Source organism: Neoroseomonas lacus, assembly GCF_014644535.1.
Classification (GTDB): Bacteria; Pseudomonadota; Alphaproteobacteria; order Acetobacterales; family Acetobacteraceae; genus Neoroseomonas; species Neoroseomonas lacus.
The window spans coordinates 1-164,440 of record NZ_BMKW01000015.1; the positions used below are offsets into that span (position 1 = coordinate 1).

The 164,440-nt window shown below is 69.2% G+C and carries 142 protein-coding genes, 1 other RNA gene and 1 pseudogene; 65 read left to right on the forward strand and 79 right to left on the reverse strand.

Going from position 1 to position 164,440, the window contains the following annotated elements; translation table 11 throughout:
* The 3 genes from IEY36_RS24960 to rpsA form a co-directional block, all read right to left on the reverse strand.
* Positions 1 to 5,884, reverse strand: a 5,884-nt coding sequence (locus tag IEY36_RS24960) for a S8 family serine peptidase (protein WP_188972039.1), incomplete at its 3' end; no start/stop codon positions are given.
* A gap of 503 nt (positions 5,885 to 6,387) precedes the next feature.
* Complete coding sequence (locus IEY36_RS24965; RefSeq protein ID WP_188972041.1) at positions 6,388 to 10,896, reverse strand: S8 family serine peptidase; 4,509 nt, start codon at positions 10,894 to 10,896, stop codon at positions 6,388 to 6,390.
* Between the two features lie 371 nt (positions 10,897 to 11,267).
* The gene (gene rpsA, locus IEY36_RS24970; protein ID WP_188972044.1) at positions 11,268 to 12,980 is read right to left on the reverse strand and encodes a 30S ribosomal protein S1; all 1,713 of its coding nucleotides are present in this window, start codon (positions 12,978 to 12,980) and stop codon (positions 11,268 to 11,270) included.
* Positions 12,981 to 13,305: 325 nt separating this feature from the next.
* On the opposite strand from rpsA, the gene IEY36_RS24975 reads away from it, so the two are divergent.
* The 4 genes from IEY36_RS24975 to IEY36_RS24990 all read left to right on the forward strand — a co-directional run bounded on the left by IEY36_RS24975 (position 13,306) and on the right by IEY36_RS24990 (position 15,925).
* On the forward strand, positions 13,306 to 14,268 hold the full coding sequence (locus tag IEY36_RS24975) for a Bug family tripartite tricarboxylate transporter substrate binding protein (RefSeq protein WP_188972046.1): 963 nt from the start codon (positions 13,306 to 13,308) through the stop codon (positions 14,266 to 14,268).
* 31 nt (positions 14,269 to 14,299) lie between these two features.
* Complete coding sequence (locus tag IEY36_RS24980; RefSeq protein ID WP_188972048.1) at positions 14,300 to 14,530, forward strand: hypothetical protein; 231 nt, start codon at positions 14,300 to 14,302, stop codon at positions 14,528 to 14,530.
* 191 nt (positions 14,531 to 14,721) lie between these two features.
* Positions 14,722 to 15,087: a hypothetical protein gene (locus IEY36_RS24985; RefSeq protein ID WP_188972050.1), complete on the forward strand. Its 366-nt coding sequence runs from the start codon at positions 14,722 to 14,724 to the stop codon at positions 15,085 to 15,087.
* 409 nt (positions 15,088 to 15,496) lie between these two features.
* On the forward strand, positions 15,497 to 15,925 hold the full coding sequence (locus tag IEY36_RS24990; protein WP_188972051.1) for a hypothetical protein: 429 nt from the start codon (positions 15,497 to 15,499) through the stop codon (positions 15,923 to 15,925).
* A gap of 3 nt (positions 15,926 to 15,928) precedes the next feature.
* Here the strand turns inward: IEY36_RS24990 and IEY36_RS24995 are convergent, their stop codons facing one another.
* From IEY36_RS24995 to IEY36_RS25010, 4 genes are all read right to left on the reverse strand, one after another.
* A complete protein-coding gene (locus IEY36_RS24995) occupies positions 15,929 to 16,366 on the reverse strand; it encodes a DUF488 domain-containing protein (protein WP_188972053.1) in 438 nt (145 codons plus the stop codon).
* Entirely contained in the window at positions 16,363 to 18,663 is a 2,301-nt protein-coding gene (locus IEY36_RS25000; protein WP_188972055.1) for an NADP-dependent malic enzyme, read from the reverse strand. Before IEY36_RS25000 ends, IEY36_RS24995 begins: the two co-directional genes overlap by 4 nt.
* Before the next feature lie 182 nt (positions 18,664 to 18,845).
* Positions 18,846 to 20,555: a stimulus-sensing domain-containing protein gene (locus IEY36_RS25005; RefSeq protein WP_188972057.1), complete on the reverse strand. Its 1,710-nt coding sequence runs from the start codon at positions 20,553 to 20,555 to the stop codon at positions 18,846 to 18,848.
* Between the two features lie 31 nt (positions 20,556 to 20,586).
* Positions 20,587 to 21,288: a response regulator transcription factor gene (locus IEY36_RS25010; protein WP_188972059.1), complete on the reverse strand. Its 702-nt coding sequence runs from the start codon at positions 21,286 to 21,288 to the stop codon at positions 20,587 to 20,589.
* Between the two features lie 103 nt (positions 21,289 to 21,391).
* Between IEY36_RS25010 and IEY36_RS25015 the strand changes: the two genes are divergently transcribed.
* The gene (locus IEY36_RS25015; protein WP_188972061.1) at positions 21,392 to 22,120 is read left to right on the forward strand and encodes a HugZ family pyridoxamine 5'-phosphate oxidase; all 729 of its coding nucleotides are present in this window, start codon (positions 21,392 to 21,394) and stop codon (positions 22,118 to 22,120) included.
* 95 nt (positions 22,121 to 22,215) lie between these two features.
* Positions 22,216 to 23,811 (forward strand): phosphoenolpyruvate carboxykinase, encoded by a 1,596-nt coding sequence (locus tag IEY36_RS25020; protein ID WP_188972063.1) that lies wholly within the window; start codon positions 22,216 to 22,218, stop codon positions 23,809 to 23,811.
* 751 nt (positions 23,812 to 24,562) lie between these two features.
* Here the strand turns inward: IEY36_RS25020 and IEY36_RS25025 are convergent.
* Entirely contained in the window at positions 24,563 to 25,756 is a 1,194-nt protein-coding gene (locus tag IEY36_RS25025; protein WP_188972065.1) for an MFS transporter, read from the reverse strand.
* A 110-nt stretch (positions 25,757 to 25,866) separates the two neighbouring features.
* On the opposite strand from IEY36_RS25025, the gene IEY36_RS25030 reads away from it, so the two are divergent.
* The gene (locus tag IEY36_RS25030; RefSeq protein WP_229681562.1) at positions 25,867 to 27,366 is read left to right on the forward strand and encodes a flavin-containing monooxygenase; all 1,500 of its coding nucleotides are present in this window, start codon (positions 25,867 to 25,869) and stop codon (positions 27,364 to 27,366) included.
* Positions 27,367 to 27,641: 275 nt separating this feature from the next.
* Here the strand turns inward: IEY36_RS25030 and IEY36_RS25035 are convergent, their stop codons facing one another.
* The 7 genes from IEY36_RS25035 to IEY36_RS25065 form a co-directional block, all read right to left on the reverse strand.
* Positions 27,642 to 28,766 (reverse strand): linear amide C-N hydrolase, encoded by a 1,125-nt coding sequence (locus IEY36_RS25035; protein WP_188972067.1) that lies wholly within the window; start codon positions 28,764 to 28,766, stop codon positions 27,642 to 27,644.
* A gap of 161 nt (positions 28,767 to 28,927) precedes the next feature.
* The gene (locus IEY36_RS25040; RefSeq protein WP_188972069.1) at positions 28,928 to 29,290 is read right to left on the reverse strand and encodes a hypothetical protein; all 363 of its coding nucleotides are present in this window, start codon (positions 29,288 to 29,290) and stop codon (positions 28,928 to 28,930) included.
* Positions 29,290 to 31,221 (reverse strand): acetate--CoA ligase, encoded by a 1,932-nt coding sequence (acs, locus tag IEY36_RS25045; RefSeq protein ID WP_188972071.1) that lies wholly within the window; start codon positions 31,219 to 31,221, stop codon positions 29,290 to 29,292. Before acs ends, IEY36_RS25040 begins: the two co-directional genes overlap by 1 nt.
* Positions 31,222 to 31,383: 162 nt before the next feature.
* A complete protein-coding gene (locus IEY36_RS25050) occupies positions 31,384 to 31,719 on the reverse strand; it encodes a hypothetical protein (RefSeq protein WP_188972073.1) in 336 nt (111 codons plus the stop codon).
* A gap of 146 nt (positions 31,720 to 31,865) precedes the next feature.
* Positions 31,866 to 32,222, reverse strand: coding sequence for a Rieske (2Fe-2S) protein (locus IEY36_RS25055; RefSeq protein WP_188972075.1), 357 nt, complete (start codon positions 32,220 to 32,222; stop codon positions 31,866 to 31,868).
* Positions 32,219 to 32,638, reverse strand: coding sequence for an EVE domain-containing protein (locus IEY36_RS25060; RefSeq protein WP_188972077.1), 420 nt, complete (start codon positions 32,636 to 32,638; stop codon positions 32,219 to 32,221). Before IEY36_RS25060 ends, IEY36_RS25055 begins: the two co-directional genes overlap by 4 nt.
* Before the next feature lie 168 nt (positions 32,639 to 32,806).
* Positions 32,807 to 33,088, reverse strand: a complete 282-nt coding sequence (locus IEY36_RS25065) for a YciI family protein (RefSeq protein WP_229681563.1) — start codon at positions 33,086 to 33,088, stop codon at positions 32,807 to 32,809.
* A 175-nt stretch (positions 33,089 to 33,263) separates the two neighbouring features.
* Between IEY36_RS25065 and IEY36_RS25070 the strand changes: the two genes are divergently transcribed.
* From IEY36_RS25070 to ccmI, 7 genes are all read left to right on the forward strand, one after another.
* A complete protein-coding gene (locus tag IEY36_RS25070) occupies positions 33,264 to 34,064 on the forward strand; it encodes a heme ABC transporter permease (protein WP_373290350.1) in 801 nt (266 codons plus the stop codon).
* A complete protein-coding gene (locus IEY36_RS25075) occupies positions 34,061 to 34,204 on the forward strand; it encodes a hypothetical protein (RefSeq protein WP_188972080.1) in 144 nt (47 codons plus the stop codon). The genes IEY36_RS25070 and IEY36_RS25075 overlap by 4 nt, the downstream gene beginning before the upstream one ends.
* Before the next feature lie 84 nt (positions 34,205 to 34,288).
* Positions 34,289 to 34,798, forward strand: a complete 510-nt coding sequence (ccmE, locus tag IEY36_RS25080; RefSeq protein WP_188972082.1) for a cytochrome c maturation protein CcmE — start codon at positions 34,289 to 34,291, stop codon at positions 34,796 to 34,798.
* 316 nt (positions 34,799 to 35,114) lie between these two features.
* Complete coding sequence (locus IEY36_RS25085; protein WP_188972084.1) at positions 35,115 to 37,073, forward strand: heme lyase CcmF/NrfE family subunit; 1,959 nt, start codon at positions 35,115 to 35,117, stop codon at positions 37,071 to 37,073.
* Positions 37,070 to 37,654, forward strand: a complete 585-nt coding sequence (locus tag IEY36_RS25090; RefSeq protein ID WP_188972086.1) for a DsbE family thiol:disulfide interchange protein — start codon at positions 37,070 to 37,072, stop codon at positions 37,652 to 37,654. Before IEY36_RS25085 ends, IEY36_RS25090 begins: the two co-directional genes overlap by 4 nt.
* A gap of 98 nt (positions 37,655 to 37,752) precedes the next feature.
* The gene (locus IEY36_RS31265; RefSeq protein ID WP_308423200.1) at positions 37,753 to 38,463 is read left to right on the forward strand and encodes a cytochrome c-type biogenesis protein; all 711 of its coding nucleotides are present in this window, start codon (positions 37,753 to 37,755) and stop codon (positions 38,461 to 38,463) included.
* Entirely contained in the window at positions 38,460 to 39,260 is an 801-nt protein-coding gene (gene ccmI, locus IEY36_RS25100; RefSeq protein ID WP_188972088.1) for a c-type cytochrome biogenesis protein CcmI, read from the forward strand. The genes IEY36_RS31265 and ccmI overlap by 4 nt, the downstream gene beginning before the upstream one ends.
* Here the strand turns inward: ccmI and IEY36_RS25105 are convergent.
* The 4 genes from IEY36_RS25105 to IEY36_RS25120 form a co-directional block, all read right to left on the reverse strand.
* Positions 39,244 to 39,957, reverse strand: coding sequence for a hypothetical protein (locus IEY36_RS25105; RefSeq protein ID WP_188972090.1), 714 nt, complete (start codon positions 39,955 to 39,957; stop codon positions 39,244 to 39,246). The genes ccmI and IEY36_RS25105 overlap by 17 nt on opposite strands.
* A 68-nt stretch (positions 39,958 to 40,025) precedes the next feature.
* Positions 40,026 to 40,610 carry a protein-S-isoprenylcysteine O-methyltransferase gene (locus IEY36_RS25110; protein ID WP_188972092.1) on the reverse strand — a complete coding sequence of 195 codons (585 nt, stop codon included), beginning with the start codon at positions 40,608 to 40,610 and terminating at the stop codon, positions 40,026 to 40,028.
* A complete protein-coding gene (locus IEY36_RS25115) occupies positions 40,607 to 41,746 on the reverse strand; it encodes a hypothetical protein (protein WP_229681564.1) in 1,140 nt (379 codons plus the stop codon). Before IEY36_RS25115 ends, IEY36_RS25110 begins: the two co-directional genes overlap by 4 nt.
* A gap of 104 nt (positions 41,747 to 41,850) precedes the next feature.
* Complete coding sequence (locus IEY36_RS25120; protein WP_229681565.1) at positions 41,851 to 42,444, reverse strand: TlpA disulfide reductase family protein; 594 nt, start codon at positions 42,442 to 42,444, stop codon at positions 41,851 to 41,853.
* Between IEY36_RS25120 and argH the strand changes: the two genes are divergently transcribed.
* The 3 genes from argH (at position 42,419) to IEY36_RS25135 (ending at position 44,630) form a co-directional block, all read left to right on the forward strand.
* A complete protein-coding gene (gene argH, locus IEY36_RS25125) occupies positions 42,419 to 43,849 on the forward strand; it encodes an argininosuccinate lyase (protein WP_188972096.1) in 1,431 nt (476 codons plus the stop codon). The two genes, IEY36_RS25120 and argH, sit on opposite strands and share 26 nt — an antisense overlap.
* The gene (locus IEY36_RS25130) at positions 43,846 to 44,037 is read left to right on the forward strand and encodes a hypothetical protein (protein WP_188972317.1); all 192 of its coding nucleotides are present in this window, start codon (positions 43,846 to 43,848) and stop codon (positions 44,035 to 44,037) included. The genes argH and IEY36_RS25130 overlap by 4 nt, the downstream gene beginning before the upstream one ends.
* Positions 44,038 to 44,120: 83 nt before the next feature.
* Complete coding sequence (locus tag IEY36_RS25135) at positions 44,121 to 44,630, forward strand: CYTH domain-containing protein (protein WP_188972098.1); 510 nt, start codon at positions 44,121 to 44,123, stop codon at positions 44,628 to 44,630.
* Between the two features lie 216 nt (positions 44,631 to 44,846).
* On the opposite strand, the gene addB is transcribed toward IEY36_RS25135, so the two are convergent.
* The 4 genes from addB to tsaE all read right to left on the reverse strand — a co-directional run bounded on the left by addB (position 44,847) and on the right by tsaE (position 50,356).
* Positions 44,847 to 47,900, reverse strand: a complete 3,054-nt coding sequence (gene addB / locus IEY36_RS25140) for a double-strand break repair protein AddB (protein WP_188972100.1) — start codon at positions 47,898 to 47,900, stop codon at positions 44,847 to 44,849.
* Positions 47,901 to 48,186: 286 nt separating this feature from the next.
* Entirely contained in the window at positions 48,187 to 48,915 is a 729-nt protein-coding gene (locus IEY36_RS25145; RefSeq protein WP_188972103.1) for a nucleotidyltransferase family protein, read from the reverse strand.
* Complete coding sequence (locus tag IEY36_RS25150) at positions 48,912 to 49,901, reverse strand: aminoglycoside phosphotransferase family protein (RefSeq protein ID WP_188972105.1); 990 nt, start codon at positions 49,899 to 49,901, stop codon at positions 48,912 to 48,914. The genes IEY36_RS25145 and IEY36_RS25150 overlap by 4 nt, the downstream gene beginning before the upstream one ends.
* The gene (gene tsaE, locus IEY36_RS25155) at positions 49,898 to 50,356 is read right to left on the reverse strand and encodes a tRNA (adenosine(37)-N6)-threonylcarbamoyltransferase complex ATPase subunit type 1 TsaE (RefSeq protein ID WP_188972107.1); all 459 of its coding nucleotides are present in this window, start codon (positions 50,354 to 50,356) and stop codon (positions 49,898 to 49,900) included. Before tsaE ends, IEY36_RS25150 begins: the two co-directional genes overlap by 4 nt.
* Positions 50,357 to 50,437: 81 nt before the next feature.
* Here tsaE and IEY36_RS25160 point away from each other — a divergent pair, with 81 nt between their 5' ends.
* Complete coding sequence (locus tag IEY36_RS25160) at positions 50,438 to 51,454, forward strand: NAD(P)/FAD-dependent oxidoreductase (protein WP_188972109.1); 1,017 nt, start codon at positions 50,438 to 50,440, stop codon at positions 51,452 to 51,454.
* 97 nt (positions 51,455 to 51,551) lie between these two features.
* Here IEY36_RS25160 and IEY36_RS25165 read toward each other — a convergent pair whose 3' ends face one another.
* From IEY36_RS25165 to mutS, 4 genes are all read right to left on the reverse strand, one after another.
* Positions 51,552 to 51,968 (reverse strand): VOC family protein, encoded by a 417-nt coding sequence (locus tag IEY36_RS25165; RefSeq protein ID WP_188972111.1) that lies wholly within the window; start codon positions 51,966 to 51,968, stop codon positions 51,552 to 51,554.
* A gap of 42 nt (positions 51,969 to 52,010) precedes the next feature.
* The gene (locus IEY36_RS25170) at positions 52,011 to 53,375 is read right to left on the reverse strand and encodes a M20/M25/M40 family metallo-hydrolase (RefSeq protein WP_188972113.1); all 1,365 of its coding nucleotides are present in this window, start codon (positions 53,373 to 53,375) and stop codon (positions 52,011 to 52,013) included.
* A gap of 180 nt (positions 53,376 to 53,555) precedes the next feature.
* Positions 53,556 to 56,375, reverse strand: coding sequence for a [protein-PII] uridylyltransferase (locus tag IEY36_RS25175; protein WP_373290352.1), 2,820 nt, complete (start codon positions 56,373 to 56,375; stop codon positions 53,556 to 53,558).
* A 15-nt stretch (positions 56,376 to 56,390) separates the two neighbouring features.
* Positions 56,391 to 59,063 (reverse strand): DNA mismatch repair protein MutS, encoded by a 2,673-nt coding sequence (mutS, locus tag IEY36_RS25180; RefSeq protein WP_188972115.1) that lies wholly within the window; start codon positions 59,061 to 59,063, stop codon positions 56,391 to 56,393.
* A gap of 43 nt (positions 59,064 to 59,106) precedes the next feature.
* Here mutS and IEY36_RS25185 point away from each other — a divergent pair, with 43 nt between their 5' ends.
* Positions 59,107 to 59,511 (forward strand): VOC family protein, encoded by a 405-nt coding sequence (locus IEY36_RS25185; protein ID WP_188972117.1) that lies wholly within the window; start codon positions 59,107 to 59,109, stop codon positions 59,509 to 59,511.
* A 4-nt stretch (positions 59,512 to 59,515) separates the two neighbouring features.
* Here IEY36_RS25185 and IEY36_RS25190 read toward each other — a convergent pair whose 3' ends face one another.
* Positions 59,516 to 60,163, reverse strand: coding sequence for a glutathione S-transferase family protein (locus IEY36_RS25190; RefSeq protein ID WP_188972119.1), 648 nt, complete (start codon positions 60,161 to 60,163; stop codon positions 59,516 to 59,518).
* Positions 60,164 to 60,272: 109 nt separating this feature from the next.
* Between IEY36_RS25190 and IEY36_RS25195 the strand changes: the two genes are divergently transcribed.
* Positions 60,273 to 61,859, forward strand: a complete 1,587-nt coding sequence (locus IEY36_RS25195; protein WP_188972121.1) for an ABC transporter substrate-binding protein — start codon at positions 60,273 to 60,275, stop codon at positions 61,857 to 61,859.
* Positions 61,860 to 62,071: 212 nt separating this feature from the next.
* Here IEY36_RS25195 and IEY36_RS25200 read toward each other — a convergent pair whose 3' ends face one another.
* From IEY36_RS25200 to ffs, 7 genes are all read right to left on the reverse strand, one after another.
* Positions 62,072 to 62,995, reverse strand: coding sequence for a protein-L-isoaspartate O-methyltransferase family protein (locus IEY36_RS25200; protein ID WP_188972123.1), 924 nt, complete (start codon positions 62,993 to 62,995; stop codon positions 62,072 to 62,074).
* Positions 62,992 to 65,367 (reverse strand): hypothetical protein, encoded by a 2,376-nt coding sequence (locus IEY36_RS25205; protein ID WP_188972124.1) that lies wholly within the window; start codon positions 65,365 to 65,367, stop codon positions 62,992 to 62,994. The genes IEY36_RS25200 and IEY36_RS25205 overlap by 4 nt, the downstream gene beginning before the upstream one ends.
* On the reverse strand, positions 65,367 to 66,173 hold the full coding sequence (locus IEY36_RS25210; RefSeq protein ID WP_188972126.1) for an alpha/beta fold hydrolase: 807 nt from the start codon (positions 66,171 to 66,173) through the stop codon (positions 65,367 to 65,369). Before IEY36_RS25210 ends, IEY36_RS25205 begins: the two co-directional genes overlap by 1 nt.
* Before the next feature lie 400 nt (positions 66,174 to 66,573).
* The gene (gene recR, locus IEY36_RS25215) at positions 66,574 to 67,170 is read right to left on the reverse strand and encodes a recombination mediator RecR (protein ID WP_188972128.1); all 597 of its coding nucleotides are present in this window, start codon (positions 67,168 to 67,170) and stop codon (positions 66,574 to 66,576) included.
* 96 nt (positions 67,171 to 67,266) lie between these two features.
* Positions 67,267 to 67,590 (reverse strand): YbaB/EbfC family nucleoid-associated protein, encoded by a 324-nt coding sequence (locus tag IEY36_RS25220; protein WP_188972130.1) that lies wholly within the window; start codon positions 67,588 to 67,590, stop codon positions 67,267 to 67,269.
* An 18-nt stretch (positions 67,591 to 67,608) separates the two neighbouring features.
* Positions 67,609 to 69,522 carry a DNA polymerase III subunit gamma/tau gene (locus tag IEY36_RS25225; RefSeq protein WP_188972132.1) on the reverse strand — a complete coding sequence of 638 codons (1,914 nt, stop codon included), beginning with the start codon at positions 69,520 to 69,522 and terminating at the stop codon, positions 67,609 to 67,611.
* A gap of 48 nt (positions 69,523 to 69,570) precedes the next feature.
* An RNA gene (ffs, locus tag IEY36_RS25230) (signal recognition particle sRNA small type) lies at positions 69,571 to 69,668 on the reverse strand.
* Positions 69,669 to 69,764: 96 nt separating this feature from the next.
* Between ffs and IEY36_RS25235 the strand changes: the two genes are divergently transcribed.
* From IEY36_RS25235 to IEY36_RS25250, 4 genes are all read left to right on the forward strand, one after another.
* Positions 69,765 to 70,235 (forward strand): YHS domain-containing (seleno)protein, encoded by a 471-nt coding sequence (locus IEY36_RS25235; RefSeq protein ID WP_188972134.1) that lies wholly within the window; start codon positions 69,765 to 69,767, stop codon positions 70,233 to 70,235.
* A gap of 233 nt (positions 70,236 to 70,468) precedes the next feature.
* Positions 70,469 to 71,065, forward strand: a complete 597-nt coding sequence (locus IEY36_RS25240) for a hypothetical protein (protein ID WP_188972136.1) — start codon at positions 70,469 to 70,471, stop codon at positions 71,063 to 71,065.
* Positions 71,066 to 71,506: 441 nt separating this feature from the next.
* Positions 71,507 to 72,430, forward strand: coding sequence for an NAD(+) diphosphatase (nudC, locus tag IEY36_RS25245; protein ID WP_188972138.1), 924 nt, complete (start codon positions 71,507 to 71,509; stop codon positions 72,428 to 72,430).
* Complete coding sequence (locus tag IEY36_RS25250) at positions 72,427 to 72,735, forward strand: hypothetical protein (protein ID WP_188972140.1); 309 nt, start codon at positions 72,427 to 72,429, stop codon at positions 72,733 to 72,735. Before nudC ends, IEY36_RS25250 begins: the two co-directional genes overlap by 4 nt.
* Before the next feature lie 81 nt (positions 72,736 to 72,816).
* Here the strand turns inward: IEY36_RS25250 and IEY36_RS25255 are convergent, their stop codons facing one another.
* On the reverse strand, positions 72,817 to 73,320 hold the full coding sequence (locus tag IEY36_RS25255; RefSeq protein ID WP_188972142.1) for a DUF2244 domain-containing protein: 504 nt from the start codon (positions 73,318 to 73,320) through the stop codon (positions 72,817 to 72,819).
* A gap of 114 nt (positions 73,321 to 73,434) precedes the next feature.
* On the opposite strand from IEY36_RS25255, the gene nth reads away from it, so the two are divergent.
* From nth to IEY36_RS25270, 3 genes are all read left to right on the forward strand, one after another.
* Entirely contained in the window at positions 73,435 to 74,079 is a 645-nt protein-coding gene (gene nth, locus IEY36_RS25260; protein ID WP_188972301.1) for an endonuclease III, read from the forward strand.
* Between the two features lie 246 nt (positions 74,080 to 74,325).
* On the forward strand, positions 74,326 to 74,547 hold the full coding sequence (locus IEY36_RS25265) for a hypothetical protein (protein ID WP_188972144.1): 222 nt from the start codon (positions 74,326 to 74,328) through the stop codon (positions 74,545 to 74,547).
* Between the two features lie 50 nt (positions 74,548 to 74,597).
* The gene (locus IEY36_RS25270; RefSeq protein WP_188972145.1) at positions 74,598 to 74,906 is read left to right on the forward strand and encodes a hypothetical protein; all 309 of its coding nucleotides are present in this window, start codon (positions 74,598 to 74,600) and stop codon (positions 74,904 to 74,906) included.
* A 43-nt stretch (positions 74,907 to 74,949) separates the two neighbouring features.
* Here IEY36_RS25270 and IEY36_RS25275 read toward each other — a convergent pair whose 3' ends face one another.
* Positions 74,950 to 75,384 carry an RES family NAD+ phosphorylase gene (locus tag IEY36_RS25275; RefSeq protein ID WP_308423201.1) on the reverse strand — a complete coding sequence of 145 codons (435 nt, stop codon included), beginning with the start codon at positions 75,382 to 75,384 and terminating at the stop codon, positions 74,950 to 74,952.
* Complete coding sequence (parS, locus tag IEY36_RS25280) at positions 75,381 to 75,770, reverse strand: type II RES/Xre toxin-antitoxin system antitoxin (protein ID WP_188972147.1); 390 nt, start codon at positions 75,768 to 75,770, stop codon at positions 75,381 to 75,383. Before parS ends, IEY36_RS25275 begins: the two co-directional genes overlap by 4 nt.
* A 238-nt stretch (positions 75,771 to 76,008) precedes the next feature.
* Between parS and IEY36_RS25285 the strand changes: the two genes are divergently transcribed.
* Positions 76,009 to 76,836, forward strand: coding sequence for a calcium-binding protein (locus IEY36_RS25285; protein ID WP_188972149.1), 828 nt, complete (start codon positions 76,009 to 76,011; stop codon positions 76,834 to 76,836).
* Positions 76,837 to 76,935: 99 nt separating this feature from the next.
* On the opposite strand, the gene typA is transcribed toward IEY36_RS25285, so the two are convergent.
* From typA to IEY36_RS25325, 8 genes are all read right to left on the reverse strand, one after another.
* Positions 76,936 to 78,774, reverse strand: a complete 1,839-nt coding sequence (gene typA, locus IEY36_RS25290) for a translational GTPase TypA (RefSeq protein WP_188972151.1) — start codon at positions 78,772 to 78,774, stop codon at positions 76,936 to 76,938.
* A 249-nt stretch (positions 78,775 to 79,023) separates the two neighbouring features.
* Entirely contained in the window at positions 79,024 to 79,785 is a 762-nt protein-coding gene (locus IEY36_RS25295; RefSeq protein ID WP_188972153.1) for a hypothetical protein, read from the reverse strand.
* Positions 79,786 to 80,125: 340 nt separating this feature from the next.
* Positions 80,126 to 81,004, reverse strand: a complete 879-nt coding sequence (locus IEY36_RS25300; protein WP_188972155.1) for a DUF6683 family protein — start codon at positions 81,002 to 81,004, stop codon at positions 80,126 to 80,128.
* Positions 81,005 to 81,129: 125 nt separating this feature from the next.
* A complete protein-coding gene (locus IEY36_RS25305; protein WP_188972157.1) occupies positions 81,130 to 81,726 on the reverse strand; it encodes a malonic semialdehyde reductase in 597 nt (198 codons plus the stop codon).
* A gap of 396 nt (positions 81,727 to 82,122) precedes the next feature.
* Entirely contained in the window at positions 82,123 to 82,692 is a 570-nt protein-coding gene (locus IEY36_RS25310) for a NifU family protein (protein ID WP_188972159.1), read from the reverse strand.
* A 285-nt stretch (positions 82,693 to 82,977) separates the two neighbouring features.
* Complete coding sequence (locus IEY36_RS25315; protein WP_188972161.1) at positions 82,978 to 83,484, reverse strand: universal stress protein; 507 nt, start codon at positions 83,482 to 83,484, stop codon at positions 82,978 to 82,980.
* An 8-nt stretch (positions 83,485 to 83,492) separates the two neighbouring features.
* Entirely contained in the window at positions 83,493 to 84,278 is a 786-nt protein-coding gene (locus tag IEY36_RS25320) for a TIGR02186 family protein (protein WP_188972163.1), read from the reverse strand.
* Entirely contained in the window at positions 84,275 to 85,189 is a 915-nt protein-coding gene (locus IEY36_RS25325) for a sulfite exporter TauE/SafE family protein (protein WP_188972165.1), read from the reverse strand. The genes IEY36_RS25320 and IEY36_RS25325 overlap by 4 nt, the downstream gene beginning before the upstream one ends.
* Positions 85,190 to 85,415: 226 nt before the next feature.
* On the opposite strand from IEY36_RS25325, the gene IEY36_RS25330 reads away from it, so the two are divergent.
* Both IEY36_RS25330 and aqpZ read left to right on the forward strand, forming a co-directional pair.
* Entirely contained in the window at positions 85,416 to 87,002 is a 1,587-nt protein-coding gene (locus IEY36_RS25330) for a bifunctional metallophosphatase/5'-nucleotidase (RefSeq protein ID WP_188972167.1), read from the forward strand.
* A gap of 77 nt (positions 87,003 to 87,079) precedes the next feature.
* A complete protein-coding gene (gene aqpZ, locus IEY36_RS25335; RefSeq protein WP_188972169.1) occupies positions 87,080 to 87,787 on the forward strand; it encodes an aquaporin Z in 708 nt (235 codons plus the stop codon).
* A 446-nt stretch (positions 87,788 to 88,233) separates the two neighbouring features.
* Here the strand turns inward: aqpZ and IEY36_RS25340 are convergent, their stop codons facing one another.
* Positions 88,234 to 88,773 (reverse strand): Yip1 family protein, encoded by a 540-nt coding sequence (locus IEY36_RS25340; RefSeq protein WP_188972171.1) that lies wholly within the window; start codon positions 88,771 to 88,773, stop codon positions 88,234 to 88,236.
* Positions 88,774 to 88,879: 106 nt separating this feature from the next.
* On the opposite strand from IEY36_RS25340, the gene IEY36_RS25345 reads away from it, so the two are divergent.
* The 4 genes from IEY36_RS25345 to ald all read left to right on the forward strand — a co-directional run bounded on the left by IEY36_RS25345 (position 88,880) and on the right by ald (position 94,179).
* The gene (locus IEY36_RS25345) at positions 88,880 to 90,163 is read left to right on the forward strand and encodes an AmpG family muropeptide MFS transporter (RefSeq protein WP_188972173.1); all 1,284 of its coding nucleotides are present in this window, start codon (positions 88,880 to 88,882) and stop codon (positions 90,161 to 90,163) included.
* Between the two features lie 386 nt (positions 90,164 to 90,549).
* Complete coding sequence (locus IEY36_RS25350) at positions 90,550 to 92,652, forward strand: FUSC family protein (RefSeq protein ID WP_188972175.1); 2,103 nt, start codon at positions 90,550 to 90,552, stop codon at positions 92,650 to 92,652.
* A gap of 56 nt (positions 92,653 to 92,708) precedes the next feature.
* Positions 92,709 to 93,053 carry a DMT family protein gene (locus tag IEY36_RS25355; protein WP_188972178.1) on the forward strand — a complete coding sequence of 115 codons (345 nt, stop codon included), beginning with the start codon at positions 92,709 to 92,711 and terminating at the stop codon, positions 93,051 to 93,053.
* A 16-nt stretch (positions 93,054 to 93,069) separates the two neighbouring features.
* Complete coding sequence (gene ald / locus IEY36_RS25360) at positions 93,070 to 94,179, forward strand: alanine dehydrogenase (protein WP_188972180.1); 1,110 nt, start codon at positions 93,070 to 93,072, stop codon at positions 94,177 to 94,179.
* A 4-nt stretch (positions 94,180 to 94,183) separates the two neighbouring features.
* Here ald and IEY36_RS25365 read toward each other — a convergent pair whose 3' ends face one another.
* Positions 94,184 to 94,582 carry a nuclear transport factor 2 family protein gene (locus tag IEY36_RS25365; protein WP_188972182.1) on the reverse strand — a complete coding sequence of 133 codons (399 nt, stop codon included), beginning with the start codon at positions 94,580 to 94,582 and terminating at the stop codon, positions 94,184 to 94,186.
* A 70-nt stretch (positions 94,583 to 94,652) separates the two neighbouring features.
* On the opposite strand from IEY36_RS25365, the gene IEY36_RS25370 reads away from it, so the two are divergent.
* Positions 94,653 to 95,105 (forward strand): MarR family winged helix-turn-helix transcriptional regulator, encoded by a 453-nt coding sequence (locus IEY36_RS25370; protein ID WP_188972184.1) that lies wholly within the window; start codon positions 94,653 to 94,655, stop codon positions 95,103 to 95,105.
* A 4-nt stretch (positions 95,106 to 95,109) separates the two neighbouring features.
* On the opposite strand, the gene IEY36_RS25375 is transcribed toward IEY36_RS25370, so the two are convergent.
* Complete coding sequence (locus IEY36_RS25375) at positions 95,110 to 96,078, reverse strand: Bug family tripartite tricarboxylate transporter substrate binding protein (RefSeq protein ID WP_188972186.1); 969 nt, start codon at positions 96,076 to 96,078, stop codon at positions 95,110 to 95,112.
* A 369-nt stretch (positions 96,079 to 96,447) separates the two neighbouring features.
* Positions 96,448 to 97,044 carry a helix-turn-helix domain-containing protein gene (locus tag IEY36_RS25380; protein ID WP_188972188.1) on the reverse strand — a complete coding sequence of 199 codons (597 nt, stop codon included), beginning with the start codon at positions 97,042 to 97,044 and terminating at the stop codon, positions 96,448 to 96,450.
* A 28-nt stretch (positions 97,045 to 97,072) separates the two neighbouring features.
* Between IEY36_RS25380 and IEY36_RS25385 the strand changes: the two genes are divergently transcribed.
* Together IEY36_RS25385 and IEY36_RS25390 are read left to right on the forward strand one after the other, a co-directional pair.
* Positions 97,073 to 97,297, forward strand: a complete 225-nt coding sequence (locus IEY36_RS25385) for a hypothetical protein (protein WP_188972190.1) — start codon at positions 97,073 to 97,075, stop codon at positions 97,295 to 97,297.
* Positions 97,294 to 97,758 (forward strand): GNAT family N-acetyltransferase, encoded by a 465-nt coding sequence (locus IEY36_RS25390; RefSeq protein ID WP_229681566.1) that lies wholly within the window; start codon positions 97,294 to 97,296, stop codon positions 97,756 to 97,758. The genes IEY36_RS25385 and IEY36_RS25390 overlap by 4 nt, the downstream gene beginning before the upstream one ends.
* Positions 97,759 to 97,765: 7 nt before the next feature.
* Here the strand turns inward: IEY36_RS25390 and IEY36_RS25395 are convergent, their stop codons facing one another.
* Positions 97,766 to 98,473, reverse strand: coding sequence for a ribonuclease activity regulator RraA (locus IEY36_RS25395; protein WP_188972192.1), 708 nt, complete (start codon positions 98,471 to 98,473; stop codon positions 97,766 to 97,768).
* Positions 98,474 to 98,480: 7 nt separating this feature from the next.
* The gene (locus IEY36_RS25400; RefSeq protein ID WP_188972193.1) at positions 98,481 to 100,058 is read right to left on the reverse strand and encodes an ABC transporter substrate-binding protein; all 1,578 of its coding nucleotides are present in this window, start codon (positions 100,056 to 100,058) and stop codon (positions 98,481 to 98,483) included.
* Between the two features lie 113 nt (positions 100,059 to 100,171).
* Here IEY36_RS25400 and IEY36_RS25405 point away from each other — a divergent pair, with 113 nt between their 5' ends.
* Both IEY36_RS25405 and IEY36_RS25410 read left to right on the forward strand, forming a co-directional pair.
* Positions 100,172 to 101,065, forward strand: coding sequence for an LOG family protein (locus IEY36_RS25405; RefSeq protein ID WP_188972195.1), 894 nt, complete (start codon positions 100,172 to 100,174; stop codon positions 101,063 to 101,065).
* 243 nt (positions 101,066 to 101,308) lie between these two features.
* Positions 101,309 to 101,650, forward strand: a complete 342-nt coding sequence (locus IEY36_RS25410; protein ID WP_188972197.1) for a hypothetical protein — start codon at positions 101,309 to 101,311, stop codon at positions 101,648 to 101,650.
* Between the two features lie 57 nt (positions 101,651 to 101,707).
* Here the strand turns inward: IEY36_RS25410 and rdgB are convergent, their stop codons facing one another.
* Positions 101,708 to 102,331, reverse strand: coding sequence for an RdgB/HAM1 family non-canonical purine NTP pyrophosphatase (rdgB, locus tag IEY36_RS25415; protein WP_188972200.1), 624 nt, complete (start codon positions 102,329 to 102,331; stop codon positions 101,708 to 101,710).
* A gap of 145 nt (positions 102,332 to 102,476) precedes the next feature.
* Positions 102,477 to 103,193, reverse strand: coding sequence for a ribonuclease PH (gene rph, locus IEY36_RS25420; protein WP_188972202.1), 717 nt, complete (start codon positions 103,191 to 103,193; stop codon positions 102,477 to 102,479).
* A gap of 224 nt (positions 103,194 to 103,417) precedes the next feature.
* Between rph and hrcA the strand changes: the two genes are divergently transcribed.
* Complete coding sequence (gene hrcA, locus IEY36_RS25425) at positions 103,418 to 104,497, forward strand: heat-inducible transcriptional repressor HrcA (protein ID WP_229681567.1); 1,080 nt, start codon at positions 103,418 to 103,420, stop codon at positions 104,495 to 104,497.
* 250 nt (positions 104,498 to 104,747) lie between these two features.
* Here hrcA and IEY36_RS25430 read toward each other — a convergent pair whose 3' ends face one another.
* The 3 genes from IEY36_RS25430 to IEY36_RS25440 all read right to left on the reverse strand — a co-directional run bounded on the left by IEY36_RS25430 (position 104,748) and on the right by IEY36_RS25440 (position 108,337).
* The gene (locus tag IEY36_RS25430; RefSeq protein WP_188972204.1) at positions 104,748 to 106,202 is read right to left on the reverse strand and encodes a GntP family permease; all 1,455 of its coding nucleotides are present in this window, start codon (positions 106,200 to 106,202) and stop codon (positions 104,748 to 104,750) included.
* 4 nt (positions 106,203 to 106,206) lie between these two features.
* Positions 106,207 to 107,211 carry a patatin-like phospholipase family protein gene (locus IEY36_RS25435; protein WP_229681568.1) on the reverse strand — a complete coding sequence of 335 codons (1,005 nt, stop codon included), beginning with the start codon at positions 107,209 to 107,211 and terminating at the stop codon, positions 106,207 to 106,209.
* A 172-nt stretch (positions 107,212 to 107,383) separates the two neighbouring features.
* Positions 107,384 to 108,337 carry a tripartite tricarboxylate transporter substrate binding protein gene (locus IEY36_RS25440; RefSeq protein ID WP_188972206.1) on the reverse strand — a complete coding sequence of 318 codons (954 nt, stop codon included), beginning with the start codon at positions 108,335 to 108,337 and terminating at the stop codon, positions 107,384 to 107,386.
* 561 nt (positions 108,338 to 108,898) lie between these two features.
* On the opposite strand from IEY36_RS25440, the gene IEY36_RS25445 reads away from it, so the two are divergent.
* Positions 108,899 to 110,419 (forward strand): ABC-F family ATP-binding cassette domain-containing protein, encoded by a 1,521-nt coding sequence (locus tag IEY36_RS25445; protein WP_188972208.1) that lies wholly within the window; start codon positions 108,899 to 108,901, stop codon positions 110,417 to 110,419.
* Positions 110,420 to 110,445: 26 nt separating this feature from the next.
* Here the strand turns inward: IEY36_RS25445 and IEY36_RS25450 are convergent, their stop codons facing one another.
* Positions 110,446 to 111,255 (reverse strand): IclR family transcriptional regulator, encoded by an 810-nt coding sequence (locus tag IEY36_RS25450; RefSeq protein WP_229681569.1) that lies wholly within the window; start codon positions 111,253 to 111,255, stop codon positions 110,446 to 110,448.
* 159 nt (positions 111,256 to 111,414) lie between these two features.
* Here IEY36_RS25450 and IEY36_RS25455 point away from each other — a divergent pair, with 159 nt between their 5' ends.
* From IEY36_RS25455 to IEY36_RS25500, 10 genes are read left to right on the forward strand one after another with little or no spacing between them, the layout of a single operon-like run.
* Complete coding sequence (locus IEY36_RS25455; protein ID WP_188972212.1) at positions 111,415 to 113,484, forward strand: hydantoinase/oxoprolinase family protein; 2,070 nt, start codon at positions 111,415 to 111,417, stop codon at positions 113,482 to 113,484.
* Positions 113,481 to 115,130, forward strand: a complete 1,650-nt coding sequence (locus IEY36_RS25460; protein WP_188972214.1) for a hydantoinase B/oxoprolinase family protein — start codon at positions 113,481 to 113,483, stop codon at positions 115,128 to 115,130. Before IEY36_RS25455 ends, IEY36_RS25460 begins: the two co-directional genes overlap by 4 nt.
* A gap of 42 nt (positions 115,131 to 115,172) precedes the next feature.
* Complete coding sequence (locus IEY36_RS25465) at positions 115,173 to 116,693, forward strand: ABC transporter substrate-binding protein (RefSeq protein ID WP_188972216.1); 1,521 nt, start codon at positions 115,173 to 115,175, stop codon at positions 116,691 to 116,693.
* 4 nt (positions 116,694 to 116,697) lie between these two features.
* Positions 116,698 to 117,651: an ABC transporter permease gene (locus IEY36_RS25470; RefSeq protein WP_229681570.1), complete on the forward strand. Its 954-nt coding sequence runs from the start codon at positions 116,698 to 116,700 to the stop codon at positions 117,649 to 117,651.
* Positions 117,651 to 119,501, forward strand: coding sequence for a dipeptide/oligopeptide/nickel ABC transporter permease/ATP-binding protein (locus tag IEY36_RS25475; protein WP_188972218.1), 1,851 nt, complete (start codon positions 117,651 to 117,653; stop codon positions 119,499 to 119,501). The genes IEY36_RS25470 and IEY36_RS25475 overlap by 1 nt, the downstream gene beginning before the upstream one ends.
* Positions 119,498 to 120,478, forward strand: coding sequence for an ABC transporter ATP-binding protein (locus IEY36_RS25480; protein ID WP_188972220.1), 981 nt, complete (start codon positions 119,498 to 119,500; stop codon positions 120,476 to 120,478). The genes IEY36_RS25475 and IEY36_RS25480 overlap by 4 nt, the downstream gene beginning before the upstream one ends.
* Entirely contained in the window at positions 120,475 to 121,170 is a 696-nt protein-coding gene (locus IEY36_RS25485) for an SDR family oxidoreductase (RefSeq protein ID WP_188972222.1), read from the forward strand. Before IEY36_RS25480 ends, IEY36_RS25485 begins: the two co-directional genes overlap by 4 nt.
* Positions 121,167 to 121,442: a (2Fe-2S)-binding protein gene (locus IEY36_RS25490; RefSeq protein WP_188972223.1), complete on the forward strand. Its 276-nt coding sequence runs from the start codon at positions 121,167 to 121,169 to the stop codon at positions 121,440 to 121,442. Before IEY36_RS25485 ends, IEY36_RS25490 begins: the two co-directional genes overlap by 4 nt.
* A complete protein-coding gene (locus tag IEY36_RS25495; RefSeq protein ID WP_188972225.1) occupies positions 121,439 to 122,818 on the forward strand; it encodes an FAD-dependent oxidoreductase in 1,380 nt (459 codons plus the stop codon). Before IEY36_RS25490 ends, IEY36_RS25495 begins: the two co-directional genes overlap by 4 nt.
* Complete coding sequence (locus tag IEY36_RS25500) at positions 122,815 to 123,918, forward strand: NAD(P)/FAD-dependent oxidoreductase (protein WP_188972227.1); 1,104 nt, start codon at positions 122,815 to 122,817, stop codon at positions 123,916 to 123,918. The genes IEY36_RS25495 and IEY36_RS25500 overlap by 4 nt, the downstream gene beginning before the upstream one ends.
* Before the next feature lie 6 nt (positions 123,919 to 123,924).
* Here IEY36_RS25500 and IEY36_RS25505 read toward each other — a convergent pair whose 3' ends face one another.
* A complete protein-coding gene (locus IEY36_RS25505) occupies positions 123,925 to 124,785 on the reverse strand; it encodes an isocitrate lyase/PEP mutase family protein (protein ID WP_188972229.1) in 861 nt (286 codons plus the stop codon).
* Between the two features lie 136 nt (positions 124,786 to 124,921).
* Between IEY36_RS25505 and IEY36_RS25510 the strand changes: the two genes are divergently transcribed.
* Together IEY36_RS25510 and IEY36_RS25515 are read left to right on the forward strand one after the other, a co-directional pair.
* Positions 124,922 to 125,791 carry an FkbM family methyltransferase gene (locus IEY36_RS25510; protein WP_188972231.1) on the forward strand — a complete coding sequence of 290 codons (870 nt, stop codon included), beginning with the start codon at positions 124,922 to 124,924 and terminating at the stop codon, positions 125,789 to 125,791.
* A gap of 12 nt (positions 125,792 to 125,803) precedes the next feature.
* Positions 125,804 to 126,412 carry a class I SAM-dependent methyltransferase gene (locus IEY36_RS25515; RefSeq protein ID WP_188972233.1) on the forward strand — a complete coding sequence of 203 codons (609 nt, stop codon included), beginning with the start codon at positions 125,804 to 125,806 and terminating at the stop codon, positions 126,410 to 126,412.
* Positions 126,413 to 126,473: 61 nt separating this feature from the next.
* Here IEY36_RS25515 and IEY36_RS25520 read toward each other — a convergent pair whose 3' ends face one another.
* From IEY36_RS25520 to IEY36_RS25540, 5 genes are all read right to left on the reverse strand, one after another.
* Entirely contained in the window at positions 126,474 to 128,240 is a 1,767-nt protein-coding gene (locus IEY36_RS25520; RefSeq protein WP_188972235.1) for an O-linked N-acetylglucosamine transferase, SPINDLY family protein, read from the reverse strand.
* A 2-nt stretch (positions 128,241 to 128,242) separates the two neighbouring features.
* Positions 128,243 to 130,213: an O-linked N-acetylglucosamine transferase, SPINDLY family protein gene (locus IEY36_RS25525; RefSeq protein ID WP_229681571.1), complete on the reverse strand. Its 1,971-nt coding sequence runs from the start codon at positions 130,211 to 130,213 to the stop codon at positions 128,243 to 128,245.
* A 49-nt stretch (positions 130,214 to 130,262) separates the two neighbouring features.
* Positions 130,263 to 134,612 (reverse strand): beta strand repeat-containing protein, encoded by a 4,350-nt coding sequence (locus IEY36_RS25530; RefSeq protein ID WP_188972237.1) that lies wholly within the window; start codon positions 134,610 to 134,612, stop codon positions 130,263 to 130,265.
* 174 nt (positions 134,613 to 134,786) lie between these two features.
* Positions 134,787 to 136,151: an HlyD family type I secretion periplasmic adaptor subunit gene (locus IEY36_RS25535; RefSeq protein WP_188972238.1), complete on the reverse strand. Its 1,365-nt coding sequence runs from the start codon at positions 136,149 to 136,151 to the stop codon at positions 134,787 to 134,789.
* Positions 136,148 to 138,289 carry a peptidase domain-containing ABC transporter gene (locus tag IEY36_RS25540; protein WP_188972239.1) on the reverse strand — a complete coding sequence of 714 codons (2,142 nt, stop codon included), beginning with the start codon at positions 138,287 to 138,289 and terminating at the stop codon, positions 136,148 to 136,150. Before IEY36_RS25540 ends, IEY36_RS25535 begins: the two co-directional genes overlap by 4 nt.
* A 121-nt stretch (positions 138,290 to 138,410) precedes the next feature.
* On the opposite strand from IEY36_RS25540, the gene IEY36_RS25545 reads away from it, so the two are divergent.
* The 3 genes and pseudogenes from IEY36_RS25545 to IEY36_RS30825 all read left to right on the forward strand — a co-directional run.
* Positions 138,411 to 139,751 (forward strand): MFS transporter, encoded by a 1,341-nt coding sequence (locus tag IEY36_RS25545; protein ID WP_188972240.1) that lies wholly within the window; start codon positions 138,411 to 138,413, stop codon positions 139,749 to 139,751.
* Between the two features lie 53 nt (positions 139,752 to 139,804).
* Complete coding sequence (locus IEY36_RS25550; protein WP_188972242.1) at positions 139,805 to 140,827, forward strand: alpha/beta fold hydrolase; 1,023 nt, start codon at positions 139,805 to 139,807, stop codon at positions 140,825 to 140,827.
* A 75-nt stretch (positions 140,828 to 140,902) separates the two neighbouring features.
* Positions 140,903 to 141,015 (forward strand): annotated as a pseudogene (locus IEY36_RS30825) (IS630 family transposase); the annotation flags it as partial.
* Positions 141,016 to 141,039: 24 nt separating this feature from the next.
* Here IEY36_RS30825 and IEY36_RS25555 read toward each other — a convergent pair.
* The 3 genes from IEY36_RS25555 to IEY36_RS25565 form a co-directional block, all read right to left on the reverse strand.
* Positions 141,040 to 141,393: a hypothetical protein gene (locus tag IEY36_RS25555; RefSeq protein ID WP_188972244.1), complete on the reverse strand. Its 354-nt coding sequence runs from the start codon at positions 141,391 to 141,393 to the stop codon at positions 141,040 to 141,042.
* Between the two features lie 38 nt (positions 141,394 to 141,431).
* Positions 141,432 to 141,692, reverse strand: a complete 261-nt coding sequence (locus tag IEY36_RS25560) for a transposase (protein ID WP_188972246.1) — start codon at positions 141,690 to 141,692, stop codon at positions 141,432 to 141,434.
* A 180-nt stretch (positions 141,693 to 141,872) separates the two neighbouring features.
* Positions 141,873 to 142,385 carry a MarR family winged helix-turn-helix transcriptional regulator gene (locus IEY36_RS25565; RefSeq protein ID WP_229681572.1) on the reverse strand — a complete coding sequence of 171 codons (513 nt, stop codon included), beginning with the start codon at positions 142,383 to 142,385 and terminating at the stop codon, positions 141,873 to 141,875.
* A 137-nt stretch (positions 142,386 to 142,522) separates the two neighbouring features.
* On the opposite strand from IEY36_RS25565, the gene hmgA reads away from it, so the two are divergent.
* Together hmgA and IEY36_RS31160 are read left to right on the forward strand one after the other, a co-directional pair.
* Positions 142,523 to 143,857: a homogentisate 1,2-dioxygenase gene (hmgA, locus tag IEY36_RS25570; protein WP_188972248.1), complete on the forward strand. Its 1,335-nt coding sequence runs from the start codon at positions 142,523 to 142,525 to the stop codon at positions 143,855 to 143,857.
* A 359-nt stretch (positions 143,858 to 144,216) separates the two neighbouring features.
* On the forward strand, positions 144,217 to 144,357 hold the full coding sequence (locus IEY36_RS31160) for a transposase domain-containing protein (protein WP_188972250.1): 141 nt from the start codon (positions 144,217 to 144,219) through the stop codon (positions 144,355 to 144,357).
* A gap of 159 nt (positions 144,358 to 144,516) precedes the next feature.
* Here IEY36_RS31160 and IEY36_RS25580 read toward each other — a convergent pair whose 3' ends face one another.
* The 5 genes from IEY36_RS25580 to IEY36_RS25600 all read right to left on the reverse strand — a co-directional run bounded on the left by IEY36_RS25580 (position 144,517) and on the right by IEY36_RS25600 (position 150,343).
* The gene (locus IEY36_RS25580; protein WP_188972252.1) at positions 144,517 to 145,233 is read right to left on the reverse strand and encodes an ABC transporter ATP-binding protein; all 717 of its coding nucleotides are present in this window, start codon (positions 145,231 to 145,233) and stop codon (positions 144,517 to 144,519) included.
* Between the two features lies 1 nt (position 145,234).
* Entirely contained in the window at positions 145,235 to 147,001 is a 1,767-nt protein-coding gene (locus IEY36_RS25585; RefSeq protein ID WP_188972254.1) for a branched-chain amino acid ABC transporter ATP-binding protein/permease, read from the reverse strand.
* The gene (locus IEY36_RS25590; RefSeq protein ID WP_188972256.1) at positions 146,998 to 147,858 is read right to left on the reverse strand and encodes a branched-chain amino acid ABC transporter permease; all 861 of its coding nucleotides are present in this window, start codon (positions 147,856 to 147,858) and stop codon (positions 146,998 to 147,000) included. The genes IEY36_RS25585 and IEY36_RS25590 overlap by 4 nt, the downstream gene beginning before the upstream one ends.
* A 24-nt stretch (positions 147,859 to 147,882) precedes the next feature.
* Positions 147,883 to 149,076, reverse strand: coding sequence for an ABC transporter substrate-binding protein (locus IEY36_RS25595; protein ID WP_188972258.1), 1,194 nt, complete (start codon positions 149,074 to 149,076; stop codon positions 147,883 to 147,885).
* A 142-nt stretch (positions 149,077 to 149,218) separates the two neighbouring features.
* Entirely contained in the window at positions 149,219 to 150,343 is a 1,125-nt protein-coding gene (locus tag IEY36_RS25600) for a mandelate racemase/muconate lactonizing enzyme family protein (RefSeq protein WP_188972260.1), read from the reverse strand.
* 123 nt (positions 150,344 to 150,466) lie between these two features.
* On the opposite strand from IEY36_RS25600, the gene IEY36_RS25605 reads away from it, so the two are divergent.
* On the forward strand, positions 150,467 to 151,378 hold the full coding sequence (locus IEY36_RS25605) for a LysR family transcriptional regulator (RefSeq protein WP_188972262.1): 912 nt from the start codon (positions 150,467 to 150,469) through the stop codon (positions 151,376 to 151,378).
* Between the two features lie 309 nt (positions 151,379 to 151,687).
* Here the strand turns inward: IEY36_RS25605 and IEY36_RS25610 are convergent, their stop codons facing one another.
* Positions 151,688 to 151,975: a hypothetical protein gene (locus IEY36_RS25610; RefSeq protein ID WP_188972264.1), complete on the reverse strand. Its 288-nt coding sequence runs from the start codon at positions 151,973 to 151,975 to the stop codon at positions 151,688 to 151,690.
* Here IEY36_RS25610 and IEY36_RS25615 point away from each other — a divergent pair.
* Genes IEY36_RS25615 through hpxZ form a run of 6 tightly spaced genes read left to right on the forward strand, consistent with a single transcriptional unit; the run spans position 151,965 to position 158,580 of the window.
* Positions 151,965 to 153,581, forward strand: coding sequence for an ABC transporter substrate-binding protein (locus IEY36_RS25615; protein ID WP_188972266.1), 1,617 nt, complete (start codon positions 151,965 to 151,967; stop codon positions 153,579 to 153,581). The genes IEY36_RS25610 and IEY36_RS25615 overlap by 11 nt on opposite strands.
* Before the next feature lie 3 nt (positions 153,582 to 153,584).
* Positions 153,585 to 154,556 carry an ABC transporter permease gene (locus IEY36_RS25620; RefSeq protein ID WP_188972268.1) on the forward strand — a complete coding sequence of 324 codons (972 nt, stop codon included), beginning with the start codon at positions 153,585 to 153,587 and terminating at the stop codon, positions 154,554 to 154,556.
* On the forward strand, positions 154,556 to 155,383 hold the full coding sequence (locus tag IEY36_RS25625; protein ID WP_188972270.1) for an ABC transporter permease: 828 nt from the start codon (positions 154,556 to 154,558) through the stop codon (positions 155,381 to 155,383). The genes IEY36_RS25620 and IEY36_RS25625 overlap by 1 nt, the downstream gene beginning before the upstream one ends.
* The gene (locus IEY36_RS25630) at positions 155,380 to 157,014 is read left to right on the forward strand and encodes an ABC transporter ATP-binding protein (protein WP_188972272.1); all 1,635 of its coding nucleotides are present in this window, start codon (positions 155,380 to 155,382) and stop codon (positions 157,012 to 157,014) included. Before IEY36_RS25625 ends, IEY36_RS25630 begins: the two co-directional genes overlap by 4 nt.
* A 4-nt stretch (positions 157,015 to 157,018) precedes the next feature.
* Positions 157,019 to 158,197, forward strand: a complete 1,179-nt coding sequence (locus IEY36_RS25635; RefSeq protein WP_188972274.1) for an amidase — start codon at positions 157,019 to 157,021, stop codon at positions 158,195 to 158,197.
* Complete coding sequence (gene hpxZ / locus IEY36_RS25640) at positions 158,194 to 158,580, forward strand: oxalurate catabolism protein HpxZ (protein ID WP_188972276.1); 387 nt, start codon at positions 158,194 to 158,196, stop codon at positions 158,578 to 158,580. The genes IEY36_RS25635 and hpxZ overlap by 4 nt, the downstream gene beginning before the upstream one ends.
* Positions 158,581 to 158,735: 155 nt before the next feature.
* On the opposite strand, the gene IEY36_RS25645 is transcribed toward hpxZ, so the two are convergent.
* The 6 genes from IEY36_RS25645 to IEY36_RS25670 all read right to left on the reverse strand — a co-directional run.
* Positions 158,736 to 159,404, reverse strand: a complete 669-nt coding sequence (locus tag IEY36_RS25645) for a DUF4198 domain-containing protein (RefSeq protein WP_188972278.1) — start codon at positions 159,402 to 159,404, stop codon at positions 158,736 to 158,738.
* A gap of 18 nt (positions 159,405 to 159,422) precedes the next feature.
* Positions 159,423 to 159,749, reverse strand: a complete 327-nt coding sequence (locus IEY36_RS25650; RefSeq protein ID WP_188972280.1) for a DUF3325 domain-containing protein — start codon at positions 159,747 to 159,749, stop codon at positions 159,423 to 159,425.
* On the reverse strand, positions 159,746 to 161,293 hold the full coding sequence (locus tag IEY36_RS25655; RefSeq protein ID WP_188972282.1) for a PepSY-associated TM helix domain-containing protein: 1,548 nt from the start codon (positions 161,291 to 161,293) through the stop codon (positions 159,746 to 159,748). Before IEY36_RS25655 ends, IEY36_RS25650 begins: the two co-directional genes overlap by 4 nt.
* A complete protein-coding gene (locus IEY36_RS25660; RefSeq protein ID WP_229681573.1) occupies positions 161,290 to 161,559 on the reverse strand; it encodes a DUF3649 domain-containing protein in 270 nt (89 codons plus the stop codon). Before IEY36_RS25660 ends, IEY36_RS25655 begins: the two co-directional genes overlap by 4 nt.
* Positions 161,560 to 161,581: 22 nt before the next feature.
* A complete protein-coding gene (locus IEY36_RS25665; RefSeq protein ID WP_188972286.1) occupies positions 161,582 to 163,669 on the reverse strand; it encodes a TonB-dependent siderophore receptor in 2,088 nt (695 codons plus the stop codon).
* Between the two features lie 390 nt (positions 163,670 to 164,059).
* The coding region (locus tag IEY36_RS25670; RefSeq protein WP_188972288.1) for an energy transducer TonB at positions 164,060 to 164,440 on the reverse strand (381 nt) is incomplete at its 5' end.

Sequence of the window (164,440 nt, forward strand, 5' to 3'; positions counted from 1 at the left end):
CACCGCCGACGATGGTGTCGTTGCCCTGGTAGCCGATGATCGAGGCAACATTGACGACCGAGGTGAAGGTCGAGAAGTTCAGGAAGTCAGCTGAAGACGTGCCCTGGACGTTCTGTCCGCTGCCGTTGAAGACCTCGAAGCCGGTGACGTTCGCCAGCGTGGTGAGCGTCAGCGCGCCGGTGCCCGCACGGATCTGCAGCGTGTCGAGCGTGCCGGTGCCGCCGTCGAGCGTGTCGCCCAGGGCTTCCGTGCCGGCGACCGACACCAAGTCGTCGCCGCCGCCGGCGAGGATGCTGTCATTGCCGCCCCGGCCGTCGATGCTGTCGCTGCCACCCCGGCCGTCGATGGTGTCGCCGCCGCCGCCGCCGATGACGGTGTCGTTGCCATCGAAGGTGATGATGGACGCCAGGTTGATGACAGAGTTGAAGGTTGAGAAGTTCAGGAAGTCGCCAGCCGTGGTGCCCCAGACGATCTGCCCGGAGCCGTCGAACACCTCGATCCCGGTGAAGTTCGCCAGCGTGGTCAGCGTCAGCGGGCCGCTGCCCGCGCGGATCTGCAGGGTGTCGAGCGCGCCGGCGCCGCCGTCGATGGTGTCGCCCCTGGCGTCGGTGATGCTGACCAGGAAGCGGTCGTTGCCGTCGCCGCCGAGGATGCTGTCATTGCCGTTGCGGCCGTCGATGGTGTCGGCGTTGCTGGTGCCGATCACGGTATCATTGCCGCTCCCGGCGCCGATCGACGCCAGGTTGATCACCGAGGCGAAGGTCGAGAAGTTCAGGAAATCACTGCCCGCGGTGCCGAGCACGGATTGTCCGGAGGCGTCGAAGACTTCGAAGCCGGTGAAACGTGCCAGCGTGGTCAGCGTCAGCCCGCCGGTGCCCGCGCGGATGCGCAACGTGTCCAGCGCGCCGGCGCCGCCGTCGATCGTGTCGCCCTGCGCCTCCGTGCCGGCGATCAACACCAGGTCGTTGTCGCCGCCGGCAAGGATGCTGTCATTGCCGCCGCGACCGTCGATGGTATCGGCGCCGTTGCTGCCGAGGACGGTGTCGTTGCCCCCGTAGGTGACGATCGACCCCAAATTGACCACGGAACCGAAGGTCGAGAAGTTCAGGAAGTCGGCGTTGGCGGTGCCCAGGATGGCTTGCCCGGCACCATCGAAGGCTTCGAAGCCGGCGAAATTCTGCGTGGTCTGCAGCGTCAATGCGCCGCTACCCGTGCGGACCCGCAGCGTATCGAGCGCGCCGGCGCCGCCGTTGATCGTGTCGCCCTGCGCTTCCGTGCCGGCGATCAGCACCAGGTCGCTGTCGCCGCCGGCAAGAATGCTGTCATTGCCCTTGCCGCCGTCGATGGTGTCGGCGTTGTTGCTGCCGATGATCGTGTCATTGCCGGTGAGGCCGTTGATGGCGGCCACGTTGACGACCGACGTGAAGGTCGAGAAGTCGAGCAGATTGGAGCCCGAGTCGGCCTGGATGATCTCGCCGGAACCGTCGAGTGTCTCGACCCCGCTGATCCTGTTCAGCGTCGTCAGGGTCAGCGGCCCGCTGCCCGCGATCACCTGCAGGAGGTCATTGCCGCTGCCGCCCCTGAAGGTCTCGCTGGCCGCCTCGGCGCCGCCGATCAGCAGCAGGTCATTGTCGTCGCCGCCATCCAGCGTGTCGATGCCGGTGCCGCCCAACAGCGTGTCGTTGCCTGCCTGGCCGAGCAGGCTGTCACCGCCAGCCTGCCCATCGAGGCGGTTCGCCCCGGCATCGCCGGCGATGGTATCGCCGAGCTGCCCGCCGACGACGTTCTCGATGGAGGTCAGCAGCGCGAATGTCGTGGCGCCGATCTTCGCGGTACCGGCGGCGAGGTCGATCGCCCAATTGTCGCTTACGCTGTAGGACCAGTCGCCGGTGTCGTTGTCGGCGCCGCCGTCCATCACCTCGTTGGGGCCGCCGAAATTCTGGCTGAGCGTATCGTTGCCGGCGCCACCATAGAGCGAGTCCGTCCCCGAGCCGCCATCCAGGCTGTCGTTGCCGATATGTCCGTCGAGCCGGTTCGCGCCGCCGGTGCCGATGATCGTGTCGTTGTTCTGGGTGCCGATGGCGTTCTCGATCGAGACGAGCTGCGCCCAGGTCGTGCCGTCGGATACCGCCGTACCGGCGGCGAGGTCGATCGTCCAGGCGAAGCCGAAATTGTTGTAGGACCAGTCGCCGGTGTCGTTGTCGGCGCCGCCGTCCATGATCTCGTTCGGGCCGCCGGTGTTCTGGCTGAGCGTGTCATTGCCGGCACCGCCATAGAGCGAGTCCGTCCCCGAGCCGCCATCCAGGCTGTCGTTGCCGATATGTCCGTCGAGCCGGTTCGCGCCGCCGGTGCCGATGATGGTGTCGTTGTTCTGGGTGCCGACGGCGTTCTCGATCGAGACGAGCTGCGCCCAGGTCGTGCCGTCGGATACCGCCGTACCGGCGGCGAGGTCGATCGTCCAGGCGAAGCCGAAATTGTTGTAGGACCAGTCGCCGGTGTCGTTGTCGGCGCCGCCGTCCATGATCTCGTTCGGGCCGCCGGTGTTCTGGCTGAGCGTGTCGTTGCCGGCGCCACCATAGAGCGAGTCTGTCCCGCCCCCGCCGTCCAGGCTGTCGTCGCCGATATGTCCGTCGAGCCGGTTCGCGCCACCGGCGCCGATGATGGTGTCGTTGTTCTGGGTGCCGACGGCGTTCTCGATCGAGACGAGCTGCGCCCAGGTCGTGCCGTCGGATACCGCCGTACCGGCGGCGAGGTCGATCGTCCAGGCGAAGCCGAAATTGTTGTAGGACCAGTCGCCGGTGTCGTTGTCGGCGCCGCCGTCCATGATCTCGTTCGGGCCGCCGGTGTTCTGGCTGAGCGTGTCGTTGCCGGCGCCACCATAGAGCGAGTCTGTCCCGCCCCCGCCGTCCAGGCTGTCGTCGCCGATATGTCCGTCGAGCCGGTTCGCGCCACCGGCGCCGATGATGGTGTCGTTGTTCTGGGTGCCGACGGCGTTCTCGATCGAGACGAGCTGCGCCCAGGTCGTGCCGTCGGATACCGCCGTACCGGCGGCGAGGTCGATCGTCCAGGCGAAGCCGAAATTGTTGTAGGACCAGTCGCCGGTGTCGTTGTCGGCGCCGCCGTCCATGATCTCGTTCGGGCCGCCGGTGTTCTGGCTGAGCGTGTCATTGCCGGCACCGCCATAGAGCGAGTCCGTCCCCGAGCCGCCATCCAGGCTGTCGTTGCCGATATGTCCGTCGAGCCGGTTCGCGCCGCCGGTGCCGATGATGGTGTCGTTGTTCTGGGTGCCGACGGCGTTCTCGATCGAGACGAGCTGCGCCCAGGTCGTGCCGCCGGCTACCGCGGTGCCGGCGGCGAGGTCGATCGTCCAGGCGAAGCCGAAATTGTTGTAGGACCAGTCGCCGGTGTCGTTGTCGGCGCCGCCGTCCATGATCTCGTTCGGGCCGCCGGTGTTCTGGCTGAGCGTGTCATTGCCGGCACCGCCATAGAGCGAGTCCGTGCCGCCCCCGCCGTCCAGGCTGTCATTGCCTGCCTGCCCATCGAGGCGGTTTGGCCCCGAATTTCCAATGATTGTATCAGCGGCTTGCCCGCCGACCACGTTCTCGATCGAGGTCAGCTGCGCGTAGACCGTGCCGCCGATCTGCGCGGTGCCGGCGACGAGGTCGATCGTCCAGTTGTCGAACAGGTTGTAGGACCAGTCGCCGGTGTCGTTGTCGGCGCCGCCGTCCATGATCTCGTTCGGGCCGCCGAAATTCTGGCTGAGCGTGTCGTCGCCGTCGCCGCCGTAGAGCGAATCCGTCCCGCTCCCACCGTCCAGGCTGTCATTGCCGCGCCCGCCAAGCAGCCGATTGCCGACGCTGTTGCCGATCAGCGTGTCGTTGCCGTCACCGCCATAGGCATTCTCGATTACCGTCCCGGCGGCAATCGACAGCGCGACGCCGTCGATGACGCTGGCGCCGCCGGCGTTCAGGTTGATTATCGAGCCCGAGCTGACCGCCGAGGCGTTGAACGCATCAGTGCCGCCATTGGCGTCGGCAATCGTCGTGGTGTGGCCGAACGTGCCGGCGTAGTCCGAATACTCGTTGGTGAAGACGTAGCGGTCGTCGGCGCTGAAGCGGCCCCAGGTCCGCAGCACGACGTCGCTGACCGACAGGGTGTCGCCGCCCGCATCGTCCACGATCCGCACGGTCCAGGTCCCCGCGGCACGCTCGCCGCGGAAGGCCTGCGTCTCGAAGGTCCAGGTGCCGTTGAAGTCTGCATCGCCAGCGACATCATCGATCAGCTCGCTGACCGTACCGTCGGGCGAGATCACGTAGAGTTCCAGGTCGGCGAGCCAAGTCGTCGAGAAGGTGATGGTGACGGTGACGCGATCGACCTCGTCGTCGAAGCCGGCGCTGCCCGTGAAGCTCGTGCCGGTGAGGTTTCCGTCCGGGATCACCACCGTCGCGTTGAGCATGTCGACGGTGTTGGTGAATTGGTTGCCGTTTGTCTGGGCAGGCGTGGTGTCGAGCCACGTTTCGGCCAGCCGCACCGCCGCCAGGGCGTCCACCAGGCCATAGCCGTAGTCGTTGCTGAAATGCAGCCCGCCGCCATTCCAGGTGCTCGCGGCGTTGAACTGCCAGAGGTAGCGCTCGGACCCGGCGGTTCCGGCGCCGACTTCGCTGCCGACCTGGCGCGCGGTGAGGGCGAGGATGCTCTGCACGTCGCGCCAGCCAAGACCCGGGTTGGCGTCATAGATCAGCGACACGACGCCCGTCACCATCGGGGCGGCGGCGGAGGTGCCGTTGAAGCCGGAGGTGAAGTCGGTGCTGTTGTAGCCTGCCGCGCCGGTGCGGTCGGTGGTGACGACCTGGCCCGGCGTGCCGAAGGCCGAGACCAGCAGCGCCGCGCCATAGCTCGAATAGCTGGAGACGAAGCCATCCTGGTTCACCGCCGCGACGACGACTTGGCGGGTATCGTTGGTCCAGTCGTCGGCGTTGACGTCGTAGTTGTCCGAACGGGAATTGCCGGCCGACTTCACGATGGTCATGCCGAGGCCGCCGCGGCCCTGGCCAACCGCATCGCCGATCGAGGTCTCGATCTCATCGAAACGGGCCGCGTCGTAGCCGGCGCCGAACTCGCTGGCCGCGTCGTTGGCGATGCCCTGGCTGATGTTGGCGACGTCGCCCTGGGCGGAGACCGCGGCGTGGTGGATCGCGTCGCGGATGTTCTGTAGCCACTGGTCGGTAATGAAGCCGAAGGTACGATAGCCGACGAGGCTCGAGTCGAACGCCACCCCGACGGCGCCGGTGCCGTTGTTGTCGGCGCCGATGATGCCGGTGACGGCGGTGCCGTGCGCATCGCTCGAGGTGCCGAACGGGTCGAGGTCCACGTCGGCGAAGTCGAAGTCGAGCCCCTGGTCGTAGTTGGCCGCGAGGTCCTGGTGGTTGTAGTCGAACCCGTCATCGATCACGACGACGCGGATGCCCGCCCCGGTATAGGCGGCGCCCGAAGCCGGATTCCAGACGCCCTGGACCCGGAGGTCGAACAGGCCGCCGGTATTGCCGAGATGCCATTGCGAGGCCAGCAACGGGTCGGTCGGCAGCGCGGTGGCCGCCCGGATGCCGCCGGACGCGGAGGAATGCGCCAGTGACGCGACCGGCAGTCCGTCGGGCGCCTGCTCGTCGATCGCAGTGGCCGCCTGGATGCCGGCCGGCGCGGGGGATTGAACGAGCGACGCGACCTGCCGGGCTTCGGGCGCCTTGTCGTCCATCGCGGGGCCGGACGAAGCGGCCATGGCTGCGGCGCGGAAGACGAGAACATCGTCCTGCCCGTGTTGCTGGAAGTCCTCGTCGGACAAGGCGACATAGAGGCCGTTTTCATCGTCGCGAAGCGAGCGGATCATGACAGCGGACCTCACGTCGGCGGTTGTTGGGCGATTCGAGGCCGAAACAATAACAATGTCGCGAGGGAGAGGAACACCAACCTTTGGTTGCATGTAATAAGATTCTCAAAAACCATGCAATTTTTCGTACATGGAGCATTGGCGTCGCCCAGCGCGCAGGACCAATGATGTTGAGCATCCGAATCGGTTCGGGGCGCCATGGCGGGCACAGCAAAATTTACGACATGTCTCTCCAGATGGTGCCTGTCGCTTTGCCCGCCGTGCGTGGGTCAGGACGTCGGGGCGAGGCAACGCGGGTGGTGTCAGGTTGCTGCGCCTTGCGCTCTCCTGAGGGGCGTCATCCGTTGAATGTTCACCCTGCGCTGGAGTAGCTGTTGCGCGACCTCCCATCCCCCCGGCCCGCGCGGACGCCATGCACCCGCCCAACCACACCCACCTGACCGGGCGCGGCGCCGCCGTTCGGTGCCTTCGCCGGATCTCCGGCGAAGGGTGCGGGCAGGCCGCTAGGCGATGATGGTCAAGTCGCTGGCGCTGAGGTTCTGGCCCGCGGTGCCGAGCAGGTCCGCCACCGCGACGCGGCCCGTCGCACCCGTGCCGTCGACGTCCCACCACAGCCTGCCGACATCCGTCTCCTGGATGAACTGTCCGAAGGCCGCCGTGGCGAGGCCCGTGGTGTTGGAGACGAAGCGCCCCAGCGCCGCGAGGTCGGCACCGGCGAACAGCCCGCCACCGAAGCCGGACGCAGCAATCACGATGTCGTCGACCAGCACGGCGAAGTCGGTGATCGTGTCGGTGCCCTGGCTGGACGAGGTGAACACGAACTGGTCCGCCTCGGTGCCCCCGGTCAGCCAGTCATTGCCCGCACCGCCGGTGATGCTGTCGCTGCCGCCGCGGCCGTCGATGGTGTCGGCCGCGGCACCGCCGACGATGGTGTCGTTGCCCTGGTAGCCGATGATCGAGGCCACGTTGATGACCGAGGTGAAGGTCGAGAAATTCAGGAAGTCGCCGGCCGCGGTGCCCTGGACGTTCTGACCGTTGCCGTCGAGGACCTCGACGCCGGTGATGTTCGCCAGCGTGGTCATCGTCAGCGCGCCGCTGCCGGCGCGGATCTGCAGGGTGTCGAGCGCACCGCTGCCGCCATTGATGGTGTCGCCCAGGGCTTCGGAGCCGCTGACCAGGAAGAGGTCGTTGGCGCCGCCGCCGAGCAGGCTGTCATTGCCGCCGCCGCCGTCGATGGTGTCGGCCGCCACACCGCCGACGATGGTGTCGTTGCCCTGGTAGCCGATGATCGAGGCAACATTGACGACCGAGGTGAAGGTCGAGAAGTTCAGGAAGTCAGCTGAAGACGTGCCCTGGACGTTCTGTCCGCTGCCGTTGAAGACCTCGAAGCCGGTGACGTTCGCCAGCGTGGTGAGCGTCAGCGCGCCGGTGCCCGCACGGATCTGCAGCGTGTCGAGCGTGCCGGTGCCGCCGTCGAGCGTGTCGCCCAGGGCTTCCGTGCCGGCGACCGACACCAAGTCGTCGCCGCCGCCGGCGAGGATGCTGTCATTGCCGCCCCGGCCATCGATGGTGTCGGCGTTGCCGCTGCCGATGACGGTGTCATTGCCCTCGTAGGCGATGATGGACGCCAGGTTGACCACGGAAGTGAAGGTCGAGAAGTCCAGGACGTCGCCGCCGCTGGTGCCCTGCACAATCTGCGCGGAGCCGTCGAACACCTCGATCCCGGTGAAGTTCGCCAGCGTGCTCAGCGTCAGCGGGCCGCTTCCGGCGCGGATCTGCAGGCGGTCGCCGGTGCCGCCGCCCCCATCGATCGTATCGGACAACACCTCGCTGCCACCGATCAGCAGCAGGTCGTCGCCATTCCCCGCGCGGATGCTGTCGCTGCCCACGCCGCCGTCGATGGTGTCGGCGCTGTCGCTGCCGATGATGGTGTCATTGCCGCCGAGCGCATTGACCGACGCCACGCCGACCACCGTGGTGAAGATCGTGAAGTCGAGGAGATTCGCCTTTCCGTCGCCCCGAATGACCTCGCCAGCGCCGTCGAGCGTCTCGACGCCGCTGATCCTGCTCAACGTCGTTAGCGTCAGCGGGCCGCTGCCGGCGATAATCAGCAGGCGGTCATTGCCGCTGCCGCCCGTCAGGACGTCGCTGATGGCGTTGACGCCGCCGACCAGCAGCACGTCGTTGTCGTTGCCGCCATCCAGTGTGTCGATCCCGTCGCCGCCGGACAGCGTGTCGTTGCCGGCCTGGCCGCGCAGGCTGTCATTGTCCTCGCCGCCGGTGAGCCGGTTGGCGCCCGCATTGCCCACCAGCGTATCGGCGCCGGCGGAACCCAACAGGTCCTCGATGCGGATCAGCACGTCGCCGGCCGCGTCACCGGTGAAGCTGACGCTGCCGTCGAGCGCCACGCGCACGCCGCTGCTGCCTTCATAGGAAGCGACGTCGCGAATGCCGGTGCCGCCGTCCAGGCTGTCGCCATTGCTGCCGCCGAGCAGCGTGTCGTCGCCGGTGCCGCCATCGAGGATGTCGTCCATGCCGCCGATGACGCCCGTCCCGCCGCCGATCAGCAGGTCGTTGCCATCGCCGCCACGGAGGTCGTCGCCGGATTCGCCGCCATCCAGCGTGTCGTTGCCGCCAAGGCCGTTGAGGGTGTCGTGGCCGGCAAGGCCCCACAGCAGGTTGCCGCCGCCATTGCCGGTGACCGTCTGGTCGAACTCATTGCCGGCGAGGTCGATCGCCGCGACGCCGATGGCATCCGTGGTCTCCAGCAGCTCGATCTCGCTGCCCACGCTCAGCGCGAAGCTGGCGCTCGAGCGCACCGTGTCGGCGCCGGCGCCCACGGCTTCGGCCACCACGTCGCCGGCGGCGTCCACGACATAGAGGTCGTTGCCCGTACCGCCGCGCATGGTGTCGATGCCGCGCATGCCGCGCAGTTCATTGTTCGCGCTGTTGCCCAGCAGCAGGTCGTTGCCGTCGCCGCCGATCGCGTTCTCGATCAGGTTGTCGCCGACGATCCTCACGAAGGAGCCGGCGATGGAGGAATAGGTGTTCGGGTTGAGGTTGATCACGCTCGCGGTCGAGACCGCCGCGGCGTTGATCCAATCGATCCCACCATCGGTGTCGGAAATGGTGCGCCGGCCATTCTGCCCGGCCAACGCGGCGAGGGTGTCGAATTCATCGGTGAAGTGGAAGACGTCGTTCACGGGCACGGCGTGGCCAAAGGCGGTCACCGCCACCGAGGTGAGCACGCCGCTGTTGCCGCCCACCACGTCGTCGAAGACGACTGTCCAGGTCCCGGCCGAGAGTTCACCGCGCAGCGTGTCGATGCCGAAGGTCCAGGTCAGTGAGCCAGCGGAGGCGCCGGTGGTCCCGGCCGAGCCGTCCAGCAACCGCACCACGGTGCCTTCCGCGGAGATGAGGTAGAGGTCGATGTCGATGAAATTGGCGTGGGTGAAGGTTACCGTGAGCGAGACGTGCTCGATCTCGATGGCGCTGGCGATGGAGACAGGAACGTTCAGGGTCGCGAGGTCGGCGATGATCGCGCCGCTCAGCACCGTGCCGCTGCTCGCCGACTGCTCGTTGGCCGAGGTCTGCGCCGGGGCGAACAGCGTCCAGACCTCCGCCATCCGCACCGCGTTGTAGGCGTTCAGTGCGCCATAGCCGTAGTTGGCGTGGGCGTGCATGCCGCCGCCGTTCCAGCTGTCGGCTTTGTTGAAGTACCAGAACCCGTTCTCGAAAGTACCGGTCAGCGAGCTGGCGCCGTAGGCGCCGCCGGTGTGCGTGGCCGAGGCTGCCAGGATGTTCTGCACGTCCCGCCAGCCGAGGCCCGGGTTGGCGTCGAGCATCAGCGCCGCCACCGCGGCGACGATGGGCCCCGCCGCGGAGGTGCCGCCGAAATCGTCGGTGTAGTCGCTGTTCGCCCCGCCATTGGCGCGCAGATTGTAACCTTCCGTGCCAAGCAGGTCGGTGGTGACGATGCCGAGCCCGCCATTCTCGGGGAACTCGCTGCCCGGCGCGCCGACCAGGATCGAAGCGCCATGGTTGGAATAGGAGGCGGCATAGCCGCTGTCGCCGATCGCCGAGACGGTGATCGTGAAGCGGCTGGCATTCAGCCCGTCGCCCTGTGATTCGCGGTAGTCGTTGCCCGCGGACTTAACCACGATGGTGCCGAGCCCGTCGCGCCCGGTGGCCGAGGCGCCGGCCCAGCCGGCGAGGGTCTGTGCCGCGAAGCTGCCGGCAATGTCGAGGTTCTGGAACTGTGCGAAGCTCGGTTCCGAGCCCCAGGAATTGTTCACCACGTCGTAGCGGCTGGATTGCGCGATGGCGTTGTAGAAATTCGTCGGCACAGCGGCGTTGATGTACAGCGAACTCGCCGGGTCGAAGATGTTGACCCCGGTGATGCCCGCGCCGAAGGCGATGCCGACGGTGCCGACGCCGTCATTCTCGGCGGCGATCAGCCCCGCCACCGCGGTGCCATGGCCATCGGCACCGCTGACATTGACGCCGTCAAAGGTGGTCGGCCCGATCACCACGTGGCGCGACGCATCGTAGTTCCCGTTCAGGTCGTGGTGGGTGTACTGCACGCCGTCGTCATAGATGCCGACATGGATGCCGGCGCCGGTGTACTCGTCCCAGATGCGCGCCAGGTTGCCGAGCCGGAACAGGTGCCATTGGTCGAGCAGCAGCTCATCCGGCGGAAGGAAGTCCGACGGGCTGGCCGGGCTTGGCGCGGGGGTCGGGTCGAGCGGCGGGACCCGCCAGTCAGTGGGCGGCAGTTCGCCCGCCGCCGTGTCCCGCCAGTCATCGGGCGCCGGTTCGACCGCCGCCGCGTCTCGCCAGTCATCGGGCGCCAGTTCACCCGCCGATGCGTCCCGCGCCGTCGCGCCGGGCGGGACGGTGGTCATGGCGATCGTCCCGGGGACCAGCACGTCCGCCGGCCTGCTCAGAGGCAGGTCGTCATCGGCCAGAGGGACATGGAGACTGCCGTCGGAGTCATGCAGGGTCCGGATCATGGTCGCGCTCCCGATAGCCGCGGGAGGCGCGGCATATGTATGCAAATTGATAACGGTGCCGTGAATCTTTTGGTAGGTGTAACGAACAACACCGACCTTCATTTGTTTTCAGGAACAATCACCCGGGCGCGGCATCGTTGCGGCCTATGCCGAGCCTCCTGCGTGGCACGCGGAGGCCGGTCATGGCGCCGCGCCGTTATTGCCCCGCGCGCTGTCCTGCTGCCGTGGTTCGGCCGGCGATGCTGCGGTGACCTGTCGGGGACGATACGCTTGGCCGACCGCGGCTGGTGCCGATTTCGCGGGCAAAAGAAAACCCCCGGCGCCTTGCGGCCCGGGGGTTCCCAGTCTCGCCCGCGGATGCGGGGTCGGTCTTACTCTTCGCCGGCCATCTCGCGGCGGCGGCGGATCGCCGCGCCGAGGATGTCGCCGAGGGAGGCGCCGCTGTCGGCGGAGCCGTATTCCTTCATCGCCTCGCGCTCCTCCTCGATCTCCTTGCCCTTGATGGTCAGGGCCAGGCGACGGGCAGCACGGTCCACGGCGGTGACGCGCGCATCGACCTTCTCGCCGATGGCGAACTTCTCGGGCTTCTGGTCGCCACGATCGCGAGCGAGCTCGGCGCGACGGATGAAGCCGGTCAGCACGTCATCGACCTTCACTTCGATGCCGTTCGCCTCGACCTTCGTCACGACGCAGGTGACGATGTCGCCCTTGCGGACGCGGTCCAGCACTTCAGCGGCCGGGTCGGCTTCAAGCTGCTTGATGCCGAGGGAGATGCGTTCCTTCTCCACATCGACGTCGAGCACCTTCGCCTTGATGACCTGGCCCTTGGTGTAGGCCTGCATCGCGGCTTCGCCGGCCTCGTCCCAGGACAGGTCGGACATGTGGACCATGCCGTCGACATCCGGGCCCACGCCGATGAACAGGCCGAACTCGGTGATGTTGCGGATCTCGCCCTCGATGATCGAGCCCGGCGGATGGGCTTCGAGGAACAGCTCCCAGGGGTTGCCCTGGGCCTGCTTGAGGCCGAGCGAGATACGGCGCTTCGGCTCGTCCACATCGAGGATCATCACGTCCACCTGCTCGGAGGTGGCGACGATCTTGCCCGGATGGACGTTCTTCTTCGTCCAGGACATCTCGCTGACATGCACGAGGCCCTCGACGCCCGGCTCCAGCTCCACGAAGGCGCCGTAGTCGGTGATATTGGTGACGCGGCCGGCGAACTTCGCGTTGACCGGGTACTTCAGCGCCACGCCGTCCCACGGGTCCGACATCAGCTGCTTCATGCCGAGCGAGATGCGCTGCGTCTCGGAGTTGAAGCGGATGACCTGCACCTTCACCGGCTGGCCGATGGTCAGGGCCTCGCTCGGATGGTTGATGCGGCGCCAGGCGATGTCGGTGACATGCAGCAGGCCGTCGACGCCGCCGAGGTCAACGAACGCACCGTAGTCGGTGATGTTCTTCACCACGCCGTCGAGGATCATGCCTTCCTTGAGGCCCTGGATCAGCTCGCTGCGCTGCTCCGCACGGGTCTCCTCGAGCACTGCGCGACGCGACACCACGATGTTGCCGCGGGCGCGGTCCATCTTCAGGATCTGGAAGGGCTGCGGCGAACCCATCAGCGGGCCGACGTCGCGCACCGGGCGGATATCGACCTGCGAACCGGGCAGGAAGGCGACCGCGCCGCCGAGGTCGACGGTGAAGCCACCCTTCACGCGGCCGAAGATCACGCCGTTCACGCGCTGATTGGCGGTGAAGGACTTCTCCAGGTTGGTCCAGGCCTCCTCGCGGCGGGCCTTCTCACGGGACAGGACGATGGTGCCGTCCCGGTCCTCGTAGCGCTCGACGAACAGCTCGATCAGGTCGCCGGGCTTCACCTCGGGCTTCATGCCCGGGGCGGCAAATTCCTTCAGGGGCACGCGCCCCTCGCTCTTCAGGCCGACATCGACGACCGCGACATCGTCATCCACGCGGATGACCTTGCCGGTGACGACCGAGCCGGCAAAGCCGGTGTCGGCACCAAGGGTCTCGTCGAGAAGGGCGGCGAAATCTTCGCTACCCACGCGGTCGGCGGTAATGGTGGCCATGCAGATCTGTGCTTTCCGGTATCGGCCCGCCACGCTGCGGCGGGGGATGCGGCTTGCGCGCCCGCCAGCAGCGGGAACGACGTGACCCGGCGCGCCTGTTGCGGCTGCGAACACGGGTCCAATGAATGGGCGCGTAACGGTCCGCCCAGGTTCCGGCCCCGCAAGCGAGGCAATGCCTTCCAGAACTTGAAAGACAGGGGCGCTTAGTCTTGGGCAGGAAAAGAGTCAAGAAGAAGCGGCCGCCGGCCCTGCAACCGGCGCCTCTTGGCGTCGCTCCGGCCTGGCGCCAGATTGCGGCCATCGGCAGACAAAGGAAGATGCGCAGATGATCGGACGGCGTGGTGCGATCGCGACCGGCCTCGCCCTGGCAGCGACCCAGGCGCAGGCCCAGGCGAGCTGGCCCGATCGCCCGTTGCGGCTGGTCGTCGGCTACCCGGCCGGCGGGCCGTCCGACGTGTTTGCCCGGTTGTTGGCTGCGCAGATGGGCGGGCGCCTCGGTCAGAATGTGGTGGTCGAGAACCGCCCCGGCGGCGGCGCCGTGCTGGCCAGCGAGATTGCCGCGCGCGCCGCGCCGGATGGCTATACCTGGATGCATGTCGACAACGGCATCCTGGTCTACAACCCGGCGCTTTATGCGCGGCTGCCCTATGACCCAGATCGCGACTTCGCCGGGGTCGGCTTCATCGGCCGTTTTCCGCTGTATATTGTCTGCCGGGCGGATGCGCCCTGGGCCGATTTCCCGGCGCTGCTGGCGGCCAGCCGGACGCGCGCGCCAACTTATGGCAGCCCCGCCGTCGCCTCGCCGCATCACCTGGCGATGGAACTGGTCAAGCGCCGCTCGGGCCTGGCGGCGGAACACGTGCCGTATCGCGGCGGCCAGGCGGCGATGCAGGACCTGCTCGCCGGCAATGTCGAGCTGGTGATGATCGACACCGCCTCCGGCCTGCCCTTCATCCGCGACGGGCGAGTGCGCGCGCTGGCGGTCCTCAGCGAGGCCCGCACCGCCGAGGCGCCGACCGTGCCCACCATGCGCGAGCTGGGCTACGACGCCGTCGCCTTCGGCTGGCAGGGCATCAGCGTGCCCAAGGCGGTGCCGGCGGAGATCGTCGCCCGGTTGAATGCCGAGGTGGTCCGGGCCATGGCCGCCGACGAGGTGCAGGCGCGCACCAGGGCGCTCGGCATCCAGACCACCGGCTGGTCGGCGGGCGAGTTCGATGCCTTCGTCGCCGCCGAGATCGCACTGTGGCGGCCGCTGATCCGTGAGCTCGGCATCCGTCTGGATACTTGACCGGGCGGCGTGGCGGGCCAAGATTCCAGTCATGAAACGGCGCGCCCTGATCCTGGCCCTGATGGCCTCCGTCACCGCCCTGCCGGCCGCGGCCAGCGAAGGCGCGGTGCAGCGTACCGGCCGTGCGGTCGAACGCGGCGCGCAACGCACTGGGGAGGCGGTGGAACGCGGTGCGCGACGCACCGGTTCGGCCCTCGAACGCGCCGCGAACTGGACCGGCGAGAAGCTGCGCCGCGCGGGGCGCTGGGCCTTCGGCAGTTGACGGCGCTGCCCCGTTGTCGCCACGGGGCCGTATCATCATCTCGTGGTAACTTCGGTCGGTTAGGGATGGTTCCGCGCGCCCGGTCTGTGCTGTCGCAGGCATCGTCACCTGGTCAGGCGCCGCGCCATGACGGGCATGCACCCGCCCGACGTGGTGACACATCAACGATACCTCGACCCCAGGAGGCACCGATGCGACTTGTTGCCGCCACTGCCCTTCTCGCCCTCGTTGCCACCCCGGTGCTGGCCCAGCAGGCGGGCAGCCTGCCGCCACCGGTGCCGCGCCCGGTTGCCCCCGCCCCCGCGCCGACCCCAGCGCCGGCCGCGACGCCGGCCCCGGACGGCACGCGCCAGCCTGGCGTTGCCGAACGCAGTGGCGCCGCGATCGACCGTGCCGCGGAATCGACCGGCCAGGCGCTCGAACGCGCGGCGGATGACACGGGCTCGGCGCTCGGCCGCGCCATGCGTTGGACCGGCCAGCAGATGCAGGGCGCCGGCGAATGGACCGCGCGCCAGGGCGAACGGCTGCACGGCCAGCCCGCCGCGCCGCGCGAATAGTACCGGCGGCGCTTAATCCTGACCGGAGGGACCGAGAGGAGCGTTGCCCCTCTCGGGCTCTCCCCACCAAAGGCCTAAGGGCCTTTGGAAACCTCCCCTTGGCGCTCGGCGCCACGGTCAGGATGAGCGCCGAAACCCGCCATTGCGCACGCAGTGCGCGCCTCGGATACAGCAGCGTTTCGTGCTCAACGCCACGAGACGGCATCCAAAATGCCCATGGCATATGGGAACCCGGGCTGCGTAGCTTGGAGGGACGGCGCCTCGTCAATCCTCTCCTTGCGGTCATCGGATCGGGCCGTTGGCAAAAAGGCATCGGCCGGCCACGGCGCCGTTGCCGAACGCAACCTTCGCGACATGCGCCGGCAACACGGAGAGGCCTAGGGTGGGGCATCACTGCGCGGATGCCGTCATGCCTCGCCCTCGCCGCCGCCTTGTCCTGCTGGCGGGGTCATTCGCCTTCATGTCGCAGCATGCTCAAGCGTGGGAACGCCCCGATCCCTACCGCCTCATGGCGCCGCAGGGTGTCAGACCGCCCGGCGCCCCGCCGCATCACGTCAGGCCGAATTTCGTGCCGCCGCCGCCCGCACAGGCCGTCCCGGCAGGCGTCGCCCCACCCGCGCCGCGCCCGGCCGGGGCCAACCGCCCGGCGGGCCCACCCCCCGGGCAGGCACACCAGGCCCCGGATCGCGCCACCGGCATCTTCGCACCCCGCGGCGCCCAAGGCGCGCGGGTCAGCCCGCCCGTCGCCCAGGACCCACCGCCCGGCGGCAAGCCATCCGCCGCCCCCGCCACCAAGGGACCGGCGGCAGGGCCGGACAGCGACGCCCCGACCGGCTGACCCTCACGCCCCCGGCGAGAGGTGGATGATTGGGAGCCCGACCGCCTCGGCCACCAGCGTACGGTGGCATTGCCGCGGATCGGCCTCCAGGCACAGCAGGCAGACGCGTTGCTGGCGCGCTAGGTCGGACAGGTTGGCCAGCGCGGCCTGTGCCTCGGTGCCGGCGAGATGCGCCGCGAAGATCCGGCGCATCTCGGCCGGCCGTCCCGACCGCGCGGCAACCCGCCCTTCGGCGGGCGTGCCGAGCGCGCGCAGATGCAGATAGCCGATCCCGGCCGCCTCCAACGACGCCGTCAGCGCGGTCTTGGCGAAGCCCGGCCGGCGGCTGCTGGCCAGCGCCCGGACATCGACCAGCACGCGCACCCCGGCCTCCTTGAGGGCGCCGATCAGCCGGTCTGGCGTCGCGCCCTCATAGCCGATGGTGAGAACCTCCGGCGTCACTTCAGCGCGGCGGCATGGGCCGCGAGGCAGGCGACGTCGAGCATCTGGTTCACCCCCGCCTGCATCGGCACGATCTGCGCCGAATGCGACAGGCCGGTCAGCAGCGGGCCGATCACGGTCGAACTGGTCAGCCGCGGCACCGATCGCGTCAGGATGTGCGCCGCGTGCAGCCCCGGCATGATCAGCACATTGGCCGGCCCGGTCAGCCGGCAGAACGGATAGAGCGACGTGCGCAGGCCGGGGTCGAGCGCGACATCGGCCGACATCTCGCCGTCGAACTCGAAATCGGCGCCGCGTTCGATCAGCAGCTTCACCGCGTCGCGGATGCTGCCCGGAATGGTCCCGCGCGGGTCACCGAAGGTCGAGAAGGACAGGAACGCCACGCGCGGTTCCAGCCCGAGCCGCCGCGCCGCCGCCGCCGAACCACGCGCGATGCCGGCGAGCGTCTCGGCATCGGGCCGTTCATGGATGGCGGTATCGGCCACCAGCACCGTGCCGGCGCGGCGCGAGACAATGATGGACACCCCGAAGACGACGCGCCCCGGGATCGGGTCGATCGCCATGTTGATGCCTTCCAGCGCGACCGAATAGGAACGGGTGGAACCGGTGACGATGGCATCCGCGTCGCCCATCGCGACCATGCAGGCGCCGAAGACGTTGCGATCCTGGTTCACCAGGCGCTGGCAGTCGCGCAGCAGGAAGCCTTCGCGCTGACGCTTTGCATAGAGGAATTCGGCATAGCGGCGGTTGGAATCCGACAACCTTGCATTGTGGATTTCGATGCCGTCCGGCATCGGGATTCCGAGCGCGGCGGCGACCGCGTTGATGCGGTCCTCGCGCCCGACGAGGACCGGCGTGCCATAGCCCGCATTGCGGAAGGCGATGGCGGCGCGGATCACCTTCTCCTCCTCGCCCTCGGCGAAGACGACGCGCTTGGGGTTCTGGCGGACGGCTTCGGCAATCGCCTCCAGCGCGCCGACCGTCGCGTCCAGCCGGTTCGCCAGGTCGCGCGCATAGCGCTGCAGGTCCAACAGCGGCTTGCGGGCGACCCCGCTGTCCATCGCCGCCTTGGCGACGGCCGGCGAGACGCGCGAGATCAGTCGCGGGTCGAAGGCGTTGGGGATGATGTACTCGGGCCCGAAGCGCAGCGACATGCCCGCCCCGGCGCCTGCCACTTCCTCGGGCACATCCTCGCGAGCCAGCATCGCCAGCGCCTCGGCGGCGGCGATCTTCATCGCGTCGTTGATGGTGCTGGCGCGGACATCCAGTGCGCCACGGAAGATGAACGGGAAGCCGAGCACGTTGTTGACCTGGTTCGGATAGTCCGAGCGGCCGGTGGCGATGATGCAGTCCGGCCGCGCGGCACGCGCTTCATCAGGCGTGATCTCGGGGTCCGGATTGGCCATGGCGAACAGGATCGGGCTCGGTGCCATGGCGCGCAGCATCTCGGGCGTCAGCGCGCCCTTCACCGACAGGCCGAAGAACACGTCGGCGCCGTCCAGCGCCTGGGTCAGCGTGCGCGCATCCGTGGTCGTCGCATGGGCGGACTTCCACTGGTTCATGCCTTCCTGGCGGCCGCGATAGATGACGCCCTTGGTGTCGCACAGGATGACGTTTTCGGGTCGCATGCCCATCGCCTTGACCAGCTCGGCGCAGGCGATCGAGGCCGCCCCGGCGCCGTTGATGACGAGCCGCGTCGTCTTGATGTCGCGCCCGGTCAAATGGATGGCGTTGATCAGTCCGGCGGCCGCGACGATCGCGGTGCCGTGCTGGTCGTCATGGAACACGGGAATGTCCATCAGCTCGCGCAGGCGCTGCTCGATGACGAAGCATTCCGGCGCCTTGATGTCCTCGAGGTTGATGCCGCCGAAGGACGGGCCGAGGTAGCGCACAGAATTGACGAAGGCGTCCACATCCTCGGTGTCGACGCACAGGTCGATCCCGTCCACATCGGCGAAGCGCTTGAACAGCGCGACCTTGCCTTCCATCACCGGTTTCGACGCCAGCGCGCCGAGATTGCCCAGGCCCAGCACCGCCGTGCCGTTCGAGACGACGGCGACGAAATTGCCCTTCGCCGTGTAGTCATAGGCAAGCTTCGGGTCGCGATGGATGTGCAGGCAGGGTTCCGCCACGCCGGGCGAATAGGCGAGCGAGAGATCGCGCGCGGTGATCAGCGGCTTGGTCAGGCGGATCTCGAGCTTGCCCGGCCGGCCTTCGGCGTGCATCGCGAGCGCCTCCTCCCCGGTCACTCGGGCGGTGCGCGTGTCACTGGCAGGTAGCTGCTTCGCGTCGTCCATGGAATCGTTCCCGTCACCGGTTTCGTTGCTTGGTCTCGCACCATTGTGCAACCAGGCGAGCCGCACCGCGACCCCCTGGCTTCGCAGTCGCGGTAGGGTAGTGCCGGCGCCCGCATGCGCGACACATGCGCGGCCATGAACAGCCACGGTGATGCGGCGGGCCGTGGGCGGCGGAGGTGTGGCTACGCCGCCGGCAGCCGCACGACGAACCGCGCCCCGATGACTGTCCCTGCCGCATCGCGGCGGTTCTCCGCCGAGATCTGCCCGCGCAGCCCCTCGACGATCTGCTTGCTGATCGACAGCCCGAGCCCGGAATGCTGCCCGAAGCGTTCCCCGCTCGGGCGTTCCGAATAGAAGCGCTCGAAGATGCTCTCGAGCTTCTGCTCCGGAATGCCTGGGCCCTCATCCTCGATCGCCACTTCCACCACTGCGCCGGCCGGCCGTGCCTTGACCAGCACGCGGCCGCCGGGTGGGCTGAAGGACAGCGCATTGCCGAGCAGGTTGCGGAACACCTGCACGATACGGCCCTCGACGCCACGCACCACCAGCGGGCCGGGCGTGGCCTCCAGCGTGACAGATGGGGCATCCGGCTCGGCCCGCGTCGCCTCGTGCAATTCGGCCAGGGCGGAGAGGATCGGCGCGATGTCCACCGGGGCGGAGATGGTGCGCGACAGCTCGGCATCGACGCGCGAGGAATCGGAGATGTCGGCGATCAGCCGATCCATGCGCACCGCGTCGTCGGCGATGATCGCCAGCAGGCGGTTGCGGTTCTCCGGGTTCTCGATGCGGCGCAGGGTCTCCAGCGCGCTGCGCACCGAGGTCAACGGGTTGCGCAGCTCATGCGCCACATCGGCGGCGAAGCGTTCATTGGCGTCGATGCGCGCCCACAGCGCGCGGGCGGAATTCTGCAGGTCGCGCGCCAGCGTGCCGATCTCGTCATTGCGGGCGAGCAGCGGTTCGGGCACCGATTCCTCGCGCCCCTCGCCTTCACGGATGCGCTGGGTGGCGCGCGCCAGGTCGAGCATCGGCGTGGCGATGGTGCGCGACAGGTAGAAGGAGAGCATCACCGTCAGCACCAGCGCCGTGCCGAACAGCAGCAGCACCGAGGCGCGGATCTGGAACAGCCGTTCATCGACCTCGCGGGCCTCGCGCGTCAGCAGCACGATGCCGACGCTCTGCCCGCTGCGGCGGGCGGGTTCGGCGACGGAGACCAGCAGGCGGCCATCCCCGGTGCGGCGGATATACGGGCGCACGCCGCCTTCGAGGGCGAGGCGCAGTTCTTCCCGCCGGTCGGGGCCGAGATTGGGCTGCCAGTCGAAATCCGGCGCTTCCGGCCCGATATCGACCGCCACCCCGCCGCTGCTGGTGCCGCCGCGCAGCGTGCCGGGCAGCACCGAGACCAGCCGGTCATAGACGCCGGCGACGGTCGAGGTCAGCGCGCCGCGCGGTTCGGGCGGCGGCAGCGGCTCGGTGGTCACCGCGCCACCGGGCCCCTCGCGCACGCGGCTGTCGGCGACCATCAGCCCGGTATTGTCGAACAGCCGCGCCTGGGTGTTGGGCGATGGTTCAACGAGGCGACGCAACAGCGGGCGGGCGGCTTCCGGCACCAGGATGGCGCGGTCGCCATCGATGCGCACGGCGGCCTCGGCGATGGCGCCGGCATAGATGCGCGCCTGGGTGCGCAGCGCCTCGACCTCGGCAGCGATCAGGCCGTTCTGGTACTGGTCGAGATACAGCAGCGATGCCGCCAGCAGCGCCGGCGGCACGGCGTTGACCAGCAGGATACGGCGCAGCAGGGGGGAGAAGCGGCGCCGTGGCGCACGCGGGGCCGCCACCGCCGAACTCCCGGCGGCCTTGCCCTGCGGCCGCGTGGCGGCGCCATCGTCAGGCATTGCTCGCCCCTTTCACCGGCTCGCCGGCCGCTCAGGCTTCCTTGTAGCGATACCCGATGCCGTACAGCGTCTCGATCTGGTCGAACTCGCCATCCACCTGCCGGAACTTCTTACGGATGCGCTTTACGTGGCTGTCGATCGTGCGGTCATCGACATAGATGTTCTCGCCATAGGCGGCATCGATCAGCTGGTCGCGGTTCTTCACCATGCCGGGGCGCACCGCGAGCGCCTTGACCAGCAGGAATTCGGTGACGGTGAGCTGCACCTGGCCGCCCTTCCACACGCAGGTGTGCTTGGTCTCGTCCAGCACCAGATCGCCGCGGGCGATGACGCCGCCCGGCGGCGCCCCCGAGCCTTCCGCGCGCGACGCCTCATTGCGCCGCAGCAGGGCGCGGATGCGTTCGAGCAGCAGGCGCTGGCTGAACGGCTTGGTTATGTAGTCATCCGCGCCGAGGCGCAGGCCCATCAGCTCGTCGACTTCCTCATCCTTCGAGGTGAGGAACACCACCGGCATGTTCGAGCGCTGGCGCAGCCGTTGCAGCAGCTCCATCCCGTCCATGCGCGGCATCTTGATGTCGAGCACGGCGAGGTCCGCCGGCTTCGAGAGCAGCCCCTGCAGCGCGCTCTCCCCATCGGTGAAGGTGCGGACGGCATAGCCTTCCGCCTCCAGCGTCATCTGCACGCTGGTGAGGATGTTGCGGTCGTCGTCCACGAGGGCGATGGTCTGGGCCATGTGTCTTTCCGGTATTCGGGCATTCAGGCGTCGCGATTGCGCGGCGGCGGCACTGAAGCCAGTTTCACGCGGGATTGTGGCACGAGACGGGCCGGAGGAAGACATGGCATCGCAGGACGGCATTCGCGAGGCCATCGGCCTGATCAGGGGGGCGAATGCCGCGACACTGGCCTCCTCGGCCGAGGGCCAGCCCTTCGCCAGCCTGGTCACGCCGGCGCCGGCACCCGACCTCTCGCCGCTGCTGTGGCTGTCCACCCTGTCCGCCCATACCCGCCAACTGGCCGCTGAGCCGCGTTGCGCCCTGCTGTTCACCGGCACCGCAGAAGGCCCCAACCCGCAGACTGCGCCGCGGGTGACCGTCACCGGCCTGGCCGAGCGGGTGCCTGAGGCCGAGGTCCCGGCCCTCAAGGCACGCTGGCTGGCGCGCCACCCCTATGCCGCGCTCTACGCTGACTTCGCCGATTTCAGCCTGTGGCGGGTGCGCATCGGCGGCGCGTTGCAGGTCGGCGGCTTCGCCCGCGCCGAACGGATCAAGGCCAGCGAGTTGGCGCCGGACCCCGAAGCGGTCGCCGCCATCCTCGCCGCGGAAGCCGGGATCATCGACCACATGAACGCCGACCACGCCGACGCGGTGGCGGCGATCGCCCAGGGGCTGCTTGGCGGCGCGGCAGGGGACTGGCGGATAGTCGCCGTGGATGTCGATGGCTGTGACCTGTCTGACGGTAACCAGACGGTTCGACTTGCGTTCTTAGCGCGGTTAAGCGATTCCGATGCGGTACGCGCGGCCCTCATCCGCGCGACGCGGGAGGGACGGGCGCGCCTGAACGGCTGATATGTGGCGATTTTCTGCCGCAATTCTGCCGTCCGGGTCGCTGAAACGGCACTGTCACCCAACCGCGACGTGACCCCCCAGGAGAGTGGCCCCGCATGTCTTCCCCGAACCCCGCCGTTGCCGGCACTGGCGTTTCCCCGAACGGCGAGGTCCATCCGAACCTGACCGCCCCCGCCCTGGTGGCACATGCCCTGCGGCGCGGCGAAGGCCGGCTTTCGGCTGATGGCGCCTTCATCGCCGTGACCGGCCAGCACACCGGCCGTTCCGTGCAGGACAAGTTCGTGGTGGACGAGCCCGAGACGCGCGAAGCCGTCTGGTGGGGCAAGATCAACCAGGCGCTGCCGGCCGACAAGTTCGCCGCGCTGGCTACCAAGGTGCGCACCTATCTCGGCCAGAAGGCGGAGCTGTTCACCCAGGATCTGCACGCCGGCGCCGACACCGCGCACCAGATCCGCGTGCGGCTCGTCACCACCAATGCCTGGCACGCAATGTTCGCGCGCAACATGTTCATCCGCCCGGAACGTGATGCGCTGGACGGCTTCGCGCCGGACTGGACCATCCTCCACGCGCCGGAATACGAGGCCGACCCGGCCGTCGATGGCTGCCGCACCAGCACCGTCATCGCCCTGTCACTGGCGACGCGCACCATCCTGATCGCCGGTACTTCCTATGCCGGCGAGGTGAAGAAGAGTATCTTCACCGTGATGAACTGGCTGCTGCCGGCGCGTGACGTGCTGCCGATGCATTGCTCGGCCAATGTCGGCAAGGATGGCGACGTCGCGCTGTTCTTCGGCCTGTCAGGCACCGGCAAGACCACGCTGTCCTCCGACCCCGAGCGCGCGCTGATCGGCGATGACGAACACGGCTGGTCGGATACCGGCGTCTTCAACTTCGAAGGTGGCTGCTACGCCAAGGTCATCAAGCTGTCGCAGGAGGCCGAGCCGCAGATCTGGGCGGCGACGCACCGCTTCGGCACCGTGCTCGAGAACGTCGTCGCCGATGCCGATGGCGTGGTCGACCTCGATGACGGGTCGCTGACCGAGAACACGCGATCCTGCTACCCGATCCACTACATCCCCAACACCGCGCCGGGCGGCACTGCCGGCCTGCCGAAGAACGTGGTGATGCTGACGGCGGATGCCTTCGGCGTGCTGCCGCCGATCTCCAAGCTGTCGGCCGCGCAGGCGATGTACCACTTCCTGTCGGGCTACACCGCGCGCGTCGCCGGCACGGAAAAGGGGCTGGGCAAGGAGCCGCAGGCGACCTTCTCCACCTGCTTCGGCGCGCCGTTCCTGCCGCGCCACCCGGAAGTCTATGGCCGCATGCTGCAGGAGCTGATCGGCAAGCACGGCGCCGATTGCTGGCTGGTGAACACCGGCTGGTCGGGCGGCGCCTATGGCACCGGGTCGCGCATGTCGATCAAGGTGACGCGCGCCCTGCTACGCGCGGCGCTGGATGGCTCGCTCGCCAAGGTGGACTTCGTCCGCGACCCGTTCTTCGGGCTGATGATGCCCAAAGCCGTCCCCGGCATCCCGGCCGAGGTGCTGAACCCGCGCGACGCCTGGGCCGACAAGGCGGCCTATGACCGCACGGCGGCGAACCTGGTCGGGCTGTTCGAGAAGAACTTCGCGACCTTCGCCGGGGCGGTCAGCGAGGATGTGAAGGCGGCGGCGATCCGCGCGGCGGCTTAGGACGGGGAGGGCCCCGCCCTCCCCGCACCCCACCCGCCAAGGGCTTAAGGCCCTCGGATCCCTCATTGTTGGACGGTGGTCGCCAGAGGGATGGGTAGTCTGCGATTGGCGTCGTCGCGGCCTGGGCACACCGCTCAGGCGATGAAGATGCCGGCGCTCAGAGGGTGAGTTGGGACCGAGGGGTCTTTGCCGACCTCGGGCCCACCTCACCACAGGTCGCCGTTGACGTTGCGCGCCAAGGCCAAAGGGAGCCCCTCGGTCTGACCGGGATCCCGTTCACTCCGACTGACCCGCCCTCTCCGAGCCAGTGTATCGGCGAGCATCCTCGCCCGATCGGGAATTGCTCCAGGCGCCGCCGGACCTCTCGATTTGATGCAAGGGTCCAGCGCCGAGCGAGCCCCGCCCTCGCACGCGGCGCGCGTGTCATCGAAGCAGCCGCCCATCGCTGCCCGGCGCCCAACGATGGCTTTCCAAATGATACTGTCATTTGGTGGGGTGGTTTGGAGGTGCAAAGCCCTTCCATGTCCGTCGCGTGTCTGCCCCGCCGCGACTCGGGTGCCCACCGCGCACGGACCGCGAACACGCTTGTGCCGACCCCGGACCGACACCCACAAGTGCTTGATTTAAGCCGGCTTTGCGACTCGGGCCGACTCCGTCAGCGATTCGTTCCTACGACTCGGACCAAGTGTCTGATTCGGAATGGGTGCACCGGCGCGACTCGGTCGCCGTGAATCACCTTCTGTTCCAGCGCTCAGGCGGGCCGGCGCGCGAGGGACCAGGCGAGCACCATCAGCAACGCCGCCGCGATGCCGAGCGAAGGCGCCAGCCCGATCGTCGTCGCCCCCAGCCCGAAGGCGATCGGGCCGAGCGACTGCCCAGTAAAGAAGGAAAAGGCGTGCAGCGAGACGGCGCTGCCACGGAATTGCTGGGACAGCTCGGTGGCGCGCGTCTGGATGGCGTTGTGGATCATGTAGAACGCCATCCCGAGCAGAAAGCCGGCCAGCGCCGCGACCCACAGCGCCGGCGCGACAGCCAACCCCATCAGCGCCAGGAAGCCGATCCCACCGCCCAGCCGTACGGCCCCGGCCTGACCGAAGCGCGTCAGCAGCCAGCGGGCGAGCGCCGCATAGCCCAGCCCGCCCAGCCCGAAGGCGCCGATCGTGAAGCCGGCTTCCGTCGTGCCGCCGATGCCGCGATTGATCATCAGCGTCGCGAAAAAGGGGAAGGAGCCGAACACCAGCGCCCCCTCGGCGGCCACGGTGGCATAGAGCGGGATGGCGCTCGGGTTGGACAGGATGGTCCGGTAGCGCTTGGTCGCCACCACGGGGTCGTAGCGCGTGATGGGTTCCTTCGCGGCGCCCCGCGAAGCCATCACCAGGGCGACCAGGCCGACCACCGCGGCGATGGCGCAGAACACCAGCATGCCGCGCCAGCCGGCGATGGCGGCGATCGGCCCGGCGATCGCCCCGCCGGCGATCTGCCCCGAAATGCCGAAGATGAGCATGCGCGACAGCGCCACCTGGCGGTCCCGCATCGGCACCGCATCGGCCATGATGGCGAGCGTCAACGGCATCATGCCGCCGGCTGCCGCACCCGACAACGCGCGGAAGGTCATCAGCCACCCGAGGGATGCGGCGGCCGCCGAGAGCGCCAGCAGCGTGACCAGCAGGCCGATGCACAGTGTCACCACCCGGCGCTTGCCGACCGAATCCGCGATCGGTCCCAGGATCGGCTGCACCAGCGCGAAGGGCAGGGTGTAGGCGGTGCCAAGAAGGGCGACCTGCGCCGCGGTGCTGGCCAGGTCGTGGGCGATGTCAACCACCAGCGGGTCTGTCGCGCGGGTGGCCAGCGCGCCAGCGAAGACCGCCGGCCCAAACATGACAAGCACGCGGTTCATCGCCGTTCGGCTGGTTGGTTCGTTCTCGCTGCCGCCGGACCCGCTCATGACGCTATGCTGCGCCGCAGCGCGGCTGGCTACAACCCGCGCCCGGCGCAATGCTTTACCGCCCTGGGCGCGGCCCGATAGGCTGGTGCCAGGAAGCGGAGAAATGATCCATGGCCGAGACAATGGCCGCCTTGGCGCCCGAGGCGGCGCCGGTGGAACACGTCGATGTGCTGATCGTCGGCGCCGGCATTTCCGGGGTCGGCGGTGCCTATCACCTGCAGGAACAATGCCCGGGGCGCAGCTTCCTGGTGCTCGAGGCGCAGGACGGCTTCGGCGGCACCTGGCGGACGCATCGCTACCCGGGCATCCGCTCGGACAGTGATCTCTACACCTTCGGCTATCGCTTCAAGCCATGGGTCGGCGCGCCCATCGCGACGGCGGAGGAAATCCGCAAATACATGGGCGAGGTGATCGAGGAGAACGGCCTCGGCCGCTTCATCCGTTACGGCCATCGGATCCGCTCGGCGCGGTGGGATTCGTCCGCCAACCGCTGGACCATCGAGGCCGCGCGCGGTGACGGCAGCATCGCGCGTTTCACCGCGAATTTCCTCTGGATGTGCCAGGGCTATTACCGCCACGAGGAAGGCTATACCCCCGAATGGCCGGGCATGGCGCGCTTCGGTGGCCGTATCGTCCATCCGCAGACCTGGCCGGAGGACCTCGACTATCGAGGCAAGCGCGTGGTCGTGATCGGCTCGGGTGCGACCGCCGCGACCATCGTGCCGGCGATGGCGGATGAGGCCGCGCATGTGACGATGCTGCAGCGGTCGCCGACCTTCTTCCGCACCGGGCGCAACGGCATCGAGATCGCCGACGAGTTGCGCACCCTCGGCATCAACGAGGAATGGATCCACGAGATCGTGCGGCGGAAGATCCTGTACGAGCAGGCCCGCTTCATCCAGCGCACCCAGACCGAACCCGAGATGGTGAAGGGTGAATTGCTCGGCCAGATCCGCGCGCTGCTCGGCGACGACTACGACATCGACAAGCACTTCACCCCGCGCTACCGGCCTTGGCAGCAGCGCTTGGCCTTTGTGCCGGATGCCGATCTGTTCAAAGGCATTGCCGCTGGGCGCGCTTCGGTCGTCACCGACGAGATCGAGACCTTCACCGAAACCGGCCTGCTGCTGAAATCCGGCGCGATGCTGGACGCTGACATCATCGTCACCGCCACCGGCTTTCATCTGAGCGCGCTGGGCGACATCGACTTCGCGATCGACGGCGAGCCGTTGGTGTTCGGCGACACCGTCACCTATCGCGGCATGATGTTCACCGGCGTGCCGAATATGGCCTGGGTGTTCGGCTATCTGCGCGCCTCCTGGACGCTGCGCGCGGACATGGTGGCAGATGTGGTGTGCCGCCTGCTCAACCACATGGAGCAGACCGGGGCGACGCGCGTCGAGGTCGCGTTGCGGCCCGAGGACCACAACATGCCGCTGGGGCCGTGGATCGACCCGGAGGAATTCAGCTCCGGCTATGTCGCGCGCGGCAACCACCTGCTGCCCAAGCGTGGCGACAAGCCGGAATGGCAGCACATGCATGACTACTGGTCGGAGAAGGACGCCCTTCCGGCGATCGACCTGACGGACCCGGCCTTCGTCTACCGGTGAAGGTTCGGTGCCGGCGCGGGGGGCGATGGCTGACGCCCTGAGCGCGCAGTGGAGACTGGAGGGGCGTCGCCCCTCCAAACCACCCCACCAAATGACAGTGTCATTTGGAATGCCGTCTTTTGGCACCGGGCGGGTCGGGTAGGTCGCTTCGGCATCCCGCGCGCCGTGCGCAAGATCCGTTCTCGCCGCAGGTAACGGTGTCCAGAGGCCCTTTGGCCCTTGTTGGGGAGGGCCCGGGAGGGGCAAAGCCCCTCTCGGTTCCGTCCCGTGCCGCCTCAGCCCCGCGGTGTCACATCGCGGATCGTCTCCGCTCGCGTCTCGTCGAGCGGTCGCGACGGGACCTGCCCATTCAGCGGCGCGAAATCGATCGACCCGAGCACCACCCGGCGGATCGTCCGGTCGAACTGCGTATGGTAATAGAGCGTGCGGGTCTTGAGATCGACCACGGTCGTCCACTGCGTCGCACTCAGCATCACCTGCGGTACGCCCGGCGCGCCGCGGTCGTCCTTCACCGCATCGACCGGCACGTTGAAGTTGTCGAGGATGCGGAAAGCCTCCTGCACCGTGTCGAAGCCGCCGGTCGTCGGCCGCGCGGTGGCCGCGAAGGCGGCGGCGCGGATGAAGCGGCTGGGCGGGGTGAAGTCGCCCGGCAGGCCCAGCATGCCGCTGCCTTCGCCGAGTGGTGCCAGGGTCACGCCATCGACCTCGCGCGGCGCGGTCCCGCGGCCCGACAGGTTCACGTAGTTGCGCAGATTGGTCATGTGCCAGTCATAGGTCGGCGCATTAGTGATGACGCCGATCGGCGTGTCGAAGAGACGGAGCGCGCCTTCATGCGCCTCGATCACGATGGCGCGGCCGGAAGCCTCGGTGACGATCAGATGCACCGGCGCCGGGAAGCCGAGCGCCGGCTCCACCACCGGCGCGACACGAATGCGCGCGAGCGCGGCGCGCACCTCGTCGAGCGACGCGCATTGCGTCAGCAGGAAGCCGGCAAGGTCCGTCATCGCCATGGAATTCGCCGCCTGGGCGGGGTCATAGGGCGCATAGACCGCGAAGCCCGGGTGATAGAACATCCCGACCGACAGGCCGGCAGTGTTCAGCCCGTCGACCACGACGGGCTTGCCGAGCGCGATGATGGCGACCGCGTTGTGGCGCGCGGTCCAGGCGATGCCTGGCTTGCCGTCCGGCATGGCCTGCGCCTTGAGCGCCGCGCCGCCGGGTACCGCGGCGATGCGCGGCAGCATGTCGAAGGTGCCCCATTCCAACGTGCGGCCGAAGATCACCGAGCCATCGGCACCACGCAGCGTGATGCCGGTGCAGGCTTCGGCGGCGCCTGGCAGTGCGGCGCAGGTGGCCGCGGCCGCGAGGCCCAGCATGAAGTGGCGACGATCTGGTTGCATGATCTGGTTCCTGGTTGGCGGAGTACCACCACGGCATGGCGGTGACGCAAGGGTCGCGGCCGATTCCAGCACCGTTGCGGCGCGAGAGCGAGCCCCAGTGTCCGCCGGAAAGATCACCAGATCATTTGCCGCCGACGATTCCGTCGACGGATCGTGGCGCGTCAGATCGTCGCCGCCACCAGGGCGAAAGTGCAGTCATGCGGCAGCACCGCGACGAAACGCCGCAGCGCCTGCACAGGTGGCGGGTCTTGCCCCGGCGCGCCGTAGAGGTCGTTCAGAAGCTCGGCGATCTCACGCGGGCCGACCAGCGCGCACCAGCAGGCTGCGGCGGTCTGCCGGCCCTGAAGCAGCCCGCCGCGGATGCGTTCAACGACTTCGGCGAAGACATCGGTCGGGTCGGTGGGCGGGAAGAAGGGGCTGATGCGGTACGGCGCCCCCTCGATCGCCGGGGCGTGGCCGCGCAGCACCGGTGCGACCAGGTCGGGGCCGCTGATGTAGACATCCCTGTACCGCGCAGCCGACATTACCCCACCTTGTTGTCGATCAGTTCCTGCACCACGCCCGGATCTGCGAGCGTGGACGTATCACCGAGCCCTTCGGTTTCATTCGCGGCGATCTTGCGCAGGATACGGCGCATGATCTTACCCGAGCGCGTCTTGGGCAGCCCCGGCGCCCACTGGATCGCATCGGGCGTCGCGATCGGCCCGATCTCCTTGCGCACCCAGGCAACGAGTTCCTTGCGCAGCGCTTCGGTGGAATCGACGCCGGCCTTGAGCGTGACATAGGCGTAGATGCCCTGGCCCTTGATCTCATGCGGCATGCCGACGACGGCCGCTTCCGCCACGGCCGGGTGCGCGACGAGGGCGGATTCAACCTCCGCCGTGCCCATGCGGTGGCCGGCGACGTTGATCACGTCATCGACGCGCCCGGTGATCCAGTAATAGCCATCGGCGTCGCGCCGCGCGCCGTCGCCGGTGAAATACATGCCCTTGAAGGTCGAGAAGTAAGTCTGCCCGAAGCGCGCATGGTCGCCATAGATGGTGCGCATCATGCCGGGCCAAGCGTCCAGCATGACGAGGTTGCCTTCGGTCGCGCCCTCCAGCAGGTTGCCGTCATTGTCGACCAGCGCGGGCTTCACGCCCGGCAGCGGCAGCGTGGCCGACCCCGGCTTCTGCGCGACGGCACCGGGCAGCGGGGAGATCAGGATGCCGCCCGTCTCGGTCTGCCACCAGGTATCGACGATCGGGCAACGCTCGTCGCCCACCACGCGATAGTACCACAGCCAGGCTTCCGGATTGATCGGCTCGCCGACGGAACCGAGGATGCGCAGCGACGACCGGTCGTGCTTGCGCACCGGCGCCTCGCCGTCGCGCATCAGCGCGCGGATGGCGGTCGGCGCGGTGTAGAAGATGTTCACCTTGTGCTTGGCGCAGACCTGCCAGAAGCGGCCATTGTCGGGCCAGGAGGGCACGCCCTCGAACATCAGCGTGGTCGCGCCATTCGCGAGCGGGCCGTAGACGATGTAGGTGTGCCCGGTGACCCAGCCGACATCGGCGGTGCACCAGTAGATCTCGCCATCGCGGTAGTCGAACACGTTCTCATGCGTGAAGGACGCCCACACCATGTAGCCGCCGGTGGTGTGCAGCACGCCCTTCGGCTTGCCGGTCGAACCGCTGGTGTAGAGGATGAACAGCGGATCTTCCGAGCTCATCGGCTCCGGCTCGCAGGTCTCGCCTTCGCCTGACGTGATCGCGTCCCACCAATGGTCGCGCCCGGCCATCATCTCGACGGCGCCGCCGGTGTTCTTCGCGACGACGACGTGGCGGATCGACGGGCAGGTCAGCAGCGCTTCATCGGCATTGGCCTTCAGCGGCACCTTGCGGCCACCGCGGCGGCCTTCATCGGCGGTGATCAGCAGCGTGCATTCGCTGTCCTGGATGCGCGACGAAAGACTGTCGGGCGAGAAGCCGCCGAAGACGATGGAATGGATCGCGCCGACGCGCGCGCAGGCCAGCATCGCGACCGCGGCCTCGACGATCATCGGCAGGTAGATGCAGACGCGGTCGCCCTTCTTCACGCCCAACCGGCGCATCGCATTGGCCAGCTTGCAGACGCGCTTGTGCAACTCGCGATACGTCACCTTCGCGTCGCTGTTGGGGTCGTCGCCTTCCCAGATGATCGCCACCTGGTCGCCGCGTCTCGCGAGATGCCGGTCAAGGCAGGAGACCGAGGCATTCAGCACGCCATCCTCGAACCACTTGATCGAGACGTCGCCGGTGAAGTCCACCGACTTGATCTTCGTGGGTTCCTTCATCCAGGCGACACGGCCCATCTCGGTGCGCCAGAACGCCTCCGCATCGCGCGCTTCCGCCGCGACCATCGCCGCGAGCTTTGCCGCATCGATATGCGCCGTCGCCGCGATTTCGGGTTTCACTTCGATGATGTCGTCCGCCATGGGCTGGCCTCCCTGACCGTGGGTTATTCTCTGCGGCGGGATTTGGTGCCCCGATTTGATTCAGGTCAACATTCGCGAACACGCGCGTTTTCGGGCCCAAAAGAAACCGCCCGCCCGGTGGTGCCGGGCGGGCGGGGCAGGCAGGGTTGGGAGAAGAATGCGTCAGTTCGTCCTGACCGGGGCGGGCGCCGCCGGGGTGGCCGTGGCGTGTGGCGCGGGCAGCGCCGTCGGGCGCGGCGTGGCGCTTCCGGTCGCGCCAGCCTGGGCGCCGGCGGTGGCACTGCCGCCCGGATTGGGCGGGGTGGCGGGACGCGCCGCCTGGGTGGCGGGGGTTGCGGGGCGCGCGGGCTGGGCCTGCGTCTGAGTCTGGGTCCGGGCGGGCGCGGCCTGGGTCGGCGTCGTGCCGGTGGCGGCAGGGCTGCCGCCCTGAGCGAAGCCGGGAACGGCGGCGAGAACGAGGCCGGTGGCGAGAAGGCTCGTGGTGATCGTCTTGCGCATGGTGACCGTCCTTTGATCGAGTGGCGCACCGCTGATCGGGTGGCGCAGGACGGAGTTGACCCCCCGGCCGCGTCCGCGCCGGGGCGGCGGCAAGGTGCTTTCAGGGCGATCGCGGCGGCGCCGGGGCAGGCGTGGCGGAACGGTGGCTACAGCCCTGCATCCTCCGGCACCATCACCTGGTCATGCTCATTCACATGCGCGCGCACCGCTTCCAGGTACTCGCCATAGCAGGGGCCGGAGGTGCAGAATCCGTCCTCCACCCGGAACCGCGCGCCGTGCGTGGAACACAGGATGTTCTGCTTCTTCGTGTCGAGGAACCGGTCCGGCACCGGGTCGAGCGGCACGCCGATATGCGGGCAGGAATTCACATAGACCCAGACCTGCCGCCCGCGCCGCACCGCGAACAGCCCGGTGAAGGCGCCGGGTACCGGCGGGAAGCCCTTGGAATTGCCGTCGGGGATGTCCTCGAGCGCGCAGAGCACGCGCTTCGGCTTGTCCGTCACTTGCCTTTCCACCCGCCCATCGTCGCCAGGATCTTCCAGTGCTCGGGCGAGATCGGCATGACCGACAGGCGCGACATGCGCACCAGCGCGATCCCTTCCAGCGAGGGCTCCGCCTTGATCGTCGCCAGCGTCACCGGCCTGGGCACGGGACCGACCGCCTTGAGGTCCACGCAGACCCAGGGGCTGCCCTCCTCGGCGGTGGGGTCGGGGTACGATTCGCGCACCACCTCGACCACGCCGACAATTTCCTTGCCGACATTGGAATGGTAGAAGAAGGCGCGGTCGCCCTTCTTCATCGCGATCAGATTGGCCTTGGCCATGTGGTTGCGCACGCCAGTCCAGGGCTCAACGCCATGGGCGACCTGCTGGTCCCAGGAAAACGCGTCCGGCTCGGACTTCACCAGCCAGTGGTTCATGAGTCTCTCTGATCCCTCAAACGGCAGGCGCCGGCCATCCGGCCGGCTTGCCTTCGCGCCATGCACTGTCCGTGTTGGCGGCGGCGGGCGGGCTGAGCGCGGTCGCGCCGTGCCCTCCGGGCCCGCTTGCCGCGGGACTTCGGGCGCATTGTGGCGCGCGGCGCGCCATCATTCCGCCAGCGCCCCATCCTTGAAGACGATGCGGTACGGGTTGATCGAAACCCGGGCGAAACAGCCGGCCTTGGCGAAGGGGTCGCCATCGGTCAGCGCCTGCACCGCCGCGCGATCCGGCGCCTCGACTACCCGTACCGAGCCGATCGACAGCCCCTCGGCATCCATGATCGGCCCGGCGATGACCAGCATCGCCCGATGCCGTTCCAGCCAGTCGAGATGCGCCGCGCGCAGGGCGCGCCGGGTCTCCCCCATGCCGGGCTTGTCCTCGATGGTCACGGCAAACAGCATCCCCAACCCCCCGGGCGCGCCGGTCGAGGCCGCGCCTGACCGCAGGTAACCTCGCCCGCGCCCGACAGCAAGACAACAGCGGCCACCCGTCGTAACAGGGCGTTACGCGCCGGCGCGCACTGTCCCGCTTCAAAGAATGGCCAGCATCACCTAGTTTGACCCCGTGGATCACCCCCTGGCCGCCGCCACCGGAGCCACGCCCACCCGGCCCGCGGTCGGTGGGCGCAACCTCCATCGCTTCGCCAATCCCGGCCGCTTCCTGCGGGCGACCGGGAAAGTGCTGCCCGTGCTTTGGGCCGCGGCCCTGCTCGTGCTCGGCATCGGGCTCGCCTGGGCACTCGTCTTCTCGCCGCCCGACTGGCAGCAGGGCGAGACCGTCCGCATCATGTACGTCCATGTGCCGATGGCTTGGCTCGCCATGGGCGGGTACACCGGCCTCGCCATCCTGTCGGTGATGTCGCTGATCTGGCGGCATCCGCTGGCCGACCTCACCGCCCGCGAGCTGTCCCCCGTCGGCGCCGCCGCCACCGCGCTGTGCCTGGCCACCGGCAGCCTCTGGGGCAAGCCGATGTGGGGCACTTGGTGGGTCTGGGATGCCCGGCTGACCTCGGTGCTGGTGCTGTTCTTCCTGTGGCTCGGCCATGCCGCCCTGGTGCGCGCCTTCGACGACCCCGAACGCGGTGCGCGGGTCGGCGCCATCCTCGCGCTGGTCGGCTTCGTCAACGTGCCGATCGTGAAGTTCAGCGTCGATTGGTGGAACACGCTGCACCAGCCGGCCTCCGTCGCCCGGCTGGCCGCGCCGGGGATGCATGTGGACATGCTCTACCCGCTGTTGATCTGCACCATCGGCTTCAGCCTGCTGTTCGCCGCGGTGGTGCTGGCGCGCACCCGCGCCGCCGTGATGGAACGCCGCGTGCGCGCCCTGCAACTCGCCCGTGCCCGGCGGGAGGACGCGCCGGCATGACCCTGCACTGGTGGCATGTCGCCATCTCCTACCTGTTGACGGCGGCGGTGTTCGGCGCGCTCGCCTATGGCGCCGCCGCACGGCACCGCGCGGCGAAGCGGATGCTGGCGGCGCTCGACCCGCGGGCCGGGCGGCCATGACTTGCGCTGCGTCAAGGTCACAAGCAGGAACACACCATATTCCCTGGGCGCCGCGCGTCGCGACGGCCTCCGAGGCATAGATCCATGACCCGCAAGAAGCGCCGCCTGATGATCCTGCTGCTCGCAGGACTCGGCCTTGCCACCGCTACCGCGCTGACCCTCGCCGCCTTCCAGGACAACTTGGTGTTCTTCCTCTCGCCATCCGATGTCGCGACGCGCCACCCCCCCGGCGACCGCGCCTTCCGCCTCGGCGGGCTGGTCGAGACCGGTTCGGTCGAACGCCACACCGGCAGCGACGGACGGCCCAGCGCGACATTCCGCGTCACCGACGGGCCCAACGCGGTCACCGTCACGTATGCCGGCGTGCTGCCCGACCTGTTCCGCGAAGGGCAGGGCGTCGTCACCCTGGGCAAGCTGCAGCCGGATGGCAGCTTCCGCGCCACCGAAGTTCTGGCCCGCCACGACGAGACCTACATGCCGCCCGAAGTCGCCGACGCGCTGCGGCGGTCGGGGCATTGGAACCCGAGCCAGGGCGCCGCACCGCCGGCGGCGACGTGGAACACCGCGCCGCGCGAGGGGCGGAGCGGGGGATGAGGCGGGCGTCGAGGAAGGTTGGATGGGCGTCGCCCCTCCAAGCCACCCCACCAGGGAGCCCATTGACGTTGCGAGGCAACGCCAGTGGGGACCTACCGGGCATTGCCCTTTGGAATGCCATCTGTTGGAACCGTGCGCGGCTGTCGGGATCGGTGCCAAGATCCGCTCTTGTGCCCGGCGGGCGCTTCGCGGGTCGCGTCGTGCCCGTCTGCCCAACGCCAAGTATTGGTGTCCAGAGGCCCTTAGGCCTTTGGCGGGGTGAGGTCCGGAGAGGGGCGGCGCCCCTCTCCGTCGCCCCTTTCCGGAGCCGCCCCGCATGATCCCCGAACTCGGTCATTTCGCGCTGGCCCTGGCCTGCATCATCGCCATCGTCCAATCCGTGCTGCCCGTGGTCGGTGCGGCGCGGCGCGATGCGCGCTGGATGGCGACCGCGGCGCCATTGGCGCTGGGTCTGCTGGTCGCGGTCGGCACGGCGTTCGGCAGCCTGCTCTGGGCTTATGCGGTGAACGACACGACGGTGGCGAATGTCGTCGCCAACAGCCATTCGGCCAAGCCGCTGATCTACAAGCTGTCCGGCACTTGGGGGAACCATGAAGGGTCCATGGTGCTCTGGGTGCTGATCCTCGCGCTGTGCGGCGCGGCGGTGGCGCTGTTCGGGCGCGACCTGCCGACGGCGCTGAAGGCGCGGGTGATCGGCGTGCTGGGCTGGATCGCGGTGGGCTTCCTCCTGTTCATCATCTTCACCTCCAACCCGTTCGACCGCGTCTGGCCGCCGCCGGCCGATGGAAGGGGCCTCAACCCTGTGCTGCAGGACCCCGGCCTCGCCTTCCATCCGCCGACGCTCTACTTCGGCTATGTCGGCTATGCCGTGACGTTTGCCTTCGCCATTGCGGCGCTGCTGGAAGGCCGTGTTGATGCCGCCTGGGGGCGCTGGGTGCGGCCCTGGGCGCTGGGTGCGTGGTGCTTCCTGACGGTCGGCATCACCATGGGGTCCTGGTGGGCCTATTACGAGCTCGGCTGGGGCGGATACTGGTTCTGGGACCCGGTGGAGAACGCCTCGCTGCTGCCCTGGCTCGCCGGCACCGCGCTGCTGCATTCCTCGATCGTGGTGGAAAAGCGCGACACGCTGAAAGTGTGGTCGGTGCTGCTGGCGATCCTCGCCTTCGCGATGAGCCTGCTCGGCACCTTCCTGGTGCGCTCGGGCGTGCTGAATTCCGTGCATGCCTTTGCCAATGACCCGGCGCGCGGCGTCTTCATCCTCGCTTTGCTGATGATCTACGTCGCCGGCGCCTTCGCGCTGTTTGCCTGGCGCGCGCCGAAGCTGACGCCTACCGGCATCTTCGCGCCGATCTCGCGGGAGGGCGCGCTGGTGCTGAACAACCTGCTGCTGTGCTCGATCGCGGCGGTGGTGCTGGCCGGCACGCTGTGGCCGATGTTCGCCGACATCCTGACCGGGGCGAAAATCTCGGTTGGCCCGCCCTTCTTCAATTCGGCAACGGCGCCGCTCGCCATTCCGCTGGTCATCGCCATGCCGATCGGCGCGATGATGCCCTGGAAGCGCGGCGACGTCTGGGCCGCGCTGCAACGGCTGTGGTGGGCGGCCTGCGCGGCGCTGATCGTCGGCTTCCTAGCGCTGGCGGTGGCCGGATATCCGGTGTGGCCAGCGCTCGGCATGGCGATGGCGGCTTGGCTGGTGTTCGGCGCCATGGTCGATGTCGCCGAGCGCATCGGCCTGTTCCGCCGCCCCGCACAGGCCTTCCGCCGCGCGCTCGCCTTGCCGCGCGCGGCCTGGGGGGCGGCCATCGCGCATGGCGCGCTGGGCATCAGCATCGCCGGCATCGCCGGGATGGGCGTGGCGACCGACACGCTGGTGCAGCTCAACCCCGGGCAGAGCACGCAGCTCGCCGGCTATGAATGGCGCATGGAGGGGCTGTCGGACGTGCAGGGCGCGAATTACCGCGCCCGCCGCGCCACGGTGACGGTGCTGCGCGACGGCGCCGTGGTCACCGTGCTGCACCCCGAACGCCGAACCTTCATCGTCGACAACCAGACCACCGGCGAGGCCGCCATCCACACCAACGCCCTGCGCGACCTCTACGCCGTACTCGGCGAGGAACGCGCCGGCGCCGCCGTGCTGCGCCTGCACCACAACCCCTTCGCGCCCTGGATCTGGTTCGGCGGGCTGGCGATGGCCTTCGGCGGGATGCTCTCCTTGTCCGACCGCCGGCTGCGCGTCGCCGCACCGGCGCCGAAGGGCGCGACGGTGCCGGCATGAGCGACACACCGGTCCCGCCGCCGCGCCGTCGGCGCTGGATGCTGTATGCGCCGCTCGGCCTGGCGGGTGCCGCCGGTGCGGGCTTCTGGGTGATGCTGCGCGGCCTGCAGTCGGGCGACTACAACCCGCGCGGCGTGCCGTCCGTGCTGATCGGCCGCGCGCCGCCCGCCTTCAGCCTGCCGGCGCTCGAGGCCAGCGGGTTGCCGGCGCTCTCCTCCACCGATCTGAGCGGGCCGTTCCCGGGCCCGGTGCTGGTGAATTTCTGGGCGTCCTGGTGCGTGCCCTGCATCGTCGAGCACCCGCAGCTGATGCGCCTGAAGCGCGACGGCATCCCGGTGTTCGGCATCAACTACAAGGACAAGCTGGCCGACGCCGCCGCCTTCCTGACGCGGCACGGCAATCCCTTCACCCGGCTGGGCTGCGACGAGCCGGGGCGCGTCGCCATCGACTGGGGCGTCTATGGCGTGCCGGAGACCTATCTGATCGACCGGCAGGGGATCATCCGCTGGCGCTATGCCGGGCCGCTGGTGCCGGAAGTGGTGGACAACGATTTGCGGCCTCTGCTGCGGCGGTATGCGTGATGGGGCGCGACGGTTGGCGCGGGGAGGGCTCTGCCCTCCCCGGAACCCCACCGGCCAAAGGCCTAAGGTCCTCTGGACACCTTGAGTTGGTGCCGGGCGTGGCTGGAATCCTGCGCCATTGTGGCCATTCTCGCGCACGGAGGCATCCGGCGGCGGACTTTGCCGATGAGGGCCATGCCAGGGGCCTGAGGCCTCTAACCGAGACCTGGCACGCCGCACTGCCCGAGGCGACGCGCATCGACGCCGCGATCCCCCCCCGCCCAACACCGAGTATTGGTGTCCAGAGGCCCTTAGGCCTCTGGTGGGGGAGGTTCGGAGGGGGCAAAGCCCTCTCCGACGTCACTGCTGCCGCCGTCGTTCTCCTCGTCCTCCTCCTCGCCGCCCTCCCCGCCCTCGCCGCCGTCGGCCGACCCGAGGACCGCCTCCAAGACCCCGCCCTCGAGGCCCGCGCCGAGGCGATCGGCCGCGACCTGCGCTGCATGGTCTGTCAGAACCAGTCCATCGAGGACAGCGACGCGGAGCTCGCCCGCGACCTGCGCCGCCTGGTGCGCGAGCGCGTCTCGGCCGGCGACAGCGATGCCAAGGTGGTCGACTTCATCCATGACCGGTACGGCGACTTCGTCCTGCTGCGCCCGCCCTTCAACCCGGTGACCGCGCTGTTGTGGGCCATGCCGCTGATCGCCTTTGGCGGGGGCGCGCTGGTCATCCTGGCGCGGCGGCGCCGCACCGCGGCGGGCATCGAGCCGGCGCCGCTGACCGAGGCCGAACGCAAGCGCCTCGGCGAATTGGAGCGCGGCAACGGCGCATGACGATCTGGATCCTGCTGGCGTTCTTCGCGCTTGTCGCGCTGCTGCCGCTCGGCGTCGCCGTGCTGCGCCCGAAGGCGGCGCGCGGGCGGCGCGAGGCCGATATCGCGCTGTACCGCGCCCAATTGCTGGAACTCGACCGTGACCGCGAGGCCGGTCGCCTGGACGAGGCCGGCCACCGCGCCGCGACGATCGAGGTGCAGCGCCGCCTGATCGCCGCCGCCGACCAGGCGGAAGCCGAGGCGACCACGGCGCGCGGCCCGGGCATGCTGCTGGTCGTCGTGCCGCTGATCGCGGCGGCGGGGCTGGGGCTGTACCTGCTGCGCGGCACGCCAGGCATGCCCTCCGCCCCCTATACGCTGCGCGCCGAGGCGATGGCGCGCGACGAACAGATATTGGCGACGATCCGCGCGCGGATCGAGGCGCTCGACCCGCAGAACCCGCAGGCGCGGCAGGGCTGGGTGCTGCTCGGCAATGCCGAACGCGCGCGCGGCCGGCCGCAGGCGGCGATCGAGGCCTGGCAACGGGCGATCGCGCTGCGCTTCGACCCCTCGCTCGCCGGCGACATCGCTGAGTTGCAGATCGAACGCGGCGCCCCTGCCGAGGCGGCGCCCTGGATCACCCGCGCGCTGGCGGAAGCGCCGGCGGACCCGCGGCTGCGCTTCCTCGCCGGGATGGTGGCGGCGGAAGCCGGCCGGCCGGCCGAAGCGCGGGAACGGTGGCAGGCGCTGCTCGCCGATACGCCGGCGGATGCGCCCTGGCGCGCGATGCTGGAAAGCCGGCTCAGCGCCCTGCCCTGACCTGGCGCGGCGGCACGGGCATCGGCGGCGCGGCCAACACTGGCTCGGCCAGCATCGGCGCCGCCGCCACCGGCCGCGTGGCGCGCGCCTGCCGCTCGGTGGCGAGGGATTGCAGCAGCGCTACCACCTCGGCATGCAGGCGTTCCTGCTTGTCGATCGAGATATGGGATTCACCCGGCACCAGGCGGTTCTCCAGCGTGCCCGTGAAGCCCGGACCACTCTCCAGGGTGCGGTCCACCGCGTCGCGGTCCTGGTAGAAATTCAGCACGCGCACCACGCCGGCGCCGACCGGGTCGCCCGAAGTCGGGTCGAAGGTCACCAGCAGGTCGGTCCCGATGCCCTGCCCGCCGAGATGGTTGGCCATCACGACGGCATCGTCGGCGCCGTAGGAATGGCCGATGATGGCGAAGGGCCGCACCAGCGTGCCGTCACGCGCATCCTTCGCGATGCCTTCCGCCAGGGCAGGCCATTCGACGTAGTTGCGCACCCTGGCGTCGAAATCGACCTGGCGCAGATCCGCCGTCAGGAAGTTCAGCCCGGTCGAGAACACATTCAGCAGCCCGCGCAGCAGCACGACACGCCCGTGCGGCGGCCCGGTCAGCGGCGCGAGGCTGGTCGGCCCACAGGCGGCGAGGGAAGCAAGGCCCGCCAGCGCGGCGCGGCGGGAAAGGCGGGTCGGCAAATTCGCAGGCGGCATCGTCACATCAAAGCAGGAGAAGTGGGGAAAGTTGTGCCGATACGCCGGCAGTGGCGTGGCACGGCAGATCAGGACAGGAAGGGAATGACCCTTGGCGTGCGGGCGGCGTAATCGTCCCAGGCGGTGCCGAAGGTCTCACGCATCAAGGCTTCCTCCCGCCCGACCCGCAACAGGTACAGCAGTCCGAAGCCGATGATCCCGGCTGGCCCCGCGACCCAGTTCTGCAGCGTGAGCGCCTGGGCGATCGCCCACATCCAGAACGCCGTGTACATCGGGTGGCGGACGAAGCGGTAGACACCGCCGGTCACCAGCGAATGTTCCGCCCGCACCGCCAGCGTGACCGACCAGTTGCGCCCGAGCGCCTTATGCGTCGCGTAGAACAGCACCAGCGACGCGACGAACACCAGAAGCCCCGCCACCGCCCGCAGCGGCGAGAAACCCTGGTCCAGCGCCTTGGGGAAGCCGGTCGCGATATAGGCCAGCGGGATCACCCCGAGGCCGGTCAGTGAGATGAGCAGCAGCGTCTTCTCGCGCACATCCATGGCGTCGCGCAGCAGCACGTTGCGCTTGGATTTGCGCTCGAAGGGCCGGCGAATCACCCACCAGGCGATCATGCACAGGCCATACAACAGCTTGGCGACCAGTGGTGTCACGCGGCTTGCTCCTGCGTTGCGGCGGCCAGGGCGCCGCCGGGCCCGATCAGTTGGTCCGGGAATGGGTCGCGCCCGACCGCTCCGGGGCCGCAGGCGAGCAGCCCCCAATCGTAGAAATACCGCCTGCCGCAGCCGGTCACGTAGATGCGGTGGGCGCGCAGCATCGACCGCCGCACCCGGCACCAGGCGGCATGCGGGAGCATGGCGCGCGGATGAATGCGCTCGAGGCGCGGCCCCTGCCCGGCCAGGCCGAGCACCGCCACCGGGTCGGCACGATGGAAGCACACCAGGTCACGGCGGGAGGTGAATTCCATCCAGGCCAGCCCCGGTGTGGCGGCAATCCGCGCCATGGCCTCGCGCAGCCGCCGCGCCTGCGGCATCAGCGCGATCTTCAGCACCGAGGAACCGAGCCCGACCAGCGCGAGGCGCGGCCCCGGCACCTGTGGGTCCCGCGCCAGTGCGGTGGCGAGCGCCTCGCAGAGCAGGACCATGCCGAGGCTGTGGCCGACCAGGGCCACCTCATCGACATCCTGCCGATGGCGGGCGGCGACGATCTCCTGCGCGAAACGCTCGATTCGGGTGTCGAGCTCGGGCCGCGCGCCGCGGGCAAGGTCGCGGGCGAACACCCAATCGGCCAGCAGGTGCCGCAGATGCATCCAGCGATCCCCGGCCAGCACCACGCCCACGGCCAGCGCCGACCCGACCAGCACCCCCACCCAGCCGCCGGCGAGTAGCCCGCCGACCAGCCCGGCCACCACCGCAGCGGCGAGGATGGTCACCGGCAGCGCAACGAACAACAGGTAGCGCCAATGCGCCGCGCGGTATCGCCCCAGCGTGCCGTCCCGCAGCAGCGCCGCCAGCGCCGCGCCGCCGCGCAGGATCAGCCGCGGCAGCGGGGCGGCCAGGTCGCGGGCGATCATGTCGTCCCAGGCGAGGATGCGGATCTCGGCTTCGGTGGCCCAATCCGGCCCAGCCAAACCGGCGCGGAAGCTGAGCACCGCGCCATCCGCCGGGATGTCCGGCGGGCCGCTGGTCACGCGCAGGCCCCAAGTCGCGGCGCTGCACGCGAGCGTGCGGGTGAGCCGCCGCCGCTGGGCCTCGGCCGTCAGCGGCTCATAGCCCGGCACATGCAACACGAGGCGCCGCCGGACGGGAGGCGACGGAGGGTCGGACGTCGAACGCATGGTGCCGGCACTCCCTCGGGCCAACAACGCATCCGGACAGCCGGGGTTCCGACGGATCAAGCGCCGCGCAGCGTCTCGGCCGGCCGGCCGACGGGGCCAACCAGACGGCGGATGGTCGCGAGGAATTCCGGCGCATCCCAGGCAGCATCACCTTCCACCCGTGCCCGTTCGCGACCCTGCCGGTCGACGATAACGGTGGTCGGCAGGCCGCGCGCGCCCAGCGCCCGGGCCGCCGCGCCACGCGGGTCCAGCCAGATGCGCAGGGTGCGAATCTGCGTGCGTTCGTAGAAACCCTGCACCGTGTTCAGCCCGCCGCGGTCGGAAGAGATCGGCAGCACCAGGATGTCGTCGCCCGCCAGTGCCGCCGCGGTGCGGTCCAGCGCCGGCATTTCCGCCACGCAGGGCGGGCACCAAGTGGCCCAGAGGTTGATCACCAGCCCCTTGCCGCCAAAGTCGGCAGGCGCGTGGTCCTTGCCCTCGGCATCGGTGAAGGTGATGGCCGGCAGGGCTTCGGTGCTCTCGCGCAGGCGGGACAGGCCGTTCGGCGACGCCGCCAAGCCTTGCCGGGGCCGAAGCGCGGCGAGTAGGGTCCCGCCCGTCGCCACTGCCGGGGCGGCCTTCAGAATGCTACGGCGCGTCGGAACCAGCACGAAAGACACTCCTCAGGTGAGCAGCAACGCCAATCGGCAATGGGGCGGACGCTTCGCGGAAGGCCCCTCCGCCATCATGGAAGCGATCAATGCCTCGATCGGCTTCGACCGCAAGATGTGGCGCCAGGACATCCGCGGCTCGCTCGCCCATGCCGCGATGCTCAAACATGTAGGGATAATCTCGGCCGATGACGAGGCCGCCATCCGCGGCGGGCTGACGACGATCGGCGAGCGCATCGAGAGGGGCGACTTCCCCTTCGACGAGGCGCTCGAAGACATCCACATGAACATCGAGGCGCGGCTTTCCGCGACCATCGGCGATGCCGGCAAGCGCCTGCACACCGGTCGGTCGCGCAACGACCAGGTGGCGCTGGATGTCCGGCTGTGGGTGCGCGACGCCATCGACGGCCTGTCGGACCAGCTGCGCGACGTGATGCGTGCCCTGGTGGCGCGGGCCGAGGAACATGCCGGCACGGTGATGCCCGGCTTCACCCACCTCCAGCCGGCCCAGCCGGTCACGCTGGGGCATCATTTCCTCGCCTATGTCGAGATGCTGTCGCGCGACCTGTCGCGGCTGGCCGATTGCCGGGCGCGGCTGAACGAATGCCCGCTGGGCGCGGCCGCGCTCGCCGGCACCAGCTTCCCGATCGACCGGCACATGACGGCCAAGGCCCTCGGCTTCGACGGCCCCACCCGCAACAGTCTCGATTCGGTGGCCTCGCGCGACTTCGCCGCCGAATTCCTGTTCTGCTGTTCGATGTGCGCGACGCATCTCTCGCGCTTCGCCGAGGAGATCGTGATCTGGACGAACCCCTATTTCGGGTTCGTGAAGCTGTCGGACGCCTTCACCACCGGCAGCTCCATCATGCCGCAGAAGCGCAACCCGGACGCCGCCGAGCTGGTGCGTGGCAAGACCGGGCGCGTGGTCGGCGCGCTGGTCGGGCTGCTGACGGTGATGAAGGGCCTCACCATGGCCTATTGCAAGGACATGCAGGAGGACAAGGAAGGCGTGTTCGACGCCGCCGAGACCATGACCCTGGTGCTTGCCGCCACCGCCGGCATGGTGCGCGACCTCAAGCCTGATGTCGGCCGGCTCTCCGCCGCCGCCGGGGCCAGCTTCTCGACCGCGACGGACCTCGCCGACTGGCTGGTGCGCGAGCTGAAGATGCCATTCCGCGACGCCCACCACGTCACCGGCGCGTTGGTCGCCAAGGCCGAGGGCCTCGGCGTCGACCTCGCCGGCCTGACCATCGAGGAAATGCGCGAGGTCGAACCGCGCATCACCGACGGGGTCTATGGTGTGCTGTCGGTCTCCGCCTCGGTGCGCTCGCGCACCTCCTATGGCGGCACGGCGCCCGCCAATGTCGCGGCGATGGCGGCGGAATGGCAGGCGAGGCTCGCATGACGCGGGCCGCGCTCGCCGCCCTGGCGGTGCTGCTGCTGGCCGCCGCCTGCGGCAAGGTCGGGCCGGTGCGCGCGCCCGGGCCACCGTCCGCGATCACCTATCCGCGGCAATACCCGGCGCCTGAACCGCCACCGCGCCCGGCGACTGAACCGACGACGCGTCCAGCGGTTGAATCGACGCCGCAGTAAAATGTCATGGAATGGATGACTTAACGATTTGATCGGTCCTATGGCAGTATCGGGTGGCAGACAGCCATGGCCGCCCCCCGCGCATGAATCGAGAGATCGAACGCAAATTCCTGGTGGCTGACGATGGCTGGAAGCCGCATGTCATCGAGACGCTGTTCCTGCGCGACGGCCTGGTCGCCACCTTCGGCGGCGGCAAGGTGCGCGTGCGGGTGGCATCAAGACCGGTCGGCCCGCCGATCGCCTGGGTCGCACTGAAAGGCGAACGCCACGGCATCATCCGCTCCGAGTACGAATACGAGGTTCCAGTGGCCGAGGCGGAAGCCATGCTCGCCGAATTCTGCGGCGACGGCATCCTTGAGAAAGCCCGCCACCTGGTGCCGCATGACGGGTGCATCTGGGCTGTCGACGTCTATGGCGGCATGCTCGCCGGCGTCGTCCATGCCGAGGTCGAATTGGACGAGTCCACCCAGCAGGTCAGCCTGCCACCCTGGGTCGGGCCGGAGGTGACCGGGCAGCCACAGCACAGCAAGCGCACTCTGGTCGCCGCCAGCACGGCGGCGCGGCGGGAGGCACGACGGCGGTCAGCGGCCTGAGCGGTTCGGGGGAGGAAGACCGAGGGGCGCCGCCCCTCGCGCACCCCGCCAGGAAACTCACTTTCCTGGACCTTCGGGCGATTTCTGCGAAATCGATCAGGCGGAGAGCGCGTTAGAGCAGATCCAGATCCGGTGGAACCATCTGATCGGGTGAAGATGCTCGCAAGAACAATGGTCTAGGCCGCATTCCGTGAGCCGGGGCGAACGGAATCCGGTCTAGCCACCACCCGTCTCCGGCGTGCCGGCCGACCATTCCTCGATCCGCGCCAGATGGTCGAAATCTCCCCCGGCCGCGCTGCGCGCCGGATGCGGGCGGGACGCGAATGGTGCCGCCCCCAGCAGCCATCGCTCGGCCAGTTCCACCAGCCGGTCGCGCGCCAGCGCCGCGAAGGGGGTGCCATCCTCCGCGGCGGCCCCCAGGGCCTTCACCTCACCCGCCTGTTCCCCACCCGTCAGCCGCCAATACAACAGGTCCGTGACCGTGCCGCCCTCGCTGCCGGGGAAGGCGCCTTCCTCCAGCAACCAGGCCTCGATCGGCAGCTGCGGCGCGCCACCGGCGGCGAGGTCCTTTGCCCGCGGCACCGTGCCGGTCTTGTAGTCCACCACCCGCCAGCCGCCATCGGGCAACTGGTCGAGCCGGTCGGCCCGCGCCTCGATCTCGATATCCCCGCCCCGCAGGCACAACTGCGCGCTGCCCTTCATCTCCACCAGGCAGGCGCGCAGCGCGCCGGCGGACCGCAGCGCGGCCTCCTCCTCCAGCACGAAGGCGCCGATATTGGCCAGCCGCGGCGTCCAGAAGGCGAGGATGCCCGGCCGGTCCCGATAGGCATCGAGCGCCGCCTCGCTCGCCCGCGCCCAGGCCTCCTGGGCCGCGACGGGACCGGGCCAGCCAGTGCCAATGGCGCGCAGGAAGCCGGCCATTGCCGCATGCACCAGCATGCCATAGTCGATGGCGCCGACCTCCTCCTCAAGGTCCTTCAGCGGGTTCAACCGCAGCACGCGCTTGGCGTAGAAGGCATAGGGGTCGGCGATCAGCAGCGCGGCATCCGACACGGTCAGCCGGCGCGGGCGCAGCGCCGGTGGCGGCGCTGGCGCGGGGCGCAGGCAGGGGGCCACGACATCCGGCGCATCCAGCGCGGCGGCCCAGGCGGCGGCGGGCGAGGCCGGCAGCGCCAGCTTCTCCTGTCCCGCCAGGAAGGTATCCAGCCGCACCAGCCAGCGCGCCGGCACGGTGGGCGATCCGCCCCGCCGCGCCGCCGATGAGAACACCGCCTGCGGTGCCGACGCCGCGGCGAACAGGAAATCCGCCGCCACGCGCCCGATCCGCGCCTCTGGTTCCGGCAGGCCGAAGGCGGCGCGCATGGGGCGGGACATCCAGGGACCGGGGTCGGTCGCCTGCGGCCAGGCGGTCTCCTCCAGCGCGCCGAGCACCACCCGGTCAAAGGATTGCAGCCGCGCTTCCAGCAGGCCGAGGATGGCGATGCGCGGATGCGCCGCATCCCCCCGCCCGCGCGTCGCGCGCAGGGAGGGCGCGACCGGCCCGGCCAGCGCCGCCTCGAACAGGTCGGGCCAATCGGCCGGCGCGATCGGCGGCAGGTTGGGCAGTGCCTCGGTCAGGTCATGCAGGTGGCGGGCGAGCGGTTCGCCTTCCTCCCCGGCATAAAGCCGCAGCCCGCCGGGCATCTCCGGCGTGGCAGCGAGCGCCTCGGCCGTTTCCGTATGGGCGCGCAGCAGGTCGGCCGGCGGGCGGGCCGGCGCGTCGGGCAACTCGGCGAAGCCGTCCAGCGCCAATTCCAGCGCGTCGAGCAGCGCCGCCACCTGGGCCAGCGCATCCCCCTTTACCGCCGCCACCGAGGCGCGCAGCCCGGCGAGCCCCGCCGCCGGCCGCGGCCCGCGCAGCGCCGCGCGTTCCAGCCGCCGCGCCGCCACTACCCACTCGGTGCGCTCCATGCCACCGGCGCAGAGCGGGTGCTTCAGCACCGCCAGCAGCGGCACCGGCGCGAAGCCTTCCGCCACCATCCGCCCGACCAGGCGCAGGAAGGCGGCCGCCGGCGTCTCGGCCAGCGGTTCGCCAGCCGAATCATCGGCGGTGATGCCGTGCCGCGCCAATTCGGCCGAGACGCGCCGCGCCAGGTCGCGGTCCGGCGTGATCAGCGCGGCGCGTTCGCCGGGGGTCTCGATGCTCTCGCGCAGCAGCAGGGCGATGGCGGCAGCTTCCTGCTGCGCATCGGCGGCGACCAGCCGCGTCACGCCGGCCAGCGCCGCCTCCCAGCGCGGGCGGTCGCGGTCGGTCCAGCTCGGCAGACCCTCGGCCGGGTGCAGCGCGCGGCCGAGCAGCACCGAGCGATCCGCCGGTGCCCCTGCTGGTGCCGGGTCGTGCCAGGGGCGCAAATCCCCCGGCACCGCGCCCATCGCCGCCAGCAGCCGTGCCTGGCCGGCCAAGGGATGCGTCGGCGCTTGGCGCACCGCGTCCCAAAGCGCCGCAACCATCGGTTCCGGCAGCCCCTGCAGCACCACCGCTCCCTTGGGCGCGCTGGCCAGCACGCGCAGCAATTCCGCCGCCGCCGGGATGGTGCCGCCGGCGCCGATGCCCGCCGCGATGGTCAGGTGTTCCGGTGGCGCATCCCGCCAGGCCGCCGCCTGCGCCGCCAGCGCCTTCACGCGTCGCACGCCGATGTCCAGCAGCCCGCGCTCGGTCAGCCAACGCGTCCAGTCCTGTGCCGCCGCGCGCAGCACCGCGGTGGTGATCTGCCAATGCGCGGCGTGGCGGTCCGGCACCAGCCCATCGAGCCGCGCCAGCCAAGCCTCGGCAAACTCCTCCGCCGCCGCATGTTCCAGCATCTCAAGGTCGCGTTCCTCGAGGGCGATCTCGTCGAACAGCCGCGCCAGTTCGCCGGCCAGCAGCCAAGCTTGTTCCGGCGTGGCCGGCCCGCCATGGCGGCGCGGAATGCGCTGCGCCATAGAGGCGAGCACCGCCTGGCGCGTCAGCGGCGCCACCGCCGGCGGCAGGTCGAGTAGGTCGGGCAGGGCGAGTTCGTCGGCCTCCTCGGTGGACAGGCCGGCGAGCGCGCGCATGCGCGGCAGCAGCAGGGCCCGGCCCTCGGCGGCGCGCAGGAAGGCCTCGCGCAGGCCCCGAGCCGCACGGCGCGTGGGCAGCAAGAGCGTGGCGCGGGCGAGGGATTCGGGGTCGCCGGAGGGCAGGCGGGCGAGCAGGCCGGCCGCGAGGGTGTCAAGGAAGGGCGCGGATGGGGGGATGGCGTAGAGATTCATCGCGCCGCCATGGAGAGGGGCTCTGCCTCTCTCCAAACCTCACCCCGCCAAAGGCCCGAGGCCTTTGGAAACCGATAGTTGGCGCCGGCCGGCGGGGGCCGGCGAAAAATAGCCAAGGCCAGCGACATGACCCCGTTCGATTTCGCAGAAATCGGGCGAAGGTGCAGGAAACTGAGTTTCCTGCCGGGGTGCTCGAGGGGCAGCGCCCCTCGACGTCCCGATGCGCGCAAACTGAGTTTCCTGCCGGGGTGCTCGAGGGGCGGCGCCCCTCGACCTTCTCCCCCCATCAGAACAGCGCCCGAGCCAACCCCGCCCGCAGCGTTGCCTCGGCCTGGTCCAGATCGTCGGGTGTCGAGAGGTGAAACCACACCCCATCATGCACCAACCCATACAACCGGCCATGCCCGATCGCCTGGTCATACAGCCGGTTCAGGCTGAAGGCCCCTGACGGGGCGTTCTTGAACAGCCGCGGCGAAAGGATCTGCACCCCGGCGTAGATATAAGGCGCGATCTCGCGCTCCTTGGGCCGGCGCATCCGTCCGATCGGGTCGAGCAGGAAATCGCCCTTGCCGACGATGCCTTCCACTTGGGTGGTGCGCACCATCAGCAGCAGCGCGTCCATCTCATTGTCGTCGAAGGCGGCGGCGAGCCGGCGCAAGGCGGGGGTCGGCCCGTCGAGCCAGAAGGCGTCGCCATTGACCACGGCGAAGGGGCTGTCACCGAGTGTCGGCAGGGCCATCGCCACGCTGCCGCCGGTCTCCAGCAGCGTGTCTTCCTTCTGCACGATGATGCGCGGGTCGGCGCGCCGTGCCATGGCGGCCTCGACCTGTTCGCCCCGCCAATGGGCGTTGACCACCGCCTGGATGACGCCGGCGGCCTGCAGCCGGTCGAGCGCGTGGTCGAGCAGCGAGCGGCCGTCCAGTTCCAGCAGCGGCTTCGGCCGGTCGTCGGTCAGCGGGCGCATGCGCGTGCCCAATCCGGCGGCGAGCACCATGGCGTGGGTCAGGGCGATCATGCGGGCTCCGTCACGGCCATGGGGTTGCGACGCAGTGCCGGCGGCACGCGCGCATCGAGGAAATCGCGCAAGGGGCGCGTCGCGGGGTGGGCCAGTGCCTGGCTGAGCAATCGCCAGCAGCGAGGCCCGTGAGCGAGGTAATGCGGCTTGCGGTCGCGCCGGTCCAGCCTCACCCACAGCGCGGCGACGCGCAGATGGCGCTGGGCGGCGCAGACGGCCATGGCGGCGGTGAACTCGTCGCGGCCCACATCCGGGCGGGCATCGAGGTAGCGGGTGATGGCCGCGGCGCGGACCTCCGGCGCTACGTCGCGCCGCGCATCCTCGACCAGCGAGACGAGGTCATAGGCTGGGTGGCCGATGGCGGCGTCCTGGAAATCCAGCAGCCCGGTGCGCCTCGGGCCGGTGCGATCGGGCAGGCGCATCAGATTGGCCGGAAAGAAGTCCCGATGCACGAAGCCACCCGCCTGGGCGAAGGGCGCCAGCATCGCCTGGATGGCGGCATCGCAGGCGGCACGCGTCTCGGCATCGGGCGCGGCGCCCATCGCGGCGGGCCACCACCACTCCATGAAGGTCGCGGCGGTGGCGCGCGCCATGGTGGGCGGGTTCCAGGCCGGCAGGGTCGCCGGCGGCGGGGCGGCATGCAGCGCGGCCAGCGCCTCGGCGGCTTCCAGATACAGCGGCAGCGGCTCGGCCCCGGCATCGAGCAGCGCGGCATGGGAGGCCTCGCCGAAATCCTCGATGACCAGGAAGCCCTGCGCCTCGTCGGCGGCAAAAATCTCGGGCACCGACAGGCCAAGCCCGGCAATGTGGCGCGCGACGGCAAGGAAGGGGCGGACATCCTCCGGCGGCGGGGCGTCCATCAGCAAGGCCGGGCGCGGGCCCCCGCGCAGCCTGGTGTAATGCCGCAGCGACGCATCGGCCGGCAGTCGCGCCGCCGCCGCCTCGCCATAGCCAGCCTGGCGCAGAAAGGCGGCCGCGTCCCTCATGCCGCCAGCCGCCCCAGCCGCTCGTCCCAGCCGGCCAGATGCGCGATGCGGGCGTCCTCCTCGGCACCGGGTTCGAAGGTGATGCGTAGCGCCTCGGCAGGCGCGTAGGGCCCCAGCCGATCAGGCCATTCCACCAGCACGATGCCCTCCAGCGCCTCATCCCAGCCGAGCTCGTCGAGCCCCGCCGGCCCATCCAGCCGATAGAGGTCGAAATGATGCACGGTGCCGGCGGGCAGGTCGTAGGACTGGACCAGGGTGAAGGTCGGGCTCGGCACTTCGAGGCCAGGGTCGCCGGCCGCCGCCCGCAGCACGGCGCGGGCGAATTCGCTCTTCCCCGCGCCCAGCGGCCCCTCCAGCAGCACAGCATCACCCGCCCGCAGCAGCCCGGCGAGGCGCGCGGCAAGGGCGTGGGTGGCGGAGAGGTCCTTGAGGTCCAGCGTCACGATCCGGGGCATGTCAGGCGCGCCAGGCACGGCGCGACTATGATCCTTGAGCTGGTCCGTCTATCACGCGGGCCGGGATTCGGGGGAGTGGCCATGACGGCCGTCATCGATACGGATGTGGCGATCATCGGCGCGGGGCCCGTCGGGCTGTTCGCGGTGTTCGAATGCGGCATGCTGCGCATGAAAAGCGTGGTCATCGACGCGTTGGAGGATGTGGGCGGGCAATGCACCGCGCTGTATCCGGAAAAACCGATCTACGACATCCCCGCCCATCCGGCGATCGGCGCGGCCGAGCTGATCGCGCAACTCGAAACGCAGATCGAGCCCTTTGCGCCGGTGAAGCTGCTCGGCCGCCGGGTCGAGACGCTGATGCACGACGGCGAGGTCATCACCCTCGGCACCTCGCGCGGCGAGACGATCCGCTGCAAGGCGGTGATCATCGCCGCCGGGGCCGGCGCCTTCGGGCCGAACCGGCCGCCGCTCGATGGGCTGGAGGGCTACGAGGCGTCCGGCGCCGTCCGCTACATGGTGGCGCGGCGCGAGGAGATGCGCGGCAAGCGCGTGGTGATCGCCGGCGGCGGCGATTCCGCGGTGGATTGGGCGCTGTCGTTGAAGGATGTCGCGGCGAAGGTGACGGTGGTGCATCGCCGCCCGAAATTCCGCGCCGCCCCCGAGACGGCGGCGCAACTCGACGCGGCGGCGGCGAAGGGGGAGATCGAGATGGTCATCCCCTACCAGCTGCACGGGCTGAAGGGCGACGGCGCGACGCTGTACGCGGTGACGGTGGCCACGCTGAAGGGCGAGGAACGCGACATTCCGGCCGACCACCTGCTGGCGTTCTTCGGGCTGTCGATGGAACTCGGGCCGATCGCGGATTGGGGGCTGGGGCTGGAACGCAACCACATCGCGGTGGAGCCGGCGACCTGCGCGACGAATGTGGATGGGGTGTTCGCGATCGGCGACATCGCGACCTATCCGGGCAAGCTGAAGCTGATCCTGCAGGGGTTCAGCGAGGCGGCGATGGCGGCGCATGCGATCCATCCGCGGGTGTTCCCGGGGGAGGCGCTGCATTTCGAGTATTCGACGACGAAGGGGGTGCCGGCGGGGTAAGACCGTCGGGCGGGCGCCGGGTCGGACAGTCACCCGGGGTGATTGAGCGAGCCGTGCGGCGGGGACGCCGAAGGCGTGCCCATCATGCTCCCTGACGTTACCCGCCGCGCCTGCCCTCGGCCCGGTTCGCGCAGAAGATCGCGACCTTGTTGCCCAGAGGGTCGCGCAGATACGCGACGTAGAAATGGTCGCTGTAGTCGGCCCGGAAACCGGGGGCGCCCTCGTCCGACCCTCCTGCCGCCAGTCCGGCGGCGTGGACGGAACGGACCATCGCCTGCGTCGCGACCTCGAATGCCGTCATCGAGCCGTTGCCAACCGTTGCCGGTTGTCCGTCGAACGGCTTCTTCACATAGACTGCGCCCGGGCCGTTGCCCCAGCCCGGCATGCCCGGCGCGGTGAATGCGAACCCGTCCGCACCTTCCTCCAGCGTGTAGCCGAGAGGGATCAGGATGGCCGCGTAGAAGCGCCCCGAGCGCGCCACGTCATTCGCACCGACCGTGATGTAGCCAGGCATTCGGTCACTCCTGTCGATGGGGTCGCGCAGTCCCGCTCCGTGTCACGCCCCCAGCTCGTGCAGCACCGCGGCACCGGTGCGGATGCCACTGTAGAAGCAGTCCAGCACCAGGTTCTCGTTCGGCGCGTGGTTCGCTTCGTCGGGATTGGCATAGGGCGTGCCGAAGGCCGGGATGCCGAGGATCTTGGTAAACACGTAGTTCGGCAGGCTGCCGAAACCAGCCGGCACTAGCAGCGGTTCCACGCCCTGCGCGGCGACGAAGGCACGCACCAGCGGCGCGGTGAAGGGCGAGGCGATCGGCGTCTTGGACGGCTGCATGCCCATCTTGGTCGCGACGAACTCGACCTCGGGCGCGTGCTGCGCCACATGCGCGGCAACCTTACGCAGGATGTCAGCCGGGTCCTGGTCATGCACCAAGCGGATGTCACACTTCACGAAGGCTTCGTTGGGCAGGACGGTCTTGGTGCCAGGCCCGCCATAGCCGCCATGGAAGCCGTTGATCGTCAGCGTTGGCTGGAAGCACAGGCGGTCGTAGAAGGGCCGGTCTGCCGGCGCATCCAGCCGCGTGAGGCCGAGGCTCACCTTCACCGCCTCGACATCGAGCGGCAGTCGTTCGATCGCGGCCAATTCCTCGGGCGCGGGCGGTTCCACTCCGTCATGGAAGCCCTCGATGGTGATCTCGCCTGCCGCGTTCTTCATGGTGCCGAGCAGATGCACCAGGGTCCAGATCGGGTTGGGCACGACGCCGCCGAAATTGCCCGAATGCACGTCCCGGCTGGCGTGCCGGCAGCGCAGTTCGAAGGAGACGACGCCGCGCGAGCCGAATTTCAACGCCGCTGCACCGCTCGCATGGCGTGGCCCATCGGCGGTGACGGACAAATCCGCCTGCAACAGGTCGCGATTGGCGCGCACGAAATCGGCGATATGCGGGCTGCCGATCTCCTCCTCGCCTTCCAGCAGCAGGATGACGTTGCAGGGCAGCGTGCCATGCACCTTCAGATGGGATTCGATCGCCAGGATCTGCGCGAAATGCTGGCCCTTGTTGTCGCCGACGCCGCGCGCATAGAGGCGCCCGTCGCGGATAGTCGGCTCGAAGGGGGGCGAGATCCATTTGTCGAGCGGCTCGGGCGGCTGCACGTCGTAATGGCCGTAGAGGATGACGGTCGGCTTGCCCGGCGCCTTCTGCCAGCGCCCGACCACCATCGGGTGGCCCTTGGTTGGCATCAGGCTGGTCTCCAGCCCGATCCCGGTCAGCATGCCCACCAGCAACTGGCCAACCTCAGTGATGCCGATGTTCTGGGCGCTGATGCTCGGGTGGCGGAGATAGTCGATCAGGCGGTCGAGGAAGGCGGAGCGGTTGCGCTCGATATGGTCGAAGACAGACGTCAAATCCGGGGATGCGGTCATGAATCCTAAACCAGCCTGAAGAAGGGGAATGCCGGGCTCACTCCATCTCCCTGTGTGCGCGCCGCTCGGTCAAGCCTCAGCGCAGTCCGCACGTCTCCCCTGCCCGACGGCAAGTATTGGTGCCCAGAGGCCTTTGGGCCTTTGGCAGGGTGGCTTGGAGGGGCGGCGCCCCTCCAACCTTCACGCCATCCCCGCCGCCGCCCGCGTCGCCACCCCGCCGCCGCCCGGCCGTTCCGCCGTCTCCAGCGCATCCTCCAGCGCCCGCCGCAGCACCACCAGCTTGCGTTCGTTCTCCACCTTCAGCCCGAACACGTCCTTCACGTAGAAGACGTCCACCGCCCGCACGCCGTAGGTCGTGATGTGCGCCGAGGCGATCTGCAGCCCCTGGTCGCTGATCGCCGCCGTCACGTCGTGCAGCAGGCCCGGCCGGTCGCGCCCGTTCACCTCGATCACCGTGTAGGTGTTGGACGCATGGTTATCGATCACCACCCGCGGCGGCACCGTCACCGCGCGCAGGCGGGCCGGCTCGCGCTTTAGCTTGCGGATTTCCTCGCGCAGCCGCAGCCGCCCTGACAGCGACTGTTCGACCAGCACCGCCAGGCGCGCGAGGCGGTGCGGCGCCTCGAAGGCCCCGCCCTGGGCGTCCTGCACCCAGAAGGTATCGAGCGCCATGCCGTCGGTCATGGTGTGGATGCGCGCATCGACGATGGTGGCGCCGGCCACCGCCAGCGCGCCGGCAATGCGGCTGAACAGACCGGGATGGTCGGCGCAATAGACCGTCACCTCGGTCACCGCGCGGGATTCCAGCACGCGGGTCCGCACCGTCAGTGGCGCCTTGGCCTCCTTCGCCTCTTGGATCATGGCGGCGTGGCGCGCATGGGTTTCGGGGTCGAAGGACAGCCAGTAGCCGGGGTAGCCGAGTTCCAGGAAGGCCGCGATCTCAGGCTTCGGCCGGTCGGCCAGCAGCATGGTGGCGGCTTCCTTGGCGCGGGCCACGCGCACGTCGCGCTCGGGCACCGACAGCCCGCCGGCGAGCACTTCCGCCACGCGCCAATACAACTCGCGCAGCAGCGTCGCCTTCCAGCCGTTCCACACCTTGGGGCTGACGGCGCGCATGTCGGCCACGGTCAGCACCAGCAGCAGACGCAGCCGCTCGGGGGACTGCACCACCTCGGCGATGTCGAGGATGGTCTTGGGGTCCTCGATGTCGCGCTTGAAGGCGGTCTGGCTGATCATCAGGTGATGCAGCACCAGCCAGGAGACGGTCTCGGTCTCCTCAGGCGTCAGGCCGAGCATCGGGCAGATGGTCTGCGCCAGCTCCGCGCCGAGTTCCGAATGGTCGCCGCCGCGCCCCTTGGCGATGTCGTGCAGCAGCACCGCGACATAAAGCGCGCGGCGCGACTGCAATTGCCCGATCAGCTCCGAGGCGACCGGCGTGATCTCGTTCAACGCGCCGCGTTCGAGGGCCGCAAGCACGCCGATCGCCTCGATCGTGTGCTCATCGACGGTGAACACATGGTAGGTGTCGAACTGCATCAGTCCGACGATGCGTTGCCAGTCCGGCACCAGGCGGGAGATCAGCCCCGCCTCGTTCAGCAGCCGCAGCCAGATGGCCGGGTCGCGGCCGGTCAGGATGTCGAGGAATTCGGCGCTCGCCGCCGCCTCCCCGCGCAGTCGGGAGAGGTGGCGCGCATGGCGGACGATGGCGCGGAAGGCGAGGGGATGGACCTCGAGCCCCCGGTCGCGCGCCATGCGGAAGATGCGCAGCATCAGCACGGGGTTGAGGGTGAAGTCGTGCCCGGGTGCCGCGATCACCTTGCCATCGGCCAGCGCGAAGCCGGCTTCGGTCAGCGCCTTGTCCGAGGCCGGCACCACGGCGGGTGGCCCGAGCGAGGCGCGTTCGATCGCCGGTTCCAGGATGCGGGTGAAGCGGGCGACGTCACGCACCATCAGGAAGAAGTGCTTCATGAAGCGCTCGACGCCGTCCTGCAGGCCGTGGCGCGTATAGCCCATGCGGGCACCCACCACGGGTTGCAGGTCGAAGGTCAGGCGTTCCTCGGCACGGCCGGTGACGATGTGCAGGTGGAAGCGGACGGTCCAGAAAAAATCCCAGGCGCGGCGGATGGCGCGGGCTTCCTCGCCGGTCAGCAGCCCGCCGCCGGGGGTCGCGGGGCCGACCAGTTCAGGCATGCGCTGCACGTTGAAGGCATAGCGGGCGAGCCAGTACAGCGTCTGCAGGTCGCGCAACCCGCCGCGGCCTTCCTTCACATGCGGTTCGACCAGGAAGGGGCTTTCGCCGTAGCGCGCGTGGCGCTGCTGCCGTTCCGCCCGCTTGGCGACCAGGAAGGGACGCAGGCCCCATTCCTCGCGCACCTCGCGGAAGGCCTTGGCGAAGCGCTGGAACACCGCCTCGTCGCCGGCGACGTGCCTGGCATCGAGCAGCGCCGTCAGCACCGTGGCATCGCCCTTGGCATCGACGATGCAGTCCGCGCGGGACCGCGTCGCGTGGCCGACCTTCAGCCCGAGGTCCCACAGCAGGTAGAGCATGAACTCCACCGCCTGCTTGCCGCGCGCGCCCATGCCGGTGTCGGTGAGGAACAGCAGGTCGATATCGGAAGACGGCGCCAGCACGCCGCGCCCGTAGCCGCCGGTGGCGACCAGCGCCCAGGGTTTCTCCACCGGCGCGGGCGGCAGCGTCGCCTCGGTATAGGCACGGATGCCGACCATCACCGTGTCGGTCAGGGAGGCCAGCCAGCGCGCCGCCGGCAGGCCGGTGATCTCATGCGCCTCGAAGGCCTGCTGCACGCGGTTCTGGATGCGGCCGAGCGACCGCCGCAGCAGCGTCACCGCCTCGTCGCGCGGCAGCGGCCTGCCGTCGGGGATCAGCTCCGCGAGCAGGCTTGAGAGCAGCACAGGGGGTTCGCCCGCCACCGGACCCTGGCGCCGCGCCGGGCCCATGGCGGGTCCGGTGTCGGTTCCGGCGTCGTCCAGGGATGTCATCGCCATGAACACTAGCTATTCTGTGTCCTTCGCGACAGGCCCCAGCAACGATTTCAGTCGGTAGATCAGGGCGTGCGCTTCTCGCGGGGAAAGCGAGTCGGCGTCGAGTTCCGCCAGTGCCTCCAGCGCCGGATGGGTCTCGGCGGGTGGCGGTGGGGCGGCGCGGGCAAACAGCGGCAATTCATCCGACAGGGGATCGAGGCCGCGGGCGCGGGCTTCGAGGGCTTTCAGCACCTCCTGCGCCCGCGTCAGCACGGGCTTCGGCACACCGGCCAGGCGGGCGACATGCACCCCCCAGGATTTTTCGGCCGCCCCCGGCCCGACGCGGTGTTCGAACACCACCTCGCCGCGCCATTCGCGCACCTGCATGGTGGCGGGCGTGAGCTCCGGCAATTTGCCGGCCAGAGCCGTCAACTCATGGAAATGAGTGGCGAAGATCGTGCGGCAGCGGATGCGGTCATGCAGCGCCTCCAGCACCGCCCAGGCGATCGCCAACCCATCCCAGGTCGCTGTGCCGCGCCCGACCTCATCCAGCACCACCAGGGAGCGCGCCGTGGCCTGGTTCAGGATGGCGGCGGTCTCCGCCATCTCGACCATGAAGGTGGATCGCCCGCCGGCGATGTCGTCCGCCGCGCCGACGCGGGAGAACAGCCGGTCCACCAGCCCCAGCCGCGCGGCCTCGGCGGGGACGAACAGCCCGGCCTGGGCGAGGATCACCAGCAGCGCGTTCTGCCGCAGGAAGGTCGATTTGCCGGCCATGTTCGGCCCGGTCAGCAGGCACAGCCGGCGGCCTGCGGACAGGTCGCCGTCATTCGGCACGAAGGCCGGCCCTCGCGCGCGGGCCAGCGCCGCCTCAACCACGGGATGACGCGCCGCGACCACGGCGAAATCGGCGCGCTCGGTCATCTCCGGCCGGCACCAGCGGCCATCGGCGGCGAGTTCCGCCCCCGCCGCATGCACGTCGAGTTCCGCCATCGCCGCCGCCGTCGCCGCGATGCCACCGGCGACCGACAGGCACAGCCGGCGCAGATGCTGCGCGACCAACCGCTCGCGCTTGCTCGCCTGCTCGCCGGCCTCGGCCACGCGACGGTCGAGATCGGCCAGCGCGGCGCAGGTGAAGCGCATGGCATTGGCCATGGTCTGCCGATGCACCGGCGCCTGCGGCCCCTGCTTCGGGGCCTCGCGCAGCAGCTTCTCCCCGGCGGCGGAGGGCACTTCGGCGAGGAAGCCGAATTGTTGGTGGTGGCGGATCTTCAGGCTGGCCACGCCCCAGGCCTGGGCGAGGTCCATCTGCAAGGCCGCGATCGCCTCCCGCGCGCCGTCACGCAGGGTGCGCAGCGCATCGAGCTCGCCGTCATAGCCGGCGGCGACCAGGCCGCCATCCTCCAGGCGCGCCGGCAGCGGGTCGGCCAGCGCACGCTGCAATTCGGCGCGCGGGCTCTCGGCCGGGCGCAGCGCGGCGCGGGCGGCGGCGACCAGCGCCGGAATCGGCGGCACGCCGGCGGCGTCGTCGAGTGCGGCCTGCATCGCCTCGGCGCGCGCGAGCCCCTCGCGGATGGCGCCAAGGTCGCGCGGCGCGAACCGATCCAGCGACAGCCGCGCCAACGCCCGCGCCATGTCCGGCGCCCCCTTCAGCGCCGCGCGCAGGCCGCCGCGGACTGTCTCGGCGGCGAGCAGGAACGCCACCGCGTCGTGTCGCGCGGCGATCGGCGCCGCCTCGGCCAGCGGCGAGGCCAGCCGTGCCGCCAATTCGCGCGCCCCGGCCGGCGTCACGGTCCGGTCCACCGCGCTGAGCAGCGCATGGCGCGGGTCGCCGCGCTCACTGCGCAAAATCTCCAGACTGCGCCGCGTCGCGCCATCCATCTGCAACACGCCATGCCCGCCCGAAGGCACCGGCGGGGACAGGCGTGGCAGGCCGCCGGCCTGGGTCAGCTTCACGTAGTCCACCGCCATGGCGGCGGCGGAGACCTCCTCCGCGCTGAAACTGCCGAAGCCGTCCAGCGTGGCGACGGCGAAGGCCTCGGCCAGGCGGCGCGCGCCGTCGCGCGGGATGGCGACATGGGCGACGCGATCGGCCAGCGGCCGCAATTCCGGGCTCCGGGCGAACTCCTCCGGGGCGAGGATCTCGGCCGGCTCCAGCCGTGCCAACAGCGCCGGCAGCTCGGCGACCGCCAGCCGTTCGGTGGCGAAGGCGCCGGTCGTCACATCGAGCCAGGCCGCGCCCAGCACAGTCGCCTGCGGCGCCAAGGCGAGCAGCCAGGCCGGGCGCGAGGCTTCGAGCAGCGCTTCCTCGGTCACCGTGCCGGGGGTCACCACGCGCGTGACCTCGCGGCGAATGGTCGGTGCCTTGCGGCGCTTCTGCTCCTCGGGCGTCTCGGTCTGGTCGCAGATGGCGACGCGGAAGCCCTGGCGGATCAGGCGGGCGAGATAGACCTCATGCGCATGCGCCGGCACGCCGCACAGCGCGACCTTCTCGCCCTGGTGCTCGCCCCGGCTGGACAGCGCGATGTCGAGCGCGCCGGCGGCGACCTCGGCATCCTCGAACAGCATTTCGAAGAAGTCGCCCATGCGGAAGAACAACAACGCATCCGGATGCGCGGCCTTGGCGGCGAACCATTGCGCAATGGCGGGAGTCGCCCCCTCGGCGGAACGAAGGGGCTTGCGGTTCTGCGTCGGCGCGCCTGTCATACCCCCGGCTCTAGACCGGAAACCGGCACAAGGGGAGGGAGTGATGCAACCCGAAGGACTCGACCACGCCAATCTGCGCCTGCGGCCACAGGACCTGCCGGCCGCACTCGCCTTCTACCGTGACCTGCTGGGCCTCGAAGAAGGTCCGCGACCCAATTTCAACTTCCCCGGCGCTTGGCTCTATGCCGGCGGCCGGCCCATCGTCCATCTCGCCTGCCGCGACACGGTGGAACCGCCCGCCGGCCCCTCGCCCAGCGTCTCCTTCGAACACATCGCCTTCCGCGTGCGCGGCCTGCCCGAGGTGCGCGCCAAGCTCGCCGCCGAGGGCGTGCCCTATGCCGAGGCGCCGCTGCCCGGCTTCCCCCTGCATCAACTGTTCTTGACCGACCCCTTCGGCCTGCGGGTGGAACTCACCTTCGACATGAACGACGCATCCAACAGCGGCTGACCGGTCACTCCGCGAAGCAGCGCATCCGCTGGCCGGGCAGCAGTTCATAGGGCGCCTGCCAGCCCGGCAGCGCGGCAACGCGGCCGAGCCAGGCGCCGATTGCCGGATGGCTCGCCGGCAGGTCATAGCCGGCCTCATGCTTCGGAAACATCAGGTAGCCGACCATCGAGATGTCGGCGACCGTCGGCGCATCCCCCGCCACGAAGGCGCGGTCGCGCAGATGCGCCTCGAGGATGCCGAGGAAGTCGTCGATGCGCCGCCGCAGCCAGGCCAGCACCGCGGGTTCGGCATCCGGCGTGAAGGCGCGCAGGAAGCGATAGGTCGCCATGTATCCGGTGAGCTTGTGATTGTCCCAAAACAGCCACCGCAGCACCTCAAACCGCCCGGCCTCGTCGGCGGGCTGGAAGCGGCCGAAACGCTCTGCCAGGCGCAGCAGGATGGGCGCCGTCTGCGTCATCGCCAGGCCGTCCTCGACCAGCACCGGGATCTCGCCCATCTCGTTTACCGTGCGGCGCCATTCCGTCGTGCGCGTCACGCCGCCGGCGAAGTCGGTCCAGGTCGGTTCGAAGGACTGGCCGCACAGCGCCAGCATGAGCGCGAGCTTGTAGCTGTTCCCGGATTCCGGGAAGTAATGCAGGCGGTAGGCGGGCATGCGCGGCATCTCCGTCGGGCGGGCCAGCGGCCTGCCGTGGTTTGAACATCGAGCGACTTGATCTACCCTGCCGGCCGGCGCGCCAAGACGCCACTGGAGGACGAACCGCATGATCACCCGACGTCACCTGATGGCCGCCGGCGCGGCTGGCACCGTTGGCCTGCTCGCCGCACCCGCCGTGGCGCAGAACACCCGCGCCGAGACGCTACGTTTCGTCCCGCAGGCCAACCTCACCGTGCTGGACCCGGTCTTCACCACCGCGACCGTCACCGGCAATCACGGCTTCCACGTCTATGACACGCTCTACGGCGTCGACGCGCAGCTTCGGCCGCAGCCGCAGATGGTCGAGGCCCACGAGACCTCGTCCGATGGCCTGACCTGGAAGTTCCGCCTGCGCGAGGGCCTGCTGTTCCACGACAACACGCCGGTGCGCTCGGCGGACTGCATCGCCTCGATCAAGCGCTGGTGCGCGCGTGAGCCCTTCGGCCAGCTGCTCGCCCGCCTGGCCGATGAATGGAGCGCGACCGACGACCGCAATTTCCAGGTGCGGCTGAAGCGGCCCTTCCCGCTCATCCTCGATGCGCTCGCCAAGCCCGACAGTTCGGTGCTGTTCGTGATGCCCGAACGAATCGCTTCCAGCGACCCGATGCGCGCCGTCACCGACATGGTCGGCTCCGGCCCCTACCGCTTCATCGCCAGCGAATACAATTCGGGCGTGCGCGTGGCGTATGAGAAGTTCGACGGCTACAAGCCGCGCTCCGAGGCGCCGTCCTGGACCTCCGGCGGCAAGGTCGCCTACTTCAAGCGCATCGAGTGGCACGTCCTGCCCGACCCGGCGACCGCCGCGGCCGCGCTGCAGAATGGCGAGGTCGACTGGTGGGAACGCCCGCATCCCGACCTCGGCGCGCTGCTCGACCGCGCCCGCGACGTGAAGCGGGAAGTGACCGACCCGAATGGGCGGCTCGCCGTGATGCGCATGAACTGCCTGCACGCGCCCTTCGACGATGTGAAGATCCGCCGTGCCGTGCGGCTTTCCGTCGCGCAGGAGGAATACATGGCCGCCGCGCGCGGCGATGAGCGCAGCGACTGGGAGATCTGCCGCAGCCTGTGGCCGCGCGGCACGCCCTATTACCACGACGAAGGCGAGGCGATGATGCCCGGCAACATCGACCGCGCGCGCGCCGCGCTGCGCGAGGCCGGCTATGCCAACCAGCGCACCGTCATCATCAACCCGACCGACTTCCCCGATATCGGCCCGCTCGGCCAGGTCTCGGCCGACCGGCTCAAGCGCATGGGCATGAATGTCGAGCTCGCCGAGAGCGACTGGGGCACCGTGGTGCAACGCCGCTCATCGCGCGAGCCGGTCGACAAGGGCGGCTGGTCGATGTTCCACACCACCGGCGGCGCCACCGCCTGGGCCAACCCGGCGGTGTCATTCCTGGTGCGCGGGCAGGGCGACGCCGGCTGGTATGGCTGGTGGAACAATCCGCGCGCCGAGGAGCTGGCCGAGGCGTGGCTTTTCGCGCCCGACCCGGCGCGGCAGGCGGCGCTCGCCGGTGAACTCGGCAAGCTGGCGCTGGAGGATGCCGCCTTCGTGCCGCTGGGGCAGTTCAAGATCCGCACGGCGTTTCGGCGCGACATCACCAACATCCTGCACGGGTCGTCACCGTATCCGTGGCATGTGCGGCGGGGGTGAGCCGGCTGACGGCGTGTGCGGCCCCTTGGAGAGGGGCTCTGCTCCTCTCCAAACCTCGCCCCGCCAGAGGCCCTTAGGCCCTTGGTGGGGGATGTCCGGAGGGGGCAAAGCCCTCTCCGGTTGCCCTCTTCGCGCACAGGGCAAGGTCGCCTCGATTGCCAGCCTGAAACCGCGCCAGTGGCGGCATCAGCCCAAAACGAACCCCGCAGCCCTCAACCGGCCGGCTGTGCCGGTGTCGCGGGGGCAGCCGGCGCTGCCGGTTCCACCGCCGGCGTCCCCGCCGGGCGAGGCCGGTTCATCATCGTCCCGGTCATCGGGATGAAGTACACGCCCACATCCTTGCGGCTGCGCACGCGCCCGTCCTCGTCCTTCGTGTAGATATAAAGGAACTGCCCACGCCGGAACGGCTGCCCGATCGGGATCACCAGCCGCCCGCCCGGCTTGATCTGCTGCAGCAGCGCCGGCGGCACGTACTGCGCCGCGCAGGTGACGATGATGGTGTCGAAGCCGCCCTGCACTTCCGGCCAGCCGAAGAAGCCGTCTCCTACGCGGGATTCCACGTTGCTGTAGCCGAGTGGGGCGAAGATGTGCCGCACCGCGGAACCGAGCGGATTGATGATCTCGATCGAATACTGCTTGGCGACGATGCGCGACAGCAGCGAGGACTGGAACCCCGACCCGGTGCCGATCTCGAGCACCACATGCTCGGGCTTCGGCGCGCAGACCTGCGTCATATAGGCCTGGCCGAGATAATCCGACAGCGCCGACCCATAGCCGAGCCCCCAGGGCTTCGGTTCCGATTCATAGGCGTTGACCGCGCCGTTCGACCGGCCTTCGTAGTTCCAGTGGAAATACTCGCGCGGCAGGGCTTCGAAGGCGCGCATCACCGCAGGGTCGGCCTCGCCGTTGAAGCGGGCCTTGAGGTAGCTCTCGATCCGCCGCATCGCCGCCGGCTTGCGCGCCTGGATGGCGTTGAAGGTCTGCTCGTTGATGGTGGTCTCGCGCCCGGAGGCGCGCATCGCGGTCAGGTAGGCCTCGCGCGTCCAGGCCGTGCTGCTGGTCTGGGCGCGCAGCAGAGGCGGCGCGGCCAGCACCCCAAGGGCGCCGAGCAGCAGGGGACGGCGGGAGAAGGTCATTGGCGTTTCCTTGGCCAGGACAGCAGAGCGCCAGTGTAACAAATCATGCCCGCAACCAGAAGCCATGACAGGCCCATGCCATGGCCGAGGAGGTTCGCCAGTGGCGTTGCTACAACAGAGAACGCGCCGTTCAGCGCCCAGGCCCAGGGCAGCAGCGCCGGCCCTTCCTGCTGGAAGCGATCGAGCCCGAGCGGGAAGGGAAAGCCGAGCGCCAGCGAGATCGGCGCCAGCGCCAGCACCAGCACCACCACCCGCGCCGCCCAGGGCAGGTCCAGCGCCGCCAGCACCGCCGGGCGGATGCCGAGCAGGGCGAGCCCGGCGCAACCCAGCGCCACCAGCACCGCGAGCCGCAGCGCCCGCACCGGCGCGGCCACTCGCCCCGCCCACATGGCGCCGATACCCGAGAACACCAGCATCGTCGTCAGCACCAGCGCGAAGCCGGAGGTGCGGTCCCCCAGCAGCAGCGCCGCGTGTTCGATGAAGGCAATCTCGATCATCAGGAAGCCGAGGCCGAGGGCCGGGAAATACACCAGCGCCCGGCCCAGCACCGGCAGGGGCACGCGCAACGCCCCGCGCGCCAGCAGCGGCAACAGGGACACCAGCAACGCCAGCACCACCGCCTGCGCCAGCACCGCGACATTCACCAGCAGGCCGATCTCCTGCTGCGGCAGGATCTCGATGCGCGCCAGGGCCGCGCCGAGCGCCGGCAGCCGCACCAGCGGCGACAGCCAGGGCCGGTCCGCCGTCACCGCCGAGCGGTCGAAGGCGTCTTCCGGCGGCGTGCCGGCCAGCACCTGCTCGGCCTCGCGCGCCACGGCATCCTGCGCGCCGCCGCTCTGGTCCACCGTGCTGCTCTCCAGCGAGATCGGCGGCAGATCGTTCCAGATCTCGCGCCCCTCGACCGCCAGGCCCGGCGCGTAGGAGAGGTCGAAGGACCGTTCATCCGCGAAGGCTGCAAGACGTTGCACGCGCGCCTCGTCGAAGGGCTGCCGCGCGATCAGCACGCGCAGGTTCCAAGCCGAGCGGATCACCGCGACATGGCGCGTCGGTTCGGCGACGCCCGCCAGGCGCAGCGCCTCGCGCGCCGTCGCCAGCACGCGCACCGCATAGACCGGCAATTCACGAATGCCGATCGGCACCGAGATGATGCCATCCGGCGCCAGCCGTGCGAGGAAGCCGGCCAGCGCCTCGGCCGTATAGACGTTGCGGTTCTGGTCATCGGCGGCGAGGAAATCCCCGGCGATGTCCACCAGATCGTAGGCCCCCGCCGCGGTCAGCGGATGCGCGGCCGAGACCACCACACGCGGGTCCGCCGCCGGCGCCGGCGAAGGCCCTATGCCGTTCAGCAGCGCGTCGCGCAGCACGGGTTCCGGCTCGATGACGGTGACATGCGACGCCCCGAGCGCCAGCGCCTCCGCTGCCCGGAACCCGCCCGCGCCGCCGAGCACGAGCACGCGCGGCGCCTCCAGCAGTGCATAGGGTGCGCCATCGAGCGAGGCTGGCGCATGGGCGGCTTCCGGCTGGCCATTCGGCAGGGCGGCGATGCGCGACCCATCGCGATACAGGCCGAAGCTGCGCGGCGGCGCAGGCACGCCGAGCACGCCGGCATTATTCGACACATCGGTGTCCAGCCGCTCGGTGAAGTTGTCGAGCAACTGGTACACGCCGCGCGGCGAGAGCAGCTCCGCCACTACGCGGCTGTCGGGTACGTTGAGCGGCGCGTAGATCGCCTTGAACTCGTTCACCTTCGGCGCGGCGAGGCCGAACACCGCCGCCTCGGTCGCCGCCAGCACCAACAGCGCGGCGATGCGCCAGCGCATCCCGCCCGAGATCATCGTCGCCACCGCCAGCAACGGCAGCAGGCCGGGCACCAGCATGAAGGGGTGCAGCACGAACATCAGCACCAGCGCCAGCACCGCCCCGGTGCCCGCGCCGAGCAGGTCATAACCATAGACTCGCCCGACTTCGCCCGCATGCACGACGAAGTTCAGCGACACCGCGAGCCCGGCGAGGAAAAAGAAGGGAAACAACGCCGCATAGTACAGCGCGATGTTCACCAACTGCCCTTCCGCCGTCGCGGGATTCTGCAATTCGAGCGGATTGAACGCATTCAGCGTGGCGGCGATCCAGCCCGCGCCGCCCACTGCCAGCATCGCGATCGGCAACAGCGGCAGCAGCCAGCGCGCATGGCGCAGGAACACCTGCCGCCCCAGCACCATCACCACGCCCGAGACGGCGAAGCCCGTCATGGCGATGGAGATCACCCAATATCCGTACTCGGACCAGCTCGCGACGGCGAAGAAGCGCGTCAGCGCGATCTCCACCCCGACCGCCGCACCGGCGATCAGGAACAGCGGTATCAGTGACTGCATCAGTTCCAGGCCGCCCTGCGCGAGAGGAATTCTTCCATCGACGCATTGAAGCGCGCTGATTCATCGACGAACAGGGCATGCCCGGCGCCGTCGAACACCTCGACCATCGGCTGCGGATGGTGTTGGGCCACCAATTCCGCCTGGCTGCGCAGCCGTGGTGTCACCGCGTAATAAACTGGCCGTCGCACAGCATAGAGCGACTGCTTCCAGAATTCCCGCGGCCGCGGATAGGACAGCAGTCGGATCGAAGCCTCCACCGGCATGCGCTGCGCCTGCCGCGCGATGGCATCGAGATACGCCGCGTCCTGCGGCGTGCGGTACATGCTGCCGACGAAGCCGCGCACCGTCGCATCGCGCCGCTGCCGCAGGTTGATGAAGAATCGCGACGGCACGGAGCGCGGCGGCGGCGCCTGCCCCTCGCCCACCGAATTGTCGATCAGTACCAGCCCCGCGAGCCGCCCATCGCCGGCCATGTCGACATAGGACAGCGCATCCAGCACGCCGAGCGACCACCCCGCCAGCACCACCCGCCCCCCACCGAGATGCGCCAGCAGGTCGCGGATATCCTGGCCGCGCCGCGCCGGGTCATAGCCACCGCGCGGCACCTCGCTTTCCCCCTGGCCGCGCGGGTCGAGCGACACCACGCGCCAGCGCCGCGACAGGGCGTCAATCTGCGGCTGGAAGATGCTGGCCGGCATGCACCAGCCGGGCACGAACACCACCATCCGTCCCGAGCCGGAATCCAGGTAGCGCAACCGCACGCCATCGCTGGTGCGGAACCACTGGGCGGTGGTCGCAGCGCGCAAGGCGGGGGCGGCGAGGGCGGCGAAGGCGGCAGCCAGGAGGGTTCGGCGGGCGGTTTGGCCTCCTACGCGCGAAGATTGGAGGGGCTTTGCCCCTCCAAGCCACCCCACCAAAGGCCCGAGGCCTTTGGAATCCGACACCTGGCACATGGCATTACTGGCGGGATGGCTATCAGATGGCAGTCCTGTGCCCAGCGCGGCTTCGGACGCCGATACTTGGCACATGCCATCGCTGGCAGGAGGATTGCCTGAAATCATCCCTGTGCCCAATGCCGCTCGTGTTCCCGGCGCCAACCCTCCGGGCCCTGCACCAAGTATTGGTGCCCAGAGGCCCTTAGGCCTTTGGTGGGGGAGGTCCGGAGGGGGCAAAGCCCTCTCCGGTCGCAACCGCGACACCCCGCCCTCACAACGGCCGCCTCGCCTTGAACGCCGCCGCCAGCGTGCCGTCATCCAGCACGTCGAGCGCCCCGCCGATCGGCACGCCCTGCGCCAGCCGCGTCACCACGCAGCCGGTCGGCTTCAGCCGGTCGATCAGGTAATGGTTGGTGGTGGCGCCATCGACGGTGGCGGGCAGGGCGAGGATCACCTCCTCGATGCCGTCGGTCTCAATCCGCCGCAGCAGCGGCGTGATGGACAGGTCCTCCGGCCCGGTGCCGCCCAGCGCCGAGAGCAACCCGCCCAGCACATGATACGTCCCCCGATGCGCATGCGCGCGTTCCAACGCCCAGAGATCGGCGACGCCCTCGACGACGCAGACCAGCCGCCGGTCGCGATGGCGGTCGGCGCAGATGTGGCAGGGTGATTCCGCATCGAGATTGCCGCACACCTCGCAGGGTCGCACGGCATCCGCCGCCGCGCGCAGCGCATCGGCCAGCGGCAGCATCTTGTCCCGCGGGTCCATCAGCATCCTGAGCACGGCCCGCCGCGCGCTGCGCCGCCCGAGGCCGGGCAGCCGCGACAACAAGGTGATCAGATGCTCGATGGGGTCGTTGGCTATCATCCCGCCCTTGCCATGTCGGCGCCAAATCGAGGTGTCCAGAGGCCCTTAGGCCTTTGGCGGGGAGGTTTGGAGGGGCGGCGCCCCTCCAATCCCCGATCAGAACGGCAGCTTCATCCCCGGCGGCAGCGACATCCCGGCTGTCGCCTTCTGCATTTCCTCCGCCATGGTGGCTTCCACCTTCTGCTTGGCGTCGGCATGCGCGGCGACCAGCAGGTCCTCCAGCACCTCGCGCTCGTTCGCGTTCATCAGCGAGGGGTCGATGGTGACGCGGCGCAGATCGCCCTTGCCGGTGAGCCGCACCTTGACCATGCCGCCGCCGGCCGCGCCTTCGACCTCGGTCGCTTCCAGCTTCGCCTGCATTTCCTGCATGCGCGACTGCATCTGCTGCGCCTGCTTCAGCATGTTGCCGAGGTTCTTCATCGGGGGGCGTGCCTCATCTCAATCGTCGTGGGGAGTGTCGTCGTCGTCGGACCAGGCCGTCTCGGCCTCGGGCGGGGCGAAGTCGCGCCCGTCCATGTCGTCGTCGGGCTCGGCGGTGCGGGCGGCCGGGGTCGCCACCAGCCCATAATCATCGGCGGCGGCATCGCGCACCGTCTCGATGGTCGCCCCCGGAAAGGTGGCGAGGATCGCCTGCACCAGCGGATGGTTGCGCGCCGCTTCCAGCCGGTCGCTCTCGGCGCTGCGGCCCTGCTCGGCGAGGGTCGCCTCGCCTTCCTCATTGGTGATCGAAACGGTCCAGCGCGCCCCGGTGCGCTCGGCCAGCAGCGCGGTGAGCTGCGCGGCGAGGTCGCGCGGCGCCGAAGGCCGCGTGCGGATCTCGACGCGCCCTGGCGCCAGCCGCACCGGATGCACGTCATGCAGCAGATGCGCGTGCAGCAACGGCTTCACGCCGGAGGCCAGCGCCACCACCTCGCGCCATTCGCGCGGCTGCGGCGGGGCGGGCGCAGCGACGGGTGCCAGCGCCGCGACGGCACCGCCACCGCCCATCGCCCGCATCCCGCCCGACCCGCCACCGGGGCTCGGGCGCGGCGCCGCATCGCCACCGGCATTCTCGGTCAGCCGCTTCACGATCTCGCCCGGCGTCGGCAGGTCGGCGACATGGGCGAGGCGGATCAGCACCATCTCGGCCGCCGCGCGCCGGTCCACGCCTTCCTGCTGCACCTCGGCGATGCCCTTCAGCAGCATCTGCCAGGCCCGCGCCAGCGTCGGCACCGACAGCCGCAGCGCCAGCGCCGAGCCGCGCGTGCGCTCGGCCTCGGGCAGCGCCACATCGTCCTTCAGCGCCGGCGCGGCACGGAACCGCGTCAGCAAGTGGGTCAGGTCCGCGAGGTCCTGCAACACCGCCAGCGGATCGGCGCCCACCTCATGCGTGCGGTCGAGGATGGCTAGCGCCGCGGCGACATCGCCGCCCATCACCGCCTCCATCAGGTCGAACACCATGAAGCGGTCGGCCAGGCCGAGCATGTCGCGCACGCTCTCCCCGGTCACCGCCCCGCCGCCGGCGAGGCCAATCGCCTGGTCGAGCAACGACAACCCATCGCGCACCGAACCATCCGCCGCGCGGGCGACCATGCCGAGCGCCTCGGGATCGACCTCGACGGCCTCCTTGCCGGCGATGCGCCCGAAATGGTCGCGCAGCACATCGACCGGCACGCGACGCAGCGAGAAGGTCTGGCAGCGGCTGCGGATGGTCACCGGCACCTTGCGGAGCTCGGTCGTCGCCAGGATGAAGGTGACCGAGGGCGGCGGCTCCTCCAGCGTCTTCAACAGCGCATTGAAGGCCGCGCCCGAGAGCATGTGGCACTCGTCGAGGATGAACACCTTCTGCCGCGCCTGGGCCGGGCGGAAGCGCAGCGCCTCGCGCAGTTCGCGCACATCGTCGACGCTGTTGTTGGACGCCGCGTCCATCTCCGTCACATCCGGGTGACGGTCGGCGAGGATCGCGCGGCATTCGGCACAGACCCCGCAGGGTTCGGCGGTCGGCCCGCCGGTGCCGTCGACGCCCACGCAATTCAGCGCGCGGGCGATGATGCGCGCGGTGGTGGTCTTGCCGACGCCGCGCACGCCGGTCAGCAGGAAGGCGTGATGCACCCGCCCCTGGGCGAAGGCGCTGCGCAGCGTGCGCACCAGGGCTTCCTGGCCGATCAAATCGTCGAAAGTGGTCGGGCGGTATTTGCGCGCCAGCACGCGATAGGGGCCGGTGGCAGCCGCAGCGGGCGGCGCTGGTGCGGGGCGCGGGACGGGTGCCGGCTCGCCGAACAGGCCGGGACCCTCCGGGGCCGGCGGCTCGGGCAGACCCTCCGCGGCGTCGTCATCCGGTGCCGATGGGGAGCCGAGGAGGTCGGATGCCATGCTTTCCCTGGTGCGGCACGGCCGCGCCGGGCCGAAGTGACGTGAAGGGTGGAAGGCCGGCTAAACGACCCGGGCGAGAACCCGTTACGGCTGCTTCCTTCCGGACCTGACCGGGTTGGCGGGGAGCCCGTCCGCCGCCGACCTTCCGAGGGCACCATATCATGCCGAAGGGCCTCTGCGCCAATGGGGGGCGTAACCGTCGCGGCAAAGAGGGCGAATGGCTGGTGGAAGGAGACCCGACCATGGCCTTTTCCCGTCGCTCGATGCTCTGGATCATTCCTGGCGCGACCATCGCGGTGCCGCTCGGCACGCTGCTGCTGCCCGAAGGCGCGCGCGCCGCGCCGGTGAATGCCGAGAACGGCGTCGCCGTGCGCGGGACGGATGTCGTCGCCTATTTCACCGATGGGCGCCCGACCGCCGGGCGCGCCGAATTCGCCCATCAATGGCAGGGCGCGACCTGGCTGTTCGCCTCCGCCGCCCATCGCGACCTGTTCGCCGCCGACCCAGAGCGCTACGCCCCGGCCTATGGCGGCTTCTGCGCCTTCGCGGTCAGCGAGGGCTACACCGCGCCGATCGACCCCAATGCCTGGCGGATCGTCGATGGCCGGCTCTACCTGAATTACGACCTCTCGGTGGGGCGGCGCTGGGCGGAAGATATTCCGGGGCGCATCGCGCGCGCGAATGAGAACTGGCCGCGCCTTTCGGCGCAGTAGGGCGCTGCCCGGCCGATCTGGCACCGGCCCATGCAGGATGCTGCCGCCGCGGCAGGCGGGGCGGTGCGGGCCGGTGCCGTCGGGCGGGAAAGCGCTCCAGCCGTGACCGCACGGCATTATGCACGACGCCGAATCGCAACATGCAGGATCCGGCCTCACGCTTCGTGATCGTTCTGGGCTTTCTTCCGGCTGCGGATCGGCATGGCGCCTAGTCCCGGATGGATTCCCGAGTGATGCAAAATGCATTCGCCGTCGCGCCCGAGGCGCCGAATGGCCCCGCCCCGACGCCCGAGGACGAGGACTGGCTGACCATGCCCGAGGACGACCTCGCGGCGATGCATGCCGAAGCGCTGGCGCTGTTCCGCCACCCCGCGACGACGGTGATGGCCGGGCGCATCGGCGCCAGCCTGGCCCTGCTGCATCAGCTGCTGGTGGCGCGCGGCGTGGTCCGCGCCCTGGGCCTGCCGGCGGCCGAGGCCCGCGCGGCCATGCGGTCCGACCATGCGCTCGGCTACTATTTCGGCCTCGCCATGGGCGCCGACCGGTCCGCGCCCCCGCGCCCGGAACAGCAGGTCGCCGGCATCCTGGTGATGCTGCATGACATCGTCCATGGCCGGCGCTTCGCCGAACAACTCACGGCGTCGCTGCTCGATGGCGGCACCATGGCGGTCGGTGCCGGCTTCGGCGAGGGGATGCTCTCCGCCGTCGAGGATCTCGCGGCGCTCGAACGCTGGCGTCGCGGCAAGCGCGGCGGGATGCCGGGCGGCCTGCTCGACGGCCTGCCCTGGGCCGGCTGGGCGCCCGACCGCCACGGCGACCGCCGCCACTGACCCCAACGGCCCTGTTTGATGGTCGGAGAAAGGCACGGTTGGAGGGGCGCCGCCCCTCCAAGCCACCCCGCCAAGGTGCAGTGCCCTTTGGAATGCCACCTTTTGGCATCGGGCGTGGAACGCGTGCTGTGGCCGCGGCGCGCGCTTCGTGCGCAAGGGCGGGTATCAGTATAGCTGCTGACGGCGGCGCAGAGCACCAAGTCGAGACTTCCAAGGGCCCTTGGAGCAGATCCCGCCTGACTCGAATCAGTCAGGCGCGCGACGATGCTCGATCAAACACAAGGTCAGAGCGATTTGCCTGAGCGCAGTCGAACGCAAACTGATCCGGGCCTTTGGTGGGGAGAACGCGAGAGGCGCGATGCCCCTCTCGATCCCACCGGCCAAGATCAAGGGCCGCTGGCGGATGGACGGGCGGCGGGCCGCGTGGCAGGGTCGGGCCGCATGCTCTCCATTCCCGCCAGCCGCCCCAATGCCTATACTGGCAGCCCGCTCGACCGCGCCGGTGAGAAGCGCGACGATGCCGACTTCGTTGCCGCCGCGCTGACCCATCCGGACACGCTGTTCGCCCCCGTATGGCGGGCGCGCAGCCTGATGAAGGGGGTCGCCGACGGTCACCCCGAAGCCGTGCTGCTGACCGGCGGCGCGGCCGAGGCGGTGCGCATGGCCGATGGTCCCTGGGCGTTCCTCGGCCTGTGGGAAGGGCGGCCGGTCTTCGCGGTGGATTGTTCCCACGCCGACGACCCGCTGCCGCTGCTGCCCGATGGGATGGGCGCGTTCACCGACCTGCGACAGGTCGCCGGGCTGCTGCCGCCGGGCGAGGCAAGCGTGCTCGCCCACGCCCGCGGCATGATGCATTGGCGCACCAAGCACCGCTTCTGCGGCATCTGCGGCAGCCGCTGCGAACCGCGCAGCGCCGGCAATGTCATGGTCTGCCAGGGCTGCGGGGCGCAGCATTTCCCGCGCACCGACCCGGCCGTGATCATGCTGGTGATCCGCGGGGATTCCTGCCTGCTCGGCCATTCCCACCGCTTCCCGAATGTGACGATGTATTCGACGCTCGCCGGCTTCGTCGAACCGGGCGAAAGCCTAGAGGAAGCGGTGCGGCGCGAAGTGAAGGAGGAAGCCGGCATCGATGTCGGCCGCGTGCTCTATCATTCCTCGCAGCCCTGGCCCTTCCCATCCTCCATCATGCTCGGCTTCCATGCCGAGGGACTGAGCGAGGAGATCCATATCCAGCCGGAGGAATTGAAGGACGCGCGATGGTTCTCCAAGGATCAGATCCGCAATCACCAGACCCTCGGCTTCTCCTTGCCGCGTGCCGATTCCATCGCCCGGCGACTGATCGAGGATTGGCTCGCGTCGTGATGCCGGATCGGGCCGCCGTCGCGCTGGTTGTGGCGATGCTCGGGCTGGGTGCCTGCCAGCAGGGCGGCGTCTGGGCCAATGTGCCGGTGAACAACACGCCCGATGGCCAGGCCTGCCGGGTGGAAGCCGAGAACGACCCCGAGGCGAAGCGCGTCGCCGCGACCGCCACCTCCGGCAATCTCGGCTATGACGAACAGGTGCGTCAGGAACTGCTGGTGCTGCTGCCGCGGCTGTGGCGCGCCTGCATGAACCGCCGTGGCGCGATTCGTGGGGGCGTGGAGCCGGTGCGGCGCACGACCTTCTGACGCGCGACGGCGCCGATGCCCACGTCACGGAACGGCGTCGCCGGGCCGTGGCATGAAGGCGTCACTTCCCGCCGGCGCCGTTCATCGCAGCTGCGGGTTGTCGAAATCCGGCCGCCTCGCGCGGGCCAGCGCGCCCGCCAGGGCGTCGTGCAGCGATGCCTTCTCCGCCGCCCCAAGGTGCCGGCCGACCTCGGCGCTGCGCCCGCGGCTTTCGAGGCGCAGCACCCCGGCATGCGCCGGGTCGGGCCGGTAGACCGTGCGCGCCCAATAGGGGTCGAGCACCACTTCCTCGTGCCGGCCGCGCGCGTCGGTGCGGGAGATCACCAGCCTTTCGGGCGTCAGCATCACCACTTCCACCATGCGCGCCGCGCCGCGGGCATGGATCGCGACCAGGGCCACGGCGAAGCCGACCTCCACCCCCAGGAAGGGCAGGATCGGCCAGGCGCCGATGATGAGGAACATCGTCGCCTGCATGGCGGTGAACAGCCCCAGCAGCCCGGCCAGCACCCGGAAGCCGCGCGGCGAGAAGGAGCGCGGCGGGGTGCAGACGGCCTGGAACAGCACGGGTTCGGCAGGGGGTGCCATGTCAGGTGAAGATAGGCCAGGATCGGGCCAGTACCAGCCATGCCCGCGAAACCCGCCCGCCCGAAACGCCCCGACCACGGCACCGTCGCCGCGCCACGCCGCGCGGCGCGACTGATGCCGGCCGCCCAGGCGGAGGCGTTCATCCGGGCGCTCGCCACCACCAACCCGGCGCCGCAGAGTGAGCTGCTGTACCACGACACTTTCACCCTGCTGGTCGCGGTGGTGCTCTCGGCGCAAACCACCGATGCGGCGGTCAACCGCTGCACGCCGGCGCTGTTCGCCGCGGCACCCACGCCGGCGGCGATGGCCGCGCTGGGGGCGGAGGGGATCGGGCCGTATATCCGCACCATCGGGTTGTGGCAGGGCAAGGCGAAGAACGTCGCCGCCCTGGCGCGCGACCTGGTGGACAAACATGGCGGCCAGGTGCCGGGTGACCGGGAGGCGCTGGAGGCGCTGCCCGGCGTCGGGCGCAAGACGGCCAATGTCGTGCTCAACATCGCCTTCGGGCAGAACACCATGGCGGTGGACACGCACATCTTCCGCCTGGGCAATCGCTGCGGCCTCGCCCCCGGCAAGACGCCGCGCGAGGTCGAGGAACGGCTGGTCAAGCGTTGCCCGCCCGACCTGTTGCGCGACGCGCATCACTGGCTGATCCTGCATGGGCGCTACATTTGCAAGGCGCGGGCGCCGGAATGCTGGCGCTGCGTGGCCCGCGCCTTCTGCAACTACCGCGACAAGGTGCTGGCGCCGCCGCTGTAGTGTTGGTTCGGCCGGTCCGCCCCTGGTCCATGCTGCCACCCGGCCGCAGTCGGTCGTCGGCTTGCGATGGGTGGCTGAGCCCCGGACTGGCCGCGCAGGCACACGGCGCCGGAGGGGTGCGCGCGCATCGGCAAGGGCCGACCACCGTCCTCCCGGCCGGTGATTGATGATGCACGCTGCCGCTGCCAGACCTTGTCGCCATGCTGCTGCGGCTGTCCGCGCTCTTCGCCTGGGTTGACCATCGCGATGTTGACTAGCAGCCCCACTGCCGGCTGCCGGACAGTGGCGCTGCCCGCCTCGCTGCTGTTCGCTGGCGCGCCACATGTCGATCTCAACGACTTGCGCGGGCCGCGCCTCGCCGCTGGCGTTGATGCCATCCTGCGGGTGGGCGATCCTGCGCCGGCCTTGGTGCCGCTCGGCAGGCCGGTGCCGCACATCTCGAACGGAATGTTCTCAGCGCGGTCGTGACAAGATGCGAGCGTGGCCCCATGACGGCGCCGGGAATCGAGGAGACCCCCATGACGAATCGTCATATCGCTTGGCCTTTGCTCGGCCTGCTGGCCTTGGCCACGACCGGCTGCGGTGGCGGAGTCTGGGCCAATGTGCCGCAGGATCCCGGCCCCGCCGCGGCCGCCTGCCGGCGCGAGGCGGCCAACAGCCCCGAATACCGGCGCCTCGGCCAGGAAGCCGGGGGCAATGCGGCGAATGACGAGGAACAGCGCCAGCGGCTTCTGGTGCTGCTGCCGCAGCTCTATGAACAATGCATGATCCGCAGCGGCGCCCGCCCACCCGGCTCGGTGGCGCCGCCGGACCGGGTGACGTTCTGAAGCTCCGTGTCAGAACGGTGGCGCCGGCCCGAATGCCGGCGCCTTACCGGGCGCCAAGCCACAGCCGGGGGTCGAAGGCAAACGGGTCGATCGCCTCGATCCGCGCTGCGGCCGCGCCGGGATGCGCCGGATTGAGCAACAGGTTCGCCGCGGCAGGAACCAACACCGAAGGCACCCGCAGCACCGGGCATGGCGCTCCGGCCAACCAGGCGTCGCCGGCGGCGCGTGGGTCCTCGGGCAGGGTGGGCAATGTGTGCGCGTCCTCCGGCAAGGCCAGGCGCATCAGCACGTAATCGGCCGGCAGCAGCTCGGGCGGCAAGTCCAGATGGACTCGCACTTCCAGCACTGCCAGCGCCGGATGGTCGGCGGCATAGACCATGCCCCGGCCGGGGCTGTTCCAGCGGCCGCCGAAGCGGCGCGCGCCCTCTCCCGACAGATCCGCGAAGGGACCCCGGCACAGCCGCCAAGCGGTGATCAGGCGGCGATCCCGTGGGCGATGCGGCCGAGCAGAGTCTCCACTTGGCGGGCGCCGATCTCGGTATCGAGCAGGTCGAGCGGGGCCTCACCACCCAGCGTCGTGGTCGGACGGCGCAGCCAGATCCCGGCGCGGACACGGTCGGCGAAGGCGGTCTCGGCCTCGGTGACGATACGCAGGACACGCAGCAGGCGGTCGGACTGGTCGGGCGTCAGCCGCCCCTTGGCGCGGCGATGCGCGAGCGTCTTGCGCGGGATGGCTAGGCGGTCGAGCTCGGCGGCGGTGACGCGGCCGGAGGCCAGCGCGTCATCGACAGCCGTGACCGGCAGCCCGGCACGTACGGCGGCGATCAGGTCGGGGGCGAGGGTGTCGAGGATGAAGGCGGACATGGCAATATGCACGTAGCACAGGGGCGTATCGCCAGGCGAGAGAAAGTGTCGTCCATCCGCCGGATCATGCCGCTATCGATATTAAAGACTGTGGATGCATGCCGCTCACGGGCATAGCATCCGCTTGCCACCGCCCGCCGCGCAGGCTGCTTCGTCCGGGCGGATGAGAGCGTATCCGACAGTGCCCAGGGCCGGGCGCCCCCGTGCTCGGCCACGAAATACAGGGAGGAGTGGAACCATGGCGCGCTTCGTGCTGACCAACCGCGACGACGTATTCGATTCCCGTGACGAACCGGGCTTCCATGGTGGCAGCCAGATATATGGCGGCAACGGCGATGACGAGATTCGCGTCTTTGGCAACGCCAACGCCCTGTTGGGGGGCAATGGCAAGGATGTGCTGGTGGCCTTTGGTGACCACAACATCCTCGATGGCGGCAACGGCAAGGACGTCCTCCGGGTGATCGGGGACGGCAACCGGCTGTTTGGCGGCAATGGCGTGGACATCCTGGTGGCCGTCGGCGAGGGCAACCGGATGGATGGCGGCAATGGCGTCGATGCCCTGACCAGCGTCAGTTTCGGGCGCCTCGGGCAGGTCGGCGAGGGCAATGTCCTGACCGGTGGCCATGGCTTCGACCTCTTCACGCTGAACAACCGCAGCGACCTGCGGGTGGTCAATGACCTGCATGGCGAACCGTATGTGCTGCCCGGGCCGGGACCCGGCCCCGGCATCGGGGTGGTGAGCCAGGGCGACATCATCGTCGGCGTCATGGACGAGATCACCGACTACACGGCCGGTGAACGTCTGCGGATCGGCGCTCACCATGAAGCGAGCGGGCCCGTCGAGATCAACGGCCCCGGCCTGGGCGCAACACGCCTCGACCTGGCGGATGGCGAATATGCCTTCATCCGCGGCGACCAATTCATGAATGGCCGCTTCGAGGTGGACGGCACCGGTGATGACCTGCTGCTGGTCTACGACGCCAGCGGCGGCGGCGATGCGCTGTTCCTGCAGGGCGCGGTCGTGCTGCAGGGCGTGACCGACCCGGATTCAGTCTTCATAGCCTGATCACGGGGCGGATGCTGCCGGCCAGGGTCACCGAAGCGCCTGGCCCCGCGCATCCGGGGCAACAGAAAAGGGCGGGAGGCAAGCCCCCCGCCCAGTGCATCACGCCGCTTCGGATTCCGACCGGCGCGCGTGCTTCTTGCGCTCATGCGGGTCGAGATACCGCTTGCGCAGGCGAACGGCCGACGGCGTGACCTCCACGAGTTCATCATCCTCGATGTAGGCGATCGCCTGTTCGAGGCTCATGCGCCGGGGCGGGATCAGCAGCAGCGCCTCATCCTTGCCGGCGGCACGGATGTTGGTGAGCTTCTTTTCCTTGATCGGATTCACGTCGAGGTCGTTGTCGCGCGAATTCTCGCCGAGGATCAGGCCGACATAGACCTTGTCGCCCGGGTTCACGAACAGCGTGCCGCGTTCCTGCAGGTAGAACAGCGCGTACTGGATCGCCTCGCCATCGGAATTGGAGATCAGCGAGCCGTTGCGGCGACCCTCGATCACGCCGGCCCAGGGCTGATAGCCGAGGAACAGCCGGTTCATGATCCCGGTGCCGCGCGTGTCGGTCAGGAATTCGCCGTGGTAGCCGATCAGCCCGCGCGAGGGGATGTGGAAGGTCAGGCGCACCTTGCCGCCACCCGAGGGCCGCATATCCTGCATCATGCCCTTGCGGATCGACATCTTTTCGACGACGACGCCCGAATAGGTCTCGTCCACGTCGATCAGGCATTCCTCGAAGGGCTCTTCCTTCTCGCCCGTCTCGGGGTTGTCGCGCGTCAGCACGCGCGGACGACCGATGGTGAGCTCGAAGCCCTCGCGGCGCATCTGCTCGATCAGCACGCCGAGCTGGAGTTCACCGCGGCCGGCCACCTCGAAGGCATCGACTTCCTCGGACACCTTCACCTTGATGGCGACGTTGCCCTCGGTTTCCTTCATCAGGCGGTCGCGGATCTGGCGCGACGTCACCTTCTTGCCCTCGCGGCCGCCGAGCGGGCCGTCATTGATGCGGAAGGTCATCGCCAGCGTCGGCGGGTCGACCGGGATCGCATGCAGCGGCTCGGTCACTTCCGGGGAAGCGATGGTGTCCGGGATGGTCGCCTCGGACAGGCCGGCGATGGCGATGATGTCGCCCGCGCGCACCTCCTCGACCGGCACGCGATCGAGGCCCGAGAAGGTCATCAGCTTGGTCAGGCGGCCGGATTCAACCACCGTGCCGTCCTGGCGCAGCACGCGCACCGGCATGTTCAGCCTGGCGACGCCCTGCGCCACGCGGCCGGTCAGGATGCGGCCGAGGAAGTTGTCGGCTTCGAGGATCGCCGCGTTCATCGCGAAGGGGGCGTCGAAATCGACGACCGGCGCGGGGACATGCGACAGGATCAGGTCGAACATCGCCGAGAGGTCCTTGCGCGGACCTTCCATCGAATCATCGGCCCAGCCCTGACGGCCCGAGGCGAAGAGGGTGTGGAAGTCGAGCTGTTCGTCGGTCGCGCCGAGCGCGGCGAACAGGTCGAACACCTCGTCATGCACTTCATGCGCACGGGCGTCCTGGCGGTCGACCTTGTTGATGACGACGATCGGCTTGATGCCGCGTGCCAGCGCCTTGGTCAGCACGAACTTGGTCTGCGGCAGCGGGCCTTCAGCCGCGTCGCACAGCACGATGGCGCCATCCACCATGGACAGGATGCGCTCGACCTCACCGCCGAAATCGGCGTGGCCAGGCGTGTCCACGATATTGATCTTGACGCCCTTCCATTCGACCGCGGTCGACTTGGCGAGGATGGTGATCCCGCGCTCGCGCTCGAGGTCATTGCGGTCGAGCGCGCGCTCGGCCACGTGCTGGTTGGCGCGGAAGGCGCCAGCCTGCTTGAGAAGCTGGTCCACGAGCGTGGTCTTGCCGTGGTCGACGTGGGCGATGATGGCCACGTTGCGGATATGGGCAGCGCTCATCGCGGCCTCCTGTGTCGGTCGCCACACGGCAAAACGCGCCCCAACCCCGGTCTGAGGTGGGTGGCGCGGGCTTCCGTCAGGCGGATTGTGCAGTGCACAGATAGGGGGGCTGCCGCAGGAAAGCGAGGAAAAAAGCCGAGGGCCTCCGTTGACGGAGGCGCATGGCGGCCTGCGGCAGGGGGAGCGCCGCAGGCCGCCATGGCGGGGCCGCGAGAGTGCCCGGGGGGAGGCGCCCGTCGCGGCGCGCCGTCACATGCCGCGGGCCATGCTGGCCGCCTCGGCCATCAACGCCGTGGCGGTGTTGACGTCGCTCCGGCCCAGGGCGACCCGGGCCTGGGCCATCCGGGCCACGGCACCGTCACGGACCGGAACCGTTTCCGTCCCCGCGATGGTGGAGCGGGTCAGCAGCAGGCTTTCCGCCCGTTCCACCAACTCGCTGGCGAGCGCCAGTTTACCCTGGCGCGCGGCCTGTTCGGCCTGGCCGAGCAGCGCGGACGGAGAACCCGAAGGCGCCACCGCATCCGCCACCACCGAGGTACGGTCACCGCCATTCAGAACCTCGCCCTGCAGGGGCAGGGCCGGATTCGGAGCGGCGCCCCGGATCGGCGGCGAGGCCACCACCGGCCCGGCATAGGCGGGCGCCACCGGCGTGGGTGCCGGATTGATCTGGAGCGCCTCACCCACGCCGGGGGCGTTGTGGATGACGGAAGCGGAGCCGGTGGGCGCCGTGGGCGGCACGAAGGCCGGCGCCGTCGAGACGGTGGGGCTGTACGGGGTGCCGGGCGCAACGCCGACGCCCGGCGCCGGCGTCACCTGCGCTGCTGAGCCTGTCGGCGGCACCGTGGGCGACGTGTAGACGGGGGAGCCGGGCAGCGGCGTGGTCTGCACCTGCGCCAGAACCGGCGTTGAAGCCAAACCCAGGCTGAGGATAGCAAGGCGAATCCCGGTGAAACGCATGATGTGCTCCTCTTTTGGTTGGATAATCGAAGAAAACAAGGCGAATAGGGTCATTCGATGACCCCTGGAATGAGCGGGAATTACTTGTTTTGACTTGCGCAAGGCGGGTCATGGGCATGGTTTTTGGCCCAAAGTGCGCCGGTGCGCCGATCCGGGATGCTTCCTGCTCCGGTTGGTCGGTCGCAGGTTCAACGCCATGACATCGGAAAGGTTGCGCGCGGAGGACGAGAAAGCGTTGTCCATGGGGCGCTCACGCGCCGTTGGGCGCCATCACGCGGGCGGATGCAGGTGCCTGCTCAAACGGACGGGAGCGATTCGACCCTCGGTCGAACCGCTCCCGATCTTGGCAAAGTTTGGACGGGCCTCTCCCCTCCGGACGGTACGCGGAGGCGTTCTACCGTTCCTGGAACCCGGTCTGGGTCAGGGCGAAGCGCCGCAGGTCGATCCCTTGCCACTGCGCGACCGCGTTGGCGACTTCGGCCCGGTAGGCGATGATCTGCGGGCCGGCGCCGGCGTTGCGCAGGTCCTGGTGGCGGGCGGCGATCGCCATGGCGTGGAAGGCGAGTGTCTCCGCCGTGGCCTGGCGTTCGGCGGCGGTCATGCGGGTCATGGCCGGGTTGGCGGCGAGCATGGCGCGCGCTTGGCCGCGCACCGCGGCGATGCCGGCCGGCTGCGCCAGGGCGTCGCCGCCGGTCGCGACCTCCCAGGCGATCAGGTAGAAGGCGGCGACCACGTCGGCGAGGTCGTGCGGGTCGTAGTTGTGCTGGCGGAGCAGCCGGTCGAATTCCTGCCAGGGCCCGCCCGAGGCGATGGCGGTGCGGAGCGCGTCCGGGTTGGGGCTGGTGGGCAGGGCGGCGGCCAGCGCCTGTTCGCGCACGCGGGCGGTGATGGCCGGGTCGATGGTGAAGGCGGTCGGGCTGGCCGCCGGGGCGGCGGCGGCGCCACCGGTCGGCGGCAGGGCCGCTGGCTTCCCGCCGGGCAGGGTCGGACCGGTCGCGCCTGCGGGTTTCACGACGGCCGGCGGTCTGGGCGCCGCGATCGAGGGTGCCGGGACGGCGGCCGCGGTGGGGGCCGGTGGGGCGATGGCGGTCGCCCCCGGGGTGGGGAAAAGTCGCAACCCGGCGCCGATCGCGGCCGCGCCCTCCGCACCGACCGCGCCGAAGGGCATGACGGCGGGTCGGCTGTCGGCGGCGCCCTTTTGGGCGGAGGCCAGGCCAGGAGCCGCGACCAGCGCGATCAGCGCGGCGGCGGTGGTCAGAAGACGTCGAGACATGCGGGTCGTCCCTGCCGTGAAATCGGTCCGGTCAAGGATCGGCCTTGGCGGCGCCAAGTTCAAGCGTGGCGCCGAACGAGACCTGAAGCATTTCGGGCCGGCCAGGGCGGCCGGCCCGGCGCGATTTACTCGAAACGAGCGGCCTCGTCGAAGTCGAGGCGCGGGTTGCGCGGGAACAGGCCTTCCGGATCGCCATAGCCGAGATTGACCAGGAAGTTCGACTTCCAGCGCGTGCCGGCGAAGAACAGCTCATCCACCTTGGCGTTGTTAAAGCCGCTCATCGGGCCGGCATCGAGGCCGACCGCGCGGGCCGCCAGGATCAGATAGGCGCCCTGCAGCGAGCCGTTGCGGAAGGCGGTCTGCTCGGCGAAGGACGGGCTCGAAGTGAACCAGTTCTTGGCGTCCGGGGCGTGCGGGAAGAGCACCGGGAGCTTGTCGTAGAAGTCGAGGTCATAGGCGACGATCACGGTGACCGGCGCGTTCATGGTCTTTTCCATATTGCCGGCCGAGAGCGCTTCCTTGAGCTTCGCCTTGCCTTCCGGCGTGCGCACGAAGACGAAGCGGCCGGGCGAGGCATTGGCGCTGGTGGGGGCCAGCTTCAGCAGCTCGTAGAGCTCGTGCAGCTTGGCGTCGGGCACCGGGGTGTCCTGCCACTTGTTCTGCGTGCGCGCCTCGCGAAAGAGCTGGTCGAGGGCGGCGGCGTCGATGGTTTCATGAGCCATGGGGATGTCCTGGGTCGGGAGATGTCTATGGCACCGCATACGACCGAAGGTCGCAACCCTGCCATGGCGCGCGGCCAATGGCGGTGATCAGCGATGCGAATGAGGGACTGAGACAGGCCGGTCCGATGCCCTGCGCCGGGCCGCCCGTTGGCATCAACGCGCCAGTACAGGGCGCGAAAACCACGTGGCCCGGATGGGCCAGGCCCGGCATCTGACTGCTTCGGACCAATGCGGGCATTGGGCCGCGAGCGCACAGCGCGACCGTGCCCAGACCGCCCGTTGGCCTCAGCGGGCCCATGCAGGGCGCGAGCGCAAGCCGGCCGGATGGCCGGCGCCCGCCGTCTGAGGGCAGATAAGGCCTCATGGCCTGGCCGCCTGCCGCGGCCAAGCCATGGATCAGGCCTCGACCTGCTCCACCGCGACCACTTCCGGGACGTAGTGGCGCAGCATGTTCTCGACACCGTGCTTGAGGGTGGCGCGCGAGGAGGGGCAGCCCGAGCAGGCGCCCTGCATGCGCAGCCGCACCACACCCTCGCGGAAGCCGCGGAAGACGATGTCGCCGCCATCGCCAGCGACCGCCGGGCGGACGCGGGTGTCGAGCAGTTCCTTGATCTGGGCGACGATTTCCTGGTCCACGGGGTCGAAATCCTCCCCATGCTCGCCATCGGCCTCGCCTTCCTCCATCACGGGCATGCCGGAGAGGAAGTGTTCCATCACCGCGCCGAGGATGCGCGGGCGGAGCATGGTCCAGTCGGCTTCGTCGGTCTTGGTCACGGTGACGAAGTCGGCGCCGAGGAAGACGCGGGCGACATCACCCACCAGGAAAACGCGCTCGGCGAGGGGGGAACGGCCGGCGGCGTCGGCGGGCGCGGTGAAGTCCGCCGTGCCGCGGCTGCCGAGGACATCGCGCCCGGGCAGGAACTTCAGCGTGGCGGGGTTGGGGGTCGCTTCGGTCTCGATGAACATGGCGAGGTTCCGGAATTGGGCGTCGATACCCGACCTATGTGGTCCGGAATGGCGATGTGTGCAACCGGGGCCTTGGCGCGACGGATGATGGCCCGGTGTAGAAGATCGGGCGGCCAATAGCCGCCTGCCACCTGACGAACAAAAAACAGACCGAGGCGCATGCCCCGGCCCAGGAGCGCAAAGCGCAACCGCTCCTAGACTATCCGCCGCCGCCCGAGCGGCAGTGCATGGCGCGAAGGCAAGCCGGCCGGATGGCCGGCGCCCGCCGTCTGAGGGACGACTAAACTACGTGATCCGCTCGAGTTCCTTCTCGTCCAGCGTGCCGGGCACCAGCGTCATCGGCACCGTCAGCCGGCTGGCGTAGCGCCCGGTCAGCGCCGTAATCAGCGGCCCCGGCCCGCCGCCATCCCGCGCCATGGCCAACACCAGGATGGAGATGCGCGGGTCTTCTTCGAGCAGCTTCAGCAGTTCGTCCCGCGCCTCGCCTTCGCGGATGATCAGGATGGGGAAGCCGCCGGTGATCTCGTTCACCTCGGCGGCGAGGCCCGAGAGCATGCGCTCCGCCTCCTCCCGCCGTTCCTCCTGCATCATCACGCCGACGCCGGCCCATTCGACCAGGCCCACAGGTTCGACCACCCGCAGCAGCGCGACCCGGCCGCCACCCTTGCGGGCGCGTAGGCAGGCATAGCGCAGGGCGATCGCCCGCTCCGGGCTGTCATCCACCACCACCAGGAAGATGCGGTCCCGCTTGGCGGCGGTGGTGGCGGCGGCGGCTTCCTCGCTTCCGGGCATCGCGAACCTCAGTTTCGGCGGAACATGACGCTGCCGAGCCACCCGGCCAGGGCGGCGAGCAGGATGCAGGCCACACCGTAGAGCAGCGGCGTGCTGCGCGCGACAGTGGCGATCGAGGCGGCGGAACCGACCCGGTCGACATGAAGAAACAGCTCCTGCCGGGCGATAATGCGCCGCTCACGCACCAGCATCACCTCGATGCGATAGGGGCCGGTCTGCACCGTGTCGGGGAAGGAGACGCGGGCGCTGAACAGCCGCCCGCCGGCCACGGCCACGGGGGCGGCATATTCCTGCCAGCGGCCGTCCTGCTGCTTCAGGTCGAGCAAGGCAGCGCGGAACGCCGGCGACTGGCTGCCTTCCGCGCGCAGCGACAGCGCCTCGAGGCCGAGCCGTGCGGTGCGGCGCACATCCTCGGGCAGGATCTCCCAGACCGGCCGCGTCGCGGCGATGGCGTAGAAGCCGGGTATTTCAGGGAACACCGCCGAGGGGCCGTTGATCCAGAAACCCAGCACGTTGATCTTGCGCCGCACCACCGTGGCCTGCGGCGGGCCCCAGGCGACGACGACGACATCCTCCCCGGTTTCCGGCCCGATCAGATGTTCGGTGGCGCCGAACACCATGACGGAGGAACCGGTGAAGCCGGTGGTGATCTCGACCCGGTCGGTCGCCAGATCCGCGGTGAGCTGCGGCGTATTGGTCGCGGCCGGGGTCGCTGCCGGGGCCGGCGCCTGCGCCAGGACCGGACCGGCGAGGACGAGCAACAGCGCCAGCCCGCGCGCCGCAGCGCGGATCATGGCACGGGCCCGATGGTGAACAGACTGTCGGGCGTGCGCACCAGGTCGTACAGCAGCCCCAGCGCCACCGAGAGCACCAGCAGGCCAAGCAGCGCGCGGGTTTCCTCGCCACGCAGCTTCGCCCCCATCGAGGCGCCGAACTGCGCGCCCACCACGCCGCCGGCCAGGAGCAGCATGGTCAGCACGATGTCCACGCTGCCGACCTGCAGCGCCTGCAGCAGCGTGACGTTGGCCGAGACGAACACCACCTGGAACAGCGAGGTGCCGATCACCACCGAGGTCGGCATGCCCAGCAGGTAGATCATCGCCGGCACCAGCATGAAGCCGCCGCCGACGCCCATCACGGCGGAGAGTACGCCGATGCCCATGCCCACCAGCAGCGGCGGCACCACCGAGATGTACAGGCGCGACTTGCGGAAGCGCATCTTGAACGGCAGGCCATGCAGCCAGGTGTGTTCATGCGCGCGGGCGGCGGCGACGCCGGTGCGGCGACGGCGCAGGATCGCCCGCACGCTCTCGCGCACCATCAGCGCGCCCACCGTGCCCAGGATGACGACATAGAAGATGGCCACGGCGAGGTCGACCTGCCCGGCCCTTCGCAACAGGGCGAAAAGCTGCACGCCGAGCCCCGAGCCGATGATGCCGCCGGCGAGCAGCACCGTGCCCATCCGCGCATCGACATTGCCGCGCCGCCACTGCGCCATCAGCCCGGAGACCGAGGCGCCGATGGTCTGGTTCGCCCCCGAGGCAACCGCGACGGGGGATGGAATGCCGATGAGGATGAGTATCGGCGTCAGCAGGAAACCGCCGCCGACGCCAAACAGACCCGAAAGCCAGCCCACGCCGAAGCCGATGCCCAGCAGCAGCAAGCCATCCACACTCATCTCGGCGATCGGCAGGTAGACCTGCATCGCGTCAGGGCCTCGATTGCAACAGGGATCGAACCGGGCGGGTTTGAACCCGGCCGGTCGAAGGGACAAGGCACAATCGTCACTTCCCGCGGCAGGATTGCGGCAGTGCGGCACCGAGACGCTTTTTGTCATCCCCGGCTTCTGCGCATGCTGCGGGCCGGCGCCGAACGGCTGGGGACAGGCCCGGTGCCGGACATCTCACACGGGTTCCGACGAGGCACCGCCCATGATGCTTTCCCGCCGTCTCCTGCTGGGTGCCGTATTGTCGGCGCCGGCCCTGCGCCTCAGCCTGGCGCAGCCCGCCCATCGGCTGCGCCTCGTGCATGTGAACGACTTCCACAGCCGGCATGAGCCGGTGGTCCGCGCCACCGGCGCGGCGTGCCGGGCCGATGAACCATGCCTCGGCGGCTCGGCGCGGCTCGCCGGGGCGATCGGCATGGCCAAGGCCCAGGCGGCGACGGCGGGGCGCGGCGTCGTCGCAGTCGATGCCGGCGACGAATTCATGGGCAGCCTGTTCTACACGCAGTATCGCGGCGCCGCCGAACTCGCGGTGATGAAGGCCTGGGGCTGCGAGGCGATGACGCTCGGCAACCACGAATTCGACAACGGGCCGGAGAACCTCGCGACCTTCATCAAGGACGCGAATTTCCCGATCCTCGCGGCCAATATCGACACGCGCGCCGAACCGCTGCTCGACGGCTGGACGCAGCCCTGGTGGGAGACGCGGCGCGGCGGTGCGCGCATCGCCTTCATCGGCGTGACGACGCCCGAGACGCCGCTGCTCTCCTCGCCGGGCCATAGGCTGCGCTTCACCGACCCGGCCGAGGCGGCGACGCGTGCCATCGCCGAGATCCGCGCGACCGGCCCGGCGACCATCGTGCTGTTGTCGCATCTCGGCTACGGCGTGGACCGGCGCATGGCGGCCGAGGTGGCCGGGCTCGACATCATCGTCGGGGGACATACGCACACGCTGCTGGCCAATGAACCCGATGCGGACGGGCCCGTCCCCGTGCTGGTGGACGGGCCGGACCGCCAGGTGCGCATTGTGCAGACCGGCGCCTATGGGCGGTTCCTCGGCATGCTCGACCTCGATGTCGCGGCGGATGGGCGGATTGCCGCCTTCGGCGGCGCCTGCGCGCCGATCGGCGCCGCCTTCCCCGAGGATGCCCGAGTCGCTGCCATGGTCACGGAACTGGCCCGGCCGCTGGCCGAGACGCGCCGTCGCCCGGTTGGCATGCTGCCGGCGGCAATGGGCAATGCTGACTGCCGGCGGGGTGAATGCGCGCTGGGCAATCTGGTCGCCGAGGCGATGCTCGCCCGGGCGACCGGGGCCGAGATTGCCATCACCAATGGCGGCGGCCTGCGCGCCGGGCTGCCGGGCGGGCAGGTGACCTATGGCGACGTGCTGACCACGCTGCCCTTCGGCAACACCGTCGCCACCATGGGGCTGCGCGGGGCGGACCTGGTGGCGGCACTGGAGCACGGCCTGTCGCAGGGGGCCGGCACGGCGGGGCGCTTCCCGCAGGTCGCCGGCATCCGCTTCGTCTGGGACCCGGCGGCGCCGGCGGGCAGCCGGGTGCGTTCGGTCGACGTCGCGCAGGGTGGCGCCTTCATGCCGCTCGATCCCGGCCGGGTCTATCGCGTCGCCACCAACGACTTCATGCGCCGTGGCGGCGATGGCTACGTCATGTTCCGCGACCGCGCGCTCGACCCCTATGACGGCGGCGTGCTGATCGAGGAGGCTGTGGCCGAGGTCATTGCGGCCGGCGGCGGTGCTGCTGCCCGTCCCGATGGGCGGATAACCGCACGATAACGAAGCCATGGCTTGCCCGCCCGTCCGTGTCGGTTACCGTATCACTTGCGAACCGAAAACAAGAGGGAGTGGATCGCATGTCACGTAAACTGACAGCCGAGTTCCTCGGCACGCTGTGGCTGGTACTTGGCGGGTGCGGGTCGGCGGTGCTGGCGGGGGCCTTTCCGGATTACGGTATCGGTCTGCTTGGCATTTCCTTCGCATTCGGCCTGACGGTGCTGACCATGGCGTATGCCATCGGCCATGTGTCGGGATGCCACCTCAACCCGGCCGTCACGATCGGCCTTGTGGCGGGCGGGCGCTTCCCGGCCGGAGAGGCGGTGCCCTACATCATCGTGCAGGTCCTCGGCGCCATTGCCGCGGCGGGCATCCTCTATGTCATCGCCAGCGGCAAGCCAGGCTTCGAGCTCGGGGGCTTCGCGGCAAACGGGTATGGCGACCACTCCCTCGGCAAGTTCTCGCTGCAGTCAGGCCTCGTCTGCGAAGTGGTGATGACCTTCTTCTTCCTGCTGATCATCCTCGGTTCGACCCATGGCAAGGCGCCGGCGGGCTTCGCGCCGATCGCCATCGGGCTGGCGCTGACGCTGATCCACCTGATCAGCATCCCGGTCACCCAGACCTCGGTGAATCCGGCGCGCAGCACCGGTCCGGCTCTGTTCGTCGGTGGCTGGGCGCTGCAGCAGCTCTGGCTGTTCTGGGTGGCGCCGATCGTCGGTGCCGTGGTCGCCGGCATCCTTTCCCGCACCCTCTGGCCGGACGACACCGCACAGATCGAGGGGCGGTGAGCCGTAGGGGGCCGACCGGCCCCGCGCCAGCCTCGCCCATCGTCCGCTGATGGGCGTGGTCGTGCCGGTGAACAATGTGACGCCCGAGGCGGAGATGGACGACCTCCGCCCGCGTGGCGTGGTGAATGCCACGGCCCGCATCGCCAACCCCGACCGTGCCGTGGCCGGCGATGCCGATGCGGCGGTGGTCCGCGCCGCGGTGGCCGGCGGGCCGATGGGCGCGCTGGATATGCTGGCGCCCGCGCGGCCGGGCGGTGTCGCGATCGGCGTCATGGTCGAGAATGTCGCCGGCGGCGGTGCCGCGGGCGAGGCGCTCCTGGCCATTGGTACGCAGAATTCGAGACGACCAAAGCCCCTCTCGGTTCCGCCCCGAGGGCCAATGGCCACCAGTGTCCTAGCCGCCCCGTTCGCTGGAATTCCCGCGAACGGAGCGGACAGGCAGGCCGCTAGAGAAAGATCCCTGTCAACAGCCGCACCGCGATCTGCACCACGATCGCCACGCCAATCACCGCGAGGGTGAAGGTCAGCGCCTTTTCCTGCGGCACACGCATGACGATCGGAACGCCGAGATACAGGATATAGAGCGAGTAGAACGCCCCGATCAGCGCCACCAGGCTGCCCAGGATCGGCACGATGATCGCGCCCCCGGCCACCCAGGCGACGGTTGGCGCGAAGGCCGCCAGCTTCAGCGCCGCATCCGCATCGGTTGGGCCGCCGAATTTCGGCGCCAGGATCTCGACGATCTTGGCGGTCACGACCACGGCCACCAGCGACAGGATGTAGCTGACGATCGCCGTGCTGATCGCCGTGAAGAACAGGCCGAAGGCCATCAGCAGCAGCATGCTCGCGATAGCGGGGATGGCCGCCAGGATCATGACGTAGCGGGTGAACACCGGCACCAGCTCGATAGGTTCGCGCTGGATGGCGCGCCATTCCTGCGCCGGTGCCAGGACCATGCCCTTCACGCGCGCGATAAGTTCGTTCATCGGGCCCCCTGCCGAAACATTGCCTGCGCAATACTGCGCGGCGCGGACGCCTCGCGGCAAGCCTGCCGCGCTGGCCGTGTGACCTGGGTTCTGCCAGCCTGCGGCGATGCCCGATTCGGCCCTCCCCAACTGGCGTGACCGGCGCTTCCTGGTCCTGCTCGCCCTCGGCTTCTCGGCCGGGGTGCCGCTCCCCTTGACCGCCTTCACGCTGCGGCAATGGATGTCGGAATCGAACATCTCGCTGACCGCGATCGGCTTGACGGCGCTGATCGGCCTTGCCTATTCGCTCAAATTCCTGTGGGCGCCGCTGCTCGACCATGTCGCGCCGCCGGCCTTTCGCGGCCTTGGCCAGCGGCGTGGGTGGCTGGCGGTCATCCAGCCGACACTGGCGCTGGCCATCATCGCCCTCGGCCTGACCAACCCGGCGGTGGACCCGACGCTGACGGTCGCAGTAGCGGTGGTGGTCGCCTTCCTCTCGGCCAGCCAGGACATCGCGATCGACGCCTATCGCATCGAATCCCTGCCCGAGCGCGAACAGGGCTACGGCCTCGCCTGCTATGTCTGGGGCTATCGCGCGGCGCTGCTCGCTTCGGGCGCCGGGGCCTTCGGCATGGCGGAGCTCGGCGGCTGGTCCTTCGCCTTCGTGATGTGCGCGGCGATGATCGGCGTCGGCCTTGCCGCGGTGATGGCCGCGCCTGAACGCGCCCGCCAAACCTCCGCGGCGGTGCATGGCTGGGCCGCCCGGCTGCGCATCGCGGTCGTCGAGCCCTTCGCCGATTTCCTCAAGCGGCGCTACTGGTTCGCCATCCTTGCCTTCGTCGCGCTGTTCAAGCTGGGCGAGGCGCTGGCCGGCATCATGACGGTGCCGTTCTATCGCGAGCTCGGCTTCAGCCGGCTCGAGGTCGCCTCGGTCTCCTCGGTGTTCGGGCTGTTCGCGACGCTGCTGGGCGCGCTGACCGGCGGCTGGCTGGTGGCGAAGATCGGCACCGGCCGGGCGCTGATCCTGACCGGCACGACGCAGATGCTGTCGAACCTGATGTATGTGGCGCTCGCCTTCGCCGGGCATGACCTGCGCATGCTGTTCGCCCAGGTAGGGGTGGAGAACTTCACCGACGGGCTCGCCGACGCCGCCTTCATCACCTATCTCAGCGCACTGACCAGCCGGTCCTTCACGGCGACGCAATATGCGCTGCTCTCGTCCCTGGCGGCGGTACCGCTGCGCACGCTCGGGGCCAGTTCGGGCTGGCTCGCCGAGATGATGGGCTGGCCGGCCTTCTTCCTGATGACGACGGCCGCGGCATTGCCGGCCATGGGCATCATGCTGTTCCTGCTGCGCCGCCTGCCGCCGCGGGAACCGGCGGCCGACTCGGCCATCGCCGAGGCGCGCTGAACCGCCGAGCGTGGATTCCGTCCGCGGCGGCTCGCTGAACACTCTCCCGGCATGGCTTGACGACCATCGTCACGCCTTCGGCTGATACCAGCGGTCCTTCTTGATGACTGGAGAAGGAAGGTTGGAGGGGCGCCGCCCCTCCAAGCCACCCCGCCAAAGTGCAGTGCACTTTGGAATGCCATCTGTTGGCGCCGAGCGTGGAACGCGTGCCGTGGCCGTGGCCGCGGAGCGCGCTTCGTGCGCAAGGGCGGGTTTCGTCACCGCTGCTGACCGCGGCGCAAGGTGCCAAGTCGAGGTTTCCAAAGGCCCTTAGGCCTTTGGTGGGGAGAGCTCGAGAGGGGCGACGCCCCTCTCGGCCCCACCCGTCAAGCTCAAGAGCCACCGGTATGATTCCATCGGACCGGGAACTGCTCTATCTGGCGGCGGTGACGGGCATGACGGAACCTTCGCGCCCCCGTGCCGCGCCCGGCGATGGCCTGCCGCGCACCTTCATCTTCGACCTGCGGCTGCTGAACCCGGCCGAGGGGCTGCGCAGCGGCCTGGCGATCGCCTCCGTCCTCATCCTCGCCGAATGGGTGCATCTGCCGGGGCTGGTCTGGGCGGCGCTGGCGGCGTGGCTTGCCTGCCTGGTCGACCCGGGCGGGCCGCTGCGCGGCAGGCTGGTCGCGCAGGGGGTGTTCGCGGCGGCCGGGGCGGTCATCACCGCCCTGGTGGGGTTGCTGGTGGCGGCGCTGCCGATACCCGTGACGGTACTGCTCGGCGCCGCCGGCATCTTCGCCTTCGCCATGCTGCGGGCGCTGGGGGCGGGCGGCATGCAGCTCGGCATCATGCTGTCGCTCGTGCTGGTGCTGGCGCTGCGCCAGCCGGTGACGGAACTGCGCGAGGCGGCGATCGCCGGGGCCCAGTTCCTCGCCGGCGCCTCCTGGGCGGCGTTGCTCACCGCGCTGCTGTGGCGCATCCATCCGTTCCAGACGGCGCGCGGTGCGGTGGCCGGCTGCTGGCGCGCCATGGGGCGGCTCACTGACGATCTGCGCGAGCTGTTGCGGACGCCCGGCTGCGGCCCCGATGACTGGATCCGCCATGCGCGCGAGCATCGCCGCGATGTGCGCCTGGCGCTCGAGGATGCGCGCAGCCGTGTGCTGGCCTATGCCGCCGCGCTGCGCGACGCGGCGTGGCGGCTCGACCCCACCTGGCAACGCCTCGGCGCGGCCGAGCAGGTGTTCGACGCCTTGGTCGCCCTGGGCGATTTGCTGGAACAGGATGACGCGCCGCCGACGCGCGTGGCGGCGATGCGGTTGCTCGATGCGCTGGCGCCGCTGCTGGCCGGGATGGCGGCGGGCACGGCGGCGAACCGCGCGGTCGGCCCCGTGCCGCGCGGCGAGCTGATGGCCCTAACCGCGGCCGCACCCGATTGCGCGGCGCTGCGCCCGATCGTCGCGCGGCTGCTCGACGGGCTGGACGCCGCGGCGGCGCCGGGCGCCGACACGGACTGGCGCGACCGCACCGCAGGCACGACCGCCGGCGGCTGGCGGGCGATCCGCGCGCAGATGCATCGCGGTGCCCCAATCCTGCGCCACGCATCGCGGTTGGCGGCCGCTGCGGCCGCGGCCTTCACCCTGACGCTCGGCTGGCCGGTCGCGCATGACTATTGGCTGACCATCGCGCTGCTGATGACGTTGCAGCCGGATGTCGCCACCACCCTGGCACGCGCGGCCGAGCGGATCGGCGGGACCATGGTCGGCGCCACAGTGGGCGCGGTGGTCGCGCTGCTGCTGCCCAGCGCGATGTCGATGGCGTTCGCCGTCCTTGTCCTGGCGGTGCCGACCGCGGCGATGCGGCGGGTGAGCTTCGGCATCTTCGTCGCCGGCGTCTCCGCCGTGGTGGTGGTGCTGTTGCAGATCGACATGCCGGGCCAGGCCGAGGCGTTGCACATCGCCTTGCAGCGCGCGCTCTACACCCTGGTCGGCGGCGGCTTCGCGCTGGTCTGCGCGGTGGCGTTGTGGCCGGATTGGGCGGCAGCACGGCTGGACGCCACGCTGCGCATCGCGCTGATGGCCTATCTGCGCTATGCCCGGCTCGCCGTGGCGCAGATGCTGGGTGAGACGAGCGAGGCGGTGATGCTCGAGGCCCGCCGCACGGTCGGCCAGACAAGCGCCGAGGCCGAGGAGGTGTTGCAGCGCGCCCTGCTCGAACACGCTCGCAGCCGCACCGTCGGGCTTGGTGCGGCGCTTGGTGTCGATGACTGGATGCGGCGCGCCGGCGGGCGCATCGCGTCATTGCGGCTGGGGGTGACGCTGACCGACCGCGTGGCCGCTCAGGCGTGGCGCGACTGGTTCGACGCGGCGGCGCTGGCGCTGAATGGCGGGGCGGGCGAGCTGCCGCCGCGGCCCGGGGTCGAGGCCGAGCCGGCGCTGGCGGAGATCGGCCGGCAATTGGACTTGGCCGCCCAGGGGCTGGCGCGGTTGCGCGAGGTGGGCGCCAGGCTGTGATGGTGTGACGGCTGGCGCGGCGCCAGACTGTACGATCGATTCCCGAAGGAGTGCCGATGTCGCCCTGGCTGCTGACCCCCCTGCTGCTCGTCGCGTCGAATGTGGTCATGACCTACGCCTGGTATGGGCACCTCAAGCATCCATCCTGGCCGATGTGGCTGGCGGTGGTGATCTCCTGGGGCATCGCCTTCTTCGAGTACTGCCTGGCGGTGCCGGCCAACCGCATCGGCTACGGCACCTTCACCGGGCAACAGCTCAAGGTGATGCAGGAGGTGATCACGCTCGCGGTCTTTGCGGTGTTCAGCGTTGCCTTCCTGGGGGAGACGCTGCGGTGGAATTTTATCGCCGCGGGCGCGTGCCTTGTCGCCGCCGTCGTGTTCATCTTCCTGCCGGTCGACTGACAAACCGGAGGAAACAATGCGCATCGGCGTCCCCAAGGAAGTTAAGATCCACGAATACCGCGTGGGCTTGGTGCCCGGATCGGTGCGCGAGCTGGTGCTGCACGGGCATGAGGTGGTGGTCGAGACGCAGGCCGGTGCGGCGATCGGCTTCTCCGATGACGCCTATCGCGCCGCCGGGGCGCGCATCGCCACCGATGCGGCGGCAGTCTTTGCCGCGGCCGAGTTGATCGTGAAGGTGAAGGAGCCACAGCCCGCCGAATGGGCGCGGCTGCGGCCGGATCAGGTGCTGTTCACCTATCTGCATCTCGCCCCCGACCTCGCGCAGACCCAGGGGCTGATGGCTTCCGGCTGCACCGCCATCGCCTATGAGACGGTGACGGATGCGCAGGGCGGCCTGCCGCTGCTGGCGCCGATGAGCGAGGTCGCCGGCCGAATGGCCGTGCAGGTCGGTGCGCGCTGCCTGGAGAAGGAAGCCGGCGGGGCGGGCATCCTGCTTTCCGGCGTGCCGGGGGTGGCGTCCGGGCGCGTCGCGATCATCGGCGGCGGCGTGGTGGGGTCGAATGCGGCGCGTATCGCCAATGGCATGCGCGCCCATGTCACGGTGCTCGACCGCAATCCGCGCGTGCTGAATGCGCTCGACGTCGAGTTCAACGGCATGGTCGATACACTGTTCGCCACGCGCGATGCGGTCGAGCAGACGGTGCTGGAGGCCGACCTGGTGATCGGTGCCGTGCTGGTGCCCGGTGCGGCGGCGCCGAGGCTGGTCAGCCGCGAGACCGTCTCGCGCATGCGACCGGGCAGCGTGATGGTCGATGTCGCGATCGACCAGGGCGGTTGCTTCGAGACATCACGGCCCACCACCCATGCCGAGCCGACCTATGTGGTCGATGGCGTGGTGCATTACTGCGTGACGAACATGCCCGGCGCCGTGGCGCGCACCAGCGCGGTCGCGCTGAACAATGCGACGCTGCCCTTCACCCTGCAGATCGCCGACAAGGGCTGGCGCCGCGCGGCGGCGGAGAACCCGCATCTCGCGGCCGGGGTGAATGTGCGGGGCGGCGCGGTGACGCACGCGGCGGTGGCGCAGGCGCTGGGCCTGCCGCTGGTGCCGCTCGGCCTGGGTTGACGCGTCAGCCGATCCGGCGCCAGCCTTCATAGACCGTCTCGCGCGCGATGCGCCCGTCACGCATCGCGAATAGGTGCATCAGGCGCAGTTCTACCAGGCTGCCGACCGGCAGGGGCGCGTTCACCACGCCCTCGCCGGTCAGGCGGAAGCGCGCGGTGCAGTCATCCACTACATGGTCCGCCGTCGCGAAGCGTGTGCCGGGGACGATCTCGACCTCGGCCATGGAACCGAACATCGCGCGGTAATTCGCCTCGATCGCGGCGCGGCCTGCCAGCGTCAGGTCGCGGGTCGGCATCTCGAGCACGATGTCGTCGGTATAGAGGTCCATCACCGCCGCCGGGTCGCGGGCTTCGTCACGGATATGGGCCTCGACCACGGCGAGGTTGCGGGCGATTGGGTCCATGGGAACGACCTTTCGTCAGTTTATCTGACGATATATAGACAGATAGACTGACGACATGTCAAGCTGGCGCATGGATGATCGTCCCGTCACCGAACAGAACCGTACGCTCGGCGCCCTGCTGCGCCTGACCTATGAGGCAATGCAGCGGGAGGTCTATGGCGCCCTCGCCGCGCGCGGCTTTCCCGAAATCCGCCCTGCGCATTCCGCTGTCTTCCGCCATATCGGCCCGGGTGGGTCGCGGCTGACCACGCTGGCCGAACGGGCGGGTATGACCAAGCAATCCATGGCTTATCTGGTTGAGGGGCTGCAGGCGGCGGGGCATCTGCGCAGCGTCCCGGACCCGTCGGACGGGCGGGCGCGCATCGTGCGGCTGACCGCGCGCGGGGAGGCGGTGCTCGCCGCGCTCCTCGCCCTCAGCGGCGAGGCCGAGGCGCGGGTGGCCGAGCGCATCGGCGAACGCCGCGCCGGCCGGTTGCGCCGCGCCCTCGAACACTGGGTCGCGGAGCTTGACGAGGCCGGGTGAGCGGTCAGTTGAGCTGGATGTCGAGCCGCCGCAGCAGCGGGCCCCAGCGCTGCGCCTCGCGCGTCAGGAAGGCCTGGAAGTCGGCCGGCGTGCCCCCAGCCGCGACGATGCCTTCATTCAGCAGGCGTTCGCGCACGGTGGCATCGGCCGATGCCGCGGCGCCGGCGGCATTGAGCCGCGCGATGGCCGCCGGCGGCGTCCGGGCCGGCGCCAGCAGCCCGAACCAGGTGACGGCGACCAGGCCGGGGTAGAATTCCGCAAAGGTCGGCTGGTCGGGCAGGTTCGGCAGCCGCGTTTCGCCCGTCCAGCCAAGGATCTTGGCGCGGCCGGAGCGCGCGGCGGCGAGGCCTGTTGCGCCACCCACGAGAATCGAATCGAGCGTGCCGGCCAGCAGGTCGTTCAGTTGCGGCGCGTCGCCGCGATAGCCGACATCCTGCCAGTCCAGCCCGAGCCGTTCCTGGATCAGCGCGCCGGCGATGTGGTTGAACGACCCGCGGCCATTGTGTCCCCATGTCACCTTGCCCGGATTGGCGCGGACATGGGCGACGAATTCCGGAATGGTGTCGGGAATGCCGGGCCGCACGGCGATGCAGAAGGGCAGCGTCGCGACATGCACGACCGGGGCGAAATCCTCCGGCTTGTAAGGCAGGTTGCGGCCAATCAGCGGGTTGATCGTCAGCGTCGTGCCGGACGACATCAGCAAGGTGTGGCCGTCAGGCGCGGCACGGGCGACGATCTCCGCGCCGATCACCGTCTGCGCGCCTGGCTTGTTGTCGACGAGGACATTCTGGCCGAGCAGCGGCGTCATCCGCTCGGCCACCAGCCGCGCGGTGACATCGGTTGAACCGCCGGGCGGGAAAGGCACGACGATGGTGACGGGCCGCGTCGGTGACCAGGCGTCCTGCGCCCGCGCCTTGCCGGCGGCGGCGAGGCAGAGTGCGGGCAAGGCGCGGCGGCCGATGGTTATTGGCATTGGTTTCCTCCCACGGATATTGGGAGGAAGCCTGCCATCATCGTCAGCCAGGCGCCACGATGCCGAGCGCTGATATCGACGGGCTTGGCGTTTGGACGGAATCGAGAGGGGCTTTGTCCCTCCCGGACCCACCCCACCAAAGGCCCGAGGCCTTTGAAAACCGATACCTGGCACCGCCCATCACGGGCATCGAAACACGCCTTTGCGCTCGGCGTGCGTGCCGACGAAGCAGCCCACCATGACCGCCTGGCGCCAACAGATGGCTTTCCAAATGACACTGTCATTTGGTGGGGTGGTCTGGAGGGGCGATGCCCCTCCAACGCGAAAGCGCTGGATTAGAAAATGGGGTCGCTGTTGTGCCCGCATCACTCAGCGGCGATGCAACGCCACGAGGTAGCGACACGGCCGTGTGCCGGATGGGTTGCGAAAGGCGTGGCCCTTCGGCGCCACCAGGTCGAAGGCGAGGCAGTCGCCCGGGCCGAGCACCGCTTCCTCGGCACCTTCCTCGATGACGAGGCGGCCGGCGAGCACCCAGGCGACCTGCCCGCGCAGGAACGCGAAGGAGGAGGCGGTGTACTCGACCCGCGCACCGGGCGGCAGCTCGACCTCGATCAGTTCCGGCTCGGCGCCGGACGGCGAGATGGCGCGGCGGTGATAGCCGGTGCCGGGGTCGGTCCACATCGGCTGCTCCGCGGCGCGGGCGATGCGCGACGGTCCGGCATCGGCTTCCGCCCGCGCCAGCAGCGTCGAGACGGTCAGGTGGAAAGCACCCGACAACCGGCCGAGCAGCGCGGCGGTGGGACTGGCTTCGGCGCGCTCGACCTTGCTGATCATGGCGCGGGAGACGCCCGAGGCCGTGGCGAGTTCGGCGATCGACCAGCCGCGCGCCTCGCGCTCGCGGCGGATGCGCGCGGCGATCAGCGCGTCGAGGCCGGGGGGCGCCGTAGCATCCAGTATAGTGGACATGACATCATGATAGTGGATAATGCGCCGCATGACCACGCCGCTCTCGCCGCGCCACAATGGCGGCCCGCCGCTCGATGACGATGACGACAAGACCGCCAGCTGGCGCTCATGGAACTGGCGCCGGGCGCACAAGAAGGCCTGGAAGACGCCGCCACGGGAGATCGCGCTGCGTCGCCTCGCCCGCGCGGAGGAACTCGGCATGACCTATCGAGAGTACACGCTCGAGATCATGGAACGGGGCAAGTATCTGTGACGCCGGTGATCACGGAGGGCGGGCTCGACGACCCGCGCGTGCAGGCGCTGCTGACCACGCATCTGACCAGGGCGCGGGCGGCGACGGCGGAAGGCTTCGCCTTCGCACTCGACCTGTCGGGGCTGCGCGTGCCGGAGATCCGCTTCTTCAGCGCCTGGGATGGCGAGAGCCTGCTCGGCGTCGGCGCGCTGAAGCGCCTGGCCCCCGACCACGGCGAGGTGAAGTCGATGCACACCGCCGAGGCGGCGCGACGGCATGGCGTTGGCGGCATGATGCTGCGCCACATCATGGCGGTGGCGCGCTCGGCGGGCATCGCGCGGGTCAGCCTCGAGACCGGGACCAGCGCCTACTTCCGGCCCGCCGTGGCGATGTACCTCCGCCACGGCTTCATCGATTGCGGCCCTTTCTCGGATTACGCCGCGAGTGGGGAGAACCGCTTCCTCACCCGCGCGCTGGACTGACCTGGCGTCAGCGTCCGTTCGCCTTGCGCCAGGCCTCGAAGATCGGCCGGTTCGCCGCATCGGTCATCGGATACAGCCCACGGATCGTGTGGCCTTCGCCGACGCGTTCCTGCACGAAATCCTCATAGACGGTCTGTTCGAAGGCTTCCTCGGCCACCTCGTCGGCGATGGCGGCGGGAATGCAGACGATGCCCTCGCCATCGCCCACCATGATGTCGCCGGGATGCACGCCGACGCCGGCACAGGCGATCGGCACGTTGAGGTCAACGCAATGGTGGTGGATCAGGTTGGTCGGCGCCGAGGGCGTCGCGTGATAGGCCGGCCAGCCCATCGCGCCGATCTCGGGGCTGTCGCGGAAGCCGCCATCGGTCACCGCGCCCGCGACGCCGCGCATGCGCAGTCGCGTGATCAGGATGCCACCCGCGCTCGCCGCTCGCGCATCGCCTCGGCTGTCGATGACAAACACGGCGCCGGGCGGGCATTCCTCGACACCCTTGCGCTGCGGATGAGCCGGGTCCTTGAAGACGTCGAGCGTGTCGAGGTCCTCGCGCGCCGGGATGGTGCGCATCGTATAGGCCGGGCCGACCATGCGTGGCGCATCCGGCCCGACGGGGCTGAGCGAGAGGAAGACATTGCGGAAGCCGCGCTTGAACAGCACCGTCGTCAGGGTGGCGGTCGAGACTTCGGCGAGCTTCGCCCGTGTTGCTTCGTTCATGACATTCTCACTGCGCGGATTTCGAGATGTTCCAGTACACCGGAACCGGTGAGTCGAGGATCCCCTGCAGCCGCGCCGAGTACCCCCGCACCAGCGCGAACTGGCCGAGCGGCACATAGGGCACCGTCTCGGTGGCGCGCTGGTGGTAGGCCTGCGCCGCTTCCGCGCGCTGCGCGTCGTTGGTGGCGGCGATGAAGGCGTCGCGGATGCGCTCCATCTCCGCATCGCAGGGCCAGCCGGGCAGGGCTGTGCGTTCGCAGGCCGAGCGCATGGCGTTGTGGCCGGACGGGTCCATGCCGTCGAGACCCGTGGGCGCCGAGACGAACAGCCCCCAGCCGTTCTGCGCGCCCGGATTGCGCGACAAGCGCCGCTGGATCAGCGTTGCCCAATCCATCGCCTGTACATCCACATTCAGCCCGGCGCGGCGCATCAGATCGGCCGAGACCAGCGCGAAGGTGTGGCTGATGGTCGAATCCTGCGCATCCAACACCACCACCGGCGTGCCGTCGTATCCGCTCGCTGCCACCGCGCGGCGTGCGGCCTCGAAATCCGGCGTGACCCAGCCCGCCTCGGTGCGATACGGCGAGGTGCAGGTGTAGAAGGACCGGCAATCCCGCCAAAGGCTTGGTTCGGTCATGTAGGCCGGCATGGCATGCGCCGGGTCCACCAGCAGCCGCATCGCCTGCCGCAGGCGGGGATTATCGAAGGGCGGTACGGCCTGGTTCATGCGGAAGATCGCCTGCACGCCGACGCTGTCCTGCTGGCCGATGCGCAGGGCCTGGTTGCGCCGCACGACGGGGAACAGGTCCGGCGGCAGTTCCTCGAAGATGTCGATCTCACCGGTGGTCAGCGCGTTCAGCGCGGTCTGCGCATCGGGCAGATAGACCCATTCGATGCGGTCGATGCCTGCGCGCTTCCCGCCGGCGAGGCCATCGGGCGGCTCGGCGCGTGGCACATAGGCGGCATTGCGGCGATACGTCACGCGGTCGCCGACGCGCCAGTCCTCGCGCCGCAGGCTGAAGGGGCCTGAGCCCATCGGGTCGGTGATCGGCGTCGTCGCCGGCGTGGCCGCGACGCGCGCCGGCATGATGAAGGGCGGCTGGCCCGATGGCTTGGAGAGCGCCTGCAGCATCAGCCCGAAGGGTTCGCGCAGCACGATGCGGAAGGTCCGCGCATCGACTGGTTCCATCGCGGTGGCCAGAGCGACGATCTGCTGGCCGAGCCCGTCGCGCACCGCCCATCGACGCAGCGAGGCGATGACATCCTCGGTGGTGACGGGGGTGCCGTCGTGGAAATTCAGCCCGTCGCGCAGGGTGAAGGTCCAGGTCCTGCCATCCTCGCTGGTAGTCCAGCGTTCCACCATCTGCGGCTGTACGGCCAGGCGGGAATCGAGCGCGAACAGCGTGTCGTAGACCATGTATCCATGGTTGCGCGCCATGTATTCGGGGCTGATGAAGGGGTCGATCGACCGCAAATCGCCGAACAGCTTCACGCGCAGCGCGGTGGGGTCGCCGCGACCCTGGGCCTGCGCCGCGGGCGCAGCCAACAGCAACGCGGCGCCGAGCACCGCAGCGAGACGCTTCATGGATGGTTCCTTCCCTTGGCCATTCGGCGTAGCGACGGCCTTTAAGGTAGGATGGAACATGGGTCGGCAGCGCGACAAGACGGATTCGACCCATCGCGGAAACGAGAAACACCATGCCTGACAATGGCGCCCAGAAGCGTTCCCACTCCTACCTGCTGGCCATCGAGGACCAGGAATTCCTGCTGCGGGACGAGATGCGCCCCTTCCGCTTCGGCATGGAATACGCCAAGGCGGAATACGCGCTGCGCGACTGGGGTGTGCGCTCGACCGTCGTCGTCTTCGGTTCCGCCCGCGTCCCCAGCCCCGAACAGGCCGCCGCCATGGCGGAAGCCGCGACGTCGCCGGCCGACAAGCGCGCCGCCAAACGCGCCATGGAACGATCCCGCGTGTACGAGGATGCACGTGCCTTCGCGCGCATCGTCTCGCTACGCGGCGGGGCGCTGGCGGTCACCGGCGCGCCGCGGGACAATGTGATCGCGACCGGTGGCGGTCCCGGCATCATGGAAGCCGCGAACCGTGGCGCCGCCGAGGCCGGCGCGCCGTCGATCGGCTTCAACATCACCCTGCCGCACGAACAGAACCCCAATGCCTGGTCCACCCCGGCGCTGACCTTCCGCTTCCACTACTTCGCGATGCGCAAGATGCACCTGGCGATGCGCGCCAATGCGCTGGCCGTCTTCCCCGGTGGTTTTGGCACTTTCGACGAACTGTTCGAATTGTTGACCCTGGTGCAGACCGGCAAGGCGACGCCGCGCCCGATCGTGCTGTTCGACCGTTCCTTCTGGGAGAAGGCGGTGAACCTACCGCTGCTGGTCGAACGCGGCATGGTCGACGAGAAGGATCTCGCCCTGGTCGACATCGTCGATACGCCGGAGGAAGCATGGGCGAGCCTGGTGCGGCGCGGGCTGGAAGCGACCGCGTTGCCCTCCGCGCCAGCCGAGCTGCTGGTCCCGCCACGGCGCCGCCGCAAGCCGGAGGAGGAGCGCATGAAGCCGCCGCGCCGGTAGCATCGGGTCGATCCGAGAGTCCATTTGGCAGCGCGCCATTCGGCACCTTTCCAAATCCGGCACCGGGCCGCGCCCCATCCGGGCCTCCACATCGGCAGGCTGGAACGGCTGGGTAGGCGTGCCGCCCGGTGCCGGACCTTGCCGACAGACTCTGCGATCCTTCATCGCCCCTCAACCTGATTGGCGATAAATGTGCTGACGCCCGACCCGCATGATGCGCCAGGGCACACCCAGGAGAGTTTGATGTTTCGTCGCGCCTTGCTGACCTGCGCCTTCCTCGCCGCTGCCCCCGTGCTGCCCGCCTTCGCGCAGGGCTGCGACACGACCTTTGCCCTGGCCAACCGGTCGGGCCGCCAGGTCAACGAGATCTATTTCAGCTCCTCGCGCAACAACAACTGGGGCAATGACCGGCTTGGCCAGAACGTGCTGCCGAATGGTGCGTCGCGTCAGTACCGCCCGAACCCGGGCGGCAGCTACGACTTCCGGATCGTTTTCGACAATGGCCAGGCTGTCGAGCGCCGCGGTGTCGACCTCTGTGCGGTCAGCACCGTGACCGTCACGGCGCGCGGCATATCCGCCGAGTAATCCGTGTCCGGCCATGGGAAGGATCGCGCAAGCCGCGGTCCTTCGCTTGGGGCGTCGTCAGTCCTCGACCGGCGGCAGGCAGGCGGCCGCGAGCAGGCGGAACGCCGCGGCGCGATGGCTGATGCGGTGTTTCTCCGCCGGGTCCATCTCACCGAAGGTTGCCTCGCGCCGGTCGGGCAGGAACATCGGGTCGTAGCCGAAGCCGTGCTCGCCGCGCGGCGGCCAGATCCATTGGCCCAACGCGCGACCCTCGAAGCATTCGAGATGGCCGTCCGGCCAGGCCAGCACGAGTGCGCAGCTGAACCAGGCGGTGCGGTCCTCGAATTCCTGCGCCGCGTCCATCACCTTACGCATCGCATCGGCGTAGTTGCGCGACCCATCGGGCTGCATTGCCCAATCCGCCGTGCGCACGCCCGGCGCGCCGGCCAGGGCGGCGACCGAGAATCCCGAATCATCGGCCAGGGCCGGCAGTCCGGCGGCCATCGCGGCCGCGCGCGCCTTGATGGCGGCGTTGCCGATGAAGCTCTCCTCGGTTTCCTCCGGTTCCGGAAGGCCGAGTTCACCGGCGGAGACCGTCTCGATGCCATGGGGGGCGAGCAGGGCGCCGACTTCGCGCAGCTTGCCCGCGTTGTGGGTAGCGATGACGATGCGATCGCCCCGCAGAAGACGCCGGTGGGTCATGGCAGAAAGGTCGGGGGAGAGAACTCCCCCGATCCCCCTCCTTTTTTTGTCGGTTGGGGACTGACAGCGGCGGCCGGCGCCAATTGGTAGAATAAGGGTGGGGGTTTGGGGGAGGTTCTCCTCCCCCAACCTTTCTCTCCGTCCGTCACAGCCCGACTGCCTCCCGCTGCTTGGCGAACAGTTCCGTCGTCCCGCTGCGCGCCAGCCCGAGCAGCGCCATCAGCTCGGCGTCGGAGAAGGGCGCGCCCTCGGCCGTGCCCTGCACCTCGACGATGCCACCCGCGCCGGTCAGTACGAAATTCGCGTCCGCGTCGGCCTTGCTGTCCTCGGCGTAGTCGAGGTCCAGCACGGGCGTGCCCTGCCACACGCCGCAGGATACGGCGGCGACCTGGTCCTTCAGCGGGTTGCGGGTCATGATGTTCATCTTGCGGCAATGCTCGAAGGCCAGGTGCAGCGCGACCCAGGCACCGGTGATCGAGGCGCAGCGCGTGCCGCCATCGGCGGTCAGCACGTCGCAATCGATTAGCACGGACATCTCGCCCATCGCCTTCATGTCGGTGACGGCGCGCAGCGACCGGCCGATCAGGCGCTGGATTTCCTGGGTGCGGCCGGACTGCTTGCCGCGGGCGGCCTCGCGGTCGCCTCGGGTGTGGGTGGCGCGGGGCAGCATGCCGTATTCGGCGGTGACCCAGCCCTGGCCCTGGCCGCGCAGGAAGGGAGGCACCTTGCCCTCGACCGACGCGGTGCAGAGCACCTCGGTCTGGCCCATGCGGATCAGGCAGGACCCTTCGGCGTGGCGGGCGAAGCCGGGTTCGAGGCTGACGGTACGAAGGACGGAGGCGTCGCGGCCGGAGGGGCGCATGGGGCAGGGTTTCCCGAAAATCTGGTCAGGCGCGGCTTCTACAATGGCCGGCGCGGCCTTGCACCCTGGTCATGCGTGGGGCTGGGTGCACCTGGCCCCCTGGCACACCATATGCGTATCGAGGGTGGTACCCTGGCACACCATGTGCCAACGAAGAGCGAATTCACGCGTTCCGGCCGTTGACCGGAGGCGAGCCCTGTCCATAGGCTCGCGCGGATGGACAAATGAAGATGGGACCGACAGGCATTCCGAGGGCGGCAGCGACAGGCGCCAGCCTTGCGGGTCTCGACAGCCGCAGCGCGATTATTCTGCGCGAGCTGGTCGAAACCTACGTCGAGACGGGGGAGCCCGTCGGGTCGCGCACCTTGTCGCGCCGGCTGCCGCTTGGCCTGTCGCCGGCAACGATCCGCAACGCCATGGCGGATCTGGAAGATGCCGGGCTGCTTTATGCGCCGCATACCTCGGCCGGGCGGCTGCCGACCGAACGCGGGCTGCGGCTGTTCGTCGACGGGTTGCTCGAATTCGGCGCGCTGGGGGAGGAGGAACGCGGGGCGATCACCGCCCGCTGTGCAGCCTCCGGCCGTTCATTGCAGGAAACGCTGGGGGAGGCCGGGCAGATGCTCTCGGGCCTCGCTGGCGCGGCGGGGCTGGTCGTCGCCCCCACCACCGAAGGCATGGTCCGGCACATCGAATTCGTCGCCCTCGGCGCGGGGCGCGCACTGGTCGTGCTGGTGCATGAAGACGGCCAGGTCGAGAACCGCGTCATCGAGGTGCCGGCCGGATTGCCGCCCTCGGCGATGCAGCAGGCGTCCAACTACCTGAACGCCCGGCTGGCCGGCCGCACGCTGGAGGATGCGCGCGGCGTCATCGCCAGCGAAGTGGCCGACAACCGCACGGCGCTGGACGCGCTGACGCAGCAGGTGATCGAGGCAGGGCTGGGCACCTGGACCGGCGGGCAGGGCGGGTCGCTGATCATCCGCGGCCAGGCGAGGCTGCTGGAGACCATCGACCAGGCCGCGCGGGTGTCCGAGATCAAGCGCCTGTTCGAACGGCTGGAGCAGCAGGAGACGATGCTGCGGCTGCTCGACCTCGCCCAGCGCGGGGAGGGCGTGCAGATCTTCATCGGGGCGGAGAGCGGGCTGTTCGACAGCGCCGGGCTGTCGATGGTGGTGGCGCCGTTCCGCAACGGGCAGGAGAAGATCGTCGGCGCGATCGGGGTCATCGGGCCGACGCGGATCAATTATGGGCGGGTGATCCCAGTGGTGGATTACACGGCGCGGGTGATCGGGCGGTTGTTGGGGTAGGGCGTCTCGGAAAGGGGCTTTGCCTCTCTCCGAACCTCACCCCACCAAAGGCCTCTCGACACCTTGAATTGGCGCCGAACGTGGCCTCACAACGAGCGCAGGGAAGAAGCTTGAGTTTCAGCGGTCATGCTGGCTGCCGCGCCCATTGCCAATAGACGGCATTCCAAAGGGCACCGCCCTTTGGCGGGGTGGTTCGGAGAGGCGGCGCCCCTCCAACCTTCACGTCGGGCGGGAGCGCCGCCCGCTACGATCAGAACGACCCCACCACGCTCCCCAGCACGATCACCACCACCAGCGCCAGCAGAGCGCTGACGATCGTCGTCATGACGATGTCGAGGTAGCTTTCCTTGTGCGTGGACCCGCACACGGCGAACAGCGTCACCACCGCGCCATTATGCGGCAGCGCGTCCAGCGTGCCGGCGCTGATTACCGAGACGCGGTGCATCAGCCCCGGATCCAGCCCGATCTGCGCCGCCAGCGCCATGTAGGTCGGCCCGAGCGCGTCCAGCGCGATAGTCAGCCCGCCCGAGGCGGAACCGGTCAGCGCTGCCAGGATCGTCACCGCCGAGGCGAGGGAGACGAGCGGCCCGCCGCCGATCCCGAGCACCCAGTCGCGCACCGCCTCGAAGGCCGGCATGGCCGCCACCACGGCGCCGAAGCCCACCAGGGACGCCACCGAGAAGATCGGCAGCACCGAGGCGTTGGCGCCGGCATCCATCGTCGCGCGCAGCGAGGGCAGGCGCCAGAAGCTGACTGCCAGCAGCACGCAGATGGCGACGAACAGCGCCACCGCCACCGACCACACGCCGGCCACGGCGCCAAGCGACGTGCCGCCCCAGCGCGGCTCGGCCAGGAAGGCGGCATCCATGTTGGGCAGCACCAGCATCGACATCAGCAGGTTGACGCCGACCACAACAACCAGCGGCAGGGCGGCGAGCAGGACCGGCATCTCCGTCTCGGTCGCCTGGCTGCGATGCATCTCGGCGGGGTCGAATTCGCGCGCGACGGAGGCGCGCTCGCGGATCAGCGGGTCGTCCGCGGCGGCATCGACGGGGGCCGGCGCGTCATCGCCGAATCCCTCGCCGGCGGCCCGCGCGAGAGCCTCGGCACGCTGCATCCACCACAACCCAAAGCCGAGCATGATGGTCGAGGCGATGATGCCGAGCCCCGGCGCCGCGAAGGGGGTGGTGCCGAAGAAGGGCATCGGGATGGCGTTGGGGATGGCCGGCGTGCCGGGCATGGCCGACATGGTGAAGGTGAAGGCGCCGACGGCGATGGCCCCGGGCATCAACCGGCGCGGGATGCCGGCCTCGCGGAACAGCGCGGTCGCCATCGGGGCCAGCACGAAGATCGCGACGAAGAGCGAAACGCCGCCATAGGTGACCGCGGCACCGGCCAACGCGACGGAGAGGATTGCGCGCTTCGGGCCGAGGGTGCGCGTCATCCAGCGGGCGATGGTACTGACCGCGCCGGAATCCTCCATCAGCTTGCCGAACAGGGCGCCGAGCAGGAACAGCGGGAAGAACTGCGCGACGAAGCGCGCCGCGCTGTTCATGAAGGTCTCGGTCCAATGGGCGAGCAGCGGTTCGCCCGCGAAGCCCGCCGCCACCAGCGCCGCGATCGGGGCGAGCAGCAGCACCGACCAGCCGCGATAGGCGAACCAGACGAGCAGCGCGAGGCCGGCGAGGATTCCGATCAGGCCCATCGGCTCAATCCGTCTTCAGCAGGTATTCGATCGGCAGCGTGGAGCGCGTGCCGAGGGCGGGGCCGTTCTCGGCCATGAAGGCGTCAGCGGCGCGGCGGCCCTCGTCGCGCAGCATGGTCAGGAACTCCCATTCCGCATTCAGCTTGGAGGACGCGCCGAGTTCGGTCAGCAGCGCGCTGCGCACCAGATGCACGCGCATCCTCGCCCAATGCGCGGTCTTCTCGTTGCCGGGGTCGGAGACTTCCCGCAGCAGCGCCATCATCTGCAGTTCCTTGAGCAGGACAGCGTTGAAGGCGACCTCGTTCAACCGGTTGAGGATGTCGCGCGCGGTCTTCGGAATGCCGGGGCGCTCGACCGGGTTGATGCCGACGATGATGGTGTCGTCCGACACGCATTCATTGATCAGCGGCGTCATGGTCGGGTTGCCGGAATAGCCGCCATCCCAATAGGCCTGGCCGTCGATCTCGACCGCCTGGAACATCGAGGGCAGGCAGGCCGAGGCCATCAGCGCGGCGGGCGTCACATCGGCATTGCGGAACACGCGCGGGCGGCCGGTGTGGACGTTGGTCGCGGTGATGAACAGCTTGATGGGTGCGGCGGCCAGCGCGTCGAAATCCACCGTCTCGGCCAGCACGGCGGCGAGCGGGTTCGGCAGGCCGAAGTCGAGGTCGTAGGGCGAGAACATCCGCGTCGCGATGTCCATCGCGAGATAGGCTGGCGAAGAGTCGAGCGACCAGCGCCCGAGCAGCACATCGAGCGGCCCGCGCCTGAGCGGGCTGTGCGCGGCCGATTTGGAGACGCGCTTCCAGAAGGTCTCGAGCGCGGCGCGCGCGCCCTCGGCGCCGCCCTGCATGTGGCCATAGGCCATGACCGCGGCATTCATCGCGCCGGCCGAGGTACCCGAGATCGCCTCGACCTTCAGGCCATTTTCCTCAAGTAGGCGGTCGAGCACGCCCCAGGTGAAGGCGCCGTGGCTGCCGCCGCCCTGCAGCGCCAGGTCGATGAGCAATGGTTCACGCGATGTGGCGGCCGCCGCTGGGCGCGGCGTCCGCGGCTGGGGCGATCTGGTGTTGGCCACAGGCGGTTCCCGTCAGGTTTGTGCGCCGCACAATAACCCGACCGTCGCCGAAATGGCACCCATTGCGTTCCGGGCGGCCTGTGCCCGCCGTCCCAAACGCCGTTCAGGCCGGCGGCCGGTGCACCGTGGCGCGCAGGGCGTCGAGCACCGCATCCATCGCGGCCTGGAAACCCGGGCCGTCCAGGTAGCCATCCATCGCGCCGGTACGGTCGAGGAAGGTCTTCCAGGCCGGCTCCTGCATGCCGCGATGGAAGCGGACATGCAGCGTGGCGGTGACATCATCCGGCAGGCCCGCCGGTCCGCTGAGGCCCTTCATGTTCTCCACCACCACGTCCCAGCCCAGTTCGCGCAGCGTCGGCACATCGGGATAGACCGGGATGCGCTCGGCCGAGGCGACGGCGAGCGGCCGTACCTCGCCCGCCTGGGCGAGCCCGGCCATTTCCTCCGGCGCGAGCACGGCGAGTTCCACCGTGCCGGACATCAGCGCCTGCAAAGATGGCGCGCCGCCGGTATAGGGGATGTGCAGCAGCTCAATCCCGGCGGATTGCGACAGCAACACGAACACCGCGTGGTAGATCGACCCGATGCCGGAGGAGGCATGCGGGATGCTCCCCGGTGCGCGCTTCGCCGCCTCGACCACCGCGGGCAGGTCGGCATAGCGGCCGCCCTTCTTTGCGACGATCACCAGGGGCTGGCGCGTCAGCCGGATGATGGCGCGAAATGAGGTCTTGGGGTCATAGGGCAGGTCGCGGAAGGCGGGCAGCGAGGTGCTCTCGCTGCCGCCGGCGACCAGCAGGTTCAACCCGTCCGGCGTCATCCCCGCCATCTGTTGGGCGGCGATCGCGCCGCCGGCGCCGGGACGGTTGATGATCACGAGCGGCGCCGGAAAGAAGCGGGAGGAGGCCTCGGCGATCGCGCGCGCGGCGAGGTCCGCCCCACCGCCGGGCGCGAAGCCGACGATGAGCTGGATCGGGCGGGACGGCTCCCAGGCTGCGCGGGCGAGGCGCGGGGCGGCGAGCAGGCCGGCGGCGGCGAGCAATGTGCGACGGTTGGTCATGGCGTTTCTCTCCCGGACTGTTTGAGGGCAGCCTAGGCGGGGCGGGGAGGCGGGGAAAGATTGTTGCCGTCTTGCGCCGGCTCGCCGGCGGGATGGAGGGCCGGCGAGGGCTTTGCCCTTTCAATTGACGTCGCGCCGCAACGCCAATGAGAGCCCGTGGCCGAAGGGCCTCTGGAAACCGATAACTCGTATTGGGCGATGGGGACTCTCGCGGAACCAAAGCCGTGTTGGGCCCGAGCACAACTTGCGGCGCTCCTCCCGCCCGCAATGTCAGGCTCCAGGTATTGGTGTCCGGGGCCTCTCCATTCCAAGCGCCATCGCGCGACTTGTTCGCGTCGCGTCGCCTCGCTAAGTTCCGCCCAGCCATTGGCACAACCATGAGGGCCGCGTGACCTTCTTCCGGCATTATCGCCAGCGTGGCCCTGTCGTCGCCCTGCAGATGCGTTTGCAGGGCTGATCAGGGTACGGACCCCAGCGTCCTTCTTCCCGGTCGGCTCATAGCCGGAACACCCGTTCCGCGCACGCAACTCGCGTGCGGGCGGGACCGAGGAAGACAACACCATGTCCTTGATCTCCATCCGATCGCTCGGCATCACGCTCGGCGTCCCGCTGTTTTCCAATCTCGACCTCACCGTGCATCCGGGCGACCGGATTGGCCTTGTCGCCGCCAATGGCCGCGGCAAATCGACGCTGCTGCGCTGCCTGGCCGGCCTCGTGGAGCCAACCGACGGCAGCCTTCGATATGCGCGCAATGCTCGGGTCACGCTGATGCTGCAGGACCCGGGCGCCGACCTCCTGGCGCTGCCGATCCGCGATGTCGTGCTGGAGGAATTACCGGTCGACACCCGCGCCTGGGAGGCTTGGCGCGCCGATGTCGCGCTGGAAGCGATGGATACTCCCGCCGAACTCTGGGACCGCCCGCTCGGCGAGCTCAGCGGCGGCTGGCAACGGATGGTCCTGCTTGCCCGCGCCTGGTTGACCGAACCTGACATCCTGCTGATGGACGAGCCGACCAACCATCTCGACCTCCAGCGGATCGGGCAGTTGCAGCGCTGGATGGCCGCCCGGCCGAAGGACACGGCCATCATCATCGCCAGCCATGACCGCGCCTTCCTCGATGCCGTCACCAACCGGACACTGTTCCTGCGCGGCGAGGCCTCGGTGGATTTCGCGCTGCCCTATTCGCCGGCCCGCGCCAGCCTCGACGAGGCGGACGCCGCGACGGCCCGTCGCCATGAGACCGATCTGCGCCAGGCCGACCAGCTGCGGCGCCAGGCCGCCAAGCTCCACAATATCGGCGTGAATTCGGGGTCCGACTTGCTGACGGTGAAGACCCGGCAGCTGAAGGACCGCGCCGAGCGCATCGAAACCGCCGCACGCCCGGCGCATCGCGAGGCATCGGCCGGCAGGATCCGGTTGGCGGAAAGCGGCACCGACGCCAAGGTCCTGCTGGCCATGAACGAGTTGCGCGTGACGACGCCGGCCGGGCAGCGCCTGTTCGCCACCGGCAAGTTGTGGGTGCATCCCGGCGACCGCGTGGTGCTGCTCGGCCGGAACGGCGCCGGCAAGTCATGCCTGCTCGACCTCGTCACGCGCGCGATGCGCGGCGAGGCCTGCGAGGGCCTGCGCTGCAACCCGTCGGTCATTCCCGGCATCTGCGACCAGACGCTGAGCCACCTGCGCCCGGAGGAGAAGCTGCACCGGGTGATCGCGGACCGCTTCGAGGTGGGCGAACAACGCATCCGGGCGCTGCTGGCCGGGGCCGGGTTTCCGGTCGAGCAGCAATCCCGCACCGTCGCCGTGCTGTCCGGTGGCCAGCGGGCGCGGCTTGCCATGCTGGTGCTGCGGCTGGAACAGCCGAATTTCTACCTCCTCGACGAGCCGACCAACCACTTGGACATCGACGGGCAGGAGGCGCTGGAGTGGGAACTCAACCGCGGCGAGGCGGCCTGCCTATTGGTGTCCCACGACCGCCGCTTCGTCACGAATGTCGGCAACCGCTTCTGGCTGATCGAGCGCGGGCGTCTGGTCGAGGTCGATGCCCCCGATGCGTTCTTCGAGGCTGCGATGAACGAGCGGTAGCGGCGGCGCTACCCTGCCGCCAGTCCTTACATCGCGGCGCCGGCCCGGCGCAGCGATGGGTCGAACGGATTGATCCCGCGCCCGATCCCGGCCGCTTCGCGCTTCAGCATCTCGGCCATCACCGCGCGGCGGTCGGGCGTCAGCCGGTCGGTGGTGGTGCCGATGCTGATCGCGGCGACGGCGCGGCCATCCTGGTCGAAGATCGGCGCGCCGAGGCCGGCCATGCCGGGGATCAGCCCCGCCGCCCCGCCGCAATAGCCATCCCGCCGCACCGCAGCGAGTTCGGCACGCAGCGTCGCCTCGTCCGGTCCGCCGATGTCGCTGATGCGCGGCAGGTTGTGGCGGATCACCTCATCCTGCTCGGCCGGGGGCAGGAAGGCGAGAATGGCGGTCGAACCCTGGCCGATGCCAAGCGGCACGCGCCCGCCGATATCCCCGGTGAAGGAACGGATCGGCAGCGAGCCCGCGCTGCGCTCGATGCAGATGGCGTCGTAGCCATTGTGCACCAGCAGGAACAGCGTCTCGCCCAGGGAGGCGGTCAGGCGCAGCAGCGTCGGCCGCGCCAGGTCGCGCAGGCCGAGCGTGTCGCCCGCCCGCGCCGCCAGCACGAACAGTCCAAGGCCGAGCGTGTAGCGCTTGGACCGCGCATCGAAGGCCACGGCGCCCTCGGCGGCCAGCGCCCGCAGCATGCGATGGACGGACGGGCGTGGCAGGCCGGCGCGGTTCGCGATCTCGGTGAGCCTGGCCCCGCCCGGACCGCTGTCGCCGAGCAGGCGGAGCAGGCCGAAGGCGCGGGCCAGCCCGCCGGTTGAGGTATCCTGCGACAATTCCGACACGCGACTCATTTCCTTGACTCTATCGATAAAAATTCCGTTGAGAGAAAATATAACGGAAAACATCTCGTCCTGAGGAAATAAATGCTTGCCGGCAGGGGAATTGCAACAGGATAGTCATACCGCGCAAGGCGCGATCATCCGCGATAGGGAAGCAGCTTCATGGCCCGTTGGCGTGTTGGCGTGGATTCGGGCGGTACCTTCACCGATGTCTGCCTCTTCGATGAGGAGGACGGGCGGGTCGAGGTGTGGAAGGTCTCTTCCACCCCCGATGACCCATCCCGCGGCATCGCCCAGGGGGTCGAGGAAGGCATGCGTCGCGTCGCCCCCGAGGCCGCGCAGCCGGGCGCGCCGGTGACGTATTTCGGCCATGGCACCACGGTTGCGACCAATGCGCTGATCCAGCATCGCGGCGTGAAGACGGGCTTGGTGACGACCGACGGCTTCCGCGACCTGCTCGAGATCGGCCGGCAGAAGCGCCCCGACCTCTACGACATGCAGGCGGACAAGCCGCCGACGCTGGTGTCGCGTGACCTGCGCCAGGAAGTGCCGGAACGCGTGTGCCACGATGGCCGCATCGACCTACCGCTGGATGAGGCGCGCATGCGCGTCGCCGCGAAGGCGTTGAAGGAAGCGGGGGTGAAGGCGATTGCTGTCTCCTTCCTCTACGGCTTCATCCGGCCGGAGCATGAACAGCGCGCCGTTGCCATCCTGCGCGAGGAAATGCCCGACGTCTTCATTAGCGCCGGCCACGAGATCGCCCCGGAATTCCGCGAATTCGAACGGCTCTCGACCGTGGTGCTGAACGCCTACCTCGGGCCGGTCATGCGCAATTACATCGAGCGCCTGACGCCGCGACTGCGCGACCTCGGCATGACAGCGACGCCGCATCTGACGCAATCCAATGGCGGCGTCATCGGCTTCGGCACGGCGGCCGAGATGCCGGTGCGCGCGGTGTTGTCCGGCCCGTCCACCGGCGTCGTCGGCGCCCAGGCGATCGGCCGCGTCGCGGGCTTCGAGGATCTGATCACCTTCGACATGGGCGGCACCTCCACCGATGTCGCGCTGCTCAATGGCGGACATTGCAAGCTGACCTCGGAGGCCATGGTGCATGGCTATCCGATCAAGGCGCCGATGCTCGACATCCACACGGTCGGCGCCGGCGGCGGGTCGATCGCCTATATCGATGGCGGCGGGCTGCTGAAGGTCGGGCCGCGCAGCTGCGGCGCCGATCCGGGGCCGGTCTGCTACGACCGCGGCAACACGGAACCGGCGACGACCGACGCCAATGTCGTGCTGCAGACGCTGAACCCCGAATACCTGCTCGCCGGCCGCATGAAGGTGGACCAGGCGCTGGCCAAGGCGTCCATCGCCAGGCTGGCGGAAAGGCTCGGCCTCGGCGTGATGGAGACGGCGCAGGGCATCATCTCCGTCGTCACCGCCAACATGGCGCGCGCGATCCGGGTGATCTCGGTGCAGCGCGGCTATGACCCGCGCGACTACACGATGATGGCCTTCGGCGGCGCCGGGCCGCTGCATGCGGCGCGGCTGGCGCGCGAACTCGACATGAAGCGCGTGCTGGTGCCGCCTTATCCTGGCATCCTCTGCGCCATGGGGCTGCTGCTGACCGACCTGCGCGCCGATTTCGCCGCGACGAAACTGCTGCCGGCGACGGCGGAGTCAGTTGGTGATGTCGCCGCCGCCTTCGATGGGTTGGTGACGCGTGCCGAGGAATGGTTCCGCCATGAGGAGATCGCCGCCGGCGACCGCCACATGACCCGCACGGCCGATATGCGCTATGCAGGGCAGAACTACGAACTCGCCGTGCCGCTGCCCGATGGGCCGGTGACGGCGGCGACCATCGCGACTCTCGCCGAAGGTTTCGCCGAGGCCCACAAGCAGCGCTACGGCTTCATCGCCGAGGGCGAACCGGTGCAGCTGGTCACGCTGCGCCTGGAAGCCACGGGCAGCGTGAAGAAGGCGGAACTGAAATCGTATCCCGATGCCGGTCCGGATGCCTCCGGCGCTATCATCGGCGAACGCGATGTCTGGTTCCCCGAGGCCGGCGCCTTCGTCCACACGCCGATCTACAGCCGCGAGAAGCTCGCACCCGGCAACCTCTTCACCGGCCCGGCGATCGTCGAGCAGATGGACACCACCACCGTCGTGCTGCCCGGCATGCACGCCCGCGTGGATGCTTACCTGAACCTGATCCTGGAGGTGACGGCATGAACGACGCGCCCGCGACCCACGCGCCCGTGCTGGACCCGATCACCGTCGAGGTGATCGGCGCCGCGCTCTCCTCCATCGTCGAGGAGACCGGGGAGGCGCTGATCCGCGCCTCCTACTCCACCAACATCAAGGAACGGCGGGACTGCTCGACGGCGCTGTTCGACACCGCCGGCAACACGCTCTGCCAGGCCGAGCACATTCCGATCCACCTCGGCAGCTTCATCGGCATCGTGCCGCACATCATGAAGAAGCACCGGGTTGAGGAGATGCAGCCTGGCGACGTGTTTGTCGGCAATGACGCCTATGAAGGCGGCGGCACGCACCTGCCCGACATCGTGCTGGCCGAGCCGATCTTCGTCGATGGCGCGATCGTCGCCTGGACGGTGAACCTCGCCCACCATTCCGACTTCGCCGATCGGGGGCACGCCCATATCTATCAGGAAGGCCTGCGTATTCCGCCGGTGCGGCTGTATCGCGCCGGGGAACTGCAGAAGGATGTGCTCGACCTCATCCTGCTGAACTGCCAGGTGCCGCGCGAACGCCTCTCGGACCTGCGTGCGCAGATGGCGGCGAACCGCGTCGGCGTGCAGCGCTTCCAGGCGCTGTGCACGAAGTACGGCACAGCGGTGGTGCTGGCCGCGGGTGCCGCGTTGCTCGACTATGCCGAGCGCAAGATGCGCGCCGGCATCGCCGCCATGCCCGACGGAACCTGGACCTTCGAGGATGTCTTCGAAAGCACCGAGGTCACCGAGCATCTGCCGCTGAAGGTCCGCGTCACCATCCAGGGCGATGCGATGGCGCTGCATTTCGACAGCCCGAAGCAGTTGCGCGCCGGGCTGAACATGACCTGGACCGCGCTCGCCGCGACCGCCTACTACGTCGTGAAATCGGTGGTCGATCCGACCATCCTGCCCAATGCCGGCCTCGCGCGGCCGCTGACGGTCACCGCGCCCAATGGAACCGTGCTGAACTGCGCGCATCCGGCCGCGGTGAATGGCCGCGTGCAAACCTGCCAGCGCGTGTCGGACCTCATCATCGGTGCGCTGGCGCAGGCGGTGCCGGAACGCGTAACGGCCTGTTCCAACTCCGTCTGTACCGTGGCGACCTTCATCGGGCAGCGGCCGGATGATGGCGCGATCTGGGTGTATCTGGAGACGATGGGCGGTGGTGCCGGCGCGCGCGCGACGAAGGACGGGCTCGACGGCGTGCATGTGCATGTCACCAACACTTCCAACCTGCCTGTCGAGGCGCTGGAGATTGAGTACCCGCTGACGCTGCTGCGCTATGAACTGGTGGATGATTCGGGTGGCGTCGGTCAGTTCCGCGGCGGGATGGGGCTGCGCCGCGTTTATCGTGCCGACCAGGATTGCCGCGTACGCGTCGATGTATCGCGACTGACCTCGAGCTCCTGGGGGCTGCTCGGTGGTGGTGCCGGCGGGCATGGCGCCATCGAATGCGGCCCCGGCGTGGTGTTCGACAAGGACAATGCGGTGCTGAAGGCGGGCCAGTGGTTCGCCGTGGTCAGCCCCGGCGCCGGCGGCTACGGCCCGCCGAACAAGCGCGACAGCGCCGCCGTGGCGCGCGACCTGGCCGAAGGCGCGATCGGGCAGAAGACGGCACGCGATATCTACCGCTACGCTGGGTGAACCAAGGCTTCGTCTGGGCAACAAGAAACAGGAGTGCTGAGCATGGGTCCGACCGTTTCCCGCCGCGCCGTCATGGCCGGCGCCGCAAGTCTGCCGTTCCTGCGTGCCCCCGGCGCCCGCGCCGGCACGCCTGGCGAGCTGACCTTCGGCTTGTCATCCTTCCCGCCCAGCATCCAGCCCTGGCAGAACACCGGCACCGCTGCCGCGACGATCAAGCTGATGATCTATCGCGGCCTGACCTCTTACGCGCCGGATGGGTCGCTGCGCGGGGAACTCGCCGAATCCTGGCAACCGATCGGCACCCAAGGCTGGGAATTCAAGCTGCGCGACGCGCGCTTCCAGAACGGCGAGAAGGTGACTTCAGCCGATGTGAAGTGGACCATCGAACAGATCGCCGCGGAACGCTCCACCGCCTATTTCCGTTCTGAGATGCAGGGCGTCGAGCGGGTGGAGACGCCGGATGACCGCACCGTGCGCATCATCCTGAAAAGCCCGGTGGCGACGCTGCCGATCATGATGGCGTCCTACCACCTGCCGATCATCTCGCGGAACTCGCCGCGCGGGACTTCCGTCGGCGCCGGACCATTCATGATCAAGGCGCAGGAACGCGGCGTCTCGCTGGAACTGGAGCCCTTCACCGGCTTCCACCGCGCCGGCCTGCCCAAGCTGAAGCGCATCCGCGCCATCGCCTATGCCGACGAGAATCTGCGCGTCGCAGCGCTTCGTTCGGGCGACGTGGACCTCATCGAATACGTGCCCTGGCAGTCGATGGACGCGATCGCGGCCGATCCGGCGCTGAGCCTGGACACCGTCGATGGCGCCTTCATGTTCCTGGTGTTCAACGGCTCGCGCCCGCCCTTCAACGACCCGCGCGTGCGCAAGGCCGTCGCCCACGCCATCAAGCGTGACGAGCTGGTGCGCGCCGCCTTCTTCGGTCGCGGTTCGCCGCTCCAGCAGCTGCCCGTCGCCGAATCGAGCCCCTTCTACAATGCCGAATTCAAGGATGGCTGGAAGTACGACCCAGACCTGTCGAAGCGCCTTCTGGCGGAGGCCGGGCATGCCGGCGGCATATCCTGCTCGCTGCTGTCCACTGCGCAATACGGCATGCACAAGGACACGGCGGAGGTGGTGCAGCAGCACCTCGCGGCCGTGGGCATCCGCGCCGAGTTGAACATGCCCGATTGGGCGACGCGCGTGGCCATCGGCAATCGCGGCCAGTACGACGTTGCCGTGATGGGTACCGCCGCCGACAGCAACGACCCCGACGGCATCGCCAACTTCATCGACGGGTCGCTCTCGCCCTCCTATGTCCGCAGCTTCAACCTGAAGATCGACCGGATCACCGAGTTGCTCGCCGCCGGGCGTGCCGAGTTCGACCAGGCGAAGCGCCGGGACATCTATCGCGAGGTCGAGCGCATCGCCATCGAGCAGGCGCCGATGGTCGGGCTGACTTGGCGCAGCCAGGGCTACGCCATGCGCAAGCAGGTGACGGGCTTCAAGAATTTGCCGGGGGCACTGACCTTCTATTCGGGCCTGACCTTCGAAACCACCGACGTGGCCTGACGCCTTGCTGGCCTTCGCGGCACGTCGCCTGATCGTCTCGGTCGGCCTGGTCTGGGCCGTGGCCTCGCTGGTCTTCCTGGTGATCCACCTGATCCCGGGCGACCCGGCGGAGCTGCTGCTCTCCCAGGGCGGCATCGCGCCGGACCCGGCGGCGGTGGAGGAATTGCGCGATCGGCTCGGGCTCAACCTGCCGCTGTGGACGCAGTACCTCGACTACATGGGCGGCCTGTTGCGTGGGGACTTCGGCCTGGCGCTGCAGGATGAACACCCGATCGTCGATGAGATCGCGCTGCGCCTGCCGCGCACGCTGGAACTGGTCGGCGCGGCGGGGCTGATTGCGCTGGTCTTCGGCGTGCCACTCGGCGTCGCGGCGGCGTTGCGCGCGGGTGGCATGCTCGACCGCCTGCTGACTGCCGGTGCGGGCCTTGCGCTGTCCGTGCCGGTCTTCGTCCTCGGCACACTGACGGTGCTGGTGCTGGCCCAGCATCTGCGCCTCGTGCCGGCAGGCGGCTACGTGCCCTTCGCGCGCGACCCGGGTCGACACATCCTGCTGCTGCTGATGCCGGCCGGCACCATCGCCGTCGGCCTTGGCGCCGTGGTGTTCCGCGTCATGCGCGCCTCAGTGCTCGAGGTGCTGGAACGCGACCATGTGCGTGCCGCCCAGGCGCGCGGCGTATCACCCGCCGGGATCATACGGCGCCATGTGCTGCGCAATGCGCTGACGCCGGTGGTCACCGTGGTGGCACTGCATCTGGGCTCGCTGCTCGGCGGCACGGTGCTGGTGGAATTCGTGTTCAACTGGCCCGGCCTGTCCGGCTACCTCGTGCGCTCGGTGGAATCACGCGACTATCCGGAAGTGATGGGCATCGTCCTCGTCATCTCCGCGCTGTTCGTGCTGCTGAACTTTCTCGTCGATCTGCTCTATGCAGTGATCGACCCACGCGTCAGGCACGGCTGATGCGGCGCGCGGCGTATCGCGGCCTGATCCTGCCGGGCGTGCTCGCGGCCATCATCGTGCTGCTGGCGATCGCCGCGCCGATCATGCCGCTCATCGACCCGGTGCGGCAGGACATCGCCCATCGCCTGACCGGCCCTTCCGCGCAGCATTGGCTGGGCCAGGACGAATATGGCCGCGATGTGCTGTCGCGCATCATCTGGGGCGCGCGGGTGTCGCTGTCGGTCGCCTTCTCGGCGGCGGCGGCCGCGGCGCTGATCGGCACGCTGCTTGGCATTCTCGGCGGGTATTTTCGCGGTGTGGTGGAATTGCTGACGGTGCGCGCGGCCGAGATCGTGCTCTGTTTCCCGCCGCTGCTGCTGGCCCTGCTGGTGGTGACGCTGCTCGGCCCCGGCGCGGGGACATTGATCTTCTCGCTCTCCATCCTCTTCGCGCCCGGTTTCGCCCGCGTCGCCTATGCCGAGACGCTGTCCACCCGCGCGCTCGACTACGTCACGGCGCAGCACGCGCTGGGCGCGCGGACGCGACGCATCCTGGCGCTGACCGTGTTGCCGAACATCGCGACGCCGCTGATCGTGCAATTCTCACTCACCGTCGCGGCGGCGATGTTGCTGGAAAGTGGGCTATCCTTCCTCGGCCTCGGGGTGGTGCCGCCGGCACCGTCCTGGGGGCTGATGATCCGTGGCGCTCGCGGCGCGATGGAACAGGCGCCGCTGCTGCTGTTCTGGCCGTGCCTCGCGCTGACTGGCACGGTGCTGGTGCTGAACCTGCTGTGCGACCGGCTGCGCGATGCGCTCGACCCGCGCGGCCGGGCGATGGGCCGGCCCGGCTTTCTCGGGCGAGTCTTCGCCCTACCGCCGGTGCCGTCGCCCCCGGCACCCGGCCTTCTCTCGGTGCAGGGTCTGACGCTGCAAGTGCCGGGACCGAACGGCCCGATCGAGGTGGTGCGCGGCGTCAGCCTCAGCCTCGCGCCCGGCGAGACGCTGGCGATCGTCGGCGAGAGTGGTTCGGGCAAGACGCTGACCGGCCTCGCGGTGATGGGGCTGTTGCCGGCGGCGGTCACGCCGGTCGCCGGTTCCATCATGCTGACCGGCCAGGACGGCATGCCGCGCGACCTGCTGCGCCTGCCGGAGCCTGAGCTGCGCGCGCTGCGCGGCCGCGACATGGCAATGATCTTCCAGGACCCCTCGAGCAGCCTGAACCCGCTGCTGCGCATCGGCACGCAGGTCGCCGAGAGCCTGCGCGCCCATGGCACCCATGACGGCGTGCATGACCGTGTCGTGGCGCTGCTGCGCCAGGTCGGCCTGCCCGATCCGGAACGCGCCGCCATGGCCTATCCGCATGAACTCTCGGGCGGGCAGCGCCAACGTGTGATGATCGCCGCCGCCATCGCCAATCATCCGCGCCTGCTGCTGGCCGATGAACCGACCACCGCGCTCGACGTCACCGTGCAGGCGCAGATCCTCGCGCTGCTGCAGGCGCTGAAGGAGGCGGAGGGTGGCATGGGCATGGTCTTCGTGACTCACAACCTCGCCGTCGTCGCCGAGATCGCCGACCGTGTCGCCGTCATGTATGCCGGCGAGGTGGTGGAGGAAGGCCCCGCCGATGAGGTGCTCGCCGCGCCGCGCCACCCCTATACCGCCGCGCTGATCGCATCCACGCCCGAGGGCGAGGCCGAACGTCTCTCCGCCATTCCTGGCGCCGTGCCGCAGCCTTGGGCGATGCCGCCCGGCTGCCGCTTCGCCCCGCGCTGCGCCATGGCGCAGCCTGCCTGCACCGTGACCGCTCCCGCGCTCGAGGAGGTCGCGCCCCGCCGTGCCGCGCGCTGCCTGCGCTGGAGGGAACTCGCATGACAGCGCCGCTGGTGCGTGGCGAGGGGCTCACCCGCGCCTTCCATCGTCGCGGCGGGTTGTTTGGCCGCGGCGTGCCGATGATGGCGCTGCGCGGCGTCGATATCGAGCTGCATCGTGGCGAGGCGGTCGGCGTGGTGGGCGAATCCGGCTGCGGCAAATCGACGCTCGGCCGTTTGCTGCTGCGGCTGATGACGCCGACATCCGGGCGCGTGATGTTCGAGGATCGTGACCTCGCGACCATCAGCGCCGCCGAATTGCGCGCCCTGCGCCGACGCATGCAGATGGTGTTCCAGGACCCCTATGGCAGCCTCGATCCGCGCCGGGTGATCGGCGCGCAGATCGCCGATGGCATGGTCATCCACGGCCTCGCGCAGGGGACCACGGTGCAGGACCGCGTCGCCGCGCTGCTGCGCCAGGTCGGGCTCGACCCTGGCCACGCGCAGCGATTGCCGCATGAATTCTCCGGCGGTCAGCGCCAGCGCATTGCCGTGGCGCGTGCACTGGCGACGCAACCGGACTTCATCGTGGCGGATGAACCGGTCTCGGCGCTGGATGTCTCGATCCAGGCGCAGGTGGTGAATCTGCTGGCGGATCTGCGTGGCGAACTCGGCCTCGCACTGGTCTTCATCAGCCACGATTTGCACGTGGTGCGCCACCTGTGTGACCGCGTGGTGGTGATGTATCTCGGCCTGGTGATGGAGGAAGGCCCGGCAGCCGAGATCTTCCGCGCCCCGGCCCACCCCTATGCACGGGCGCTGCTGGCGGCGACGCCCTCGCTGCGCCATCGCGGCGCGGCGGCCTCGCCCCTGGCCGGCGAAGTGCCGAGCATCGCCAAGCCACCCTCCGGCTGCGTGTTCCGCACGCGCTGCCCGATGGCGCAACCGGCCTGCGCTCAGTCGGTGCCGGCGCTGCGCCTCTTGCCGGGCGATGCCACGCGCCGGATCGCCTGTCACCGTGCCGAGGAGATCGCCGCATGATGGATCCTGTCGGCCGTGTCGCGATGGTCTCGGGGGCGGCGCGCGGCATCGGGCGCGCGGTGACGGAACGACTGCTGGCGGCGGGCTACACCGTCAGCGCCGGGGTTCGCGACGTGTCGCGCCTACCGGTGCATGACCGTCTCTCCGCCCATCGCTTCGACGCCGCGACGCCGGGCAGCGCCGAGGCCTGGGTGGCCGCCACCATGGCCCGGCATGGCCGTATCGACGCGCTGGTGAATGCCGCCGGCATCAATCCCCGCGCGGCGATGCTCGACGCCGATGAGACGAATTTCGACGCCATGTGGGCGGTCAATGCCAAGGGCCCGATGCGTGTCATCCGCGCCGCCTGGCCGCATCTCGTCGCGGCGAGGGAAGGGCGGGTGGTGAACATCGCCTCGCTATCCGGCAAGCGCGTGCGCAACGAGAATCTCGGCTATGCGATGAGCAAGTTCGCGGTGATGGCGCTGACGCAGGAAGTCCGGCGCCAGGGGTGGGAGCACGGCATCCGCGCCACCGCCGTCTGCCCTGGCTTCGTCGATACCGACATGACGTCGCATGTGACCAAGGTCAGCCGCGACAGCATGTCGCGCCCCGAGGACATCGCCGCGCTCATCGAATCCGTGCTGCGCCTCCCGAACAACGCGACGGTCGCGGAACTGCTGGTGAATTGCCGGCATGAGGACTTGCTGTGAAGCTCGTTCGCCTGCGGGATGCGGCGCGGCCACGCATCACGTTGCGCCTGGACGGCGTGCCGATCGAGGCGCAACGCGGCGACACGCTGCTGACCGCCCTTCTGGCCGCCGATGCCGGCTATCTGCGCGACAGTGAATTTGGCGATGGCCCCCGTGCGGGCTTCTGCCTGATGGGCGCCTGCCAGGATTGCTGGGTGGTGGTCGAAGGACGCGGCCGGCTGCGCGCCTGCGCCACGCTGGCTGAGGACGGCATGGAGATCCGGCGCGGATGAAGGTCGCGGTGGTCGGTGCCGGCCCCGCCGGCGTGCGCGCAGTGGAACGGCTGGTCGCGGCCGGGCTGTCGCCGGTCTGGATCGATGAGGCGTCCGATGGCGGCGGGCGCATCTATCAGCGGCCGCCGCCGGGTCTCGCACGGGACGCCCGCAGCCTCTACGGCTTCGAAGCGAAACGCGCCACGGCGCTGCACGACACGCTCGATGCGTTGAAGCCGCGCTGCGACTGGCGACCTGACACGCTGGTCTGGCACATCCGCCCCGGGGCCAGACAACTGCAGACGCTCTGCGGCGGCCGGCAGGATGCCGTGACCTACGACGCCGCCATCCTTTGCACCGGCGCGATGGACCGCGTCATTCCTCTCCCCGGCTGGACGCGGCCCGGGGTGACGACGATGGGCGCGGCGCAGATCGCGTTGAAGACGCAGGGCTGTGCCATCGGTCATCGCGTCGTCTTCCTCGGCACTGGTCCGTTGCTGTGGCTGGTGGCGTATCAATACGCCAAGGCAGGGGCGGATGTGGCGGGGGTGCTTGATACCACGCCCTTCATCACCAAGGCGCGCGCTACGCCGGGGCTGCTGCTTGGTGGCGCGACCTTCGCCAAGGGCCTGTACTACATCGCCTGGCTCCGCCGGCGCGGCATTCGCATCGCAGAGGGTGTCACGCCGCTCGCCATAGAGGGTGGCGATGACGGCGTGACGGCCGTGACCTGGCGCGATGCGGCGGGGCGCGACCATCGCATCGATTGCGACGCCGTCGGCATGGGCTGGGGGCTGAAGCCGGAAGCGCAGCTCGCCGACCTCGCCGCCGTGCCGTTCCGCCATGACGCGCTGCAGGCGAATTGGGTGCCGGTGCGTGATGGCGCCGGCCGCACGCCGGTCGCGGGTATCTACCTCGCCGGTGACGGTGCGGGCATTGGCGGGGCGGAGGTCGCGGAGATGACCGGTGCGCGCGCCGCCCTCGCGGTACTGGAGGATGCCGGGCATCGCCTCGACCCGATTGAGACCGTGGCACTCGACCGGCGCCTGGCGTCGCAGGCGCGCTTCCGCGCCGCGCTGGAACGCGCCTTTCCGTTTCCTGCGCATCTCGCGCGCGCCATGGCCGACGACACGCTGTTGTGCCGTTGCGAAGGGCTGCGCGCCGGCGAATTGCGCGCCGCCGCCCGCGCCGAGGCGGCGACCGGCCCGGCACCGGAGATGAACCGCGCCAAGGCCTTCACGCGCGTCGGCATGGGGCGTTGCCAGGGTCGCGTCTGCGGCGCCGCGGCCGCCGAGATCCTCGCCGCGGAACTCAACTGCACCGTGCCGCAGATCGGCCGCCTGCGCGGCCAGCCGCCGGTCAAGCCGATTCCGATCAGCGCCGAGGCCGCGCCATGACAACCACCTGCGATGTGCTGATTCAGGGCGGCGGCGGCGCCGGCTGTTCCGCCGCGCTGCACCTCGCGCAGCGCGGGATGCGGGTGATCCTGCTGGAACGCGGCCTGGTCGGCGGCCAGGCCTCCGGCGTGAATTACGGCGGCGTGCGACAGCAGGGGCGCAACCCGGCGGAACTGCCGATCGCACGGCGTTCGCGCGAGATCTGGGGGCGCCTCGGCGTGCTGGTCGGCACCGATGCGGAATTCACCGTCACCGGCCATCTGAAGCTGGCGCGCAGCGAGGCGGAGGAGGCGGAACTCATCGCCTATCTCGATGTCGCGAAACAGCACGATTTGCCGCTGCGCATGGTCGGGCGCAACGCGATCCATCGCGACTATCCCTGGCTCGGCCCCCTGGTGGTGGCGGGATCCTTCGCGCCGGAGGACGGCGCGGCGAACCCACGGCTGCTGTCGCCGGCGCTGGCCCATGCCGCGCGTGCCGCCGGGGCGGATATCCGCGAACATGCCGAGGTCGTCGCCCACGCCCATGACGGCGCGCGCTTCACGCTGCGCACCAAGGCGGGCGAGAGCTTCGCCGCGCCTGTGCTGCTGAACGTCGCGGGCTTCTGGGGCGGCGCCGTCGCGGCGGCCTTCGGCGAGGCGGTGCCGATCGAACCGCTGTCACCGAACATGGCGGTGACCGAGCCGCTGCCCTATTTCATCGAGCCCAACCTCGGCGTGGTCGGCGGCAATGTCTATCTGCGCCAGATCCCGCGCGGCAACGTCATCCTCGGTGGCGGCCATGGCGAAGCGGATGCGTCCATCCCGTGGTCGCGCCCCCTGCCGGAAGTGACGATGGAAGCGGCGCAACTCGCCACGCAACTGGTGCCGGCCCTGGCTGGCGTGCAGATCATCCGCTCCTGGAGCGGCATCGACGGCAGGATGCCCGACCGCATCCCGGTGATCGGGCCAAGCCGCACCACGGCGGGCCTGTTCCATGCTTTCGGCTTCTCCGGCCACGGCTTCCAGCTTGGCCCGGGCATCGGCGCGATCATGGCCGAGCTGATCGTCGACGGACGCACGGACATCCCGCTCGACCCGTTCCGCATCGACCGCTTCTGACGCGCCTCAGCCGAAGGTCTCGTCCAGCGCCTGGAAGCGCGGCAGGTCCACCAGGGCGTTGAACTCGCCATAGCTCATCATCGCACCGGAGGCGCCGGCCGGCGTCCCGTCGCGCTTGAGCAGCGCTAGGGTGCGCGCCATCGCCCGCGATGCCGAGAAGAGTAGCGAGACGGCGTAGAGCACGACGGTGAAGCCCATCTCCTCCAGAACCGTCGCCGTGAGCGCGGTGGTTTCGTTGCCGTCGACGATGCTGACCACCTTCGGGCCGGGAACGCGGCGCGCGACGATCTCGACCTCCGATATCCGCTTGATGCCATCAACGAAGACAAGGTCCACGCCGGCATCTTGGTACATCAGGGCGCGCTCGACCGCTTCCTCGGGGCCGACCGCCGGCATGGCGTCGGTGCGGCCGATCACCAGCGGCCCACCCCGCGGCCGCGCGGCAATGGCGCATTTCAGGCGGCGCACGGCTTCATCGGCCTGGATCAGGCGGATGCCGGCGAGCTGTCCGCAGCGCTTCGGCGCCACCTGGTCCTCCAGGTGGATCGCGGCGACGCCGGCCTGGGCGTATTCCTCCATGGTGCGAACGATATTGGCGGGGCCGCCATAGCCGGTATCCGCATCGGCGATGATCGGGATCGAGACGGCGCGCACCATGTCGCGAGCATGGGTCGTCATCTCGGTCTGGGTCAGCAGGCCGATATCGGGCCGCCCGAGGCGGGAGGCAGTGGCCCCGAACCCGGTCATGTAGATGGCCTCGAACCCGGCGCGCTCGACAAGGCGCGCTGCCAGCGCGTCCGGTGCCCCGGGGGCAGACAGGATCCCACCCGCGGCAAGGCGGGCGCGAAGTCCATCGGCAGTGGTCATTTTTGTTCCTGGAGTTTCCCTTGATGATACAATTCTTCGGTTTTGGCCACTTTGGAAGAACGTTCTTCGTCGTGAACGGTTGGGTAACCGATATTTGTGAGGCTGCGCGGGTTCATGCTGCAGGAGGCAGCCCCGCATGGCCGACGCCACGGCACCATCCTTCCGGACCCTCACCGGCGGCGCCGCGCCGCGCGTGAAGGTCATCGACATCGGGGCAAACCCGATCGATTCCGAACCGCCCTATGCCGGCATGCTGCGCGCCGGCGATGCCGAGGTAGTCGGCTTCGAGCCCAACCGAGCCGCGCTGGCCGTGCTCGAAGCGCGCAAAGGTCCACTCGAACGCTATTTTCCGCATGCGGTGGGTGATGGTGGGCAGCACTTGCTGCATATCTGCCAGGCACCGGGCATGACGTCGCTGCTCGAACCCGACCCGGCGGTGCTCGCACTGTTCCACGGCTTCCCCGAATGGGGCCGCGTCCTGGCGACGGAGACGGTCGAGACTGTGCGGCTGGACGATGTGCCGGAGACAATGGGTGCCGCGCTGCTGAAGCTCGACATCCAGGGCGCCGAGCTGATGGTGCTGCGCCATGCCGGGCAACGTCTGTGCGATGCGCTGGTGATCCAGGCCGAGGTCGAGTTCCTGCCGTTGTACAAGGGCCAGCCGCTGTTCAGCGAAATGGAGCTGTTCCTGCGCGGCCATGGCTTCGTGCTGCATCGCTTCTTCCCCGAGGTGACCCGCGCGGTGCAGCCGATGATGGTCAACAACGACCCCTATGCCGGGCTCGGGCAGCTGGTCTGGGCCGATGCGGTGTTTATGCGCGACCTGACGCGGCTCGATGTGCTGACCGACAATCATCTGATGGCGATGGCCGCCATCCTGCACGATGCCTATGGCGCCTATGACATCGCCTTCCGTCTGGTTGCCGAGCACGACCGGCGCAGCGGTGCGGCGCGTGCCGATGCCTATTTCTCGGGCCTGCAGGCCCCGCTGCCGCAGGCGGCCTGACGGAGACATGTGATGACCCTTCTCGCCGAAGCCCCGACCACCCAGCGCACCGTCCTGCATGTCGGCTGCGGCATGGCCGACCCGCGCAAGCTACCGTCTGCCTTCTTCGCGCCAGGGGTATGGCGGGAGGTGAGGCTCGACATCGACCCGGGCGTCACGCCCGATATCGTGGCGACCATCACCGACATGGCGGCGGTCGACAGCGGCAGCGTCGATGCCGTGTGGTCAGCGCATAACCTGGAACATCTGTTCGCGCATGAAGTGCCGCTGGCACTGGCCGAATTCCGTCGCGTGCTGCGACCGGAGGGCTTCGCGCTGGTCACGGTGCCGGACCTGCAGCGCGCGGCGGAACTGGTGGCGCAGGATGGGCTGGACCTGCCGGCCTATATCTCACCGGCCGGGCCGATCGCGCCGCTCGACATGCTGTTCGGCCATGGTGCCGCGATCGCCGCGGGCAACCACTTCATGGCCCACCGGACAGGCTTCACTGCCCGCACGCTCGAGGCGGCGTTGCGCCACGCCGGCTTCGGCATCGTCCGTGTCGTGCGGGATGATGCCTTCGCCTTGTGGGCGACCGCCTTCGCCGCACCTGCCCCATCGATTTCGTCTAAATCGGGCTAAGGTGCAGTAACCTTCGTTTCCTGCCGGGGAGTTCAACGGGCGGCGCCCCTCGACCCTCGTGTCACGGGCGCAGACGGATCCGCCGATAGGCCGCTTCCATCCGCGCCGCGAACCCGGCCGCATCCCCAAGACTGCGCGCCCAGGCGTCACCGGCCAAAGCCACCCGCGCCGCCGCATGCCGTGCCGGATTCGTCGCGAGCGCAATGGCCTTCGCCACATACGCCTCGAGCGTCGTCGCAATGCCGTCCGTGGTGCCGACGGCTGTCAGCAGGCTAGCCGCCATGCGCGAGGCGAAGGCGCGACCGGCGAGGGTGACGATCGGCAGCCCCATGCGCAGCGCGTCTGAGGCTACAGTCCCCGCATTGTAGGGGAAGGTATCGAGAAACAGATCCGCGATGCCGAGCCGCGCCAGATAGTGTTGCGGATCGCAGCGTGACGCGAAGACGAGCCGCTCGGCGGCGATGCCGGCCGCCATGGCCTGCTGGCGCAGATTGGCGATGCCCGTCGCATTGTCCTCGGTCAGCCACAGCAGGGCGCGCGGCGCGGCGTGCAGGATCGCCATCCAGGCGGCGAAGACATCGGGCGTGATCTTGTAGAAGTTGTTGAAGCAGCACAGCAGGAAGGCATCCTCGGGCAGGCCTTCCGTCGCGCGCGACACCACCGGCAGCGCCTGGGTGCGCCCGTCATTGGCCTGGTAGCACCCATCGATCGGCAGTGGCCGCGGCGCGTAATGCGCGGCCTTGTCGCACGGCACCGTGACCGCGTCGCAAATCATCCAATCGAGCTCCGGCAATGGCACCGGCCCGACATAGCCGAGATAGGTCACCTGCACCGGCGCCGGCTTCCAGCGCAGCGCACCGAGCCGCGCCCCCGCGGTCAACCCGTTCAGGTCGATCAGGATGTCGATCTCATCGGCGCGGATGCGGCGCGCCGCCGCCTCCTCCGACAGATGGCCGACCGGGACGTGATGGTCGAGCGCGGAGATTATGCGCCGGCGCAGATCGCTGCCATCCTCCGGCGTGGAGCAATAGCCGAACACCTCGAACTGCGAACGGTCATGGCGTTCCAGCAGCTCGACGATCAGAAATCCCATTGCATGGCGGCAGAAATCCGAGGAGAGATAGCCCACCCGGATACGGTCATGTGCGTAGCCTGGCGCCGGCGCCAGGCGTTCGGGCGCCGGCGCCACCTTCCGGGTGATCCAGGCCTCGCCGATGCGGCGTTGCAGGGCGGGGTCATCGGTCAACGCCAAGGCGCCCAACGGGCCGCCCTGCAAAGCCAACGACTCGGCGCTCAGGCCGGGAATGCCATCGCGATGCAGCGGCCACAGGCAGGCCTTCTGCCGCAGATGCGCCCAATGCTGGATGACATCGGGCTGTCGCGGGTAGGTCAGCAGGCTGGCATGCAGTACCTGTTCGGCCGCTGCGTAGTCCTTGCGGGATTCGAGCAACCGGCCGCGGTGATTCAGCAAGGCGGTGCGCGCCGCATCCGGCTGTACCGCGTCGCGCCACAAGGCGAGCGCTTCTTCCAGCCGCCCTTCCGCTTCGAGCGCCAGCCCCAGATTGACCGTGGCCTGGTGCAGATCCGGCTTCAGCGCGAGCGCCTGCCGATAGGCGATCATCGCCGTCGCACGCTCGCCGGTGCCGCTCAGCAGCGCGCCGAGATTGAACCACGCGGCGAAACGCTGCGGCGAGACAGGATTCGCCGCCAGCCAGGCTTGGTACGCCGCGATGGCCTGGCTGGGCGGCAGCGACTCCAGCCCCGGCATCAACGCTTCCAGCGGCAGCCCCACCAGGGTGATGGGCGATACGGCGTCAAGCGGGGCCATGGTCAACGTCCCCCCTGCAGCCGTGAATCCGGCGCCAAAGCCGCATAGGCATCGCGCCGCGCCATCGCCGCGCGCCAACGCTCGCTGTAGTCGGGCACGAAGGACGTCTCCGCCGTCTCGTGATCCATCGTCGCCCCAAGCTCGAGATAGGTGTCGAGATTCACCAGATTCGGCCGCGGCAGCCTTCCCGCGGCGAAGTCCGCCCACATGCCGTGGAACAACGTCTCCAACTCCCGCACCAGGCGCGGCGTGTCGAACAGCAACGCGGTGCCGCGCGCGGCGACCAGGCGGTCCCGATAAGGCGCCAGCGCGGCACGGTCGCGCCCGAAGGCGATGGCGCGGGCGACATACTCTTCGGCCGAGTTGCAGACGAATTCCGGCAATCCCGCCGCATGGACCAGACTGGCGCAAACCCGACCGGCGAAGCCGCGCCCGGGCACGGTCAGCACCGGCACGCCCATCCACAATGAATCCGATGCGGTGGTATGCGCGCCATACGGAAAGGTATCGAGGAACAAGTCGGCCAGCGGATAGCGCGCAAGATGGTCATGCCCGCCCATGATCGGCGCGAAGACCAGGCGCTCGGGCGCGATGCCCGCTTCCGCCGCGCGGGCACGCAGCCGGTCCTCCACCTCGTCGCAGGATTTCAGCAGCCAGAGCACGCTGTCCGGCACGTCGCGCAATATCGCCATCCATCGTGCGAAGACGAAGGGCGTGACCTTCTGCGTGCCGTTGAAGGAACAGAACACCGTCGCGTCCTCGGGCAGGCCATGCTCGGCGCGGCTTGTCGCGGCGCGCGTCGGCCGATGCCGGTCATTAGGCTGGTAGCAGGATAGGCGGACGACCGTCTCGGAATAGAAACCCTCGCTGCCCGCCGGCACGATATGCGGATCAGCGATGATGTAGTGGTGGCAGGCACTGCCCATGCTGCCCGGATAGCCGAGCCAGTTGACGATGATCGGCGCCGGCCGGCGCGTCAGCAGCCGCGACCGTGCGCTGCGCGTATGCCCGTTCACATCGACGAGGATGTCGACGCCATCGGCCAGGATCACGGCCTCCGCCGCCGTGTCATCAAGTGCTGCGATGTCGCGCCAATGCTCGACGCTGTCGCGGATGCGCGCCTTGGTCGCGTCCTCCTGCGGGATGCCGCAGTAATAGGCGAAGACCTCGAGCGTGCCGCGGTCATGCAGCCCGAACATCTCCGCCATCAGCGAGCCGATCGCATGTTCGCGCAGGTCGGAGGAAAGGTAGCCGATGCGCAGCCGCCGACCGGGGATCTCGGCGCGGCGCTCGCGAAAATCCGCCTCGGTGTGGAAGCTGGCGGGCGGGCCGACATCCTCGCGCATATGTGCCGCGGCGACGGCGAGCTGCAGCCACGGATCATCAGCGAAGCAGGCCATGCTCAGTGGCGCGATCCGCCGCAGCAGCGCCGCGCGGTCGTGCCCGGCGACCGAAGTCAACAACGGCCACTGGCATTGCCGCTGCCGCAGGCTGATCCAGTGTTGCACCACATCCCGTTGCCAGGGCGTCAGCTCGGCCACCTGGCGCAGCGCGTCCTCCGCCTGTGCCAGCTGCCGCCCGCCCTCCAGCACCTGCGCCATCTGCTTCAGCGCGCTGGCCTTGTAGGCGACGGTCTCGCCACTGACGCCACCGAGGCTGGTCGAAACATGCGCCCAATGCCCATAGGCTTGGACCTTCGCGCCCAACCGTTCGCAGGCGGCACCGAGATTGATGTAGGGCGGCAGGAAATCCGGCCGCCGCGCGATGGCCGCGCTGAAAGCCTCGACGGCGCCATGCAGGTCGCCGGCATCGGCGAGCAGCACGCCGCGATTGAAATGCACCGCATGGAGCAGCCCGTCATCCGGGTTCTGCGCCGCCCAGTCGCGATAGAGTTCCGCCGCCAACGCCCCCTGGCCCGAGCCCGCCAGGGCCTGCGCGCTGCCAACCAGTTCGGCGATGCCCATTTTGGCCATGCCGTCATCTCCCTTCGTGGTCTCCGCGGGGCCGAACCGGGCCCCGCACTCAGGCAAACAGCGCGTTGGCCTGTGCCGTGGTCATGGCGCCGATCTGGGTGGTGGTGAAGCCGGCCACCTGGACATCGGTCAGGGCGGCGATGTCGCTGGTCTCCAGCGCGCCAACCTGCGTGGTCGTGAAGGCGGCGATCTGCGCGGTCGTCAGCCCGGCCACCTGCGTCGTGGTCAGCGCGACGACCCCGGTCGTCGTCAGTGCCGTGATCTGCGTGGTGGTGAGCGCGCCGATCTGGCTCGACCCGAGGCCGGCCTCCTGCGTCGTCGTCAATACGCCGATGCCGGTGGTGGTCAGCGCCGCGACCTGGGTCTCGGTCAGCGCGGCGATCTGCGTCGAGGTCAGCGCGCCGATCTGCGTCGTGTTCAGCACGGCGATGTCGGTCGATTCGATGCCACGTACCTGCGTCACACCCATCGCGCCGATCTGCGTCGTGGTCAGCACGCCGACCTGCGTCGTGGTCAGTGCCGCCACCTGTGACGAGCTGAGCGCGCGCACCTGTGTCGTGCCGAGCCCGCCGACCTGCGTCGTGGTCAGGATGCCGAGTTGGGTGGTGGTCAGGCCACCAACCTGGATGCTGGTCAGCGCCGCGATCTGCGTCGTGGTCAACGCCCCCACCTGCGTCGTGGTCAGCGCGCCCAACAGGCTGCCCGTCAGCCCGCCGATCTGCGTCGTGTTCAGCACGGCGAGGTCGGTCGTCTCCATCGCGCGGACCTGGGTGGTATTGAGCCCACCGATCGCCGTCCGCGTCAGCCCGCCGACCTGCGTCGTGCTCAAGGCGGCGAGGTCGGTTGTCTCGATGCCGAGCACCTGCGTCAGCGTCAGCGTGGCGATCTGTGTCGTGGTCAGGGCGCCGATCTGCGTCGTGGTCAGCGCCGCGACCTGGGCCGAGGTCAGCCCGCGGAACTGCGTCGTCCCGAGCGCCGCGACTTGCGTGGTGGTCAAGGCACCCACCTGCGTCGTGCTGAGGGCCGCGACCTGGGTGGAGGCAAGACCCCCGAGCTGCGTCGTCGTCAGCACCCCGACCTGCGTGGTGCTCAACGCCGCGACCTGCGTCGTGGAGAGGCCGCGCAGCTGCGTCGTGGTCAACGTGACGAGATCGGTCGTCTCCAGCGCCGTTACCTGGGTGGAGGCCAGACCGGCGATCTGCGCACTGCCGAGGCCGGCGACCTGGGTGGTGGTCAGCCCGGCGACATCGGTGGTGTCGAGCCCGCGCAGCTGGGCCGTCGACAATCCGGCCACCTGTGTCGAGAACAGCGCCCCCAGCATGGTCGTGGTCAGCGCCGAGACCTGCGTCGAGGTCAGGCCCGTGATCTGCGTCGTGGTCAGCGCGGCAACCTGGGTGGTGGTCAGCGCGCCCACCTGCGTCGTCGTCAGGCTGCCGAGCTGCGGCGCCGTGAGGCCGCGAACCTGCGTCGTGGTCAGCACGGCGAGGTCGGTGGTCTCCAACCCTCGCAGCTGCGTCGTGCTCAGCACGACGAGTTGCGTGGTGCTCAGCGCGCCAACCTGGGTGGTGGTCAGCGCCGCGATGTCGGAGGTCTCAAGTCCGATGACCTGCGTGACCCGCAGCCCCGCGACCTGAGTGGTGGTCAGCGCGGCGACCTGCGTCGTGGTCAAGGCCCCGACCCGGTCGGCCGCGAGCCCGCCAAGGCTCGTGGTGCCGATCGCGCCGAGCTGCGTCGTGGTCAGGGCCGCCACCTGCGTCGTGGTCAGCCCACCGAGCTGTGTCGAGGTCAGGGCCGCCACCTGCGTGGTGGTGAGCGCACCGACCTGCGTGGTGTTCAGGCCGCTCACCTGGCTGCTGGCCAGGCCACGGATCTGCGTCGTGGTCAGCACGGCGAGGTCGGTCGTCTCAAGCCCGACCAACTGGGTGGTGGTCAGCGCAGCCACCTGCGTCGAGGTCAGTCCGCCCACTTGGGTGGTCGAGAGCGCGGCGATATCCGTGGTGTTGAGCCCACGCACCTGTGCCGCTGTAAGCCCGCCGACCTGAGTGCTGGTCAGCGCGCCGATCTGCGTTGTCGTCAGGCCAGCGACCTGGGTGGTGGTCAGCCCGACGATCTGCGAGGTGGCGAGCGCGGCAACCTGCGTCGTGGTCAGCGCGCCGACCTGGGTGGTGGTCAGCCCGCCGAGCTGGGCCGAGGTCAGGCCGCGGATCTGCGTTGTGGTCAGCACGGCGATGTCGGTCGTCTCCATGCCGCGCAGCTGGGTGGTGGTCAACGCCGCAAGCTGGGTGCTCGACAGCGCGCCGATCTGTGTCGTGCTCAGCGCCGCCACATCAGTACTTTCGAGCGCGGCGACGCGGGTGACGGACAGGCCCGCGACCTGCGTGGTGGTCAGCGCGGCGACCTGCGTCGTGCTCAGGCCGGCCACCTGGGAGGCGGTCAGCCCCAGCAGCTGCGTCGTCGTCAGGGTCACCAAGTCGGTGGTCTCGAGCGCCGCCATCTGCGTGGTGGACAGCCCACCCAGCTGCGTCGCGGACAGGCCGCCAACCTGCGTCGTCGTCAGCGCGACGATATCCGTGGTGGTGAGGCCGGCCAGCTGCGCCGTTCTCAGCGCTCGGATCTGGCTGGAGGCCAGCGCACCCAACTGAGTGGTGGTCAGGCCGCCGATCTGCGTCGAGCTGAAGCCGATGATCTGCGTCGTGGCCAGGGAGCCGAGCTGCGTGGTGGTCAGTGCCGCCACCTGCGTCGTGGTCAGGGCGCCAAGCTGCGTCGCGGCGAGCCCGTGCAGCTGTGTCGTGGTCAGCACCGCCAGGTCGGTGGTCTCAAGCCCCCGCATCTGGGTGGTGGACAAGGCAGCGGCCTGCGTGCTGGTCAGCGCGCCAATCTGTGTCGTGCTCAGCGCCGCGATGTCGGTGCTTTCAAGGCCGGCCACCTGCGCCGTGCTCAGGGCGGCCACCTGTGTCGTGGTCAGCGCGGCCACCTGGGTGGTGGTCAGCGCGCCTATGCCCGATGCCGCGATGCCGCGGATCTGCGTCGTATTCAACACCGCGAGGTCGGTGGTCTCGAACCCGCCGATCTGGGTGGTGGTCAGCGCGGCCATCTGCGTCGTGTTCAGGCCACCCACCTGGGTGGTAGTCAGCGCGGCGATATCGGTGGTGTTGAGCCCGCGAATCTGCGCCGCGGTCAAGGCCGTGATCTGCGTCGTGGTCAGCGCACCGATCTGCGTCGTGGTGAGGACGCCGATCTGTGTCGTGGCCAGCCCGATGAGCTGCGACGTGGCGAGCGAGGCCACCTGTGTCGTGGTCAGCGCCGCGACCTGCGTGGTCGACAACGCGGCGAGCTTGGACGCGCCGAGGCCGCGGATCTGCGTCGTGGTCAGCACGGCGAGGTCGGTCGTCTCCAACGCCCGGACCTGCGCCGTGGTGAACGCGGCGACCTGGGTGCTGGACAGCGCGCCGACCTGGGTGGTGCTGAGCGCCACGACATCGGTGGTGTTCAGCGCCGCGACCACGCGCGCGACCAGGCCGGCAACCTGCGTCGTCGTCAGCGCGCCGACTTGCGTCGTGGTCAGCGCATCAACCTGCGCGGTGGACAGGCCAAGCAGTTGCGTGGTCGTCAGCGTGGCGACATCGGTCGTCTCGAGCGCGCGGATCTGCGTCGTGGTCAGCGAGAAGATCTGCGTGCTGCCCAGCCCGGCGAACTGGGTGGTGGTCAGCGCGGCGATGTCGGTGGTGTTGAGGCCGCGCAGCTGCGCCGCGGAGAGCGCGCCCATCTGCGTCGAGGTCAACGCGCCGAGCTGCGTCGTGGTCAAGACCCCGACCTGGGTGGAGTTGAGCCCGGCGATCTGGGTGTTGGTCAGGGCGCCGACCTGGGTGGTGGTGAGCGCGCCGACCTGGGTGGTGTTCAGCGCGGCGACCTGCGCCGAGGACAGGCCACGGATCTGGGTGGTTGTGAGCACCGCGAGGTCGGTGGTCTCGAGCGCCCGCGCCTGCGTCGTGGTCAGCGCGGCGATCTGCGTGGTGGACAACGCACCGACCTGCGTCGTCGTCAGCGCCGCGATGTCCGAGGTCTCGAGGCCCAGGACCTGGGTACCGAGCAGCGCGCCGACTTGCGTCGTCGTCAGGGCGCCGACCTGGGTCGTGGTCAGGGCGCCGACCTGGCTGCCGGTCAGCGCCCGGATCTGCGTCGTGTTCAATACCGCGAGGTCGGTCGTCTCGAGCGCCGCGACCTGCGTCACCTTCAGTGCAGCGATCTGCGTCGCCTTCAACACGGCGACCTGCGTCGTCGTCAGCGCCACGATCTGCGTCGTCGCGAGGCCGATGATGTCGGATGTGGTGAGCCCGGCAATCGTCGTCGTGGTCAGACCCTGAATCTGCGTCGTGTTCAGGGAAGAAATGGTGGCCATCGCGCACACTCCGAGCAAGCCGGCGTCCGTGATGGACAGCGGCGGCCGCCCTTGGTTTTGGGCAGCGACGTCGACCCCCGGCCTGGACGTCTTGTCGCCCCGGTGTCTTCCTCACCATGCGGGGCACACCGTTTCCCGACCGTAAACGGCGGCCCGGAAAGGCGCCGGTCGGCCTCAGGGTTCGCGCAGGCTCTCCTGCATGCCGCGGATCAGCGGCAGCAGCAGATAGGCGAGCACGCTGCGCGTCCCGACATGGATTTCCGCCGTCACCGTCATGCCGGGCAGCGGCCGCATGCCATCGGGCAGATGCATGAGACCAGCGCCATCGAGCGTCACCTGGGCGCGATGATGGGCGCCGGGGGGCTCGCCTTCCGCGCGCGGCTGCTGGGAATCCTGCGCGATGGCGCGCAGCGTGCCGCCCAACCCGCCATGCCGCTGGAACGGAAAGGCATCGACCTTCACCACCACCGGGTCGCCGGCCCGCGCCTGGCCGGTATCGGCCGACCGCAGCGCGATCTCGGCGATCAGCGGCGTGCCCGCGGGCACCAGGCTGACCAGTGGCTCGGCTTCCCGCAACACGGAGCCGGCGGAACGGCGCGCCACCTCCAGCACCGTGCCGTCGGCCGGCGCCGTCATCACCGTCAGCTCGGCCAGCCGCGTCGCCTTGGCGAGCGATTCCCCGACCCGGTCCAGCTCGCTCCGCAGCCGGGCGAGGTCCTCGATCAGCAGCCGCCGCCAGTCATCGAGGAAGCCCTGCCGCTCGGCGCGCTTCTGCGCCAGCGCATGACGCAACCCGGCCAACCGGCCGCGATCCTGCTCACGCTGCTGCTCGGCGGCGATGCGCCGCGTGCGCGCCTCCAGCAAGGCAAGCCGCGAACCGACCTGGCCTTCCAGCAACCGCGCCCGCAGCCCCTCCACATCGCGCGCGATCAATACCTGTTCGGCCAGCGCGGCGTCGGCTTCCTCCAGGGTGCGGATCGCCGCCTCCTGGCTGCGCATTTCCTCGTCCAACCCGGCGAGGCGCGCCGCCAGGAAGGCCTGGCGCTGGGCGTGCAGCCCGGCCTGCAGGGTGCTGTCGCGATCCGCCGCCGGCGGCGGCGGCTGGCCGGCGAGTTCCGCCTCGATCCGCCCACGCTGCGCCAGCAGCCCGCGTTGCTGGGCGGCGAGCGCCGCGCGGTCGGCCTCGGCGAAGGACGGGTCGAGCAGCGCCAGCACCTGCCCCCGCCGCACCACATCGCCCGGCCGGACGCGGATCTCGCGGATCACCGCGCGTTCCATCGGCTGCAGCACGATCGGCGGCGCATCGGGCGCCAACCGTCCCTGGCCGGCAATCACCACATCCACCCGCGCGATGGCGGCAAGCCCGATCAGCCCGACGAACAGCGCCGCGACCAGCCAATGCAGCCCTCGCAGGAGGCGCGGCGGCGGTTCCGCGATCAGCGCCTCCAGCGGGTCCTGGAACGGGACGGCCTCGGCACTCAGGCGCGGTGCGGCGGGCGGCGCGCGGCGGCGCGCCAGGCGGCGGTGGCGCGGGGTCATCGCATGTGCTGCGTCTGCTGCTGCCACAAGTGGCGATAGACGTCGCAGCGCTCCAGCAGCACCGCATGCGGCGCGCAATCCATCACCCGGCCCTGTTCCAGCACCAGGATGGCATCCGAGGTGACCAGCGAGGACAGCCGGTGCGAGACGATGATCATCGTCCGACCGCGCGCGATCTCATGCAGGTTGGCCTGGATGATCGCCTCGCTGTCCGGGTCGAGCGCGCTGGTCGCTTCGTCGAGGATCAGCAGCGGCGGCCGGGTGATCAGCGCGCGGGCGATGGCGATGCGCTGCCGCTGGCCGCCGGAGAAATTGCTCGCCCCTTCCTCGACCATGGTGTCGAAGCCATGCGGCAGCCGCTCGATGAATTCCAGCGCGCCGGCCAGCCTCGCGGCCTCGATCACCGCCGGCAGCGCGGCATCGGGGCGGGCGGCCGCGATATTGTCGTGCAGCGTGCCGCGGAACAGCAGGTTCTCCTGCAACACCACGCCGACATGCCGCCGCAGATGCTCGAGGTCGATGGTGCGGATATCCGCCTCGCCGAAGCGGATCAGCCCTTCCTGCGGCGCGTGGATGCCCTGGATCAACCGCGTGACGGTGGTCTTTCCCGAGCCCGACCGCCCCACCACGCCGATCACCTGCCCCTGTTCGGCCGTGAAGGAGACGCGGTCGAGCGCCGGCGTCACCGAGCCCGGATAGCGGAAGGTCACGCCCTCGAAGCGCAGCGCTCCGGTGATCGGCGGCCGCGTCAGCCGCTGGCCCGACCGTGCCTCCGCCGGCGTGTTCATCACCGTGCCGAGCATGCGCACCGACAGCGCGGCTTCCTGGTATTCATTGATCAAAGTCACGATCTGCACCAGCGGCCCGGTGACGCGCCCCGAGAGCATGGTGAAGGCGACCAGCGCGCCGATCGTCAAATGCCCTTCGAACACCTGGATGGTGCCGAGCCCAAGCACGCTGATCTGCATCAGCCGTTCCAGCACCCCGGTGGTCACGCTGCCGGCGGCCGAGATGCGTCCGACCTCGGCATGCGCCCGCACCGCCGTCGCCACCTGCCCGTCCCAGGCGCGCCGGCGCACCGGTTCCAGTACCAGCGACTTCACCGCGCGCATATTGTGCAGCGTCTCGACCAGATGCGCCTGGCGCGCCCCCTCGGCGGCATACAGCGTGTTCAACCGCCGCCGGAACGCCGGTACCATGGCCCCGATCACCGCCGCGATCGCCGCCGAAAACCCCAGCACCACCAGCGTCAGCACACCCGAATAGACCGCGAGCAGCACCAGCAGCACCGGCAGCAGCGCGGCATCCAGCAGGGTCTGGAACAGCCGCCCGGTGAGGAAATGCCGCAGCTTCTCGGTCTGCTGCATGTGCCGCACCAGCACGCCGGCGGCATGGGTCTCGAAGAAGGCCAGCGGCAGCGACAACAGATGCGAGAAGGTGCGCGACCCGAGCTGCGCATCCACCTTGTTCGTCGCCAACAGCATCAATCGTTGTCGCGCATAGGCGAAGAAGCCGTCGAACACCGCCAACATGACAAAGATGCCGACCACGACCGTCAGCGTCTGCCACGCCTGGTGCGGCACCACCTTGTCGATCAGCACCTGGAACAGAAGCGGGATGGCGAAGCCGATCAGGTTCGACAGCAGGGCGGCGACCGCGATGCCGGCGAAGAAGCGGCGATGCTGGATGATCTCCGGCAGGAACCAGGACAGGCCGAAGGGCCGGTCGGCCTCCGCCACCCCGCTCGCGCGCCGGCGGCACAGCACCAGCGTGCCCGACCATTCCGCCATGAACTGCTCGCGCGGGATGACCCGTACGCCCTCGCCCTCGGTCGCCGGGTCGAGCACCGCGGCGGCCGGCGCGCCATCCGGTCCCGGAATGACGTGCACCAGCACCACCCAGGACCCGTCGCGCCGCACCGCCAATGCCGGATAGGCACTGCCGAGCCCCGCCGCCGTGTCCCAGCCGCGCCCGGTCAGCGCGCGCGCCTTCAGTCCGAGCCGACGCAGGGCGTCGAGCACAGCCGGCAGCAGGGCCGGGCCCTGCGCGGTCGGCAATTCCTCCGGCGCCATGTGCAAGCCGTGGTGCATGGCGAGGAGGAACAGGCACCGCAGCGCTGAAAATTCTGGTGCCAACATCCTGTCCGGCCCGGATCCGCCATGATGCTAGGCGCGACTCTGTTGCGCGGCCGTTAAACCGGGTGGGGTGCGCGGTGCCGCCCGATCGGCGATGCTGACGGCGGGACGAAGGGGGATGCGCATGACGTTGCTGCGCCTGGCGCCGGTCGCGCTGGGGACGTTGATCGTGCCGCTCGACAGCGCGGTGAATGTCGCCTTCCCGGCCATCGCCGCCGCCTTCGGCCTGGCGCTGCCCGACATCCAATGGGTCGTGATCTGCTACGTACTGACCTATGGCAGCCTGATGCTGGCGGTCGGCCGGCTGGGCGACATCTTCGGCCATGCCCGCGTGTTCCGCTTCGGCCTGGCCTGGAGCGTGGTGGCCTATCTGTTGCTTGCCGTGGTGCCGGGCTTCGGGGCGCTGCTGGCCTGCCGCGTACTGCAAGGGGTGGGCGCGGCGCTGGTGCTCGGCTGCGGCCCGGCGCTGGCGACCCAGCCCTTCCCCGAGACGATGCGCGCCCGCGCCCTGGCCGCCTACGCCGCGACCCTCGCCGCCGGATCGACGATCGGCCCGCTGCTCGGCGGCGTTCTGGTCGAGGGTTTCGGCTGGCAGGCGGTCTATTGGTTCCGCGCCCCGATCGCCCTGGCGGCGCTGGTGATGGCGCGGCACCTGGCCGACCCACCGCGCGCGGCGGCGCGCGAGCCCTTCGACACACTCGGCGCCGCGCTGCTGACCGCCGCCGTCGCCACCCTGCTCTTCGCCGTGAACCGGGCGCCGGCACCGATCGCGGGTGGCTTCGCGCTGGTCGCGCTGGCCTGCGGGGCGGGGTTCGTCTGGCGCAGCCTGCGCGCGGCGCGGCCGATCATCGACCTCGGCCTGTTCCACCGCCCCGGCTTCGCGGCGCTCAACCTGTCCAATGCGGTGCTCGGTTTCGCGGGGTTCTCGGTGCTGCTGCTGGTGCCCTTCTACCTGGCGCGGGTGGCGGGATTGCCGCCGGTCCTCCTCGGCCTTGTGCTGGCGGCCGGGCCGGCCGGTGGGATGCTGGGCGCCTGGCTCGGCGGGAAGGTTGTCGGCCGCTTTGAGGCACGGGCGGTGTTGCTGGCCGGCGCGCTCGTCACCGCGTCCGGGCTGCTGGCCATCGCGCCGTGGGGTGCGACGACGCCGATCCCGCTGCTGCTCGCGACGCTGTTGCTGCAAGGCATCGGCGTCGGCCTCTTCACCCTCGCCTATACCGACAGCGTTACGGCGACGATGCGGCGCGAGGATCGTGGCGTCGCCGGCAGCCTGACCATGTTGACGCGCACCTTGGGCGTGGTTACCGCCGCCTCGATGCTCACGCTCATCTTCGGCGCCACCGAGGCCGCCTTGCTGGCCGATGGTCGTCCGCCGAGCGAAGCCTTTCTTGCCGCCTTCACCCGCGCCTTCCTGCTGGCCGGGGTGCTGCCGCTGCTCGTACTGCCGCTGCTGCTGCGCCAGCGGTAGGCAGGCCAAGCGCGTGGTGGCAGGCTGCGCGCGGCAAAAGCATGAGGCGCGCGATGAACTGGCCGGTGCAGGATGGTGTCTTCGACCTCGGTGACCTCGCGCTGCACAAGGGCGGCACGCTGCCCGCGGCGCGCCTGGTCTGGCGCGCCCACGGCACGCTCTCCCCGGCGCGCGACAATGTCGTCGTCTATCCCACCAGTTACGGCGCGCAGCATCCTGACCTGGAATGGCTGATCGGCCGCGACGGCGTCCTCGACCCGACGCGCTGGTTCATCGTCATCCCGAACATGTTCGGCAATGGGCTGTCCTCGTCCCCCAGCAACACCGCACCCTGGCCAGCCCTGGTCACCGCCTGGGACAATGTCGCCGCGCAACGCCGCCTGCTCGCCGAGGTGTTCGGCGTCGAGCGAGTCCACGCCGTCTATGGTTGGTCGATGGGTGCACAGCAGGCCTATCACTGGGCGGCGGCCTTCCCAGATGCGGTGCAACGCATCGTGGTGAATTGCGGCAGCGCGCGCACCAGCGTGCACAACAGCGTCTTCCTCAAGGGCATGGCGGCGGTGCTGGAAGCCGCCCCGGAATACGACGGCACCGCGCTGTTCTCCGCCCAGCCCGCGGCGGCGCTGCGTGCCTTCGGGCGGCTCTATGCCGGCTGGGCGCTGAGCCAGGATTTCTATCGCGCCGGCTTGCATCTCTCGGCACTGAAGGCGCCCGACCTCGTCACCTTCCTGCGCAGGGATTGGGAGGAACGCTTCGCCCGCCGCGCCGCCGCCGACCTGCTCGCCCAGCTGCGCTGCTGGGACGCCGGCGACATCGCCGACCATCCACGCCATGGCGGGGATCTCGCGGCGGCGCTGCACGCGATCACCGCCCGCGTGCTGCTGATGCCATCCGAGACTGACCTGTATTTCCGCGTCGCCGACAACGCCGCCGAACTGCCCCATCTGCGCGACGGCAGGTTGGCGCCGATTCCGTCGATCTGGGGGCATCGCGCCGGCAACCCGGTGGTGAATGCCGAGGATGCGGCGTTCATCCGGCGGGAAGTGCGCGCCTTCCTAGAGCGGCCTCCGACCTGACTGAATCGCGAAATCCCTTCCCCGACGCGGAGCGGATCTGATTCAAGCTTCTTGTCGGAGAGGGGGCCGACAGGCATGTCGAAGGCGTTGTCGGTCGATCTCGGGAGCGGGTGGTGGCGGCGATCGAGGCTGGTTCCTCGTGCCGGGCAGCCGCCTCACGCTTCGGCGTCGGCATCTCGAGCGCGATCCGCCGTTAGTCGCGAGAGGGAATTTCAGCAGCCTGCTAATACGGCTTTGCCTGCGGCATGACCGTTGCCGAGAGTCGCAAACCGATGGCTGAGATGCGTTGGGGCTGACATGTGAGGCGGTTCCAAGCGTCGCAGCAGCGTTGGATGATTTCGTTCTGGGTCTCGTAGATCTGGAACGGCAGGCGATTGGCTCGCAGGAATTCCCAGACGTTCACGACGGGGTTGAGTTCCGGCGAGACCGGCGGCAGCCTGCAGCAGGCTCATGTTGTCGGGCAGCACCAGCACGCCCGTGGTGTGCCAACGAGCCTGATCCGACACGAGCAGCCCATGGGCGCCCGGAGCAATGGCCTGGCCGATCTCGGCCAGATGGCGGTTCATTGCGTCAATGTTCGCTTCCGGCAGGACAAGTGCCGCGCCTACGCCCCGGCTCGGGCAGTTCGCCCGAATAGCCAGGCTGAGGTGTAGCGGACGTCGCGCGGCCGCTCAGGCCGGCCGTGGCGACGGACCTTGACGATGGTGGCGTCGGCCATGGCGTATTCCATGTCGGGTTCGTCGGAGCAGGCCTCGAAAAGCCGAATGAAGACATCGACTCTGACCCAGTCGCGATACCGCTTGAAGACCGTATTCCACTTGCCGAAGAAGGCGGGAAGGTCGCGCCACGGACTGCCCGTGCGCACGACCTACGGCACCGCTTCGATGAAGCGGCGACTGTCGCTGCCGCTACGCCCGGGATCGGTCGGCTTACCCAGGCAATGCGGCTCCATGTTCGCCCATTGGGCGTCAGTCAGGACAAAGCGCTCCATCCGAAGCTTGAATCATCATCACGCCCCATATGGAATCCTGAACCTCAACGCGCCTTAGTCAACGCGGCGCGCCATGTCGCGGGCTTGCTGCAGAAGCTTCTCGAGAATGCAGTCGAGCTGAGCGCGTTCTCCATCGCTCAGGATGCTCGCAAGCCGGACCTGCATGTCATGCGCCAGGGGCACAATGCGCCCGTGGATCTCGCGCCCACCAGGCGAAAGCGACAACATCTGAGCACGCTGGTCACTCGGGTGTGGGTGACGTTGCAGCAGACCCTTGTCCGCCAGCCGGATGACTGCCCGACTGACTCGCACGCGATCCATGCCGGTGCGATCGATCACCTGCTGCGTCGATTGCGGCGGGCCTTCACCGACCACCGCCATGACACGCCACTCAGGGATGGAAAGACCGAAGCGCTCTTCGTATCGCTTGGCGAAGACGCCGCTGACGACCTCCGCCAGGGCTGACAGGCGGTATGGCAGGTAGTCTTGCAGCACGAGCGATGGCTGTGGCGCGACAGCCTGGTCCGGCGCCGTGGCTGCGACGCGCTTCATGCGGTGGTGGGGCACGGAAAGCTCCTGAATCGCGCACCTCTGCCAGGATCGACAGCCGGCTGCGGACCGACCTGACGTTCGGGCTTGACATTATCTCATCTGATACGAGATGACATCACGGATGTCGATAGGACAGGGCGGGATTGCCAGTCATGAACACGAACGCCTCCATCCACACGGCCGCCGAGCCGCGCTACATGACCGGCTTCGGCAATGGATTCGAAACCGAGGCGCTCCCGAACGCGCTGCCGGTGGGGCGCAATTCTCCTCAGCGCTGCGCCTACGGGCTGTATGCCGAACAACTCAGCGGGTCTCCCTTCACCGCGCCGCGCTCCAGCAATGAGCGGAGCTGGCTGTATCGCATCCGTCCCACGGTCCGGCATATCGGCCGCTTTGCGCCGGTGACGCCGACGTTGTGGCGCAGCGCCCCGTGTATCGAGACCGAGGCACCCATCGCACCGATGCGCTGGGACCCTCTGCCGATGCCGAGCGACGCGCTGTCCTTTCTCGACGGCATCCACACCATCACCACGGCGGGCGACGCGGCTGGCCAGACGGGGATGGCGGCCAGCATCTATTTCGCCACCCGCAGCATGCAGGACGAGGCGTTCTGGAACGCCGATGCGGAGATGATGATCATCCCGCAGCATGGCGCCTTGCGGCTGGTCACCGAATTCGGCGTGATCGACGTGACGCCCGGCGAGGTCGCGGTGGTGCCGCGCGGCGTGAAGCTGCGTGTGGAACTGCCCGCCGGCTCGGTCCGCGGCTATCTGTGCGAGAATTACGGCGGCGCCTTCACCCTGCCGGAGCGTGGTCCGATCGGAGCGAATTGCCTAGCCAATCAGCGCGACTTCATGACGCCCGTGGCAAGGTATGAGGATCGTGACGAACCCTGCGTCGTGTTCGTGAAATGGGGTGGCCGGCTTTGGCGGACCGAGATCGGTCATTCGCCGTTCGATGTCGTTGCCTGGCACGGCAACTACGCGCCCTACAAATACGATCTGCGCCGCTTCTCGCCGGTGGGGCCGCTGCTGTTCGACCATGCCGATCCCTCCATCTTCACCGTGCTGACGTCGCCGACCGAAGCGCCGGGCACGGCGAACATTGACTTCGTCATTTTCCCCGACCGTTGGATGGTGGCGGAGAACACATTCCGCCCGCCCTGGTACCACATGAACATCATGAGCGAGTTCATGGGGCTGATCTACGGCCAGTACGACGCGAAGCCGCAGGGCTTCACCCCCGGCGGCTTCAGCCTGCACAACCAGATGCTGCCGCATGGCCCGGACGCGCCGGCCTTTGCCCAGGCAAGCACGGCGGTGCTTCGCCCGCACAAGCTCGAAGGTACCATGGCCTTTATGTGGGAGACGCGACTGCCGCAACAGGTGACCGCCTTCGCAGCTGCCTCGGCGGCGCTGCAGCACGACTACGCGGATTGTTGGTCTGGTCTCGAGAAGCGCTTCGACCCGACGCGACCAGAGGCCTGACCAGGGCTGATATCATGCCGATCAGACACAGCCCCTGATGGCCCTGACGATGGACCAGGCGGCACCAGGATCGACACCGCGCGTGGCCGGCAGTGCCGCGGCATGACTGGCAGTGTGACACCGTCTCGATCAAGTCGCGCCGAGCGCTCAGCTGCCGCGGGTGACGCACGCGGAGAGTGAGGTGGCGAGCAGCGCTCGTCTCGCAAGGCCGAGTGCGGCGAAACCTTAACAGGCGACAGCAACGACAAGCATCGTCCGACGGCAGCAGCCGACGACGTTCCACGGTGTTGCCCCTCACATTACGGATGCGTTGGCAAGACGGACCCATATGCGCGTCAGCGACCTGACGATCTCCGGCCGTGCGCGACCGCCACCGCCATCCAGCATGGGCCGGCGTAGACCCTCGGCGCTACTTCACCGACATGCTGACGCGCCTCGTCAACTGCTGGCCCAACGGCCGCATCCACGACCTCATGCCGCGATGCCGGGCTGCCTCTTAGCAGACCTGATCATCCGCCAGCGGCGCGATGGGTCTCATCGCCTCGCTTACGTCATGGTCGGTGGATGCGGATCGCGAGCAAGTCAGGGGCAGGTCACTCTCGACGCGCACTGGCGAATCCGGCACGCCTTCAACGCCGCCACCAAACTCGGAAGCGTGTTCAGGCCCTCGAAGTCTCTCCGAAGTATGCCTGCTCAAGGCGTTGATGGAGCTCAGGCTCATCGGCCTTCGCCTCGAGAACAACGCGGCCCTGCGCCATGGCATAGACCCTGTCGCTGACAGCCAGCGCCTTGTCGATCAGCTGTTCGACAAGCAGCACCGCCGTGCCAGCCGCGCGCAGATCCGACACGACGCCAAGCACGCGGTCCACCAGCACCGGGGACAGACCCGCGGAAGGTTCGTCCAGCAGCAGCAGCCGCGGCCGCCGCACCAGGCCTTGCGCCACCGCCAACATCTGCTGCTGCCCGCCGCTCAAAGCGCCGCCGCGGTCATTCCGCTTGGCGGCAATCTCCGGGAACACCGCCAGCGCCTCCTCGATGCGTTGGCCGCGGTCCCGGCGTGGCAGGTCATAAGCCGCGAGCAACAGGTTGTCGGTCACGCTGAGCTGGGTGAAGACGCGATGGCCTTCCACCACGTGTACCAGGCCGGCTTGCGCTGACCCGCGGGGGCCGGCATCGCGCATGTCCTGCCCTCCGAAATGGACGCTGCCGCCCGTCAGGGGCAGCAGGCCCGTCATGGCCCGCAACAGCGTGGTCTTTCCCGCGCCATTCGGGCCAAGAAGCGATACTACCTCGCCTGCGCCGATCTTCATATCGACGCCGTGCAGCACCGCGATCTTGCCGTAGCCGGCGGCAATGCCGCGAATGTCCAACAGCATATCAGCTCCCGAGATAGGCACTGACCACCTCCGAATGCACGCGGATCTCGGCCGGCGTGCCCGCAGCCAATTCGCGGCCGAGATTGAGCACGGTGACCTGGTCGCAAATCTCGAAGATGAGATCGGCATGATGCTCCACCAGCAGCACGCCGGTGCCCTGCCGGCTGATGGCACGAATGAGCGAGCCCAGGCTGTGGATCTCATCGCCCGAAAGCCCAGCTGCCGGCTCGTCGAGGAGCAGGAAGCGGGGTCGCACCATCAGCGCGCGGGCAATTTCGAGGAATCGCAGTTCACTGTGCTGCAGACGGTCGGCACGCACCTCCGCCAATCCCGCAAGGCCGACGCATCGCAGCGCCAGCAACGCGTCATGCCGCAGCATGGCTTCATCATGCCGATGACGAGGCAGCGCCAACAAGGACTCGACGAAGCTGCCTTTCCCGTTGATGGCGCCACCGACCATCACGTTCTGCAGCACGGTCGATTCGCCAATGATCCGCGGTGTCTGGAACGTCCGGGCAATGCCCGAAGCCGCACGGGTCTGCGGCGCGTCCATCGGCAGCGGAGCGGTACCCAGCGTCACGCTACCGGCTTCGGGATGGTAGAAGCCGGATATGACGTTCAGGGTCGTCGTCTTGCCCGACCCATTCGGCCCGATCAGCCCATGCACCTGCCCCGGCTCGACCTGGAGGTCCAGGCCGTCGATGGCGCGCACGCCGCCGAAGCTCAGCACGATGCCCTTCAGCAGGATGGGATCGGCGCTGAGGCGTCCGGCGAGGATCTCGGGCAGGACGTCCGTGTGCACCACGATGGAACGGTCCGCCTCGATCGGTCGCCTGCTGCGGAAGTCCAACAGAGCGGCGATGCCGCCGGGTGCCGCCAGCACGATGACCAAGAGCAGCACCGCATAGAGGAAGGTAGACCACGCCACCAGCGGCGCTGCGAATTCCGGCAGCCAGGTCAGCACGATGGTCGCGATCAGCGGGCCGAGGATCGAACCACGGCCGCCGATCAGGATGGCGATGAAGAACAGCACCGACAGGTCAAAGGTGAAGGCTTCCGGGCTGATGTAGGATTGCAGCGTGGCGAACAGCCCGCCGGCGATCCCGGCCATGGCGCCGGCAAACAGGAACACCGACCCCAGCAGCAGCGGTTTCGAGATGCCGGCCGATTCAGCAGCGACATCCGCATCGCGGATGGCCACCAGAGACCGGCCGAAGCGGCTATGCGCGACGTTCGCGGTGATCCAAGTGCAGAATGCCGCCAGCGCCAGGCAGAACAGGTAGAAGCCGAAGATGCTGTCGAGCGGTGCCGGCATCACGGGGCCGACAAGACCGATGCCGCCGCCGGTTACATCCTGCCAGGCCAGCGCGATCTGGGTGACGATGGTGGCGAAGCCGAGTGTGGTCATCGCGAAGTAGAAGGTTCGCAGGCGCAGCGCCGGCAGCCCGACAATCACGCCCGCCACGCCGCCGACAAGCGCCGCCGCACCGAGCGCCAGGAACACGTTGACCGGAGGCATCACGTTGCCAGCCACCAGGACGCTGGTGGTGTAGGCGCCCAGCGTCAGCATCGCGACCCAGCCGATCGCCAACTGCCCGGCGAAGCCCACCACCAGGTTCAAGGCCGAAACCAGCACCCAGTAGATCGCGGCACGCGTGGCGATCAGCGTCCAGTAGTCATTGCTGACTAGCGGAAGGATCAGCGCCGCGGCGAAGATCCCGACGAAGGGCAGGGCCTGCTTCAGCAGGCCCATTCGCTGCGCGCTCATACGCGGCGCTGCGCCGGGGCGCCGAAGAGCCCCTGTGGCGCGAGAAGGAGAACAATGATGAACACGCTGAACACCGCAACCGAGGCGAACACGCCGCCGAAGAGGAAGTTGGCCGATTGCTGGAATATGCCCAGCGCCAGGCCACCGATGATGGCGCCACGATTGTTGCCAAGGCCGCCGAGTGCGACCGGGACGAAACCCAGGAAGTTCAACATGGCACCGTTCGCGAAGAACGCGAGGAACAGCTGGCCGGAGGCAAAGCCGGCCAATCCGCCGATGACGCCCGCAAGCGCATAGCTTGCCATGCGCAAGTTGCGCTCCGGCAAGCCGAGCGCGCGGGCCGCGAAATTGTCTTCCGCAATGGCAAGGAAGGCGCGGCCGATCAGCGTGCGGCGATAGAGGAACTCAAGCCCCACCACCACGGCCGCGCAGGCTAGGATCGGCAGCCAGAACTTCTCGTCGCCGACGCCGCCGCCCTGCAGGCCGAACAGGCTTGGGAAGGGCTGGGGCTCGGTGCTCCAAGTGATGGCGGTGAACTGCTGGATCATCAGGGCCAGCGCCAGCGTGGACAGCACGTACAGATGCTGCTCCAGGCTCTTCAGCACGGGCCTCACGGCGATGATCTCGGTCAGCACACCGATCGCGGCGCAGGCAGCAAGCGTCAGCACGAAGCCGGCGATCGCCGGCAGGCCCAGCACGCCGATGAAGGCGGCACCGAGCACGCCCCCCAGCATGCCGAGCTGCCCGGCCGTGAAGCTCATGACGCGCGAGGCTGAGAACATGACGTTGTAGGTCACGCCGATCAGTGCATAGACCGCACCGACGGCGAGCCCGGACAGTAATATGGCAGTCAGCATGGCCCCGCGCGTTCCCCTTGTGGTTCAGACGTAGCCGGGGGCGAGGCGATAGGCGCCCTGCCGCAGGGAATTGGCTTCCGACATTACCAGGTCGCCATCGGGCAGGCCGTTGTGGTTGGTGGGCGACCAGGCGTAGCTGGCATAAAGCCCAGGCCAGTTCTGGACAGTGTTCCAGTACCCGATGATTCCGGCGGCGTCCGTGCCGCCGGATTCCTGCACGGCCTTGGCGATCATGTTGATCGCATCGACACCAAGCGCGACCCACCACAGGGTGGTGTCCTCGAGATTGATCTTGCCGCGCACGCTGTCCACGAAGGCCTGGACATGGTTCGGCAGCTTGCCGTCGGCGCCGTAGCTGCAGTTCTTGAAGCCGAGGATGTAGGTCTTCTGCCAATTCTCGGGTTTGGCGATCAACTGCCCCACCTCGCCGTTCCCCATGGCCGGATGGCCGACCAGCGGCACGTCCCAGCCCATATTGGCGCGGGTGTTCATCAGGCGTGAGATCAGCCCCGGTGAGACGGTCCAGACCGCGATCGCTTCCGCACCGGCGTTACGCATCCGCAGCATGTCGGGCGTCAGGTCCGGCTGCGTCGCATCGATGGTGGCGCGGTAAACGACTTCACCACCATGCCGCGCGATGGAGGCCGAGGAGCTGTTCACCGTCGTCGTGCCGTAGCCGGTGGTGTCGCCGATCACGGCGAATTTCTTCAGCTTGAGGATCTCCACACCGTACTTGCTGACGGCATCGTCGATCTGGCTGTTGGACGGCGCCATGCGGAAGGCGTTCGGATAGCGCGCAGGATCGATCAGCGAATCAACGAAACAGGGATGCACGTTGGGCATGCGCGCGCGCGCCATGATCGGTGTCGTGGCCAGGGATTCGCCGGAATTCGTCGGTCCCCAGATGGCATGTACGCGGGCGCGGCTGATCATCTCCTGCGCCGCATTGACCGCTTTGGTCGGATCACCCTGGGTGTCGCGCACCAGCAGCTCGAGGCGCCGCCCGCGCACGCCGCCATTCGCATTGATGGTGTCCACCGCGTGACGCACGCCACGATCGAAGCCGATGGCAGGCGCGGAACTCGGGCCGGTCAGCGCAGCAAGCCAGCCGATGCGGATCGGTTCGCTCTGCGCCAGCGCCGGCGTGGCCAGACCGAGGCTGGATGCGGTGGCGAGGCCGGCGCCTCCGAGTGTCAGGCCGCGACGGGTGATGGTCATGGTGCTTCCTCCGGTTATGCGGGGCTCGTTATCGAGCCGTTTGGACGTGACAATCGACGATATGGCCCCGTTCAAGGGAACAGGTCAGGCAGGAACGCATGGCGGGCCTTCGGCAAGCGAGCAACGACGCCCCGCGAGTGAGTCACGCCGCACGGCTCGCGAGCGTGCGCGTGGGCGCCGCCTTGGTATAGCGCTCCAACACCACCGGGTCGGGGTCACAGCCCAGGCCTGGCGCCGTCGGTACGGCGACGGTGCCGTCCTTCGCCCGCACCCACGGGTCGAAGGGGTTGGCCTCCATCTCCAGCCACAGCACCTCGATCAGCGGGCGTTCGGGCATGGCGGCGGCAATGTGGAGCGTGGCGACGAAGCCTGGCCCGAAATACGGACAATGCGGGATCACCTCGACACCATGGGCGCGGGCCAGGGCGATCACCTGTTGCATCTCGCCGATGCCACCGACCTTGGTCACGCTCGGTTGCGCGATGTCGATCGCGCCGGCCTCCATCAGGCTGCGGAATCCGAACAGGCCCGCGGTGTTCTCGCCCGCCGTCAATGGGATGCCGAAGCGGCGCAGACTGGCCAGGCCGGCGGCATCCTCCGGCGGCCAAACCGGCTCTTCCAGCCAGGCGAGACCGTCCGCCGCCAAGCTGGCGGCCATGCCGCGCGCGACCGGCGGTGTCCAGGCGCAGTTCACGTCCAGCATGATGGCCGCATCGGGCGCGGCGGATTTCGCCGCCAGAACGGCGTCACGCGTCACTTCATGCAGTTTGATGTGGCGATAACCTTGCGCGCGGGCATCCGCGGTGTTGCGCCCGACCAGATCAAGATTGCCGCCATAGGATAGCAGGCTCGCATAGGCGCCTAGGCGCCCCGCATTGCCGCCGCCGAGGAGCCGCCAGATGGGCTGGCCGCACCGTTTGCCGAGCAGGTCCCACAACGCCATCTCGATGCCCGAGAAGGCATAGACGAAGGGGCCATTGCGCCCCAGCAGGTGGACTCCGTGCAGCACCTGTCGGGTGATGGCGTTGATGTCCCCGGCATCCCGCCCGACCACCAGCGGTGCGACGATGCTATCGAGCGCCGCCTTGGTTGCCGGAATCGCGGCATGGCCGAAGGCCTCACCCCAACCGACAAGGCCATCCTCGGTTTCCACCCGGACGAGCAGAATCTCGAGCCGATCCCAGGGCTGCCCGGCAAACAATGGGTGCGGCCCCCCCATGGAAAAAGGCAGGGAGACGACGGAACTCTCGATAGCCGAAATTCGCATGGACGCCCTCGCGGCCCCTTCTTGATCGGGTGCTCGGCCTCCACAGGAGGCTGGATTACATAAGACCATGCGCCGAAACCCAAAGCAATATAAGCTGACCTGATGAAATTGAGCTTCCGTCAGATGGAGATCATCCGCGCCGTGGCGCTGCATGGGGCGGTGACGGCGGCCGCCGCCGATCTCGGCGTGTCGCAGCCGGCCGTCAGCATGGCGCTGCGAGAAAGCACCGCGGCGGTCGGCTTTCCGCTGTTCGTGCGTGCCCAGGGACGCCTTCAGCCGACTCCGGAACTGCGCGTTTTCCTCGATGAGGTGGACCGCGTCTTCAAGGGGCTGGAACGCATCGACCGCTTGGTCAGCGGCATCCGGGATGCCAGCGTGGGCTCGGTCGTGATTGCGGCGACACCAACGCTTGCCGACAATCTGCTGCCGTTCGCCGTGGCGGCCGTCAGGCGCGCGCGACCGCGCATTCAGATCACGGTCCAGACCATGGACAACCTCTCGGCCGTGGAAGCCGTGACGCAGGGGGGTGTCGATTTCGGGCTCGTCCTGACGCCGATTGCCGAGACCGATGCCAGGCTGGTGCCGCTCTGCGCGGCGGAACTGGTCTGCGTGGTTCCGCTCGGCCATCCGCTTGCCGGGCGCGTGGCGGTCACGCCGCAGGACATCGCGCCCTATCCGCTGATCTCGTTCAGCCGCAGCCTGCCGCTGGGTCGCCTCGTCGAGAAGAGTTTCCTCGACGCTGGGTTGGAGCGGCGGATCGCGCTTGAGGTGAACCAATCATCGACCGCCCTTGCCCTGGTGCGTGCCGGCGCGGGAGTGGCCCTCATCGATCCCTATCTGTTGGTGGACGGCAGGCAGCACGGTGTCGTGCGGATCCGGCTCGAGCCGCGCTCCATCGTCAAGGCGCAGGCGCTGGTTCCGGTCGCGGGGACATTGTCCCGTTCCGCATTGTTGATATTGGCAGCGATCCGTCGACATGGTGGATCGATGCACGGTGTCTCCAGCCTGACCATGCGGGACCTGCCGGATGTCTAGTCCGAGGCATTGATGGCGCAGTCCTCTCCGCGGCATGGGTGGACGCGCCACGGGACAGGTTGCGCATGGCCGCGCTGGGCGGAAGCGGTCCGCCGGCCCGCTCGGTTGAGGGCAGCGCACGCCGCGCGTCTTCCAGCGCGGCGCTGAGGGTACTTCCCGTCGACAGCACGAGATGCCGAGCCGCCGACCGCGTCACATGCTCTCCCTCCGCGACAGCCATGAGGACGCGCCGATGATCGAGCGTCGTTCTCGTTGACGCTGACCGCAGGGCGTCGTCGAGCAGCGAGATCTACTTCCATGCGCAACGCCTCAATCGCGATCAGCCGGCGCCTTCTTTTCGCTCAGTGAAATGTTCGCTCGCGGCAGATGCGGCCGATGGCAATCCTGACGACAATGGCGCCTGTACCAGGCACCCCGATCTTCGAATCCATCGTCACAGCAAACAATCCATCGCGGCGCGCCATAGCCCGCGATTGCGGCGCGGCCTCCATCCGGCATCTTTGGCACGATAATTGATTGCAGTTTGGTCGCACGCTGCCGCGACGCCGGCAGCATCGCTTCGCCGAAGGCACCGAGGAGCCAAACAATGACCGACATCGGCCTCAGCCATCTCAGCCGCCGGGCACTGCTCCTCGCCAGCGTCTACGCTGCCACGGCGCCGGTGGCTGAGGCGCAGACGCCGACGCCGCGGCGTGGCGGCACCATGGTGATGTTGGTGCATCCCGAACCCTCGACCCTCGCCACCTATGCCGTCTCGGCCGGCAACATCCCGCCGGTGACCACGCAGATCTACGAAGGCCTGCTGACCTACGACTGGGACCTGAAACCGGCACCAGCACTGGCGAAGTCCTGGGAGATCTCGCCCGACGGCAAGACCATAACCTTCCGCCTGCAGGAGGGCGTCACCTTCCACAACGGCCAGCCCTTCACCAGCGCCGATGTGCAGTACTCCTTCATGGAGATCGCCAAGAAGGTGAATCCGAACGGGCCGGTGATCCTCGCGGAACTGACCTCGGTCGACACGCCGGATCCGATGACGGCGGTGTTCAACCTGGCCAATCCGGCGCCGTACCTGATGGTGTCACTGTCGTCGAACAACATGCCGATCGTCTGCAAATCGGTGTTCGAGGGCACGCAGCCGCTGAACAATCCGACGGCCAACCGGCCCATCGGTACCGGGCCGTTCAAGTTCGCCGAGTGGAATCGCGGGCAGTACATCCGGCTTGACCGCAATGACCGGTATTGGAAGCCGGGCCTGCCGATGCTCAACCGCATCATCGCGCGCTTCATCCCCGATGCTGCGACGCGGTCCGCCGCGCTGGAGGCGGGGGAAGCGCATTTTGCCGCCTACAGCGCGGTCAACGCCGCCGACATCCGGCGCCTGCAGGCCAACCCGATCCTTGGAAGCACCACGGACGGCTACGGCATGACCGCGGCCATCACCGCACTGGAGTTCAACATGCGCCGGCCGCAGCTGGCGAAGAAGGAAGTGCGGCAGGCGATTGCCTATGCGATCGACCGGCAGTTCCTTGTCGATAACGTGCTCTACGGCTTCGCCAAGCCCGCCACAGGTCCACTCAGCTCCGTCTTCGCCACGTCGGGCTTCTACACCGACCAAGTGCGCCGCTTCGACGTGCCGGACAGGCTTGAAATCGCCAACCGCCTGATGGACGAGGCCGGCTTTCCGCGTGGTGCCGACGGCAAGCGCATGTCGCTCTATCTCGAGATCAATTCCTTCGGCGAGCAGTGGTTGCGCCAGGGCGAATACATCAAGCAGGCGCTCTCTCAGATCGGCATCGACCTGACATTGCGCAGCGAGGACACCGCCACGTGGCTGCGCCGCTGCTACACCGACTATGATTTCGACATCAACGAGCCCTTCTATTCCGCCGGCGCCGACCCGGTGGTGGGCGTGCATCGCCACTACGTCTCCTCGGCGATCCGTCGCGGCACAACCTTTGTGAACAACAAGGACTACCGCAATCCCGAACTCGACCGGCTGATGGACGCCGCGACGCGCGAGCCAGACCAGGCCCGCCGCGCCGCGTTGTATCACGAAGCGCAGAAGATCCTGGTCGAAGACAGTCCCGGCGCCTGGCTTTGCGAGGTCCAGTACGTGACCATCTTCAACAAGAAGCTGCACGACCATACGGGTCCACTCGGCGCCTATCAGGCGTTGGATCGCGCCTGGCTGGACCGCTGAACGGTGCGTCGCTGGCGCTATTTCGGGTACCGGCTGCTGTTGGCCCTGCCGGTCGTCTTCGGCATCCTGATCCTGAACTTCTTCCTTATCCGTCTTGCCCCGGGCGATGCGGCCTCGGTGCTGGCCGGCGAAAGCGGCGCGGCGACACCGGAATACACCGAGTTGCTACGCACGAAATTCGGGCTGGACCGGCCGCTGCCGGAACAGTTCGTCGCCTACATCCTCGCCGCGCTGCGCTTCGACCTCGGCTTCTCCTTCCGCAACGACGCACCGGTATCGGAACTCATCTTCGCGCGGCTCGGCCCGACCGTGCTGTTGATGATCACCGCCTTCACGCTCGCCTTGTCGATCGGCACGCTGCTCGGCCTGCTGGCCGCGGTGGCGCGCAACACCTGGCGGGACGCGGTGATCTCCGTGGCCACGTTGGTCTGCTACGCGACGCCGGGCTTCTGGCTTGGGCTGATGCTCATCGTGATTTTCTCGCTGCATCTCGGCTGGTTCCCCACCAGCGGCTTCGAGAACATCGCCGAGGGCTATGAAGGCTGGGAGCGTGTGGTCGATGTGGCGCGGCACCTGGCGATGCCAGCGATGGCGTTGGGGCTGTTCTACCTTGCGCTCTACACGCGGGTGATGCGCGCCTCGATGCTGGAACAGACCGGCATGGACTATGTCGTGACGGCGCGCGCCAAGGGGCAGAGCGAGCGCCGCATCATGTTCGGCCACATGCTGCGCAACGCCTTCCTGCCTGTGCTCACCATGGCGGGCGTGCAGGCTGGCAATCTGATCGGCGGGTCGGTGGTGATCGAGACGGTGTTCGGTTGGCCAGGCATAGGTACCCTCGCCTTCAACGCCCTGCAATCGCGCGACCTCAACCTGCTGCTCGGCATCTTCTTCATCTCCGCCTGCCTGGTCGTGATCATCAATCTGATCGTGGAGATACTCACCGTGTTCCTCGATCCGCGGATCCAGGCCTGATGCGCGCCGGCCTGCGACGCTTCGCGCGCAATCGGATGGCCCTGGCGGGCAGCGTCGTCATCTTCTGCGTCTTCCTGCTGACCGTCACCGCGCCCTTCCTGTTCCCACAAGGTGCGTTCAACCTGGCGGGACAGCCTCTGCAGCCGCCCAGCCTGCGCTTCCCACTTGGCACCGATGCGTTGGGGCGCGATGTCGCGGCCGGCGTGGCGGAAGGGGCGCGGACATCGCTTCTCATCGGTATCTCGGCCGCGCTGTCGGCGGTGCTGTTCGGCGCGGCGGTCGGCGGTATCGCGGGCTATTACCGCGGCCCGATCGACCTGCTGCTGATGCGACTCACCGAGTTTTTCCAGACCATCCCGGCCTTCCTGCTGGCGATGCTGCTGGTGGTGATCCTCTCGCCCTCCCTGCTCAGCGTCATCATCGCCATCGCGGCGGTTTCCTGGCCTGGCATCGCGCGGCTGGTGCGCGGCGAGTTCGTCGCGCTGGGCGGGCGCGAATTCATCCTGGCCAGCGCCGGGCTCGGTGCCAGCGGGCCACGTATCATCTTCCGCCACCTGCTGCCCAACTGCCTGTCCTCGATCATCGCGGTGGGTTCGCTGCTGGTGGCGACGGCCATCCTGCTGGAGACGGGGCTTGCCTTCCTCGGCCTCGGCGACCCCAACATCATGAGCTGGGGGCTGCAGATCAGCGCGGGGCGCGTCTCGCTGCGCAGCGCCTGGTGGGTCTGCACCTTTCCCGGCATCGCCATCCTGCTGACCGTGCTGTCGATCAACCTGATTGGCGATGGGTTGAACGAGGCGCTGAACCCGAGGCTGCGCAAACGATGAGCAGCACTGTCCTCGACATCCAGGACCTGACCATTGGCCTGCCGGCCGGCGCCGACCGCAGCAGTGCCGTGCAGGGCATGAACCTGGCGTTACGCGCCGGCGAGGTGACCTGCCTGATTGGTGAATCGGGTTCCGGCAAGTCGCTCGCCGCACGCGCCGTGCTCGGTTTGCTGCCCGGTCCGCGCGTCAGCGTCACTGCGGGCCGCATCCTTTTCGAGGGCCAGGACCTCGTCAGCCTACCCGAGCGCGAGATGGCCAAGATCCGCGGCGCGCGCATCGGCATGATCTTCCAGGAGCCGATGACCGCGCTCAACCCGCTGCATCGCATCGGGCGGCAGATCGAGGAGGTGTTCCGCATCCACACCACGCTCGGCACGGCCGAGCGGCGCGGGCGCGTGGTCAAGTTGCTGGCCGACGTGCACCTGCCTGATCCCGAGAAGATCGCTCGCTCCTACCCACATCAGCTCTCCGGTGGGCAGCGGCAGCGCGCCATGATCGCCATGGCGCTGGCGCTGGAACCGAAGCTGCTGATTGCCGACGAGCCGACCACCGCGCTCGACGTGACCACCCAGGCGCAGATCCTGCACCTGATCCACGAATTGCAGCGCGAACACGGCACGGCCGTGCTGTTTATCACCCATGATTTTGGCGTGGTTGCCGACATCGCCGACCAGGTCGCTGTGCTGCAGAAGGGCGTGCTGGTCGAGGCCGGGCCGCGCGATGCCGTGCTCAACGCGCCGCAGCACGCCTATACGAAAGCGTTGCTCGCCGCCGTGCCGCGACTGGTGGTGCCCGATCGACCCCCGGCCACGGCGGGGCTGGTCGTGCTGGAAAGCGTCGATGTCCGCAAATCCTACGCGGCCAAGGGCTTCTTCGCGCGTGGCCGTAGCACGCAGGCGCTCGATGGCGTCAGCGTGCAGCTGCATCGGGGCGAGACGCTTGGCCTTGTAGGCGAATCGGGATCGGGAAAATCCACCCTGGCGCGGGCGATGACGCGGCTGCTTCCGATCGATTCCGGCGACGTCATCCTCAAGGGCGAAGGAATCACGCATCTGTCCACCAAGGCGATGCGCCCGTATCGCCGCATGGTGCAGATGGTGTTCCAGGACCCCTACGCCTCGCTCGATCCTCGGCAGCGCGTGGTCGACATCATCTCGGAAGGGCCAATCATTCATGGCACGCCGCCTGCCGAGGCGCATACACGCGCGCGGCGCCTGCTTGGCCTGGTCGGTCTCGATCCCTCCGCCGCCGACCGCTATCCGCATGAATTCTCGGGTGGGCAGCGTCAGCGCATCGGCATCGCCCGCGCGCTGGCCGTCGAACCGGAGGTGCTCGTCGCGGATGAGCCGGTCTCCGCGCTCGATGTGTCGGTGCAGGCGCAGGTGCTGGAATTGCTGGCGGACATCAAGGCGGAGCTCGGCATCTCCATGCTGTTCGTGACGCATGACCTGCGTGTTGCGTTGCAGATCTGCGACCGGATCGCCGTGATGCGCCATGGCGCCATCGTCGAACTCGGACCGACCGCGGAGATCTTCGCCTCGCCGCGTCACCCCTATACCAGGGCGCTGTTCGACGCCGTCCCTGGCGCGGCCTGGAGCCAGGGCGCCGAGATCCTGACACCCGCGGAGTAGCCCGATGGAATTCCCTGCCGACGCCTTCCTGCCCGGGCCCCGGGTGACGATCCCCGGCGCCGTGGGAGGATCGCTGAGCGACCTGACCTTCGCCGCCAAGGACCTGTTCGACGTCGCCGGGCATCGCACCGGCGGCGGCAACCCGGATTGGGCCGCGACGCATCCGGTCCCCACCACCCATGCCTGGGCCGTTCAGGCGCTGCTGGGTGCCGGCGCCAATCTCGTTGGTAAGACGGTCACCTGCGAGATCTCGCTCGGTATCCTCGGCTTCAACGCCTTCGATGGAACGCCGCCAAATCCGGCGGCACCCGGCTGCCTGCCGGGCGGGTCTTCCAGCGGCTCCGCTTCCGCTGTCGCGGCGGGGCTGTGCGATATCGCCCTCGGGACGGATTCCGGTGGATCTGTCCGCGTGCCATCCAGCCTCTGTGGCCTATATGGCATGCGGCCCAGCCTCGGCGCGGTTTCGATGGAAGGCGTCTGCCGCCAGGCCCCAACATATGACACGGTCGGCTGGTTCGCCCGTGACGCAGCAACCTTCGCACGCGCCGCCGAGGTGTTACTCGGCACGCCGCTGCCCGCACCGGAAGCCGCAGGTCTGCTGGTCGCCGAGGATGCCTTCGCCTTCGCCGATCCTGACTTGGCCGACGCGCTGCGCCCAGCCGTCGCGCGCATCGGCGCCTTCATTGGCGGCGCCACAGCGACCAGCATCGCCGAGCCAGGCGAGTTGGAAGTCTGGGCCAGCCAGCGCAACATCCTCCAGCGCGCCGAAAGTTGGCAGACATTCCGAGGCTGGATCGAGGCGGTGAATCCGCGCTTCGGCTTCAATGTCGCGCGCAACCTGACCATGGCCTCCTCCATCACCAGCGAGCAAGTGGCGTTGGCGAATGTGGCGCGGCGGCGCGTCGTCGAGCGCGCCAGGCTGCTGCTTGAAGGCGGCGCGCTTCTGTGCACGCCGACGACGCCTTTCACCGCGCCGCCGCTCGGCCTGCCGCTCAGCGAGCTCGACCGCTACTCGGCGCGCATCGGGCTGCTGACCTCCTTTGCTGGGCTCGTCGGCCTGCCGCAGATCAGCCTGCCGGTCGCCACGATCGGCGGCAAGCCGGCAGGCCTTTCCCTGATCGGCTGGCGCGGCGCCGATGCCCGCCTTGCTGCTATCGCCAAGGCCCTGGAGGCAAACGCATGACCGAGACCAACGACCCCGCCATCATCGCCGAAGTGCGCGCCGCCTTCGAACGCTATGATCGCGCGCTGGACGACAATGACGTTGCGGTGCTGGACGACAGTTTCTGGGAGAGTCCGCACACGTTGCGGTACGGCGTCGGCGAGAACCTCTACGGCCATGCCGAGATCGCCGCCTTCCGCGCGTCACGTACCCCCGCCCAGCACAAGGCCCGCGCGCGGCGGCTCGAGAATACGCGCATCACCACTTTCGGCCGCGACTTCGCTGTTGCCAACACGGAGTATGTGATCCTTGCCACCGGCAAGCGTGGCCGGCAGAGCCAAACCTGGTTGCGCACGCCCGACGGCTGGAAGGTGGTTGCCGCGCATGTCAGCATGCTGGCCTGATCGCCGACATCCAGCGAAGCGTCGGTACGGCGACACCACGTCAGGTCGCCAAGGAGCAGCGCATACGACCGGGCGAAGTTCGATAGGCGCTTCGGCCCGCGCGGCCGGAGGCCTGACCTCCGTTCGCGCGGGCTGATGCTTGCCCGGGGTCTGTCTCACGGCGCCCAGGCAATGCCCTCGGCGACACTGAAGGACAGCGTGCTGACGAAGCGCAGGCGACGGTAGGCGCCATCCCCATCGCCACCCGCACGTTCTTCGGTGTGCACGGCCTCGACGACGTAGCGTCCGGCCCAGGGGGTTTCGAAGGTTACGCGGCCGTCGGCGTCGGTGCGCAGGCGGCGTTCCCAGCGCGGCGGAGCGACGATCGTCACCTCGGTGCGCGGCAGCGGCTGGCCGCGTAGCATCAGCGTGAACTCGTTGCCGCCGGCGGTTACCGGCACAAGTTCCAGATCCATCACGCCGCGGGTCTCGGTGCGGCCTTCGCGGGCGAGGAAGATCGGCTTGATGCGTCCGGCCTCTGCCCGGCCATAGGGGGCAACACCTTCCTCCACCAGGCGCGCATCGGTCGCGCCCGTCGGCAGGGTAAAGTCGAGCCGGTCGGGTTGGCGCGTGACCGGCAAGGTCGTCGCGGCGTCGGTGGTAAAGGCGCGCGGCGCGGCGATGTAGTCGAGATAGCCGCCGGCGCGCTCGCGAACATTGTCGATGGGCTCACCGAAATAGACGTGCACGGTCTGGCCGGCGCGTTCGAGCCAGACCTGGTGGGCGGTGGCGGGCAGCGCGACGAGCAGCGCGAGCGCTCCGAAGGCGGCGTGACGGATGGACATGGCGAACTCCCTTGATGGTCAGAGGCAGGCGCCGATGGCGCCGAGGATGGGCAGGGCCGGCGCCAACGCCGCCATGGCGCGCGGCCGGTAGGGCAGCAGCAGCACGATGGGCAGCGCCGCTGCGGTCAGCACGCCGCACCAGGCGATCGGGCCAAAGGCCCAGCCCCAATCGGCGATGCAGGTGGGGAAGGAGGCGGCGAGCAGCGCCCACCCCGCCAGGCGCAGCGCAACGCGGCGACGCGATGGGATGCGCCGCGTGCCGAACACCTCACCATGATGGCGTTCCATGGCGAGGCAGAGGGCGACGAAGCCGGCATAGGCAAGGGCGATGGCGAGGATCGTCATTCCGCGGCCGCCGATTGCACTGCGCCGCGCCGTTGCCGCGGCGCTGCCGCCTCGCGCCCGACCATGCAGGCGCAGCCGCCGAGCAGCACTGCGAAAGCGAGGCACGCCAGGTCAATGCCGGCGATGTCCCAGCGCCACGCGGGCAGCGTCGCGGCCAGCGCGCTACCCGGCGTGGCGACGACATTGACCACCGGCACCGCGACCTGCAGGACGGCGCCGAGCCAGAGCTGTTCCTGCCAGGCGCGGCGATGGCTGCGGAACAACGGATGCAGTAGCAGCACGGCCCAGGCGATGAAGAAGCAGTAGACTTCCCAGGTTATGCGCCCGGCCATCTCGACCGGCAGCAGCCGGTTGGCGAGCAGATAGATGGCCATCGCCGCCGGCAGCCCGGCGATGGCGCCGACATTGAGGATCTCGACGAGACGCGTGCCGGCGCCGGCGCCGGATTTCTGCCGACGCTTCACCGCCCACAGGATGGTGCCGGTGGCGACCATGGCGCTGCCCATCAGCGCTGACAGGAAGAACAGCGCGCGCATCACGCCGCCGCCGAAGCGGCCGACATGCAGCCCGTACATCACGCCGCGCGTGGCGTCCGCCGGGCCGTCGGGTTCGCGCGTGGCGATGACCGCGCCGGTGGTGCCGTTGAAGATGATGGTGCGACGGCTGACGGAGACGCGGTCGCTGTCCTGCTGCTGGAAGGTGATGGTGGCGGTTGAATCACCCGGGTTGGTGACGAGCACGCGGCCGATCTCGCCGCCATGCCAGCGCGCCTTCGCTTCGGCGACCAGCGGCGTGACGGGAGTGAGCGGCGTCGCCACGCCGGCGCGCGGCACGGCTTCGTCGATGCCGAAGACGGCGGCGGTATAGGCAGCGCGGTTGCCCTCGAAATTGGTCAGGATCGGCCAGGGCATGGTCAACGCGATCAGCGTGACGAGGCCGGTATAGGTGATCATCAGGTGATAGGGCAGCGCCAGGGTGGCGAGCGCGGCATGGCCGTCGAGCCAGGAGCGTTGGCCCTTGCGCGGGCGGAAGGTGAAGAAGTCGGCGAAGATCCGCCGATGCGTCACGATGCCGCTGACGATCGAGACCAGCATGACCATGGCGCAGAAGCTGACGATCCAACGCGCGATCGGGATCGGCAGGCCGAACAGTTGGAAGTGGAAGGCGTAGAAGAAGTCGCCGCCAGCCGTGGCGCGCGCGGCGAGGTCACCACCGGTCCGCGGGTCGAGCTGCGCCTGCCGGAAGCCGCGCGGGGTCGCCGTCGGGTCGCGCCAGAAGGCAGAGGCAACCGGATTGCGCTCGCTCGGCATCAAGATGATCCAGCTCGGTGCCGCCGGGGCGCGACGCTGCATCTCGGCAATGACCACTTCGGTCGCGCGCGTGCCTGGTGCCGCCTGCTGCAATTCAGGGCGCATCCACAGCGAGATCTCCGGGCGGAAATAGCTGACCGTGCCGGTGAGGAAGATGGCGAAGAGCAGCCAGCCGACAACGAGGCCGCTCCATGTGTGCAGCCAGGCCATGGACTGGCGGAACCCGGCCTTCATGCGACCCCCAGCAACCAGAAGGCGCCGCCGAACACGCCGGCGGCGATGGCAAGCCCGACCCAGGCGCGCAGCGCCGATGACGCGGCGAAGACCCAGATCACCGCCGCGGTGTAGATGGCGTAGCTCGCCATCATGCCGATCAGCGCGCCCTCGACGCGCGAACCGAGCCGCGCCAGCGCGATCGAGCTGAGCGCGGCCACCGCATAGCCGCCGAGGATGGCGGCCACGCAGCGGGAGACGATGCCGCCGATGCGGCGCGCCTCCATGGGATTCCAGGTGAGGCGCATCTCACCACGTATAGGCGAGGGTGGCGTAGACGGTGCGGCCGGCGCCATAGCCGCAGCTGCCGGTCGCGGAGCCGACCGCGCCCGAGCATGAGTCGAGGTAGCGCGTGTTGCCGATGTTGGTGCCGTTGACCGCGAGGCGCCAGTTCTGCCAGGTCACGCTCGCCATCGCGTCATACAGCGTATAGGACGGCGTCACGGCGATCGCCCCGTCGACGTTGTTCGCGAGGGTATTGCCCTGGTAGCGCACGCCGCCGCCGATCATCAGCGCGATGCCTTCGGCGAAATGAAAGGTATAGTCCGTCCAGGCCGAGATCTGGTGATTCGGCGTTACCACCGGGCGATTGCCCTGGGTGCCGGTGTTGGAACTGGTGACCTCGGGCTCCTGGTAGGTGTAGGCGGCGATCACGCGCCAATCGTCGGTCAGCGCCACGTTCGCCTCGACCTCGACGCCCTGGTTGCGGACTTCGCCGGTCTGGGTGCTGTAGTTGGTGTGCTGCGGGTCGGTGGTCAGCACGTTCTGTTGCGTCAGGTCGAACAGCGCGACCGAGGCGAAGCTGCGGCTGCCCGGCGGCTGGTACTTCACGCCGACTTCCCACTGCGTGCCGGTCGTCGGTTCGAAATTGGCACCATAGAAATCGGTGCCCGCCGTTGGTAGGAACGAGGTCGAGTAGCTGATGTAGGGCGAGACGCCGGACTCGAAGGAGTAGAGGAGGCCGACGCGGCCGGTGAAGGCCGAATCATTCAGCGAGGTCACCGCCTCGGTGAAGGTGTTGCGGGTGTCCTGCCACGACCAGTCATAGCGGCCGGTCAGCGTGAAGTAGACGCGGTCCCAGCGCATCTGGTCCTGCACATAGGTGCCGAGCTGCTGTTGCGTCTGGTTGGTGCTGGTGGTGATCGCCGGCAGTGGCACATAGGCGCCGTAGACCGGGTTGAACAGGTTGATCGACGGACCGACCGCGGAGCCCGCGCGGTTCTGCATCAGCTGCCAGCGATAGTCGACGCCGCCGAGCAGGGTGTGCTCGATCGGCCCGGTCATCGCGCGGTACTCAATGTTGTTGTCCAGCGTGGCGGCACTGGTGATCGGTTCGCCGCGGTAGGCGATGCGGCCCGCGGTGTTGCCCGTCTGGGTGTATGGATAGATCGAGCGGTAGTCGATGTGGTAGTACATGTAGCGGAAGCTCGAACGGATCAGCCAATTTTCCGCCGGCCGGACCGACAGCAGGTAACCCGCGGTGAACTGGTCTCGCGTGAAGCGGTCGTAGTTCGGCTCGCCGGTGTTGCGGCTGATCGGGATGCGCCCGTAGGGGCTGTAGTCGATCGTACCCGCGCGCGGCAGGAACTGCGCGGAGGAACCGGCCTCGTCGTGCAGGTAGCTGCCCAGGACAGTCAGGTCGACCATTTCATTGGGGCGCCAGCGGAAGGATGGCGCCGCATAGATGCGGTCGTTGGTGACGTCGTCGATCGAGGTGTCTGAATCGCGCCACAGGCCGGTGAAGCGCCACATCAGCGAGTCGTCGTCGGTCAGCGAACCGCCGACGTCGCCCATCACCTGCATGCGGTTGTAGCTGCCGACCTGGGTGGCGAGAACGTTGCTCATGCCCGGCTGGGGGATGCGGCTGGTCGCGTTCACGATGCCGCCGATATTCGTCTGGCCGTAGAGCGCCGAGGCGGAGCCGCGCAGCACTTCGATGCGCTCCATGCCCCAAGGCTCGAGGCGCGCGCTGTTGAAGCCGTTGAAGGCCGGCAGGCGCATGCCGTCCAGGAAGATGTCGCCCTGGAATCCACGAATCTGGAAGTATTCGCCGCGGGCGTCGTCGCCATACTGCTCGAAGTTGACGCCCGGCGTGTAGCGCAGCGCCGAGGAGAGGTTCCACGAATTCATCACGTCCATCCGCTCACGCGTGATGACCGAGATGGATTGCGGCGTGTCGACGATCGGCGTGTCGGTGCGGGTGGCGGTGGCGCTGCGCGTCGCGACCATGCCCTGGGCCGGGCCACGCGCCGATTCGCTCTCGATGCGCACCTCCGGCAGCGAGACGGAGGCGGGATCATCCGCGGTCTGCGCACCCGCTGCTGTGGAGATGCTCATCAGGGCCGCGACCGGGACCCAACGGCGGCACCGCAAGGCGGCGCCACTCTCCTTTCGGCTCAACATCACTTCAATCCCCCGGGCTGATCCCTGCATGGGGCAGGGCCAGATGCTTTTCTGCAATTGCGACTCAGTCGCATATGAAAAATCAATTCGCAAGGCCGCACCTCGTGACGTGGATCAAGTTTCTGAACAGACGCCCGGCAACCGGGAGGGCCTCATTGCCGTGGGCCCGATCGCTGATGGCAGCTCGCACGGCGCGAAGGGGACAGCTCGGCGCACCGCCCGTCGCGGGTGCGGCGGAGGTTCCCGCCCGGGCTTACTGCTACTTGGCACGACGTTTGTGTCGACGCGGCGTGCCACGTCACTCTGGCAGCAGAACGGCGGCGCCTATCTCAGTTGGAAACGTATCGGGACGGCGATCACCAGGCTGTCGCCCGGCATGTCCGCCGGCATGGCAGGCAGGCTGGCCCGCTGGATCATCGCTTCCACCGCCTGGTCGAGATCCGCCTCGCCGGCACTGCGTTCGATCCGCCAGCTGGCGACGCGGCCGTCCCGCATGACGATGAACCGCAGCAGCGCAACGCCTGTCGCGCGCCGCGCCCTGGCGGATTCGGGATAGCGCTTCTGGCGCTCCAGCGCGGCGGCGACCGCCCGGAGATAGGATGGCGGCGGCGCCGAGGGCCGCGCGGCCGGGGAGGGCGCGACGGCGGCGGGCGCGGCCGCCGGCGCGGCGGCGGCCGGGCGCGGCGGTGCTGCGCGCGGTGGGGC

What these genes read in the sequence shown, in the direction of transcription:
- IEY36_RS25240 (WP_188972136.1), top strand. Translation starts at nt 70,469, where the DNA reads ATGCAAAATGCATTCGCCGTCGCGCCCGAGGCGCCGAATGGCCCCGCC.
- IEY36_RS25545 (WP_188972240.1), top strand. Translation starts at nt 138,411, where the DNA reads ATGACGTTGCTGCGCCTGGCGCCGGTCGCGCTGGGGACGTTGATCGTG.
- hpxZ (WP_188972276.1), top strand. Translation starts at nt 158,194, where the DNA reads ATGACCGAGACCAACGACCCCGCCATCATCGCCGAAGTGCGCGCCGCC.
- IEY36_RS25305 (WP_188972157.1), bottom strand. Translation starts at nt 81,726, where the DNA reads ATGGCTCATGAAACCATCGACGCCGCCGCCCTCGACCAGCTCTTTCGC.
- IEY36_RS25515 (WP_188972233.1), top strand. Translation starts at nt 125,804, where the DNA reads ATGACCCTTCTCGCCGAAGCCCCGACCACCCAGCGCACCGTCCTGCAT.
- IEY36_RS25255 (WP_188972142.1), bottom strand. Translation starts at nt 73,320, where the DNA reads ATGGCACCCCCTGCCGAACCCGTGCTGTTCCAGGCCGTCTGCACCCCG.
- nudC (WP_188972138.1), top strand. Translation starts at nt 71,507, where the DNA reads ATGCTCTCCATTCCCGCCAGCCGCCCCAATGCCTATACTGGCAGCCCG.
- IEY36_RS25375 (WP_188972186.1), bottom strand. Translation starts at nt 96,078, where the DNA reads ATGCCAATAACCATCGGCCGCCGCGCCTTGCCCGCACTCTGCCTCGCC.
- IEY36_RS25500 (WP_188972227.1), top strand. Translation starts at nt 122,815, where the DNA reads ATGACAACCACCTGCGATGTGCTGATTCAGGGCGGCGGCGGCGCCGGC.
- IEY36_RS25380 (WP_188972188.1), bottom strand. Translation starts at nt 97,044, where the DNA reads ATGTCCACTATACTGGATGCTACGGCGCCCCCCGGCCTCGACGCGCTG.
- IEY36_RS25555 (WP_188972244.1), bottom strand. Translation starts at nt 141,393, where the DNA reads ATGAACCGCCATCTGGCCGAGATCGGCCAGGCCATTGCTCCGGGCGCC.
- IEY36_RS24985 (WP_188972050.1), top strand. Translation starts at nt 14,722, where the DNA reads ATGCGACTTGTTGCCGCCACTGCCCTTCTCGCCCTCGTTGCCACCCCG.
- IEY36_RS25455 (WP_188972212.1), top strand. Translation starts at nt 111,415, where the DNA reads ATGGCCCGTTGGCGTGTTGGCGTGGATTCGGGCGGTACCTTCACCGAT.
- IEY36_RS25615 (WP_188972266.1), top strand. Translation starts at nt 151,965, where the DNA reads ATGACCGACATCGGCCTCAGCCATCTCAGCCGCCGGGCACTGCTCCTC.
- IEY36_RS25195 (WP_188972121.1), top strand. Translation starts at nt 60,273, where the DNA reads ATGATCACCCGACGTCACCTGATGGCCGCCGGCGCGGCTGGCACCGTT.
- typA (WP_188972151.1), bottom strand. Translation starts at nt 78,774, where the DNA reads ATGAGCGCTGCCCATATCCGCAACGTGGCCATCATCGCCCACGTCGAC.
- IEY36_RS25505 (WP_188972229.1), bottom strand. Translation starts at nt 124,785, where the DNA reads ATGACCACTGCCGATGGACTTCGCGCCCGCCTTGCCGCGGGTGGGATC.
- IEY36_RS25030 (WP_229681562.1), top strand. Translation starts at nt 25,867, where the DNA reads ATGGCCGAGACAATGGCCGCCTTGGCGCCCGAGGCGGCGCCGGTGGAA.
- ccmI (WP_188972088.1), top strand. Translation starts at nt 38,460, where the DNA reads ATGACGATCTGGATCCTGCTGGCGTTCTTCGCGCTTGTCGCGCTGCTG.
- IEY36_RS25010 (WP_188972059.1), bottom strand. Translation starts at nt 21,288, where the DNA reads ATGGCCCAGACCATCGCCCTCGTGGACGACGACCGCAACATCCTCACC.
- IEY36_RS25035 (WP_188972067.1), bottom strand. Translation starts at nt 28,766, where the DNA reads ATGCAACCAGATCGTCGCCACTTCATGCTGGGCCTCGCGGCCGCGGCC.
- IEY36_RS25485 (WP_188972222.1), top strand. Translation starts at nt 120,475, where the DNA reads ATGATGGATCCTGTCGGCCGTGTCGCGATGGTCTCGGGGGCGGCGCGC.
- IEY36_RS25385 (WP_188972190.1), top strand. Translation starts at nt 97,073, where the DNA reads ATGACCACGCCGCTCTCGCCGCGCCACAATGGCGGCCCGCCGCTCGAT.
- IEY36_RS25200 (WP_188972123.1), bottom strand. Translation starts at nt 62,995, where the DNA reads ATGACCTTCTCCCGCCGTCCCCTGCTGCTCGGCGCCCTTGGGGTGCTG.
- IEY36_RS25365 (WP_188972182.1), bottom strand. Translation starts at nt 94,582, where the DNA reads ATGGACCCAATCGCCCGCAACCTCGCCGTGGTCGAGGCCCATATCCGT.
- IEY36_RS25610 (WP_188972264.1), bottom strand. Translation starts at nt 151,975, where the DNA reads ATGTCGGTCATTGTTTGGCTCCTCGGTGCCTTCGGCGAAGCGATGCTG.
- IEY36_RS25270 (WP_188972145.1), top strand. Translation starts at nt 74,598, where the DNA reads ATGACGAATCGTCATATCGCTTGGCCTTTGCTCGGCCTGCTGGCCTTG.
- IEY36_RS25535 (WP_188972238.1), bottom strand. Translation starts at nt 136,151, where the DNA reads ATGACCCCGCGCCACCGCCGCCTGGCGCGCCGCCGCGCGCCGCCCGCC.
- parS (WP_188972147.1), bottom strand. Translation starts at nt 75,770, where the DNA reads ATGTCCGCCTTCATCCTCGACACCCTCGCCCCCGACCTGATCGCCGCC.
- IEY36_RS25595 (WP_188972258.1), bottom strand. Translation starts at nt 149,076, where the DNA reads ATGACCATCACCCGTCGCGGCCTGACACTCGGAGGCGCCGGCCTCGCC.
- IEY36_RS25235 (WP_188972134.1), top strand. Translation starts at nt 69,765, where the DNA reads ATGGCCTTTTCCCGTCGCTCGATGCTCTGGATCATTCCTGGCGCGACC.
- tsaE (WP_188972107.1), bottom strand. Translation starts at nt 50,356, where the DNA reads ATGCCCCGGATCGTGACGCTGGACCTCAAGGACCTCTCCGCCACCCAC.
- IEY36_RS25295 (WP_188972153.1), bottom strand. Translation starts at nt 79,785, where the DNA reads ATGACCCTATTCGCCTTGTTTTCTTCGATTATCCAACCAAAAGAGGAG.
- hrcA (WP_229681567.1), top strand. Translation starts at nt 103,418, where the DNA reads ATGAAGATGGGACCGACAGGCATTCCGAGGGCGGCAGCGACAGGCGCC.
- IEY36_RS25395 (WP_188972192.1), bottom strand. Translation starts at nt 98,473, where the DNA reads ATGAACGAAGCAACACGGGCGAAGCTCGCCGAAGTCTCGACCGCCACC.
- IEY36_RS24980 (WP_188972048.1), top strand. Translation starts at nt 14,300, where the DNA reads ATGAAACGGCGCGCCCTGATCCTGGCCCTGATGGCCTCCGTCACCGCC.
- IEY36_RS25060 (WP_188972077.1), bottom strand. Translation starts at nt 32,638, where the DNA reads ATGAACCACTGGCTGGTGAAGTCCGAGCCGGACGCGTTTTCCTGGGAC.
- IEY36_RS25475 (WP_188972218.1), top strand. Translation starts at nt 117,651, where the DNA reads ATGCGGCGCGCGGCGTATCGCGGCCTGATCCTGCCGGGCGTGCTCGCG.
- IEY36_RS25495 (WP_188972225.1), top strand. Translation starts at nt 121,439, where the DNA reads ATGAAGGTCGCGGTGGTCGGTGCCGGCCCCGCCGGCGTGCGCGCAGTG.
- IEY36_RS25170 (WP_188972113.1), bottom strand. Translation starts at nt 53,375, where the DNA reads ATGACCGCATCCCCGGATTTGACGTCTGTCTTCGACCATATCGAGCGC.
- IEY36_RS25410 (WP_188972197.1), top strand. Translation starts at nt 101,309, where the DNA reads ATGTTTCGTCGCGCCTTGCTGACCTGCGCCTTCCTCGCCGCTGCCCCC.
- IEY36_RS25005 (WP_188972057.1), bottom strand. Translation starts at nt 20,555, where the DNA reads ATGCCTGACGATGGCGCCGCCACGCGGCCGCAGGGCAAGGCCGCCGGG.
- IEY36_RS25135 (WP_188972098.1), top strand. Translation starts at nt 44,121, where the DNA reads ATGAATCGAGAGATCGAACGCAAATTCCTGGTGGCTGACGATGGCTGG.
- IEY36_RS24965 (WP_188972041.1), bottom strand. Translation starts at nt 10,896, where the DNA reads ATGATCCGGACCCTGCATGACTCCGACGGCAGTCTCCATGTCCCTCTG.
- IEY36_RS25445 (WP_188972208.1), top strand. Translation starts at nt 108,899, where the DNA reads ATGTCCTTGATCTCCATCCGATCGCTCGGCATCACGCTCGGCGTCCCG.
- IEY36_RS25205 (WP_188972124.1), bottom strand. Translation starts at nt 65,367, where the DNA reads ATGCAGTCACTGATACCGCTGTTCCTGATCGCCGGTGCGGCGGTCGGG.
- IEY36_RS25320 (WP_188972163.1), bottom strand. Translation starts at nt 84,278, where the DNA reads ATGATCCGCGCTGCGGCGCGCGGGCTGGCGCTGTTGCTCGTCCTCGCC.
- IEY36_RS25015 (WP_188972061.1), top strand. Translation starts at nt 21,392, where the DNA reads ATGGCATCGCAGGACGGCATTCGCGAGGCCATCGGCCTGATCAGGGGG.
- IEY36_RS24975 (WP_188972046.1), top strand. Translation starts at nt 13,306, where the DNA reads ATGATCGGACGGCGTGGTGCGATCGCGACCGGCCTCGCCCTGGCAGCG.
- IEY36_RS25645 (WP_188972278.1), bottom strand. Translation starts at nt 159,404, where the DNA reads ATGTCCATCCGTCACGCCGCCTTCGGAGCGCTCGCGCTGCTCGTCGCG.
- IEY36_RS25325 (WP_188972165.1), bottom strand. Translation starts at nt 85,189, where the DNA reads ATGCAGGTCTACCTGCCGATCGCCGAGATGAGTGTGGATGGCTTGCTG.
- IEY36_RS25340 (WP_188972171.1), bottom strand. Translation starts at nt 88,773, where the DNA reads ATGAACGAACTTATCGCGCGCGTGAAGGGCATGGTCCTGGCACCGGCG.
- IEY36_RS25025 (WP_188972065.1), bottom strand. Translation starts at nt 25,756, where the DNA reads ATGAGCGGGTCCGGCGGCAGCGAGAACGAACCAACCAGCCGAACGGCG.
- rdgB (WP_188972200.1), bottom strand. Translation starts at nt 102,331, where the DNA reads ATGACCCACCGGCGTCTTCTGCGGGGCGATCGCATCGTCATCGCTACC.
- IEY36_RS25370 (WP_188972184.1), top strand. Translation starts at nt 94,653, where the DNA reads ATGGATGATCGTCCCGTCACCGAACAGAACCGTACGCTCGGCGCCCTG.
- IEY36_RS25530 (WP_188972237.1), bottom strand. Translation starts at nt 134,612, where the DNA reads ATGGCCACCATTTCTTCCCTGAACACGACGCAGATTCAGGGTCTGACC.
- ccmE (WP_188972082.1), top strand. Translation starts at nt 34,289, where the DNA reads ATGACCCGCAAGAAGCGCCGCCTGATGATCCTGCTGCTCGCAGGACTC.
- IEY36_RS25550 (WP_188972242.1), top strand. Translation starts at nt 139,805, where the DNA reads ATGAACTGGCCGGTGCAGGATGGTGTCTTCGACCTCGGTGACCTCGCG.
- mutS (WP_188972115.1), bottom strand. Translation starts at nt 59,063, where the DNA reads ATGACAGGCGCGCCGACGCAGAACCGCAAGCCCCTTCGTTCCGCCGAG.
- IEY36_RS25165 (WP_188972111.1), bottom strand. Translation starts at nt 51,968, where the DNA reads ATGCCTGGCTACATCACGGTCGGTGCGAATGACGTGGCGCGCTCGGGG.
- ald (WP_188972180.1), top strand. Translation starts at nt 93,070, where the DNA reads ATGCGCATCGGCGTCCCCAAGGAAGTTAAGATCCACGAATACCGCGTG.
- addB (WP_188972100.1), bottom strand. Translation starts at nt 47,900, where the DNA reads ATGAATCTCTACGCCATCCCCCCATCCGCGCCCTTCCTTGACACCCTC.
- acs (WP_188972071.1), bottom strand. Translation starts at nt 31,221, where the DNA reads ATGGCGGACGACATCATCGAAGTGAAACCCGAAATCGCGGCGACGGCG.
- IEY36_RS25600 (WP_188972260.1), bottom strand. Translation starts at nt 150,343, where the DNA reads ATGCGAATTTCGGCTATCGAGAGTTCCGTCGTCTCCCTGCCTTTTTCC.
- IEY36_RS25075 (WP_188972080.1), top strand. Translation starts at nt 34,061, where the DNA reads ATGACCCTGCACTGGTGGCATGTCGCCATCTCCTACCTGTTGACGGCG.
- rph (WP_188972202.1), bottom strand. Translation starts at nt 103,193, where the DNA reads ATGCGCCCCTCCGGCCGCGACGCCTCCGTCCTTCGTACCGTCAGCCTC.
- IEY36_RS25130 (WP_188972317.1), top strand. Translation starts at nt 43,846, where the DNA reads ATGACGCGGGCCGCGCTCGCCGCCCTGGCGGTGCTGCTGCTGGCCGCC.
- IEY36_RS25040 (WP_188972069.1), bottom strand. Translation starts at nt 29,290, where the DNA reads ATGTCGGCTGCGCGGTACAGGGATGTCTACATCAGCGGCCCCGACCTG.
- IEY36_RS25050 (WP_188972073.1), bottom strand. Translation starts at nt 31,719, where the DNA reads ATGCGCAAGACGATCACCACGAGCCTTCTCGCCACCGGCCTCGTTCTC.
- IEY36_RS25430 (WP_188972204.1), bottom strand. Translation starts at nt 106,202, where the DNA reads ATGGGCCTGATCGGAATCCTCGCCGGCCTCGCGCTGCTCGTCTGGTTC.
- IEY36_RS25480 (WP_188972220.1), top strand. Translation starts at nt 119,498, where the DNA reads ATGACAGCGCCGCTGGTGCGTGGCGAGGGGCTCACCCGCGCCTTCCAT.
- IEY36_RS25540 (WP_188972239.1), bottom strand. Translation starts at nt 138,289, where the DNA reads ATGTTGGCACCAGAATTTTCAGCGCTGCGGTGCCTGTTCCTCCTCGCC.
- aqpZ (WP_188972169.1), top strand. Translation starts at nt 87,080, where the DNA reads ATGTCACGTAAACTGACAGCCGAGTTCCTCGGCACGCTGTGGCTGGTA.
- IEY36_RS25315 (WP_188972161.1), bottom strand. Translation starts at nt 83,484, where the DNA reads ATGCCCGGAAGCGAGGAAGCCGCCGCCGCCACCACCGCCGCCAAGCGG.
- rpsA (WP_188972044.1), bottom strand. Translation starts at nt 12,980, where the DNA reads ATGGCCACCATTACCGCCGACCGCGTGGGTAGCGAAGATTTCGCCGCC.
- IEY36_RS25190 (WP_188972119.1), bottom strand. Translation starts at nt 60,163, where the DNA reads ATGCCCGCCTACCGCCTGCATTACTTCCCGGAATCCGGGAACAGCTAC.
- IEY36_RS25465 (WP_188972216.1), top strand. Translation starts at nt 115,173, where the DNA reads ATGGGTCCGACCGTTTCCCGCCGCGCCGTCATGGCCGGCGCCGCAAGT.
- IEY36_RS25350 (WP_188972175.1), top strand. Translation starts at nt 90,550, where the DNA reads ATGATTCCATCGGACCGGGAACTGCTCTATCTGGCGGCGGTGACGGGC.
- argH (WP_188972096.1), top strand. Translation starts at nt 42,419, where the DNA reads ATGCTACGGCGCGTCGGAACCAGCACGAAAGACACTCCTCAGGTGAGC.
- IEY36_RS25265 (WP_188972144.1), top strand. Translation starts at nt 74,326, where the DNA reads ATGTTGACTAGCAGCCCCACTGCCGGCTGCCGGACAGTGGCGCTGCCC.
- IEY36_RS25145 (WP_188972103.1), bottom strand. Translation starts at nt 48,915, where the DNA reads ATGATCGCCCTGACCCACGCCATGGTGCTCGCCGCCGGATTGGGCACG.
- IEY36_RS25635 (WP_188972274.1), top strand. Translation starts at nt 157,019, where the DNA reads ATGGAATTCCCTGCCGACGCCTTCCTGCCCGGGCCCCGGGTGACGATC.
- IEY36_RS25085 (WP_188972084.1), top strand. Translation starts at nt 35,115, where the DNA reads ATGATCCCCGAACTCGGTCATTTCGCGCTGGCCCTGGCCTGCATCATC.
- IEY36_RS24990 (WP_188972051.1), top strand. Translation starts at nt 15,497, where the DNA reads ATGCCTCGCCCTCGCCGCCGCCTTGTCCTGCTGGCGGGGTCATTCGCC.
- IEY36_RS25625 (WP_188972270.1), top strand. Translation starts at nt 154,556, where the DNA reads ATGCGCGCCGGCCTGCGACGCTTCGCGCGCAATCGGATGGCCCTGGCG.
- IEY36_RS25150 (WP_188972105.1), bottom strand. Translation starts at nt 49,901, where the DNA reads ATGAGGGACGCGGCCGCCTTTCTGCGCCAGGCTGGCTATGGCGAGGCG.
- IEY36_RS25000 (WP_188972055.1), bottom strand. Translation starts at nt 18,663, where the DNA reads ATGGACGACGCGAAGCAGCTACCTGCCAGTGACACGCGCACCGCCCGA.
- IEY36_RS25020 (WP_188972063.1), top strand. Translation starts at nt 22,216, where the DNA reads ATGTCTTCCCCGAACCCCGCCGTTGCCGGCACTGGCGTTTCCCCGAAC.
- IEY36_RS25605 (WP_188972262.1), top strand. Translation starts at nt 150,467, where the DNA reads ATGGAGATCATCCGCGCCGTGGCGCTGCATGGGGCGGTGACGGCGGCC.
- IEY36_RS25580 (WP_188972252.1), bottom strand. Translation starts at nt 145,233, where the DNA reads ATGCTGTTGGACATTCGCGGCATTGCCGCCGGCTACGGCAAGATCGCG.
- IEY36_RS25585 (WP_188972254.1), bottom strand. Translation starts at nt 147,001, where the DNA reads ATGAGCGCGCAGCGAATGGGCCTGCTGAAGCAGGCCCTGCCCTTCGTC.
- IEY36_RS25220 (WP_188972130.1), bottom strand. Translation starts at nt 67,590, where the DNA reads ATGAAGAACCTCGGCAACATGCTGAAGCAGGCGCAGCAGATGCAGTCG.
- IEY36_RS25510 (WP_188972231.1), top strand. Translation starts at nt 124,922, where the DNA reads ATGGCCGACGCCACGGCACCATCCTTCCGGACCCTCACCGGCGGCGCC.
- IEY36_RS25105 (WP_188972090.1), bottom strand. Translation starts at nt 39,957, where the DNA reads ATGCCGCCTGCGAATTTGCCGACCCGCCTTTCCCGCCGCGCCGCGCTG.
- IEY36_RS25160 (WP_188972109.1), top strand. Translation starts at nt 50,438, where the DNA reads ATGACGGCCGTCATCGATACGGATGTGGCGATCATCGGCGCGGGGCCC.
- IEY36_RS25590 (WP_188972256.1), bottom strand. Translation starts at nt 147,858, where the DNA reads ATGCTGACTGCCATATTACTGTCCGGGCTCGCCGTCGGTGCGGTCTAT.
- IEY36_RS25440 (WP_188972206.1), bottom strand. Translation starts at nt 108,337, where the DNA reads ATGACCAACCGTCGCACATTGCTCGCCGCCGCCGGCCTGCTCGCCGCC.
- IEY36_RS25460 (WP_188972214.1), top strand. Translation starts at nt 113,481, where the DNA reads ATGAACGACGCGCCCGCGACCCACGCGCCCGTGCTGGACCCGATCACC.
- IEY36_RS25665 (WP_188972286.1), bottom strand. Translation starts at nt 163,669, where the DNA reads ATGAGCATCTCCACAGCAGCGGGTGCGCAGACCGCGGATGATCCCGCC.
- IEY36_RS25405 (WP_188972195.1), top strand. Translation starts at nt 100,172, where the DNA reads ATGCCTGACAATGGCGCCCAGAAGCGTTCCCACTCCTACCTGCTGGCC.
- IEY36_RS25660 (WP_229681573.1), bottom strand. Translation starts at nt 161,559, where the DNA reads ATGGAGGCGCGCCGCATCGGCGGCATCGTCTCCCGCTGCGTGGCCGCC.
- IEY36_RS25185 (WP_188972117.1), top strand. Translation starts at nt 59,107, where the DNA reads ATGCAACCCGAAGGACTCGACCACGCCAATCTGCGCCTGCGGCCACAG.
- IEY36_RS25175 (WP_373290352.1), bottom strand. Translation starts at nt 56,375, where the DNA reads ATGACATCCCTGGACGACGCCGGAACCGACACCGGACCCGCCATGGGC.
- hmgA (WP_188972248.1), top strand. Translation starts at nt 142,523, where the DNA reads ATGAACACGAACGCCTCCATCCACACGGCCGCCGAGCCGCGCTACATG.
- IEY36_RS25330 (WP_188972167.1), top strand. Translation starts at nt 85,416, where the DNA reads ATGATGCTTTCCCGCCGTCTCCTGCTGGGTGCCGTATTGTCGGCGCCG.
- IEY36_RS25300 (WP_188972155.1), bottom strand. Translation starts at nt 81,004, where the DNA reads ATGTCTCGACGTCTTCTGACCACCGCCGCCGCGCTGATCGCGCTGGTC.
- nth (WP_188972301.1), top strand. Translation starts at nt 73,435, where the DNA reads ATGCCGGCCGCCCAGGCGGAGGCGTTCATCCGGGCGCTCGCCACCACC.
- IEY36_RS25285 (WP_188972149.1), top strand. Translation starts at nt 76,009, where the DNA reads ATGGCGCGCTTCGTGCTGACCAACCGCGACGACGTATTCGATTCCCGT.
- IEY36_RS25630 (WP_188972272.1), top strand. Translation starts at nt 155,380, where the DNA reads ATGAGCAGCACTGTCCTCGACATCCAGGACCTGACCATTGGCCTGCCG.
- IEY36_RS25090 (WP_188972086.1), top strand. Translation starts at nt 37,070, where the DNA reads ATGAGCGACACACCGGTCCCGCCGCCGCGCCGTCGGCGCTGGATGCTG.
- IEY36_RS25520 (WP_188972235.1), bottom strand. Translation starts at nt 128,240, where the DNA reads ATGGCCCCGCTTGACGCCGTATCGCCCATCACCCTGGTGGGGCTGCCG.
- IEY36_RS25225 (WP_188972132.1), bottom strand. Translation starts at nt 69,522, where the DNA reads ATGGCATCCGACCTCCTCGGCTCCCCATCGGCACCGGATGACGACGCC.
- IEY36_RS25345 (WP_188972173.1), top strand. Translation starts at nt 88,880, where the DNA reads ATGCCCGATTCGGCCCTCCCCAACTGGCGTGACCGGCGCTTCCTGGTC.
- recR (WP_188972128.1), bottom strand. Translation starts at nt 67,170, where the DNA reads ATGATAGCCAACGACCCCATCGAGCATCTGATCACCTTGTTGTCGCGG.
- IEY36_RS25525 (WP_229681571.1), bottom strand. Translation starts at nt 130,213, where the DNA reads ATGGCCAAAATGGGCATCGCCGAACTGGTTGGCAGCGCGCAGGCCCTG.
- IEY36_RS25655 (WP_188972282.1), bottom strand. Translation starts at nt 161,293, where the DNA reads ATGAAGGCCGGGTTCCGCCAGTCCATGGCCTGGCTGCACACATGGAGC.
- IEY36_RS25310 (WP_188972159.1), bottom strand. Translation starts at nt 82,692, where the DNA reads ATGTTCATCGAGACCGAAGCGACCCCCAACCCCGCCACGCTGAAGTTC.
- IEY36_RS25355 (WP_188972178.1), top strand. Translation starts at nt 92,709, where the DNA reads ATGTCGCCCTGGCTGCTGACCCCCCTGCTGCTCGTCGCGTCGAATGTG.
- IEY36_RS25650 (WP_188972280.1), bottom strand. Translation starts at nt 159,749, where the DNA reads ATGACGATCCTCGCCATCGCCCTTGCCTATGCCGGCTTCGTCGCCCTC.
- IEY36_RS25400 (WP_188972193.1), bottom strand. Translation starts at nt 100,058, where the DNA reads ATGAAGCGTCTCGCTGCGGTGCTCGGCGCCGCGTTGCTGTTGGCTGCG.